We start from the raw sequence: 225,250 nt of genomic DNA, 5'->3' as shown, positions 1-225,250 counted from the left end.
CCCGTAAGGGAAAAGGGGTCAGCTGCCGTTCTGGTTGGGCGCATCGACGAAGAAATAGTCCTGCCAGGCGCTGGGCTGGTTGCGGATGGCCCCGATGCGGTACATGAACTGGGCAAGCTTGAGGGTGTTCTGCGGCGCCGTGTCGAAGTTGACCTCGGGGCTTTCGATGATCCGCTGGATCAGCGCCGGATCGAGACGGGAATGCTCGACCTTCACGTAGGTACGGGCGGCGGTGGCCTTGTCCTTCTCGATGATCTGCCCGGCCTCGACCAATGCCTCACGGAAGGCCTTGTAGGTCTTGGGATTGTCCCGGCGGAATTTCTCGGTGACGAACACCAAGTTGGGCGAGACGGCCCCGCCGAGCACGTCATAGGAACTGAGCACCCTGTGCACCTTGCCGCTGGCGAGTTCCTGCTCCTGGAATGGCGGATTGGCGAAGTGGCTGTCGATCTCGGTACCGCCGGAGATCACCGCCGCGGTGGCATCCGGATGGGGTACCGCCACGGTCAGGGGATCCAGGCGATTCCAATTCTTCTCGCCAAAGGCCTGGGCGGCGGCGTACTGCAGGAAGCGCGACTGCACCGAGACGTTGACCGCCGGCACGGCGATGCGGTCCTTGGCGGTGAAATCGGCCAGGGTCTTCACCTGCGGGTTGTTGGTGACCAGGTAGTTGGGAAAGGCCCCCAGGCTGGCCACGGCCTTGACGTTCTGTCGACCATGGGTGCGGTCCCAGAGCGTGAACAGCGGCCCGAGCCCGGCGGAGCCGACGTCCACCGCGCCCGACAGCACCGCCTCGTTGACGGCTGCGCCACCGGACAGCTTTATCCAGTCGACCTTGATGTCGACGCCCTCTTCCTTACCGTGCTTCTCGATCAGTTGCTGGTCCCGCAGCACATGCAGGATCAGGTAGGACACGCCGAATTGTTCGGAGATGCGCAGGGTACCCTCGGCCTGGGCCACCTGGGGTGCAGCGACCAGCCCGATGAGCAGGCTTACGGTGAGTCCCAAAGCCAGGGGACGACGGGTGAAGGGAAGACGTAAGGGCATCGTGGCACGCTCATCCATGGGATTGGCTTATAGCCTACTCAAGCTGTTAAGCCTTTTTGAAATAAGGATGGGTTATATAGATAGGTCAAGGATGGGTGGGTATTTCCCTCACCCCAGCCCTCTCCCCCGGGGAGAGGGGGTGCCCTGTCAGTAGGTTGGCGCTGAGCAACGCGAAGCCCAACACCACCGGGAGATTCCTACCACCCTACTCCCGCGCCGCCTGCCGCGGCTCGTCCGGCTTGCTTACCCGGAACCCCTCGGCGAAGGTCGCCCGGGCCTCCAGACGCTGCGGAATCAGGCCGCTGCGGTGGTAGAAGTCCGCCGCTGTCTGCTGGTCGGCCACCACCCCAGGATCGATGGGTTCCCAGTGCAGCTGGCGGCGCTCGAATTGCAGCCGGGCCACCGCCTCGGGAAAGCCGATGATCTGCGCCAGGGTCTTGGCATAGCCATCGAGGTGGGCGTAGCCCCAGCGCTGGGCAGCGGCCAGACGGTCGAGGTAGTCCTGCAGCGCCGCGCGCTGGGCCGGATCGGCCAGGGCCGTGTCGGTGGCGGCCAGGAAGCTGTTGCCCGCCCAGAGTCCGCGACCACTGACCAGCACCCGGGCGCCGTCGACCTCCTCGGCCTGGGCGGTATAAGGCTCCCAGGTCGCCCAGGCATCCACCGAGCCATTGGCCAGGGCCATCTTGGCATCCACCGGACCAAGGAAGCGAAAGCTCACGTCCCGGGCGGTCAGGCCCACGGAATCCAGCGCCTTGAGCGCGATGTAATGGCCGATGGAGCCGCGCCCGGTGGCGATGCGCTTGCCCTTGAGATCGGCCGCGCTCCGCAGTGGCGAGTCGCGCGGCACGATCACCGCCGTGCCATAGGGATCGGACTTGTCCACGGCGATGGCCTTGACCGGCGCGCCGGCGGCCAGGGCGAACAGCAGCGGGCCATCGCCGATGATGCCGGCATCCACCGCGCCCGCATTAAGCGCTTCGGCCAGGGGCGCGGCGGCGGGAAATTCCGCCCACTGGATGCGATAGCCCGGCAGGTCGCGCAGGCCGTCGGCCGCCTCCAACTGGGCGCGCATGTTGCCCTTCTGGTCGGCGATGCGCAGGGTCAGGGGCTCGGCGGCCAGGGCCGCGCTGGCGGCGAGCAGCAGCGGTAGCGCCAGCAGGGTACGGCGGATGAGGGTCATGGTTTGGCTTCCTGGGTAAAGACACTGGCATCGGCCAGGGCGGCGACGTCGACCGGTTTGGGCAGCACCTGGAGTTCGCTGAAGAGATCCGCCACCTGCTGTACCGCAGCGAGGTCCGCCGGCTGCACGGGGCGCAGGCCACGGGAGGTGCGGGTGGAAATAGCCACCGCGGCACCTTCCGGCAGGCGCGTCAGCTCGGCGTAGACCCGGGCATAGTCCTGCGGATGGGCGACCGCCCAGGCCCGCGCCTGGGCCAGGCGCCCGGCGAAATCGGCGATGGCGGCGCGCTTGGCCGGGTCCTCCAGCGACGCTGGCGTGGCGGTGAGAAAGCCCAGCGCGGTGGTCAGCCCCTGGCCATCGCGCAGCAACCGGGCGCCGTGCTGCTCGGCGATGCCGAGATAGGGATCGAAGGTGGCCCAGGCGTCGATCTGCCCGGCATTGAAGGCGGCGCTGGCATCAGTGGGCAGCACGAACTTGACCGTCACCTCGTCGCGCTTGACGCCAGCCTCTTCGAGGGCGGCATAGAGCAGGTGCTGGGAGATGCTGCCCTTGGCCGAGGACACCACCACGGTGCGCCCCTTGAGGTCCCTCACCGAACGGATCGGCGAATCCTTCTGTACCAGCAGGCCATTGGCCTGGGGATAGCCGACATTGGTGGCGACGAGCTTGAGCGGCACGCCGCCGGACGCGGCCATCAGCACCGGCAGGTCCCCGGCGTAGGAGGTATCCACCGCGCCGACGCGCTGGGCCTCGAACAGCGGCGCGGCGCCCTGGAAGTTGGCCCAGCGATAGCTGTAGGGCGCGCCTTCGAGGGTCCCGGCGGCTTCCATCATGGCGCGCAGACCGCGGGCCTGGTCGCCCAGCACCAGGGTCACCCCGGAGAGATCCGGCGCCGCCTGGGCCTGCCCTAGCAGCAGCGCCAGGCCCAGCGTGGCGAGTAAGCGCTTCATTGCGCGTACTCCCGGCCCTCGTGGCGCTCCAGTTGGCGTACCGCCGCCTCCCAGTGACGGACATGGGCACCGCGCGCCAGGTTGCCGGGAATGAGGTCGCTGACCTTCTGCGCGATGGCGTCCGCGGCGATCACCAGCTCGGCACCGCCGCTCTGCGCCGCCAGTTGCGCCGCGCAGGAACGCTCCAGGTAATAGAGGTGCCAGAAGGCTTCCTCCAGACTCGCGCCCACGGTCAGCAGCCCATGGTTGCAGAGGATCATCGCCGGGTGCGCCCCGAGGTCGGCCACCAGCCGACTCTGCTCGTCCAGATCCAGGGCCACGCCCTCGTAGCCATGATAGGCCAGGCGGCCAAAGAACCTCATGGCGTGCTGGGAAATCATCAGCAATCCGCCGCGCTGGGCGGACACGCCAATGCCCGCGGCCGTGTGGGTGTGCAACACCGCATGGAGGTCCGGCTGGGCACGGTGGATGGCGCTGTGGATCACGTAGCCGGCCGGGTTGATGCCTAGCCCGGTGGGGTCGAGGACGATCTCGCCGTCGATGTCTACTTTCACCAGCGAAGAGGCGGTGATCTCGTCGAAGGTCTGGCCGAAGGGATTGATCAGGAAGTGCACATCGGGGCCCGGCACCCTCAGCGAAAAGTGGGTATAGATATGGTCGGTCCAGCGTTCACGGGCGGCCAGGCGATAGGCGGCGGCGAGCTTGACCCGCGCCTCCCATTCGGCGGCGGACACCTGGGCGCGGACGCTGGCGAGGGGGTTGGGGAAGGCGGTCATGCATGGGCTCCGAAAGCAGAAGAAGCGCCAGGGCGATGGGCGTTGCCCTGGTCTGCTTAGAACCTACCGTTGTGAGTCGCCGAGACGGAAATATCGATTGTGCATAACCTAATATGCACGACATGGATAAATAAATTGTATAATTATGCGATTAATGGTTTTTAGCACAGAACCAATCGATCTAAGGCGCCAGGCCCTGACCTTGCTTTAATGGCCGGCATTGCCCACCCGTCTCATCCGTGGAGCCCGCCATGCCCCCTAGGCTCGATCGCCTGCGCCTGTTCCTGCATGACCTCGCCACCTTGGTCGACGAACACCCTGCCGAAGCTCAGCTGCTGCAGCGCGGCGCCGCCCTGCTCGGCGAACTGGTCCGCCATGACGACTGGCTGCCCGAGGACTGTGCCCTGCCCCGCCCCGAGCGCTACAGCCAGTACCTGCTGCATGCCGATGCCCGCCAGCGCTTCTCGGTGGTGAGTTTCGTCTGGGGTCCGGGCCAGGCCACTCCGGTGCACGACCACCGTACCTGGGGCCTGATCGGCATGCTGCGCGGGGCAGAGATTGCCCAGGGCTTCGCCCGCGACCCCGCCGGTCGCCTGCTGCCGGAAGGCGCGCCCGTGCGCCTGGAGCCGGGCCAGGTGGAAGCGGTCTCGCCGCGGGTGGGCGACATCCACCAGGTCAGCAACGCCCATGCCGACCGCACCTCCATCAGCATCCATGTCTATGGCGGCAACATCGGCGCCGTGCGTCGCGCCGTCTATGCCGAGGATGGCCAGGAAAAGCCCTTCATCTCCGGCTACACCAATCGCCAGCTGCCCAACCTGTGGGACCTGTCCCAGGAGACCGCCACGCCATGACCGTCATCCGTACGCCCGAAGACATCCGCCAGGCCCTGCTCGCCGGCGCCGAGGTCGCCCTGCTCGACGTCCGCGAGGAAGACACCTTCGCCGCCGGCCATCCGCTGTGGGCCGCCAACCTGCCGCTGTCACGCCTGGAACTGGAGGCCTGGTCGCGGCTGCCACGGCGCGACGTGGCCATTACCCTCTACGACAATGGCGAGGGCCTGGCCGAACGCGCAGCCGAGCGTCTGCGGGCCCTGGGCTACACCGACGTGGCCCTGCTCGACGGCGGCCTGGAAGGCTGGCGCGCCAGCGGCGGCGAACTCTTCATCGACGTCAATGTGCCGAGCAAGGCCTTTGGCGAGTTGGTGGAGGCTCGGCGCCATACGCCCTCGCTGCCCGCCGAGGAGGTCAGGGCGCTGCTGGATCAGGGCGCCGATCTGGTGATCCTCGACGCCCGCCGTTTCGAGGAATACCAGACCATGAGCATTCCCGGCGGGGTCAGCGTGCCGGGTGCCGAACTGGTGCTGCGGGTGGCCGAGCTCGCACCCGACCCCCGGACCCGGGTCATCGTCAATTGCGCCGGCCGTACCCGCAGCCTGATCGGCGCCCAGTCGCTGATCAATGCCGGCATTCCCAATCCGGTGGCGGCCCTGCGCAACGGCACCATCGGCTGGACCCTGGCCGGCCAGGATCTGGAACAGGGTCAGCGACGTCGCTTTGGTGAGGTGGGAGCGGACACCAGGACGACCGCCGCAGTGCGCGCGCGCCAAGTCGCCGACCGTGCCGGCGTCACCCGCCTGGCCTTCGCCGAGCTGAACGCCTGGCACGCCGATGACAGTCGCACGAACTACCTGATCGATGTGCGCACTCCCGAGGAATACGCCGCCGGCCACCTGCCCGGCGCCCGCTCCACTCCCGGCGGCCAACTGGTGCAGGAGACCGATCACAGTGCCCCGGTGCGTGGCGCGCGCCTGGCGCTGGTGGACGACGACGGCGTGCGCGCCAACATGAGCGCCTCCTGGCTGGCGCAGATGGGCTGGGCGGTTGCGGTGGTCGACGACATCCCGACGAGCGCCATGAGTGCCACCGGCCCCTGGCAGGCACCGGTGCCCATGCCGGGGCCGGTGGAGCGCATCTCGGTGACGCGGCTGCAGGAATTGCTGGCCGAGCCAGGCACCCTGGTGGTGGACGTCACCGCCAGCGCCACCTATGTGCAAAGGCATATCCCCGGCGCGGCCTGGGTGCTGCGCGCCGATCTGCCAACGCAGCTGCCACCCGCCGAGCGCTATGTCTGCACCTGTGGCAGTGGTCAACTGGCCGCCTTCGCCGCCGTCGACGTCCAGGCCACCACTGACCGGCCGGTCCTGCTCCTGGAGGGCGGAACCGCCGCCTGGCTGGCCGCCGGCCTGCCGGTCGAAGCCGGCGAGACGCGGCTGCTGTCGATCCGGCGTGATCGCTACCGGCGCCCCTATGAGGGCACCGACGCCCCGCGGGAAGCCATGCAGGCCTACCTGGACTGGGAGTTCGGCCTGGTCGAGCAGTTACGGCGGGATGGCACCAGTGGTTTCCGGGTGATCTAGCCGCTGGTCCGCACGAAGCCCGCCACCCGCGCCGCCGTGTCCACCAGCACCTGGGCCTGATTCAGGCCACTGCGCTTGAGTGGTTTGAGATCATGGTCCGCGGTCGCGATCCACTGCACCTCGATGCTTGGCGCCAGGGTGTAGCCCGCCACCTCCTCTCGCGACCCCAGGGCATCCCGCTCGCCTTGGACAATCAGCGTCGGCGTGGCCAGGGTCGCCAGGTGTTCGGTGCGCAGACGCTCCGGCTTGCCGGCCGGGTGGAAGGGATAACCGAGGCAAATGAGGCCCTCTGCGCCCAGCTCGTCGGCCAGCAGACTGGCCATCCGCCCACCCATGGATTTGCCCGCCAGCCACAGCGGTCCGCTTTCTGCTGCTCGCCAGCGCTTCACCACCTGGCGCCAGTGCTCCAGCAGGACCGGCGCGGGATTGGGCGGGCGCCGCCGGCCTTCGGCACGGGCCCGCGCCATGTAGGGGAATTCGAATCTCAGGGTGCGGATCTCGCGCCGGGCCAGCTCCTCGGCCAGCTGCTGCATGAAGGCGCTGTCCATCCCCGCCCCTGCCCCATGGGCCAGCAACAGGGTCGCCAAGGGGCTGCCGGCGGAGCGGCATTCGCGAAAGCTGTCGAGGTACAACTCGTCTGCCATGGGCTACTCCTCGTCAAACGCCAGAGCTTAACCCGGCCTTTATTGATCTGGATCAATAAAGGCCGGAGCCTGCCCCTCACACTGGGCGCCTCGAAACCATTGGAGCCCGGCATGACAGCCGCCCTCGTCTGGGACGCCGACCTCATCGCCCGCTACGATCGCGCCGGCCCCCGCTACACCTCCTACCCCACCGCCGTGCAATTCCACGACGGCATCGGCCCCTTCGACCTGCTCGGCGCCCTGCGCCTGAGCCGCCAGGCCGGACGCCCGCTGTCGCTCTACCTGCACGTGCCCTTCTGCGCGAACATCTGCTACTACTGCGCCTGCAACAAGGTCATCACCAAGGACCGCAGCCGCAGCGCCGCCTACCTGGAGGCCCTGCGCCAGGAGATGGTCCTCACCAGCCGGCACCTGGACAGTAAGCAGCGGGTGGAACAGCTGCACCTTGGCGGTGGCACCCCGACCTTTCTCAACCCCATGCAGCTGCGCGAGCTGATGGCTGACCTGCGCCGCCACTTCACCCTGGCCTACGACGACCGCGGTGACTACTCCATCGAGATCGACCCGCGCGAAGCCGACTGGAGCACCATGGGCCTGCTCCGCGAGCTGGGCTTCAACCGCGTGAGCTTTGGCGTCCAGGACCTGGACCTGCAGGTGCAGCTGGCGATCAATCGCCTGCAACCCTTCGACGACACCCGCACCCTCGTGGAGGCCGCTCGCGCCCTAGACTACCGCTCCATCAACCTGGACCTCATCTACGGCCTGCCCCGGCAGACCCCAGCCAGCTTCGCCCACACCGTGGAGCGGGTGCTGGAGCTGCAACCGCATCGCCTGTCGGTGTTCAACTACGCCCACCTGCCACAGCGCTTTCCGCCGCAGCGACGCATCGAAGTCAGCGAGCTGCCGGACCCCGCGGCCAAGCTGGAGATGCTGCAGCGCACCGTGGAACAGCTGCTGGCCGCCGGCTATCGCTACATCGGCATGGACCACTTCGCCCTGCCCGACGATGATCTGGCCATCGCCCAGGAAGACGGCACCCTGCAGCGCAACTTCCAGGGCTACACCACCCACGGTCACTGCGACCTGCTGGGTCTGGGCGTTTCCGCCATCAGCCAGATCGGCGATGTCCTCTGCCAGAATACGCCCGACCTCGCCCGCTACCAGGAACGCCTGGGCCACGGCGACCTGGCGGTGGCCCGCGGCGTGCGACGGTCGCGGGATGACCGCATTCGCGGCGCGGTGATCGGCCAGCTGATCTGCCATTTCCAGCTGGATTTCGCCGCCATCGAACGCAGTTGCGAGCTGGATTTTCGCCAGTACTTCGCGGACGCCTGGCCGCAGCTACTGGCCATGGCCGCCGACGGCCTGATTTGCCTCGACGAGCGCGGCCTTCAGGTGCTACCCCCTGGCCGCCTGCTGATACGCGCCCTGTGCATGCTGTTCGACCGCTACCTGTCGGGCCACGACAACCAGCGCTTTTCCCGGGTGATATGACCCATGCCTGCCATGACTGCTAAAGTTAGACTTTTGGAACCAGACGAGAAGCGATCCTCCGCCATGACCGAGCCCCTCAAGCTGCGCAACGCCCAGGCCCATTGCAAGGATTGCAGCCTCGCCTCGCTGTGCCTGCCGCTCTCGCTCGACCTGAAGGACCTGGACGCCCTCGACCAGATCGTCAAGCGCGGCCGGCCGCTGGCCAAGGGCGACCACCTGTTCCGCCAGGGCGATACCTTCGGCTCGGTCTATGCGGTGCGTTCCGGCGCGCTGCGCACCAGCAGCCTAAGCGATACCGGGGAGGAGCAGATCACCGGCTTCCACCTGCCCAGCGAACTGGTCGGGCTATCGGGCATGGACACCGAGCGCTATCCGGTCTCGGCCCGGGCGCTGGAGACCACCACCGTCTGCGAGATCCCCTTCGAGCGCCTGGACGAGCTCTCCGAGCAGCTGCCGCAACTGCGCCGGCAATTGTTGCGGGTGATGAGCCGGGAAATCCGCGACGACCAGCAGATGATGGTGCTCCTGTCCAAGAAGAGCGCAGACGAGCGCATAGCCACCTTCCTGGTCAATCTCTCGGCGCGCTTCCATGCCCGTGGCTTTTCCGCCCAGCAATTCCGCCTGAGCATGTCGCGCAACGAAATCGGCAACTTCCTCGGCCTGGCGGTGGAAACCGTGTCGCGGGTCTTCACCCGCTTCCAGCAGAGCGGCGTGCTGGCGGCCGAAGGCAAGGAAGTACGCATCCTCGACTCCGCCCGCCTCTGCGCCCTCGCGGGCGGCCAGCTGGAAGGCTGAGCCGCTTGCGCCTGCCGCTCAGCCAGCAACAGGCGCCCGGCCCCTTTAGAAGCTGTAGCTGACCGTCGCGGTCACGTTGCGCTCCTCCCCGAAATAGCAGAAGTCCAGGCTATAGCAGGACGCCACATAGTCCTTGCCCATCAGGTTGTTGGCATTGACCCGCGCCGTGAGCCCCGGCAGCCCGAGCCGGGTGAAGTCATAGGCGAGCATGGCATCCACCAGGGTGTAGGCCGGTACCTTACGGGTGTTGGCCTTGTCCGCCCAGCTGGTGCCCACGTAGCGCGCCCCGGCGCCGACGCTGAACCCCGCCAGCGGTCCGGCCAGCTCGTACTCACCCCACAGCGACGCCTGGTGGCGTGGCGCCTGGTTCGGCGTGTTGCCCTGGTTGCCATCCAGCGCCTGGGTGTACTCGATGTCGGTGAAGGTGTAGCTGCCCAGCAGCTTGAGGCGCTCGGCCAGCTGCAGATGGCCTTCCAGCTCCAGGCCACGGGAACGGATCTCGCCTACCGAGGAATAGAAGTCTTCCTGCGGCAGCTTGGTCGCCACGTTTTCCTGGGTGATGTGGAACAGCGAGGCGGTGTAGAAGCTGGTGCTGCCCGGCGGCTGGTACTTCAGGCCCAGCTCCCACTGCTTGCCCTCGGTGGGCTCCAGGGGATTGCCCGCCGCGTCGTTGTAGGCATTGGGATTGAAGGACGTGGAATAGCTCAGGTAGGGCGCCAGGCCATTGTCGAACAGATAGAGTGCCCCGGCCCGCCCGCTGGCCTGGCCGCGGCGCGCGCTGCTGCGCGTACCCGCCAGACGATCCTCGATGCCGATCTCCACCCAGTCCTGGCGCAGACCCAGGGAAAAGCGCCAGCGATCCAGCTCGATGAGATCCTGCAGGTAGACGCCGGTCTGCGCCAGCTCGCGGCGGTATTCGGTGCCGGGTGAGATGGTCACCTGACCGCCGTAGCTGGGCTCGAAGGCGTCCAGCGGATCCGCCGTGCCACTGGGCCAATCCACATGGGTCCAGCGACGCTGGTAGTCCAGTCCGGCGAGCAGGGTGTGCCGGCTGCCGGCCCAGTCGAAGTCCGCCTGGACCAGATTGTCCAGGGTATAGGCGTGCAGGTTCTCGCGGCCGCCGGAGTAATAGCGATTGAGCAGATTGCTGTCGCCGACATAGCCGTAGCCATAGACCTGCTCCAGCTCAACCCGCGACTTGGCGTAGCGGAAGTTCTGCCGCGCGCTCCAGACGTCGTTGAATCTGTGCTCGAACTGATAGCCGACCATCTGCTGGGTCCGCTCGAACTTGTCGTGATCGGGCTCGCCGTCGAAGAAATGGTTGCTGATGTAGCGACCGTTGCGCCGATAGAGACTGCCCTCGGCCGGTACCCCGCTGTGGTAGCCACCGTCCGGGTCCTTTTGCAGATAGGCCTGCAGGGTCAGGGTGGTGTCGTCGCTCAGGTCGATGGCTAGGCTGGGCGCCAGGGCATAGCGCTCTTCTTCCACGTGGTTGAACTGGGTATCGCTGTGCTGGGCGAGGCCCACCAGGCGATAGGCGATACGCCCCTCCTCGTCCAGCGGCCCGCCGAAATCAAAGCCGGCGCCGCGCTGGCCGAGATTGCCCAGCATGGCCTGGACCTGGTGATAGGGCTGGTACAGCGGCTTCTTGCTGGTGAGCGCCACCAGCCCGCCTGGCAGGCTACGGCCATAGAGCACCGAGGCCGGCCCCTTCACCACGTCGATGCGTTCGAGAAAATAGGGATCGACCTGCAGCGAGCTGAAGGTGCCGCTGTCGCCCATGGTCTTGAGGCCGTCGAGAAAGACATTGTCGACGCTGTTGTCGGCGAAGCCGCGCATCACCACATAGTCATAGCGATTGGACGCGCCGATCTGGCCGGTGAAGATGCCCGGGGTGTACCTCATGGCCTGCTGCACGGTCTTGGCGCCTTGCTCATCGATCTGCTCGCGGGTCACCACCGAGACCGACTGGGAGGTTTCCAGCAGCCCCTTGCTGGTCTTGGTGGCCACGTTGCTATGGGTCGCCAGGTAGCCATCGGTCTCGCCCAGGGCATTGCCCAGGGCGAAGCCGGTCACCGTGGTGTCGTTCAGGGAGGTCACGCCGGTCGCGGCCACCGACTCCAGGCGATAGCTGCCATCGGCCTGGCGCACCGCCTGCAGGCCGCTGCCCTGGAGGATCTGCTGGAAGCCTTCGCCCGGTGTGTAGCGGCCCTGCAGCCCCGGACTGCGGCGCCCCTCCAGACTTTGGGCTGGTGCCGAGAGCAGTACGCCACTCTGGGCGGCGAAGGTGCTGACCACGGTGGCCAGGCTGCCTGCCTCGATCCGGTATTCCTGAGCTGGGGGCGCGGCCTGGGCCAGGCCCAACGGCGCGACCAGACCGGTAATCCCCAGCGGTACGGCCAGCGCCAGGACACGTGCCGCGCGACGCAGGGGGTGAAGGGTAAAGCGGGGTGGGCAATGCATGGAGGCCTCGAATAACAGATCGTTTCCTCTAAGCCCCACGAGCGCCCAAAAGGGGAACCACCCGCCGCATTTTTTTAAGCGGGCACGAGCTGCACCCACCAGGGCAGGCGCCGCTCCACCCGCACCGGGAGGCTATCGGCCAGGGCTGCCAGGGCGCGATCGGTGTCGCCCAGTGGATAGCTGCCTACCACGCGCAGTCCGGCGACCGTGGCGGTGCAGGTCAGCAGCCCTGGGCGATAACGCCCGAGTTCCTCCACCAAGGCCTGCAACGACCAGTCGTCCACCACCAGCCGCCCCTGGCGCCAGAGCTGACGACCCGGATCGACGCGACCCAGCGGCCGCACCCCGTTCACGGTCATCAGGGCGCGAGCCCCTTCAGCCAGGACCTGAGGGGGTGCCTGTAGTGGCAACAGCTGGAGGATGCCGCTATAGGCTGCGACCTCCAGCCCGTCCTCGCGCGCTCGGACCGCGCAACAGCCCGGGCCAGGACGCACCTGACCGACCGCCGTGTCCAATTGCAGGACCGCCGCCCCGCGCCGACTTTCCAACAGCACCTCGCCGCGCAATAGCCGCCAGCGGATTGAAGTCTCCCGCGCCAGCTGGCTGTCGGTGTTGAGCCAGCCCCGCACCCCAGTGGCGAGGTCGAAGGCACGGATCTCACCGACTGCCGTGCTCAGATCAGCACCCTGCCCTAGCCGCCAGTCGTCCGGACGATTCCAGCCCAGTGCCAGGCCACCCAGGGCCAGGCCCAACACCTTGAGCGCACGGCGCCGCCCCAGGGTCTCGCGCCGCGCCAGTGCCAGGCGTCCTGACACCGGCAGACCCGCGAAGCGGGCGCTGATCTCCTCCACCCGTGCCCAGGCGACGGCGTGGCGAGTGTCCGCCTGGAGCCAACGCTCCCAGGCGCGCTCGGTGGCGGGATCCACCTCGTCGGCAGCCAGCTCAGCAAACCAGAGCGCCGCCTCTTCCAGCGGTTCACCGCGGCCAGGGTTCAGGGCACTCAAGAGACCAGTTCCAGGCAGTGGAGCATGGCTTGCGCCATGTACTTCTTGACCATCCGCTCCGACACCCCCAGACGCTGGGCGATGAGGGCATAGGTGAGGCCTTCGAGCTGCGCCAGCAGAAAGGCCTGGCGCACGCGACTGGGCAGGCGATCGAGTAGCGCATCGAGTTCGGTGAGGGTTTCCAGGATCAGCGCTTGGGCTTCCGGCGAAGGCTGTACCTCCTCGGGTCGCGTGGCCAGGGCCTCCAGATAGGCGCGCTCCAGCGCCTGGCGGCGCCAATGATTGGCCAGCAATCCCTGGGCAACGGTAGCGAGAAAGGCGCGCGGTTCACGCAGGCGTTCCAGCTCGGTTTCTCGCGCCAGCAGCCGGACGAAGGTATCCTGGGCCAGGTCGGCCGCCTGCCCCAGGCAACCCAGCCGCCGCTGCAGGCGCTCGCGCAGCCAGCCGTGGTGGTCCAGGTAGAGGGTCCGGATTTGTCCGTGCCGGTCGGACTCGAGCGTCTGCATCACCATCCTCGGAAGCAGCTGACTTCCAATAATGATAATGCTTCTCGATCACAAGATACAGAGCTGTCATCCTTTCAGGGTGACGGGATAGTACGGCGCTAGAGCGAGATCGGCTTGCGCCCAGCGAAGGCGTGGGTCAGGGTTCCGCCGTCGACCAGATCCAGCTCGCCGCCCAGGGGCACGCCATGGGCGATCCGGGAGATGGTCAGGCCCTTGGGCGCCAGCAGCTGGGCGATGTAGTAGGCAGTCGCCTCGCCTTCCACCGTGGGGTTGGTGGCGATGATCATTTCCTGGAAGCCGCCCTCGCTGACGCGCCGTTCGAGTTCGGGCACGCCGATGGCGTCCGGACCCAGACCGTCGATGGGCGACAGGTGCCCCTTGAGCACGAAGTAGCGCCCGCGATAGCCGGTCTGCTCCACGGCGAAGACGTCCATGGGGCCCTCGACCACGCACAGCAGGCTGTCGTCACGCCGGGTATCGCTGCAGAAGCCGCAGATCTCGCTTTCGCTCAGGGTACGACACTGGCGGCAGTAGCCTACCCCTTCCATGGCCGCGCTGAGGGCACTGGCCAGGCGCAGGCCGCCCTGGCGTTCGCGTTCGAGCAGTTGCAGGGCCATGCGCTGGGCAGACTTCTGGCCAACACCGGGCAGGACCCGGAGCGCATCGATCAATTGGCGGATCAGGGGACTGAAGCTCATGGACTACCGTATTGGAAGGCGGGAGAAACGGGTGTCCAGCGGACACCCGGAGCTGGAGCGTCTTAGAAAGGCATCTTGAAGCCGGGCGGCAACTGCATCCCGGAGGTCATGCCGGACATCTTGTCCTGGCTATTCTGCTCGATCTTGCGGACCGCGTCATTCACCGCGGCGGCGATCAGGTCTTCGAGGATTTCCTTGTCTTCCTGCATCAGGCTGTCGTCCAGGCTGACGCGCTTGACGTCGTGTCGGCCGGTCATGACGACGCTGACCAGCCCGGCGCCGGATTGGCCGGTCACTTCGGCGTTCGCCAGCTCTTCCTGCATCTTCTGCATCTTTTCCTGCATCTGCTGGGCCTGCTTCATCAGGCCGGCCATGCCACCTTTCATCATGTCTGCTACCTCGAACTATGAATGGAAAACCGGTCAGGCTTGGGTGTCGACCGGCTCGATGGTACCCGCGCGCACCGTGGCGGCGAACTGTTGCATCATCTGGCGGATGAGCGGGTCGTCCTGGATGGACTGCTCCGCCAGCCGCTGTCGCTCCGCCCGGCGCCTGGCGGCGGCCTGGGCGGGCGTCTCCTGCTCGGGGGTCTGGATGGTGACCTCGAGCGTGATTGTACGTCCCTGCTGCTGGTTCAGCGCATCGTTGAGCCGGCGCTGCTGGTTGGCGTTGAACAGGGCGCTCTGCGCCGGATCCAGGTGCAGATGCCAGCGATCGTCATCTACTGCCACCAGGGTGCAGTTGGCCGCGATGCTGGCGGTCAGACCGCCCAGCTTGAGATCGGGGAACAGCGCCTGCCAATCGGCCGCGAGGCCCGTGGCCGGCTGCACCGCAGGCGCTGGAGCCGCGGCTACCTCGTCGACCGCCGGTTCGCCAAGGCTGTCGAGATAGTCGTCCAGCCCTACTTCGTAGTAATCCTCGGCTGGCGGCGGCTCTTCGTCACCGTCCAGATCGTCACCGGAGGTGTCCGCCGGCAACTCGGCGATTACCGTCGCCGCAGGGGTCGTCTCGACCCGGGGCGTGGCAGGTGCGCTGGGCGTCGCCTGGGGCGCTGGCGTAACGGGCCGCGCCACCGGAGCCGGCGCCTTTGCCGCCTCGACTACTGGTTGCGCAGGTTCCCCCCAGGGAAGATCGACCAGCGACTCTTTAGGGGTGGTATTACCCGAAGATGGCGATGCCTGTTTCAGCGCGGGTGCCGTTTGAGGCGAGGCTGCAGGCGCTGCCGGCGTCGGGACCGCTGCGGCCACCGGACGGGGATTGGAGTCAGCCGTGGCCGGGCTGGCTCCCGTCGTCTTTAAGGCCGGTCGCTCGGGGATGGCCGCACCCGCCGGCCGGAAGGCCAGCATGCGCAGCAGGACCATCTCGAAGCCGTGCCGCGGGTCCGGCGCCAGCGGCAGATCGCGCCGGCCAACCAGACCCAACTGGTAATAATATTGGACGTCTTCCGCCGGCAGCGTCTGCGCCAGGGTCAACACCCGCTCGCGATCGCCCTGGCCATTGTCCACCGCATCGGGCAACACCTGGGCGATGGCCACGCGGTGCAGCACATTGAGCAGCTCGGCCAGAACACCGCCCCAGTCGGGACCCTGCTCGGCCAGATGGCGGACTGCGTCCAGCACGGCGCGCCCATCCCCTTCCAGCAGGGCCTGGAGCACGTCGTAGACCTGGCCATGGTCGAGGGTGCCGAGCATGGCGCGCACGTCCGCAGCCAATACCTTGCCCTCGCCAAAGGCGATCGCCTGGTCGGTCAGGCTCATGGCATCGCGCATGGAGCCATCGGCCGCGCGCCCCAGCAGCCAGAGGGCGTCGTCCTCGAAGGGAATGCTTTCCGCGGCAAGTACGTGCTGAAGATGGGCAACGACCCGCTCCGGCGGCATGTTCTTCAGCGAGAACTGCAGGCAGCGCGAGAGGATGGTGACCGGCAGCTTTTGCGGATCGGTAGTAGCGAGCAGGAACTTGACGTGGGGCGGCGGCTCTTCCAGCGTCTTGAGCAGAGCATTGAAGCTGTGGGTGGAGAGCATGTGCACCTCGTCGATGAGGTACACCTTGTAGCGACCACGGGACGGCGCGTACTGCACGTTCTCCAGCAGCTCACGGGTGTCTTCCACCTTGGTACGGCTGGCGGCATCCACCTCGATCAGATCGACGAAACGGCCTTCGTCGATCTCGCGGCATACCGAGCAGCTACCACAGGGCGTCGAGCTGATCCCGGTCTCGCAATTCAGGCACTTGGCCAGGATCCGCGCGATGGTGGTCTTGCCCACCCCGCGGGTTCCGGTGAAGAGATAGGCGTGGTGCAGCCGCTCGTTATCCAGCGCGTTGATCAGCGCCTTGAGCACATGGGTCTGGCCGACCATTTCGCGGAACGACCGCGGGCGCCATTTGCGCGCAAGAACCTGGTAACTCATCGAGACCTGATCAGGAGAAGACGTGGGGGGAGCACATGCTAACGAAGAGGGGCCACGAATGCATCCCGTGGCGTGGCACCAAGGCGATGCCACGAGGACTTCGGCTACCTCGTTAGATGGAGGTAGCCAGGGGGATTTTCAAGCGATCAGGAGGAGAAATGGCGCCGAAAAGGCCGTCTCAGGCACGCAGGCAGCACTCTTCGCCGTCTGCGAGGACCACACTGGAGACATAGGCCGCGAGCGCATCTAGCTGGCTACGCAGCCGGGTAACGGTCGCGTTCAGCTGGAAGGGGTTGTTCGCCTCCTCATTGGTCAGGTTGATCCTGATCAGCAGGAGCGGCTCTTGAGGATGAAAGATCTGCGCCACTAGGGTAGCGGGAGAATCGCGCCGGCAATCGATACGATAGGGTTGCAAGCCATAGCTAAGGGCGCGTCCTGCGCTTTCGAGTCCGTTCTTCACGAGGGATCCTTGGACATTCGTCCAGTATTGATATTCATCGCTCATGATGGCACGGAGCCATGATCCAAAACAGTGCATTTCGTCACTTAAACCCTGTGAAGGGGTTAGCGCATTGAAAAGGATCGAAACAGGAGAGGAGTAGCGCGGAGGGAAAAGCAGAAGGAAAAAACGAGGGGGAGAAATGGAGGTGGCCCCGCCAGCCACACCCCGGCACACGACATCACCGCTGCGGCTGCTCCCTTCCGGGCCTGACCGGGTAATGTGCAAGCACACCGGTTGATCGTTGAACCGCTCTAGATAGCAGGTTCTGGGCAATTTGGGATTTTACCTCCATTCGATGCTCAACACACGATTCCTGAGGTGGCGGCTTTGTCACACATTGGTGTCACACAGGCCTGTCACACATGTACGTCATTCGCAGAGGTTCGACCTACTACCTCAACGTTCGCATCGGCGATCAGCACTTACGAATCAGCCTAGGGATACAGGAGCGACGAGCAGCCATCTTCAAAGCCACGGCGATAGCTCAGCAGGTCGATGAACATCGGTCTACGTACCCGGAAGCCACCTACAGCGAGCTACAGGCACTGTGTAGGAATATGGTGCTGACGGAGAGACTCGAACGTCTGCCCTCTCCGCCTCCCAATCGTGTCAGTCCTCCTCTACCAGTCATGGCAAACGGACCGCTGCTGAGCAGGCTTGCAAAGGAGTACGTAGCTGAAGGGAAGCAAGGAGCCTGGAGGCAAGGACAGATAGCTGACGTAGAGCGCACCATCCAAGACTTCTTTGCTTTGATGGGTGATATGGAGGCGGAAGTCTTCGATCAAAAACAGGCCAGGACACTAAAGGAAAGGTTATCCCGCTGCCCTCGGTACTACGGCCTGCGTCCTGAATTCAAAGGCAAGACGCTGCTGGAGATTGTGGAGTCTGGGCATCAGTACGAGACCATCACACCAGTCACCATCAACAACCGGCTACGAAAGCTGACCTCCTGGATGAACTGGTGCGTCTCCAATGGATACCTGCAAGCTAACCCCCTGAGGGGAATGAAGGTAATGGAGGCATCAGCTAAGGATGCACGCCTACCCTTCGATCAACGAGACATCGCCACCCTCCTCAACCATAGCTCTCTTACTAAGGAAGCTAGGAAGAATCCCTGGAGGTATTGGCTACCCCTCTTAGCCCGAACCACAGGGGCACGCTTGGAGGAGCTAGCTCAGCTCTACCTTGAGGACATCGTGGAAGAGCAAGGCATCACCTGTATCAAGATCGATGACGCTAGGCCAGACCAGAAGCTCAAGAACCCATCCAGCCGACGAGCCATCCCTTTGCATCCCGACCTGCTAGAGATCGGGTTACGTGACCACCTAGAAGACTTGAGGCAGGCAGGACAGGAAAGGCTGTGGCCTGAGCTGAAGGCTGTCAGAGGCAAGTACGGATATGCCGTGTCGAAGTGGTTTGGCGTCTACAGGCACAAGCAGGGGATCACCGATCCTCGAAAGACCTTCCATAGCTTCAGGCACTCATTCATAGACGACATGAGAGAGGCAGGGATCGCCGATAGCCTACTTAAGGACTTGGTAGGTCATGGGGATACAGCAGTGACCTTTGCGGTGTACGGGAAGCGTCGCTTCATTGAGCAGATGCTAGCAGCAGTGAGCCAGATAAAACTGACCATAAACCCACTATAAACGTTACATTATAACACCTAGACCCAAGGGCCATTCTGACGCTACCCAGTAACCACGCACCTTGTAGCACGTCTGTGGCCCGTTTATCGTTCCCCTCCCCCTCGTTTGCTAAGCACTGGCAGCTCGATTTCTGCACGCGCTTCACATCCTAACGACCTCCTGAAGCTGCCTATTATCAAGCTTTACAAAGTCATTACAGTTCCCTGACGACTCTGTATTCAAACGACTGTCTGAAGGCTTGGTCCCAGCAAAATCGTGAGGAGATTGCTATGAAACGTACTACCCCTCTCTGCGAGGTCAGCACGAACAAAGACCTGCTAGAGCAGCAGCTAGCTACGCGGAAAGCCAGCCTGGAACGTGCCAAGGTGGACTTGCACCAGCGCTTCTCCGCTTATGCCAAAGAAAAGGAGTGTGTCACCGCTCTTGAACATGCTTTGGCAAAGGCACACCGGTTCCTCTAGGGATCATCAATCGACCGTTAAACGATACCGCTCATCCGACACTTTCATTGGTATCAACAAATGGGCTAAACAACTATTTGATACCTTGGTAAGCTGATCCCTCCTTTATTGATACCGAGGGATCGAGATGAGCCGTACGTTCCTATATGCCCGCGTCTCCACTGCCGACCAAACCACCGACAACCAGTTGCTCGAAGTACAGCAGTCAGGCTTTGCCGTGGACCCTCGCCGAGTAGTGGTTGAGACGGTATCCGGGTCTACCCAAGCTAGTGAGCGCAAAGGCTTCCAGAAGCTGCTAGAGCGCATGGAGCATGGAGATACCCTGATCGTTACCAAGCTCGACCGACTGGGCCGTAACGCTATGGACGTACGCAGCACTATAGAGAAGCTATCTGAGGAAGGAATCCGTGTTCACTGCCTAGCCTTGGGCGGAGTAGACCTCACCAGTGCAGCAGGCAAGATGACCATGCAGGTGCTATGTGCTGTAGCTGAGTTTGAGCGTGACCTGCTGATAGAGCGTACCCATGCTGGTCTGGAGCGAGCGAAGGCAGAAGGCAAGAAGCTGGGAAGACCTGAAGCTGTAGACACTACTGAGAAGGTACAGGCAGCTAAGACACGCGGATTGACTCAGAGCCAAGCTGCCAAAGACCTTGGCGTAGGTATCGCAACGGTTAAACGTCATTGGAACAAGGGGTGAACCTTCCACCGTTATCGCAATCATAGTAGGTATGAGTGCTCCAACTCTCATAGACCTTAGCCCCGCCATAGAGCGGGGTTTCTTTTGCCTGCTACCTCACTACATCCTAACTCCAAGCGTTGCACTGAGAGGCGTTTAGGTGGCCTATGCTCAATATTTGAATAAGTCCAAAGGAATACAGCTGCTATCCCAGCTTTCAACTTAACGCTGGGTCGCCCTCGACGATATTTACCCTATCCATGCATACCGACTATCCGATACTTAACGGTAGTTATTTTAGCGGGGGGAGGAATTCAAACAACACAGAACTACCGTCTGTCTGATTGATATGTAGGGATAAACGGCTGCAACCCTTGGTATTACTGAGTTCTTATATAAACGCTAACTTTAGGCTATGCAACTAACTATATACAATACAGAAAATCCACGTTATAATAAGCATATAGGGATAGAGAAAGTTATCGGCCCCGGCGGGTTTTAGATATGCACTTTATTAGTTGCAAAATAGCAACTTTGGCAGTATAATAGAGTGAAGAAAAAGAGATATATCTTAACCCTCTAATGTATAGCTAAATACTTACATGCAGTTAAGATATTTGCAGTATTCAAGATTGACCCTCCTGCCTTATAATTAAAGAATAGACAACACGAATAGAACATCCTTGATTGGGTGTTTTTCTGTAGGCGTAAGATTCCCGGGCTGATCATTCCCTTTGTAAGTGATTCGTGGGAGCAACCACCCTCCCCGCTGGCACGGTTAAAATGCTCTCCAATAAGAAAATACAACGCCGTATTCATTCCGTCGTTGGGGCGTCTCTTGCTGCCCGTACCTCCTCTTATGTGGCTCTCAGTTCTAAACCGTCTGTGAATCGTCCAGCAGGCAACGATAACGTGTGAGTTAGGCGTTGCCACCTAATACTCCTCCAGCTCTTGCTATAGAGCTTTGACATCTTTCAGTGTGTTCGCCATGAGATGTCCTTTTATTCGTTTTACCCTGTCGGATGACTTAATCGGCAGGGTTCGCTCGTTCAAAATAAATAATTTCTCGTTTGAGGATATGAAAAATGACAATAAAAACTATACGCCACTGCTTGTGGTGCTCGTTGGAAATGGAGTGTGCTTCAGCAGGTAAGCTGATCTGTTCCAAATCTTGCCACGGAAAGATGCATCGCCATCGGCTGAAGCTTGGGATTAGCAACAAAGAAATGATTCAACAACTAAAACAACAGAGGTTAGAAAATGAAACAACAGCGTAATAACGACGTTCCACTGCACCTAAGCTTGAAGAGCAGCAATCTCCAATACCTAAACCAATTGGCAGCAGAGAACAGGCTTTCTGCATCTGACATGTTAAACCTGATATTAAACAGGCTACGGGATACGGAACTTTACGAGCTGTTAAGTAGAGCTGATTAGTCCCATGGTTCTCACAGATACTCCCCGTAGCTCTCCCAGACACTCGGGCGTAGCTCTCCCAGACCCCGTAGTAATAATGAATATAGAGATAAAGAATATAAAGATAAAGAATAAAGAAAGGAGAAACGATTTTATGACTTAACACTGAGAAGCTTAGTCCCTCTTAGCTTGGTCTGCGACCTGCGCACGAAGGCCTAATAGAGTAAGAGCAAAAACAGATATTCTTTTTAATCTTATATTCTTTCTGTGCCAAGCTCATGCATTTGTGTTGTTTGAGTGTCAGGGCTTTTAGCCTTTATACATTTGTTGTTTGGTGTAGAGATCGAAGATCGATAGAGAAATAGATTCCCCGAGTGTCTGGCAGACCTACGGGATTATCAAAGAGGAATTATAAATGGAAAATACAGTACGCATCAGACTTGGTGAGCAAGCTACTCAAAGCCTGTTCGAGATCATGAAGCTTTTGAACAAAGACAGTGCAACCCATACAGCCAACATTATTATCAATCAATACTTAAATCAACTCCGTGCTCTTGAGGGCCTAAAAAATGAACACTCAGTTATTTGCTAAATCAGAAAAAGAACTATCTCCCTACTTCGCTGTTTATCGAGAGATTCTAACTGCTACCGGCTGGAAAGGATGGGAGCAGGTAAAACTAAAGAGCCCTGAAGGCAAGATGATCGCTACCGGAGAGGTCCTTGAGGTTGTCCATCCTTTCTCTTGTGAAGACAAGATTCTTTGGTGCTGGATGCTGGACCGCTTTCAGTTTTTCAAAGAAGGTAAAAATATCTGGTTTGATAACCAGGACGAGATTGCAGCCTATACCGGCATCAGCGTCTCCACTGTCAAACGATTTATCAAGAAGCTCAGTGTATCTGGCGTGCTGATCATCAAGCCCAAGCCCATGGGTGGTGCTCGCGTTAGCAACTCGTATGTCATCACTAAAGACTTGGTGTTGGTGCAGAAGGAAGACATCGCTCCCAAGGCCCCTATAAGCCCGCAGGTTGAACGATCAGAAGAAAGTAATATCAGTGCTCAGCCTGACGTATACGTGGAGCCTCAGGCCGCTGGTGAAGTTTGGGCTAATGAACCCCTACCGCTGGAAGATTATGAAGGTATTGAATTTTCTATTGAAGCAGAGAGCAGTAGCTATGAGGACTGGGAGTCAACTGAGGTTGAAACCGCAACAGCACCAGCGAAAGTGGAAGTCTCAGATATCAAGATCGATCTCTCATCGATGCCACTAAGTCGATGGAATCGGAATGGTCGCGAAATCAGTGATCAACTTTTTGACTGGTTTGAGGATAATGGATTTTACATTGAGGATTGCCGGACAGGACAAGTGCTTCATAACAGTAGTAAACGTCGCTATGTAATGAGTGGCAAAGACCTCATCCCTCTGTCTGCTAACCTTGCAAGCTTAGACGAACAAGACGAAACTTTTCTTCCTTTCTAAATATCACCCAAAACTAAATCTCAAAAGAATTTGAACGAAAGTTCAGATAAAGGGTGCTCTTTCGCCCAAACAAAAACTAAACTTAATATTCGGAGTATCAAATGATCAACACTTTTCAAAACCAATTCAACGCTGCTCTAACCACCACTGACATCAAGTTTAACCAGGGTAGTCTTGATGCTGCTATTGCCAACCGTGTCGACCTCTATAAAACAGGAATGGGTTCCCAGGAACGAATTAACGCCCAAATCCTACCTGAGCTTATCACTAAGGTTTCTGAACTCCTTAACGAAGGGTGGACCTTTACCGATTGGAAGGCACCACATTCCGGAGTGGTAGGTAGCTGCTACGTCTACCTTAAGAAGTCCCCTGCTCTGCAAGCTGAAGACATCCAATTCATCGAAGATAAGCTTACTGAGGTGTATGAGCAAAAAGTATTTGAGAACTATGAAGCCGAGAAGAATCGTCTAGTTCAAGCTGCCCTCCAAGAAGCTCGCCGTAAGGATGCTGAGGAGCAGGCCAAGAAGGAACAAAGCCGGATGGACAAGCTGGAAAAGGAAGCTATTGCAACCCTTGAAAAGCAGCTACAGGGGCAAGAGTAATGGCTACCAAACTCTTCCCTAAAAAACCCTCTCACTTTGCGGATCGTGTCATCAATCCACGTCCCCAGCCAGCTCCTAAGGATAATAAATAATGTCCCACTTTGCAGACCGTATTATGAAGATGAAGCCTACTGAATACGTAGTGAAGCTAACCAAACCAACCGCCGGATTAGAGAAAAAGACTTCTGCCGAGGAGAAAGCAGCAATTAATCGTTTGCTTGAACAGGCAGGAATGATCAAAAAGAGCAAACAGTATTCTGCTCCTATTGAAGTATTTATGGTTTCAGATGATGGGCGGGTTGAACTGACCAAGATGAATGTAGAAGGCGCAGCAATCCTTAAGTCATACGGACTGACCTTTATTCCTGCTGACGGTCTTTCAATGCTGACTTTCAAGCTTGCTCAACAGTATGGCGGGGAGAAGGTATCGCTTTCCCAGATGCTGAAATGCGCAAGCTTTAAAGAGCAATATAATAAAGCCAAGTAAAAATAATCATATCGCACAAGGAAGTGCATCTATAGGATAACAATAATGTCAACGACTGCTATTGCCGAGTATTACGCTCGTTTAGGAATTTCAGTTAACAAAACTCAGTTTAGGCAAGCAGATGCCGCCCTGGATCGTATTTATCAATCAATGCAAAAACTGAAAAGTGAGTTTAGTAAAGGCATTGCTATTAATCCCAAGCTGCAATTCAACAGCCTTCAATTTCAAAAGTCGATTCAACAAGCGCTAAATAAAGTATCAAAGCTTACAACCTTCAACATCGATAAATTCACTGTTGACGGCTCTCGCCTAACAAGCTCTCTACAGAGCGCAATCCGGCGTGCTGAATATGGTGCTGGCTCGCTACGTGTGAAGGCCATTGTGGAACGTTCTACTGTGTCCCAGGGAGCACGTGCAGTAGCGAATCAAGCTCATGGTAATGCAGGTGTAGGCACTCGCCTCAACGGTGGCGTAGGGGGCCTTGTAGGGGCCGGTAGAGCCGGTATTGCGGGACTCGCGGCTTACAGTGGATACGAAGCTATCCAGGGCCTACAGAATCAGATGGACCAGATTCAACAAAACGTCGGCAAGTATGAGATGCAACGCTTGCAGCTGGGCGCCAGCGTAGGAGGATCTGCTCAACGTCGGTGGCATAACGCTGAGGCTTTGAACAACATTGCCAACTACACCGGCACCCGCTCAGAGGATCAGATCCAGGGCTACACGAAATTTCAGAAGCAGGCGATGCAATCCGGGATGTCTGCGAGGGCAGCAATTGATTTTTACACCGATATGGCCGTTTCGACACGTGGTAATGGTGGTGATCAGCAGTCTATCGAGAGGCAAGCCTATGCAAGTCAACAAATTTTAGGGTTGGGCTATCTAAGATCGGAGGAACTAAATCAACAACTTGCAGATTCTAACCCCGCAATCAAGAAGTACATCCAGCAGGCGTATCTGCAACGTGTTGGCTTCAAAGGAAACGATAGCCAAGCCACTGAGAAATTCACTAAAGACCTTAGTAAGCGCCTAGTGCTGGTTCAAGACGTTCTCAAAGGCTATGACCTGTCTGCCCGCAACGCTGCTCCCCGTGTAGAAGAGCTTGCCAACTCTGTAGAGGGTGCTGCAAACCGCTTAGATAACATCCAGTGGATGGAAAACATCCGACGTGTAGAAGGCCCGTTAACGGAAGCCGTCCGGCGTCGTATCGCAGCAGAGGAAGCATTGTATAAAGCCAGCATTCCCTTGCAGGAAAAGTTTATCGAGTTGGTCAAAATTCCATTCGTGGAAAAAATGACAGAATTTACAAATGGGCTTACAGGTCTTGTAGGCTGGATTGATAAGTTTATGAAGACTCCTGACGACCAGAAAGCAAAGCTTGCTGTTGACACTGCTAAACAGATTGCACCTGAGGCAGCCGGATACGTTGCAGATAATCATCCTGGTATCAAAGCAATTGAATGGCTCTACGATACCCATCCTGTTCTAAAGTTTGCTAAAGATACGGTTGGTGGTTTGTATGATCGAGTGATGGGACCAAGCTGGGGTGATGCCGGTAATCGCTGGACACCTGATTTCTTGGCAAGGTATCAACGTCTCAACTATAGCTACGGCACTCCCTATAGCGACTTTACCTATCCATCCGCCTTGCCCTATACGAACCCTGTTCAGTTCGGTTCAAACCCCGTAGTGGATACACCCGCCTCTGAAGCAATGAGTCAGGTATTGAGCCAAAGCTACAACAGCAATAACACCATCAGCAACGATAACAGCATTATCATCTCACCGGGAGCTATCGTAATTGAAGGTTCTAACCTCTCAGTCCAAGATATGAGTGCTGAATTGGAATCTCAAATCTATGACATCTCACGGCGTATCCAACAAAATGACTATGCCAACGGAATGATCAATTACCCCGCCACTGGTCGATAGACATCTAACAAGAACAATATAGGCCCTTAATTGGGCCTTTTTTATGAGAAGAATATGCAGTATTTCATTTTAAGCAAAAACTCTAATCTTATCCAAGGCTTCATCTCTTCAAGCTTTACCCCTGCAAAAAACGAACAATACAAGTTCATTCTGGCAAGTGATAAAACCCTTGATCTGTATTTTAAATGGGTGAAGAAGAATCCAGATTCTCATCCTGACATCTGTGATCTTGCATCCAAATCAAAATACCTGACAGATGAGTTCAATCCTGCCGGTAGGAAAACATTCCCAACGTTTCCTAAAGAGGACTGGGAGCCAGCCCCTCCAGCAGCTAATGCACGAGAAGCAGCTATCGCCTCTTGGATTGATCTTCATCCTAAAGCTGATGAGCACGATCTACACGAACGATTTAATACAGGTGTCGTGGCAGGCAAGGCTTATATCCAGAAGTATCGTATAGCGCTGTAGAGCCTTCCGTGAGGGCTAAAACCTGCGGCCCCTGGCATAGGTATAGGGCCGCTACTTTTCGTGCTCCACAGGCCGTATAAAGCCTGTATTCAAAACACTAAAATCATCATATCCGAGGTGTCAAATGCGTATTTTCGCAAACTATCAATTTAAAGGTCATCGCTCCAGTATCGAGCTTCCTGTAAAACTCGTTCAACTCTTCAGTGAAAAATATCCTAATCAAAGCATTGGACGGTTCATCAGCAAACTCCTGAAGGATGAGAAATGTAGTTCTGTTGGCTCAAGCCTTGTTCTTTGCCGCTTAGTGGAGGTCCTAGTATGAAGCTAACCTTTCAACACCTTGTTGCTATCACAAACGTTCTACTGATCGCTGTAATTCTATTCCAAATCAATCAAAGCAGTGCTTGGCGTGAAGATTTCAAACGTAGCATTGAGCAGCTGACTGTAGAGACACAGCGAAACCTGTCTGCATTGCAAAGCAGGCTGGAAGGTAAAGTTAACGGTCTAAGTGAGAGCCTTGACCAATACCAGAACAATACCAGTCGTAGCCTACGAATCCTTGAGCAACGCGTGGAGAGTATTGAACGTCGCCCTGCCGTGATCATGAATGGTTTCCAGGGCTATAAGAACTCCGGCAATCAGAACAACAACAATCAATAAGGGGAAATAGAAATGTTAGATGATCTAATCAAGCAAGGTAAGAAAGTGTATGACCTTTACATCTCAGGTGGGAACGTGCCTCCAGAGAATGTAATGACAGCAATCGTAATCCTTGAAAAGATGGATGAGGCTTTGAAAGCTGGAGATAAGAGGAAATATAATTGGCTGTTAAGCAGGCTTGCAGATGTGAAGCTGAAGCTGATTTAAGGTACAAGGGAGGCTCATCACCTCCCGCACCATTCAAATATCCAGCTTACAGGCTTGGGCGAATTTGATAGTGGCCTTAGTGGAACCGCCGATATCGACATTTGTACTAAATTTGGAAGATCCAACCAAACCAAGCATAAATTTGGAATTCGCCGCCTTTAAAGCTTTAAGTACAGTAATAACCTTATCACTATCGGTCTTAACGCCCCAATATTCAGCATTTCGCTCATACATGACACCAGGCATTTTAATAATTGCCGAGTCATCTATTTTTACTAAAACCTCTACCCCTTGACCTTCCGCATTGTTGGCTATCTTGCCTTTTTGGATGTAGGACATGCTTAGTCCATCTTCTGCGCAGTCAAAAACAACTGAACTATAAGCCGTGATCACTCCACCGAGATAAGCTTTTTTGCCACCACTAAAAATGTCATCCTCTGCCTTAGAATACCATTCAGCATTGGCAGAAATGCAGATTCCCATCAGCACAACTACAGACATCCATTTCAATTTCTTCATAGCCCTACACCTTATCCCACATTGCCGAGATATACGAAAACTCAGCATCTATCATATCCAGATACTTTTCCACCTCAGCATCACTCAACGTAGAGATATGCAATTTAGCTCGTCTCACATCGAGAACTGCTACATCTCTTTTTTCCCCAAAAGCCTTACTCATCAAAGCATTATAGATATTGATATGGAGCTTGCTTAGCTGTTCATCTTTGAAGTACAGCTTCACCAAACATGGCTTACCATCTATAAGTATACCCATTTCTGGATTTACGTTCACTTCAACATCCAAGAATTTGTAGATATAAGGCTCAGTCGAGGTCCAAGAGGGCATAAGTTTATTATACCATCTCAAATAGCCTTTAATTGCTTTTGGATAGTTATTCTTCTTATTTGAGTCAGTCAGATTAGCAACCAGACTTTTTAAAGACGCTTCTACGTCTCCATTTTTATGACTTCTTACAACACACTCTCTTAGCGGTTTGTAGAAATCAAATTGTGGAGCATATCCAGTTTTATTTTTTATCTGAGCAATCTTCGTCCGCTTTTTATCAGCAGCGCGACTGATAACATCAACGACTTCAGCAAGACTGAGGCGGGGCATAGCTTTACCATCCGTAGTGAGATATCCATCACATCGGCTAGGTTAGCAGGAGCTTGAGTCGTGGCATGACTATCCAGCGGAGACGAGCGGCTGTATAGGATGACTTTTGCTTGAGGGAGGTAAAGCAGATAGGATCAGCGCCAAGCGCCCTTCTATGTCACACATGAAGGTGCTAAACGGCTGTCACACAAAGGAATCTAGAGCAGAGAATGTCTAAGTAAAACAATTACTTAGCAGAAATGGAGGTGGCCCCGCCAGCCACACCCCGGCACACGACATCACCGCTGCGGCTGCTCCCTTCCGGGCCTGACCGGGTTCACGGTTGATCGTTGCGGGGGGACCGACAGAGCCACCATAACGCCTCACCCTGAGGTGAGGTGCATCATTCTACGCGGTTGGGGCGAAGTTGCAAGTCTTACAAGGACTTAGCTGCAAGGTAACGCGGGAGATCGAAGGCTCAAAGCCGTCTACCCGCCCTGCCCCGCAGCGACGCTACCGGCCCTGGGCGTCGAGGATCTGCAGGAAGGCCGCCTCATCCAATACCTTCACCCCGAGCTCCGTGGCCTTGGTCAGTTTGGAGCCCGCCCCCGGGCCGGCGACCACCACGGCGGTCTTGGCCGACACCGAACCCGAGACCTTGGCCCCCAGGGCTTCCAGTCGCTCCTTGGCTTCATCGCGACTCATGGCCTCCAGCGTCCCGGTGAGCACCCAGGTCTGACCGGCGAAGGGCAATCCCTGCACAACCTGGCGCGTGCTATCCCAGTGCATGCCGAAGGCCTTGAGCTGTGCCTCGATGGTCAATGCCTTGGCTACCTTGTCCGCCTCGGCGAAGTATTCGCGCAGTCCCTGCTTAGCCCGCTCGTTGAGTCCCGCGAGCGTCTTGAAGGTCAGCCAGTCCTGGGAGCCCTCGATCAGCGCGGCCAGGCTGGGAAAGGCCGTGGCGAGGGTCTTGGCGCCGGTCTTGCCCAGATAGGGAATATGCAATTGGTCGAGGAAATCGGCGAAGCTGGCATAGCCGGAGAACTCGGCGTGGACCTCAGCCTCGTCGGCCAGCTCGATACCATTGGCCAGCAGCGCTTCCAGCACGTCACGGTTGTGCGTGGACTGGAAGAAGTTGTGGATCTCGAAGGCCACTTCAGGCCCGATATCGGGCAGATAGATCAGCACCTCGGGCAGCGCCTCGCGAATGCGCTGCAGACTGCCCAGGGCGCGCGCCAGGCGTTTGGCCGTCTCCTCACCCACCTCGGGAATCCCCAGGGCGAAGATGAAGCGGGCCAGCGCCGGCTTGCGACTGGCTTCGATGGCGGCTAATAGGTTGCGACTGGAAAGCTCGGCGAAGCCTTCGAGCTCGACGACCTGCTCGTAGGTCAGGGTGTACAGGTCGGCCGGCGACTTCACCAGGTCCCGGTCTACCAGTTGCTCGACGATGCGATCGCCCAGGCCATCGATGTCCATGGCCCGCCGCGAGGCGAAATGAATGATCGCCTGCTTGAGCTGGGCCTGGCAGGCCAGACGCCCCACGCAGCGATAGACCGCGCCCTCGCTCACCGACTCCTTGCCCTTGCCGCGCTTGATCAGCTGGGTGCGCTCCACCGCAGAACCGCATACCGGGCAATGGGTGGGGATCTCCACCGGCCGGGCATCCGCTGGCCGCCGCTCCGGTACCACCTGCATGATCTGCGGGATGACGTCCCCGGCGCGGCGCACGATCACGCTATCGCCGATCATCACCCCGAGGCGAGCGATCTCATCCATGTTGTGCAGGGTGGCGTTGGTCACGGTGACGCCCGCCACCTGTACCGGCTTGAGACGGGCGACCGGGGTGATGGCCCCGGTGCGCCCCACCTGGAATTCGACATTGAGCAGCTCGGTCAGCTCTTCGCGAGCGGGAAACTTGTGCGCCAGCGCCCAGCGCGGCTCCCGCGCGCGAAAACCCAGCTCACCCTGCCAGTCGAGACGGTTGACCTTGTAGACCACACCGTCGATCTCGTAGGCCAGGGCATCCCGCCGCTGGCCGATGTCCTGATAGTAGGCACGACAGCCCTCGGCGCCCTGCACCTTGCGCAGCTCCCGACTGATGGGAATGCCCCATTCCCGGAGCCGCTGCAGGATGTCGTACTGGGTCTCCGGCAGCGCCCCGCCTTCGACGCGACCAAAGCCATAGGCGCAGAACTCCAGCGGACGCTGGGCGGTGATGCGCGAATCCAGTTGGCGCAGACTACCGGCCGCGGCGTTACGCGGATTGGCGAAGGTCTTACCGCCGCTCTCCATGGCCCGGGCGTTGAGTGCCTCGAAGCCAGTGCGGGACATGAATACCTCGCCGCGCACCTCCAGCACCGCCGGCCAGCCTTCGCCCTGTAGGCGCAGCGGAATATTGCGGATGGTGCGGACATTGGCGGTGATGTCTTCGCCGGTGGTGCCGTCGCCACGGGTAGCGCCCCGGGTCAGTACGCCCTCCTCGTACAGCAGGCTGACGGCCAGGCCGTCGAGCTTGGGTTCACAGGTATATTCCACCCCCGAATCCGGTCCGGCGAAGTCGGTCTCGCCGAATTCCTCGCGCAGGCGCTTGCCGACGCTGCGGTCGAAGCCCTGCAGATTCTCGTCGGCGAAGGCATTGCCCAGGCTGAGCATGGGCACCTCGTGACGGATGGTGCCGAAGGCCGCCAGTGCCGAACCGCTAACCCTCTGGGTGGGCGAGTCGGGCGTCACCAATTCGGGATGCTCGGCCTCCAGGGCCTTGAGCTCGCCGAACAATCGGTCGTACTCGGCATCGGGCACGCTCGGCTCGTCCAGCACGTAATACCGGTAGTTGTGGGCGTCGATCTCGCTGCGCAGGGCGGCGATCCGGGTGACGGCATCTTGAGCGTCGGTCATGGCGGTCTCTCACTGTCGCCACCCAGAGGTGGCCCTGGCGCCACCAGCGGCGCCGCTACAAAGATTACAAACAAAAAGAGCAGCCGAGGCTGCTCTTGGTTCGCTCCGGCGCGATCAACGCTTTAGCATCAGGCTCTTGCGTTCGAAGTCGACGATGCGCTGACGATAGTGCTCGATGGTCTGAGCGGTCATGACGCTGCGCTGCTCGTCCTTCAACTCGCCATTGAGTTCCGACGAGAGCTTGCGCGCCGCAGCGACCATCAAATCGAAGGCCTGCTTGGGATGGCGCGGACCGGGCAGGCCCAGGAAGAAGCTCACCGCGGGGGTGTGGAAGTCGTCGATGGCGTCCAGGTCGAAGGTACCCGGACGTACGGCATTGGCCATGGAGAACAGCACCTCGCCATTGCCGGACATGCTCTCGTGACGATGGAAGATGTCCATGTCGCCGAATCTCAATCCGCTTTCGAGGATGTTCTGCAGCAGGGCCGGACCGGAGAAGCCCTTCTCGTCCCGGGAAATGACGTTGATCACCAGCACTTCGTCCACCGGTGCCATGGCGGCCTGGTTGCTGCCGCTGCTGACGGGCTCGCTGACCGGCTCGCGCTCGGGCGCCTTGGTGCTCAGCGGTCTTTCCTTGCGCGGCTTGTCCCGACCGCGGGTCACCACTTCATCGGAATCGGCCGCCAGGCCCGCGAGGCTTTCATCGCTGGCGGACAGGTCGAAGTTGTCGGCACTGGGTTCTTCACGACGCTCTTCGCGACGCTTGCGCTGGGTGGAGCGTGGCGGCGTCGGCTCGCCCGGGTCGTCCAACGACGGCTCCTTGGGCTCTACCACCCGCGTCGGACCGACGATTTCCGGATCCTCGTCCTCGTTTTCCGGATGATTGCTCAGCGACTGGTCAAGCTTGAACTTGAGCTTGCCCTTGCCGCTCATGCGACGCCAACCATCGAACAGAATACCGGCGATGACGATGACGCCGATGATGATCAGCCACTCGCGCAGACCCATATCCATGAAAAAGACATACCCCTGTAAAATAATGGACCGACATCCGTCGGGAAACTTTGGAAAGTCGACGCCCGCGAGGCCTTTCCAAAACGTCCGAAACCTACGCCAAGTCAGTGTTCTTCTTAGCTTTTTCTACTTACCGCTACCGCGGCCATAAGCTAGCACGACTACTGACAACTTTACACCGCCATGCCGCGAGGCTGTGGGTCACTAGGCATCGACCATGGCCACCGCCTCTTCCACGTCCACCGCCACCAGCCGTGAACACCCCGGCTCATGCATGGTAACGCCCAATAGCTGATCGGCCATTTCCATGGCGATCTTGTTGTGCGTGATGTAAATGAACTGCACCTTCTCCGACATGCTCTTGACCAAGCGGGCATAACGACCGACGTTGGCGTCATCCAGGGGGGCATCCACTTCATCGAGCATGCAGAACGGCGCCGGATTCAGCTGAAAGATGGCAAAGACCAGGGCCAGAGCCGTCAGCGCCTTCTCGCCACCCGACAACAAATGGATGGTGCTGTTCTTCTTGCCCGGCGGACGCGCCATGATCGCAACCCCGGTATCGAGTAAATCTTCCCCGGTAAGTTCCAGGTAGGCACTGCCGCCACCGAAAACTTTTGGGAACAATGCCTGCAGGCCGTGATTGATCTGGTCGAAGGTATCCTTGAAGCGATTTCGAGTTTCCCGATCGATCTTGCGGATGACACTTTCCAGGGTCTCCAACGCTTCCACCAGGTCGGCGTTCTGGGCGTCCAGATAGGTCTTGCGCTCGGCCTGCTGCTGATATTCGTCGATGGCCGCCAGGTTGATCGGTCCAAGCCGGGCGATCCGCGCCGCGACGGCTTCCAGCTGCTCCTCCCAGGCTGCCTCGCTGGCCTCCTCCGGCAGATTCGCGATCACCGTCGGCAGGTCATAGCCATCGGCTGCCAACTGCTCGGCGAAGCCGCTGCGGCGGGTCGCCAATCCCTGCCACTCCAGGCGGTGCTGCTCCAACTGGCCGCGCAGCAGCGTGGCCTGTTGCTCCGCCTGCAGACGCCGCCGCTCGAAATCGCGCAGTTCCCGATCGGCATCTTCCAGCGCCAGCCGCGCGGTACGCATCTCCTCGTCCACCTGAAGGCGTCGTTCGAGCAGCTCTTCCAGGCGCAGGCGCAACTCGTCGAGGGGCTCACCGCCCTCCTCCAGATTCAGACTGAGCTGCTCGCAGCGCTCACCGAGCCGTGCGGTCTGCAGCTCCAGACGCTCCAGTGCCTGAAGCGTGGACTGGCGCTGCGCCCTCAGGGTAGTCAGGCGCACCGTGAGCTGATGCAGTTGCTCCTGGGCCTGCCGCTGTCGCTGCCGCGCCGACTCCACCGCCTGCCGGTGGCGGTCGCGCTGCTCCTGGAGCTGGGCGCGCTGTTCGGTATCCACGGCCATGGCATCGAGGGCATCCTGCAGGCGCAGCCGGCACTCACCCAATTCTTCCTGCTCACGCGCCAGTTGCTGCTCGACATCGTTGAGATCGGCTTCCAGCTGCCGTCGACGAATGCTCAGCTGCTCAGCGCGTGCCTGCTGGGCAGACAGCTGGGCGCGAGACTCGGCCAGACGCTGCTGCTCCTGCTGCTGGCGCCGTCGCGCGTCTTCGCGCTCGCCCTCCAGCCGCTGCTGGGCCGCGCGACGATCCTCCAGGCGCTCCTCCTGCAGCACGAGCGCTTCGCTCAGCTCCAGGCGACGGGCCTGCAGCTCTTCCAGTTCACGACCGCGCGCTAGCACACTGCCCTCGGCGGCCTGGGCACGCCGCACGCGCAGGAAGTGCCGGGAGATCCAATAGCCTTCCGGGGTGATCAGGCTCTGCCCCGGCGCGAGAGCAGCCCGCCGCGCCAGGGCCTCGTCGTAGCTGCTCGCAACCAGCACCTGCCCCAGCCAGGGCGACAGGTCGCGCGGCGCCTGCACTTTTTCCAGCAGACTGCCCAGCGCGGCGGGTACCGGACCAGGCGACGCCAGGCTCAGGAAGCCGCTGGCGAAGGTGTCGACCCGTAGTGGCGCGAGGTCATCCAGGCAGACCGCCTGCAGATCGCTGCCCAGCACGGTTTCCACTGCCAGCTCCCAACCGGGAGTGACCTGCACGTCGTCCGCCAGCTGCGGCGCCTGAGTGAGACCCTCGGCCTCGAGCCACTGGGCAGCACCGGTATCAGGCGCCAGGGCGGCCTGCTGCAGAGCCTCCAGCGAGGCGATACGGCCTTCGAGCCGCTGCAACTCGCCCTGCCGCTGACTCTGTTCGCCCGCCAGCGCCAGCAATTCATCTCGCAGCTGTTGCAGGCCATCGGCGACCTGCAACTCCTGTTCAGCCAGGCCCTCCAGCAGCAATTCGTCTTCGGCGATCTGCTCTTCCAGCATGACCAGGCGCTCGGATGGGCCGTCTTCACCCAGCAGGGTGCGCTCGTCGCGTAGCCGGCGCTGCCGGTCCATGCCGCGCTCCAGACTCTGCTCCAGCGAGCGAATGCGCGCCTGCTGCACGTCCGCCTCCCGTTGCGGCTCGACACTCGCCGCACTGAGGGCCTCCCAGCGCTGCTGCCAGTCTGCCAGGGCCAGCTCCGCCTCTTCCAGCGCGGCGCTGCCCTCCTCGCCCAACTCACGTGCCGCCTCTTCCTCGGGCTCGAGCATCGCCAGCTCTTCTTCGAAGGTGGCGAGCAGCACCCGGTCGTGCTCGAGGTGGGATTCGGCTTCGCTACGGGCCTGCTCGGCTTCGCGCAGGTCGTCCTGCAGCTGGCGCTGGCGCTGCTGACCGTGCTGGATGGTCTGCTCCAGGCGGGCGATGTCGCCACCCAGGGAGTAGAAGCGGCCCTGCACCAGGTTGAAGGCCTCGCTCAGCTCATGATGGCCATCGCGCAGCCGTTCGATGCCGGCGTCTGCCTGGCGTTGCTCGGCGACCAGGGCTTCGAGGGCGGTTTCCTGGTCGCGGATCACCTTTTCGCGCTGCTCGACGCGGTTATCCAGCTCGCGCCAGCGCACCGCCTGCAACTGCGCCTTGAGCTGCCGCTCTTCCTGCTTGAAGGCCTGGAAGCGCTCGGCCGACTGCGCCTGGCGATGCAGCCGCTCCAGCTGACGCTCTAGCTCTTCGCGCAGGTCGGTCAGGCGGGCGAGATTCTCCTGGGTACGACGGATGCGATTCTCGGTCTCGCGACGCCGCTCCTTGTACTTGGAGATACCCGCCGCCTCTTCGATGTAGTGCCGCAGATCCTCCGGACGCGCCTCGATCAGCTTGGAGATCATCCCCTGCTCGATGATCGAATAGCTGCGCGGCCCCAGACCGGTACCGAGAAAGATGTCGGTGATATCGCGGCGGCGGCACTTGGTGCCGTTGAGGAAATAGGTATTCTGGCCTTCGCGGGTCACCCGGCGGCGAATGGAGATCTCCGCATAGCTGGCGTACTCGCCCACCAGGGTATGGTCGGAATTGTCGAAGATCAGCTCGATGGAAGCCTGGGATACGGGTTTGCGGCTGTTGGAACCGTTGAAGATGACGTCCGTCATCGACTCGCCGCGCAGGTTCTTGGCCGAGCTCTCGCCCATCACCCAGCGCACAGCGTCGATGATGTTCGACTTGCCGCAACCGTTGGGGCCGACCACCGCTGCCATGTTGCTCGGGAAATTCACCGTCGTCGGATCGACGAAGGATTTGAATCCCGCCAGCTTGATCGACCTCAACCGCATATCAGGAGCCCTTGTTCACCGCGCCGTGCCCAACCGCAGGCGAAAGGGCGAAAGTCTACCACTGGCGGCCCTGCCTGCCGTCGTCGCATTAGCTTATTTCCAGCCGTTCTGCCTGCCGCCGGGACGACAGGCTATAGTCCAGCATCCCTATCCGCAGGACGCCCCCATGAAGACCCTTCGCTTGACCCTGCTCGCGGCCTTGGCTGCCAGCACCCAGGCCCTCGCTGCCCCACCGCTGCTCAACGTCTCCTATGACGTGATGCGCGACTTCTACAAGGACTACAACCCGGCCTTCCAGGCGCATTGGAAAGCCGAGCACGGCGACACTCCGGTGATCCAGATGTCCCACGGCGGCTCCAGCAAGCAGGCTCGCGCGGTCATCGATGGCTTGCAGGCCGACGTCATCACCATGAACCAGGCCACCGACATCCAGGCGCTGGCCGACCGCGGCCTGGTGCCCAAGGACTGGGAAACCCGCCTACCCGATCGCAGCGCACCCTTCACCTCGGCCACGGTACTCATCGTGCGCCAGGGCAACCCCAAGGGTATCCACGACTGGTCCGACCTGCTAAAGGACGGCGTTGAAGTGATCGCGCCCAATCCCAAGACCTCCGGAAACGGTCGCTACACCTACCTTTCCGCCTGGACCTACGCCTTGCGCCAGCCGGGCGGGGATGAGCAGAAGGCCCGCGCCTTTGTCGCCGACCTGTTCAAGCATGTGCCCATCCTGGATACCGGCGGCCGCGCCGCTACCACCACCTTCATGAAGAACCAGCAGGGCGATGTCCTGGTGACCTTCGAGAACGAAGCCGAGATGATCGCCCGGGAGTTCGGCCGGGGCGGCTTCGAAGTGGTCTACCCGAGCATCTCGGTGCAGGCCGAGCCACCGGTGAGCGTGGTCGACAGCGTCGTCGACAAGAAAGGTACCCGCGCCGAGGCCGAGGATTACCTCAAATATCTCTGGTCCGACGAAGGCCAGAAGATCGCCGCGCAAAACTTCCTGCGCCCTCGCAATACCCAGATCCTGGCGCAGTACGCCGACCGCTTTCCCACGCTCGAGCTGGTGGATGCTCAAAAGGAATTCGGCCCCTGGAGCGGCATCCAGAAGACCCACTTCGCCGATGGCGGTGTTTTCGACCAGATCTATACGCCCCAGTAAGCCTGCCTCGCCCGGCCTCGCGCCGGGCGCCTGGAGCAGCCAAAAAACGCACAAACAAAAACACCGCCCGGAGGCGGTGTTTTTGTTTATTTGGAGCGGGAAACGAGACTCGAACTCGCGACCCCGACCTTGGCAAGGTCGTGCTCTACCAACTGAGCTATTCCCGCAATGTGGCGTCCCCTAGGGGACTCGAACCCCTGTTACCGCCGTGAAAGGGCGGTGTCCTAGGCCACTAGACGAAGGGGACGAAACCTCTTTCCGCAAGGTCTTTCACCTCGCATCCAACTGTAACGAAACGGCTGGATTATGTTTGGAGCGGGAAACGAGACTCGAACTCGCGACCCCGACCTTGGCAAGGTCGTGCTCTACCAACTGAGCTATTCCCGCAATATGGCGTCCCCTAGGGGACTCGAACCCCTGTTACCGCCGTGAAAGGGCGGTGTCCTAGGCCACTAGACGAAGGGGACGAAACCTCTTTCCGCAAGGCCTTTCACCTTGCATCCGCCTGCCCTTGAGCAACCGGATTGTATTTGGAGCGGGAAACGAGACTCGAACTCGCGACCCCGACCTTGGCAAGGTCGTGCTCTACCAACTGAGCTATTCCCGCAATATGGCGTCCCCTAGGGGACTCGAACCCCTGTTACCGCCGTGAAAGGGCGGTGTCCTAGGCCACTAGACGAAGGGGACGAAACCTCTTTCCGCAAGGCCTTTCACCTTGCATCCGCCTGCCCTTGAGCAACCGGATTGTATTTGGAGCGGGAAACGAGACTCGAACTCGCGACCCCGACCTTGGCAAGGTCGTGCTCTACCAACTGAGCTATTCCCGCAATTTTGGCGTCCCCTAGGGGACTCGAACCCCTGTTACCGCCGTGAAAGGGCGGTGTCCTAGGCCACTAGACGAAGGGGACCAGGTAGAATCCCTGAGGACTCTGGCCTACCACTCGGCTGACGCTTGCCGCCGTTGGGAGTGCGCGCATTCTAGGGAGCCTTACCCTGGGCGTCAATAGCTGATTAAATACTTTTCAAATCAACGACTTCGCTCGTACGACAAACGGCGGGCAAGCACCATGGAGAAGGTCATGTCCTCAACGATGATTGCAGCGGTAGTGGGACTTGGCATCCTTCTGGTGATCATGATCGCCTTCGTCAACCAGAAGCTCGAAGCGGGACGGCTGGAAAAGCAGCGGCTGGTCGCCGATCTCACCGACCGGATCAAGCGTTGCGCCCAGTTGTCCGGCAGCCTGCCGGGCCAGCTGATGACACCGGCGCTCAAGCAGCTGTTTCATCGCATCGAACTGGGATTGATCGCCCGCCTCGCCGCCTTGCAGACTCCTTCCGCCAGCCTGACCGCGCGCAAGACCGAACTGGAAGAAGCCCTGGCCAAGGGCGATGACATCGAACTCACCAATGCCGCCCGGCCGGTGCATACCGAGGCTCGGGTCAAGGAAGTCCGCGGCTATATGGAGATGCTGCATGCACTCGTCGCCCACGCCAACCAGATCGGCATTCTCGATGGCCAGGAAGCGCAGCGCTGGGTAGGCGAGATGCGCTATCTACTCACCGTGACCTATGTGGAGTTCTTCCGCTATCAGGCCGAACAGCAGATCAAGACCGACCACTACATCCAGGCACGCCAATCGTACGAACGGGCGATCATGCAGATTCGCAAGCAGCAGCAACCCGAGCGCTACACCGAGTTGCTGGCCCATCTGGAAGAACAGATCGCTCAGGTGAAACGTCAGCAGAGCGAACTGGCCGAGCAGGCCAGCAGCAGCGCCAACGAGCTGTCGGACAGCGTGGATACCCTCAAGGACGACAGCTGGCGCAAGAAGAACGACTACGAGTGAGGGCTTCCCTGTCCTCCCCTGGGATCAGCAGTCGGTGGCAGCCATGAAGGCCGCCACCAGGCTTTCGATGCCCGCTTGATCCGCCGCACTGAAGCGTCCTGGATTCGGGCTGTCGAGATCTAGCACGCCGATCAGGCGACCTTCCTGGATCAACGGAACCACTAGTTCGCTACGCGAAGCAGCGTCACAGGCGATATGCCCGGGAAAGGCATGGACGTCCTCGACGCGCTGGGTACGGCGCTCCCGGGCGGCCGCGCCGCATACACCCTTGCTGAAGGGAATGCGCATGCAGGCCACCTTGCCCTGGAAGGGTCCGAGCAGCAGCTGGTCCTGACCCTCGACGAAATAGAAGCCGGCCCAATTCAGGTCCGGCACTTCCTGGTAGATGAAGGCCGACAGCTGGGCGGCATTGGCCACCAGATTGCGCTCACCGGCCAGCAGGGCCTCGACCTGGGCCGCCAACATGGCGTAGCCCTCTAGTCCTGCACCTACGCCCGTCAGTTCTACGGTCATGCTTTCTCCAATAGCTTGAGCCCGACCCATTGCCGGGCGAATTGATAGGCACAGCGGCCATTGCGGTTGCCGCGGCCGGAGGCCCAGCGAATGGCCTCGCGGTCGGCGTCTTCCGACCACTCCAGCTCCACCCCGGACTTGCCGGCCAGGGTCGTGCACCAGTGGCGAACAACGGCGAGATAGTGATCCTGGGTAAAGGGATAGAAGGACAGCCACAGACCGAAACGGTCCGACAGCGCGATCTTGTCCTCGGCCGCCTCACTCGGGTGCAGTTCGCCGTCGACGTGCTCCCAGTTGGCGTTGTCGCTCTGCCGCTCGGCCACCAGGTGACGACGATTGGAGGTGGCATAGAGCAGGACGTTGTCCGGCGCCTGCTCCAGCGAGCCATCGAGCACGCTCTTGAGCACTCGATAATCGTCACTGCCGGCGTCGAAGGACAGGTCGTCGCAGAACACCACGAAGCGCTGCGCTTGCCCGGCGAGCTGCTCTACCGCACGCGGCAGATCGGCGAGATCATCGCGTTCGATTTCGATCAGGCGCAGGCCCTGCCCCGCGTATTCCGCCAGCAGGGCACGGATCAGCGACGACTTGCCGGTACCGCGAGCCCCCCACAGCAGGGTGTGGTTGGCCGGCAGTCCGGCGACGAATTGGCGGGTATTGCGAGCGAGCTGGTCGCGTTGCCGATCGATACCCAGCAGATCGGCCAGCCGCAACTCCAGGTTGACCTCGAGCGGCTGCAGGTAGCCGCCATGGCCTTCACGGCGCCAGCGTGCGGCATAGCAGTGCTGCCAATCCAGAGATTCGCGACGATGGGGCAGCAGGGGCTCCAGGCGCTCGAGCACCTGGCGGGCCTGGAGCAAAAAGTCTTCTAGGGAGGCACTCACAGGAAACATCCTTGACGACGAAAAAGGGAAGCGGACAAGGCACCCTCCATGGAAGGCGCTTTAATCGTATTACTTTTCAATCCAATTGAAAGCCCTTGTCGAGATCCGGAGCTAACGCGCCAGGGCCCGGCGGATGTGCTTGTCCAACTGGGAAGGCCGAGTGATGGGGGCAAAGCGCTGCACCCGCCCTCGCTCCGGAGTGATCAGGAACTTGGTGAAGTTCCAGCGGATAGCGGTTCCGAGCAATCCTGGCGCCGCGCGCTTCAAGGCGTTGAACAAGGGGTGGGCCGCTTCGCCATTGACGTCGAGCTTGGCCATGACTGGAAAGCTGACCCCGAAGCGGGTCACGCAGAAGTTCTGAATCTCGGCGTTGCTTCCCGGCTCCTGGCCGCCGAATTGATTGCAGGGAAAGACGATCACGCGCAAGCCGTCGGCAAGATAGCGCTGCTGCAATTCCTCGAGCCCGGCGTACTGGCGGGTGAAACCGCAGCGACTGGCGGTATTGACCACCAGATAGGCTCGGGCCGTCCAGTCCGCCAGGCACGCCTGCTGGCCGTCCGCCGTCTGGAAGGGTAACTGCAGAATCTCTGAGATCACGCGGTTTCTCTGGGCTGGAGATCAAGGGCGACGGAATTGATGCAGTAGCGCAGGCCGGTCGGCGGCGGGCCGTCGGGAAAGACGTGCCCCAGATGGGCGTCGCAGCGGGCGCAGAGTACCTCGACCCGGTGCATGCCATGGCTGAAGTCTTCTTTTTCGCGCACGGCCTCGGCGTCGATGGGCGCGTAGTAACTCGGCCAACCGCAACCGGAATCGAACTTGGTGCTGGAGTCGAACAACGCTAGCTCACAGCAGGCGCAGCGATAGACGCCAGGCGTCTTGGTGTTGCAGTAGGCACCGGTATAGGGCGCCTCGGTAGCCGCCAGGCGGCACACGCGAAACTGATCATCGGTCAGACGCTCGCGCCAGTCTTCTGGGCTACGCTGTACTTTTTCCATGGTGACCTCTCTGGATGCCGGCGCATCTTTTGTAACAGGCGATGCAGCCGTATGATTCCCGCTCAGTCTGGCATCCACCCCCGGATGCTGCCAAGCGCCGGTCGGCGTCCGCCTTCACCGAGTCTTTCTCGCCCTTTTCCAGGATTCATTTCCCCATGCAGGTCTCCAAGTCGAACAAGCTCGCCAATGTCTGCTACGACATCCGCGGTCCGGTCCTCAAGCATGCCAAGCGCCTCGAAGAGGAAGGCCACCGCATCCTGAAGCTCAACATCGGCAACCCGGCGCCCTTCGGCTTCGAGGCGCCGGAGGAAATCCTGCAGGACGTCATCCGCAACCTGCCGACCGCCCAGGGCTATAGCGACTCCAAGGGGCTGTTCAGCGCGCGCAAGGCGGTCATGCAGTATTGCCAGCAGAAGCGCATCGAAGGTGTCGGCATCGAAGACATCTATCTGGGCAATGGCGTCTCCGAACTGATCGTCATGGCCATGCAGGCGCTGCTCAACAACAACGACGAGGTGCTTATCCCGGCGCCGGACTACCCCCTGTGGACAGCGGCGGTCAGCCTCGCGGGCGGCAAGCCGGTGCACTACCTGTGCGACGAACAGGCTGGCTGGTTCCCGGACCTGGCCGACATGGAAGCCAAGATCACCAGCAACACCAAGGCCCTGGTGCTGATCAACCCCAACAACCCCACCGGCGCGGTCTATTCCAAGGAAGTACTGGAAGGCATCGTCGAGCTGGCCCGGCGGCACAATCTGGTGCTGTTCTCCGACGAGATCTACGACAAGATTCTCTACGACGAAGCCCAGCACATCTCCACCGCCTCCCTGGCGCCGGACGTCCTGTGCCTGACCTTCAACGGCCTGTCCAAGTCCTATCGCGTGGCTGGCTTCCGCTCGGGCTGGCTGATCGTCTCGGGGCCCAAGCACCGCGCCCACAGCTATATCGAGGGCCTCGACATCCTCGCCAACATGCGCCTGTGCGCCAATGTCCCGGCCCAGCACGCCATCCAGACGGCGCTGGGTGGCTACCAGAGCATCAACGACCTGGTCCTGCCGGCCGGTCGCCTGCTGGAGCAGCGCAACCGCACCTGGGAATTGCTCAACGCCATCCCCGGCGTCAGCTGCGTCAAGCCGATGGGCGCGCTCTATGCCTTCCCGCGGATCGACCCCAAGGTCTGCCCCATCCACAATGACGAGAAGTTCGTCCTGGACCTGCTGCTGTCGGAGAAGCTGCTAGTGGTGCAGGGCACCGCGTTCAACTGGCCCTGGCCCGACCACTTCCGGGTCGTCACCCTGCCCCGCGTCGACGATCTGGAGCAGGCCATCGGCCGCATCGGCAACTTCCTGGGTGGCTATTCCCAGTAGAGCAAAGCATTTCCGCGTCTTTCACCGGTTGCCGCCCCTGAAGGCGTCAGCCGGCACAGGCGCTCGCCCCCTCGCCCGCCTGGCCAACGGACGACACAGTTTGCAATAGTGGAAACGTTGAATGGATCGGGGCCGAACCTTATATAGCCGGCAGATAAACCTGTGAGGAGCTGTACCCCACCATGATGCGCATTCTGTTGTTTCTGGCTACCAACCTGGCGGTGCTGATCGTTGCTAGCATCACCTTGAAGGTGCTTGGCGTGGATCGCTACACCGGTCAGAACCATGGCAGTCTGCTGGTGTTCTGTGCCGTATTCGGTTTCGCCGGCTCGCTGGTCTCGCTGTTCATCTCCAAGTGGATGGCGAAGATGAGCACCCGTACCGAGGTCATCAGCCAGCCGCGTACCCGTCATGAGCAGTGGCTGCTGCAGACGGTGGAAGAGCTGGCTCGCGAGGCCGGCATCAAGACCCCCGAGGTCGGCATCTTCCCGGCCTACGAGGCCAACGCCTTTGCCACCGGCTGGAACCGCAACGACGCCCTGGTCGCGGTCAGCCAGGGACTGCTGGAGCGCTTCTCGCCTGACGAGGTGCGTGCGGTGCTGGCCCACGAGATCGGCCACGTCGCCAATGGCGACATGGTGACCCTGGCCTTGATCCAGGGCGTGGTGAACACCTTCGTGATGTTCTTTGCGCGGATCTTCGGCAACTTCGTCGACAAGGCCATCTTCAAGAACGAAGAAGGCCACGGGATCGCCTACTTCGTGACCACCATCGTCGCCGAGCTGGTACTGGGCATCCTGGCCAGCATCATCGTCATGTGGTTCTCGCGCAAACGCGAATTCCGCGCCGACGAAGCCGGTGCGCGCCTGGCCGGTCCCAACGCCATGATCGGCGCCTTGCAGCGCCTGCGCGCCGAGCAGGGCATCCCGGTGCAGATGCCCGACACCCTGAACGCCTTCGGCATCAATGGCTCGCTGAAGAACGGCCTGGCCGGTCTGCTGATGAGCCACCCGCCACTGGAAGACCGCATCGAAGCCCTGCGCCGCTACGGTCAGCGCTAAGCGCGAGCGATGAAAAAACCCGGCTTCGGCCGGTTTTTTTCATGGGCGGGTCAAGGACCGGATGGCATCCCCCAGCCCCTCGCCGGTCAGGGGAAACATGCGCTGGGCAATGAGGTCGCGGAGCAGCTGGATCGAGGTGCTGCTGGCCCAGCCATCCTGCGGATAGGGATTGAGCCAGACCGCCCGGGGGAAATGCTGGCAGAGCCGCTGGATCCAAAGCGCGCCAGGTTCTTCGTTCCAATGCTCGACGCTGCCGCCGGGATGGGTGATCTCATAGGGCCCCATGCTGGCGTCGCCTACGATCACCAGGCGATAGTCCGCTCCGTAGCGGCGCAGCAGCTCGGCGGTCGCCAGACCTTCCTCGTGTCGACGGGCATTATCGCGCCAGACCCGTTCGTAGACGCAATTGTGGAAGTAGTAGTATTCCAGGTGGCGAAACTCGAGGCGACAGGCGCTGAACAGCTCGGTGCACAGGCGTACGTGCAGATCCATGGAACCCCCGACATCGAGCAACAGGAGCACCTTGGTGGCATTGTGTCGCTCAGGGCGATAGCGCACGTCCAGCAACCCACCCTCCCGGGCCGTCGCGGCCACGGTGCCCTCCAGGTCGAACTCCGCCGCCGCGCCCTGGCGAGCGAAGCGACGCAGCCGGCGCAGGGCCAGTTGCAGGTTGCGTCTGTCCAGGGGCGCGCGGTCGTCCAGATTGCGGTAGTCCCGCTGCTCCCAGACCTTGGCCGCCCGCCCCTGACGAGTACCGGCCTCACCAACGCGTACGCCAAAGGGATTGTAGCCACCGCTGCCGAAGGGACTGGTACCGCCCGTGCCTATCCACTTGTTGCCACCGGCATGGCGCTCACGCTGTTCGGCGAGCCGCTGCTGCAGGGTATCGAGCAATTCGTCGAGGCCACCCAGGGCCTGAAGTCGCTGGCGATCCTCGTCGGAAAGCAATCGCTGCAGTTCCAACCGCAACCAGTCCGCGGGAATCGCCTGCGTCTCCGACAGACGCTCCGACCTGGCCATCTCACCGGCATAGATCTGGTCGAAACGGTCGAAGAAGCGCTCGTCCTTGACCAGCACTGCCCGCGCCAGCAGATAGAAGGCCTCGGGATCGGCGACGGCGAGACCGGCGTCCAGTGCGGCATGCAGATCCAGCAATTCGCCCAGGGACACCGGAATGCCAGCGGCCCTCAGGCGCGTGAAGAAGTCGAGGAACATGCCGGTTCTCAGCTCCGCCGACGACGCATGAACGCCTGGCGCTCGAGCAGCTGCAGGTCTTGCTCGTTCTTCAACAGGGCGCCCGCCAGAGGTGGCAGGCCACCCTCCGCATGCAACCCCTGTTGCGCCTGCTCGTCACCCAGCAACAGCGCCAGCCAGTCCACCAGCTCCGAGGTGGACGGCTTTTTCTTCAGGCCCGAGACGTTGCGCAGATCATAGAAGAGATCCAGGGCTTCCCTGACCAGCCGACCCTGGAGGTCGGGGTAGTGGACCTGGACGATGCGCTCAAGGGTGTCGCGCTCCGGAAAACGAATGAAATGAAAGAAGCACCGGCGCAGGAAGGCGTCCGGCAGCTCCTTCTCATTGTTGGAGGTGATGATGATGACCGGCCTCCGCTCGGCGCGAATGGTCTCCCCCGTCTCGTAGACATGGAACTCCATGCGGTCGAGCTCCAGCAGCAGGTCGTTGGGAAACTCGATGTCGGCCTTATCGATCTCGTCGATCAGCAGCACCACCGGCTCCTCAGCGGTGAAGGCATCCCACAGTTTGCCGGGCTTGATGTAGTTCGCGACCTCCTGCACCCGGGGATCGCCCAGCTGGGAATCGCGCAGGCGACTCACGGCGTCGTATTCGTAGAGCCCTTGCTGCGCCTTGGTGGTGGACTTGACGTGCCAGGTGATAAGACGTGCGCCCTGGCTCTGGGCCACCTGCTCGGCCAGCAGGGTCTTGCCGGTGCCGGGCTCACCCTTCACCAGGAGTGGACGTCCCAATTGAATGGCGGCATTGACCGCCAGACTGAGCTCGGCCGTGGCCACATAACGCTCGGTACCCTGAAAGGCCATTATCGATCCTCTAGCAGCTGTTTCGCCTGACGATAGCACGCCGTGCCTGGGCTGGACGCCATCGGACGCAAGGCCTAGGCTGCGAGTTTTCCGCGCCGTACAGGATCCGCCATGAGCCGCATCTTCGCTGACAATGCCCAGTCCATCGGTAATACGCCGCTGGTCTACATCAATCGCCTCGGCCCCAAGGGCGTCACCCTGCTCGCCAAGATCGAGGGACGCAACCCGGGCTATTCGGTCAAATGCCGCATCGGTGCCAACCTGATCTGGGACGCCGAAGCCAAGGGCCTGCTCAAGCCCGGCATGAGCCTGGTGGAGCCGACCTCGGGTAATACCGGTATCGGCCTGGCCTATGTCGCCGCCGCCCGTGGCTATCGCCTGGTGCTGACCATGCCCGCCTCCATGAGTCTGGAGCGACGCAAGGTCCTGAAGGCACTGGGTGCGGAGCTGGTCCTGACCGAACCGGCCAAGGGCATGAAGGGCGCCATCGACAAGGCGCGGGAGATCGCCGAAAGCGGGCCCGATCGCTACTTCATGCCGCAGCAGTTCGATAATCCGGCCAATCCGGCCATCCATGAAAAGACCACCGGCCCGGAAATCTGGAACGATACCGATGGTGCCATCGACGTACTGGTAGCCGGCGTCGGTACCGGTGGTACCCTGACCGGCATCTCGCGCTTCATCAAGAACACCAAGGGCAAGCCGATCCTCTCGGTCGCCGTGGAGCCGGAAACCTCGCCGGTCATCAGCCAGACCCTTGCCGGTGCGGAAGTGAAACCCAGCCCGCACAAGATTCAGGGCATCGGGGCCGGCTTCGTACCCGGCAACCTGGACCTCGCCATGGTCGATCGCGTCGAGCAGGTAAGCGATGAGCAAGCCAAGTTGATGGCCCAGCGCCTGATGCGCGAGGAAGGCATCCTCTGCGGCATCTCCTGCGGTGCCGCCATGGCTGCGGCGGTCCGTATGGCCGAGACGCCGGAGATGCAGGGCAAGACCATCGTGGTCATCCTGCCGGATTCCGGCGAGCGCTATCTGTCGACCATGCTCTTCGACGACCTGTTCGACGAGCATGAACTCGTCCAGTAGAACGCCGGCAACGAGCCTCCTCCTCCCTTCCCGGCCTCTGGCCTGGCAGGCCGCACGGCACCCGGCGCTCTGGATGCCCCTCAAGAAAAAGCCCGGTTTCCCGGGCTTTTTTCGTATCAGAGATGCTTGATCTCGGCCTTGGCATCCAGGGCCCGGCGATAGGCCGCGAAGTCGACCTGTCCGGCCCGCGAGGCCAGGTAGCGACGATAGAGCGCCTTGTCCTCGGCACTCAGGGCTTCCTTGGGTACCCCGACGCCCTGCAGGCGCAGCAGCACGAAGTCGCCGTTCCGCAGGCTGATACCGGCATAGGACGGCTTGTCGGCTTCCGGCTTGGCCATGCGGAACACCGCTTGCAGTACCTGGGGATCGACGCCCTCCTGATTGCGGGTAGCCGCCTCGACGGTGCGCCAGTCGCCTGCCGGCGCCTTACCGCCGTCACGCAGGGCCTTGAGCTGCTCTTCGCCAGTCTGCTTGGCGACGGCCGTGGCCTTTTCCTGGCTCAAGCGGGTCACGATCTCTTTCTTGACCGCGTCCAGGGGCTGCAGCTGTGGCGTGCGGTGCTCCTTGTCGCGAATGACCACCAGGGTATCCGGATCCAGCTGCAAGGCGGCGCTGTTGGCACCGTTGCGCAGCACGTCCTCGCTGAAAGCCGCCTCGATCACCTGACGATTGGCAGTGAGACCCTCACCACCCTCACGACCGAAGGGAGCACTGGTCTTGACCTTAAGGCCTTGCTCCTGGGCCGGCTGGCTCAGGTCGGAGGCCTCATAGGCAGAGCTTTCCAGCTTACGACCTGCTTCGACGAACAGCCGATCAGCGTCTTCCGCCTTCAGCTGCTGCTCCAGGCGTGGCCGAACGCTGGCCAGGGTGGGCACTTCCGGCGCCTGGACCCCTTGCAGCTGGATCAGATGCCAGCCGAAGCTGGTGCGCACCGGCGCGGATACCTGATGCGGCGCGAGGGCATACAGCGCCTCTTCGAAGGCCGGGTCGTAGACACCGCGACCGGCAAAGCCCAGGTCACCGCCATTGGCTGCCGAGCCCGGATCCTGGGAGAACTCCTTGGCGAGCTTGGCGAAGTCCTCACCCTTGCTCAGGCGCTCCTGGATTTGCTTGATCTTGGCCTTGGCCTGCTCGTCATTCTGCTTGTCGTTGACCTCGATGAGGATATGAGCAGCGTCACGCTGCTCCGACAGATTAGCGATTTCGGACTTGTAGGCCGCCTGCAGGCGGCTTTCGTCCACCTTGGCCTTGGCCAGGAAGGCGTCCTTCTTCAGCTCCACGTACTCGATGACCACCTGCTCGGGCGTCATGAAGTCATTCTTGTGGCTGTCGTAGTACGCCTGAATCTCCTCCTGCGTCGGCACGATACCGCTGGTGGAAGCCTTGACGGTACGCATGGCGAAGTCACGGGTCTGGCGCTCGAGGGCCGCGAAGGTCTCGATATCGGCATCGGTAACGAAATTGCTGCCGACGATGCCGGCGCGCAGCTGACCGATCAGCATCTCGTCACGCAGCAGATCCCGGAATTGCAGGCGGTTGTAGTTCATCTGGCGAACGGCCTGATCGAAGCGCTGGGGATCGAAACGCCCTTCGGTCTGGAATTCGGGGGTGTTGAGGATCAGCTGATCCAGCGCCTGTTCGGAGAAGGCGAAGCGATCGGCCTTGGCGCTCTGCAGCAGCAACTGCTTGTCGATCAGCGCCTTTAGGGCGGACTCACGCAGCAGGCGGTCATCCAGAGTGGACGGATCGAACCCCTGCCCCAGTTGCTGTTGCAGCTGGCGACGCTGCATTTCCACGGCCTGGGCCAGCTCCGTCTGCTTGATCTCGTCGCCGTTGACCAGGGCAACGGCGCCCTGGTGACCCGTCGCACGAATGATCGCTTCGAAGCCGGTCAATGCCATCAGCAGGATGATGAATCCGATGATGACTTTGGCAATCCATCCCTGCGAACGGTCCCTGATGTTTTGTAGCATGTTCCCCCCACGAGCTGTGGCCAGACCGGCCATGGCGAAATCGTCGAATAGCAAATAGCGAAAAGGCGCATCTCGAGATGCGCCTTTTCGTCGATCAAGGACCTTGCATCCAGCAGGACGGCGGAACACCAGCAACCTCGTCTGGCGGCCCGCCCATCAAGCCCAGGTACGCCGTCAGTGGGTACTGACGCGCTCCTTGCCTTCCTGATCCCGCTTCTCGTCCTTGCTGACGAGCTCCGGACCATCGTCCGGAAGCGGCTCCGGCGTGTATTGCAGCGCAACCTCCAAGACCTCGTCAATCCATTTGACCGGCTTGATCTGCAAGTCAGCCTTGATGTTGTCCGGAATGTCCCGCAGATCCCGGACGTTTTCTTCCGGAATGATCACGGTACGGATACCGCCACGATGGGCCGCGAGCAACTTTTCCTTGAGCCCACCGATGGCCAGTACCTGACCGCGCAAGGTGATCTCGCCGGTCATGGCCACGTCGGCACGCACCGGAATGCGGGTGGCGGCCGAGACCAGCGCCGTGCACATCCCGATACCGGCACTCGGACCGTCCTTCGGCGTGGCGCCTTCGGGAACGTGGATATGGATGTCGTGCTTCTCGTGGAAGTCCTTGGGAATGCCCAGGCTGCGACCACGACTGCGCACCACGGTCAAGGCCGCGGTAATGGACTCGGCCATGACATCACCCAGGGAGCCGGTCTTGATCATCTGGCCCTTGCCGGGGACGACAGCGGACTCGATGGTCAGGAGTTCACCACCCACCTGGGTCCAGGCCAGGCCGGTCACCTGGCCGATCTGATCCTGTTGCTCGGCCAGGCCATAGCGGAACTTGCGCACGCCCAGCCAGTGCTCAAGGGTATCCACGGTAACGCTGGCAGTACGCTCCTTGCTCAGGGCGTGCTGCTTGACCACCTTGCGACAGACCTTGGCCACCTGGCGCTCCAGACTCCGCACGCCCGCTTCACGGGTGTAGTAGCGGATGATGTCGCGCAAGGCGTCTTCGTCGAAGGCCACCTCGTCCTTCTTCAGGCCATTGGCCTTAACCTGCTTGGGAATCAGGTAGCGGGTGGCGATGTTGACCTTTTCCGCCTCGGTGTAACCGGGCAGGCGAATGACTTCCATACGGTCCAGCAGTGGCGCCGGAATGTTCATGGAGTTGGCGGTGCAGACAAACATCACGTCGGAGAGGTCGTAGTCGACTTCGAGGTAATGGTCGTTGAAGGTGTGGTTCTGCTCCGGATCCAGGACCTCGAGCAGCGCGGAGGCGGGATCGCCACGCATGTCGTTGCCCATCTTGTCGATTTCGTCGAGCAGGAACAGTGGATTGCGCACGCCGACCTTGGTCATCTTCTGAATGAGACGACCCGGCATGGAGCCAATGTAGGTACGACGGTGACCACGGATTTCGGCTTCGTCACGCACGCCACCCAGGGCCATGCGCACGAACTTGCGGCCGGTGGAGCGGGCGATGGATTCGGCCAGGGAGGTCTTGCCCACACCGGGCGGACCGACCAGGCACAGCACCGGGCCCCGCACCTTCTTCACGCGCTTCTGCACGGCGAGGTATTCCAGGATGCGCTCTTTCACTTCCTCGAGGCCATAGTGGTCCTTGTCCAGGACCTCTTCGGCACGGCCCAAGTCCAGACGGACCTTGCTCTCGGCCTGCCACGGCACGTTCACCAGCCAGTCGATGTAGGAACGCACCACGGTGGCCTCGGCCGACATGGGCGACATCTGCTTGAGCTTGTTCAGCTCGGCAGTGGCCTTGGCCAGGGCATCCTTGGGCAGACCCGCGGCGTCAATGCGGCGCTTGAGATCCTCGACCTCGTTGTGGCCTTCGTCGATGTCACCCAGTTCTTTCTGGATGGCCTTCATCTGCTCGTTGAGGTAGTACTCGCGCTGACTACGCTCCATCTGCTTCTTGACGCGACCACGGATGCGCTTTTCCACCTGCAAGAGGTCGATTTCCGCATCCAGCAGGGCCAGCACGTGCTCGACGCGCGCGCCAAGCTCGGTGATCTCGAGGATTTCCTGCTTCTGCTCGATCTTCAGCGCCATGTGGGCAGCCATGGTGTCGACCAGGCGGCTGGGATCTTCGATGCTATTAAGCGAAGACAGGACCTCGGCCGGTACCTTCTTGCCGAGCTGAACATATTGCTCGAACTGGCTCATCAGGCTGCGCGAGAAGACCTCGGACTCGCGATCCGGGGCTTCGCTGTCGTCGATCAGGGTCACCAGGGCACGGGCATAGCCCTGGTTCTCGACGAAGGACTCGATGCGGCCGCGCTGCTCGCCTTCGACCAGGACCTTGACGGTACCGTCAGGAAGCTTGAGCAGCTGGAGAACGGTCGCGACCGTACCCATGTGATACATGTCATCCGCGGCGGGATCGTCATCGCCGGGATTCTTCTGTGCGACCAGCAGGATCTGCTTGTCGCCAGCCATGGCGGCCTCGAGGGCCTCGACGGACTTTTCCCTTCCGACGAACAATGGGATGACCATGTGGGGATAGACCACTACGTCTCGTAGGGGCAGCAGGGGAAGTTCTATCGTCGTAGTCATGGGGTACGGGTCTCGGCAAATAATCGGCCGCAGATGCGGTTAAGGCCTCGGTTTTCCCTAACATGAGGTTGGCCGCCGCAAAATACAACCGTCGCTGAAATGAAAAAGGGGCCGAAGCCCCTTTTGTCACGCGTCTGGCGCCGCCTTGGCGGGCTCGGTGTTCTCATAGATGAGCAGCGGCTGGGAACTCCCATCGATGACGCTCTCGTCGATGACCACCTTGCTGACTTCCTTCTGCGAAGGAATCTCGTACATGGTCTCGAGCAGGATGCCTTCGAGGATGGACCTCAGGCCGCGGGCACCGGTCTTGCGTTCCAGTGCCTTGCGAGCGACCGCCTTCAGTGCATCGGGGCGGAACTCCAGGTCGACGTCTTCCATTTCAAACAGCTTGGCGTACTGCTTGGTCAGGGCGTTCTTCGGCTCGGTCAGGATCTGCATGAGCGCTGGCTCATCCAGCTCGTCCAGGGTCGCGATGACCGGCAGACGACCGACGAACTCGGGAATCAGGCCGAACTTGACCAGATCCTCGGGCTCGGCATCACGCAGGGATTCGCCGATCTTCTTGCCCAGTTCCTGACTGCGAACCTCGGCGTTGAAGCCGATGCCGCCGCCCTTGGTGGAACGGTTCTGAATGACCTTTTCCAAGCCAGCGAAGGCACCGCCGCAAATGAACAGGATATTGCGCGTATCCACCTGCAGGAATTCCTGCTGGGGATGCTTGCGGCCACCCTGGGGCGGAACCGACGCTACGGTACCCTCGATCAGCTTCAGCAGCGCCTGCTGCACACCCTCGCCCGAGACATCACGGGTGATGGAGGGGTTGTCGGACTTACGCGAAATCTTGTCGATCTCGTCGATGTAGACGATGCCCATCTGGGCCTTTTCCACATCGTAGTCGCACTTCTGCAGCAGCTTCTGGATGATGTTCTCGACGTCTTCACCCACGTAACCGGCTTCGGTCAGAGTGGTGGCATCGGCGATGGTGAAAGGTACGTTGAGCAGGCGCGCCAGCGTTTCCGCCAACAGCGTCTTGCCCGAGCCAGTCGGGCCAATGAGCAGAATATTGCTCTTGCCCAGCTCGACGTCGTCTTTCTTCTCGCGCTGATTCAGACGCTTGTAGTGGTTGTAGACGGCAACGGCGAGGACCCGCTTGGCACGCTGCTGACCAATGACATACTGGTCGAGGATGGCGCTGATTTCCTTCGGCGCTGGCAGCTTGTGCGCATTGCTTTCGGCCTGCGCTTCCTGGACTTCCTCGCGGATGATGTCATTGCACAGGTCGACGCATTCGTCGCAGATGAAGACGGAGGGTCCAGCGATCAATTTACGTACTTCGTGCTGACTCTTGCCGCAGAAGGAGCAGTAAAGCAGCTTGCCGTTATCGTCGCTATTGCGCGTATCTGTCATTCGATCGATCCAATGGAATGTGCTTACATCAACAAGATGGAGCCTATTGCACGGTTTTTCAAGCCTACCCGCCCAAACGACCGGCGTCTGGGCAGGTGGTCGAGGCGGGGTCAGGCGGGGATGTTGCGCTTCTCGAGGACCTTGTCGATCAGACCGTAGGCAACGGCTTCGGGGCCACTCATGAAGTTGTCACGGTCGGTATCGCGGGCGATCACGTCCATGGGCTGACCGGTGTGATGCGCCAGCACCTTGTTCAGACGCTCACGGATGGTCAAAATTTCACGGGCGTGAATCTCGATGTCCGACGCCTGACCCTGGAAGCCGCCCAGGGGCTGGTGAATCATCATCCGCGAGTGTGGCAGGCAGAAGCGCTTCTCGGCGGCGCCGCCTGCCAGCAGCAGGGCACCCATGCTGCAGGCCTGGCCGATGCAGATGGTGGAGACGTCGGGCTTGATGAACTGCATGGTGTCGTAGATCGACATGCCTGCGGTCACCGAGCCACCCGGGCTGTTGATATAGAGGTGGATGTCCTTGTCAGGATTCTCCGCTTCCAGGAACAGCAGCTGGGCGACGACCAGGTTGGCCATGTAGTCCTCGACCTGGCCGACCAGGAAGATGACCCGCTCCTTGAGCAGCCGGGAGTAGATGTCATAGGCGCGCTCGCCACGGGCGGATTGCTCCACCACCATGGGTACCAGACCGCCAGCGGCTTGAATATCGGGCATGGATTGCATGTATGAGTTGCGGGACATGTCCTGCACTAGCTCCCTATCTGGATAACCTGTCAAAAACACATAAGCCAGCACGAGGCTGGCTTAGGTGAACTAGCAACTGGAGGCAGATCAGGCTGCTTGCGGAGCCTCGGTCGGTTTGACCGCGTCCTCGTAGGAGACCTGCTTGTCGGTGACTTTTGCCTGCTTGAGGACAGTATCCACGACTTGTTCTTCCAGTACAACCGAACGCACTTCGTTCAGCTGCTGCTCGTTCTGGTAGTACCACTTCACTACCTGCTCGGGCTCCTGGTAGGCAGCGGCCATCTCCTCGATCAGCTCGCGAACGCGGGCGTCATCGGGCTTGAGTTCGAACTGCTTGACCATCTCGGCGATGATCAGGCCCAGCAGCACGCGGCGCTTGGCCTGCTCGCTGAAGAGTTCGGCCGGCAGCTGGTCGGGCTGGATGTTGCCGCCGAACTGCTGGACGGCCTGCACGCGCAGACGATCCACTTCGTTGCTGATCAGGGCAGCCGGTACGTCGATCTGATTGGCGGCCAGCAGACCGTCCATGACCTGGTTCTTGACCTTGGTCTTCAGGGCCTGGCGCAGTTCGCGATCCATGTTCTTGCGCACTTCGGCGCGGAACCCTTCGACGGTGGTCTCTTCCACGCCGAACTGCTTGAAGAAGGCTTCGTTCAGCTCGGGCAGCTCGGGAGCGGCCACTTCCTTGACGGTGACCTTGAACTGAGCGGCTTTGCCGGCCAGGTCCAGGTTCTGGTAGTCCTCGGGGAAGGTCAGGTTGAGCACGCGCTCTTCACCAGCCTTGGCGCCGACCAGACCGTCTTCGAAACCGGGAATCATGCGGCCGGAGCCCAGGACCAGCTTGGTGCCCTCGGCGGAACCACCGGAGAAGGCTTCGCCATCCTGGGTGCCGACGAAGTCGATGGTGACCTGGTCGTCGGTAGCGGCAGCGCGGTCGACGACTTCATAACGGGTGCCCTGCTTGCGCAGCACGTCGAGCATCTTGTCGATGTCGGCGTCTTCGACGCTGGAGTCCTGGCGCTCGATCTCGATGCCGTCCAGACCCTTGACTTCGAATTCGGGGAAGACTTCGAAGGTAGCGACGTATTCCAGATCCTTGCCCTTTTCGAACACCTTGGGTTCGACGGCGGGTGCGCCGGCCGGATTGAGCTTTTGCTCGACAACGGCTTCGTAGAAGGTTTCCTGAATGAGATCACCCAAGGCTTCCTGACGCGCCGAGGCTTCGTAGCGCTGACGGATGACGCTCATGGGTACCTTGCCCGGGCGGAAACCGGGAACCTTGGCGCGTCGGGCAGTCTGCTGCAGACGCTTGTTCACTTCGGTTTCAATACGCTCGGCCGGCACGCCAATGGTCATGCGACGCTCGAGAGCAGAGGTGTTTTCAACGGAAACTTGCATGGATATTCCTCGTGGCACAAGAACAGGCCGGCTTTCCGACCCCCCAGAATCAAGGGCGACCATTCTAGAGACAGTCTCAAGCGAAGTCACCTGGCTTGATCCAGCGGTACGTAAGGCAGTCCACGATCCGGCGACGCCTTACCTGACCAAAGGCAACATTTTGTAGCCCGCCATGAGTTGTACGACATCGTATGTAGTGCTAAACCCTGAAAGGGCAAGCTAACGACAAGGCCTCCCGAGGCCTCATCCAGAACAACAACAATAGTTAGGAGAGTTGCCCTATGGAGCGATCCGGTTCCGTCGATAAATCCGTACCCGTTGCCGAGGAACATAGCTCCGGCCTGCGCCGGATGGCGAAGCTGCTCGGCCCCGGCATCATCGCCGTACTGTCCTGGCTGGGCGCTGGCGACCTCATCACCTCCTCGGTGGCGGGGGCGAACTACGGCTACGCCATGATGTGGGTGCTGGCGGTATCCCTGCTGCTGCGCTTTCTCATTGTCAACATCATCGCGCGCTTCCAGCTGTGCAATAACAAGGGCATGTCGATCCTCGAAGGCTATGCCCAGCTGCACCCGGTGTTCGCCTGGTTCATGCTCGGGTACGCGCTGGTCATGGGGCACCTGACCAACGCCTACATGCTCAAGGGCGCTGGCGAGGCCCTGGCCACCCTCCTCCATGTCGACTATCCGCTGCTCTGCTCGGTGGCGGTGGTGATCGCGGTCTGGCTGCTGGTGGGGCGTAACTTCTATGCCCTGATCGAAGGCGTGATGAAGGTGCTGCTGGCGGTCATGACCCTTGCCTTCATCACCTTGGCGGTGATGTCGGGCCCGGACCTGGGCGGCATCCTGCGCGGCACCATCGGCTTCAGCATTCCGCCAGATGAAGGCGTGCATGGAGCTCTGCTGGTAGCGGTATCGGTCATTGGCGCCGTGGCCGGTTCCATCGCCAACTTCGTGCATCCCTATGTGATGAAGGAAAAGGGCTGGACCGGCCCGGAGCACAAGCGCATCCAGCGCAACGACCTGCTGTTCGCCGTGGTGGTTGGCATCATCATCAACCTGGCCATCTGGGTCGTCGGCGTGGAAATCCTCAGACCCAACGGCCTGCAGGTGAACACCCTGAATGACCTGGGCTCGGCGCTGGAACTGTTCTTCGGCTCGGGCGGCTGGTTGATTTTCTTCACCGGCGTCTTCGCCACCCTGTTCGCCAGCGTGGTAGGCAAGACCACCGCCTTCCCCATGCTGATCACCGACGCCCTGCAACACATCCGTCCGGAGCGCCGCGAGCGTTATGGCAAGACCTTCCACAAAGACCCGCTGCACAAGTGGTTCATGCTTTTCATTCTGGTGACACCGCTGGTGTGGTCGCTGCCGGGCATGCCCGACTTCGTGACCCTGACCATCGGTGTGAATGCCCTGAACATCGTCGGCCTGCCGGTGATCTCCCTGGGCCTGTTGATCATGTCCAACCAGAAGTCGCTGCTGGGCGATAAATACCGCAACAACTGGTTCGAGAACCTCGCTCTGGGCTTCGCCACCCTGCTGGCGATCTGGGTCGCGATCCAGCTTGGCATCCAGCTGCTGGGCTGAGGCCAATCGATCAGAGGGGCGGGTTCGCCGCCCCTTCTTTTTCAAGGAGACTAGAGATGGCTGAACAGAAAGATCGCCCCGTGCTGCTGCAGGTGGGCCCGCTGCTACCTGCGCTACAAGACGCCCTGGCCGCACGCCACGAGATCCTGCGCTTCTGGGAGGCACCGGATCAGGCCAGGCTGCTAAGCGAGCGGGGCCAGGAGGTTCGCGCCCTGGTGACCTCCGGCGTACACGGTGCGACCCGCGAGTTGATGAGCGCTCTTCCCGGCCTGAAAGCCGTGTTCAGCTTCGGGGTGGGTTATGACAGCATCGACATCGCCGCCGCCCGGGATCTGGGCGTAGCGGTTAGCAACACCCCGGGCGTGCTGGACGATTGCGTAGCCGATACCGCCTTTGCCCTGCTGATCGACGTCGCCCGTGGCATCACCGCTGCGGATCGTTTCGTGCGCCGGGGCGACTGGCGCTCGGGCAAGTTTCCGTTGACCTCACGCCTGGCCGGCAAGACCTGCGGCATCGTCGGGCTTGGCAACATCGGCAAGAGCATCGCGCACCGGGTACAAGCCTTTGGCATGGACGTAGCCTATCACGGCCGTCATCAACAGACCGATGTGCCCTACCAGTACCATGCCAGTCTCGAAGAACTGGCGAAGGCCGCGGACTTCCTGGTGCTGTCGCTGCCTGGCGGCCCTGCCACCGATGGATTGATCGACGCCGGCATTCTTGCGGCCCTGGGTCCGCGTGGCTATCTGATCAATATCGCCCGTGGCAGTGTGGTCGATGAGCAGGCCCTGGTGGAGGCCCTGCAGTCGGGAGCCCTGGGCGGCGCCGGGCTGGACGTCTTCGCCGACGAGCCCCAGGTCCCCGAGGCCTTGCTGGCGCTGGATAACGTTGTACTTACCCCACACCTCGGCAGCGGCACCCGGGAGACACGCCAGGCCATGGCCGATCTGGTGCTGGCCAATGTGGAGCGCTATTTCACCGACGGGACCCTGGTCACTCCCGTCTGAAAAGCGGCGGCCCGAGCGGCCGCCGTCTCCTACTCGATGGCGGGCAGGGTCTTGCTGCGGATCCGCCGTGCCAGCGAATCGTAGATCTCGCGGCAGCCTTCGTCCCAGAATCGATCGGGATCGTCCTGCGGTTCGAGGGCAACGGAGAATTCCCCATCACGCTCCTTCAACACGAAATGCTCGTTGGTATAGAAGAAGGACAGGCCGATGGCGAAAGTCTGCGGCGTACCGGCCAGGTCATCGACGATCACCGTGAGGTCGTAGCGGGCATAGACCTCCATCTCGCGGACGATGTTGCCATCGACGCGTTTTTCCAGGCCCAGCCCGGCGTCCACTTGATCCGCGGAGTTCAGCCCCAGATAGCGGGTGAAGCAATCCGGCAACTCATGCAGGCGCCGCTCCAGTTCCTGCCAATAGGCTTCCTCACGCTCGGCCGCCTTGCTCAGCGCCTGACTCAATGCCTGATATCGTTCCATTGCCGTTCCCATCTGTTGACTGGAGGCCGTCGACGGACGACCCACAGCTCTGAGACCCCAGTCCTGTTCAGGGGTGCCCAGCCGGTCGGTGACGGACTTCAAGTCTCTGGCCAGCCCAGGCGAGGGCTGCGGGTCTCGCCCAGCAGGAAGTCGCGATTGGCATCGGTACAGGCGCGCAGATAGTCGGTGACCAGGGTGATGCGACGCAGGCGGCGCAAGTCTTCGCGGTAGTAGAGCCAGAATTGCCGGGTGATCTGGATCTGCTCCGGCAACAGCGCCACCAACCGCGCATCGGGCTCGGCGACAAAGCAGGGCAGGATCGCCAGGGCGTGGCCGCACAGGGCGGCCTGGTACTGGGCGATCACGCTGGTGCTTCGCAGGCCGCTGCTGGCCTCGGGCAGGATGCGTTCCAGGTAGAGCAACTCGGGGCTGAAGGCGAGATCGTCGACATAGGTGATGAACCTGTGCCGCCGCAGATCCGCGAGCTGTGTGATGGGCGGGTGCCTGGCCAGGTAGTCGGCGGTGGCATACAGCCGCAGGCGGTAGTCGCACAGCTTGCGGCAGACATAGGGCCCGCGCTCGGGGCGCTCCAGGGTGATGGCGATGTCGGCCTCCCGACGCGAGAGGTTGACGAAGTGCGGAACCGGGAGCACCTCCAGGGTGATGCCGGGATAGCGATCCTGGAAAAAGCTCAGCTGGGGCGCGACGAAGTAGCTGCCGAAGCCCTCGGTTGCGCCGATGCGCACCTGGCCGGAAGGTGCCAGACGCGTATCCGATATCTGCTCGCAGGCGGTTTGCAGGGTGCTTTCCAGGGTTTCGGCGTGCACCAGCAGGCGCTGGCCTTCCATGGTGAGGCTGAAGCCGGTACTGCGCGACTTCTCGAACAGCAGGGCACCGAGCGCCTTTTCCAGGGCCGAGATACGCCGCGAGACGGTGGTGTAGTCGACCCCCAACCGCCGCGCCGCGGCGCTGGCCTTCTGGGTGCGGGCGACTTCAAGGAAGAATCTGAGATCGTCCCAGTCGAGACGCGCTGCCGGGTTATTGGATTTTTGCATGTCGGTCGGGCGTTTTTGTCGGAAGCCAAGAGACTTTTGCCGGAACTATACTGCTTACCAGGGCGCGTCACGAGTGGTGACGGCGCGACCCGCTGCTAGCCAACAACAATAAAGAGCAGGCATCCATGACCCACGATCACGCCCTGTCCGGGGGCCACGCCGGACTTCGCCACCCTCCCTTGGTCATCGATATCGCGAGGTATCCGTCATGACGACCGGAGATGCCTTTCGCGAGGCACGCGACTTTCTGCTGCGCCATCGCACCGACTACGCCACTGCCGTCCGGGACTTCCAGTGGCCGCAGCTGGAGCATTTCAACTGGGCGCTGGACCATTTCGATCGCCTGGCCGAAGAGCATTCCGGTCCGGCACTGTGGCGACTCGATGCCGAGGGCCGTGAAGAACGCTACAGCTTCGCCGAGCTGGCCCAGGCCTCGAATCGCACCGCCAACTTCCTGCGCAGCCAGGGCGTTCGTCGTGGCGAACGCATCCTGGTGATGCTGGGCAACGAGGTGGCGCTGTGGGAAACCCTGCTGGGCGCCTTCAAACTGGGGGCAGTGGTGGTGCCCGCCACCACCCTGCTCAGTGATGCCGATCTGCAGGATCGGGTCGCGCGCGGGCGCATCGCCCACCTGGTGGTGGGCAGTGCTCATACGGAGCGTTGCGCCAGTCTGGACCCTGGCCTTACCCGCATCTGCGTCGGGGCGCCCGTGGCCGGCTGGCAACCCTACGCACCGGCCGCCTGCGCCAGCGACTTCCTGCCCGATGGGCCGACCCGGGCAGAGGATCCGCTGCTGCTCTATTTCACCTCGGGAACCACCTCGCGACCCAAACTGGTCCTGCACAGCCATAGCAGCTATCCGGTGGGGCATCTGTCCACCCTCTACTGGATCGGCCTGCAACCGGGCGATGTGCACCTCAACATCTCTTCCCCCGGCTGGGCCAAGCATGCCTGGAGCTGCGTCTTCGCGCCCTGGAACGCCGGTGCCTGCGTGTTCATCCATGATGTGCCGCGGTTCAAGCCCCAGGCGCTGCTGGAGGTGCTGGCGCGCTATCCGGTCACCAGCCTCTGCGCGCCGCCGACCGTGTGGCGCATGCTGATCCAGGAGGATCTCGCCGCCTATCGCGACCGCCTCAACCTGCGCGAACTCGTTGGCGCCGGCGAGCCGCTCAATCCGGAGATCATCGACAGCCTGCAGGATGCCTGGGGCCTGACCCTGAGAGATGGCTTCGGCCAGTCGGAAACCACGGCACTGGTCGGCAACACCCCAGGGCAGCCGCTCAAGCCCGGCTCCATGGGCCGCCCCCTGCCGGGTTGCCAGATCCAGCTGCTGGATGCCGACGGCCAACCAGGCGATGACGGCGAGGTGGCCCTGTCGCTCCAGCCACGGCCAGCCGGTTTGATGCTGGGCTATGAGGACAGCCCGGAGAAAACCGCCGAGGTGATGCGCGACGGCTACTACCGTACCGGTGATACCGCGGTACGTGACGTCGATGGCTACATCACCTTCGTCGGGCGCGCCGATGACGTCTTCAAGTCGGCGGACTACCGCATCAGCCCCTTCGAACTGGAAAGCGCCCTGATCGAGCATCCCGCGGTGATGGAGGTGGCCGTGGTGCCCAGCCCGGACCCCTTGCGTCTCAATGTGCCCAAGGCCTTCGTCATCCTCGCCGCCGGCCAGCAGCCCTCGGCCGCCCTTGCGCGGGAATTGCTCGGCTTCGCCCGCGACTGCCTGTCGCCCTACAAGCGGGTGCGCCGCCTGCAATTCGTCAGCGAACTGCCCAAGACGCTGTCCGGCAAGATCCGCCGCATCGAGCTGCGCCTGGGCGAGGCACAGCGCCGAGCGGCTGGCACAGCCGAGCTCCACGATTATGCCGAAGAAGATTTCGCCAACCACCCTGCCCCGGCCTCCGTTGCCACCGCCCAGGAATCCCTGTCATGACCCAGACCGCCATCCAAGACGTGCCGCTGCTGATCGACGGCCAATTCGTCACCTCCACCAGCCGCGAAGGCCGCGAGGTGATCAATCCGGCGACGCAGGAGGTGCTGGCGCGGGTGCCCTTCGCCACCGCCGAGGAAGTGCAACGCGCCGTGGCCAGTGCCAAGGCGGCCTTCGCCACCTGGCGCAAGACGCCCATCGGCGCGCGAGCACGCATCTTCCTGCGCTACCAGCAGCTGATCCGCGAGCACATGAGCGAACTGGCCGCGCTGCTCACCGCCGAACAGGGCAAGACCCTGGCCGACGCCGAGGGCGACGTCTTTCGCGGCCTGGAGGTGGTGGAGCACGCGGCCGCCATCGGCAACCTGCAACTGGGCGAATTGGCCAATAACGTCGCCAGCGGGGTGGATACCTATACGCTGCTGCAACCCCTTGGCGTCTGCGCCGGCATCACCCCCTTCAACTTCCCGGCGATGATTCCGCTGTGGATGTTCCCCATGGCCATCGCCTGCGGCAACACCTTTGTCCTCAAGCCCTCGGAGCAGGATCCGCTGGTGACCATGCGCCTGGCCGAGCTGGCGCTGGAAGCGGGGGTGCCGCCCGGTGTACTCAACGTGGTCCATGGCGGACCGGCGGTGGTGGATGCCCTCTGCGATCACCCGGATATCAAGGCGCTGTCCTTTGTCGGTTCGACCCGCGTCGGCACCCATGTCTATCGCCGGGCCAGCGAGGCTGGCAAGCGCGTGCAGTGCATGATGGGCGCCAAGAACCATGCGGTGGTAATGCCCGACGCGCCCCGCGAACAGACCCTGGCCAACCTGGTGGGCGCCGCCTTCGGCGCGGCCGGTCAGCGCTGCATGGCGGTCTCGGTGGTGGTGCTGGTGGGCGAAGCCAACAGCTGGGTACCGGATCTGGTGGCCAAGGCGCGCAGCCTCAAGGTGGGTGCGGGTCACGAGAATGGCACCGACGTTGGCCCGCTAATCTCCTGCCAGGCACTGGACCGGGTCAGCGGCCTGATCGAGCGTGGCGTAAGCGAAGGCGCGACCCTGGAGCTGGACGGCCGCAATATCCAGGTCGAGCGCTACAAGAAAGGCAATTTCGTCGGCCCGACGCTGTTCTCCGGGGTGACCACGGAGATGACCCTGTATCGCGAAGAGCTGTTCGGCCCGGTGCTCTGCGTGATGCACGCCGCCACCCTCGACGAAGCCATCGCCCTGATCAACGCCAATCCCAACGGCAACGGCGTCGCCCTCTTCACCCGCTCCGGCGCCGCGGCGCGTCGCTTCCAGGAAGACATCGATGTCGGCCAGGTCGGCATCAACGTGCCCATCCCGGTGCCGGTGCCGCTGTTTTCCTTCAGCGGTTCGCGCGCGTCCAAGCTCGGCGACCTGGGGCCCTATGGCAAGCAGGCGGTGCTGTTCTATACCCAGACCAAGACCATCACCACACGCTGGCCCGACGAGCAGGATGTCGGCAGCGCCGGTGTCGTCAACACCACCATCACCCTCAAGTAGCGGGAGACGCCAGCATGCATCTGGGATTTCTGGGACTGGGCAACATGGGCGCGCCCATGGCCCGCAACCTGCTCAAGGCCGGCCATCAGCTGACCGTCTATGACCTCTCCGCCGCGGCCCTCGAAGCGTTGCGGAACGAAGGTGCCGAAGTCGCTGCCTCTCCTGTCGCCGTGGCGCAGAGCGGTGCCGAGGTGATCATCACCATGCTGCCTGCCGCGACCCACGTGAAAACGGTCTATCTCGGCGAGGAGGGCCTGCTCGCCCACGCGAGACCGGGCACCCTGCTGATCGATTCCTCCACCATCGATCCGCTCAGCGCCCGGGCCGTGGCCACGGCCGCTGCCGAACGCGGGCTGGAACTGCTGGACGCCCCGGTCTCCGGGGGTACCGGCGGTGCCGCGGCGGGCACCCTGACCTTCATGGTCGGGGGCAGCGAGGCCGGCTTCCAGCGCGCCCAGCCGCTGCTGGCCGCCATGGGCCGCAACCTGGTGCACTGCGGCGCCAGTGGCAACGGCCAGGTAGCCAAGGTGGCCAATAACCTGCTGCTCGGCATCTCCATGATCGGCGCGGCCGAGGCCATGGCGCTGGGCACGCGCCTGGGCATGGACGCCAAGACCCTGGCCGGGGTGATCAATACCAGCAGCGGCCGCTGCTGGAGTTCGGAGGTGAACAACCCCTATCCGGACGTCCTGCCCCAGGCGCCAGCCTCGCGCGGCTACCAGGGTGGCTTCGCCGCCGACCTCATGCTCAAGGATTTGGGCCTGGCCACCGAGGCCGCCCGCGCCGTGCGCCAGCCGGTAATCCTCGGCGCGGTGGCTCAGCAGCTCTATCAACGGTTCAGCCGCGCCGGTGGCGGCGGCCTGGATTTCTCGGCCATCATCCAGGACTACCTGGACGAGGACGGTGCATGAGTGACGCCAAGGTACTGTTGGAAAGACGCGGCGGGGTCGGCTACCTGACCCTCGATCGCCCGGCCGGGCTCAATGCCCTGGACCTGGAGATGGTGCGCAGCCTGCACGGCGCCCTGCGCGACTGGGAAGGCGACCCCGGGGTGCGGGTCGTGGTGCTGCGCGGCAACGGGCCCAAGGCCTTCTGCGCCGGCGGCGATGTCCGCGCGCTGTACGACAGCTACCAGCGTGGCGACGACCTGCACCAGATTTTCTTCACCGAGGAATACGCCCTGGACCTGGCCCTGCACCGCTATCCCAAGCCGGTGCTGGCACTGGCCCATGGCCTGGTGCTGGGCGGCGGCATGGGCCTGGTGCAGGCCGCGCGACTACGCATCGTCAGCGAACGTACGCGGATGGCCATGCCGGAGACCGCCATCGGCTATTTTCCCGATGTTGGCGCCAGCCACTTCCTGCCACGCCTGCCGGATCACCTCGGCCTCTATCTGGGCCTGACCGGCGAGCAGATCGGCCCGGCCGATGCCCTGGCCGCGGGGCTCGCCGATGTCTTCGTTCCGGAAGCCAGTAACGAGGCCCTGGCGCAGCGCCTGGAAGAGGCCACGGCCCAAGGACCGACGGACCTGGCCGCCCTGCTCCAGGAATTCGCCGGGGCGCCGGCCGAAACCGCCCGCCTGACCGACCTGCGTCCGGCCATCGCCGAGCACTTCGCCGCGGCGACCGTAGAGGAGCTGCGCGGCAGCCTGCAGGCGGAAAGCCGCCCCGCGTATCGCGACTGGGCGCAGGAAACCCTCGCCACCCTGGATGGGCGCTCGCCGCTGGCGGTCGCCACGGCGCTGGAGTTGCTGCGCCAGGGCAGCGGGCTGTCGCTGGAGCAATGCTTCGCCCTGGAGCTGCACCTGGATCGCCGCTGGTTCGAAAAAGGCGAGATCGTCGAAGGGGTGCGCGCCATGCTGGTAGACAAGGACCGCACGCCCCACTGGAATCCGGCCCGCTGGCAGGATCTGGATCCGCGTCGCGTCGCGGCCTTTTTCACCGATTTCCGCCATTCCTGAGGAAGGCCTCCATGCACGATATCGAACTCACCGAAGAACAACGCATGATCCGCGACATGGCGCGCGACTTCGCCCGCCGTGAGGTGGCGCCCCATGCCCGCGCCTGGGAAAAGGCCGAGTGGATCGACGACGCCGTGGTCGCCCAGCTGGGCGAGCTCGGCCTACTGGGCATGGTGGTGCCGGAGCAATGGGGCGGCACCTACATGGACTATGTCGCCTATGCCCTGGCCGTCGAGGAGATTTCCGCTGGCGATGGCAGCCTCGGCGCCCTGATGAGCATCCACAGCTCGGTGGGCTGCGGTCCCCTGCTACGCTACGGCAACGCCGAACAGCAGGATCGTTGGCTGCCCGACCTGGCCGCCGGCAAGGTCATCGGCTGCTTTTGCCTGACCGAACCCCAGGCCGGCTCCGAGGCCCACAACTTGCGTACCCGGGCCGTGCTGGAGGGCGACACCTGGGTGCTGAACGGCAGCAAGCAGTTCGTCAGCAACGGGCGCCGCGCGGGCCTGGCCATCGTCTTCGCGGTGACCGACCCGGACTTGGGCAAGAAGGGCCTGTCGGCCTTCCTGGTGCCTACCGACACCCCCGGCTTTCGCGTCGAGCGCACCGAGCACAAGATGGGCCTGCGCGCCTCCGACACCTGCGCCGTCACCCTGGACAACTGCCGTATTCCGGCGGCCAACCTGCTGGGCGAGCGCGGCAAGGGCCTCGCCATCGCCCTCTCCAACCTGGAAGGCGGACGCATCGGCATCGCCGCCCAGGCCCTGGGGATCGCCCGCGCCGCCTTCGAGGCAGCCCTGGGCTATGCCCGCGAGCGCATCCAGTTCGACAAGGCCATCATCCAGCACCAGAGCATCGCCAACATGCTGGCCGACATGCACACCCGGCTCAACGCCGCGCGCCTGCTGATCCTGCATGCCGCGCGCCTGCGCACGGCCGGTGAGCCCTGCCTCAGCGAAGCCTCCCAGGCCAAGCTGTTCGCCACCGAGACGGGCGAATGGGTGTGCTCCAAGGCCATCCAGATCCATGGCGGCTATGGCTACCTGGAGGACTATCCGGTGGAGCAGTACTACCGCGACATCCGCATCACCCAGATCTACGAAGGCTCCAGTGAAATCCAGCGCTTGCTGATCACCCGGGAACTCGATCGCTACGAAATGTGAGGGCGTCCGGGATGACGGCCGTGACCTGCCCAGCAAAAGCCGAAGATGACACCCGAGTGTCATCAGCAGGCGCTGGGCGGGTGCTACGCTCCGGACTGGGATCGTGTCTGGTCCCGTCTCCCCAAGGAATACCGCTATGGCCTCCCTGCTCGCCTGCATCGATGGTTCTCCCCACGCCGAAAGCGTCTGCGACCACACCGCCTGGTTGTCGCGACGGCTGGATGCACCCGTCACTCTGCTCCATGTGCAGGAATCCGCTAATAGTGGCAAGAAGGTCGCCAACGGTACGCCGGTCTATCTCGACGATGACGCCGGTGCCGGGATGGCCAAGGCGCTGCTGCTCAATGCCCGCCAGCGGCTGTTGCAGCAGGGCCTGACCTCGGCGCCGCAGATCCTGCGTCGCCCGGAGGGGTTGGTCGATACCCTCAAGACCCTCGAAGCCGACACCCGGCTGCTGGTGATCGGCAAGCGCGGCGAACGCTCCGGGGACAGCGGTATCGGTGGACAGCTGGAAGCGGTGGTGCGCGCCGTGCATCGGCCGATCCTGGTGTGCTCGGGCCCCTTCAAGCCGCCGCGCCAGTTCACCATCGCCTACGACGGCCGCGAAGCGACCCACCAGGGCATCCTGGCCCTGGCACGCAGTCCGTTGCTGACCGGCATGAGTGGCACCCTGCTGCGGGTCGGCGAAGACGACCCGATCCTGCGCAAGCGCCTGGAAGACCTGGCGCTGCTGCTGCGCAGCGCCGGTTGCCGAGTGGATACCACGGTCGCCCATGGCGACGTGGAACGCATCGTCCCTCGCCATCTCGACGAACGCCGGGCAGACCTGCTCATCATGGGCGCCTTCAGCCATTCCTCGGTATGGCGCTTCCTGCGTGGCAGTCGCACCACCCAGCTGTTGCACAAGACCGAAGTGCCGATGTTGCTGCTGCGCTAGATCACGTCCGTCCCCGCCAGGCGCGCTTCGTCGGCGCGGCGCGGTCAGGGCTCAAGCCGACCCGCAGGTCGGCCGAAGCAAGGGACATAGAGCCCTGCCCTCCGTCGGGCTCCCCGGCGCGTCGGTAGGCCCCATGAGCACCCATGTCATTCATTTCACCGGTCCCATCAATTCCGGCAGCTGCGGCCAACTGATCGCCCAGTGCTCGCAGGCGGTGCAACAGGACGCCTCGCGCATCCTGCTCAAGATCGCCACCATGGGCGGCGACTGCAGCTATGGCTTCACGATGTACAACTTCCTGTTGTCCCTGCCGGTGCCAGTCCATACCCACAACCTGGGTACCGTCGAATCCATGGGCAACATCCTCTTTCTGGCCGGCGAGCACCGCACCGCCAGTCGTCACAGCAAGTTTCTCTACCATTCCTTCTATTGGAACCTGAACAACTCGGTGGACCATGCGCGCATGGCCGAATACGCCATGTGCCTGGACTACGACCTGGATCTCTATGCCCGTATCGTCGCCGAGCGCACCGCCGGTGCGGTCGAGGCCCTGGACATCCACAGCTGCCTGAAGGCCAACGCCCGGTTGCTGAGCCCGGAAGCAGCCCTGACCACGGGGGTGATCCATGCCGTGGATGAATGCCGGGTGCAGCCGGAAGAGGTCACCACCTTCATCCATCTCTGAGCAGGCAATAAAAAACCCGGTGGCCGTTGGCCACCGGGTTTTTTATTGCCCGATCCTGGAAATCAGCGGCTGAAGGACACCAGGGTATTGGGGTAGCCGACGCTAGCATCCAAGCGGCTGGCATCAAGGAAGACGCCCAGATTCTTCGCCCCATCCTGCACATAGCTGATCTTGACGATCTGGCCGTTGGCGAGCCGCACCGAGCCACCCAGCTTGAAAGCCGAGCGATTGGCCGCGGTAGCCGGGATCGAGATGGCGGCGGCACGGCGATAGACGCCCCGGTTCCAGTCGGTGTTGGTGAAGTCGTTGATGGCACTGCTGACGCTGGCGGCGCTGGTCACTCCAGTGGGCGACACGCTCACCGTCTTGGGATAGCCCACGACGTTGCCGTTGAAAGGCGCGCCCTCTGTGAAGACACCCAGGCTGTTACCAGCCTGGACCGAGGAGATCCGGCGCACCTGGCCGTCCGCGGTGGTGAGGTAGGCACCGGCCTTGAAGGCCGCGCGGTTCACCGAGGTACCAGGTACCGAGATAGCGGCCTTTTTGAGGAACACTCCCTTGTGCCAGTCCGGGTTGGTGAAGTCGTTGACCACCGAGGTGACGGTGCCCGCGGTCGCCCCGGTGCTCGGCGGAATCTGGACGCCAGCGTTGCTGCCTGCATTGCCTGCGTTGCCCACGTTGTTGCTACTACCCGCGTTACCGACGGCGCCGGCATTGCCACCTGTGGAGCCGCTGTTGCCGGGAGCGGTGCCCCCGGTCGCGGGGGCGGTGCTGCCACCGGCGATCGGACCGATGGCGGTGCAGCTGCTGTCGTCCAGGTACTTGCGCAGGGTCGGCCACTGCGGGCGCTCCTGGCCGTTGATGGGCTCCACCGACATGAAGTAGCTGCCCCAGCCCGGGCCGGCGGCCCAGTAGGAGGACGGAATGCAGTTCTGCTTAAGGTAGGCCAGCATGTTGTCCATCAGCAGGTTCCAGCGCGGATTGTTGTCCGGGACACCGAACTCGCCGATATAGCCACGCTTGCCGTTCTTCTTCAGCCAGTCGACGAAGGGCTTCACCCGGGTCACGCCATAGTTGGCATCCAGCTTGTTGACGTCGGTCTTGTCGTAGCTGCCGCCGGCGTTCTCGTCGAAGTAGGAGTGCGCCGAGAAGATGATGTTGTTGGACGGATCCTTCAGCCCCAGCAGGGCATCGTTGAACTCGGCCCAGCGGGTCGCGCTCGACCAGCCGTTGCCCTCGACGATGATCGGACGAGTGCTGTCTACGGCACGGACACCATTGATGCCGTACTGGGCCGCGGTCGGCCAGTAGGCCATGGCATCGTGGGGCTCGTTCATGATGTCGTAGGCGTACAGCGCGGACTGACCGCTCCACTGCCGTGCGATGAGCGTCATGATCTCCTGATAGCGGGCATAGGGCACGCTACTGGTCCCTATCACCTGGCCGCGATAACGGGCGTAGTTGTGCAGGTCGAGGATGATCTTGATGCCGTGCTTCTGCGCATAGCCGAAGCTCTGGTTCACCAGGGCGACATAGGCGCTGTCCAGCGGTCCGCCCAGGCGCGGCTGCAGACGCTCCCAGATGACGGGGAAACGGATCAACTTGACGCCCCGCGCGCTCCATTGCTGGAAGTAGGCCTCTACCGGGAAGATGTAGTTGGTGCCATTGATACCGGGCAGCACCTGGGGCGCAAAGCCCGCACCAGACAGATTCAGACCGACCAGGCTGACAGGCTCGGCCTGGGCTACGGCAGCGGACAGCGCGAGAATGGTAGCGGCCGCAACGAGCGGACGACGGAGGGCGGTAGCAAAGGAGCGGATAGGCGTCATGGGCGAGTACTGCTTTGGGAGGCGTGGCGTCGATATCCTTTGTGTACGAGCAAAGCCTGGTTTAGGTAGGGCCACTGGGACGTGACAAAAAGAGCGCTCTGCGTCCTGCAGTTGCCTTGTCCAATACAAGTCACATGCCACCCAGATGAAACCTTTCAGCCATCCGGCAGTCTCAGTGGAAATCAAAACCCTGAAAGCCTTGCGCTAGAGCCTTTGCGGCAAACGTAACCAAATATGCGCGACTCAGGGTCGCAGGGGCGGATAGCTGCGTCTGGCAGAAGAATTCGCACGCACAGACAGAAAAATGACGCCAAAATCCTTAGCTAATGGCCAGGGAATTTTCCCCGGTCCTTGCCCTCCAAGGCTCAGCAATGTCTTGTATATAAGGTCCAGTCATGCGCGCAGAACAGCCGGGAACCCCTGTCTTCCAACCTACTCTCCTGGTGGTGGACGACGAGCCACTGGTAGCGGATTTCGTCCGCGAGATCCTCGAGCCCGAAGGCTTCAACGTCATCGCCGCTGACTCCGCCGACACCGCCCTGTCGCTGTTGGAGAAAGAAGACGCCACTATCGACATCTTATTGACGGACATCCGCATGCCCGGCTCGATGGATGGGGCGCAGTTGGCCAACTTGGTGTGCCAGCGGTGGCCAGACATGCCGATTATTGTCATGTCCGGCTACGAAACGCCGTCCACGGCCAGCATCAAGTGCAAGGTCCGCTTCCTGCCGAAACCCTGGTCGATCGGCCAACTGATCGATGCGGTAAACGGCGTGGCCTATTCGGTGACGCCCAGCGCCTGATGGTCGGGAACCTCGGCAGTGTGCGCGATGTCACATTGCCACCTCGGTATTCCGGACAATAACAATGCTCGCCCTTACCCAGCAGTTCGTTTCCCAGCTCCCCAACGTCTCCTGCCTGTTCGGCCCGCTCACGCCGGACGGTGGTTTGCCCGCGCAGCTCTGCAGTCCCTCCGGTCAACGTCGCGTGACGCTGATGCTGGATACCGCCCGCCTTCGGGATTCGAACTACTGTGCCGTTCAGGCGCAGCAGGTTCGTCGCTCGCTGGGTAGCTGAGCGCTACCGACCGCTCACAGGGGTGGCGCCGGTCTGAGCAGGACGGCCTTGAGCGAAAACGCCGAGGTCACGCTGGCGACCCCCGGGATGCAGGTCAGTACCTCCGCCAGGAAGCGCTGGTAGGCCGCCAGGTCCTGCACCACCACCCGCAGCACATAGTCCGCATCCCCGGTCATCTGGAAGCAGCTCATCACCTGGGGTGCCTTGACGATCTCCCCTTCGAAGGCGCGCAGGTAGTCGGTGGACTGCTTTTCCAACCGTACCGACACGAAGACGCTGACACTGCCGGCGAGCCGCGTTTCGTCGAGCTGGGCGTGATACCCCTGGATGTAGCGCTCCTCTTCCAGCCGCTTGACCCGCCGCAGGGTGGGGGTGAGCGACAAGCCGATCTTCTGCGCCAGATCGCGCCAGCTCAGACGGCCATCGGCGGACAGGGCATTGAGGATGCGCAGGTCGATACGGTCCAGACCAGCCATGGTGCAAAACCTCTACTGTTGTTCTTGTAGAGAGTTCAATAGCACCAAACGACCCTGCTGCACACCTCCAAATTGCGGCAAAACGGCTAGCAGAGCCGGCCTATACTCAGGTGACCAATAACAAGAATGCCGAGGCCTCCACCATGTGGCACCCTGCATCGCACCCGGACGGCCAACCCGTCCTGCGACCCGCCCGCACCCTCACCTACCTGAGGGGGCGGCCATGAGCAACTACCCACCCCTGCGCCTGCACGTTCCCGAGCCCAGCGGCCGACCGGGACGCCCTACCGACTTCAGCTATCTGCAGCTCTGCCCCGCCGGTCGCGCGGAAAAGCCGCCCATCGACGTGGCGCCGGTGGATACCCGCGAGCTGGCGACCCAACTGATCCGTATCCTTGATGAGGATGGCCGCGCCGTCGGGCCCTGGGCGACGGAAGAAACGCCCGAAGTGTTGCTGCAAGGCCTGCGCGCCATGCTCAAGACGCGGCTGTTCGATGCCCGGATGCTCAAGGCCCAGCGGCAGAAGAAGCTGTCCTTCTACATGCAGTGCCTGGGCGAGGAAGCCATCGCCGTCGGCCAGACCCTGGCGCTGCGCCCGGACGACATGCATTTTCCCACCTACCGCCAGCAGGGCATCCTCATCGCCCGCGAGGCACCGCTGGACGAGATGATCTGCCAGCTCTTGTCCAACGCTCGTGACCCCCTCAAGGGTCGCCAGCTGCCGGTCATGTACTCCTACCGCGACCTCGGTTTCTTCTCCATCTCCGGCAACCTGGGCACCCAGTACATCCAGGCAGTGGGCTGGGCCATGGCCTCGGCGATCAAGGGCGATACCCGCATCGCCGCCGGCTGGATCGGCGACGGCGCCACCGCCGAAGGAGACTTCCACGCCGCCCTCACCTTCGCCCATGTCTACCGGGCGCCGGTGATCCTCAACGTCGTCAACAACCAGTGGGCCATCTCCACCTTCCAGGCCATCGCTGGCGGCGAGGGCATCACCCTGGCCACCCGTGGCATCGGCTACGGCATCGCCGCCCTGCGGGTGGATGGCAATGACTTCCTCGCCGTGCTGGCCGCCTCGCGCTGGGCCGCCGAACGCGCCCGGCGCAATCTGGGGCCGACCCTGATCGAATGGGTCACCTACCGCGCCGGTCCCCATTCCACCTCGGACGATCCCGCCAAGTACCGCCCTGCCGATGACTGGGCGCACTTCCCCCTGGGCGACCCCATCGACCGGCTCAAGGCGCACCTGATCGGCCGTGGCCTCTGGTCGGACGAGCAGCACCAGGCGCTGACCGCCGAGCTGGAAGCCGAGGTGGCAACCGCGCAGAAGGCCGCCGAGGCCCATGGCACCTTTGCCAGCGATCTCGCCCCCAGCGCCGCCGACATGTTCGAGGAGGTCTACCAGGACCTGCCGCCGCACCTGCGCCGCCAACGCCAACAGCTCGGGAAGTGACGCCATGACCGTACAACAGGAAACCGGCCTGCCGACCCAGGCCGGCAGCCACAGCACCCTGACCATGATCCAGGCCATTCGCTCGGCGATGGACGTGATGCTCGAACGCGACGACAACGTGGTGGTGTTCGGCGAGGACGTCGGCTACTTCGGCGGCGTCTTTCGCTGCACCGAGGGCCTGCAGGCCAAGTACGGCGCGTCGCGGGTGTTCGATGCGCCCATCTCGGAGAACGGCATCGCCGGCGCCGCGGTGGGCATGGGCGCCTATGGCCTGCGGCCGGTGGCGGAAATCCAGTTCGCCGACTATGTCTATCCGGCCATCGACCAGATCGTCTCCGAGGCCGCGCGGCTGCGCTATCGCTCGGTGGGCCAGTTCACCTCACCGCTGGTGTTCCGCATGCCTTGCGGCGGCGGCATCTATGGCGGCCAGACCCACAGCCAGAGCCCGGAGGCGATGTTCACCCAGGTCTGCGGCCTGCGCACCGTGATGCCGTCCAATCCCTATGATGCCAAGGGCCTGCTGATCGCTTCCATCGAGAGCGATGACCCGGTGATCTTTCTCGAACCCAAGCGCCTCTACAACGGCCCCTTCGACGGCCATCACGACCGTCCGGTGACGCCCTGGTCGGGACACCCGGCCAGCGCCGTGCCGGATGGCTACTACCGGGTCGAGCTGGAACGGGCCGCCGTGGTGCGTCCCGGCAACCAGGTCACGGTGCTGACCTATGGCACCACCGTCTGGGTCGCCTTGGCCGCCGCCGCCGAAACCGGCATCGACGCCGAGGTGATCGACATCCGCAGTCTCTGGCCCCTGGACCTGCAGACCCTCACCGACTCGGTGAACAAGACCGGGCGTTGCGTGGTGGTGCATGAAGCCACCCGTACCTGCGGCTACGGCGCCGAGCTGGTCTCGCTGATGCAGGAGCACTGTTTCCATCGCCTGGAGGCGCCCATCGAGCGGGTCACTGGCTGGGACACCCCCTACCCCCATGCCCAGGAATGGGACTACTTCCCAGGTCCGTCCCGGGTCGGCGCCGCGCTCAAGCGCGTGATGGAGGTCTGAGATGGGTACCCATGTCATCAAGATGCCGGACATCGGCGAAGGCATCGCCGAAGTGGAGCTGGTCAAGTGGTACGTGGCCGTGGGGGACGAGGTCAGCGAAGACCAGACCCTCGCCGATGTCATGACCGACAAGGCCATGGTGGAGATTCCTTCCCCGGTGGTTGGCCGGGTGCTAGCCCTGGGCGGCGAGCCTGGCCAGGTGCTGGCCGTGGGCGCCGAGCTGATCCGTCTGGAGGTGGCCGGTGACGGCAACCAGCGGGAGGCTACTCGCCCCGCTCCCATGGCATCCACACCCGCGCCCAAGGTAGAAGCGCCCAGGCCTGCGCCGGAACCCGCTCCGCCGCGTCCGGCACCCGAGTCTCAGCGCGAGGACGATAGACCGGCTTCCCGCCCGGCACCGGGCAGTACGCCGCTGGCGTCACCGGCAGTGCGCCAGCACGCCTGGGACCTGGGCATCGAGCTCCGCTTCGTCACCGGTACCGGCCAGGGCGGACGCATCCTGCACGGCGATCTGGAAGCCTATGTACAGCAACGCGACGCGGGTCTGCCGCCGGCCACGGGTGGCGGAGGTCTCGTCAGGCGCAGTGGCGAGGAGCGCATCCCGCTGATCGGCCTGAGACGCAAGATCGCCGAGAAGATGCAGGCCGCCAAGCGCCACATCCCCCATTTCACCTATGTGGAAGAGCTGGACGTCACCGAGCTGGAAGCCTTGCGTGCCACCCTCAATCAGCGCTGGCAGGGACGCCGCGCACACCTCACCTTGCTGCCCTTCCTGGCGCGGGCGCTGGTGGTGGCGGTGCGGGATTTCCCGCAGATGAATGCCCGCTTCGACGAAGAGACCAGCACCGTGACGCGTTATGGCGCGGTGCACCTGGGCATCGCCACCCAGGGCGAACAGGGCCTGGCGGTACCGGTGGTGCGCCATGCCGAGGCGCTGGATCTCTGGGGCTGTGCCCAGGAGGTGGCGCGCCTCGCTACCGCGGTGCGCAGCGGCAAGGCCGGGCGCGATGAGCTGGGTGGCTCCACCCTGACCATCAGCAGCCTCGGTCCGCTGGGGGGTATCGCCTCTACGCCCATCATCAACCATCCCGAGGTGGCCATCATCGGCGTGAACCGCATCGTCGAACGCCCAGCCTTCCGCAATGACCTGGTGGTGCCACGCAAGCTGATGAATCTCTCCGCTTCCTTCGACCACCGGCTGATCGATGGCCAGGACGCCGCCAGTTTCATCCAGGCCGTGCGCCAGCTGCTCGAACAACCCGCCACCCTTTTCCTGGAGTAGCCATGGATACCCGACTCCTCATCATCGGCGGCGGCCCCGGCGGTTATGTCGCCGCCCTGCGCGCCGCCCAACTGGGCATCGCCACTACCCTGGTGGAGGGTGCCGCCCTCGGCGGGACCTGCCTCAACGTCGGCTGCATCCCTTCCAAGGCCATGATCCACGTAGCCGAGGAATACCAGCGGGCCTGCGGGCGTGCGGAACAGGGCAGCCTGGGCATTCGCCACGGGCGTCCGGAACTGGACCTCGGCCAGGCCGTAGCCTGGAAGAATGGCATCGTCGATCGCCTCACCACCGGCGTCGCCGCCCTGCTCAAGAAGCAGGGGGTAACCGTCGTCGAAGGCTGGGCCGAGATTCTCGACGGCAAGACTGTCGAGGTGCAGCGGGCCGGTGGTGAGCGGCTGCGCATCCGCACCGAGCACCTGGTACTGGCCATGGGATCCACCTCGGTGGAGCTGCCCAACCTGCCTTTTGGCGGCCCCGTGATCTCGGCGACCGAGGCGCTGTCGCCGACCGACATTCCCGAGCATCTGGTCGTGGTGGGCGCCGGCTATATCGGCCTGGAACTGGGCATCGCCTATCGCAAGCTGGGCGCCCAGGTCGCCGTGGTGGAAGCCCAGTCGCGACTGCTGCCCGGCTATGACGCCGAGCTGACGACGCCGCTGCGCCAGCGGCTGGAACGCCTGGGCATCGCGCTGCACCTGAACTGCACCGTCGCTGGCCTGGCGGCCGATGGCGCTGGGCTGCGAATGACCACCAGCGACGGCCAGGAGCAGGTTCTGCCGGCGCAACGCATCCTGGTGTCGGCCGGCCGCCGACCGCGCACCGAAGGCCTGGACCGCCTACCGCTGGACTATGACGGCCGCTATATCCGCGTCGACGACGGCTGCCGCACCAGCATGACCGACGTCTGGGCCATTGGCGACCTGACCGGCGAGCCGCTGCTGGCGCATCGCGCCATGGCTCAGGGCGAAGTGGTGGCTGAGCTCATCGCCGGCAAGCGTCGGCGCTTCGCGCCGGTGGCCATTCCGGCGGTCTGCTACACCGATCCGGAGATCGTGGTGGTAGGCCTCACCCCCGAGCAGGCCAAGGCCCAGGGCCTGGAGACCAAGGTCGCCAGCTTCCCCTTCGCCGCCAATGGCCGCGCCCTGACACTGGAAGCTCCTGAGGGCTTCGTACGGGTAGTGGCCCGCGCGGACGACCATCGCATTCTCGGCTGGCAGGCCACCGGGCAGCAGGTCGCGGAACTGGCCACGGCCTTTTCCCACAGCCTGGAGATGGGCATGCAACTGGAAGACGTGGCCGCCACCCTGCACCCCCACCCCACCCTGGGCGAGGCCGTGCAGGAAGCGGCGCTGCGGGCCCTGGGCCGGGCGCTGCACCTGTGACCGGCCTGCCGCGCGACAGCCTGGCCCTGGGCATTCTCGACGAAGCCCTGGCCGGACTGTGCCGGCAAAGTGGCCAGCGGCCGGACGCGCTGCTCGCCGCCGAAGGCATCCCGTTGCCGGCGCTGCTCCTTGGCGGTGCCGGCGACCGCCTCTCGGCGCCGCTGTTCGGCCAGCTGTGGTATCGCCTGGCGCGGCGCTTCGATGACGAGTTCTTCGCCCTGGGTCCGCGCCCGCTTCCGGCTGGCAGCTTTGCTTTTCTCTGCCAGAGTGCCCGTCTGCAGCCGACCTTGGGCGATGCCCTGCGGCACAGCGCCGACTTCCTGCGGCTGACCCTGGGCGTGGATCTGCGGCTGCAACGCGACGGTGAGCGGGCGACCTTGCGACTGGCACCAGGTAGTCTGCCGGGCAGCTTCGCGGTCTTCACCCTCTGGCTGATCCTGCATGGCCTGGCCTGCTGGCTGGTGGGCCGGCGCCTGCCGCTGGAGGAGATCCGTCTGACCGCTCAGGCGCCGGGTGCGGAACTGCTGGCCGACTACCAACAACGCTTCGGTCCAGGGCTCTGCTTTGGCCGCGACGACGACTGCCTGGTGCTGGACGCCGCCCTGCTGGCCCTGCCGATCCGGCGCACTGCCGCAGACGCACGGCGCTTCATCGCCGCCGCGCCAGGCAATCTGCTGGTGCACTATCGAGACGACGCCAGCCTGATCGCCCGCATCCGCGCCCTGCTGCGCAGTCGTGCGCCCGAGGACTGGCCGGATGCCGTCCGCCTGGCGGCAGACCTGGGCCTCTCGTCCGCCACCCTGAGACGTCAGCTGGCGGCTAGTGGCCAGTCCTACCAGCGCCTCAAGGACGAGCGCCGTTGCCGCCTGGCCTGCCGCCAGCTGGATCAGGGCGCCCTGCCCCTGGACGAACTGGCCCTGCGCCTGGGCTTCGCCGATCCTCGCTCCTTCCAGCGCGCCTTCCGCAGATGGACGGGGCTGAGCCCCCTGGGTTATCGCCAGCGCCCTACCCGCGCCAGTCAGCCCGCCGCCAGCTGAGCCGCGATGGCAGCCGTATCTATCACCGAACGCACCTCGCGGATGCGGCCGTTCTCGAAGCGATAGAAGACGTGCTCGGCAAAGCGGACCCGGCGACCCTTCACCGCCAACCCGAACAATTCACCATGCGGCGTGCAGACGAAGTCCAGCTGCGCCGCCAGCCAGGGCGGCTCGACCAGCAGCAGCTGCGCGGCGAAGTGCAAGTCAGGAATGGCGGCATGATCGCCTTCGAGCATCGCCTGATAGCCCGCCAGCCCCAAGGGCCGACCATTGTGCTCGACAGCCTCGTCGACATGACGGCCAAGCTCCGCCCAGGCCTGGCGATTGAGGCAGTCGAGATAGGCCTGATAGCGCTCGCCTAACCTATCGGCTGACACGTCCTGATTCCTCCGGTATTGCCTAGCGATGCTCGAACTTCGCCGGACGCTTCTCGACGAAGGCTGCCATGCCTTCCTTCTGGTCGGCGCTGGCGAACAGCGAATGGAAGACCCGGCGCTCGAAACGGATGCCCTCGGCCAGGCTGGTCTCGAAGGCGCGATTGACGCTTTCCTTGAGCAGCAGGGTCGCCGGCAGCGAACGACTGGCGATGCCGCGAGCGGCTTCCAGGGTGCGCTCCAGCAACTCGTCGGCTGGAAACACCTGGGCGACCAGCCCGGCACGCTCGGCTTCGGCGGCGTGCAGCTGCCGCCCGGTCAGGCACAGTTCCATGGCCTTGGCCTTGCCCAGGGCGCGGGTCAGCCGCTGGGTACCGCCGATACCCGGAATGACGCCCAGGGTGATCTCCGGCAGGCCGAAGCGTGCGGTGTCGGCGGCATAGATGAAGTCGCACAGCAGCGCCAGTTCGCAGCCACCGCCCAGGGCATAGCCGGCGACGGCGGCGATCAGCGGTTTGCGCCGCTCGGCGATGCGGTCGGCGACGCGAAAGTAGTCGTCCAGATAGATCTGCGGATAGCCCTGCCCGGCCATTTCCTTGATGTCCGCCCCGGCGGCGAAGGCCTTGGCCGAGCCGGTGAGCACCACGCACCCCACCTCGGGATCGGCGTCCAGGCGCGCCAGCATGGCGTCCAGCTCAGTGAGTAGCTGGGCATTGAGGGCGTTGAGCGCCTTGGGTCTATTGAGGGTGATGAGGGCCACGCGATCCTGGATGTCCAGCAACAGGGTCGATTCGGCAGAGGGTTCGCTCATGATCTTGTCCTTGTCTAGTCGTTGAGTTCCAGCGCCAGGGCGGTGGCCTCGCCGCCGCCGATGCAGATGGCGGCCACGCCCCGGCGCAAGCCGCGGTGGCGCAGCGCCTGGATCAGGGTCACCAGGATGCGCGCGCCGGAGGCACCAATGGGGTGGCCCAGGGCGCAGGCACCACCGTGCACGTTCAGCCGTTCCGGGTCCAGCCCCAGGGCATCCTGGGCGGCCAGCGCCACCACGGCGAAGGCTTCGTTGATCTCGAAGAGGTCGACATCACCCAACTGCCAGTCGATGCGCTCGAGCAGCGTGCGGATGGCGCCGATGGGGGCGGTGGGAAAGTCGCCCGGCGCCCCGGCATGGGCGGCGTGGCCACGGATGGTCGCCAGCGGCGTCAGGCCTTCATGCGCGGCCGTGCTGGCGCGCATCAGCAGCAGCGCCGCTGCGCCATCGGAGATGGAGCTGGCATTGGCCGCGGTCACGGTGCCGCCTTCGCGGAAGGCCGGCTTGAGCGTGGGAATGCGCGCAGGATCGGCACGACGGGGTTGCTCGTCGGTGTCGAGGCGCAGGGTCTCCTTGCGCGTCACTCCCTCCACCGGGACGATCTCGGCGGCAAAGGCGCCACTGGCCTGGGCCTGGCGTGCCCGTGCGAGAGACTGCTGAGCATAGGCATCCTGGCGTTCGCGGCCGATGCCCAGGCGCGCCGCGCAATCCTCGGCGAAGGTCCCCATCAGGCGCCCGGGTTCATAGGCGTCTTCCAGGCCGTCGAGAAACATGCTGTCGATCAGGGCGCCATGGCCGAGGCGATAACCACTGCGGGCCTTTTCCAGCAGATAAGGCGCACGGCTCATGCTTTCCATACCACCCGCCACCACCACCTCGGCACTGCCGGCGCGCAGCAGGTCATGACCGAGGATGGTCGCCTGCATGCCCGAGCCGCACATCTTGTTCAGGGTGGTACAGCGCGTCGTTTGGGCCAGGCCAGCACCGAGGGCGGCCTGGCGCGCGGGAGCCTGGCCAAGGCCCGCGGGCAGGACGCAGCCCAATAGCACCTCGTCGACTCGCTCGGGCGACCAGCCGGCCCGCTCCAGTACCGCCCGAACCACGGCACTGCCCAGTTGCGGCGCCGACAGCGCGGCCAGCTCGCCCCCCAGGGCTCCCATGGGCGTACGGGCAGCGGCGACGATGACAATGGGGTCGTTCATGACGATTCTCCTAGGCCCTTACGAAAAGTGCCTACACTCGGTGATGCTTCGTTGGAAAGCGCCTGGATGGCCAGCCCCGTCGGAATGCTCATTTACCACTCGTAAACTCGCTCGCGAGCCCGGTCCGCTTCCTCAGCGCTTTTCGCCTCGCCTGACCGTCGCTCGGCGACTTTTCGTACAGGGCCTAGCGCGGGGCCATGCGCAGGGCACCGTCGAGGCGGATCACCTCGCCGTTGAGCATGGGATTCTCGATGATGTGGCGGACCAGGGCGGCGAATTCCTCGCCCCGCCCGAGCCGCGGTGGAAAGGGCACATTGGCGGCCAGGGCATCGCGGACCTCAGGGGTCATGCCGGCCATCATGGGCGTCTCGAACACCCCAGGCGCGATGGTCATGACCCGGATCCCCTGCCCGGCCAGTTCGCGAGCAGCCGGCAGGGTGAGAGAGGCGACCCCACCCTTGGAGGCAGCATAGGCGGCCTGGCCGATCTGGCCATCGAAGGCGGCAATGGAGGCGGTATTGATGATCACGCCGCGCTCGCCGCCCTCGTCGCCCTCACCTTGGGCCATGGCGGCCGCGGCCAGGCGCAAGACATTGAAGCTGCCCACCAGATTGACGGTGACGATGCGGGCGAAGGCCGCTAGATCGTGCGGCCCATTGCGCCCGAGGATGCGGGCGCCACCGACGATACCGGCGCAGTTGATCGCGCCCTGCAGACTGCCCCAACGTTCCATAAGGCTGTCGATGGCGGCGCTCAGGGCTCCAGCATCGGTCACGTCCACCGGCAGCGCCAGGGCCTGGTCGCCGAGGCGTTCGGCCTGGGCCTGCACGGCATCGGCCTGCAGATCCAACAGCGCCACCCGGGCGCCTGCCGCCACCAGCAGCCCGGCGGTGGCCGCGCCGAGGCCGGAGCCGGCGCCGGTTACCAGGAAGGTTCGATCATCGATGCGCATGAGGGCACTCCCAGGGGGTAATGCCCGCATCTTCGACCCTCCCCCGCAGCGGGACAAGGGCCGGATCGCTCAGCGCGCCTGAGCGATCCGGCCACCGGCTCACCAGGGCAAGGCCTGGCCCTGGTAGTCGAGAAAGGCGCTGCCGCTTTGGCCAACCCGGGCCTCGATCGTCGCGACCAGACCAGCCACACTATCGGCGACTTCGACCGGGGCGCTTGCCCCGCCCAGCTCGGTGCGGACCCAGCCCGGATGCAGTGCCAGCACCGCGAAGGCCGGTTGCCGCCCGGCCACCCAGCTCTGCAGCAGGCTGTTCAGCGCTGCCTTGCTGGCGCCATAGAGCGGCATCTCGGTGGACCGCGCCAGGCTGATGCTGCCCATCTGCGAACTCAGACAGGCCATCACCCCCTCGGCGGCCATTCGCGGCGCCAGGGCATCCAGCAACCGCAGGGGCGCCACGGCATTGGTGAGAAACAGCTCGCCCAGCTCCGCGGCCGTCGCCCGCTGCCCGTCCTCTTCTGCCGGCCCCATGATGCCGGCGTTGACGATCAGTCGATCCAGCGAGCCAGGACGCAACTCTTCCAGCAGTCGTGTGCCGAGGTCGGGATCGCACAGATCGCCGGTCACCACCCGCAGCCGGCCCTTGGCAGTCGCCACCAGGGCGTCCAACGCGGCGTTCGGCGCTCGCACCAGCGCCAACACCTGAGCACCCTGCGCCAGATAGCGTTCCACCAGCCCCAAACCTATGCCTCGCGAGGCACCGATCACCCAGACATTCATAGCCTTCTCCTCAGTCCGCCAACGTGATGCGCAGATGTCTTTTCTTGCCCAGACTTACCCGCCGCCCGGCGTCCGTCAGCGTTAGACGGATATCGGGATCCATCACCGGCTGCTCGTCCAGGCGCAGGCCACCGCCTTCCGCCAGGCGACGCACCGCACTGCGCGAAGGCTGCAGCCCGGCTGCCACCAGCAATTCGACCAGGCTGACGCCCCCTTCCAGCTCTTTGCGAGTCAGGGCGATTTCCGGCAGCTGACCCGCGCCGTCTCGATCGGCGAATACCTCGGCGGCCGCCGCCTCGGCCTCGCGCTGTGCCCTCTCGCCATGGGCGAGCCGCGTCGCCTCGTTGGCCAGCACCGTCTTGGCCAGGTTGATTTCCGCGCCGCCCAGGGCGCTCAGTCGGCGGACTTCGTCCAACGGCAATTCGGTAAACAGGGCCAGGAAACGTTCGACGTCGGCATCGTCGCAGTTGCGCCAGAACTGCCAGAAATCGAAGGCCGACAGCCGCTCCTCGTTGAGCCAGACCGCGCCCTGAGCCGACTTGCCCATCTTGCGCCCATCACGGGTGGCCAGCAGCGGCATGGTCAGACCATAGAGCTGAGGGCCGCCCTGACGGCGCGACAGCTCCACGCCGTTGATGATGTTGGCCCACTGGTCCGCGCCGCCTAGTTGCAGGGTGCAGCCATAGCGCCGCGACAGCTCGACGAAGTCGTAGGCCTGCAGCAGGGTGTAGCCGAATTCCTCGAAGGACAGCGAGTGCTCGCGGTCGAGACGATTCTTGATGGCATCGAAGGTGAGCAGCCGGTTGATGGAAAAATGCCGGCCGACGGCGCCGAGAAAATCCAGGTAGCCCAGGCCGTCGAGCCACTCGGCGTTGTCCACCACCTGGGCACGACCGTGGCCATCGCCCACTTCGAGATAGCGGTGAAAGGCCTTGGCGATGCCGGCCATGTTAAGGGCGATCTGGCCGTCGGTGAGTACCGGGCGACTGCTGTCGCGGAAACTGGGGTCGCCGATGCGGGTGGTGGCGCCACCGATCAGCAAGAGGATGGGATGGCCGGCACGCTGCAGCCAGCGCATCAGCATCAGGCCTTGCAGATGGCCGACGTGGAGGCTGTCGGCGGTGGCGTCGAAGCCGAGATAGCCGGTCACCGGCCCGGCAGCGAAGGCGCGCGCGAGGCCATCCCGGTCGGTGGTCTGGTGGACGAAACCGCGGGCTTCGAGGGTGGCGAGCAGGTCTTGCGTGGTGCTGTCCATGGGGTCTCCTGTGGCTGGACGGTGCCAGGGAGACCGGGAGAAGTTGCCTTGACCGAGCCGCCCTAGGCGGTTCGGTCATGCAGCGCAGTACCTACCACCCGATATTGGTCAGGTAGTAGTAATAAGCGCTGATAGGACAGAGGAAGGTTCGCATGGGGCGTCACGCTACCGGCTTGCTCAGCCGTTGGCAACTGCGAACCGCTCGCACTGCCGCTTCGACCAGATGTCGCAGCTGCCCTGGCAGGCGCTGAACGAACGGCGACAGTGGCGTTCCGACTCCTGTCCTTTGCCAGCAGTATCGAGACGCAGAGATGAACCTACCCGCTCCACCCCTAGCGATCCCCCGCGCCGACGTGGCGTTTCCAGGTGTACCTGGACAAGGAAAACCCCTTGCGTGAGAGGATCCCATTGATGAAAAGCATCACCCCGGCCAACCTGCTGCTGCTACTGCTCTGCCTTACCGTACTGGCCTACGCGACCGATCTGATCGGCTAGTCGTAGCCTGGAACAACCTCAACGACGCCTAGCTGATGGTTGCCCTCCGGCATCTCTTGGCCTAGCGTTCAGGCCTTGTCCGTCAGAGAGTTACCACACCATGTCCAGTCACCCCTCCAGCGCCGTGGAAAGCCTTGAAATGCTGGCGTCGCTGGATTCCGTCGCGGCGCTCCTGCGCGTCGTGTGCGAGGTCAGCGGCCTCGGTGTCGCCACCATCGCGGAGGTCACCGACCAGCGCTGGATCGCCTGCGCCGTGGAGGATCGGATCGCCTACGGCCTGCAACCCGGCGCGGAGCTGGATCTCGAGTCCACCCTCTGCAATCACGTGCGCTCTTCCCACGACGCCGTGGTCATCAGCGACGTGGAACAGAATCCCACCTACTGCGACCACCCGGCGCCCAGCCTCTATGGCTGGAAGAGCTATCTGTCAGTGCCCGTATTCCGCCCCAATGGCACCTTCTTCGGCACCCTCTGCGCCTTCGATCCTCGACCCGCTCCGCGACTGGAGCAGGGCTCGGTGATCACCACCCTGGAGGGGTTCGCCCGCTTGCTGGGCGAACTGCTCGCACGCGAAGAGCTACGCCGTGAAGAAATGCCCGGACCGCGCGGCGACAGCGATCTGCAAACGCTGCGCGAGCAGTTGCTGGTGCTTTTTGAACAGGACCTGCAGCGGCCGCTGCAGGCGCTGGCCACCCAGGATTCCCAGGCCCGCGATGGGCAAGCCGAGGCCGGCAGGCTGGCCAGGCGCTGTGGCGAGGCGGCCGACTTCGTACGGACGCGCCTGGGGCTGGGCCTGCCCTTGAAGCTGGCGCTGGAGGATGGCGTGAACGAACGTCTCGCCAGCTTGCTCGCGACACTGCAGGCGCGCTTTCCTGATCGGCATTTCAACGGCGAGTTGCCCGTGCTGCCGGCTGCGCTCCGGCTCGATCTGCCGCGCCTCCTGCAGGCGGTGGGCGCCCTGCTCGAGCAGGCCGCCGTCCAGAGCCCTGCGGGTGACACCCTCGTCCTGCGCGGTGCGCTCGAAGAGCGCAGCTACCAACTCGAGGTGAACAGCAGCGCCGCCACGGTGGACCCTGCTACCCTGGCCCAACTGTTCCAGCCCGCGCTGACCCAGGCCGACGCGCAACGACCCGCCGGCCTGGCGCTGGGCCTCTATCTCGCCCAGGAGATCGCCCGCGGCCATGGCGGCAGCTTGATCGCCCGCCTGGAGAACGGTCGTCAGCGCTTCATCCTGACTCTACCCACTGCCCTGGATTGATGCCTTTGCCTTTGCCCACTCCCTTGCTGGTGATCCGTCACGGCGAAACCGACTGGAACGCCAGCGGCCGCCTGCAGGGACGCCAGGACATCCCGCTGAACGCTCGCGGTCGTGCCCAGGCACAGGCCGTCGGCCTAGCCCTGCGCGAACGCTACGACATAGGTCCCTTCGCCTGCCTGAGCAGCCCGCTGCAGCGCGCCAGCGAAACCCTTGAACTGATCCTCGCGCAACTGCCCGGTACCCCAAGGAGCCTGGGCCGGGACGCGCGCCTGGCGGAAAAGGCCTTTGGCGACTGGGAAGGCCTGGACATGCCCACCATCGCCCAGCGCTATCCCGAGCAGCACGCCAGCCGCGCTGCCGAGCCCTATACCTTTCGGGTACCGGGTGGGGAAAGCTATGCGGATGCGGCCGAGCGGGTTCGCCCGCTGCTGGAGGCGCTAGATGGCCCCACCCTGCTGGTGGCCCACGGCGCCCTGATCCGCAGCCTGCTGGTAGCGACCGGCCTGGCCAGCCCCGAGGTGGCCACCCGGATGGTCATCCACCAGGGCCGTTGGCTGGAGCTCACGGCCGAGGGCTATCGGTGGTACAGCGCCGCCGGCTGGGGCGAGCAGCCTTAACTCAGCCGCCGGGCGAACTGGCTGACCGCACCCACCACCTGGCGGGCGCCGTCCTGGATCTCGGTGATGCGCACCCCAGCGTTGCTGGCCAGGTGCAGGCCCTGCTCCGCCTGTTGCCGACTCGCTGCCATGTTGCTGACCGCGGTCTGGGCCAGTTGCTGGTTCTGCTGTACCACCCCGACGATCTCCTCGGTGGCCTTGCTGGTGCGCCCGGCCAACTGCCGAACCTCGTCCGCGACCACGGCGAAACCGCGCCCCTGCTCGCCGGCCCGCGCCGCCTCGATGGCGGCGTTGAGCGCCAGCAGATTGGTCTGCTCGGCGATCCCACTGATGGTCTTGACGATGGAACTGATCACCAGCGACTGTTTGCCAAGGTCCTCGATACCGTTGGCGGCGACCTGGATCTCGTCGGCGATGCGGGTCATCACCGCTACCGTGTCCTGCACCACGGCCGCGCCCTGACGAGCGCTTTCATCGGTGGTCTGGGAGATGTCGAAGGCGACCCGCGCGGCTTCGGCCACGGCCAGCTCCTGCTCTACCTGTTCAGTGATGACGGTGGCGAACTTGATGACCTTGTACAGCTCGCCGCGGGTATTGAGCACCGGATTGTAGGACGCCTCCAACCAGACCGTGCGGCCGTGGCTGTCAATGCGCTTGAAGCGACTGGCGACATAGTCGCCGCGATTCAGCCGGTCCCAGAAGACGCGATAATCCGGAGACTCCGCCTCTTCCCGAGTGCAGAACATCCGGTGGTGCTTGCCGACGATCTGCGCCAGCGAATAGCCCATGCCCTGGAGGAACCGCTCGTTGGCGGTAAGCACCTCGCCCGCCAGGTTGAATTCGATTACTGCGGTGGAGCGCAACAGGGCATTGATGATCCCTGAGTGCTCGGTGGCGGTTTCCACCTGCTCGGTGCGGTCGTAGGCATAGCAGCAGATCTGCTTGACCCGACCCTGGGTGTCGCGCACCGGCGTCCAGATCGCATAGAGCCAGGCAATGCCGCCAGTGCTACGGATCAGACGATAGATGCCGCTCACCTGGCGACCTTCGCTGAAGCTGCGTTTCAGGTCGCCATAGCATTCCATGCATTTCACATAGTCCGGAATGATGTCATCCAGATTGCGCCCGGTCAGGCTGCCCGGGGCATAGCCCAGGCAGAGCGCGAAGTTCTCGTTGAAATCCTCGATGCGGCCCTGGGCGTCCAGCAGTAGGCTAATGGCATCGTTGCAGAACGCCGCGCGCAGCTGACGGTGCTCGGCCAGCTCGGCTTCGAGATCAGCGATACGGCGTTTGAGTGCGGAGTTGAACATGGGATCACCCAGGTAAGTTGTGTCCTACTCTGGTTCGACGCGCCGCGACATTTCTTGAAACCCCACCGGACGGCGCGTCTAGCGGCAAAGAGCCAGTTATGGTCGCGCTGGCGCCAGCGCCAGGCAGGCCGTGGCATTGGCCGCGAATTCCTACAGGCTCTAGGTCGCCCCTACTGCTTCGATGGCCTTCACCTGGGCAGCCACGGCTCCCTTCCCGATGGCGGCCAGGATACCGTTCAAGGAATCGACGAATGGTAGCCTCAATTGACCGGCAAACCTTGCTGGCTGGCCTGGCCTTCGAAGCGGCGGACCAGCCCGAGCAGGTCGATCAGAGTCGCCTGACGACTATTACCCGCCGTACCGATACCTACCCAACTCAGCGCCCGCTGCGCCGCCAGCCGGCCGTCCTCCGGCAATTGCCAGCTGCGTGCCAGGGCATCCTCGCGCAGATCGGTAAAGCTCTCGATGGCCTCTACCCGCTGGACCACGAAGCCCAGGCGCTGACGCTCGCCCTGAACCACGATCACCTGATCGCTGGCGGCGGATTCGACCGCCGTCTCCCCCGCCAGGGTACGGAGGCAGACCAGGGTGATCTGCTGCCCCCGCACTTCCAGCAGCCCCAGCAATCGTGGATCGCGCTGCCCCAGGCGCAGATAGCGCGGCGGCAGCGGCAAGACCTCGGCCACCTGTTCCAAGGGCACCGCGAACAGCGCGCCGGCAAGAAAACTCAGGCAGGGCTGACGCCGGGTCCGCTGACGCTCCTCGTTCAGGAGATTGCGGTCGGTGCGATAGATGCGTGCATAGGCCACGGCGGCCTCCTGGCGCCCCAGGGCAGCGTGATCGAGCACCACCGCCGACTCGCCGTCCGCGTCGCTGAACACCCCCCGCAACAGCCCTGGCTGCTCCAGGCCGAAGTCGAGCAGCGGCGCGCACTGCGCCGGGTCACGGCGCCACATGCCGAGTAGGCGCTCGAAGCCGAAGGCCACCCGGTACTCGCCCCGCTCGCCCGCGGCCAACACCAGCAACTGCTCGCGACCGTGGACCGTCGAGGTGGTCAGGCCGAGTAACGTGGACAGTTCGAGCACCGGCAGCGTCTGGCCACGCAGCTGGACGTGATGGCGACAGCTGTCGCTGGCGAACTCAGTGGGCTCCAGCTGCGGTCGATCCACCAGCTCCTGTACCACCGCCGCATCCAGGCACAGGCGCCGGCCATCGCACTCGAACAGCAGATAGAGACGCTCGCCTTTACGGTCCGCGCTGGCGGCCTGGTGCCGACCCGCCGGCGCCTCGGCGCTGGCCTCGAAACCTGGCAACGCCGCCAGTACCTCCAGATCCAGCAGGTGGATGATCCGTCCCGTCTCCGGCTGCAGATGGATGCGCCCCAGCAGGCGACCGGCTGCCCCCTGCAGCGCCACGATGGCCTCGCGCGCGAGATTGAGGATATCCACCACGCCGTCGATGCTCAGGCCGAAGCGGCCGCCGCCCTGACGAATCACGGCGACCCGCCGCGGCGTTTCCACCGGGGGCAATCCCAACAGGCGATGACCGTCGACCAGGGGCAGCGGGCGCCCGTCCAGCTCGAAGAGACCGAGCATCCAGGACGCCGGGCTGGGATGAGGCACCAGGCGCTCCGGCCAGGCCACTACGCGCTCCAGGGCCTGGGCGGCGATGGCGACTTCCAGGTCACCGATCCGCACGACGCCCTGGGTCTGCATCACGAACGCGGTCCTCCCACGACCGGCGCGAGCGTAGTGGCGGCGTCCAGCTCCTGGATCAGCTGATTGACCCGCGCCGCATCGTCGAGCTGCGCGGCGGTGGAGCCGTTGATGGCCTCGATGGACTGTTGGGTCTTGCCCACCCCTTCGGCGATCATGCCGAAGGCCTCTCCCACGCTGCGGGAGATCTCACTGCCCTGGGCGATGCTCTTGACCGACTCCAGGATCAGCTTGTTGATCTCCTTGGTCGCCTGGGACGACTTCTCGGCAAGCTTGCGTACCTCGTCGGCCACCACCGAGAAGCCCAGGCCGTGCTCACCGGCACGAGCGGCCTCGATGGCGGCGTTGAAGGCCAGCATGTTGGTCTGGTTGGCGATGTCGCTGATGACCTGAACGATGTCCTGGATACCACCGGCGGTGGTGCCTATGGCAGCCATGGCATCCAGCGAGCGAGTCAGCGTCAGGGAGCCGCGCTCGGCTTCCTCCAGGGTGCGGCGCGCCATGCGGTTGGCGTCATCGGTGGTCTCGGCGATCTGGTTGATGGAACGGGTCAGGGCGTGCAGCGAGAGATTCATCTGCTCGATCTTCTGCCGCACGTGCTGCTCCATCTCGACCTGACGGGTGATGTCGGTGGCGAACTTCACCACCTTGTGCACCTGCCCTTCGGCGTCGAAGATCGGGTTGTAGGTCGCCTGGATCCAGATCCGCTGACCGAACTTGCTCAGCCGCATGAAGCGCCCGCCGAACACCTCGCCCTGAGCCAGTCGCGCCCAGAACTCACGGTACTCGCTGGAAGCGACGTGCTCGGCTTCGCAGAAGAGCCGATGATGCTGGCCACGAATCTCTTCCAGGCGATAGCCGAGGGTAGCCAGGAAGTTGCGATTGGCATCGAGGATATTGCCGGTCAGGTCGAACTCGATCACCGCCTGGCCGCGATCGATGGCGGCCACCTTGCCGGCATAGTCGCTGTTGCGAATCTGACTCTCGGTGATGTCCACGGCGAACTTCACCACCTTGCACGGCTTGCCGTCGGCGTCGAAGATCGGGTTATAGGTGGCCTGGATCCAGATCTCCTCGCCACGACTGTTGCGCCGCTTGTACACCCCGGCATCGAATTCACCGCGCCCAAGCTTATCCCAGAACAACCGATACTCCGCCGAGCGGGCATAGTCGTCAGCGCAGAACAGGCGGTGATGCTTGCCCACTATCTCGTCGGCCTGGTAACCCAAGGCAAGCAGGAAGTTGCGGTTGGCGGTCAGCACCGTGCCGTCCAGCGAGAATTCGGCGATGGCCTGGGACCGGTCGATGGCCGCTACCTTGCCTTCGTAGTCGCTGTTGCGCAGCTGACTTTCGGTCACGTCACTGGCGAATTTGACGACCTTGTAGGGTTTGCCCTCGGCATCGAGGATGGGATTGTAGGTGGCCTGGATCCACACCTGACGCCCATCGCTGGCGCGGCGCTTGTACAAGCCGGCATCGAAGTCGCCGCGGCCGAGCTTTTCCCAGAACAGCCGATACCCCGGCGAGCGCGCATCATCCGGTTCGCAGAAGATCCGGTGATGCTTGCCACGCACCTCTTCCAGGCGATAGCCGAGTGCGGCGAGGAAATTTTCGTTGGCGTCGAGGATGGTGCCGTGCAGATCGAATTCGATCACCGCCTGGGCCCGATCAATGGCGGCCATCTTGCCTTCGAATTCGGCGGCCTGGAGTTGCGCGTCGGTCACGTCGGTGGCGAACTTCACCACCTTGTAGGGTCGGCCGTCGCTGTCGAGGATGGGATTGTAGGTGGCCTGGATCCAGATCGGTCGGCCATCGCGGCGGATACGCTTGTAGACGCCGGTATCGAAGGTGCCCTGGCCCAGTCGATTCCACAGCAGGGCATATTCCGGCGAGCGAGCGTAGTCGGCCGGGCACATCAGACTATGATGCCGCCCGCGCAGCTCATCCAGCGCGTAGCCGGTCATGTCGAGGAAGTTGTCGTTGGCCCAGAGCACGTTGCCCTGCAGATCGAATTCGATCACCGCCTGGGAGCGATGGATGGCTGCGATCTTGCCCTCGAACTCCACCGCCTGCAGCCGGGCTTCAGTGATATCGGTGGCGAACTTGATGATGCGCTGGGGTTTGCCCTCGGCATCCAGCAGCGGGTTATAGGTGGCGCGAATCCACACCAGGCTGCCGTCCTTGCGCTTGCGTCGATAGACGCCACTGCGGAACTCGCCACGACTCAGCGTCTCCCAGAACGCCTGGTAGTCTTCGCTCTCGGCCACTGCCGCCGGGCAGAACAGACGATGGTGGCGTCCGCTGATCTCATCCAGGCGATAACCGAAGGTCTCCAGGAAATTGCCGTTGGCATGCAGCACCGTCCCCTGCAGATCGAACTCGATCACCGCCAGGGAGCGATCCAGGGCCTGGCGCAGGGTGTGATAGGCGCTGGCATCATCGACGGTGGCAGAGGCGGTGAAAGCGGAAGACATGGGGGCAACTCCAGGAAGGGACTCGGCAATCAGGCTATCGGCAATTGCGATAACAATTTGAGTTCCGTCTATCCTAGAGAGGTTTTCGCTCAGCGGAGCGCCAGTAGTCGTCTGACGAATGACCCGTTTCGCTTGCAGCTGGTCTCACGCCACCAGCTTGGCGCCAATGAGCATCAGCATGATCGCGAGGCAAGGCCGCAGTACCTTGTCCGGCACCCGTCCGGAGAGATGACTGCCCATGAAGATGCCCGGTAGCGAACCCAGCAGCAGAAAGCCCAGCACGTGCCAGTCCAGATTGCCCAGGCCGGCATGACCGAGCCCCGCCACCAGGGTCAGGGGGACCGCATGGGCGATTTCGGTGCCGACCAGCCGCCGGGTCGCCATCAACGGATAGAGCAGAAAGAGCGCGACCGTGCCCAAGGCCCCGGCGCCAATGGAGGTCAGGGTCACCATGAAGCCCAGCACTGCGCCGGTCAGCACCGTCAGGGCGATGAGGCGACCGGCACTCAGGTGCAGTCTGTCGCCGGCATGGCGATTGGCGAAGGCAAAGATCTGCCGCTTGAACAGGATGGCCAGGGCCGTCAGCAACAGCACGATGCCCAGCGCCTGCTTGATCAGCGCATTGGTGGCGTGCTGATCGCCCGGCAAGAGCGCCAGGGCGAGTAGCGTCAGCAGCGCGGCCGGTACGCTGCCTGCGGCCAGCCAGCCGGTCACGGCCCAGTCGATGTTGCGATTGCGCTGATGGACGAAGACGCCACCGGCCTTGGTGATGGCGGCATAGAGCAGATCGGTACCCACCGCGGCGGCCGGGTTGATCCCGAACCAGAGCAGGATGGGCGTCATCAGGGAGCCGCCCCCTACCCCGGTCATGCCCACGATGAAGCCCACCACCAGCCCCGCGATCACGAAGCCTATTGCCCCTACTTCCATTACAGCCCCAATTGCCGTTGTCGGCTCATCTAGCGGCCGCACAGGATAACGACTCAGGTTATGCCGAGATATATTGAAAGAATCTTTGCTTATAACCCGTGGCGCTATGTCTGAGGGATCATCTTGGGCGATGCGCGTCCAGGTAGGCGGTGATCTCCGCATCGTCATAGCCCGCATGGCGAGCATGGGTCGCGACCGCGTCACGACAGGCAGGATCGCTGATGGTCGCCGGTATCGAGACGCCGCAGGGCGTCAACGAGGCTTGAGCGAGAAAGCTCTGCAGATCCTGCTTGTGCTCTTCGGCAACGGGATGGGTACCCGTGGTCGGTGCATGGGCTGCCACCGGCGGCGCCGTCGTCGCTACCACGGCCGGCTCGCTGCCAGTCGAATCGCTCTTGTGCGTGGTCGCCACGGCGGCCACTACCAGCAGACCGAAACCTGCCGTCAATACCAGCAGCTTGCGCGTCGAATTCCCGCTCATGATCCTTGCTTCCCTATAAAACTCTTACCGCTTCGGACATTGCCTTGTCTCAAAACGACGCAAGTCGAACTTTTAACCAATCGAGTCAGACAATATCTTTCCGACTTATGTTCAGTGGAAGCCGGCTCATGCCACACTCCGGGGCATCAGGAACCAGGAGCGGCTCATGCAGCAAAAGGATTTCATCGGCCCTCGATTACGCCAGCTCAGCGCGGACCTCTCGTTTGCCGATCAGTTGGCGGAAACCGCCCAGATCGACCTCAATGCCGATCTCAAGCGCCGGGTACGGGAAGACCTTGAACGCGCGCTACGTGAGGTCGGCCAGCTAAGCGAAGAACAGACGCTGTGGCTGAGTTGGGCCTCCAGCTGAGGTGCCCGGCCAGACGTCATCGCTGCGGCGTCGTCGCACTGTAACGGACGACTGATATCTAGGACGGGTATCTCTACCTGGAGCCTGGCATGAACTCGGACTACGAAATCAGTGACGACATCGCTCAGTGGGTCGGCAGCGTCTTGCTGACCCTGGTGCTGCTCAGTGGCGGCGCCATCGGCGGTACGCTCTTCCTGCTGAGCGAGACCCTTGCCTGACCGTCTGTCGCCTGGCGTCTTCAGCTACCAGGCACAGCGAGTCCGTCGTTGACCCGACGCTCGCCTGCCCGCACGCGCCCTGTCCGCCAGTGATCCGCCTGCAACTTGCATTGATTGCCCGGCGCGCTACTCTCGAAAGGTGGCAATAACTATTAGTGCACACAGCGAGAGGCCGGATCATGCGAACCCAACTGACCCGCTCGATCACCCTGTTCGACGACCCGCACCCGTACGCGGCCGTGAGGGACAGCTCACCAGCGCCCACAGGCGTACGCCTAGCCAGCGGCTTCCGCCAGAAATGGACCGGGGCCCTGCTGTTTGGCACCACCTTTGGCCTCGCCCTCTGCGCGCCTCTGCTCCGGCACCTCCACTAACCACCCAAGGCTGGAAACAGCGGCGCTGGCGGCTGCGCACCTCAAGGCACCGGCCGCCGCTCGAATTCCAGACACAAAAAAACCGGCACTGGGCCGGCTTTCTGCTTTGCATCTTGATTGGTGCGGACGGAGAGACTCGAACTCTCACACCTTGCGGCGCCAGAACCTAAATCTGGTGTGTCTACCAATTCCACCACGTCCGCGAGACGCTTGAAAGACGAACGCCAGACACGAGGTCTGGCGTTCGCTGAATATGGGGTGGACGATGGGAATCGAACCCACGACACCAGGAGCCACAATCCTGTGCTCTACCAACTGAGCTACGCCCACCATATCTTACATGCTTGCCGTCGCCGAACCGCCAATGGCGCGCCCGGCAGGACTCGAACCTGCGACCATCCGCTTAGAAGGCGGATGCTCTATCCAGCTGAGCTACGGGCGCCTGTTACGGCAGCTGCCCTAGCAGAGACTTCCTTGGTGAGAAGTCTCTTGCCTGGCCCTTGTCAGTGACTTGGGCTGTGCTCGGCAAGCGGGGCGAATGTTATAAAGCTCGCGGCACCCCGTCAACTAATTTTTTAAAAATTTTTAAGCAGAAAGAATGAGTTAGCCGTCACCCGAGGCTTCTCTGTTGCCAGTGGGCCCGTCCATGCGAAAATAGCCGACCCTTTTCCGTCACCACCAGAAACCGCCCATGACCGCCCAACTGATCGACGGCAAGTCCATTGCCGCCCGCCTGCGCCAGGATATTGCCCAGCGAGTCTCTCAACGTCGTAGCGCCGGACTGCGCGCCCCTGGCCTCGCCGTCATCCTGGTCGGCGACGATCCCGCCTCGCGCGTCTATGTGGCGCACAAACGCAAGGATTGCGAAGAGGTAGGCTTCGACTCCTATGCCCATGACCTGCCTGCCAGCACCAGCCAGGCGGAGCTGGAAGCCCTGATCGACCGTCTCAATGACGACACCAGCGTCGATGGCATCCTCCTGCAGCTGCCTCTCCCCGCCCACCTGGATGCCACCACGCTGCTCGAACGCATCCGCACCGACAAGGACGTGGACGGCTTCCACCCCTATAACCTGGGCCGTCTGGCGCAGCGCAACCCCCAGCTGCGACCCTGCACGCCCAAGGGCATCATGACCCTGCTGCACAGCACCGGTGTCGACCTCTATGGTCTGGATGCGGTGGTAGTCGGCGCTTCCAACATAGTTGGTCGCCCCATGGCGCTGGAATTGCTGCTGGCCGGCTGCACCGCCACGGTCACCCACAGATTCACCCGCTCCCTCGAACATCATGTCAGCCAGGCCGACCTGGTAGTGGTGGCCGTGGGCAAGCCGGGGTTGGTCAAGGGCGAATGGATCAAGCCCGGTGCCATCGTCATCGACGTCGGCATCAATCGCCAGGCCGACGGCCGTCTGGTTGGCGACGTGGAGTACGAAAGCGCGCGCGAACGTGCCAGCTGGATCACCCCGGTACCGGGCGGAGTCGGCCCCATGACGCGGGCTTGCCTGCTGGAAAACACCCTGTACGCTGCCGAACAGCTGCACAGCTAAAAAAAAACGGGCCCCGCGGGGCCCGTTCTTCATTCGGCTACGTCTCAGGGCAGCCAGGACTTCACGCGATCCGGGTGCTTGGCCAGCCAGGCCTTGGCGGCCTCTTCCGGCTTCTGGCCTTCTTCGACCGCCAGCATCACCTCGTTCACCTCACCCGGCTGCCAGGCAAACTTCTTCAGGAAGTCCCAGACCGGCTTGGCCTTGGCTTCCAGCGCGGGGTTGGCCACGGTATCGACATGCTCGGAGCCGCCGAATACGCCCTTGGGATCTTCCAGGAACTTGAGTTTCCACTTGGCGAACATCCAGTGCGGCACCCAACCGGTCACCACGACGGCCTTCTGGTCCTTCTCGGCGCGGGTCAGCTCGGCGATCATGCCGCTGCCCGAACTGGCCACGAGCTTGTAATCCAGGCCGTAGTCCTTGATCGCCTGATCGGCCTTGATCATGACCCCGGCACCGGCGTCGATACCGATGATACGGCCGCCGAAGTCGGCTTTCTGCGCCTGCAGATCGGCGATGCTGTTGGCCTTGACGTATTCCGGCACGATCAAACCGATCTTGGCGTCGGGGGTGTTGACGTTCAGATCGACCACCTGGTCTTTCATCTTCTCGTAGTAGGCGCCGTGGGTGACCGGCAACCAGGCGGAGAGCATGGCGTCGAGTTTGCCGCGAGCGACGCCCTGCCACATGATGCCGGCGGCAACCGGCATGAGCTTGACTTCATAGCCCAGATTCTGGCGGATCACTTCAGCTGCGGTGTGGGTGGTTGCCACGCTGTCGGCCCAGCCATCGACATAGCCGATGGTGATTTCGGGCTTGGCCGCCTGGGCCAGGCCCATGGCGGTGGTGAGCGCAACACCGAGTCCTATTCCCAACAGTTTCTTCACCATGCTCATGCAGCAGTCCTCTCGCTATGGAATTCGGGCGGTTGCCCCATACCCATCATTCGGGCAATGCAAGATGGCCACTACCGCCTGGACGACCTACATAGACCGGTTAGCGACAAGAGCCGCACTTTTCACGACATCGGTTGTCGCTTGACGCGGACCATGGACCGCTCTGTAATCAACGCCTCGCAGAAACCTTCCCCTGTCGATGCAACCTATCGGCGGGCCGTTGTCTTACCTACGCTCTCAGCCCTCTGAAAGGACTCTGTCCATGCGTTTTACGTTGCGCGTCGCCGCCCTGCTGGGCGCGCTGTTTTCCAGTCTCTGCGGTACCGCGCAGGCGGCAGCCGAAGTGGATGCCGCCACCTATGGCTATCCCCTGGTCAATCCTTTCGAGGCCACCATTGTCACCACGCCGGAAAAATTCCGGCCGGAGCTGCCGCCCGAAAGCACCATCGACCAGGATGACTACAGCATCAACCTGCGTCCGGAACGGGAATATCAGCTGCCTGGCAACTTCTGGCCAGTCAAGAAATTCCACTACCGCCTCGCTCGCCAGGACCATCCGGCGCCGCTGATTTTCCTCATCGCCGGCACTGGCGCCAACTATTCCTCCAGCACCCAGGAATACCTGAAGCGGCTCTATTACGCCGCCGGCTACCACGTGGTGCAGCTGTCCTCGCCCACCAGCTGGGACTTCATGGTATCGGTCTCGCGGACCGCTACCCCGGGCTACACCCCGCATGACGCCGAGGATCTCTATCGCGCCATGCAGGCGGTACGTGCCCAGCATCCCAAGCTGCCGGTTACCGATTACTACCTGACCGGCTACAGCCTGGGTGGCCTGGATGCGGCCTTCGTCTCCTACCTCGACGAGAGCCAGCGCAGCTTCAATTTCAAGAAGGTGCTGATGGTGAATCCCCCGGTCAATCTGCTGACCTCGGTGCGCAACCTCGATCGCCTGGTACAGACCGAAGTGAAGGGCGTGACCAACAACCGCACCTTCTACGAACTCATCCTGGCGAAGCTGACCCGCTACTTCCAGGAAAAGGGTTATGTCGACTTCAATGACGCCGTGGTGCGCGACTTCCAGCGTTCGCCAGAGCGCCTGAGCAACGAAGAACTGGCCATGCTGATCGGCTCGTCCTTTCGCTTCTCGGCAGCAGACATCGCCTTCACCTCCGACCTGATCAATCGTCGCGGTCTGATCACCCCGCCGACCTACCCCATCACCGAAGGCACCAGCCTGACGCGCTTCTTCGCCCGCTCGCTGCAGTGCGATTTCGACTGCTACATGACCGAGCAGGTGATGCCGTTCTGGCAGAAGAACTTCAAGGGGCAGAACCTTGACGATCTGGCGCGCAAATCCAGTCTGACGGCCCTTGAGGACTACTTGAAGAGCAGCACCAAGATCGGCGTCATGCATAATGCCGACGACATCATTCTCGGCCCGGGCGACCTCGGTTTCCTGCGCAAGACCTTTGGCGATCGCTTGACCGTCTACCCCCACGGCGGCCATTGCGGCAATCTCAACTACCGCGTCAATGCGAACGCCATGCTGGAGTTCTTCGCCCGTGGTTAAGTCCCTGCTCGCTCTTCTTCTGCTGGCCAGTGCCTCGGTCTTCGCTGCCGAATCGAGCCCGTTGCCCTCCTCCTCGCTGACCATCGGCTCGGACACCATGCCGGCCGCACCGGTCGGGGCCGACGGTTTCAGCAATCCGCTCTCGACGCTCAAGTACAACTCGGGACTGGACCAACGCGAATTCGAACGAGCTTCCCTGGTCGCCCTGGACGTCTACGATCCGCTCGAATCCTGGAACCGCCACGTCTATCACTTCAACTACCGACTGGATGAGTGGGTACTGCTACCAGTGGTCAATGGCTACCGCTGGATCACGCCGCGCTTCGTCCGCTCCGGCGTGAGCAACTTCTTCAGCAACCTGGGTGACGTCAACAACCTGCTCAACAGTGTCCTGCAGTTCAAGGGCCGTCGTGCCCTGGACACCACTGGCCGGCTGCTGCTCAACACCACCATCGGGGTGTTCGGCCTCTGGGATCCGGCCACCAAGGTGGGCCTCATCAAGCAGCCGGAAGACTTTGGCCAGACCCTGGGCTTCTACGGAGTCGGCAATGGTCCCTACCTGATGCTGCCGATCCTCGGTCCGTCCAACCTGCGCGATACCGGCGGGCTGGCGGTGGATTTCGCTGCGGAGAGTCAGGTGAACTTCCTCAACGTCAACGACGAGAGCAGTCGCCATCCGGAGATCATGGTGTTGCGTGGTATCAACCTGAGATACGTCACCGACATGAGATACGGCCAGCTGAATTCGCCGTTCGAGTACGAGAAGATCCGCTACTTCTACACCAAGGCGCGTGAACTGCAGATCGCCGAGTAAGCGTCAGCCCCCGGCGAGAAAGCTGTGGAGTTCCGGTAAGCGGGCTTGGGCATCGGCCCGGCCCAGCGCCATGAGCTCCTGGCAGTAGGCCGACTCGAACAGCAGATAACTCAGCAAGGCGCTGCCGGAAGGCCGGTTCACGCCGACGCCCCGCAGCAACTGCCGCAATGCTGGCGGCAGGCGTTTGCGGTGGCGGGTGGCGATGTCGGCAAGAGGCTGGCTTGGCGAGATCACCAGCATTTCCACCGGGCGGCAGAAGCGCCCGGTGACCGGATCACCGGCCGGCAGGGCGCTGCTGAGCAGATTGAGTCGCCGCAGGGTTTCGGTATCGCTATCGAGGGCATCGACGAAGGTACTGTTGAGCAGATGCCCACCGATCTGCGCCACCGAGGGCGGCCGCCCCTGCAGACCTAGCTCGTTACCACCCGGGGCACCGAGCCCTATCACCAGGATTCGATCCGCCCCCAGATGCAGCGCCGGACTGATGGGTGCGGTCTGCCTGACCGAACCGTCCCCGAGATATTCGCGACCCACCTTGACCGGCGGAAAGAACAACGGAATGGCCGTACTGGCCAGCAGGTGATCGACCGCCAGCCGCGCCGGTACCCCGACCCGGCGATGGCGGAACCAGGGATCGAGCGTGCCATGGCCCTGGTAGAAGGTCATGGCCTGACCCGAGGCATAGCCAAAGGCGGTGACCGCCACCGCCCGCAAGGCGCGCTGGCGCAGGGCGGCGGTGATGCCGGAGAAATCCAGTTCGCGGCTGAGCAGCGCCCGTAGCGGCGCGTTGTCGAGCAAGGCCAGTGGTTCTTGCCGCCAGGCGCCGAACACCGTCTGCAGGCCGAAACGCGCGGCCTGGCGTGTCGCTCCACCCCAGTCGCTGCGATAGATCATCCCGGTTTCCAGCCCTGACCACACCGCTGCCAGGCGTGCTACCGCGCGACCGAAATCCAAAGCGCCGCAGGCCAGTACCGCCGCATTGAGGGCACCAGCCGAGGTACCGACGAGGATGGGAAAGGGATTGTTCGCCGGGGCGCTCAGGGTGTCTGCCACCACCTGCAGCACACCGACCTGGTAAGCCGCGCGGGCACCGCCGCCGGCCAGGATCAGCCCGGTACGCTGCTCGGCGGCGCCACTCATCTAGCGCTTCTTCTTGGGATACAGCTTGGGCTCGCCGGGCGGGCGGGTCTTGAAGCGCCGATGGGCCCAGAGGTATTGCTCCGGCAGCTGGCCGACGCACCGCTCGACCCACCGATTGATGCGCAGGCAATCGGCTTCCTCGCTCTCGCCAGGAAAGTCGGCCAGGGGCGGATGGACGACCAGCCGGTAGCCCGAGCCATCCGCCAGGCGCTCCTGGGTGAAGGGCAGCACCCGCGCCCGTCCTAGCCGCGCGAACTTGGTGGTGGCCGTGACGGTGGCCGCAGGAATGCCGAACAGGGGCACGAACAGGCTCTGCTTGGCGCCATAGTCTTGGTCGGGCGCATACCAGATCGCCCGCCCGGCCCGCAGCACCTTGAGCATGGCACGGACGTCTTCGCGCTCAATGGCAGTGGCGTCCAGGTTGTGACGCTCGCGACCGCGGCGCTGAATGAAGTCGAACACCGGATTCTTGTGCTGGCGGTACATGCCGTCGATGGTATGCCGCTGCCCGAGAAGCGCCGCGCCGATTTCCAGAGTGGTGAAATGCAGTGCCATGAGGATGACGCCCTGCCCGTCGCGCTGGGCGGCCTGCAGATGCTCGATGCCCTCGATATGGGCCAGCCGGGCCAGGCGCTGACGCGGCCACCACCAGCTCATGGCCATTTCCAGCAGGGCCATGGCGCTGCTGGCGAAGTTGCGGCGTAGCAGCCGATCGCGTGCCCGCTCGTCGAGCTGGGGAAAACAGAGCTCCAGGTTTCGACGGGCAATGGCCCGCCGCTGACCAGCGACGTGATAGAAGATCCAGCCAAGCCCTTGGGCGAGGCGCAGCAGCGCGGCATAGGGCAATTGGACCAGCAGCCAGAGCAGGCCAAGCCCCAGCCAGAGCGGCCAATACCGTGGATTGAGAAAGGCGAGGCGGAAAGACGGCCGCTCCATCGGAACTCCTGCATGAAAAAGTCGCGCCATTCTACAGGCCTCGCGCAGATTTCCCGTAGCCTTCACAGTCACGGCCCCCGTCGCCCGACGAGGGTTGCGACACGCAGGGCATCCCGCTATAAGTCCCGCCATCCAAGCACAAGTATCCACTATGACCGCAGCCGATCCTTCCGAAAGCGACTCCGTCTTCCAGCTCAAGGGCAACATGCTCGCCGTGACCGTGCTGGAGCTTCTCCGCAACGACCTGGGGCGCCTGGACCGGCAACTGGCCCAGAAAGTCGCTCAGGCACCCAATTTCTTCCAGGAAACACCGCTGGTGCTCGGCCTGGACAAGCTCGCCGACGATGCCGGTCCGCTCGACCTGGGCGCCCTCCTCGACCTTTGCCGCCGCCATGGCCTGCGCACCCTGGCCCTGCGTGCCAGCCGCAGCGGGGACCTGGCCGCCGCCAACGACTACGACCTGCCGATCCTGCCGCCCAGCTCCGGCGGTCGTGAGCGCCAGGTCGATCCGCGTGACCGCGAGCCGGTCAAGCCAGCCGAACCTGTCGTACCGCCCGCCCCGGCGATCAATCCGACCAAGATCATCACCGCGCCGGTGCGCGGCGGGGTGCAGCTCTATGCCCCGGCCGGCGATCTGGTGGTGCTGGCGCCGGTCAGCCCCGGCGCGGAATTGCTCGCCGACGGCAACATCCACGTCTACGGCCCCATGCGTGGCCGTGCCCTGGCTGGCGTCAAAGGTGATACAAAAGCGCGGATTTTCTGCCAGCAGCTGACCGCGGAACTGCTGTCCATCGCCGGCCAGTACAAGGTCGCCGAAGACCTGCGACGCCATCCGCAATGGGGCAATCCGGTACAGGTCGCTTTGGTGGGAGATGTGTTGAACATCACCCGCCTTTAACGGATAATTTCGCGAATTTTTCGCAATTGGCGCCTAAACCGCCAAGGGCAATACGAAGCGCGACACTGCCTGCAATCTCGTCACCGAGGGCACCGAGTCGCTTCAGTTATTACTTTCGATCAAGGTGAATCAGTTTGGCCAAAGTACTCGTAGTCACCTCCGGCAAGGGCGGCGTCGGCAAGACCACCAGCAGCGCTGCCATCGGTACCGGTCTCGCTCTGCGCGGCCACAAGACCGTCATCGTCGACTTCGACGTTGGCCTGCGTAACCTCGACCTGATCATGGGTTGCGAGCGCCGGGTGGTATATGACTTCGTCAACGTGATCAACAACGAAGCCACCCTGAGCCAGGCCCTGATCAAGGACAAGCGTCTCGAAAACCTGTTCGTGCTGGCTGCCAGCCAGACCCGCGACAAGGACGCCCTGACCCAGGACGGCGTCGAGCGCGTGATCAACGAACTCAAGCAGACCTTCGACTTCATCGTCTGCGACTCCCCCGCCGGGATCGAGAAGGGTGCCCACCTGGCGATGTACTTCGCCGACGAGGCCATCGTGGTCACCAACCCCGAGGTCTCCTCGGTGCGTGACTCCGACCGCATGCTCGGCCTGCTGGCCAGCAAATCGCGCCGCGCCGAAAAGGGCGAGGAAGCCATCAAGGAGCACCTGCTGCTGACCCGCTACAACCCCGAGCGAGTCACCAAGGGCGAGATGCTTGGCGTCGAGGACGTGGAAGAGATCCTGTCCATTCGCCTGCTCGGCGTGATCCCCGAATCCCAGGCGGTGCTCAAGGCCTCGAACCAGGGCATTCCGGTGATTCTCGACGAACAGAGCGACGCCGGTCAGGCTTACAGTGATACCGTGGAGCGACTGCTCGGCAAGGAAGTGGCCTATCGCTTCCTCGACGTGAAGAAGAAAGGCTTCCTGCAACGTCTGTTCGGGGGTGGTGCCGAATGAACATCTTCGACTTCTTTCGCGACCGGAAGAAGCAGAACAGCGCTTCGATAGCCAAGGAACGGCTACAGATCATCGTGGCCCACGAGCGTGGTCGCCACGAGCAGCCGGACTATCTGCCGCAGTTGCAGAAGGACCTGCTGGAAGTGATCCGCAAGTACGTTCCCATCGAGCAGGACCAGATCCAGGTAGAGCTGGAAAACCAGGGCAGCTGCTCCATCCTCGAACTCAACATCACCCTGCCCGACCGCTAACGCGAATCAGGCAGGACAGCGGCGGCCCCAGGGCCGCCGTTGGCGTTTAAGCCATGTCGAATTCCTGGCATCTGCCAAGCGGACGCAGGATTCGAAGCCAGGCCTCTAGGAATCCCATGCCTCTCTCCAACATCCGCATCATTCACCAGGACGACGCCCTGCTGGTGGTCGACAAGCCCACTCTGCTGCTGTCGGTCCCTGGTCGCGCCGAAGACAACCGCGACTGCCTGGTGACCCGTCTGCAGGAAAATGGCTATCCCGAGGCGCGCATCGTCCACCGCCTGGACTGGGAAACCTCCGGTGTCATCGTGCTGGCGCGGGATGCCGACAGTCATCGCGAACTGTCGCGGCAGTTCCATGATCGCGAGACGGAAAAAGCCTACACCGCCCTGTGCTGGGGCGAGCCGGACGCCAACAGCGGCCGCATCGAATTACCGCTGCGCTACGACCCGCCGACCAAGCCGCGCCACGTGGTGGATCATGAACTGGGACGTCACGCCCTGACCTTCTGGCAGGTGCTGGAGCGCCACGGTCATTACAGCCGGGTGGAGCTCACCCCTATCACTGGGCGGTCGCATCAGCTGCGGGTCCATATGCTGAGCATCGGGCACCCACTGCTGGGCGATCAGCTCTATGCCCAGGGCGATGCCCTTTCCGCCCAACCGCGCCTTTGCCTGCACGCCAGCCTGCTGGCACTGACCCATCCCGTCTCGGGCGAGCGCATGAGCTTCACCAGTCCTGCCCCCTTCTGACACCCGCTGTCACTGGCATACTGGGCGCTCACCTGAGGAGCGCCCCATGTCCCCCTGGACGTCCTATTACACTGCCACCGCCAACGGCGGTCCGCGCGAGACCCTGTTGCAGGCGCTGGCCAGCTGGACCGCCCCACCCGGGATCGCACTGGACCTGGGCTGCGGCACCGGCCGCGATACCTTCGTCCTGCTGGAACAAGGCTGGCAGGTGCACGCCGTGGATGCCGAGGCCGAAGCCCTGGGCCTACTGCGGCAGCGAATATCGGATTCGTGGCAGGCACGTCTGGAAACCCGGCAGGCGCAACTCGAAACCGTCGAGCTCCCACGCGGCGACCTCATCAATGCCAGCTTCGCCCTGCCCTTTTGCGAACCGGCGCGCTTCCCTGACCTCTGGGCACGGATCAGCGCCGCGGTGCGCCCGGGCGGTCTCTTCTGCGGTCAACTGTTCGGTGAACGGGACAGCTGGGCCAGCAAGGGCGTGACGGTCGTAAAGGCCGCCGAACTGCAGCAGCTGCTGCACGGCTGGGAGGTCCTCCTGCAGCTTGAAGAGGAAGAGGACGGCCACACCCCAATCGGGCGGCCCAAGCACTGGCACATTCACCATCTGGTCCTGCGGCGACGCTGAGCGACCTGCTCTCGGCGCCTGGGCGCTGCGCTCGACTCCCCCGGGTCCAGAACCTAGACTGGACGCCTTGTCGTCCGGAGTCGTCCATGCGTACCGATCAGATCCAAGGCCTCATCGATTTTCTCGCCAGCTCTCCTACCCCCTTCCATGCTACCGCCAGCCTCGCCAGCCGCCTCGAAGCGGCCGGCTATAAGCGCCTGGACGAGCGCGAAAGCTGGTCCGTGCAACCGGGTGGACGCTACTACGTCACCCGCAACGACTCCTCCCTGATCGCCGTGCGCCTGGGCAGCCAGCCGCTGGAGCGCGGTCTGCGCCTGGTTGGCGCCCATACCGACAGCCCCTGTCTCAAGGTCAAGCCGCAGCCGGAGTTGCAGCGGCAGGGCTTCTGGCAACTGGGAGTCGAGGTCTATGGCGGCATGCTCATGGCGCCCTGGTTCGACCGCGACCTGTCGCTGGCCGGACGGGTGACCTTCCGCACCGGGGGCCGGGTCCGAAGTCGACTGGTTGATTTCCGCAAGCCGCTGGCGATCATTCCCAACCTGGCCATCCACCTCAACCGCGAGGCCAACCAGGGCTGGGCCATCAACGCCCAGAACGAACTGCCGCCGATCCTGGCGCAGGTCCCTGCCGGCGAACGCCGTGACTTCCGCGCCCTGCTAGCCGCTCGCTTGAAGCAGGAGCACGGCATTGATGATGCCGAGGTGCTGGATTTCGAGCTGAGCTTCTATGACGTTCAACCTGCCGCCCTCATCGGCCTGGACGACGACTTCATCGCGGCAGCCCGCCTGGACAACCTTCTATCGTGCCATGCCGGCCTCGAGGCCCTGCTGGCGAGCGAAGGTGACGAGAATGCCGTGCTGGTCTGCACCGATCACGAGGAAGTAGGTTCCACCTCCTGTTGCGGCGCCGACGGTCCCTTCCTGGAGCAGGTACTGCAACGCCTATTGCCCGCAGGAGACGCCTTCACGCGTACCCTGCAGCGCTCCCTGCTGATCTCGGCCGACAATGCCCATGGCGTACACCCCAACTATGCCGACAAGCACGATGGCAACCACGGCCCGCGACTGAACGCCGGCCCGGTGATCAAGGTGAATGCCAACCAGCGCTACGCCACCAGCAGCGAAACCGCCGCCTTCTTCCGCGACCTCTGCCAGCGCGAAGAGGTACCGGTGCAGAGCTTCGTGGTGCGCAGCGACATGGGTTGCGGCTCCACCATCGGCCCCATCACCGCCGGCCAGCTGGGGGTGCGCACCGTGGACATCGGCCTGCCCACCTTCGCCATGCACTCCATCCGTGAACTCGCCGGCAGCCGCGACCTGGGTTACCTGATCAAGGTGCTGACGGCCTTCTATGCGAGCAGCGAACTGCCATGCTAGAGACAGTCCGGCATAGCCTAACCGAGGCAAGGGATGCGCTTGACGCTTTGCTCAACGACCAGTCCACTCTAGAGAAAATTTCGGCAGCGGGAACGCTACTAGGAGCGAGCTTCGCCAACGGCGGCAAGGCATTTTCCTGCGGCAATGGCGGGTCGATGTGCGATGCCATGCATTTCGCTGAGGAGCTGACGGGCCGCTTTCGCGGGGATCGCCCGGCCATCGCCGCTATGGCCATTTCAGACGCTAGTCATATCACCTGCGTTGCCAATGACTACGGCTATGAACAGGTTTTCTCGCGCTATCTGGAGGCTCACGGACGCTCAGGGGACGTGCTGATCGCGCTAAGCACCAGCGGCAGTAGTCCTAACGTCCTGCGTGCGGCTAAAGTCGCCCGTGATTTAGGGATAGCGGTAGTAACTCTCACGGGCCGTCGCGACTCCCCACTGGAGGCCATTGCAGACATCACTATCTGTACACCCGGCGGCAAATTCGCCGATCGCGTGCAGGAGCTGCACATCAAAGTCCTTCATATCCTTATCGAGCTAATAGAGCAGAACCTCCGCCTGAAGGCACCTCGACCCTGACCTGGATGGCGTCGTGACGCCAGAATTCCAGGTCGCAGTCGATCAGCCTTCCCTGCTGGTCATGGTTGATGCGGGTGATGTGCAGTGCCGGACTGCCCTGGGCCACCCGCAGGGCCTGGGCGGCCTCCGGCAGCAGCGCCGTGGGCAGGATCTCGAAACGCACCTCGCCGTAGCGGATGTCATAGCGATCGCGGTACAGCTCGGTGAGGGAGCGCCGCAGATCGTGCTCCAGCAAGCCCGGGAAATAGGCGGCATTGAGGTAGTGCTCGACATAGAGCACCAGCCGGCCATCGATGCGCCTTACCCGCCGGATCTGATAGACGCTGGACAGCGCCGGCAACTCCAGCAGGCGACAGACCTCCGCGGACGCCAGCAGCTGTCGCGCCGCTAATACTTCCGTAGCCGGTCGGCGACCCTGGGCTTCGACCATGGCGTGAAAATGAGTGCGCGCCAGGGGGTTATAGGCCAGGCGCGGCGGCGCGACGAACCAGCCACGGCGCTCCTCGCGGTAGATCAGGCCCAGGGCTTCCAGCTGTAGCAAGGCCTCGCGCAGGGTGATGCGGGTGGTGGCGAAGAGTTCGCTCAGCTGGCGCTCGGACGGCAACCGCTCCATGGCCGGCAGCAAGCCATGGGCGATCTGCTCCTGCAGCGCCCGGCGGATGGCGCCCGCACCGGGCGCGCTTTTTTGGACTAGACCAGTTTCGGATTGGTGCACCCGGAGCGCCTCGACTAGGGTTTGCCAGGAGACTAAGACGGCCACATGACCGCTTGGTGACGACTGCAGCCCCTGTGCCAGCGCCGGAACAAGGCGTATTGCCATCAAATCGTCATACCGGGGTCCTAGATTGGCCTGTGTCTTGCTGACCTAGACCAAGCCCTAACACCTGGAGCGCCCGTATGACCCGTCTGCTTGCTTCCTTGTTGGCCACAGCCGTTGCGGTACAGGCCGGTACCGCCTTCGCCGATACCGCCGATCTCAAAACTCTCGAAGCCGCTGCCCGCAAGGAAGGCGAGGTGAACAGCGTCGGCATGCCCGATACCTGGGCGAACTGGAAAGGGACCTGGCAGGATCTTGCGCAAAAGTACGGGCTCAAGCATCAGGACACCGACATGAGCTCCGCCCAGGAAATCGCCAAGTTCGCCGCCGAAGGCGAGAACGCCTCCGCCGACATCGGTGACGTTGGTGCTTCCTTCGGCCCCATCGCCGTGCAGAAGGGCGTTACCCAGCCCTACAAGCCGAGCACCTGGGACCAGGTGCCGAGCTGGGCCAAGGACAGCGACGGGCACTGGGCGCTGGCCTACACCGGCACCATCGCCTTCATCGTCAACAAGCAGACCGTCAAGGACGTGCCTCACTCCTGGGCTGACCTGCTCAAGGGCAACTACAAGGTCACCATCGGTGACGTAAGTGCCGCCTCCCAGGCGGTGAGCGGCGTGCTGGCCGCAGCCTACGCCAACGGCGGCGACGAAAAGAACATCAAGCCGGCGCTGGATTTCTTCGCCAAGCTGGCCAAGCAGGGCCGCCTGTCCTTCACCAACCCGGTGGTGGCCAACATCGAGAAAGGCGAGGTAGAGGTGGGCGTGGTCTGGGACTTCAATGCCCTGAACTACCGGGACCAGATCGACCGCTCGCGCTTCGAGGTGCTGATCCCTTCCGACGGCTCGGTGACCTCCGGCTACACCACCATCATCAACAAGTACGCCAAGCACCCCAATGCCGCCAAGCTGGCCCGTGAGTACATCTTCTCCGACGCGGGCCAGATCAACCTGGCCGAGGGCTATGCCCGACCGATCCGCGCCGAGCACCTGACCTTGCCGGCGGACGTCCAGGCCAAGCTGCTGCCCCAGGCGCAATACGCCAAGGCGCGCCCCATCACCGACGCCAAGGCCTGGGAAGAGACTTCCAAGCGCCTGCCACGGCTCTGGCAGGAACACGTCCTGATCAACATGCAGCAGTGACATCATGAAGGTCATCCTAGTCGTGCTGGACGGACTCGCCCTGAGGGTCGCCGAACACGGACTCGGCTTCCTTCAGGCGCTGTGCCTGGCCGGCCGGGGTTACCTCTACCGCCTGGAGTGCGAGTTGCCTTCGCTTTCCCGGCCGCTCTACGAATGCCTGCTCACCGGGGTGCCACCGGTGAGCAGCGGCATCGTCCACAACGGGGTCAGTCGGCTTTCGACAGAGACCAGCCTGTTCCATCTGGCGCAGGCTGCCGGTCTCACCACCGCGGCGGCGGCTTACCACTGGGTCAGCGAACTCTACAATCGCAGCCCCTTCGAGCCGGGCCGGGACAGGCACGTCAGCGACAGCAGCCTGCCGATCCAGTACGGCCACTTCTACTACGCCGACCACTACCCGGATTCCCACCTGTTCGACGACGCCGAGCACCTGCGCCTCGCCCATGCCCCGGACATCCTGCTGGTGCATCCGATGAACATCGACGACGCGGGCCACAAGCACGGTCTCTCCAGCCCCGAATACCGCAATGCCGCGCGCCGCGCCGATGGCCTGTTGTCACACTATCTGCCTGCCTGGCTCGATGCTGGCTACCAGGTGCTGGTGACTGCCGATCACGGCATGAACGACGACCGTAGCCATGGCGGGACGCTACCGGAAGAACGCGAGGTTCCGCTGTTCGTGTTCGGCGAAGGCTTCTCCCTGGGCGAGGCCACGCCGCGGCAGGTGGAGATCTGCGGAACGGTGTGCAGCTTGCTGGGCCTGGCTCACGACAAGCCATTGTGCCGGGAGCTGCTGGCATGAAGCGGCCCTGGCTCGCCCTGCTGTTGATTCTGCCGTTCCTGCTGGTGTTCGGCGCCTTCCAACTGGCGCCCCTGGCCTGGATCGCCTTCAACAGCTTCAACTCCAGCGAAAGCGGCTGGGGCCTGGGCAACTACGGCGAGATTCTTAGCTCGCCCTTCTACCTGCAGGCCATCCGCTTCTCCCTGGAAATCTCGCTCTGGTCCAGCGTCTGCGGCCTGCTCATCGCGCTGCTCGGCGCCTATTCGCTGACCCGCGTGGACTCGCGACTGCGTGGCTTCGTGGTGGCCTTCACCAACATGACCAGCAACTTCGCCGGGGTACCGCTGGCCTTCGCCTTCATCATCCTGCTGGGCATCAACGGCTGCCTGACCCTGGCACTCAAGCAACTGGGGCTAATGGAAAGCTTCAACCTCTACACCAAGGGCGGCCTGATCCTCATCTACACCTACTTCCAGATTCCCCTGGGCGTGTTGCTGCTGTTCCCGGCCTTCGAGGCCCTGAAGCAGGACTGGCGCGATGCGGCGGCACTGCTTGGCGCCGGCACCTGGCAATACTGGCGGCACATCGGCCTGCCGGTGCTCAGTCCGGCGCTGGTGGGCACCTTCATCATCCTGCTGGCCAATGCCCTGGGCGCCTACGCCACCGTCTACGCCCTCACCGTCGGCAACTTCAACGTGGTGCCGGTGCGCATCGCCGCCCTGGTCTCCGGCGATATCTATCTGGAACCCAACCTGGCCGCGGCGCTGGCCATGCTGCTGGTGGCCTTCATGACCCTGATCACCCTCGTCCACCAGTGGCTGCTGCGGCGGAGTCGTCATGTCCAGAGCTGAGCGCCTCTATCATCGCCTGGTGGTCTGGCTGCTGTTCCTGATCCTGTTCGCGCCCCTGGCCGCGACGCTGGTCTATTCCCTCGCCACCCAGTGGTCGGCGACCCTGCTGCCGGCCGGCTTCACGTTCAAATGGTACCTGCAGCTGTGGAGCGATCCGCGCTTTCTCGCCGCCTTCGGCCGCTCCCTCGCAATCTGCTTTGGCGCCCTGGCGCTGTCCTGCGTGCTGATCCTGCCCGCCATGTTCGCCATCGCCTACCACTTCCCGCGGCTGGATGCGCTGATGAACGTGCTGATCCTGCTGCCCTTCGCGGTACCTCCGGTGGTCTCGGCGGTGGGGCTGCTGCAACTCTATGCCGGGGGCCCACTGCCGCTGACCGGCACGCCCTGGATTCTGGTGTTCTGCTATTTCACCATTGCCCTTCCCTTCATGTACCGGGCCATCAGCAACAACCTCCAGGCGCTCAACCTGCGAGACCTGATGGACGCCGCCCACCTGCTCGGCGCCAGTTCCTGGCGCGCGGCCCTGCTGGTGGTGCTGCCCAATCTGCGCACCGGACTGATGGTGGCGCTGTTCCTGTCCTTCTCCTTTCTCATCGGTGAATTCGTCTTCGCCAACCTGCTGGTGGGGACGCGCTACGAGACGTTGCAGATCTACCTCTACAACCTGCGCAACGGCAGCGGCCACCTCACCAGCGCCCTGGTCATCTCCTACTTCTTCGCGGTGCTGCTGATGACCTGGATCGCCAATCGCCTGAATCGGGAGCGGACATGAGCTATCTCGCGGTCAAGGGACTGCACAAGCGCTACGGCGCCAACACCCTGTTCACCGACATCGAGTTCCACGCCGAACAGGGCGAACTCGTCACCCTCCTCGGACCCTCCGGCTGCGGCAAGTCCACCCTGCTGCGCTGCCTGGCCGGTCTTACCGAGGTCGACCGCGGTGCCATCGTGCTGGCTGGCCAGGACATCACCAAGCTGCCACCGCAACGTCGCGGCATCGCCATGGTGTTCCAGAGCTACGCCCTGTTCCCCAACATGACCGTGGAGCAGAACGTCGCCTTCGGCCTGCGCATGCAACGGCTGGCGCGCGACGAAGTTCGCGAGCGGGTCCTGGAGGCGCTGACGCTGGTGGAACTGGAAGGCTTCGCCGCGCGTTATCCGCACCAGCTTTCCGGTGGGCAATGCCAACGTGTGGCGCTGGCACGCTCGCTGATCGTGCGACCGCGCCTGCTGCTCCTGGACGAACCGCTCTCGGCGCTGGATGCGCGTATCCGCCGCCACCTGCGCGAGCAGATCCGCGCCATTCAGCAGGAGCTGGGGCTGACCACGGTGTTCGTCACCCATGACCAGGAAGAGGCCCTCACCCTGTCCGATCGCATCGTGCTGATGCGCGAGGGGCGCATCGTCCAGAGCGGCGATGCCGAGACGCTCTACACCGCACCGGTGGATGCCTTCGCCGCCGGCTTCATTGGCAACTACAACCTGCTCAGTGCCGATCAGGCCAGCCGGCTGTTCGGTCAGACCTTCCAGGGACAGGTCGCCATTCGTCCCGAGGCCATTCGCCTGGGCATCCCCGGTGGCTTTGCCGGACGTATCGTCGGCCACAGCCTGCTGGGCAACGTGATCCGCTACCGGGTCGCCACCGAAGCCTGCGAACTCAATGTCGATGTGCTCAACCACGGTCCGACGGCCTTGCAGCCGAACGGTACAGCCGTCACCCTGACCGTCGAATCCGACAGCCTGAGAGAAGTGGCATGACCCTGGCGATTTTCGATCTCGACGAAACCCTTATCGATGGTGACTGCTCCAGTCTTTGGAGCCAGCAGATGGGCGTGCTCGGCTGGGTCGACCGCGAGTCCTTCGTACGACGCGACACCGAGCTGATGACCGCCTACGCCCAAGGCGAACTGGCCATGGAGGAATACATGGCCTTCCACCTCGAACCCTTGGTAGGCCGTACGCCCGAGGAAGTGGATTTCGAGGTCGGGCCCTGGGTCGAGGACGTCATCGAACCCCTGATCTTCAGCGATGCCATGAAGTGCATCGCCGCGCACCGCGCTGCCGGCGACCGGGTGATGATCGTCTCGGCTTCCGGAGTGCATCTGGTGGAGCCCATCGCCGAGCGGCTGGGGGTGGAAGAGGTACTGGCCATCGACTTGCAGGTCAGCCATGGCGTCTACAGCGGCCAGGTGGAAGGCGTCATGACCTACCGTGAAGGCAAGCTGACACGCCTGCTGGAAGCCCTGGACGGTAACCGCAGTCTGCTGACCAATGCCAGCTTCTATTCCGACTCGCGCAACGACCTGCCGCTGCTCGAAGCGGTCGGCAAACCGCATGTGGTGAATCCGGATCCGGTGTTGCGCGAAAGAGCCGAACAGGCCGGCTGGCCGATCCTTAGCTGGCGGTAGGTCTAACGGGTAGGGTGGATAACGGCGCAGCCTTATCCACGAATCCGGCGTGCCGAAGACATAGTGGAAAACGCGGCGCGGTTTTCCACGCTACGAGATATCGCGGCCATGGGCCGCTACTACAAAGGCGTAAATCTCGTAGGGTGGATAACGGCGCCGCCTTATCCACGAGTCTGGCGCGCCGAAGGCATAGTGGAAAATGCGGCCCGGTTTTCCAGGCTACGAGATATCGCGGCCATGGGCCGCTCCTACAAGGGCTTGGATTTCGTAGGGTGGATAACAGCGCAGCCTTATCCACGAATCCGGCGTGCCGAATGCATAGTGGAAAATGCGACGCGGTTTTCCACGCTACGAGATATCGCGGCCATGGTCCGCTCCTACAGGGCTTAAATTCCGTAGGGTGGATAACGGCGCAGCCTTATCCACGAGTCTGGCGCGCCGAAGGCATAGTGGAGAACCCGACGCGGTTTTCCACGCTACGAGATATCGCGGCCATGTGCCGCTCCTAAGGGAGACGAGGCTTCCTTAGGAGCAGCAGGCCGCCATGGCCGCGATCACCCTAGCTGGGCATCACTCCAACCCTTCGTCCAGCACCAGCACCACCTTGCCGTTCACCTCGTTGCTTTCCAGGGCGGCAAAGGCGGCTTCGGCGTTCTGGGCGGTGAAGCGACGTTCCAGGTTGACGTTCAGCTTGCCTTCGGCGAACAACGGCCAGACCTTGGCTTCCAGCGATCTCATGGTCTTGGCCTTGAATTCGACCGAGCGGTTGCGCAGGGTCGAGCCGATGATGCGGATGCGCTTGCCGAGCACCTTGCCCAGATCCATTTCGGCCTGGCGACCGCCCATGAGGCCGATCAGCACCCAGCGCCCATCCTGGCCCAGCAGATCCAGGTTGAGCGATGCATAGTTGGCCCCGACCGGATCGAGGATGACGTGGAAGGGCGCGAAATCACGCAGCCCCTCCAGATCGGTCTTGCGCAGCACCCCGCCCTCGGCGCCAAGACGCTCGCAGTGGGCCAGACGATCCTGCGAGCCGACACTGACCCAGCAGGGATTGCCGAAGGCCTTGCACAGCTGGATGGCGGCCGAACCAACGCCGCTGGCGCCGGCGTGCAACAGCACCTTCTCGCCCGGCTGCAGCGCGGCCAGATCGAACAGATTGCTCCAGGCGGTCGCCCAGACTTCGGGCAGTGCCGCCGCCTCGATCAAGGACAGACCTTCCGGTACGGACGCCGCCTGGCGACCGTCAACCACTACCTCGCTGGCCATGCCACCCCCGGCCAGCAGGGCGCAGACCCGATCGCCCACCTGCCAGCGCGAATCCGCCATGGTTTCGCTGACCACCCCGGCGCATTCGAGACCCAGGGTGGCCGGCGCACCGGGCGGCGGCGGGTAGTTGCCCGCCAGCTGCAACAGGTCGGCGCGGTTGAGACCTGCGGCCGCGACCTTGATGCGAATTTCCCCAGGCGCCAGAGCGCGAGCGCTCAGTGACTGCCATTCCAGTTGCCCTTCGATACCTTGCAATGCGTTCACGGTGCCTCCATAGTGGCTCAGGCTTTGACGAAAAGCGCCTGCATCGACGGGTTCTGCGTGAGTCGAGCGGACCGGAAGATGCGGGGCTGTCACAGCCATCCCTTCCTATCGCCTCTATCTCTCGCGCTGACCGCCGCCAGACGACTTTCGTCAGTGCCTGTCATATGTCCCCTGGCCGCGGAACCGCCCGGGCCGGGTGGGGCCTATAGCCTATTCCTTTCCGTGCATTAGTCGAATACACATGAAGCAGCTCTTGTCCCGTACCGCCCTCGTTGTCCTGCTTGGCGTCAGCGCAACGCCCCTCTTCGCCAAGCCCAACGCGCCGGTTGGCGCCGAGAAGCTGCAACCCGACCGTGATCAGGTGATCGCCAGCCTCAACATCGTCGAGCTGCTCAAGCGTCATCATTACAGCAAGCCGCCGCTCAACGATGCTCAGTCGATCAAGATCTACGACAGCTATCTGAAGATGCTTGATCCCGGCCGGCTGTATTTCAATGCGGCCGACATTCGCGAATTCGATGCGGCGCGCACGCGCTTCGATGATTACCTCAAGCAGGGCAATCTCGAACCGGGCTTCGCCATCTACCGTCGTTACGCCCAGCGCATGACCGAGCGGCTGAACTATGGTCTGGGCCTGCTCAACGCCGGCATCGGCAAGCTCGACTTCACCGCCGACGAGTCCTTCGACACCAATCGCGAAAAGGCTGCCTGGCCGGCGGATACCGCCGCGCTGGACGATCTCTGGCATCGCAAGCTCAAGGACGAAGTCCTGCGCCTGCGCCTGTCCGGCAAGACCGATCAGCAGATCCAGCAGCAGCTGACCAAGAGGTACAAGAATCAGCTGGCGCGCCTCAACCAGACCCGTAGCGAAGACGTCTTCCAGACCTACATCAACGCCTTCGCCGAGTCCTATGATCCGCATACCCAGTACCTCTCGCCGGAAAGCGCGGAAAACTTCGACATCAACATGAGTCTGTCGCTGGAAGGCATCGGTGCGGTGCTGCAAAACGACAACGACTACGTGCAGATCCTGCGTCTGGTGCCGGCGGGCCCGGCGGATAAGTCCAAGCAGATCGCTCCGGCGGACAAGATCGTCGGCGTCGCCCAGGGCGATGGTGAAATGGTCGACGTGGTCGGCTGGCGCCTGGACGAAGTGGTCAAGCTGATCCGCGGGCCCAAGGGCTCCAAGGTGCGGCTGGAGATCATCCCCGCGAGCAATGCGCCGAACGACCAGAAGACCAAGGTCGTCGCCATTACCCGCGAAGCGGTCAAGCTCGAAGAGCAGGCTGCCCAGAAGCACGTCATCGACGTTCCCCACGAGGGCAAGCACTACAAGCTCGGCGTGATCGACGTGCCGGCCTTCTACCTGGACTTCAAGGCCTATCGCGCTGGCGACCCGAACTACAAGAGCACCACGCGTGACGTGAAGAAGCTCATCGGCGAACTGCAGAAGGAAAAGGTCGACGGCATCGTCCTGGACCTGCGCAACAACGGCGGTGGCTCCCTGCAGGAAGCTACCGAGCTGACCGGCCTGTTCATCGACCAGGGTCCCACCGTGCTGGTACGCAATGGCGACGGCAAGGTCGAGGTGCTGGCCGATGACGAAGGTGGCGCCTTCTACAAGGGCCCGCTGACCGTGCTGGTCAATCGCCTGTCCGCTTCGGCCTCGGAGATCTTCGCCGGCGCCATGCAGGACTATCACCGCGCCCTGATCGTCGGCGGCCAGACCTTCGGCAAGGGCACCGTGCAGACCATCCAGCCACTCAACCACGGCGAGCTGAAACTGACCATCGCCAAGTTTTACCGCGTTTCCGGCCAGAGCACCCAGCACCAGGGCGTCCTGCCGGACATCGACTACCCGGCAGTGGTGGACACCAAGCAAATCGGCGAGAGCGCCCTGCCCGATTCCATGCCCTGGGACACCATCGCCCCAGCGGTAACCGGCCTGAGCAACCCCTTCGCCAACTACCTGCCGGACCTGGTCAAGCGCCATGACGTGCGGATACAGAAGGATCCGGATTTCATCTTCGCCCGGGAACGGCTCAAGCTGGCCCAGGAGCTGGCGGCGGATACCACCGTCAGCCTCAACGAGCAGAAGCGTCGCGCCGAACAGACCGCGCTGGATAATCGCCAGCTGGCCATGGAAAACGAGCGACGCAAGGGCAAGGGTGAAGCCCCGCTCAAGGAGCTGAAGAAGATCGACGAAGACAATCCGGCGATCGATGACGACAAGACCAAGCCCCAGGACGACGCCTACCTGATGGAATCCGGTCACGTGCTGCTGGACTATCTGGACCTGAGCAAGACGCCGCCCAAGCGCTGACATCAAAGCGTCATATCTCTGTCGTGAAATGCCCGGGGGTCGCCAAGTGCGACCCCCGGGCATTTTCGTTTTCGGGTTCTTGCAGGCTTACCATGACGCTTAACGACCAGGCTGGAGTGTTGGATCGCATTCTCGTCAACCGCGAGTTGCATTCGCTCTTTCAACCCATAGTGTCCTTGAGCGAACGACGCATCCTGGGCTATGAAGCCCTCATCCGGGGAGCTTCCAATACGCCCCTGCACTCCCCGCTGCCGCTCTATGCCACCGCCCGCCAGGCCGGTCGGCTCTCCGAGCTGGAAATCGCCGCGCGTCACCAGTCCTGCCAGAGCTTTCGCGAACTGGCGCTGGACGGTCTGCTGTTTCTCAATGTCTGCCCGGAAACCCTGCTGGAGCCGGCGCACCAGTCCGGCCAGACCCTCAAGCTGCTGCAGCGCCTCGGACTCTCCCCCGCCCAGGTGGTGATCGAACTGACCGAACAGGCGCCCATCGACGACTTCGCGCTACTGGCCACCGCCCTGCACCACTACCGCGCCATGGGCTTCTCCATCGCCCTCGACGACCTGGGTGCCGGCTACTCCAGCCTCAGGCGCTGGTCGGAATTACGTCCGGACTTCGTCAAGATCGATCGGCACTTCATCGAGTCGATCCATCGCGACAAGGTGAAACGCGAGTTCGTCGGCTCCATCCTGAAGATGGCAGAGGTCTCTCGGGCCAAGGTGATCGCCGAAGGCATCGAAACCCACGAAGAGCTGTCCACCCTGGCGAACATGGGCGTCGATCTGGTGCAGGGCTACCTGCTGGGTCGCCCAACCGCGACGCCACCCCGTGAAATTCAGACCCTGTTACCGGTCATGATCACCCGCAGCCCGGACCTCGCCGAGGAATCGACCACTGTAGCCAGCCTCAGGGTGGAACAGGTCGCCGTGGGTGAAGACATGCTGATCCCCGACGTGCTGGAGCGCTTTCGCCTGCAACCCAGCCTCAATACCCTGGCGGTGGTGGATAGCGATGACCGCCCGGTGGGCATCGTTCATCACCACGAACTGAGCTCGGCACTGCTCAAACCCTTCGCCCACGAGGTGTTCGCCCGCAAACCCATCGCCCGGCTGATGAGCCAGGACTTCCTCGCCAGCGAGAGCACGCAGTCGCTGCAACAGGTCAGCCGCCTGCTCACCACTCGCGCCCGCCAGCGGATCGAAGAAGACTTCATCATCACCGAGGGCGGTCGCTATGTCGGCGTAGGCCGGGTGATGGATGTCTTGCGCCTGATCACCGAGCAGCGCATCCAGCAGGCCAAACACGCCAACCCCTTGACCCAGCTGCCGGGCAACGTGCCCATCCAGCAATGCCTGACCCGCCTGCTGGATCAGCAGCGTGAAGCCGTCGTGTGCTATGTCGACATCGACGGCTTCAAGCCCTTCAACGACCTCTATGGCTATGCCAAGGGTGACGAGGTGCTGCTGTGCTTGGCGCAGACTCTTTCCGAGCGCCTGGACCCACAGCAGGATTTCGTCGGCCATATCGGCGGCGACGACTTCCTGGTGGTGTTGGGCTCGACGGACTGGCGGCAGCGGCTCAATGGCCTGATGGCAGCCTTCCAGGAGCGTTGCCGCCACTTCTATCGCAGCGAACACCTGGAGGCCGGCTGCTTCCTGGCTTACGACCGGGACGGTCGCCGGCGGGAGTATCCACTGCTGTCGTTATCGCTTGGCGTGGTGGAGCTGGACAAGGACGCCGGCAAGCGGGTGGACGCCAGCGGGCTGGCTGGTCTGGCCTCGGAAGCCAAGCGCAATGCCAAACTGGTTCCCGGCTACAGCCTGCACCTGATGCGCGCCTGACGCCTATTCCTGGCGGTGATCGGGATAGCGGTGTTCGAACACCCGGGTTACTTCCGCCGCGTGCCAGCTAACCGCATCGGTCACCGGTGGCGAGCCTTCCAGGGCGCCTAGTCGCATTGCACAGTCGAAGAAGCCTTCACGAGGGATGCGGGTGCCGCTCTGGCTCACCACCAGGGCACTGCGCAAGGGGCGCCCCTCGCGACGGTCCAGGGCGGCCAGGTACTCCAGGGCGGTCGTCAGGGTCACCATCGCCGGCTGGGGTAGGCCCAGCCGCTCGATCACCGAGCGATAGGTCAGCAGGCTACGGCTACGCCTGGCGCTTTCCAGTTCGTCCAGCAAGGCCAACCAATGCTGGCGGCTGATACGTACGCTCAAGAGTCCCTAGTCCCGCAGTTGATCGAGAGCGACACCTGTCGCCGGCCGCTCATGCTTGTCAGGCAGCGCTGCCAGGGCAGCCTGCTGGCTCGCGGTACGGTTGGCGCGCCAGGCACGAAAGCCGTCCAGCTCATCACTGCAGGCCTTGCCGATCCAGGCGAGGACGGCGAGGTCGTCGAGCAGCCCGAACATGGGCACCCAGTCGGGAATCAGGTCGATGGGCAACAGGAAGTAGACCAGACCGCCAGCGACGGTCAGCAGCGTCTTGCGACTGACCCCGCGATACTGGCCGCGCCACCAGGCCAGCAGCAGCTGATGGAACAGGCTCAGGGTATCGCGTGCCTCGCCCAGCTTGAGGCCACGCTTGCTGGTCTTGCGTGCGACCCCCAGCAACAGGGCCGGCAGTCGGCCACGGACCAGCAGCCGTTGGGCGATACCAAGATAGCGATCAAAATTCTTCGGCGGCTTCATGGACACCTCTGGCAGGAGACAACGTTGGGCAGGGGCCTGTTTGGCACAGGGCCTCGCACCTCAACTTTGATCGCGCCGCCGCCTCAGGGTTTCCCGGCGCCCAATGTAAAACGCCCTGCAAGCAGGGCGTTTGGCGGAGCGGCAGCAGCTTACTTCTTGGCCGGAGCCTTTTCGGCAGCAGCCGGAGCATCGGCAGCCGGAGCGGCCGGAGCGTCTTCGGTGTCCGCGGCGGCGGCGTCCTTGATGCCCAGCAGTTCCAGGTCGAATACCAGCACGGAGTTGGCCGGAATCGCCGGGCTCGGGCTCTGGGCGCCGTAGGCCAGCTCGGAAGGAATGTACAGCTTGACCTTCTCGCCGACATGCATCAGTTGCAGCGCCTCGACCCAGCCCGGGATCACGCCGTTGACCGGCAGATCGATCGGGGTGCCACGCTTGATGGAGCTGTCGAACACGGTGCCGTCGACCAGCTTGCCCTCGTAGTGCACGGTGACCACGTCGGTGGGCTTGGGCTGCGGGCCATCGCCCTTCTTGACCACTTCGTACTGCAGGCCGGAGGCGGTGGTGACCACGCCAGGCTTCTTGCCGTTTTCCTCGAGGAATTTCTTGCCGGCCTTGGCGTTGTCTTCGCTGACCTTGGTCATCTTCTCTTCGGCACGCTTCTGCAGCGCGGCGAAGGCCTCGGTGAGCTGTTGATCGGTCAGCTTCTGATCCTTCTTGCCTACCGCGTCTTCGATACCCAGAGCAACGGCCTTGGGATCCAGGTCATCGATACCTTCCTGAGCCAGGCTCTTGCCCATGTTCAGACCGATGCCGTAGGACGCCTTCTGAGCCGGGCTTTCCAGCTCGACCTTGGGCTTGGAGTCGCAGCCGCTCAGAACCAGACCCACCAGGGCCACTGCTGCTGCCAACCGATACTGTTTCATGTTGATTCCTTATCCGTGCGCATCGTGCGCGTTTCAAAAACCTGATCGAGCTTACAAGGAGACCTGCTCGCTTGCCATCGCCAGGCCTCTAAATGGCTGCAAAGGATAAGATTTCAAGCTTAGGTCTGCCTGAACATCGCGTGAACAAGCGGCAGGCAGCCCCTGCGACGTCTTGTCCGAGGCGCCCGAGCAGTGGCGACCGGCACGAGTCCAGGCGTTAAACTAGCGCCTTCTTCCGTGCCTGCCAGAGACCTCCATGTTCGAGCCCAACGATCTGAACCGTCCGCCCCTCGACCTCGCTCGCGAATCGCGCAAGGCCGCGGGCTACGGCCTGCTGTACTCGGTGCTGCTGGCGATCGGTATCCTGCTCTATCACCACTGGGTACCCGGCGCCTTCCCGGGCAGCCTGCTGGAGATGTCCATGGCCCTGCCCATCATTCTGTTCGCCGGTAGCGCCGTGTACTACCTCACCATGGTGCGCAAGTGCGAGCGCCTGCAACGCGAGGAAGACGAAAAAGCCGGCAAGGTCAAAACCAAACGTCACTAGCCACGCTGAACGTCGCCGCCCACGTCCGGTCGATTGCAGACCACGACCGGCGCTGGAGGCGCGATGCTGACCATCACCGATCTGCACAAGAGTTATCCAACCCCCCAGGGCCCATTGCCGGTGCTACGTGGCGTGGATCTCAGCCTGGCCCGGGGTGCCAGCCTGGCGCTGATGGGCGAATCCGGCAGTGGCAAGAGCACACTGCTGCACCTGGTCGCCGGCCTGGACCGTTCTGACCGCGGTCGTATCGAGGCTAATGGCCAGGTGCTTTCCAGCCTCAACGAAAGAGCCCTGGCCGCCTGGCGCCGCGAGGGCATCGGCCTGATCTTCCAACAATTCAACCTCATCGCCAGCCTGACGGTGGCCGATAACCTCGCCTTCCAGGCAAGGCTGGCCGGTCGCCATGATGCCCATTGGCAGGCCGAGCTGGCCGAGCGCCTGGGTCTGGCCGACCTGCTGGATCGCTACCCCGAGCAGCTGTCCGGTGGACAGCAGCAACGCGTGGCCCTGGGGCGCGCCCTGGCCTCGCGCCCGCCGCTGCTGCTGGCCGATGAACCCACCGGCAACCTGGACGAGGCGAGCGGCGACCAGGCCCTCGCGCTGATGCTGGAGCTGGTGGGCGAAACCGGCAGCAGCCTGCTGATGGTCACCCACAGCGCGCGCATCGCCGGTCATCTCGATCGCACCCTGCACTTGGAACGGGGTCGCCTCGGCGGCGTCACCGTGCCCCCAGCATGAGGCTGCTCTATTGGAGTCTGCGTAGCCTGGTCAGCCACTGGCGGCGGCATCCCCTGCAGCTCGTCGGACTGCTGGCAGGACTCTGGCTCGCGACCACCCTATTGATCGGGGTGCTGGCACTCAACGCCCAGGCCCGGCAGAGCTATGCCCAGGCCAGCGCCCTGTTCGGCGCCGACCAGTCCAGCCTGGAGACCCGCGACGGCAAGCGCTTTCCCCAATCGCTGTTCGTCGAGCTGCGTCGCCAGGGCTGGCCGGTATCTCCCGTGTTGCAGGGTCGCCTGGCGCTGGCCGGACACGAACGCCCGGTACCGCTGCTGGGCATAGAACCTGTCACCCTGCCCAGCGACCAGGGCGTCGCAGCCAGCGCCCCGCCCGAGGCGCTATTCGACTTTCTCAGTCCGGCGGGTGCCACCTGGGTCGCACCGGAAACCTTGCGTGAATGGCACCTCCAGGCCAACGAGGTATTGCACCGGGCGGACGGCCTGGCCCTGCCGCCCCTGCAGCCCCGCCCCGGGCTGGCACCTGGCACCCTGGTAGTGGACATCGGTCAGGCCCAGCGCCTGCTGGAGGCTCCCGAGCAGCTCTCCCGACTGATCATGCCAAAGGCCTTCCAACGCGACCTGCCCAGGCTCGACGGCGAGCCACTGCAGCGGGTGGAAAACGACCAGGGCGCCGAACTGGATCGGTTGACCGACAGCTTCCACCTCAACCTGCTGGCGCTTGGCCTGCTGGCCTTTGCCGTAGGTTTGTTCATCGTCCACGCGGCGACTGGCCTGGCCCTGGAACAACGGCGCTCGCTACTGCGCACGCTGCGGGCCTGCGGGCTGTCCGCCTCGACCCTGGTCCTGGCACTGACCCTGGAACTTGCGCTCATCGCGCTGGTGGCGGGCGCCCTGGGCGTGGCCAGTGGCTACGCCCTGGCCGCGCTGCTGCTGCCGGACGTAGCGGCCAGCCTGCGCGGGCTCTATGGCGCCGAAGTCGCCGGCACCCTGACCCTGAGCCCGGCCTGGTGGCTGGCGGGCCTCGGCCTCAGCCTGGGCGGTGCCCTGCTGGCGGGCGCCGATGGTCTCTGGCGTGCGGCACGCCTGCCCTTGCTGGCTCTCGCCCAAGGCGAAGCCTGGCGCGCGGCCCACGGCCGCTGGCTCCGACGCCAGGCTTTGGCCGCTGTGCTGGTAGGGCTGGTGGCGCTGGGTCTTCTGCTGGGAGGCAACAGCCTGGCCAGTGGCCTCGCCTTGCTCGGCTGCCTCCTGCTGGCGGCTGCCCTGGCGTTGCCACCCCTGCTGAGCGCCTTGCTGGACCTGTCGCTCAAACGGGCCCGTCGACCACTGGCACGGTGGTTCCTGGCCGATGCCCGGCAACAGCTCCCGGGGCTGTCCCAGGCCTTGATGGCGCTGCTCCTGGCCCTGGCGGCAAACGTCGGCGCCGGCAGCATGACCGAGGGCTTTCGTCGCACCTTCGACGCCTGGCTCGATCAGCGCCTGGCCGCCGAACTCTATCTGCGCCCAGCGGACGCCAAGGAGGCAACCGCCCTGCTCGACTGGCTGCCCCGGCAGCCCAGCGTGCGCGCCGTGCTGCCGGTGTACGAGCTGGAGACCAGACTGCAGGGCCAGCCGACTACCCTAAGCGCTGTAGTGGACGCTGACCTCTATCGCGAGCACTGGCCACTGCTCGATGCCGGTGGCGACGCCTGGACGCCCTTCTTCGCGGGCGAGGGAGTGATGCTCAGCGAACAACTGGCCCGGCACCTTCAGCTAGCCAAGGGACAGCCTGTCGAACTGCTGGGCAGCCAGGGACGCTGGTCCGCCCCCGTACTCGCCACCTACGCCGACTACGGCAATCCCCACGGACATCTGCTGCTGTCCCAGGCGCGTCTGCGGGCGCTATGGCCAGACGCCACCCTGGTTCGCATCGTCATTCGCATGGCACCCGACCAGGTGGAGGCCTTGCGAGCAGGTCTGCAGCAGCGCTTCGGCCTGGACGCCAGTCGCTCCATCGACCAGGGCCAGCTGCGCCGTTATGCCGATCAGGTCTTCGAACGCACCTTCAGCGCCACCGCCGCGCTCAATGCCCTGACCCTGGCTGTGGCCGGTCTGGCCCTGTTCATCGCCCTGCTCGGCCAGGCGCAAAGGCGCCTCGGCCAACTCGCGCCGCTCTGGGCGCTGGGCATCGAGCGTCCGCGGCTGATCTTGCTCAGTCTGGGGCAATTGCTGGGCCTTGCGCTGCTTACCCTGGCCCTCGCCATCCCCCTGGGCATCCTGCTCGCCTGGTGCCTGGTCGCCGTGGTGAACGTCCAGGCCTTTGGCTGGCGCCTGCCGCTGCAGGTCTTTCCCGGGCAACTGCTGGCGCTGTCCGCGATCGCCCTGGTGGCTACGCTGCTAGCCGCTGCCTGGCCGCTGTTGCGCCTGCAGCGCAGTCAACCCCTGGATCTGCTGCGAGAGCTCGGTAATGAACGCTAGGATCCTGCTGGTCGCGCTCCTGCTGCTCACCGGCTGCGATGACAAGCAGGCCACCAACGGCTTCGCTGGTCTTGGTCAGGGCAGCGAAAACTTCGCAGCCGTGGTCCCCGGCAAGGTCTTCAGCTTTCCGGCCGATCATGGTGCCCATCCGGATTTCCGCATCGAATGGTGGTACGTCACGGCCAACCTCAGCGACGCCGAAGGGCGTCACTATGGCGCCCAGTGGACGCTGTTTCGCAGCGCCTTGAGGCCCGGCGCCCATCAGCCTGGCTGGCGCAACGGCAATCTCTGGCTGGGCCACGCCGGTCTCACCACCGAGACGCGGCAGTTCTCCGCCCAGACCCAGGGGCGTGGCGGCATCGGCCAGGCCGGTGTGACCGCCGCACCCTTTTCTGCCTGGATCGATAACTGGAGTCTGACAGGGGACCTGGCCGGACAGGCGCAGGTCCAGGCCCAAGGTCCGGGCTTTGCCTACCGACTAGATCTCGCGGCGACCGGCCCGCTGGTGCTCCAGGGCGAAGGCGGCGTGAGTCGCAAATCCGCCAGCGGTCAGGCGTCCTACTATTACAGCCAGCCCTTCTTCCAGGCGCAGGGCGAACTGGAGATCGAAGGGCGACGCATCCCGGTCAAGGGCCAGGCCTGGCTCGATCGCGAGTGGAGCAGCCAGCACCTGGCCGCGGACCAGCTCGGCTGGGACTGGTTTTCCCTGCACCTGGACGACGGTCGCCAGCTGATGCTCTATCGCTTGCGCCAGGCTGATGGCCAGCATTACCTGTTCGGCAACCTGATCGCCGCCAACGGCCACAACCAGCCCCTGCAGCCAGGCGACATCCGCCTCACACCCCAGGCTACCCACTCGGTTGCCGGACGCGAGGTTCCGGTACGCTGGTCCATCGTCCTTCCCGGGCAGAACATCGACCTGCGCATCGTTGCCGTCAATCCCGACGCCTGGATGGCCCTGGGCACGCCCTACTGGGAAGGCCCGGTGAGCGTGGAGGGCAGTGCCAAGGGGATGGGCTATCTGGAGATGACGGGCTACTAGTGTCTTGAACAGAACGCGCGATGGCAGCAGCCGCATCGGAACTCCCGCCCCCGCTCCCGCCTCGAATCCCTATCTTCCCTGCCATTGCGCGGGGCTTGTTAGCGTGATAACCGAGGTGTCTCGATGAATGTCAAAGAGCTGAATCAGCAGATCAAGGCCGGTGCGGTCAAGGAAGTCAATCTGGTGTCCATGGAGGGTGGCTCCTACGTCATCCACGCGCTGGTGGAAGGTACCTCGATGCCGGTGGCGGATGACAAGGGTGCCACCCTGCACGTGGCTTCGGTGGAAGAAGCCCGCCGTATTCTCGATGACGTCAAGGACGTGCGGCTGTTCATCGCCCAGCCAGCGGTCTACGAAGAGATGGTCGGCCAGGACGTCACCCAGACGGACTCCCGCGAGGAAATTCCGCTGCGCTCGAAAGTGGAAAATCGCTGAGACGCCAGACACCTCCGTCGCCGGCGTCCGACGGCGACGTCCCTCCTCCATGACCTGAACGCCTCCTGCCGACATCGCCTTTAGGCAATCTGCTGCCACAACGTGCTCGTCCGAAGCGGATTGTTATATTATAACAATTCCATGCTCGCCGGAGGATTACCCTGTGTCCGTAGCCATTTCCCCTGCCCGCTCCAACGAGGAGATCGCCAGCCTCGCCGGGGCCAAGGCGGCCCTGCACACCTGGGCCGCAACCGTCGCCACCCGTGATGTGGAAGCCATTCTTGCCCTCTATGCGCCGGACGCCATTCTGGTCCCCACGCTATCCAACGAGGTGCGGGACTGCGAGGACAGCCGGCGCGAGTACTTCCGCAACTTCCTCGCCAACGAAGGACTGGTCTGCGACGTGCAGATCTTCAAGAAAAGGGTCAGCAGCAAGCTCAGCACCGTGGTCGTCGGCGGTCTCTACGTCTTTCACTACCGTGAAGGCGAGCAGGTGATCAGCGTGCCTGCGCGCTTCCTTTTCACCTTCGAGCAGATCGAAGGCCGCTGGCTGATCACCGGCCATCACTCTTCCCGGGAGGCCTGACCTAGAGCGGTTGCATTTTGTAAAACTGCCACCCTTGCCGAACGTACCCGAGTTCGAAATCCTGTCTGGGTGACCCGGGCCCCTCTGACGGCGTGTGCCGCCATGTCGAGTCATAGTCTTGAAACTTGACTAAGGAGGGGCTCATGAACGCCCTGCATGAATTTTTCTTCGCCGACTTCCTCGGCACCGCCACCTGGATGTGGCTCACCTTCTTCGCCGTAGTCATCGCCCTTCTGGCCTTCGACCTGGGTGTCCTCCACAAGGAGAACAAGCCCATCGAGGTAAAGGAGAGCCTGCTGCTGTCCGCCGGCTACATAACCGCAGGCCTGCTGTTCGCCCTCTTCGTCTGGCAGCTCAAGGGCGCCGATGCCAGCCTCGACTACGTCACCGGTTTCCTGATCGAGAAGTCGCTGTCCATGGACAATGTCTTCCTGATGGCAGTGATCTTCAGCTTCTTCGCCATCCCGCGTAAGTACCAGCACCGGGTGCTATTCTGGGGCATCCTCGGGGTGATCGTACTGCGCGCCATCATGATCGGCCTGGGCGCCGCCCTGCTCCACCAGTTCGACTGGATCCTCTATGTCTTCGGCGCCTTCCTGGTGATCACCGGGGTCAAGATGCTGTTCGCCAAGGTGGACGAAGAACCCAAGCTCGACGACAACGTCTTCATCAAATTCCTGCGCAAGAAGCTGCGGGTGACCGATGAGCTGCACGGCGAGCACTTCTTCGTGCGCCAGCCCGACGCCAGCGGCAAGACGGTGCTCTGGGTGACGCCGATGTTCCTCGCGCTGATCGTGATCGAATGCGCCGACCTGGTGTTCGCGGTGGACAGCGTGCCGGCGATCTTCGCCATCACCCAGGACCCCTTCATCGTCTATACCTCCAACGTCTTCGCCATCCTCGGCCTGCGCGCCCTGTACTTCGCCCTGGCGGCGATGATCCACCGCTTCGCCTACCTGAAGTACGCCCTGGCGCTGGTGCTGGTGTTCATCGGCTGCAAGATCTTCCTGGTGGGCATCATCGGCAAGATCCCGCCGGCGATCTCCCTGAGCGTGACCCTGGGCCTGCTGGCTGGTGGCGTACTCGTCTCGCTGTACAAGACGCGCGGCGAGGCGAAGCCTGCGTCGACCGGTCACGAAACCCGTGACTCCTTGAACAAGCCTTCGTGAACGGGAGACGACCATGAGCTTCAAAGCCACGCTCGGCCTCGCCGGCATTCTCCTGCTGCTGGGCCTCGGCGGCTGTGACAGCGCCGAGAAGGCGGCGGACAGCTTCGCCACCAAGGTGGAAGAAGCCGCTCGTGAACAGGTGCGGGAAACCCTGGGCGGGACCCTCGACGAGCTAGACAAGAAGGTCGACGAGGCCCAGAACCAGGGTCGCGCCTGGCTGGATCAGCACCGGCCCAAGCAGGAAAAGGAAGAGGCAACCCCGCCCCGGGCTACCCGATCGGTGGAGGGCGTCGAAGCCTGAGTCCTTGGTCGCAGAGGAGCGTAGGTTGGGTTGAGACGGCTCCATCGTCGAAGCCCCACAAGACCCGCACCGAAGCTAGGCCCTGTTGGGCTTCGCTAACGCTCAACCCAACCTACGGTCCTTTGGCGGCGATGCTCGTAGGTTGGGCTGAGACGGCTCCATCGTCGAAGCCCAACAGGACCCGTACCGAGGCTAGGCTCTGTTGGGCTTCACTAACGCTCAACCCAACCTACGGCAGTCCTTGGGAGCAGCCTGACGCTCAGTACACCGCCACGATCTCCTGCCGGTGCACCTTTCCTTCCACCGTCACCGCCACCTCATCACCCTCCTCGCGACCCAGCAGCGCCTGACCCAGGGGCGCGCGCGGCGAGATCACCAGCACGTCCTGGCCATCGAGCCTGACCTTGAGCCCTGCCGCGTCCGGGCCGAGGAACAGCCAGCGGCTGGACGTTGCGGTGGCCAACTCGACCAGGGCGCCGACCCGGATGCCATCGCTCATGGGTACAGGCGTCAGCGTCCGGTAGGCGGCCAGGGCCAGCTCGATCTCGTGCAGACGCCGGCGCTGGCCGTCGGCCAGATAGGCCGCTTCCAGGCCGCGGGTGTCGTACTTGTTCTCGGCCTTGCTTTCGCTATGGGTGGCCGCTTCGTGGCTGGCTGTCAGCTGCTGGCTGATGACATCACGGTCGCCTTCCAGGGCCTGAAGAATGAGGGGAAGCAGTCGCGCTTTGTCCATGAACCGGTCGCCGGGGCAAAGGGTGCGAGCCTAAGGCCAAAACCCGCCCGCTGCCAGTCCTCGGAGAACGTCCGTCCGGCCATTAGAACCCGTACGCGGGCCACCGGTCAGTACAAGGCAGAATGTAACAGGGCATAACAGATGCACACTCGTACCGGACTTACCTTGCTGGCTCGCGGCGGCTACGCCGCTCGTGGCCTCGTCTATCTCATCATCGGCGTGCTCGCCCTGCTGGCGGCGCGCGGTTCCGGCCAGCCGGCGGACAGCCATGACAGCCTGGAAGCCCTGCTCGCCCAGCCCTTCGGCCATTTCCTGGTCGGGCTGGTGGTGGTCGGCCTGGTCGCCTTTGCGGCCTGGCGCATCCTCCAGGCACTGCGCGACGTCGATGGCCATGGCAACAAGCCCAAGGGCCTGGTGATTCGCGCCGGCCTGCTGGTAGGCGGTATCACCTATGGCGCCCTCGCCTTCTTCGCCCTGGGCCTGCTGATCAGCGGCCTCCGCCAGGGTGGCGGCTCGGGTGGCGACACCAATGACTTTCTACAGATGCTGCTCAGCTGGCCCTATTCCAACCTGCTGGTGTACGTCGCCGCGTTGATCCCCCTGGGTGTAGGGCTCGCGCACTTCGTGAAGGGCTGGAAGGCCAGCTTCGAGCGCTACCTTGAGGCCAGTCCCGAACAACTGCGGCTGATCCGCCCTATCGGTCGCTTCGGCCTGATCGCCCGCGGGGTAGCCTTCGTCGAGATCGCAGTCCTGCTGGTGGTCAGCGGTTCGCGCTATCAGGCGCTGCACCCGCCAGGCATGAAGGATGCGCTGAACGGCCTGCAGAACCTGCCCTTCGGTGCGCTGATCCTGTTGGTGGTCGGCCTCGGCCTGATCGCCTTCGCCCTCTACAGCTTTGCCGAAGCCTGGTGGCGGCGTATCGAGATGGACCTGCCGGATGTGGGTGGTTCGCTACGCCAAGTATTGCCGCGCTAGCTCAGGCCCCCAGCAGGGCCAGCCGCTCGCGCATGGCGCGCCAGTGGCTGCCCTCCCAGAACAGCTTGTCGCACGCTGGACAGTGGAGAAAGGCCTGGTGACGGGCGCGAACCCGTACAGGGATGCGCTCGTTGACCTGCTCGAGAGCGACAGGCTGCAACTCCGCATTGCAGGTCAAGCAACGGGTAAAGGGCGTGGCCCAGTGGCGCAAGGCCAGTCGCTCGAACAGTTCACTCAGTTGGGCTTCAGGCCGCAGTGCATGGATATAGCAGCCCTGCACCACCTGGCGCCGCTTGAGCAATTCGCGATCCCGGGTGAGCAGAAAGCGTGCCTCACGGTTGGCCAACTCGGCCAGCGCCGGGTCGGCGTAGGCATTGTCGTATAGGGTATCGAAACCGGCCATGCGCAGCCGCCGCGCCAGGGCACCCAGGTGGGCGTCAGCGACAAAGCGCGGAGGCGCAATTGGTAGATCGCCAGGCCGCTTTTCATCCCTCGCGATCGCCATGGCGGGATGGACGACCACCTGATCGCCCTCTCGCAGACGCTGTTTCAGGCTGCCGGCCTGGCCATTGATCAGCAACAGTCCCACTTCGGTATGGGGTATGCCGAGTGCTTCGATCTGATGCTTGGCGCTTGCCACCGAGGCGCACTCGACCCAGACCGTCCGACCACGATGGGCCGGGGCCAGGAAGCGTTCGAGGGCGCCATGGAAGCGAAAACAGGCCTGGGTCATGGCCTCGACTATGCCAGCCCCAGGCCCTTGCACGCGTCCCTTCCGATGGATGACCCGCTAGGCTTCCACCTGACTCCACTGCTTGTTCAAGCGCTTGTCCGACACCGGCATCCGGGTCCCCAGTTGCTGGGCCCAGAGTGACACCCGGTACTCTTCCAGCATCCAGCGATAGAGCTCCAGATTGGCGTCGCGTTTGCCCTCCTGGCCATGCTTGGCAGCGCGGGCGCGGTACTGCTCCCAGAGTCCGGCCAGCTCGCCGCTCCAGACGCGATCACGCTGTACCTGGCCGCCGAGCTTGTCGAAGCGCTGCTCGATGGCCTTGAGGTAGCGCGGGTATTCCTTGAGCCATTCCAGTGGCGTGTCCCGGACGAAGCCGGGATAGACCAGGCTGGCCAATTGCGCCTTGATGTCGTTCAGGGCCACCGCCTGGGCCAGGTCGATGCGCCCTTTGAATTTCTTCTGCAGGCCATGCCAGAGCTTGAGGATCTCCAGGGTCAGGCGCGCGATGCGTTCGGCCTGTTCGGTCAAGCCCGCCTTGCGTCTCTCGGCAAGGGAGGCCAGCCCGGCACCATCCCGTGGCAGCTGGGCCTCGTCGGCGAGGATAGCGGCATCCAGGCTGGCCAGCAGGATGTCTTCCACCAGGGCTTCCGGACGCCCCAGTTCACGATGCAGCAGGCCCAGCTCGGTGAGGCCGGGCAACTTGCCGCGCAGGAACTTGGCCTGCTCGGTCAGTTGCTGCAGCAGCAGTCGCTGCAGCGCCCGCCGGTGCTGGTAGCTGGCCTCGGCCTGGGTGGCAAAGCGGCCTTCGCGTACGGTGCCCTGCTCGTCCACCAGTGCCGGATAGACCGTCATCGACAGCCCTGCCACCTGCTGCTGGGTCTTGGCCGCCACCTCGGCGAAGGCCTTGGCCTCCACCGGGCGCTGCTCCTGACGCTTCTGTGTCGGTAGCGCCAGTGCCGCCTGGCTTTCCTGGGCGAAGCGCGCCGTCACCTCGGCCAGATCGCGACCTTCGCCCAGGGGCTTGCCCTGGGCATCGACGACTTCGAGATTCATGCGCAAATGAGGGTCCAGGCCGGCTTCGGCTTCCGGCCAGGCTTCGTCGGGAATGCGCGCGCCGGTCATGCGCTGCAGCTCACGCCCCAGGGCTTCGTGGAGCGACCCCTCGCCGAAGGGGATCTTGTCCAGGGCGGCGCGGACGAAATCCGGCACCGGCACGAAGTTCTTGCGCAACGCCTTGGGCAGGTTGCGCACCAGCGCCACGCAGCGGTCGTACAACAGGCCGGGCACCAGCCAGTCGAGGCGCTGGGGCGGTAGCTGCGGCAGCAGCGGCGCGGGCACCCGCAGGGTGACGCCGTCGCGCGGATGGGTCGGATCGAATTCGTAGGACAGCGGCAGGATCAGTTCGCCCAGGCGCAGAGTGTCCGGGTACTGGGTCGCGGTGACCTCACTGGCTTCGCGGGCAAGGACGTCCTCTTCGCGCATCAGCAGCAGGTCGGGCTGCTTGGCGCTCTCGCGGCGGTACCAGCTGTCGAAGGTGGCGGTCTGGTAGACGTCCGCCGGCAGCCGCGCGGCATAGTAGTCGAACAGCGTCTCCTCGTCGGCGAGAATGTCGCGGCGCCGTGCCTTGGCTTCCAGTTCGTCCAGCCGCTCCAGCAGTGCCCGGTTGGCGGCCAGGCACTTGGCGCGGCTATTGATCTCGCCACGCACCAGGCCCTCACGGATAAACAGCTCGCGGGCAGCAGGCGGATCGATGGGGCCGAAGTGCACCGGACGGCGACCCACCACGATCAGGCCATAGAGGGTGACCTGCTCAAAGGCCACCACCTGGCCGCGCTTCTTCTCCCAATGGGGTTCCAGGTGGGTCTTCTTGACCAGATGGCCGGCCACCGGCTCGATCCAGTCCGGTTCGATCTTGGCCACCATGCGGGCGAACAGCTTGGTGGTTTCCACCAGTTCGGCGGCCATGATCCAGGTGGGCTTCTTGCGACCGATGACGCTGCTGGGATGGATCCAGAAGCGCCGCTGCCGGGCACCTAGGTAGTCACCGTCCTCGCTCTTCTGGCCGATCTGGCTGAGCAGACCGGCCAGAATGGCCTTGTGCAGCGCCGCATAACCGCGGGCGCGCACCGCTGCCTCGTTGGCCTCCGCCTGTTGCTGGGCCTTGGCGTTGACGCGCTTGTCGGTGGTGAGCACCGGCTTGTCGACAGTCTCCGCGGACGCCGGCGATGGGTTCTCTGTCTTGCGCGCCTTGAGTCCCAGCTCGCGGCACAGCAGAGTCAGCTGGCGATGGGCATCACGCCATTCGCGCAACCGCAGATAATTGAGGAAGTGCTTGCGGCACCAGCTGCGCAGGGCATTGGAACCCAGCGCCTGGCGCTGCTCTTCGAATCCGTGCCAGAGGTTGACCAGGGCGGCGAAGTCCGAATCCGGGTCCTTCCATTGGGCGTGGGCCTGATCGGCCTGGGTCTGGCGATCCGCCGGACGCTCGCGCGGGTCCTGCACCGACAGGGCGCTGGTAACGATCAGCACCTCGGCGAGACTGCCCTGCTCCGTCGCCTCCAGCAGCATGCGGCCCAGACGTGGATCGACCGGCAGGCGCGCCAGTTGCCGACCCAGGGGCAGCAGTCGACCCTCGACATCCACTGCCGAGAGCTCCTGCAACAGGGTGAAGCCGTCCTTGATCGCCTTGCCATCCGGCGGCTCGATGAAGGGAAAGTCCTCGATGCGGCCCAGGCGCAGGTGCAGCATCTGCAGGATCACCGCTGCCAGGTTGGTGCGCAGGATCTCCGGATCGGTAAAGGTCGGGCGACCGAGGAAGTCCTCCTCGCTGTAGAGGCGAATGCAGATGCCGGGCTCGACCCGGCCGCAGCGGCCCTTGCGCTGGTTGGCGCTGGCCTGGGAGATGGCTTCGATCGGCAGCCGCTGGACCTTGGCGCGGTAGCTGTAGCGGCTGATGCGCGCCGTGCCGCTGTCGATCACGTAGCGGATGCCCGGCACGGTCAGCGAGGTCTCGGCAACGTTGGTGGCCAACACGATCTTGCGCCCGGGGCGCGGCTGGAAGATCTTCTGCTGTTCGGCCGGGGTCAGGCGCGCATAGAGCGGCAAGACCTCGGTGAATCGGAGCTGAGCCTTGCGCAAGACCTCCGCGCAGTCACGGATCTCCCGTTCACCCGGCAGGAACACCAGGACATCGCCCGGGCGCTGGCCGACGCTGCGCTCGTGGGCTTCGATCTCGTCCAGCGCCTGAAGGATGCCCTGATCCACCGAGAGATCGTCCACCAGCCGCTCGCCGTCTTCGTCCACCTCGGCGCTGAGGGGGCGGTACCAGGTATCCACCGGATAGGTACGTCCGGATACCTCGACGATGGGCGCGCCGTCGAAATGCTGGGAGAAGCGCTCCAGGTCGATGGTGGCCGAGGTGATGATCAGCTTGAGATCGGGCCGGCGCGGCAGCAGGGTCTTGAGAAATCCCAGCAGGAAATCAATGTTGAGACTGCGCTCGTGGGCCTCGTCGACGATGATCGTGTCGTAGCGTTCGAGAAAGCGGTCGTGCTGGGTCTCGGCCAGCAGGATACCGTCGGTCATCAGCTTGATCAGGCTGGCATCGGTGCTCTGGTCCTCGAAACGCACCTGATAGCCCACCAGTTCGCCCAGGGGCGAGCCAATTTCCTCGGCCACCCGGGCGGCCACGCTGCGCGCCGCCAGCCGGCGGGGCTGGGTGTGGCCGATCAGGCCGCGCACGCCCCTGCCCAACTCCAGACAGATCTTCGGCAGCTGGGTGGTCTTGCCCGAGCCGGTCTCACCGGCGATCACCACCACCTGATGGCCTTCGATGGCGCGCTTGATCTCCTCGCGCTTGGCGGCGATGGGCAGGGCGTCGTCGTAGCGGATACTCGGCACGCTGGCACGCCGTGCCTCGACCTTGGCGCAGGAGGCCTGGAAACGCTCCAGCCACTGGGCCTCGCGGGTCGGATCGGGCTGTTTCTGCAGGGCCTGGAGCTGGCGCCTCAGGCGATGGCGATCGGCGTTGAAGGCCTGATCCAGATTGGCGGCAAGACGGGCAACGGAGGGGGTATCGGTCATGAAACTCTTTCGACGGCGGTCGCTTGGACCGGTAAGTGTAAAAGAGTTGGGGGGTAAGGCGGGGCTTTACAAGAACGGCGGGCGGAAAACAGCGGGGCTGCACGCCCTTGCGCGACGTCTGGTCGCGCAAGGGCGGTACCGGATCAGCGCTTGGCCTGGACGCTGGCCATGTTCAGCTTGGCCGGCGGGGTACGCAGGGCCATGTCGAGGGACTGCAGGGCCTTCCAGGCATCCTGCTGCAGATCCGCCGGATCGGCGTGATCGAACTTGATCTTCTCCCCCGCAGCCGGCAGCGGCGGACGGGTGCCATAGATCAGCGCATAGAACACCGAGGCGGTCAGGTAGGTACCCGTGAAGGACGGATGGCTGCCATCGGGCAGGAACAGCCCGGGTTGCGGCTGATCGGCCAAGGCCTTCTGCCAGGCCTGGCCCACGGGTGCCAGCAGCGCGCCGGTCTCCTTGGCCAGGGGGGTGTAGACGCTGTCCAGCTGGGCCTGCATGGTCGAATTGTTCTGCCGCGCCCAGGTCAGGTAGAGGATCGGCTGGGCGCCGTCCTTGCGCGCCAGGTCGGCGATCAGGCGCACGTACTGACGGGTCAGGTCGGGATTCTTCACCGGCATCATGCTGTGGTCCTGGATCACCACGTAATCGTAGTTGGCCTTGGCCAGCTCGTCCTGCACGTCGTGGCGCTTCCAGTGTTGTTCGAGGCTCGCACCACTGAAGGTCACATGCTTGACGTCCAAGGGGCGCGACTGACCGGCCTCGACGGACATTTGACGGACCATCGCCGGCAGATCGTTGACGAAGGTGTAGCTATTGCCCACGAACAGGACGCGGATGGGCTCGCCGGCGTGAGCCTGGCCCAGCACGGTCGAGCCCAGCAGCAGAAGGCCCAGCAAGGCCTGGCGTACGCGAATTCGCATGGTGTGTCCCCGAGGAGAGAGGTCTGAGGTGATGGCGGCAAAATGCCGCCTGCGGTTTATACCCGAACCTCTTGCGAAAACCATGCTTGACGAGGTGCCGCGCCGCTACCAGTCGACGAGAGGTAGCGGCTTGGGGGCATACCGAACCGCTGTTACGTCTTCTTGAGTTCGGCGTCACGCAGTTCGCGGCGCAGGATCTTGCCGACGTTGGTGGTCGGCAGACTGTCGCGAAATTCCACCAGCTTGGGTCGCTTGTAGCCGGTGAGATGATCGTGCATGTGCCTGAGCACCTGCTCGGTGGTCAGGGAAGCACCCGGTCTGGGCACCACGAACACCTTGATCTTCTCTCCCGCCACCTCGTCGGGAATGCCGATGGCCGCGCATTGCAGCACGCCAGGCAGCTGGGAAAGAACCTCTTCCAGCTCGTTGGGATAGACGTTGAAACCGGAGACCAGAATCATGTCCTTCTTGCGATCGACGATGCGCAGATAGCCATCCGGCTCGATCACGGCAATGTCGCCGGTGCGCAGCCAACCCTCGGCGTCGAGCACCTCGGCGGTGGCCTCGGGCCGCAGCCAGTAGCCCTTCATCACCTGGGGACCCTTGACGCACAGTTCGCCAGGGGTGTCGAAACCCTGGGCCACGCCATCGGCATCCACCACCTTGCAGTCGGTACCCGGCACCGGCATGCCGATGGTACCCAGCCGACGACGCTCCAGCGGATTGAAGCTCACCACCGGACTGGTTTCGGTCATGCCGTAGCCTTCGCAGATGCCGCAGCCGGTGACCTCTTCCCAGCGCAGGGCCACGGATTGCTGCAGCGCCATGCCACCGGAAAAGGTCACCTTGAGCTGGGAGAAATCCAGCTGGCGGAAATCCTCGCTGTTGCACAGGGCGGCGAACAGGGTGTTGAGGCCGACGAAGCCGTTGAAGCGCCACTGCTTGAGTTCCTTGACCAGCGCCGGCAAATCGCGCGGATTGGTGATCAGGACGTTATGGTTGCCCTGGATCAGCATGGCCATGCAGTGAATGGTGAAGGCATAGATGTGGTAGAGCGGCAGCGGCGCGATCATGACCTGAGCACCGCCGCCCAGGTACTTGGTCATCAGCACCTGGCACTGCAGCATGTTGGCCACCAGGTTGCGATGGGTCAGCATGGCGCCTTTGGCGATGCCGGTGGTGCCGCCGGTGTACTGCAGCACGGCGACGTCTTCCGCCGCCGGGTCGGCGTCGACGAAATCGACGTGCTCGCCCTTGGTCATGGCATCGACGAAGCGGATGGAATGGGGAATGCGGTAGGCCGGCACCATCTTCTTGACGTGGCGCACCACGGCATTGACCAGCAGTCGCTTGAAGGTCGGCAGCAGGTCGCCGACCTCGGTGACGATGACGTGGCGGATGTCGGTCTGCGGCAGCACCTGCTCGGCCAGGTGCGCCATGTTGGCCAGGCAGACCAGCGCCCGGGCGCCGGAATCCTTGAACTGATGCTGCATCTCGCGGGCGGTGTAGAGCGGGTTGGTATTGACCACCACCAGGCCGGCGCGCATGGCGCCAAAGACCACCACCGGATACTGCAGCACATTGGGCATCTGTACCGCGATGCGATCGCCCGGTTGCAGATCGGTGTGCTTCTGCAGGTAGGCAGCGAACTGACCGGACAGCTCATAGAGTTCACGGTAGCTCAGCGTCCGCCCCAGGTTGCTGAACGCCGGGCGTTCGGCGTAGGTCTGGCAGGCCTCGCGAAACACCGCCAGGACGTTGCGATAACGGTCCAGGTCTATGTCTGTCTGGATGCCCTCAGGATACTTGTCACTCCAGAAATTCGGCATCATGCAGCCCGCTCCTGCTCTTGGTTATTGTCATGGGAGAGTGCCGTGATCAGCAGTGAACCGGCCCTGCGAGCCTAGCAGCTTTGCCCTAGCCGCAACAGCATCAATATCCGCCCTTTACGTCACTTAATGACCATATAGTCATTTTCGGTCACGCTTCATGGCAGCTTTTCTGGGCGACGATTCGCCTCGGGCCCTGGGCCTGGGTAGAATGCCCGGCTTCGCGGCGTCCGCCGCCCTTTCACAGCTGCCGGAGCGCGTCATGAGTCTGACTGAAAACATCCCTTATGAGGCCCTCGAAATCGGCCAGAAGGCTACCGTGACCCGCACCATCGAGCAGCGCGATGTGCTGCTGTTCGCTGCCCTTTCCGGCGACTGCAATCCGCTGCACCTGGACGCCGATTTCGCGGCCAAGACGCTGTTTCGCGAACCCATCGCCCACGGCATGCTCAGCGGCGCCCTGATCAGCGCGGCGGTGGCCTGCAACCTGCCAGGTCCGGGCACCCTCTATGTCGACCAGACCATGACCTTCGAGAAGCCGGTCAAGCTGGGCGATACCCTGACGGTAGAGATCGAGGTGCTGGAGAAGCTGCCGAAATTTCGCGTGAACCTGGCCACCCGTGTCTTCAATCAGCACGGTGAAAAGGTCGTCGATGGCGTTGCCAAGGTGGTCGCCCCGCGCAAGCCGGTGCAGGTACAGCAGGTGGAACTGCCTCCCGTCACCGTCGGCTGACGGCCCCTCCCCGCCTCAGCTCAGATCGGCGAGGCCGCGCTGCAACGGGGCCTGCAGACTGAAATCGCTGAAGGCCACCTCCATGCCGCCCCGCTCCGGGGTGCCGCACACCGGGCCGACGCGGTATTCCGCTGCCACCGGCAAGCTGGCCAGCCGCAGCAGCGGCCAGCGCTGACCATCGAGGGAGGCCTGCACGCGCAGCGTGCCCTGGGTAAGGGTCACTCTCAGCCAGAGTTCTTCGTGATCACCGAGCGGCGCGCCCAGGGCCAGGTCGGAGCGGCCCTGGGTCAGTACGCTGAGCAGTTGCGGGGTGTCGTCGAAATAGCCGATGCCGGCGCGCAGCCAGTGGTGCTCATCGATTCGCACCATGATGCCGGCATGATCGCCCTGATTCTTGCAGCGCGCCGCTACCCGCAGTTGGGCAGTGAAGCCACTGTGGACCCGGGCGCCGAGGAAGTGGCCGCTGTCACGCTCGCCGCCGTCATGGGTCAGGCGCCAGAAGTCACTGTGGCGGTCGGTGATGACCCTCAGCCGAGCGGGCTCGGCCAGCCAGGTTTCGGGTTCGTTGATCCAGTGGCAGATGTCGAACATGGGGCTCTCCTCGCGTGCTGGCGCTTGGAGTCCGGACTGCCCCGCAAGTTCGTCTAGACCCCGCCTTTGAGGATGGCGGCGGCGATCTGGTTGAGACCGATTTCCTGCTCGACGGCGCCCAGCTTCATGGCTTCCTTGGGCATGCCGTAGACCACGCAGCTGTCCTCGTCCTGGCCGAGGGTGCGGCCACCGGCCTCGCGCAATTCCTTGAGGCCGCGCGCGCCGTCGTCGCCCATGCCGGTCATGATGATGCCCAGGGCGTTGCTGCCGGCGGCCCGGGCCACCGAGCGAAACAGCACGTCCACCGAAGGCCGGTGGCGACTGACCGGCGGCCCGTCGATGACGTCCACCTGGTACTGGGCGCCACTGCGCTTGAGCAGCATGTGCCGCCCACCCGGCGCGATGAGCACCCGGCCGGGCAGGACCCGGTCGCCGTGCCGGGCTTCGCGCACCTCCAGTTCGCAGAGGCGATCCAGGCGCTCGGCGAAGGCTGCGGTGAAACGCTCCGGCATGTGCTGCACCACCACGATGCCCGGGCAGACCCGCGGCAGCGTCGTCAGTACCGCTTCCAGCGCCTGGGTGCCGCCGGTGGAGGTACCCAGGGCGACGATGCGCTCGGTGGTACGGGCCATGGCCGGACTGCCGCCCGCCGGCAGGATGGCGTCGGCACTGAGCTTGGGCGTCGGTGTAACGGGCACGCCGCGCGGCACCAGGCGCTTGAGATTGGCCCGGGCCGCGGCCTTCACCGCACTGGTGAGGTCGTCCGAAGCATCCTTGAGGAATTGCTTGAGATTGGCCTGGGGCTTGGTGACGATGCTGACCGCCCCGGCGGCCATGGCCTGCAGGGTGGTAGCTGCGCCCTTTTCGGTCAGGGTCGAGCAGATCACCACCGGGGTCGGCCGCTCGGCCATGATCTTCTTGAGAAAGGTGATGCCGTCCATGCGCGGCATCTCTACGTCCAGCACGATGACGTCGGGCCACTGCTTGCGCATCTTGTCCTGGGCGAACACCGGGTCGGCGGCGACGCCCATGACCTCGATGGCCGGATCCTCCGCGAGACTCTGGGCGAGCACCTGCCGCACAACGGCCGAGTCGTCGACGATGAGGACCTTGATCTTGTTCATGGCGTAAATCTCGTAAGCGGCGGAACGTAGGTTAGCTCCACCTGTTGCATGAGCACCCGGCCGTCGACGAGGTCCAGGGACAGTTTGCGATGGCCGGCGCCGCGCACGTGAGTCCGCACCGTGCGCACGCCCGCCTCGGCGAGCTGCGCCAGCGCGGCATCGACATTGATGTCGCCGATGTTGCGGACCCTTCCGCGCAGGATCTGGGGAAACATGTTGCCACCGCCGTAGAGGTGCACCTGATAGCCGGGCAGATCGCCACCGTGGCGCGCGACCGCATCCAGCATCAGCTGCAGCGCTTCGTCAACATAGTGGCCATCGATGGCGGTGGCGGCGCCAGGGGTCGGACGCTGGCGCTTGGGCAGCAGCGCATGAGTCATACCGCCGAAGCGACGCTGTGGATGCCAGAACACGAAAGCCACGCAGGAACCGAGGATGGTCCGGACACGGAGTTCTCCCCGGCCAAAATACCAGTCACCAGGGCGCAGGAAGACTTCCGGCACGGCAGCCATGATCAGAGCGGACGTTGATAGATGGACGGGCTGACCATCCTCAGCGCGTCGGTCACTCCGTTCAGGCTTTCGGAATGACTCACGAAGAAGTAACCACCGGGCCGTAGATGGCGAACCAGCCGCGATACCACCTGGCGCTTGGTCGGCAGATCGAAGTAGATCATCACGTTGCGCAGGAAGATGATGTCGAAGGTACCCATATCTGGCAGCGCGTTATTGAGGTTGATCTGCCGAAAGGAAATTCGCGCCGTCAACCGGGGATCCACCAGAAAGGTGCCCTCGTTTTCACCCACCCCCTTGAAGCAATAGCGCCGCAGTAGCGCAGGCGGGATGTCCTCGGCTTCCGCCAGGGGATACTGAGCGCTGCGCGCCTTGGCCAGCACCCGGGTGCTGAGGTCTGAGGCAACGATCTCCCAAGGTCGTTCGCCCAAGCCCTCGGCAAGGGTCATGGCCAGGGTATAGGGCTCCTCACCCGAGGAGCAGGCACCACTCCACAGACGCAGCGACTGGCGCCGCTCCCAGTTCGGCAGTACCTGCTCGCGGAGAAAGTCGAAGTGCTTGGGCTCGCGAAAGAAGTAGGTCTCGTTGGTGGTCAGCAGATCGACCGCCATCTGGCACTCCGTTTGATCGCGCTGGATGAGCTGGAAGTAGGCGTCGTAGCTGGGCGTGCCACGCTGGCGCACACGCTTGGCGAGGCGGCCGCTCACTAGCGGGCGCTTGGCATCGGACATGCTGATGCCGGCGACCCGGAAGATGAAGCTGCGAAACTGCCGAAACTCGCTGTCGGTTAGCGCGGGAAGCTCCATGCACCCGTCCTCAGGCAGCCGTCATGGCGGCGAGCTGAGCGAGGTCGTCTTCGCCCAGTACCCGATCCATGTCGAGCAGGATGACGAAACCCGCACCCTGCTTGGCCATGCCGAGGATGAAATCGGTACGGATCGAGGCACCGAAGCGCGGCGCCGCCTCGATGGCGTCGGCGGCGATCTCCAGTACCTCACAGACCGCGTCCACCACGATGCCGAAGACCTGGGGGCCGCCGTCGACCTGGATTTCCAGTACCACGATGCAGCTGCGACGAGAGGTTTCGCTCACCTGGTTGCGAAAGCGCACGCCAAGGTCCATCACCGGCACGGCCGCGCCACGCAGGTTGATGACGCCGCGGATGGCGGGCGGCAGCATGGGCACCGTGGTGACGGCACCGTACTCGATGATTTCCCGCACGCAGGCAGTGTTCACACCGTAGAGATCACCGGCGAGCTGAAAGGTTAGAAACTGGCGGGATAGCATCAGGCTTGTTCCTCGAAACGGGCGAAACCGGCCGGCACGCTGCCACGCGGCGCGCGCCGGGAAGGCTCGATCAGTGCGGTGGTGCGCTCGACCAAGCTCGGTCCCGAACGATTGCTGCTGGGACGGGCGACCTGCTGCATGACCGGCGAACCGCTCAGGGTGAAAAATTCCATCAGTTGCTGAAGCTGCTCGGCCTGGCCGCTCATCTCTTCCGCCGTGGCGGCCAGCTCTTCGGACGCCGAGGCGTTCTGCTGGGTGATCTGGCTCAGCTGCAGCATGGCGCCATTGATCTGCTCGACACCGGCACTCTGCTCTTCCGAGGCAGCGGTGATCTCTTGCACCAGGTCGGAGGTCTTGTTGATGGACGGCACCATCTCGCCCAGCAGCGACCCGGCGCGCTCGGCCAGGGCCACGCTGCTCTTGGCCACGGTGCCGATTTCCTGGGCCGCGACCTGGCTACGTTCGGCCAGCTTGCGCACCTCGGCGGCCACCACGGCGAAGCCCTTGCCGTGCTCGCCGGCGCGAGCGGCTTCGATGGCGGCGTTGAGCGCCAGCAGGTTGGTCTGGTAGGCGATGTCGTCGACGATGCCGATCTTGTCGGCGATGGTCTTCATGGCCACCAACGTCTCGCGTACGGCCTGACCACCCTCGTCCGCCTCCCGCGCGGCCTTGCCGGCCATGCCGTCGGTGATCTTGGCGTTCTCGGTGTTCTGGGCAATGGAGGCCGACATCTCTTCGATGCTGGCGCTGGTTTCCTCGACGGAAGCCGCCTGCTCGGTGCTGGCCTGGCTCATGCTCTGGGCGGTGGCCGAGACCTCTTCGGAGGCACTGGCCAGGCCATCGGCCGAACTGCGCACATCGCTGATGATCTGCGCCAGGGTGGTGGTCATGGCCCGTACGGACGCCAGCATGCTGGTGGTGTCACCTTCACGGGTCGCCACCTCGACACTCAGGTCGCCCCGGGCGACGCGCTGCACCACCTCGGCGGCATAGGCCGGCTCGCCGCCCAGCTGACGGATCAGGCTGCGGGTAATCAGGTAGCCGAGCAGGATAGAGACCAGCACCGCGAAGGCACCGATCCCCAGCATCAGATTGCGGGCATCCACATAGGCGGCAGTGGCCGCTTCGCCGGCTTCATGCATGCGCTGGGCCTGCAGATCATTGAGCGCGCCCAGGGCCGCGACCAGCTCGTTGTTGTTGGGGGCAAAAACGTTCAGCAGGTAGTCCCGGGCCTGACCGCGGTCACTGTCCAGCAGGCGAAAGAACTCGCCGTATTTGTCCTGCAAACGCTGACGCGCATCCACGGCGGCGGCCAGCTTTTGCTTGCCGTCATCACTGGTGATCTTCTTCTTCAGGTCAGCGAGGATCTCGCTGTTGTCCGCGCGGACCTTGGCGATGTCTTCCTTGGTCTTGGCCACGGCCGCTTCGTCAGTCAGCAGCAGCAGGTTGCGCATCAGGCGGCCGCTGTCCAAGGTGTTGCGCACCAGGGTGTTGGCCTGGACCGTCATAGGGAAACGGAACTGCGACATGTTGTCGGCCGAGTCCTTCATCGTTCCCATGTTCAGCAGGGCGACTCCCATGACCAAAAGCAGCATCAGGATGGCGGCCCCGAAACCGATCGCCAGCTTGGTCGAGACGCGAAGTTTATTCAGCATGGTGAAAGCGCCTCCGGCGCCTGTTACGACTGTATCGATAAGAAGGCGCCGGCCGGTAGGCCAGCGCTCATTGCCACCACGTCGGGGGACTATCTGGTGGCCTGGGCGAGACTCGCCAGTTCATGCACGTCGAGGACCTGAGCCACATCGAGCAGGGTCAGGAAGCCTTCCTCAGCCTTGACCATGCCGGAAATGAAATGCGCTGGCAGACGACTGCCAAACGACGGCGCGGGCCGGATATCGGCAGGTTCGATCTCCAGAACCTCACTCACCGCATCCACCACGACGCCCAGCACATGAGTGTCCTCGTCAGCGATAACTTCGAGGATGACAATGCAGGTGCGGGGTCCGACACGGGTTGGCGAGCCACCGAAGCGCGCTTCCAGATCGACGACGGGCACCACGGCACCCCGCAGGTTGATGACGCCACGGATGCACGCCGGCATCAGGGGCACCTGGGTCAGCTGGCCGAATTCGATGATCTCGCGCACGGCGAGGGTATCCACCGCGTAGGTTTCGCTACCGACCATGAAAGTCAGGTGCTGATGGCCCAGAGAATCCTGGACGATGTCGGGAAGCGTCAGGGTGTTCATGGGCTTTTACTCCGAGAAACGGATATAACCATCAGGCAGGCCGCTTGCAGTCTGCTGAGATCTACGGGCAGAGGCCGGAGCGGCGGCTCGTTTGACCGGGCGTACCTGCTCGATGGCGCGCTCGAGGTCTTGAACTGCACGGCCTTCGCCGGTGTTGAAGAAGCCCATGAGCTGTTGCAACTGCTCCGCTTGACCGCTCATTTCTTCAGCGGTCGCGGCCAGCTCTTCCGAGGCCGAGGCGTTCTGTTGGGTAATCTGGCTGAGTTGCAGCATGGCGCTATTGATCTGAGTGACTCCACTACTCTGTTCTTCGGACGCCGCAGCGATTTCCTGTACCAGATCGGACGTCTTGCTGATGGACGGTACCATTTCGTCGAGCAGTGACCCGGCGCGCTCCGCCAGGGCCACGCTGCTCTTGGCCACGGTGCCGATTTCCTGGGCCGCGACCTGGCTGCGTTCGGCCAGCTTGCGTACCTCGGCGGCTACCACGGCGAAGCCCTTGCCGTGTTCACCGGCGCGGGCAGCCTCGATGGCGGCGTTGAGCGCCAGCAGGTTGGTCTGGTAGGCGATGTCGTCGACGATGCCGATCTTCTCGGCGATAGTCTTCATGGCGATCAGGGTCTCGCCCACCGCGTCACCGCCTTCGCTCGCCTCACGCGCAGCCTTGCCAGCCATGCCGTCGGTGACCTTGGCGTTCTCGGTGTTCTGGGCGATGGAGGCCGACATCTGCTCGACGCTGGCACTGGTCTCTTCCACCGAGGCGGCCTGTTCGGTACTGGCCTGGCTCATGCTCTGGGCGGTGGCGGAGATCTCTTCCGAGGCGCTGGCCAGGGCATCGGCCGACAGGCGCACGTCGCCGATGATCTGGTTCAGTTTGCCGACGGTACCGTTGATCGACTCCTTGAGCTCCAGCAGCTGGCCCTGGTAATCACCGCGTACGGTGCGGCTCAGGTCACCCTGGGCCAGCCCGGCCATCACGCCCATGGCTTCGTTGACCGGGGCGACGATGGCGTCGAGGGTGCCGTTGATGCCAGCGACGATGCGGCGGAAGTCGCCCTGGTGGGCACTGGCGTCGGCGCGGGTGTCCAGGCGCCCGGCCATGGCGGCCTGGCTCAGCTGGTTGGCGTCCTCGACCAGGCGCTGGATGTTGCTGCGCACCTGTTCGAGGTTGTCGTTGATCACCGCCTTCTGGCCGGGGAAGCGCTCCAGTGCCACCGACAAATCGCCTTCGCCAAAGCTCTTGACGCAAGCCATGGCCTTGGCGGAATCGCTCAGATGGCCAGCGACCATGCCATTGACGCCTTCGGCCATGCTGCGATAGGCACCCTGGAATTGCTCTGCCGGGATGCGCACCGCGGTTTCACCGCGGTCATGGGCCGAGGACATGCTACTCATTTCCGTGATCAGGCCACGCAGGGTGGTGACCATGTTCTGCATGGCCGCCATCAGGCTGGTCTTGTCCTCGGCGCGCAGCTTGATGTCGTCAGGCAAATCACCGGCGGCCACGCGGCCGGCCAGGGTGGCGACCGCGGCGGGCTCACCGCCCAGCTGACGCAACAGGTTGCGGGTGATGAAGAAGCCCAGCAGGGCGACGGCAAGCAGCGTGGCCAGGGCGATGGACAGCGCCAGCCAGGTTGCCTCGACCTTAGTCTTCTGAGCGACCTGCACGCCCTGCTGCGCCAGGGTCTGGTTATAGGTGACGTGCTCGTCGAGGGCCTTGTTGATGGCGGCCAGCACCTCGGTGCGGCTGCGCATCAGGGTCTGGGCATCCTCGTTGCGATTCTGCCGCGACAGGGCGATGACCTGGTCGCCCAGGCCGAACAGCGCATTGAAGGCGGCCCGGTCGGTCGTCAGCAGCGCGCGATCACGGTCATCCGAGACCAGCGCCTGGTACTTGTCGAGATTCTGACCGATGCGCTCCTTGGCCACGGCCAGGTCTTGCTCCACGGTGGTCATGGCTTCGCTGCTGGTCGACAGCACGTGACGATAGATGCCCACCACGTAGTCGGAGCGGCTGTCGTTGACCTCACCGAGGGCCTTCAGGCTGGGCACGGTGTTGTCGTTGCCATAGTTGGCCGCCTGGAACACCTTGTCGATTTCGTATTGCCCGGTGCCGGCCAGCACCATGATGCCCAATAGCGCGGACAGCACCAGCAGCAGCATTTTCTTGATGACAGTCATGTCGATGGTCTCAAAAAGGCCACCTGGAGGTGGCCGTTGGATAAGGGATCAGGATTCGAAAGGAACGTAGCCTTCGGGCGCGGGGCCCGAGGTACCTGTGCGTACCACCTTGCCCGGCGCTCGCGTCACCTTGAGCCGCGAAGCCTCCAGTGCCCGATCCAGGTCCTGCACCACCCGGCCTTCACCGGTATTGAAGAACCCCATCAGCCGTTGCAGCTGCTCGGCCTGACCGCTCATCTCTTCGGCGGTGCCTGCCAGCTCTTCGGACGCCGAGGCGTTCTGCTGAGTGATCTGACTCAGTTGCAGCATGGCGCCGTTGATCTGGCTCACCCCACTGCTCTGCTCTTCGCTGGCCGCGGCGATTTCCTGCACCAGATCGGACGTCTTGCTGATGGAAGGCACCATCTGGTCCAGCAGGGTGCCGGCACGCTCGGCCAGGGCCACGCTGCTCTTGGCCACGGTGCCGATTTCCTGGGCCGCGACTTGGCTGCGTTCGGCCAGCTTGCGTACCTCGGCAGCGACCACCGCAAAGCCCTTGCCGTGTTCACCGGCGCGGGCAGCCTCGATGGCGGCGTTGAGGGCCAGCAGGTTGGTCTGGTAGGCGATGTCGTCGACGATGCCGATCTTCTCGGCGATGGTCTTCATGGCCACCAGGGTCTCACCGACGGCCTGACCGCCCTCATCGGCTTCTCGGGCCGCCTTGCCGGCCATGCCATCGGTGACCTTGGCATTCTCGGTGTTCTGGGCGATGGAGGCCGACATCTGCTCGACGCTGGCGCTGGTCTCCTCCACCGAGGCGGCCTGCTCGGTGCTGGCCTGGCTCATGCTCTGGGCGGTAGCTGATATCTCTTCCGAGGCGCTGGCCAGGGAATCGGCCGACAGACGCACATCGCCGATGATCTGGTTCAGCTTGCCAACGGTGCCGTTGATCGACTCCTTGAGCTCCAGCAACTGGCCCTGGTAATTACCGCGCACGGTGCGGCTCAGGTCGCCCTGGGCCAGGCCTGCCATCACGCCCATGGCTTCGTTGACCGGGGCGACGATGGCATCCAGGGTGCCGTTGATGCCGGCGACGATGCGGCGGAAATCACCCTGGTGAGCGTTGGCATCGGCGCGCGTATCCAGGCGACCGGCCATGGAGGCCTGGCTCAGCTGGTTGGCGTCCTCGACCAGGCGCTGGATGTTGCTGCGCACCTGTTCGAGGTTGTCGTTGATCACCGCCTTCTTGCCAGGGAAGCGCTCCAGCGTCGCTGCCAGATCGCCCTCGCCAAAGCTCTTGACGCAGGCCATGGCCTTGGCGGAATCGTTCAGATGGCCAGCGACCATAGCGTTGACGCCTTCGGCCATGCTGCGGAAGGTGCCCTGGAAGCGCTCCACCGGAATGCGCGCATCGGTTTCGCCGCGATCATGGGCCTGGGAGAGCTGCACCATCTCCGCTACCAGCAGCTGGATGTTGTCGCGCACCTGCTCGAGGTTGTCGTTGATCACCGCCTTCTTGCCAGGGAAGCGCTCCAGTGTCGCCGCCAGATCGCCTTCGCCAAAGCTCTTGACGCAGGCCATGGCCTTGGCGGAATCACTCAGATGGCCGGCGACCATGGCGTTGACGCCGTCGGCGACATTGCGGAAGGTGCCCTGGAAGCGCTCCAGGGGGATACGGGCTTCGGTCTCGCCGCGATCGTGCTCGCTGGCCATGGTGGTCATCTCCTGCACCAGACCGCGCAGGGTCACCACCATGCGCTGCATGGCGGCCATCAGGCTGGAGTCGTCGCCTGCGCGCAGGCGCAGATCATCGGGCAGATCGCCCGCGGCGGTCCGGTTGGCGACCTTGGCCACCTCGGCCGGCTCGCCACCCAGCTGACGCAGCAGGTTGCGGGTGATGAAGAAGCCCAGCAGGCCGATCATCAGCAGGGTCGCCAAGGAAATGCCAACCGACAGCACCGTGGCCTGGCCCAGGGTATCCCGGGCCAGGGCGGATTGTTCACCGCCCAGTTTCTGGTTGTAGAGGCGATGGGCATCGAGAGCGTCACCCACATGGGTGATCGTCTCCTGGTTCTCGCCGAGCAGCCGCTTGACCTCGTCATCCTGGCTGGCGCGGGACAGCGGGATGACCTTGGCCGCCAGTTGGTTCAGGGCGGCGATCGCCTGCTTGTCGTCTTCCCACAGGCGCCGATCGGTGTCGTCGGAAATCTGATCCTGATAGGCCTTGAGCGCCTCGTCGGTCAGGCGCTGGGATTCAGCGAGTTCCTTTTCCGCCATTCGTGTGGCGACCTCACCATCGGCGGCGAGGTGACGATAGATGTTGGTGATGGTGTCGGCGGAGTGGGCGTCGATGGCATCGATGCCAAGAATGGCCGGCACGGTGTCGTCGTTGCCGAAGTTGGCCTGTGCATAGACCCGATGCAATTGATAATAGGCCAGCCCGGCGAGCAGGATGATCCCCAGCAGCGCGGAAAGGATCAGCAGGGACATGCGTTTGGTAACGGTCATGAAGTCGAATTCTCTAGTCGATCAGGCCAGGACGGGCGGAGGGATGGAGACGGAGGCGGAGGACGCCTCGCCGATCAGGCCAGGTACGTTGAGGATCAGCGCCACCTCGCCGGTACCCAGGATGGTGAAGCCGCCCAGACTGCGGTTGTGGCCGAACAGCGGACCCAGGGGCTTGATCACGGTCTGGAACTCGCCCATCAGCTGGTCGACCACCAGGCCGGCGCGCTGGCCGGCATAGCGCACTACCACCACGTTCTGCCGCCGCGGCGGCGCTTCCTCGATGGCGAACAGCTGGCGCAGACGCAGCACCGGCAGGACCTCGCCGCGCAGGTCGAGATAATCGTTGCCGCTGGCCTGGACGCTGCCCGCCTCGGTCAACTCGATGCACTCCTCCACCGCTTCCAGGGGCACCACGTAGGTGGCCTTGCCGACACCGATGAGGAAGCCGTCGATGATCGCCAGGGTCAGCGGCAGGCGGATGGTCACGGTAGTACCGCGGCCCTCCTCGCTGGTGAGGTCGACGCTGCCGCGCAGGGCGGTGATGTTCTTTTTCACCACGTCCATGCCAACGCCGCGGCCGGACAGGTTGCTGATCTGCTCGGCGGTGGAGAAACCCGGCTCGAAGATCAGGTTGAAGACGTCCTTGTCGGCCAGCACCTGGCCTTCGGCGATCAGGCCGCGCTCGGTGGCCTTGCGCAGGATGCGCTCGCGCGACAGACCGCCACCGTCGTCGGTGACTTCGATGACGATGCTGCTCGACTCGTGATAGGCGTTCAGGCCCACGGTACCCTGGGCCGGCTTGCCACGCGCCAGACGCAGCTCGGCGGATTCGATGCCATGGTCCATGGCGTTGCGGATCAGGTGGGTCAGCGGATCGCCGATCTTTTCCACCACGGTCTTGTCCAGCTCGGTCTCACCACCACTGATCTTCAGGGCGATGTCCTTGCCGATTTCCTTGGAAACGTCACGCACCACGCGCTGGAAGCGGTTGAAGGTGGTGCCGATCTGCACCATGCGCAGCGTCAGGGCGGTGTCGCGCACCTCTTCCACCAGGCGCGACAGCACCCCGGTGGATTCCACCAGCGCGGCCAGACCGCTCTGCTGGGCGATGAGCTGGGTACCGGCGCCGGCGATGATGAGCTCGCCGATCAGATCGATCAGCTGGTCGAGCTTGGTGGCGTCGATGCGGATCAGCTGGCCTTCGCCGGCCGGCGCCCGCTGCTCCTTGATCTTGCGCTGCTTGTTCAGCGCGGCATCCACCACGGGCGGATTGACCAGTTGGGCTTCCACCAGGGCTTCGCCGATGGGCTGACGCGGCGTCGCCGGATCCGCCTGGCGGCGCAGGACCTCATCAAGCTCGGTAGCGGTCAGAGTGCCGCAGCGCACCAAGATCTCACCCAGGCGCAGATCTTCCTCGGCCAGGTCCTCGATCAGCTGGCAATAGTCGCTGCTGCGGCTATGGGGCGGCAGGATGCGGATCTGGCTGTCTTCGCGAACGAACTCGAAGGCCGCCTCGATGGTTTCCTTGTCGGCCTCGCTGTCGAAGGCGACTTCGAAGCCCAGGTAGCAGGTCTCCGGATCCATCTCGGCCGCCGGCGGAATGGCATCGGTCAGGGTCACGATGTTGACGATACGGCCGAAGCTGTTGAGGTAACGCACGAAGGCCAGCGGATCCATGCCGTTACGCAGCATGTCCGGGCCGAAACGCAGCGACAGGTGCCAGTGGCCGGCGGCCACGCCGTCCACTGGCGCCGTCAGGGTCCGTGGAGCGGCGGTGGGCTGGGTCACCTTGGCGCTCGGCTGCAGGTAGTGCTCCAGGCGTTGCACCAGCGCCGCGCCCGCGGCCTGGAAATCCGCCTCGGGTTCGCTGCCGGAAGATACCCGGGCGATCAGGCCGTTGAGGTGGTCGCAGACCTCCAGAAACAATGCCGACAGGGTTTCGTCGAAAGCCAGCTCATTGCTGCGAATGCGGTCGAGCACGCTTTCTGCGACATGGGTGAAGGCAACCACATGGTCCAGGCCGAACAGCCCCGCCGAACCCTTGATGGTGTGGGCGGCGCGAAAGATGGCGTTGATCAGCTCGACGTCGTCCGGCGCCTGCTCGATCTGCAGCAGCGCGGCTTCCATCTGCTGCAGCAGCTCCTCGCTCTCGGCGATGAAAGTCTTGAGGATCTCGTCCAGATTCATGCGGCTACTCCTTCGGCAGCAGCCGTGAAGAAGTCGGTGAGGCCAGCCAGCTCCAGCAACTCGGTGACGGCAGGGCTGGGATCGACCAGTTCGAGGCTACCGCCCAGGCGCTGGGCCTCCCGGTGGGCCAGCAGCAGCAGTTGCAGACCGGCCGAATCGAATTCGTCGACCTCGGCCAGTTCCAGCGCCACGGTGACCCCGGCAGTCAGGGGCTCCATCAGCAGCGGCTTGCTGTCCGCCGCGGTATAGATGGTCAGCGGCCCGACAAGGGGCAACCGGGTACGAACGACATCGCTCATGGGGCAGCCTCCAGGGCTATCAGGGCATGATCAGCTTGGAAACCGCCGCCAACATCTGCGCCGGCTGGAACGGCTTGACCATCCAGGCCTTGGCACCGGCGGCCTGGCCAGCGGCCTTCTTGGCGGCGTCGGATTCGGTGGTGAGCATGATCACCGGGGTGAACTTGTAGGCCGGCAGCTTCTTGGCCGCGGTGACGAAGGTGATGCCGTCCATGTTGGGCATGTTCACGTCGCTGATGATCAGATGCACCTTGCGGCCATCCAGCTTGGTCAGGGCGTCCCGGCCATCACAGCCTTCGATGACGTCGTAGCCCGCGCTTTTCAGCGTCATGGACACCACCTGGCGAATGGAGATGGAGTCATCGACGATCAGAATGGTCTTGTTGCTCATTGCAGCTTCCTTAGAAGAACGTGATATCGGATTCGGCGGCGGCGGCCGGTCGCTTGCCTTGGTGCACGGCGACCTGCTCGGCCATGGTGTAGGTACGGGCCAGCTCGGCGAGCCAGCCTTGGGTATCGAGGGACGGCAGCGGCTGACCACTGGCGGCCAGGGCGCGGCGCTCGATGACCAGGCGCTCGAGGCGAGCCTGGTCATCACGGATATGGCCGAGCATCTGGCTGACGCGATCCTGGAACTGCAGGGCGACCAGCACTTCGGCGATGGCCCCGCCAACGGCGGTGGCGTTCTCGGCCAGGGTGTCGCTGCGCTCGACCACGTCGCGGGTGGTGCCACCAAAGGCGCCGATGACCTGCTCGATGGTTTCACCGGACTGGTTCAGGGTGCCGGTGTCGCGCTCGGCGTGGAGTTGCGACAGTTCCAGGGTACGGGCGATGGCGCCGTTCACCGTTTCCACGGTTTCGCCGATCTTCTGCCCGGTATCGCCGGACAGGGTGGAGAGCTTGCGGACTTCGTCGGCGACCACCGCGAAGCCGCGCCCGGCTTCACCGGCACGCGCGGCCTCGATGGCGGCATTGAGCGCCAGCAGGTTGGTCTGGCGCGCCACGTCGCCGACGTCCTTGGCCATGCTCTTGAGTTGCTCGGTGAGCCCGGCGAGGCCATTGACCTCGGTCAGCAGCGCGCCCTTGCTCGACAGCGCCTCGCGCAGCGACTGCAGGATGCCATCCAGCTGGTTCTGGCTGCTGGCCATCAGGTTGACCAGGCGATCACCGCTGCCCTGGTCATTGCCCGCCACGCTGTGGATACGGTCGGCCAGCTCGGCGAAGCGGCTGGTCAGGCTGACGATTTCCTGCTCGGTATGGGCACGTGCCGCTTCGATCTGTTCGGACCAGACCGGCAGCACCGCCACGCACAGGGCTTCGAGCGCTTCGTCACGCCCGCCAGACAAGGGTTGGCTGAAGGCCTGGCTCTTCGCGTGGGCAGCCTGCCGCGCCTGGGCGCGACGCAGCTGCCAGAAGCCCAGCCCTACCGCCAGGCCTGTCTGGGCAGCGCCTAGCGCCAGAGTGGTCGGTGTCACGCCACCTGCGAACAGAATCGCGGCAGTACCGCAGGCGCCGAGCAATGCAGGCGTGAAGGTAAGGTCGGCGAGCGAGGGCGAGGAAGGGACTTGATCCACAGGAAGATACCGGTCTAGACGCCAGCGAAGGCGGGAAGGTGTGACCGGGTTATCAGCTCTGGAACGCTAAACTTTAGCCACGGACGGATAACTTATAGTAATAGCATAGTGCCACTACATGTTTTTCCGCCAGCTCTTTTCAGAGTTCATCGCGCCGTTTGGCCCGTGCTAGACGGCCTGCCATGGCGCCAGCCTCCTCCAGAACCTCGCGCACATAGTCCAGGTGACGACTTGCCGCTTCGCGGGCGCGTTCGGCTTCTCCGGCGACGATTGCCTGGTAGAGCACTCGGTGCTGTTCCAACAGGCGATCGCGGGTTTCGCCGCGTTGGGCGTGCATGCCGCCGATGTTGGTCACCATGTGATGGCGCAGCAATTCGAACAGGCTGCGGATGCTGTGCAGGTAGACGGCGTTATGACTCGCCTCGGCGATGGCCAGGTGAAAGGCCGCATCCGCTTCGCCCTCCTCTTCCCGCGTGAGCGTCTCGCGCCGCCAGTAGCAATCCTCCAACCGCTCCCAGGCCAGTTTCAGCCTTTCCAGGTCAGGCTCGGTGGCCCGTTGCGCCGCATAGTAGGCACAGGCGCTTTCCAGGGTATGACGAAACTCCAGCAGATCCCGCCGGGTTTCCTCGCGGCTTTCCAGCAGCGGCAGCAGCGGATCGGTGAAGGCGCTGTTCAGTGCCTCGGTGACATAGGTGCCGCCGCCCTGGCGGCTGAGCAGCAGACCGCGCGCCACCAGCTTCTGGATGGCCTCCCGCAGCGACGGACGTGATACCCCGAAGCGCTCGGCCAGGGCGCGTTCGGCGGGCAGCCGCTCACCCGGGCGCAGCGAGCCCTCGGCGATCAGCGCCTCCAGATGCTTGACGATGTCGTCGGACAGACGACGTTGCTTGACCGGTTCGAAACCCATGAAAACCCTCGAAACCCGGCAGGCGGCAATGCCTGGGCCGGGTAGAAAACGACTGGACGACTAAAGTCGCACTCCTGGCGATTTGACAGCAGCAAAGACCCCGCTTAACGTGCGTGAAGTCGCTCTTGTAAATTGGTCTTACCAATTTTTGCCACAGGCCGCGATGCTGTGCAACCCCGTCCTGCCGCTTCCGTACAAAAATAATCAAGGAGCACCCGATGGAAACCTGGCAACAAATCTATCTTCCCCTGGGCAGCCTGGGCCTTTCGGCCTTTGTCGCCGCCCTACCGATCCTGTTCTTCTTCATCGCCCTCGCCGGCCTCAGGCTCAAGGGGCACGTAGCGGGCGCCATCACCCTGGCGATCGCCCTGCTCATTGCCCTGTTCGTCTATCGCATGCCAGTGGACAAGGCGTTGGCCTCGGCCGGCTACGGCTTTCTGTACGGCCTCTGGCCCATCGCCTGGATCATCGTGACGGCGGTGTTTCTCTACAAGTTGACGGTCAAATGCGGCCAGTTCGACATCATCCGCAGCTCGGTCCTGTCCATCACCGACGACCAGCGCCTGCAGGTGCTGCTGATCGGCTTCTGCTTCGGCGCCTTCCTCGAAGGGGCCGCCGGCTTTGGCGCGCCCGTGGCCATCACCGCCGCGCTGCTGGTGGGCCTGGGCCACAACCCGCTGAAAGCGGCCGGTCTCTGCCTGATCGCCAACACCGCACCGGTGGCCTTCGGTGCCCTGGGCATCCCGACCATCGTCGCCGGCCAGGTCACAGGCATCGACGCCTTCAAGATCGGCGCCATGACCGGTCGCCAGCTGCCGCTGCTGTCGCTGCTGGTACCGCTGTGGCTGATGTTCATGATGGACGGCATGCGCGGCCTGCGGGAAACCTGGAAGCCGGCCCTGATCTGCGGTGGCACCTTCGCCGTGTTCCAGTACCTGACCTCCAACTTCATCGGTCCGGAGCTGCCCGACATCACCTCGTCCCTGGCCGCCATGATCGCCCTCACCGCCTACCTCAAGCTGCGCCAGCCGCAGCACGCCACCGCCGGTGCCACGGCCGTGACGGGCGGCGGCGGTGCGGCCATGCTGGGGGGCGGTGGCGCCGGCTTCGGCCAGGGCGGTCGCCTGCCGCCCGAGCATTCCCTGGGTACCGTGATCAAGGCCTGGTCGCCGTTCCTGATCCTCACGGTGGTCGTCACCATCTGGACCACCAAGGCCTTCAAGGCGCTGTTCGCCAGTGGCGGTGCGCTCTATGCGCTGGTGATCAGCGTGCCGGTGCCCTACCTGGACAAGCTGGTGCTCAAGGCCGCCCCCATCGTGGCGACCCCGACCCCCATGCCGGCGGTCTACAAGCTCGACCTGCTGTCTGCGTCGGGCACTGCCATCCTGATCTCAGCGCTGATCTCCATGGCCATCTTCCGCATCAAGCCGTCGACCGCCGTGGGGGTGTTCAAGGAGACCCTGGTGGAACTGCGCAAGCCGATCCTGTCCATCGGACTGGTGCTGGCCTTCGCCTTCGTCGTCAACTACTCGGGCATGTCCACCACCCTGGCCCTGCTCTTGGCGGGTACCGGTGCACTGTTCCCCTTCTTTTCGCCGCTGCTGGGCTGGCTGGGGGTGTTCCTCACCGGTTCGGATACCTCGTCCAACGCACTGTTCGGCTCGCTGCAGGCCACCACCGCGCACCAGATCGGGGTCTCCGACACCCTGCTGGTCGCTGCCAACAGCTCCGGCGGCGTGACCGGCAAGATGATCTCGCCGCAATCCATCGCCGTGGCCTGCGCCGCCACCGGCATGGTGGGCAAGGAGTCCGACCTGTTCCGCTTCACCGTGCGTCACAGCATTGGCTTCGCCGTGCTGGTCGGGCTGATCACCCTGGCGCAGGCCTATGTGTTCACCGGCATGCTGGTGCACTGATCGTGCGTTTCCCGGCGGCGGCTCAGTTCGCCGCCGGTCTTCTCCCAACCGGGCCAACCCGGAGTACGCCTGATGAACGAGCTCTTCCACAACGCCGCCCCCAACGCCACCCGCACCGCGCCGCCGCTGGCGCCCCCGCGGACCTATCCGCGCGACAAGCCAAGCCAGGTCTATCTGTTCGGCACCTGCGTGGTGGATCTTTTCTATCCTGAAGCCGGCATGGACAGCATCCGCCTGCTGGAGCGCGAGGGCATCCGCGTCAATTTCCCCCAGGCGCAAAGCTGCTGCGGCCAGCCGGCCTACACCTCGGGCTACACCGAGGAAGCGCGTGCCGTGGCCCGTGCCCAGCTGGCGCTGTTCGCCGAACCCTGGCCCGTGGTGGTGCCCTCCGGCTCCTGCGCCGGCATGCTGCGCCATCACTATGCCGAGCTGTTCGCCGATGAGCCCGAGACCTTGCGCCAGGTACAGGATCTCGCCGAACGCACCTATGAACTGGCGGAATTCCTGCTCAACGTCTGCCAGGTCGACTACCAGGATCGCGGCGCCCCGACGAAGGTCGCCCTGCACACCTCCTGTAGCGCCCGCCGCGAGATGCAGACCCACCTGCACGGCCGCGCCCTGCTCGGCCAACTGCAGGCCGTCGAGCGCGTCGACCATGACCATGAAAGCGAATGCTGCGGCTTTGGCGGCACCTTCTCGGTACGCATGCCGGACATCTCCGGTGCCATGGTGGCGGACAAGACCCGCGCCCTGCAGGACAGCGGCGCGGCCCAGGTGCTCACCGCCGATTGCGGTTGCCTGATGAACATCAACGGCGCCCTGGAAAAACAGCGCGCCGCCCTGCGCGGCGAACACCTGGCGAGCTTTCTCTGGCGCCGCATCGGAGGTGAAGCATGAACGAGATGCTCAAGATCCCCCTGACCGACGTCAGTGAGGCGCCACCCTTCAAGACTCGCGCGCGCCAGGCGCTGGGCGACGACCAGCTGAGGCGCAACTTCCGCACCGCCATGGATTCGCTGATGACCAAGCGCCTGGCCAGCATGAGCGATGCCGACGAGCGCGAGCGATTGCGCGAACTGGGCAACCGCATCCGCGCCCGGGCGCTGTCCAAGCTGCCCGACCTGCTGGAGCGGCTGGAAGCCAACCTCAGGCGCAATGGCGTCCAGGTGCACTGGGCCGAGACCACCGCCGAGGCCAACGCCATCGTCCAGCAGATCGCCGAGCGCCATGAGGCGCGGCTGCTGATCAAGGGCAAGTCCATGGTCAGCGAGGAGATGGACATGAACCACGTCCTCGGCGCCCAGGGCATCGATTGCCTGGAGTCGGACATGGGCGAGTACATCATCCAGCTCGCCGGGGAGAAGCCCTCGCACATCATCATGCCGGCCATCCACCTCAACCGGCAGCAGGTGGGCACCCTCTTTCACGAACACCTGGCCGAGCCCTACACCACCGACGTCGACGAACTGATCCAGACCGGCCGACGCGTGCTGCGGCAGAAATTCTTCGAGGCCGACATCGGCATCTCCGGCGTCAACTTCGCAGTGGCCGAGACCGGCACCCTGCTGCTGGTGGAAAACGAAGGCAACGGGCGGATGTCGACCACGGTGCCGCCGGTGCACATCGCCGTGACCGGCATCGAGAAGGTGGTGGAAAATCTGCGCGACGTGGTGCCCCTGCTGTCGCTGCTGACCCGCTCGGCGCTGGGCCAGCCCATCACCACCTACGTCAACATGATCTCCGGACCGCGCAAGGCCGAGGAACTGGATGGGCCGCGCGAGGTGCACCTAGTGCTGCTCGACAACGGCCGCAGCCAGGCGTTCGCCGACAGCGAACTGCGCCAGACCCTCAACTGCATCCGCTGCGGCGCCTGCATGAACCACTGCCCGGTCTATACCCGCATCGGTGGCCACGCCTATGGCGAGGTCTATCCGGGTCCCATCGGCGCCATCATCACCCCGCACCTGGTGGGCCTGGAACAGGCGCCCGATCATCCCAGCGCCTCTTCACTGTGTGGGGCCTGCGGCGAGGTCTGTCCGGTCAAGATCCCGATTCCGGCAATCTTGCGGCGACTGCGGGAAGAGAACGTCAAGGCCCCGGCAGCAGAACCGCATCTCCTGCGCGGTCAGGGCAGCAAGTTTTCCGCCCGCGAGCGCTGGACCTGGCATGCCTGGCAGAATCTCTACACCTCGCCCCTGCTCTATCGCGGCTTCAGCTACCTCGCCACCCGCTTCGGCCGCTTCACCCCCGGTCAGCTCGGCCCCTGGACGGAGCATCACAGCGCGCCCAGGCCGGCATCGCGCTCGCTGCACGAACTGGCCCGCGAACACCTGGAGAAACGCCCATGAGCGCCCGCGACAACATCCTCGCCAAACTGCGCGGCAGCCTCCAGGGTACGCAGCCGCTGGCCGACAACTTCGACGAAGCCCTGGTCACCGAGCCCTGGCGCTATCCGCCTGAGGAACGCATCGCCCGCCTGCGCACCCTGATGGAGACGGTGCACACCGAAACCCACCTGACCACCACGGCGGACTGGCCGGCGCTGGTGGAGCGCGTCCTCGCCGAGCGTGGACTGGAGCAGTTGCTGATCGCTCCCGACACGCCCCACGGCGCCCGCTTGGCCGAGCGCTGGCAGGCGGAGGGGCAGCCACGCTGGAAGGCCTATGACCGGCCGGTGGAGGAATGGAAGGCCGAACTGTTCAACGACACCCCGGCCAGCCTTACCGGTACCCTCGGCGCCCTGGCCTCCACCGGCAGCCTGGTGCTCTGGCCGGATCGCCAGGAGCCACGGCTGATGAGCCTGGTCCCACCGCTGCACATCGCCCTGCTCAGGGCCAGCACGGTGGTCGACAACTTCTACGAGCTGCAGCAACAGCACCACTGGCAGGACGGCATGCCGACCAACGCCCTGCTGATCTCGGGCCCGTCCAAGACCGCCGACATCGAGCAGGTGCTGGCCTATGGCGCCCATGGACCCAAGGACCTGGTGGTGCTGATCATCGAGGACGAGTGAGGCGTCCGACCGGGGTGACGCCCTCACCCCAGCCCTCTCCCCCAGGGAGAGGGGGTGCCTTCGTGAGTCGGGATAGCCTGGCATCTCCCGCGCCAGGGCATACGTAGGGTGGACAACGGCGCAGCCTTGTCACGACTTCCCCCAATTAACCGAGTGCAGGGGGTCCCACAGACCAACCTTTCCCCTCCCCCTCAAGGAGACGGAGGAGCTGCATGAGCCGGGCGATCTCGGCGTTACCCTCGCGTGGAAAACGCTGCGCGGTTTTCCACCCTACGGCGTTGGGCTAAACGTAGGGTGGACAACGGCGCAGCCTTGTCCACGAATGAGCAGCTCATCCGAGGACAGCGAAGCCCAATACCTGCCTCAATCCACCTGCCCGATCCGCTGCGGGTCCGGCCAGAAAAGCGCCGCCTGACCCAACCGTATACCTTCGGCATCGACCAGGTTCCACACCACGCCGGCATGGATCTGGAAGGCCTCCCCCGCCTTGTCTACCCGCCAGCCTTCGTAGCCGCTGGCATAACCCTGGCGTCCCACCGCCTCCATCAGTCGCTGACGCTCGTCCCTATCCTTGGGCGAGGCGCTGAAGCGCGAGGGCATGCCGATGAATTCGTCGCGAGGATAGCCAAAGCAGCGCAGGGCCTGCTGGTTGACGTAACAGAACAACGGATCGCTTTCGCTGCCGTGGGCCAGCAGGGCATAGGGAGCTCGCTCATGCAGCCAGGCGAAAACGTCAGCCTCGGGCAGCCCGGCGGGACGGGGGAGCGGCTGGCCGAGCCAGTGGCGGTAGGAGGCTTCCAGCAGCGGAAGCAGGCTGAGATCGGTAGCTGACAAACCGGTAGCTCCTCAGGAATGGAAGCCCCATTCAAGAGCAAGCCGGCGGGCTTGGGAAGCCCAGGGCCACCGTGGCAGGACGCCACGGCAGCTCGCAGGCGCGGTTTACTTCACCGCGGAGAGGTCGATGCGCACTACGCTCTCCGGCGCGGTGTTCATGTATTCCTTGTCGAAGGGCGTCTTCACCGTCGCATACAGCGTCTGGCCGTCCGGGCTCACCAGCAGGCTGTTGGGATTGGGCTTGAGGTCGTAGGCCTTCTTTTCGGCGTAGGTAGTGGCGTCCAGGATCAGCAGCCGACCGGTCTCGCGCTGGGTGATGTACAGCTCGTTACGGGTGGTATTGAGCTTGATGGCCAGGGCGTCGCCCACGGGCAGGCGCTTGATCACCTTGCCGGTGCGGATGTCGAAGACCAGCACGGTCTTGGCTTCGGAGTTGTCGGTGACGAACAGCTGGTGGTTCGCCCGGTCCTCGGCCAGGTTCAGCAGCAGGTACTTGCCACCGTCGCCCGGGGTCCAGCGGTGCTCGATCTTGCGGGTGCGCGGATTGATCACCAGTACTTCACCGCTGCCGTTGGCGGCGTAGAGGCGCCCGGTGTCTTCGGAGTACAGCAGGCCGGTCACCCACTTGCCGGCGTTGGGAATGCGCGCCTTGAGGGTCAGGGTCTTGGCGTCCACCACCCAGATCACACCCGGATCACCGACGCCACCGACATACAGCATGCCGTCATGCAGGATGACCTGGCGCGGATTGACCGGATGGCCATCGCGGCCCATCTCGTTGAACTTCAGCCGCTTTTCCACCTTGCCGGTGCGCAGATCGATGCGACTGAGGCCGCCGTCCAGGGAGTTGGTGACGAACAGCGTCTCGCCACTGGCATCGGTGGTCAGGGCGAAGTTCTTTAGATCGGTGTGGATCTGGCCGGTGACGGCCAGGGTGGTCGGATCGAGCTGATAGATCACCCCGCCGGTGACGCCCTTGGTCAACTGGGCGGTCGCGGCATAGACCGACTGCTTGGCTGGGCTGTAGGCCAGCTCATAGACGCCATAACCCAGCTCGATGCGCTTGAGTTCGGCAGGCGCCTGGGGCGCGGCCGGTTGCGCAGCGACGGGAGCCGGCGCGGGTGGCGGTGGCGTCGGTGCCTCCTGGCGGTTGGAGCAGGCAGCCACTGCCAGGGACAGTAGCGCCATGGCGCCCAGCGTCGAAACCTTGTTGAAAGACACCGCCATTTGCTTCTCCTAGGAACGAAATGCGAAGGATCCAGCTGATCCTGAAATGATAAACGTTCGCACTATGCCCAAGGAGAACAGGTCAGACAAGACCGAAACGAATCCACCTCTAACCTAGGAGTGACCAGCGCACCCTCTTGTACCGCTCTGATCCAGGGCTTTCAGCCGGCCCTGACGATCCAGACGAAAGCGGGAGAAATCCTCCGCCAAGTGCAAGCTGCCGCCATAGTGGGCAGCAGCCTCCTGGCGCAGGTCGTCAATGGACGGTGAGCGCCCCGCCTCGATCTGATAGCGCGGACTGAAATGGGTAAGTAGCAACGCCGGCAACCTCTGCGCCTCGGCGAACCGGGCGATTCCGGCAGCACTGCTGTGACCCCAGCTCTGGCCGGTCTTGTCGATCTGCGCCTGGGCGTAAGTGGCTTCATGGACCAGCACCTGAGCGCCCTGGCAGGCCTCTGTGAGCAAGGCGGGATCGTCGTTGTCCCCCGCCACCACCAATCGTCGTTCCCCATGGGCTGCCTGCAGGTAGTCGGCGCTGCGCAGCAGTCGCCCCTCGTGCAGCACGTCCTCTCCCGCATGTAGCCGCCCCCACAGCGGACCGCGCGGCACCTGGGCGGCCGCCAGTGCCGCCGGATCGAGTCGCTGCGGCCGACGGGCCTCGCAGAAGCGAAAGGCGTGACTGGGCACGCGGTGGGAAAGCGCGACGGCGTCGATATCCCAAGCACCCAGGGAGACGCCGGCAAAGCCTCCCAGGGCATGGAGCTGCAACTCGAAAGGCAGGTGCAGGGCGGTCAGCGCCTGGGTGGCAGCGAGCCAGTCATGGACCGCCTGGGGTGCGATCAGCACCAGGGGCTGGCTGCGTCCGGTCATGGCGGCGCTGGCCAGGAGTCCCGGCAGGCCATAGCAGTGGTCGCCGTGGACATGGGTGATGCAGATGGCGCGCAGATCCGCGGCCGACAGCGGGGTGCGCAGGAGCTGATGCTGGGTGGCCTCGCCGCAGTCGACGAGGAACCAGTTCTTGCCCTGGTCCTCGATCAGGGCAAGGGCCGAGACATTGCGCCGACGCGTAGGCACCCCGGCCGAAGTGCCGAGAAAGAGAAGATCCATGGAGGCTCCGCGCAAAAGACCAGTCTAGCGCGCCGGACGCCACTGTCGCCTGGCCAACAGCGATCGGTCAGCGCTGCTGGGACCAGGTCAGCTGACAAGGCCCGAGCCCCTCTGAAATGGGCTTTTGCAGGGTGGCAACGCTCTTGCAAAGGCCCTGGCGTCGACTCCCATTCGCCGAGGACCATCATGAACCTGCCCGCTCGCCACCTGCCGTCGCCCCACGCCGAGGCTCCCGACTACGAACAACTGGCGGCCCGCTTCCGCCCCCTCTTCGCCCGTATCGCCGAAGGCGCCCTGGAGCGGGAGCGCACTCGCACCCTGCCCTATGCGCCTATCGCCTGGCTCAAGGAGGCCGGCTTCGGCGCCGTGCGGGTGCCGCGGGAATTAGGTGGCGGCGGCGCCAGCCTGCCACAGCTGGTGCGCCTGCTGATCGAGCTGGCGGCCGCCGACAGCAATCTGCCCCAGGCCCTGCGTGGCCACTTCGCCTTTGTCGAGGATCGCCTCAACGCCCATGCCAGCGCCTCCCAGCAGGTCTGGCTCGAGCGTTTCGTCACCGGAGATCTGGTGGGTAATGCCTGGACCGAGATCGGCACGGTCAAGCTCGGCGAGGTCATCACCCGGGTCAGCCAGAGAGACGGTGAATGGCGCCTCAACGGCACCAAGTACTACAGCACCGGCAGCCTGTTCGCCGACTGGATCGACGTCTATGCCCAACGCGACGACACCGGTGGCGACGTCATCGCCGCCATCCGCACCGACCAGCCGGGCGTGCGCCAGTCCGACGACTGGGACGGCTTTGGCCAGCGCACCACCGCCAGTGGCACCTCGGTGTTCGAAGAGGTGCTGGTGGAGCCGGGCAATCTCATCGATTTCAGCACCCGCTTCACCTACCAGACCGCTTTCTACCAGCTGGTGCTGCTCGCCGTGATCACCGGCAGCGGGCAGGCCGCTGTGCGCGACTTTGCCCAGGAGGTCAAGGCACGTACCCGGGTCTACAGCCACGGCAACGCCAGCGCGGCGAGCGCCGACCCCCAGGTGCAGCAGGTGGTGGGCAAGGCCTCGGCCTTCGTCTACGCGGCTGAAGCCGCGACCCTGCAGGCGGCCGCCGCGGCCCAGGCGGCCTTCGCAGCGCGCTACGCCGAGGATGCCGCCGCGGAGCATGAGGCCAATGTGGCGGCGGAGCTGGCGTCCGCCCAGGCGCAGTCCGCGGTGGCCGACCTGGTGCTGCGCGCTACCAGCGATCTGTTCAATGCCCTGGGCGCCTCGGCCACCAGCACCACCAAGGGGCTCGATCGCCACTGGCGCAATGCCCGCACGGCTGCCTCCCACAATCCGCTGATCTACAAGGAACGCATCGTCGGCGCCTGGGAGATCGAGGGTCACGAACCGCCCTTCGTCTGGCAGATCGGCGGCGGCAGCAAGCAAGTCTGACGCAAGATGCAAAACGGCAACCCTGGGGTTGCCGTTTCTTCATGAGGCGCGCGAGGGATCAGGTCGACAGCTGCCGGGCGAAGCGCCCCACGGCTCCGACCACGCGCTGGGCGCCGTCCTGGATCTCCACGATCACCTGCCCGGCCTGCCCGGCCAGCTCCAGCCCCTGCTCGGCCTGACGTCGCCCGTTTTCGATCACCGTCACCGCCTGGCTCGCCAGCTGCTGATTCTGCTGCACCACGCCGACGATTTCCTCGGTCGCCTTGCTGGTCCGCGAGGCCAATTGCCTGACCTCGTCGGCCACCACGGCAAAACCGCGCCCCTGCTCGCCCGCCCGTGCGGCCTCGATGGCGGCATTGAGCGCCAGCAGGTTGGTCTGCTCGGCGATGCCGCTGATGGTCTTGATGATGGTGCCGATCACCTGGGACTGATTGTCCAAGGCCTCGATACCCGTGACCGCCTCCTGCATCTGGCTGGCCAGGGCGCGCATCACGTCAACCGTCTGCTGCGCCACCACCGCGCCCTTGCGGGCGGTGTCGTCGGTATGCTGGGAGGTTTCGAAGGCTACGCTGGCCGCCTCGGACACCGCCTGCTCCTGATGGACCTGGTCGGTGATGACGGTGGCGAACTTGACCACCTTGTACAGCCGGTCATGGGCATCGATCACCGGGTTGTAGGAGGCCTCCAGCCAGACATCGCGACCCTGGGCATCCAGCCGCTTGAAGCGATCAACGATGAATTCGCCACGCCGCAGGCGCGCCCAGAATTGCTGGTACGCCTCGGAACTGGCTTCGGCCGGTTCGCAGAACAGGCGGTGATGCTTGCCCTTGATCTGCGCGAGGGAATAGCCCGTGGCCTGCAGGAAACGGTCGTTGGCATCGAGCACCTCGCCGTCGAGGTTGAACTCGATGACCGCCGTGGAACGGCGCAGGGCCTTGAGCAGGCTTTCATGCTCGCGGGAGGTCTCGATGGTGCGCGTCAGGTTATTGCAGAACAGCCGAAAACGCGTGACCTGACCTTGGCTGTCATGGAAGGGATGCAGGATGCCGCGCAGCCAGGCTTCGCGTCCGTCGCCGCGCAGCAGGTGCAGGGCGCCGCTGTAGGGCTCACCGCGACTCAGGCACTGCTGCAGCCGACGGCTGTACTCCTGGTTTTTGACGTGCGCCGGGATGAGATCCACCATGGAGCGTCCCAGGAGCTCCGCCGCACGCAGGCCCATTTCCTTTTCGAAGTTGGCGTTCACGGAGGTGATGCAACCCCTGCCGTCCAGCTCCAGGCCTATCATCTCCACATCGAGTTCGGCCTTGAGCCGCTTGAAGGAATCCACCTGCTCGCGGAGACGCTGCAGTTCTTGTTTTAGTCCTTTGTTGAACATGACACGCCCCTACCCGGGAGATTGAGTTAGCGCTATATCGACAGGTACTAGCCATGTCTTTAGTCCGATAACCGCACTTGAGACTGGGCGGTCAAAATGGAAGATGGATGGGACCAGACCATTACCTAATAACAAAAAAATATTTCAGATCAGGGCTATCCCGGCTTTACGTTCTAACTCGTGCCGACCATTTTTATGCCAGGGCCCACCATGTCCTACTCGCTGCTGGAACCCCTTACCCCATTGTTGACCGACTTCGCCGCCACGGCGGCGGAGCGTGATCGTCAGGGCGGAACCCCCAAGGCCGAGCGGGACGCCCTGCGTCGCAGTGGCCTGCTCGCCTTGAGCATTCCAACGGACCTCGGTGGCCTGGGTGCCTCCTGGGACGAGACGCTGGAAGCGGTACGCCGGCTCGCCCGGGTCGACAGCTCACTGGCCCATGTCTTTGGCTTCCATCATCTGCTGCTGGCCACCGCCCAGCTGTTCGGCCAGCCTGAGCAGTGGCGGCCCTGGCTGGAGCGCACCGCGCGCGGCGCCCTGTTCTGGGGTAACGCCCTCAATCCGCTGGATCGCCGCACCCTGGCCCGCCGGAGCGGCGACGCCTGGCAGGTGGATGGCCAGAAGAGCTTTTGCAGTGGCGCCCTGGACTCCGATCTGCTGCTGCTGTCGGCGTTGGAAAACGATGACAGCGGCCGTCTGCTGATCGCCGTGGTGCCCAGCGGACGCGCTGGTATCCAGCTGTTCGACGATTGGGACAACAACGGTCAGCGGCAGACCGACAGCGGCAGCGCGCGCTTCGACGGCGTTCGCGTCGAACAACAGGAATGGCTGCTCGACCCCGGCCCCCTGAGCACCCCCTTCGCCTGCCTGCGCCCGCTGCTGGCCCAGCTGATCTTCGCCAACATCTTTCTCGGCCTGGCCGAAGGTGCCTTCACCGAGGCGCGCCACTACACCACCACCCAGGCGCGTCCCTGGTTCAAGTCCCCGGCTGCCAGTGCCAGCGAAGACCCCTACATCCTGCGCCACTACGGAGAATTCTGGGTCGCCCTGGAAAGCAGCCGCCTGCTGGTGGAGCGAGCCAATGGCGCCTTCGCTCAGGCCTGGCACCAGGGGACGGCCCTCACCGCAGAGGCTAGAGGTGAACTGGCCATCGCCATCGCCACGGCCAAGGTGGCGGCTAGTCGCCACGGCCTCGATCTCGCCAGCCGGCTGTTCGAGGTCGGCGGCGCCCGGGCCACCGCGGGCGCCCTGCGGCTGGACCGTTACTGGCGCAACCTGCGCACCCAGACCCTGCACGATCCGGTCGATTATAAACTTCACGAACTGGGCGACTGGGCCCTCAACGATGCCTTGCCCAGCCCCAGCTTCTATTCCTGAGGAGCCCGCGATGACGCTGCTGACCCTCACGCGCACGCCCGAGGTCCCCCGCTACCGGGCGACGGCCCAGGTCTTCGCCGATCCCCGTTCCCGAGAGTTGCTCGCCCACCTGGAAAAGATCGCCCCCAGCGACGCCAGCGTGCTGGTGATCGGCGAGACCGGCACCGGCAAGGAGCTGATCGCGCGCCATATCCATGCCCTCAGCCATCGCCATGCCGGCCCCTTCGTCGCAGTGAATTGCGGCGCCTTCGCCGAAAGCCTGGTCGAGGCAGAACTGTTCGGCCATGAAAAGGGCGCCTTCACCGGCGCTCTGACCGCGCGCGCCGGCTGGTTCGAGGAGGCCAACGGTGGCACCCTGTTTCTCGACGAGATCGGCGATCTGCCCCTGTCGGTACAGGTCAAGCTGCTCCGGGTGCTGCAGGAGCGCGAGGTGGTCCGCCTGGGCTCCCGCCGCAGCGTCGCCCTGGACGTGCGCATCATCGCCGCGACCAACGTCCCGCTGGAGCGGGCGGTGACCGAAGGGACCTTTCGTGAAGACCTCTGGTATCGCCTCAATGTGGTCAGCCTGCCGTTGCTGCCGCTACGCCAGCGGCAGGGCGATATCCTGCCGCTGGCCCGGCATTTCCTGCACGCCTTCACCCAGGCCTCGGTATCCCTCACGCCCGCGGCGGAGCGACGCCTGCTGGAGCACCCCTGGCCCGGCAACATCCGCGAGCTGGAAAATACCCTGCAGCATGCGCTGCTGCTCAAGCCGCAGGGCCTGATCGATGCCGCGGACCTGGTCTTCGTCCAGCGTCCCAGCCTCGCTATGCCGGCGTCCCGGCCACGCGAGCCGGCGCCGGTCGATACCCTGCTGACCGATGCCTTCGCCCAACTCTTCGAGGAACAGCCGGAAGCCTTGCACGAGCGCGTCGAAGACGCCCTGGTGCGGGCCGCTTATCGCTTCTGCCACCGCAACCAGGTGCATACCGCGCGCCTGCTGGGCTTGAGTCGCAACGTCACCCGAGCCCATCTGATCCGCATCGGCGAGCTGGTGGTCAATCACCGGCGGCCGGCAGCGTCTCGTCCGGAACGGGAGGTCCGCTTCTCCATCTGAGCGGCGGCCGGCCGGTGCGGGGTACCCGGTCGGCGAGGGGCCCTTTACACTGACCTTTTGCTCCTGCGAGGCCCCCTCATGTCCGCCCGTACCTTGCTCCACCGCCATCCCGCCCGGCGCGATGACATCGGCGAGCTCCAGACCCGGCGGCCGTTACCAGGCCCCGGACTGGCCCATCTGGACCCCTTCCTCTTCCTCAACCACCACGGCCCCCAGGTCTATCCGCCGCACAACGCCGGCCTGCCCTTCGGTCCCCACCCCCATCGCGGGTTCGAGACGGTGACCTTCATCCTCGCCGGCGCCCTCGCCCACCGCGACAGCGGCGGCCATGAGAGTGTCATCGAGGCCGGAGGCATCCAGTGGATGACCGCGGGCAGCGGCCTGGTCCATGCGGAGCTGTCACCCGCCGCCTTCAAGCGTGACGGCGGCGACCTGGAGATCCTGCAATTGTGGGTCAACCTCCCCGCCCGCCTGAAGTTCACGCCGCCCGCCTACCACGGCATCTCCGCCGCGGACATGCCGCTGATCGAAGCCGATGAGGGTCGGGTGCGCATCCAGCTTGCGTCCGGCAGCCACCAGGGTGTTCAGGGCGCGGTACCGACCCTGACGCCCATCACCCTGATGACGGTCGAGATCGCACCTGGCGGCCAGATATCCCTGCCCGCCCCCGCGGGCGCGACGGTGTTCTGCTATGGCGTTCGTGGCACCCTGCAGATCGCCGGACGCGATGAAGCGCCCTGGCACCTGTTCGAATTCGCCGACGACGGCGACCATATCGACATCGCCAGCCGCGAAGGCGCCGTCCTGCTCTATGGCCATGCCGCTCCCTTCGCCGAACCCATCGTCGCCCATGGGCCTTTCGTCATGAACACCGCCGATGAGATCCGCCAGGCGATCCGCGACTACCAGGCAGGGCTGTTCGGCGATGTGCCGGACTAAGGCGGGTCGCCCAACCTGAGCAACAGGCTAGACTGCGCCTTTTCAGCAGGAGCGCGACGATGAGCGACGAGGTACGAATCGAGGACGTGGTGGTGGGCGACGGCAAAGCCGTGGTCAAGGGTGCCCTGATCACCACCCATTACGAGGGCTGGTTGGACGATGGCACCCTGTTCGATTCGTCCCGCGCCAAGGGTCGGCCCTTCCAGTGCGTCATCGGCACGGGGCGCGTGATCAAGGGCTGGGACCTGGGCCTGATGGGCATGCGGGTGGGGGGCAAGCGGCGCCTGGAAGTGCCCGCGGCCCTCGCCTATGGCGAACGCCAGGTTGGCGCTCTGATCAAGCCCCACGCCAACCTGAGGTTCGAAATCGAATTACTGGAAGTCCTGACGCGGGACGAGTGAGGACTGGCCGACCGGTAGCGCCTTCAGTTCGGCGCCTTGGTGTTATTGCGCACCAGTTCGAGTTGGGCTTCGAGCACACTCAGGCGCGCGAATTTGTGGGTGTAGATGACGAATTGCTCCTGGAAGCTCTGCCGGCTTCGTGCGAGGTCCTGTCGATGGCTGCGGATCTGCTCTTCGAGATTCTGCAACCGCTCCTGGGTAGTTTGAGTCATGGCACCTACTCCTTGTGCTTGTGGTGTCGATTTCGACTCTAACCGCGCCGCGACAAGTCGAGCTAGAGCCGTTCGTCGTCCCCCCAAGCACTGTGCCAGAGCCATTTTCTCCCACGCGGGAACGCTTCCAGCGTGCGGAACCCTTGTCTTTTCGCCTATCGGTCAGCCAAGAAAAAAGGCGATGAACCCCAGAGGATTTCATCGCCTTCGCGCTGAGCGAAATCCGCCTCAGCGGGGCCCTACCGCCGTACAGCTGTTGCTGGCGTCGACGTACTTCTTCAGCGTCGGCCACTGGGGTCGCTCCACCCCGTTCACCGGCTCGACCGCCAGTGCGGATGTGCCCCAGCCCGGTCCGGCAGCCCAGTAGGTCAGCGGCATGCAGTTCTGCTGCAGGTAGGCGAGCAGGTTGTCGGTCGCGGTCAACCAGCGGCTGTCGCCGGAGGGAACGCCAAATTCGGCGATCATGCCCCGCTTGCCGTTGCGCTTGAGCCATTCGACGAAGGGTTTGACGCGATTGACCCCTACCTGCGGATCGAAGCCGTTCATGTTCTGCGCCGCATAGCTACCGCTGCCGTCCTGATCCAGGTAGACGTTGGCCGCATAGATCAGGTTGTTCGCCGGATCCTTGAGACCCAGCAAGGCGTTGCTGACCGCCGGCCAGTTGGCCGCGCTGCCCCAGGCATTGCCCTGCACGATCACCGGATGGGTACGGTCCATGGTACGCACACCGTCGATACCGGATTGCGCGGTGACCGGCCAACTGCTGTCGGCGCCGTTGGGCTTGCCCATGATGTCGTAGCCATAGAGCGCCGCATGGTTGCCCCACTGATAGGCCAGCCGGTACATCAGATCCCAGTAGTTGAAGTTGGTAACGCTGCCGGTGCCGATCAGGGTGCCCTTGTAGCGCCCCCCGTTATCCAGCGCCAGGATCACCTTCATGTTGTATTTCTTGGCCAGCTCCAGCACCTGGGTGACCTGCTGGGTGTAAGCCCCTTCCAGGCTGCCGAAGAAGCGCGTCTGCAGCCGCTCCCAGATCACCGGGAAGCGAATCAGCCGCACGCCCTTGGCGCTCCACTGCTGGAAATGCGCCTCGCCCGGCATGATGTAGCTGACGTTGAGCACCCCCGGTAGCGTCTGGGGCGCGAAGGCGGCGCCAGAGAAATTCAGCCCGACCAGATTGAGCTTGGCGGTATTCACTGGCGTGCCAGCCGACGCCACGGGCCTCGACGAGGCCCCCGTCTGCGCCGGGCTGGAACCGGTCGCCCCGGTACTGCCGGTTCCGGTCACGGGCTTGGTCTCGACCGTCGGCACCGTCACGACCGACGCGGCATTGCCTGAGCTGCTGCTCGCGCTGGAGGTGCCCGTGCTGCCAGTCGAGCCCGTGGTGGTGCCCGGTACCGTGGCCGGCGTGCCGGAGGTGGTGGTCCCGGTGCGCAGCGTCTTGGGATAGCCATAGGCGTTGCCATCGAGCTGCGGGCTCTCGATGAAGACGCTCATGTTACTGCCGACGACCTGGGCATAGGTCACCTTGTAGCTCTTGCCATCGGCCGGCGTTATCTGGGCGCCTACCTTGAAGGCCCCCACGTTCGCGGCCGACGCGGGAATGGAGAAACCCGCCGACTTGCGATACACGCCATGCAGCCAATCTTCGTTGGTGAAGTCGTTGATCGAGGTGGTGACCCCAGTAGTGGTCGAGCCACCGGTATTGCCGGTACTACCATTGCCTGCGGAAGTGCCCGGCCCCGTAGTCCCGCCATTGGTGGAGCCGGTAGGAGCGCCACCGCTGCCACCGCTGCCACCGCTCGAGCTACCCGTGGTGCCTGAGCCGCTCGCCGGCGTACTGCCTGCGCCGCTGGCGATGGGGCCGATGGCGGAGCAGCTACTGTCATCGAGGTATTTGCGCAGGGTCGGCCACTGCGGCCGGTCGGCGCCATTGATCGGCTCCACCGACAGGAAGTAGTTGCCCCAACCCGGGCCGGCCGCCCAGTAGGTCGAAGGAATGCAGTTCTGCTTGAGATAGGCCAGCATCCGGTCCATCAGCGGCAGCCAGCGCGGATCGTTATCCGGCACGCCGAACTCCCCGATCATGCCCTTCTTTTTGTTCTTCTTGAGCCACTCGACGAAGGGCCGCACGCGCTCCACGCCGTAGTCCTGGCTCAACTTGCCGACATCGATTCCGGTGTAGTTGCCGCCGGCGCTTTCGTCGAAATAGGAATGTGCCTGGAAGATCAGGTTGTCGGACGGATCCTTGAGCGCCAGCAGGGAGTCGTTCCACAGCGGCCAGCGGGTCGCCTCCGACCAGCCGTTGCCCTCGATCATGATGGGTTTGGTCTTGTCGACCGCGCGAACGCCGTTGATACCGTATTGGGCAGCGATCGGCCACTGGGCCATGGAGTCGTGCGGCTCGTTCATGATGTCGTAGGCATAGAGCGCAGGGTGATTGCTCCAGCGCTGGGCGATACGGGTCATGATCTCCTGGTAGCGGTCATAGGGCACTGCCGTGCTGCCGATCACCGAACCGCGATAGAAGGTGTAGTTGTGCAGATCGAGGATGATCCGCATGCCGTACTTCTGCGCATTGGCAAAGGTCTGGTCCACCAGCGCGGCATAGGTCGGATCCAGCGGACCGCCCAGCACCGGCTGCAGTCGCTCCCAGATGATCGGGAAACGAATCAGCTTGATCCCCTTGGCGCTCCACTGCTTGAAGTAGGCCTCCACGGGAAAGATGTAGTTCGTACCGTTCACACCCGGCAGCACCTGACCGGCGAAACCGGCACCGGACAGATTCAAACCGACCAGGCTGACCTGCTCGGCCTTGGCACCGGTAGCCAGGGCAAGCGCAGCGACGAAAGGCAGCACCTTGGCGGTCCTGCGGGAAAACTTCAGGAAGGATGGATTCATCATCACCAACTGCTAAATCGACGGGTGAACGCGCTCCCTGAACACGGGCCGATATGAAGTGAGAGAAGAGTCGTGCGGATGGGGTTTCCGCACGACATTGCCTCCAGGCAGCTAGCTCTATACAAGCAGCATGCCAACTCCATTACCCTGCAACTATGGCCATTACTTAGCCATCATATAGATATAATTTAGGTAACTGATTTTTATAGATTTTTCTAATTAACTGATCATTTTCCCGGAGAACTTCGCCGCTCAGAGTTCGTTCACTGACTACAAATCAGCTACGCGATGTCAAATTTCCCTTCATAGCAATCGAGCAATGGCCAAAAAGTTCCCGAAGGTGCCAAAAAAAGTAAGTCACAAAATAATGCGGACTTGATCACAAAGAGGCGCAAGAGGAACTGCCGACACCAGGCCTTGGTCATGGCTATAACCTTTCAAGGAACGTCCCATGACCGCCCTCACCCTCGCGACCTACAACGTCAATGGCATTCGGGCCCGGCTTCCCATTCTGTTGCAGTGGCTGGAGCGGGAGCAGCCGGACATCGTCTGCCTGCAGGAGCTGAAGGCGAAAGCCGTAGACTTCCCCGAGGCTGAGCTGGAGGCCGCCGGCTACGGCGCCCTCTGGGATGGGCAGCCCTCCTGGAATGGCGTGGCCATCCTGGCGCGTGACGATCAGCCCCTGGAGATTCGCCGGGGCCTGCCCGGGATGGAGGACGATTCCCAACGTCGTTACCTGGAAGCGGCGGTGAAAGGCGTAATCGTCGCCAGCCTCTATCTGCCCAACGGCAATCCCTGGCCCGGCCCCAAGTTCGATTACAAGCTCGCCTGGTTCGACCGCTTCATCGATCATGCCCTGGGGCTGATCGAAAGCGGGCATCCGGTGGTGTTGGCGGGTGACTACAACGTGGTCCCGACCGATCGGGACATCTACGATCCCAAGTCCTGGCGCAAGGACGCCCTGTTGCAACCCGAAAGCCGTGCCTGCTTCGAGCGTCTGCTCGCCCAGGGCTGGCTGGACGCGCTACGCGCCTGCCACCCCGATGAAGCCATCTACACCTACTGGGACTATTTCCGCCAACGCTGGCAACGCAATGCCGGCCTGCGCATCGACCACCTGCTGCTGAGCCCCGGGCTGCGTTCTGAACTTCAGGAAGCGGGCGTCCACCGCTGGGTGCGCGACCTGGAAAAGACCAGTGACCACGCCCCGACCTGGATTCGCTTCAAGGGGCCTGCCTGAGGACACTCAGGCGTCGCGCAACAGGTCGTTGGCATTGAGTAGCCCGTAAAGGATTTCAGGGTGCTGCGCCAGGCCACGACGGATGGCCGCGGGTATCGACTGGTGGAGTTTGCGACACAGCCCCGGTCGTGGCTGCAGCTCGATCAGCATGCCCCTGGCACTGCGCACCTCTCCCGATCCCGGCCGGATCTCCAGGCGGATGCCCAACTGCTCCTGCAAGCGCTGCTGCAAACGCTGCAGCTCGGCCACGCTGGCGATATTCTCCAGGCGGCCCAACAGCCGCTGCTCCTCCTGGCGATTGAGCAGCAGGGCCCGGGCGTCACCTTGAGGATCAGCCAGCACGGCTTCGCGATCACAGGTACAGACACCAGGCGGACAGGGCGCACGCAGGGAAGGCATCGATCGGCAGTTCCTCTTCTTCAAGGGCGGTAGAACCAGTCCCGCCGGCCTACCCTAGCGATGTCGGCATCGGACGTGCAACTCGTGACGCCCCGATAGATTGCGCCGATATCCAGGTACCCCGCCTATCGGCTTACCTGACATCGACTTGGAAACTCTGATTCCTGAACATCAAAAGGCTGCCCTGGCCTTTTCGTTAGATAACCAAAAAGCCTAAGCGAATAGCTAAAACGTATTTTTAGCTATAAATCTCAGTCGATAGCATAGCGATTTGATTGCTTACCGATGTCGCCATGCCTATTGCCTCACCCGAACTCCTGATCGTCCCGACCGATCAGCACAGCGCTCTCACCATCCGCGCCAAGGCCCTGGCCTTCGCCGATCCGCGCTCCCGGCAACTGCTCGAACGGCTGGATCAACTCGCCCCTTTGCCAGAGCCCGTGGTGTTGTCCGGCGAATGGGGCACCGGTCGTGAGTTACTGGCGCGCCGCCTGCACGAACGCAGTGGGCGAACCGGCCTCTTCAGCAGCCTGAATTGCGCCTCGCTCAGCAGGCGCCATGGCGCTGCCGAATTGTTCGGCTATGTCCCCCGGGCCTATGCCGGTACCTCCGGCAGCCGCGTGGGCTGGTTCGGCACCGCAAACGACGGCAGTCTTTATCTCGATGAAATTGCCGATCTGCCAGCTGAGTTGCAGGAGGCGCTGGTCGAGGTTCTGCAGGACGGCAGCATCCTGCGCGTGGGCAGCACTCAACGGACTCCGATAGCGGTGCGCCTGATCGTCGGCTCCAGCGTGGAGCTGGCCGAGGCGGTCGTGGCCGGCCACTTCAATCCGCACCTCTGGCAGCTGCTCGCACCCGGCCTGGTTCCGGTGCCCGCCCTGCGGGAGCGCCCGGCGGATCTGCTACCCCTCGCTCGGCATTTTCTGAAGCAGCATGCCGAGCGCCTGGGTCGCGAACCCCCGGTGCTGACGGCCCAGGACGAAGCGGCGCTGCTGGCCTACGCCTGGCCGGGAAACATCCGCGAACTTGAACAGGTTCTCCATACCGCCCTGCTGACCGCCTCGACGTCGGGTCTCCAGCTTGGCAAGCTGCTGCCATCGTCCCTGGGTTCGCACTGAACTCCGCCGACAGACGGCAGTCCTAGCCGCGTACTTCCTCATCGAGTCTTACCATGACCGCTACGTCCCTTCAGTCGATGCCCACTCCGCCATAGCCAGCGGCTGCCATCTTTCCCCGGAAAGATGACCGGAAAACCAGATTTGTCGCCAAAGGCGGCAGGTTTCGTTTCGTGCGGGAAAAGCCTGAGGCTTTTCAGGAATCGATCTATAGGACGTATGCCTTCAGCCGAAGGCATCCAGGCATGGTTTCATGAATATTGTAATCACTGGCCGTTCCGGCCAAGTTTCGCGCGCCCTCCAGCGTGAGTTCGGTAGCACCCATCAGTTGACCGTACTGGGCCAAGCGGATCTGGACCTCGCTCAGACCGCCACGCTACGTAAAGCCTTCGACGGCTTGGCACCCGACCTCATCCTCAATGCCGCGGCCTACACCGCCGTGGATCAAGCCGAAGAGGAAGCCGAGCGCGCCGAGGCGATCAATGTGAGAGCCCCGCAGATTCTGGCGGAACTGGCGAAGGACAGAGGCATCCCCTTTGTTCACTACTCGTCCGACTATGTCTTCGACGGTACGCGTCGGCGTCCCTATACGGAAGATTGCGCCCCTGCCCCCCTGAGCGTTTATGGGCGCTCCAAGCTGGCGGGCGAGCAGGCTGTGCTGGCGGCGGGTGGTCGTGCCCTGGTCCTGCGCACCTCCTGGGTCTATTCCCATGATGGTCAGTGCTTTTTCAACACCATGCGTCGCCTGCTGGCGGAGCGGGATGAGCTGCATGTGGTGGAGGATCAACAGGGTGCCCCGACCTGGGCGCCAACGATAGCCACAGCCACGCGCCAGCTGGTCGAGCGCCTGCTCGAACGAGGCGATGTGGGCGGCCTCTATCACCTCACCAATGCGGGCCAAACCTCTTGGTACGGTTTTGCCGCGACCATCGCCGAGCGCCTGGCGCAGCGTGGCGAATTGCGTGCCCGCCTCTATCCCACCACCACCGAGCACTACCCTACCCTGGCAACCCGGCCGCTCTATTCGCGGCTGGACTGCAGCAAGGTCGCGGCGGTATTACCCACTGCCCTGCCGGATTGGCAGGCGGACTTCGATCGCTGCTGGAACCTGTTCGAGCGCGCCGAAGCCACGCGCTGAGCCGGCCACAATCCCGGCGGACGACTACCGCCGGGCGGCACTCGCTGCACACCATAACCCACTTCGTCGTGCGTACCGGTGACTACCCTTTCAAACGCGTCGCTCGCTAGGGAGATAACCCCATACCGTCCGCGCTGACCACCCGGGGCTCCACGAGTACCCTTCATCCGACCGACAAAAATTTCGCTGATCGCGCTATCGATTCGATCCAGACTCTTCATCATCTGCCGATAAGGTTCTTGGCAATACTCTCCAACAACAACGCTTGCCGGAGTACTTCATGTCGGACGAATACGCAAATTCCTTCTGCCACCCGCGGCAAGGGCAACGCCCCGAACTCAACGAAATGGCCGTGGCCGTCGCGGCCACCATTGTCATCTGGGCCCTGGCGACGCTGGTGGTGGTGATCGCCGGCTATCACGGCAGCGGCCCGACCAATGCCGTCAACCTGGCAACGGTACTGGCAGGAATAGCGGGCTTTATCGGGAGAAGGTGGCAGCTAGAAGGTCGCTACCGGGCTGCGAACCGCCGCAGACTGCGGTACTAGAGCCTAATAATCTGCCTACTGGTTCTTACCCGGCGGGGAACTGGCTATCATCAGCTCACTGAAATCATGGCAGGGATGCTCATGTCTTATCTGGTATTGACCCGGCGCACCGACGAAATCATCAATCTATCCCTTAGACCGGGAGCGGATGAAGAAGAGGTGCTGGACCAGCTGTTCAATGGCGGCATCAACATCCGCGCTCTCAAGTTGCGGGGCGATCGCGTCCAGTTGGGCATTCAGGCTTCAGCAGATATCAGCATCATGCGCCAGGAGCTGCTGCCCTTCTGATCCTCTCTGCGTTCCGCACTACAACGATCAGGGCTTCTTGCGATTGCGGGCATACTCGAAACGCCCTTCCAATCCGCGCCATTCCACGCCGTGCCAAAGCTCGGGAGCAAGCGTCCCTTCCGCCTGCAGATCCGCCCGGTAGTGGGCGAAGAAAGGCTGGCCGTCGCGCAGCACTATGACATTGTGGCGCTCTTCGATCTGAGCGATGAGGTCCAGCACCGCCTCGGCCGATCGACCGCCGCTCAGGCAGTAGCAACTGCCGTACTGGTGCAGCATGCTTTCGAAGCGGTAGCGATACAGGGTGCAGCGATCCGTCTCAAGATGAACGCTCTGCCCCTTGGCATCCTGCAGAGCATGATGGACGCAGTGGTCGCAATCTTCGAACTCCTGACGCGACTCCACCCACTCACCCAGAAATTGCTTCTTCCATCGCCATACCAGCAGCCCACGATCTTCAGGCCGTGAATACACGCTGACCTTGTAGAACATCGCTCGACTCCTCTTTTATTGTTATACGCCGAAGCCATCTTCAAAGGCCCGCAGCTCGCCGCTCGGCCCTTGGGATCGCACGCTCTGTGGCGTACATTTTCAGCATCGCTCCATTTGCCCAAGGCGTCCAGCCATTCCCAGGTGCATGCCACTACCGCTCGACGGCGACAGACGCTGCAACGCCAGCCATCAAGTCAGCCGCGGCTTCGTCCAATATCCATACAGGATGCAAGCGGCGGCGCTCGCCGGATTATTCATCCAAGATAACGGCAAACCCCCATTCCAGAGCCAGATACAAGACAGGTACAGCTTTTTGTACCGCCTATCAGGCTGCCCGACATTACCCGCTCAAGGGATTTGCGGCGGACTAGTATTCAGCCAAGATCGGCGCCTGGGCTGATTTAAAAGCTCGTCTAAACAAGGATCTGGACAGGTTCTGGCTGCACGCGACCGGCACCAAGCCGCGCTGCAGATAGGTAGCTGAAGCGGCGATCCAGAGGGCGCTCATCTCTTCCATAGCAATAAAGGCGCAGCAACTTGAAGACCCCTTATCGACTCAAGGACCTTTTATGCCTGGCCTGGATAGTGATTTCAAAGAGGCTCTCCATTACGCCATCAGGAACTGCCCTGCCCGCACAACCGGACAACAGGTGGCCATCGACCAGGCCGAGCGGGCCCTCCGTCATGGCCTAGTCTCGCTCTCCCCGCTGGAGCGCAAAACCCTGGCCTTGGAACTGGGATTCTGGCTGGACCATTACCAGCGCCTGCAGGAATTCTCGGGCCAACGCCTGGCGAGTACAGACGTGGCGCCGAGGCGCTCCCTTTCGAGCCCGATCAACAGCAAGGCTGGCTAACCAAACATCGGGCAATAAAAAACCCCGAGGTGCATGGCACGTTCGGGGTTTTTGGATATGGCGGAGAGATAGGGATTTGAACCCTAGGAGCCATTGCTGACTCAACGGATTTCGAATCCGTCCCGTTCGACCACTCCGGCATCTCTCCAACGCGGCGCATGATACCAGCCATGCGGGCAAAAGCGAACAAGCAATTGCAAAAAAAGCTCTGGTATCAGCGGCTTGCGTTTAGAGCGGGACGCCCAGGCGCTGGGCGACTTCTTCGTAGGCCTCGATCACACCACCCAGACCCTGGCGGAAGCGGTCCTTGTCCATCTTCTTGCGGGTTTCCTTGTCCCACAGACGGCTGCCGTCCGGGCTGAATTCGTCGCCCAGCACGACCTTGCCGTGGAACAGGCCGAATTCGAGCTTGAAGTCCACCAGCAGCAGGCCAGCGTCATCGAACAGCTGCTTGAGGATGTCGTTGATGCGGAAGGTCAGCGCCTTCATCTCGGCCAACTGGTCGAGAGTGGCCCAGCCAAAGGCCTGGACGTGGCTTTCGTTGACCATGGGGTCGTGCAGCGCATCGTTCTTCAGGAAGAGTTCGAAGGTCGGCGGAGTCAGCTCCAGGCCCTCTTCCACGCCTAGGCGGCGGACCAGACTGCCGGCAGCGAAGTTGCGGACCACGCACTCCACCGGAATCATCTCGAGCTTCTTGACCAGGCACTCGTTGTCGCCCAGCAGCTGTTCGAACTGGGTGGGAATACCGGCGGCTTCGAGCTTCTGCATCACAAAGGCATTGAACTTGTTGTTCACCATGCCCTTGCGCTCGAGTTGCTCGATACGCTCGCCATCGAAGGCAGAGGTGTCGTTGCGGAACACCAGGACCAGGCGATCCGGATCGTCGGTGGTGAATACCGACTTGGCCTTGCCACGGTAGAGTTCTGCGCGTTTTTCCATCTTGGACTCCGGTTCGAATGGCTTGCAGGCTGTGGACGAACGCAGGTGAGACGACCGGTTCGGGACGAGTACAGCCGGGAAGCGCAGTTTACATAGGATCGTGGGTATTTTGGCCGTGCGGCAGCGCTCGACTGTTAAAGAAAGCTCGGCCAGCGCCCTAGGCGATGGCCTGCCATTCCAGCCCCTGCTGCTGATCGGCGATCTGCAGCCAGTCCGCATCGCAACCGAGGACATTGGTGAAGCAGGCGCGAGCGAGCCAGGGGTTGTTGTTCTTTTCGCTCAGATGGGCGAGTACCAGGTGCTGCAGGCCTGGGCAGGCCAGCTCCACCACCAGATCAGCCGACTGGCGGTTGTTGAGATGCCCGCGCACCCCGCCAACCCGCGCCTTGAGGTGATAGGGATAGGGCCCTGAGGCAAGCATATTGCTGTCGTGGTTGGCCTCGATCACCAGGGCATCGAGGCCGCGGTAATGGGTCAGCACACCAGGCGTCGCCTCACCGAGATCAGTGAGCACGCCCAGGCGCTTGCGGCCATCGTCGAAGACGAATTGCGTCGGCTCCAGGGCATCGTGGGAGACCTGCACCACCGTCACCTCCAGTGCATCCAGCACCAGCCGCTCGCCATCCACCAGCAGCCCCTGGGCCGCCACCGGCTTGCGCAGGCCGCGCCCGGTACCGGCGCTGTAATAGACCGGCACCCCGTGCTTGCGCGCCAGGAGCTCGACGCCCTGCACGTGATCGGAGTGTTCGTGGGTGACCAAGACGGCGTCCAGCTGGGCAGGTACCACGCCCAGCCGGGCCAGGCGACGCTCGGCTTCCCGCAGGGAGAAGCCGCAGTCGATCAGGACATAGCTGTTATGGCTGTGCACCAGGGTCGAGTTGCCCCGACTGCCGCTGCCCAGGATTGCGAAGCGCATACTGCATGCTCGTCTGAAGCTTTTTCAGCACGCCTTCGGCGATATCCTGGGGTGCTGCGGTGTTGATGGTCTTGTCCAGGGTAACCTGAACGGTGTTGCCCACCGAGGTGAGGCGCACCTGGAAGCGTCGTGCCCGAGCGTCTTCCTCTTCCTTGCTTTCGCCCTTGCCGAACAGGCGGCCAAAGAACCCTGGCTTGCGCTCTTCGGGTTTCTGCGCGCCTTCGGCGAGGTTCACGTAGTACACGCCCAGGCTGCGATCCATGTCGTCGACACGGATATCGGCGCCTTCGATGGCACGCCCGATGCTAGACCAGGCGCGATTCAGATCGCTCTCCAGCACCAGCATGGGCACGCCACTGCCGTCGACCTCGTAGGTCACGCGCTCGGGAGTATCGTAGCTACCCGTGGCCAGCAGCGAGACCGAGCCACTGCCCTCCTCGCTGCGATCCAGGCCAGCCAGCACCTGGTTCAGCAGGGCGTCATCGAGCGCCGAGCTGTTCTGGCTGCTGGACCAGGACGGCTCGCTGGAGCTGCCCTGACTGCGGGTCTGGGTCTGCAGGAAGATTTCGCTGCTGCCGGACTGCACGCCTGGCTCGATGCGCAGGCGGGTACGCAGCTCGTTGCCCGGCTGCAGGCGGCCGTTGGTGCTCAGACTGCGCGCCAGCGGCGTCGACAGCTCGGTGGGCGACTGCCATGCGGTGATGAGTTCACCGGTCTGCGGACGCTCTTCGGCGATGCGGAAGCCGTTGTCAGTCAGGTACTGACGGGCCACTGGCCAGACGTTGGCTGGGACCTTCTGGGCAGCCAGCCAGCGGGCATTGCCGCTGCGCTGGACACTGAACTGCTCGCTACCACTGCCTTGAACGGCCAGCGCCTGGGGCCGAGGTACCTCGAAGCCATAGGAGCGGTTCTGGGTATCGGCCACGTTGGCCGGGATCGGCAGCAGCGGGTCGAGCGGCTTGGCCTGGACATCGGTCGGCACCTGCATGGGGCCGGTCTCGCGGGACTCGAGGTAGTCATTGCCGCGATCACGGAAATAACCGTGCTCGCCCCACACCCAGCTACAGCCACTGGCGGTGGCCATGGCGAGGCCTAATGTCGTCAAACCTAAAACACGTTTCATCGACTGCTTCCTAATCACGCCAGCACTCCCGCCTGACGCAGGGCCTGACGTACCACTTCGTGGCAGCGCGAGCTGAGCCAGGTCAGAGGCAGGCGGATACCAGCGTCGATCATGCCCATTTCGTGGAGGGCCCACTTCACCGGGATCGGATTCGATTCGATGAACAGATTCTTGTGCAGCGGCATGAGCTTTTCGTTCAGCGCGCGTGCGGTGTCGGCGTCGCCGTTCATGGCGGCGGCGCAGAGCTCGCTCATCGCCTTGGGCGCGACGTTGGCCGTGACCGAGATGTTGCCCTTGCCGCCCAGCAGCATGAGTTCAGCCGCGGTAGCGTCATCGCCCGAGTAGACCAGGAAGTCCTTGCTGACGCGCGACAGGATGTCACGGGCCCGGGCCAGATCGCCGGTGGCTTCCTTGATGCCGATGATGTTCGGCACCTTGGCCAGCCGCTCGACGGTCTCGGCCAACATGTCGCAGGCGGTACGGCCCGGCACGTTGTAGAGAATCTGCGGGATGGCGACGGTTTCGGCGATCATGCGGAAGTGCTGATACAGCCCTTCCTGGGTCGGCTTGTTGTAATAGGGCACGACCAGCAGGCAGGCATCGGCACCCGCGTCCTTGGCGGCGCGGGTGAGGTCGATGGCCTCACGGGTGGAGTTGCCACCGGTACCGGCGATGACCGGGATGCGGCCCTTGACCTGCTCGACCACATGACGGATCACGGCTACGTGCTCGTCGACGTCGACCGTGGCGGATTCACCCGAGGTGCCCACCGCGACGATGGCGTCGGTGCCTTCGGCGAGATGGAAGTCCACCAGCTTGGTCAGGTTGTCCCAGTCGATACGCCCCTGGGCGTCCATAGGGGTGACCAGCGCCACCATGCTCCCCGCAATCATGCAACCGCTCCTGCCGGAAAAAGAGAGCGGTAATGGTACTGACGCCTCTGCGCCAGCACAAGCAACGTGCCCCCAACGGGCATTCCCCCGGCGAGCGCTTTTCGCTACCCTTTCGCCTTTGCCAGGTTCTGCAGGAAAAGTTGGCGAGCGCAGGTCGGCCGAGACGGAAAAAGCTGAGGAAATGGAGCTTACGAGCGGTAGCTGAGCATTCCGACGCCTTTTTCCACGAAGCATCACCGATGCGTAGACGCTTTTCTTGCAAAACCCAGTCGTATCTCCCCTGCCAGGAACCCCAATGTCCGCTACCCCCCCGATTCGCGAACAATTTCTCGTCATCAGTGCGCTGGGCGCCAATCCCATGGAGCTGACCAACGTGCTCTACCGCAGCTGCATGGAAAACCGTTGCGCGGTGGTCAGCAGCCGCCTGAGCCGGCACGGGGAATACAGCGCGTTGATCCTGCAGGTCTCCGGCAACTGGGACGGTCTGGCGCGCCTCGAAGGCGGACTCGCCGGCCTCGGCAAGCGCCATGGCTTTACCGTGGGCGTCACCCGCAGCGCCGCACTGGAGAATCGTCCGCAGGCCCTGCCGTACGTCGTCTATGTCAGCGCCGCCTATCGCCCGGACATCCTCAACGAACTGTGCCAGTTCTTTGCCGACCACAAGATCGAAGTGGAAAATCTGGTCTGCGACTCCTACCTGGCGCCCCAGACCGGCGGCACCATGCTCAATGCCACCATCACCGTGACGCTGCCGGCCGGCACCCAGATCAGCTGGCTGCGTGACCAGTTCCTGGATTTCGCCGACGCCCTGAACCTCGACGCCCTGATCGAGCCCTGGCGGCCGCAAAGCAATTAAGTGGAGCAAGCAGAGGAGCTGTTCATGAGCGTGACCCTCGACCAACCGCTTCCGGCGTTCCAGGCCCAGGCCACCAGCGGCCTCGAGGTCTCACCCGAGAGCCTGCGTGGCCGCCAGGCGGTGCTGTACTTCTACCCCAAGGACAGCACGCCCGGCTGCACCACCCAGGGCCAGGGCTTTCGCGACCTGCACGAGCAGTTCCTGGCGGCCAATACCCTGGTACTGGGCGTCTCCCGTGACAGCCTACGCACCCACGAGAACTTCCGCGCCAAGCAGGGCTTTCCCTTCGAGCTGATCAGCGACAAGGATGAGACCCTCTGCCAGCTGTTCGACGTGATGCGGCAGAAAAAGCTCTATGGCAAGGACTACATCGGCGTGGATCGCAGTACCTTCCTCATCGACCGGGAAGGCGTGGTGCGCCAGGTCTGGCGCGGCGTCAAGGTCCCCGGCCACGTCGCCGAGGTGCTGGCCGCCGCGCAGGCGCTGAACGAGGCCTGATCAGGCCTTGCGCAGCCAGTAGCGGAAGGTCTCCCCCGCCACCTCTTCACCCACCAAGGCGTGGCCTGAGAGCTTGGCGAAGGTCCGGAAGTCGCGTTGCGAGCCGGCATCCGTCGCCACCACGGCGAGGACATCGCCGGAAGACAGCCGGTTGAGTTCCAGCTTGGCCTTGAGCAGCGGCATGGGGCAACTCAGGCCGCTGGCGTCGAGCTGGGCGGATACGGCGCCGGTATAGGGTTGGCTCAGATCGGCCATGAAATTCTCCGTTACGGGATACGACAGGGCCCGCGTTTGCTAGGCACCCAGACGGTGGGCCGCTAAAGTAGCCATTTTGCGGCCACGAGTCATGCCATGAAAGTCTTGCGCCCCGCCCTGCTGTCCCTGGCGCTGCTCTGCGCGCCTATCCTGGCGCAAGGTGCGAACGATCTGCCTTCGCTGGGCGACGCCAGCTCTTCGATCGTCTCGCCCGAGCAAGAGTTTCAGATGGGCCGCGCCTGGCTGAGCATGTTGCGTGGCCAGGTCCCCAGCCTCAACGACCCCCAGCTCAAGCAGTTCGTCGAGCGGTCGGTGTACCGCCTGGCGGAAACCAGCGATCTGCAGGATCACCGGCTGGCATTCATCCTGATCAAGGACCCGGAGATCAACGCCTTCGCCGCGCCCGGTGGGGTGATCGGGGTGAACGGTGGTCTCTTTCTCAAGGCCGAGAACGAGGCGGAGTACGCGGCGGTCATGGCTCACGAACTGGGCCACCTGATCCAGCGCCATTTCGCCCGTGGGGTGGAGAATCAGCAACGCATGCAGCTGCCGCTGATGGCGGCGCTGCTGGCCGGCATCGTGGCGGCCGCGGCCGGCGGAGGCGACGCCGGCATCGCTGCCATCGCCTCGACCCAGGCGGCGGCGATCCAGAGCCAGCTGCGCTTCTCGCGCCTCAACGAACAGGAGGCCGACCGCGTCGGCATCGTCAACCTGGAACGCGCCGGCTACGACCCGCGTGCCATGCCGGAGATGTTCGGCCGCCTCGCCCGCCAGTATCGCTACGATCGCACCCCGCCGGAATTCCTGCTGACCCACCCGGTCACCGAGAGCCGCATCGCCGATACCCAGGCGCGCGCCGAGCGTCTTCCCAAGGGTGGCGTCGAGGACAGCACTCACTTCCAGCTGATGAAGATCCGCGCCCAGATGTATTTCGAGGAAACCGCCGGCCTGCTGGTCAAGCGCTATCGGGCGCAGTTGCAGGAAGCACCGGACAACGATCCCGCGCGCTACGGCCTGGCCATGGGCCTGACGCGCCAGGGCCAGCTCAACGAGGCCCGCGATACCCTTGCGCCCTTGCTGCGCAAGGCACCGGACGATATCAGCTACAACCTCGCCCAGGCCGATCTGGACATCACCGCCAATCGCCTGCCTGATGCCCAGAAGCGCGTCCAGCGGTTGATGGAGCTCTATCCGGACGATCTGGCCGTGACCCTGGCGCAGGTAGACATGCTCACTCGCACCAAGCAGCCCAAGGCCGCCAGTCAGCTACTGGACAAGCTGCTCAAGCAGCGCCCGATCGACCCGGACCTGTGGAATCAGGCGGCCGATGTACGGGGCCAGGCCGGCGATCTGGTCGGGGTGCACCAGGCGCGGGCCGAATACTTCGCCCTGACCGGCGACTACAACCAGGCCATCCAGCAGCTGGGCTTCGCCAAACAACGCGCGGCCAGCAACTATCAACTGGCCGCGCGAATCGACGCCCGCCAGCAGGAGATGATCGCCCAGCGCAAGCTGAGCGAAGAGATCCTGCGCTAGGCGTTGCCCTTGACCCTTAGCTGCATGGCCTGGGTGAAGTCGAGCATCCGCTTGAGCGGCTTGACCGCCCTGGGGATGAGCGCCGGGTCAACCAATACCTCGCCAGAGCCGTCGAGCAGGCAGTTGAGCGTGCGCTCCAGGGTGTTCATCGCCATCCAGGGGCAGTGGGCACAACTGCGGCACGCCGCGCCGTTGCCAGCGGTGGGCGCCTCGATGAAGACCTTGTCCGGGCAGGCCTGCTGCATCTTGTAGAAGATACCGCGGTCGGTAGCGACGATGAACTGGCGATTGGGCAGCGTCTGGGCGGCCTTGATCATCTGGCTGGTGGAGCCGACATGGTCGGCCAGCTCGATCACCGCCTCGGGCGACTCCGGATGCACCAGGATGGCTGCCTCCGGGTAGAGCCGCTTGAGGTCCTCCAGCTGGCTGGCCTTGAACTCCTCGTGAACGATGCAGGAGCCTTCCCAAAGCAGCATGTCCGCACCGGTCTCACGCTGGATATAGCGCCCCAGGTGCCTGTCCGGGGCCCAGAGGATGGTCTCGTCGTTGTCCATCAGGTGCTCGACGATGTCCAGCGCGCAGCCGGAGGTCACCACCCAGTCCGCCCGCGCCTTAACGGCCGCGGAGGTGTTGGCGTAGACCACCACGGTGCGCTCGGGATGCTGGTCGCAGAAAGCCGAGAACTCCTCCACCGGGCAGCCCAGGTCCAGCGAGCAGGTGGCTTCCAGGGTTGGCATCAGCACCCGTTTTTCCGGGTTGAGGATCTTGGCCGTCTCGCCCATGAACTTCACGCCAGCCACCACCACGGTGGACGCCGGATGGCGATTGCCGAAGCGCGCCATTTCCAGGGAGTCGGCGACGCAGCCGCCGGTTTCCTCGGCCAGGGCCTGGATCAGCGGATCGGTGTAGTAATGGGCCAGGAGCACCGCGTTCTGCGCCTTGAGCTCGCGGGCAATGGCGGTCTTGTAGGCCGCGATCTCATCCGGCCCGAGCGCCTTGGGCTGCTTGGCGGCCAGATGGGCCTGGACCAGGAGACGTTCGGAAATCTGCGCCATGGCGGGTACCTGAAAACGGGGGTCGTCAAGGCCGCGCATCATAGCAGCATCCTCGCCGACTCCCTACGGTCGACCGCAGCGATCCTGCTCGATGAGTGGCCATCTGCCGCTAATGTCTGGCAACACTTGGCTTTCCACTTATCTTGCGGCCGCAGGTCCGAGACAGGAACGCCCGGCGAGCGTCTCGCCGGCTGCCTCTACTGGAGAATTCTCGTGCCGCCCCGCTCCGCCTCACGCGCCCGGACTTCCGATCACGATCTCACAGGCCTGCTCGACGAGCTGCGCCGACTGCATACCGCCCTGGAGCAAGCCGCCGCCGACCCGCGCCTGGACCGGCAGGCCCTCAATCCCGCCTATCGCGCCAGCGCCCACAACCTGCTGGCCTACCTGGCGCTGCGCGACCAGGATTTGCATGCCTTGCAGCTGCGCCTTTCCGCCCTGGGGCTGTCTTCCCTCGGCCGCTCCGAAGCCGAGGTGCTTCCCGCCGTAGCGACCCTCGTCGGCATGGTGGAGCGATTGCTGGGGCAGGCTCCGTCGGCACCATCCGTGCCCCGGACGGAGCATCCCCTGGCTCGCCATGCCCGCACCCTGTTCGGCGCCGCGTCCCGCACGCGGGAGGTGCGCATCATGGTCACCCTGCCCCGCGAGGCCGCAGACAACTATTCGCTGGTACGCGACCTGCTGGCCGCGGGCATGGATTGCGCGCGCATCAATTGCGCCCACGACGAACCGGCCAGCTGGACACGAATGATCGAACACGTGCGCCGTGCCAGCACGGAAGTGGACCAGCCCTGCAAGGTATTCATGGACCTGCCGGGGCCCAAGCTGCGCACCGGCCCCATCGCTCCCGGCCTGGCCGTGCAGAAGGTGAAACCCGAGCGCGACATCCAGGGCCGGGTCCGGCATCCGGCGCGCCTCTGGCTGACGAGCCGGCGTCACCCCCGCCCGGCGCCGTCCGCCGCCGCGGCCAGTATCCAGGTCGGCGAGCGCTGGTTGCGCGGGCTGCAGGTCGGCGAGCGCATTCGTCTGCTGGATGCGCGCCAGGCACAGCGACGACTGGAGGTCGTCGAGGTATCACCCAAGGGCTGCTGGGCGGAAGTGCACAAGACCTCCTATCTCGCTCCCGGCCTGCGCCTGACCGTCGAGCGTGGCGGTCGCAAGACGCACAGCCACATCGGTGATTTCGCACCGCAACCAGGCGTGCTGCGGCTGAAAGAGGACGATCTGTTGATCCTGACCGCCGACCAGACGCCGGGGCGCCCTGCCAGCCATGACAGCCGGGGTCGCCTGCTGACACCGGCGACCCTGGGCTGCACCCTGCCGCAGGTGTTCGCCGACGTGCGCGGCGGTGAACCGGTCTGGTTCGACGACGGCAAAATCGGCGGCGTGATCGAGCGCGCCGACCTGGACACGCTGCAGGTCCGCATCACCCATGCGCCGGGTGGGGCCAAGCTCAAGGGCGACAAGGGCATCAACTTTCCCCAGAGCACCCTGCGGCTGTCAGCGCTGGGCGACCAGGACCTTGCCGCCCTGGCCTTTGCCGCCGAGCATGCCGACGGCATCGAGATGTCCTTCGTGAACAGCGCGGACGATGTCCGGGCGCTGCTCGCGGAACTGGAGCGGCTGCAGGCCGATCAGCTGGGCGTGGTGCTGAAGATCGAGACCCGCCGAGGCTTCGACAACCTCCCCGCGCTGCTGCTGGCAGGCATGCGTCGCGGCGGCTTCGGCGTCATGATCGCCCGGGGCGATCTGGCGGTGGAAGGTGGCTTCGAACGCCTGGCGGCGCTGCAGGAAGACATCCTCTGCCTCTGCGAGGCGGCCCATGTGCCGGTGATCTGGGCGACCCAGGTCCTGGAGAACCTGGCCAAGAAGGGCTCGCCCTCCCGTGCCGAGATCACCGATGCCGCCACCGGGGTCCGCGCCGAATGCGTGATGCTGAACAAGGGCCCGCACATCCTCAAGGCGGTGGCCACCCTGGATGAGCTGCTAGTGCGGATGCAGGGCTACAACAGCAAGAAACGCCAGTTGCTGCGCAAGTTGGAACTGGCTTCACCCTGGGCGGATTGATCCACCCAGGGCGCGCTTGCCCTAGAGGACCTGCAGGCGACCCGCTTCCAGACGAACGCGGGCACCATAGGGCCAGGCCTGGTTTTCCGGGCCATGGCCGCTGGGCAGGCCGCGATAGAGGGCGATGCCACGCGGTGCCAGCCACTCGGCGAAAATCTCTTCCAGGGACTGCTCGACGTTGCGCTGCGGGCAGTCGGTGAAGGTGCCCAGGCAGACGGCGCCGATGCGATGTTCGGTCAGGTTGCCCAGCAGCTGGCAGAGGCTGCGCTCCAGCCGGTAGTAGGGCTCGCCGACGTCTTCCAGCATGAGGATGGCGCCATCATGGGGACGCAGCGCCGCCGCCGTGCCGACCACGCTGGCCAGGGTGGTGAGGTTACCGCCGATCAGCTCACCCGCAGGCACCTGGGCGGGACCGGCGAGACGCTCCAGCTGCCAGCCCGGACGGGCACCGGCGCACAGCTCCAGCACCGACTCCAGGGAGTGGGTACGGGCGGCCTGGGCTTCAGGATCCTCGTCACGACGGCCCCAGTCCAGCGCGCCGGGACCGTGGATGGCGGTGAGGCCACGGCGGTGAAAGGCTTCCAGCAGGACGGTCAGATCGGAGTAGCCGATCAGCGGCCGCCCCTTGCTGCTGGATAACCGCGACCAGTCCAGCCAGGGCAGCAGCTGGGCGGAGCCATAGCCGCCGCGCAGGCACCAGACTGCATCCACGTCCGCCTGGCTGAACGCCCAATGCAGATCCGCTGCCCGCTCCTCGGCGGTTCCGGCGAGATAGCGATGCCGCTTGAGCGCCTGCTCACCCAGCACCGCTTCGATACCGGCGGCCTGCAACTGCTCGACCGCTGCCGTGACCAGCTCTTCCTTGACCGCACCTGCCGGACTGACCAGCGCCACACGCCGCACGGGACTCATTCCAGCACCTCCACCGGCATGCCGGCTTCGATGACGCCACGGCCCAGGGGGATGACGTTCATGCCGAACAACATGCGGTTGTCATTGAAGCGGTATTCGCGCAGCGCCGTCAGCGGTTGCCGATCCGGGTCCTTCTCGCCGGTAACTGGGTCTTGGGTGATGACGATGCAACGCGCGCAGGGACAGGCCACGGCGAAGTTCACCGCACCGATGCGCATTCGCTTCCAGCCGTCCTCGGCATAGGCCGGCGTCCCTTCCACCACCAGATTCGGCCGGAAGCGCAGCATTTCCAGCGGTTTACCCACTCGCGCCACCAGGTCGGCCAGGGAGGCCTCGCTGGTCAGCAGCAAGGGAAAGCCGTCGGCGAAATGCACCTTCTGCCCGGGCTCGGCGAAATCGGTGTTGATCTGGCGAGCATGGCTCTCGGCGATGTGCACCAGGCGGCAAGGACGCCCAAGGAAATCGCTCAACCAGGCATCGGCCTCGGCGGCCACCGGCGCCTGCAGGGTGTCGCGCCAGATGGTGACACCCAGGCGTTCGCCCGTGGCCTCCGGGACGGTCACCTCGATCGGCTCCTGGCCCGGCGCGCTCAGGCGCAGGCAGTCAGCGGCCAGCCAGCGCGCCTCGATGTGATTCATCTTCGCCAGTTGGCGCAGGGTCAGGAAGCGGCCGGTGTCGGCATCCACCACCATCCAGCGGCGATCACCCACCAGGCCCAGGGCGTCCACCTCGGCCTGCGCCAGGGATTCCACGGCCGTCGACTTGACGGGATAACGATAGAGGGCACTGAGGTGCGACATGGGCGCGGCTTCCTGGCGGCGGACAAAGGCCGCCAGTGTAAGGGAGGCGCCGGAGCGGCGAAACCGCGAGGATTACTCCTCGGCCAGCGCCAGGCGCCGGCGCACTTCCTCGACCAGTTGATCGGGCTGGAACTTGGAGAGGAAGGCGTTGCAGCCCACCTTCTTCACCATGGCTTCGTTGAAGCTGCCCGACAGCGAGGTGTGCAGCACCACATAGAGGTCGGCGAGCCGCGGATCCTGGCGGATCTCGGTGGTCAGGCGATAGCCGTCCATTTCCGGCATCTCGGCATCGGTCAGGACCATCAGCAGCTTCTCGGTCAGCACCACGCCCTCGTCGGCCCAGGCCTTGAGCTTGCGCAGGGCCTGCAGGCCATCGGTGGCGACGTGGAATTTCAGATCCAGCTGCACCAGGGTGTCGCGCAGCTGGCCGATGGCGGTGCTGGAGTCGTCCACCAGCAGCACCTCGCGACCGCGAGCCTTGGCCAGCAGCGGATCGGCCAGGCGCTCCTGGGAGACCTTGACGTTGTAGGGGGCGATCTCGGCCAGCACCTTTTCCACGTCGATCACCTCCACCAGACGGTCTTCGATGCGGGTGATGGCGGTCAGGTAGTGCTGGCGTCCGGCGCCGCCGGGCGGAGCCTGGATGCTGTCCCAGTTGAGGTTGATGATGCGATCGACGCTACCCACCAGGAAGGCCTGCACCGAGCGGTTGTACTCGGTGACGATGATGGTGCTGTTTTCGTCGGGCGTGATCGGTCGCATGCCGATGGCCGCGGCCAGATCGATCACGGGCAGGGTCTGACCCCGCAGGTGGACGACGCCGCAGATCATGGGATGGCGCTTGGGCATCTGGGTCAGGCGCGGCAGCTTGAGCACCTCCTGCACCTTGAACACGTTGATGGCGAACATCTGCCGGCTGGACAGCTGGAACATGAGAATTTCCAGACGGTTCTCGCCAACCAGCTGAGTGCGTTGATCGACGGTGTCGAGAATGCCAGCCATGGAAAGTCCACTCCAAAGATAAGTCAGGTCACAGGCTATCGGCGGCTGACGCCAGTTCTTGAGTCCCGGAAACAGGAAAGCCGCCCGAGAGCGGCTTCCAGGACGGACGCGCGGATCAGGCGCGCGGCAGGGTCACGCCGCGCTGGCCCTGGTACTTGCCACCGCGATCCTTGTAGGAGACCTCGCAGGCCTCGTCGGATTGCAGGAACAGCATCTGGGCCACGCCTTCGTTGGCGTAGATCTTGGCCGGCAGCGTCGTGGTGTTGGAAAACTCCAGGGTGACGTGGCCTTCCCACTCGGGCTCCAGCGGCGTGACGTTGACGATGATGCCGCAGCGGGCATAGGTGCTCTTGCCCAGGCAGATGGTCAGGACGTCACGGGGGATACGGAAGTATTCCACGGTACGCGCCAGGGCGAAGGAGTTCGGCGGGATGATGCAGACATCGCTGACCACGTCGACGAAGCTCTTGTCGTCGAAATTCTTCGGGTCCACCACCGCCGAATGGATGTTGGTGAAGACCTTGAATTCGTTGGCGCAGCGCACGTCGTAGCCGTAGCTGGACACCCCGTAGGAAATCACCCGGCTGTCGTCCGCGCCGCGCATCTGGCGCTCGACGAAGGGCTCGATCATGCCGTGCTCCTGGGCCATGCGGCGAATCCACTTGTCCGATTTGATGCTCATGGCAGGTCTTGCTCCGGGGGTGAAAAAATTGACCGCGCATTCTAGTGGATAGCCGCGCGGTCTCAAAGACGACCGGACGAAATCAGTCGTCGCTGACGGTGATGGTTGGCATGCCGCCCCCAGCCTGGCCGCCCAAGGCGATGCGGGCCCCGACCTTGCGTGCCAGTTCCTGGTAGATCAGCGCGATCTGGCTGTCGGGATCGGCGATGGCGGTGGGACGTCCGGCGTCGGCCTGCTCGCGGATGGCCATGGCCAGCGGCAGGGAAGCCAGGAGATCCACGCCGTACTGCTCGGCCAGCTTGCTGCCGCCGCCCTCGCCGAACAGGTGCTCGGCATGACCGCAGTTGGAGCAGATGTGCACGGCCATGTTCTCCACCACCCCGAGCACCGGGATGTTGACCTTCTGGAACATTTCCACGCCCTTCCTGGCATCCAGCAGGGCCAGATCCTGGGGCGTGGTGACGATCACCGCGCCGGCCACCGGCACCTTCTGCGCCAGGGTCAGCTGGATATCACCAGTGCCGGGCGGCATGTCGATCACCAGGTAGTCGAGGTCGTTCCAGGCGGTCTGGGTGATCAGCTGGATCAGGGCGCCGGAGACCATCGGGCCACGCCAGGCCACCGGGGTCTTGTCATTGGTCAGGAAGGCCATGGACATGACCTCGACGCCATGGGCCTGCAGCGGGATGAACCACTTTTCATCGCGCACTTCGGGACGGGTGCCCTCGGCGAAGCCGAACATGATCCCCTGGCTGGGGCCATAGATGTCGGCGTCCAGCACGCCGACCCGGGCGCCTTCGCGGGCCAAGGCCAGCGCCAGGTTGGCGGCGGTGGTGGACTTGCCCACGCCGCCCTTGCCGGAAGCCACGGCGATGATGTTCTTGACGTTGCCCATGGCGTCCAGCTGCGGCTGGGCCGCGTGAGGGGCGATCTGGCAATCGATCTGGACCTCGGCGGTCTCGACCCCGGGCACGTTCTCCAGCGCGGTCTTGAGCACCTGGGCCAGACCGCCCTTGAACAATCCGGCGGCATAGCCCAGCTCGAAGCGGGCCCGTACGCGGCCACCGTCCAGCGCGAGGTCGCGCAGGGCGCCGGCGCTGAGCAGGTCCTGTTCGAGATAGGGATCGTGATACTGGCGCAGCGCGGCCTCGATGGCCTCGCGAGTCGGAGCGGTCATGCAGACTCCCGGAAACGACGGATAGGAAAGAGAAGCTGCGGCCTATGCTACCCACTGTCCTTGGTAAAGCCTATCCGCACGGCGCTACACTCCCGGCTTGCCCCCAGCCCGTGGAGCCCTGCGTGAACCAGCCTTCCCTGCACATCAGTTCCACCTTCGACAGCGGTGCCGTCGAGGTGCTGTCCCTGGCCGACCCCGCCGACATCCGCCTACGCATCCGTCCTGACACTGCCTCGCCCTTCACCCAGTGGTTCCACTTCCGCCTGGAAGGTGCCCGCGGCCTGCCCTGCCGGCTGAGCTTCGCCAATGCCGGCGAGTGCGCCTACCCCGAGGGCTGGCGCGACTATGGCGTGGCCGCGAGCTATTGTGGCCAGGAGTGGTTCCGCATTCCCACTCGCTACGACGGCAAGACCCTGAGCTGGGACGTCACCCCCGATCACGACAGTCTGTTCTTCGCCTACTTCGAGCCCTATCCGGAGAGCCGCCACCTGGCCTTCGTTGGTGAGGCGCAGCGCCATCCTGCCGTCCGTCTGGAAACCGTCGGTCGCTCGCTGTTGGGCCGGTCACTGGACCTGTTGCGCATCGGCACGCCGGGCGCCGGCAAGAAGAACATCTGGGTCATCGCCCGCCAGCACCCCGGTGAGCCCATGGCCGAGTGGTTCGTCGAAGGCCTGCTGCGCCGCCTGCTGGGCCTGGGCGAACACCAGGGCGACCCGGTCGGCGCCAAGCTGCTGGAACACGCCGTGTTGCACGTGGTGCCCAACATGAATCCCGACGGTTCGGCCCTGGGCAATCTGCGCACCAACGCGGCCGGTGCCAACCTAAACCGCGAATGGCTGGAGCCGGACGAGGAGCGCAGCCCCGAGATCCTGGCGGTGCGCCGCGCCATTGCCGCGACCGGCTGCGACCTCTTCCTCGACATCCACGGCGACGAAGCCCTGCCCTATGTCTTCGTCGACGGCTGCAATGGCCTGCCCAACTTCGGTGAGCGCGAAGAGGCCGAGCAACAGGCCTTCCTGCAGCGCTTCCAGCGTGCCAGCCCGGACTTCCAGACCCGGTACGGCTATCCCCGGGGTCACTTCGGCAGCGAGACCCTCAAGCTCGCCACCAAGTATGTCGGCCATACCCATGGCTGCCTGGCCCTGACCCTCGAATTGCCCTTCAAGGACAACGCCAACGATCCCCGTCCGGATGTGGGCTGGAACGGTGCCCGCAGCGCCGCCCTGGGCGCGGCCATGGTCAATGCCCTGTACTGGCAGCTGGCCGATCTCTGAATGCTCGAAGTCTGCTGCGCGGCGGCCAGACTGGCGTAGGAAACTGCCTCAGAATGCTCATTTACCCGTTGTAAACTGCGCTTCTTTGGCAATTTCCGCCTTGTCTGGCGCTAGCGCGCAGGACTTCGCGCTTTTTAACGCCCATCCCCACGGATGAAACCGACCGGCCATTTCGCTATGATGGTCGGTCACCTTATCAGCGCCGCGATCCAGCCAAGACCATGACCGAGCCCCGCAAGATTCTCGTCACCAGCGCCCTGCCCTACGCCAACGGCTCCATCCACCTCGGCCACATGGTCGAGTACATCCAGACCGACATCTGGGCCCGCTTCCAGCGGCTACGCGGCAATCAGTGCATCTACGTCTGCGCCGACGACGCCCACGGCTCGGCCATCATGCTGCGCGCCGAGCGCGAGGGCATCACGCCCGAGCAGCTGATCGACAACGTCAAGCGCGAGCACAGCGCCGACTTCGCCGACTTCGGCGTGGCCTTCGACAACTTCCACTCCACCCATGCGGAAGAGAATCGCGAGCTGTCACGCGCCATCTACCTGAAGCTGCGCGAGAACGGCCACATCGCCACCCGTCCGGTCACCCAGTATTTCGACCCGGACAAGCAGATGTTCCTGGCCGACCGCTTCATCAAGGGCACCTGTCCCAAGTGTGGCAGCGCCGACCAGTACGGCGACAACTGCGAGAAGTGCGGCGCCACCTACGCGCCGACCGAACTGAAGGATCCCAAGTCGGCCATCTCCGGCGCGACCCCGGTGCTGCGCGAATCCGAGCACTTCTTCTTCAAGCTTCCCGACTTCGCCGAGATGCTCAAGGGCTGGACCCGTAGCGGCGCCTTGCAGGAGTCAGTGGCCAACAAGATCGCCGAATGGCTGGACGCCAGCCTGCAGGAATGGGACATCTCCCGCGATGCGCCCTACTTCGGCTTCGAGATTCCCGATGCCCCGGGCAAGTACTTCTATGTCTGGCTGGACGCGCCCATCGGCTACATGGCCAGCTTCAAGAATCTCTGCGATCGTCGCGACGACCTGGACTTCGACGCCTACTGGGCCAAGGACAGCGCGGCCGAGCTGTACCACTTCATCGGCAAGGACATCGTCAACTTCCATGCGCTGTTCTGGCCGGCCATGCTCGAAGGCGCCGGCTACCGCAAGCCTACGGCGCTGAACGTCCACGGTTTCCTTACCGTCGACGGCCAGAAGATGTCCAAGTCCCGCGGCACCTTCATCAAGGCGCGCACCTACCTGGATCATCTGAATCCCGAATACCTGCGCTACTACTTCGCCGCCAAGCTCTCGCGCCACGTCGAGGACATCGACCTGAACCTCGAGGACTTCGTGCAGAAGGTCAATTCCGACCTGGTGGGCAAGGTGGTCAACATCGCCAGCCGCTGCGCCGGCTTCATCCACAAGGGTAACGCCGGCCTGCTGGTGGACGCCCAGGCCGCCCCCGAGCTGGAAGCCGCCTTCCGCGCCGCCACGCCCAGCATCGCCGAGGCCTACGAGACCCGTGACTTCGGTCGTGCCATGCGCGAGATCATGGCCCTGGCCGACCGCGCGAACGCCTGGATCGCCGACAAGGCGCCCTGGAGCCTGGCCAAGCAGGACGGCAAGGCCGACGAAGTCCAGGCGATCTGCGCCCAGGGCATCGAGCTGTTCCGCCAGCTGGCGATCCTGCTCAAGCCAGTACTGCCCAACCTGACCGCCGCCGCCGAGGCCTTCCTCAATGTCGCCCCCCTGACCTGGGCCGACCTCGACACCCGCCTGGCCAATCATCAGCTCAATGCCTTCCAGCCCCTGCTCACCCGCATCGAACCCGCCAAGGTGCAGACCATGATCGACGCTTCCAAGGAAGACCTGGCCGCCCAGGCCACGGCCCAGCCCGCCGGCAATGGCGAACTGACCAAGGCCCCGCTGGCCGAGACCATTGATTTCGACACCTTCTCCAAGGTCGACCTGCGCATCGCCCTGATCGAAAAGGCCGAATTCGTCGAAGGCGCCGACAAGCTCCTGCGCCTGACCCTGGACATCGGCGATGCCAAGCGCAACGTCTTCTCCGGCATCAAGAGCGCCTACCCGGAGCCGAGTCAGCTCGAAGGCCGCCTGACCCTGTATGTCGCCAACCTGGCGCCGCGCAAGATGAAGTTCGGCGTCTCCGAAGGCATGGTCCTGGCCGCCGGCCCTGGCGGCAGCGAGATCCATCTGCTCAGCCCCGACAGCGGCGCCAAGCCCGGCCAGCGGGTGATGTGATTAGAGACGGCGCCCCAGGGCGCCGTTCTTCCCCCAGCCCCGACCTCGATCATGAACGCCCACGCTACCCTCATCACCGCCATCGACGCCCTGCTGCCCCAGACCCAGTGCGGCAAGTGCGGCCATCCCGGCTGCCAGCCCTATGCCGCCGGCATCGCCGCGGGCGAGGCGCACAACAAGTGCCCGCCCGGGGGCGCAGCCACCATCGTCGAGCTTTCGACCCTGCTGCAGCGCCCGACCCTGCCACTGGACTCGCCCTATCCGGTCACGCCCAGCCAGCGCGCGGTGATTCGCGAGGACGAATGCATCGGCTGTACCAAGTGCATCCAGGTCTGCCCCACCGACGCCATCCTTGGCGCGGCCAAGCTGATGCACACGGTCATCCAAAGCGAATGCAGTGGTTGCGAGCTGTGCCTGGCGCCCTGTCCGGTGGACTGCATCGATCTGGTGGCGGTACCGGCACCGGTCGATCGCCAGGCTGAACGTCAGCGCGCGCAGTACTACCGCAGCCGCTTTGACGCCCGCCAGGCACGCCTGCAGCGGGACCGCGAACGGCTGGACGCCGAGCGCCAGCGCCGTCAGGTGCCACCGGCGACCGCCACGGTTGCAGAGCCCCCCGCCACGGCGGAATCCTCGCTCAAGCCGCTGAAGATCGCTGCCGCCATGGCGCGCGTCGCCCTGCAGAAGGCCGAACGGCAACTGGTCCAATACGGTACGCCCGCGCTGGAAACCCAGGTGCAGCAGTTGCGTGAAGCCGCCCAGCAGGCCCAGGCGGCCCTGGACAACGCGCAGCAAGCGCCCTTCACTGCCAGCGCACCTGCCCTGGCGACGGCCGCTACCGATCCCGCCGCCCTCAAGCAGGCGCGGATCGCCGCCACCCTGGCGCGTGCCCAACTGACCAGGGCCGAACGTGCCTTTGGGGCCACGCCCACCGCTGAACAGCGCGAGCAGCTCGAAGCCCTGGGCAGCGCCGCGCAGCAGGCCGCCTCTCATCTCGCCGCCCTCGAAGAGCGAACCGCCCGATGAACGCCGCCAAACGCCTGGAAATCTTTCGTCGTCTGCACGAGGACAATCCCGACCCCAAGACGGAGTTGGCCTATGCCTCGCCCTTCGAGTTGCTGATCGCGGTGATCCTCTCCGCCCAGGCCACCGACGTCAGCGTCAACAAGGCCACCGCGCGCCTCTATCCGGTGGCCAACACGCCCCAGGCCATCCTTGACCTGGGCGTGGCAGGGCTGTCGGAGTACATCAAGACCATCGGCCTCTACAACAGCAAGGCCAAGAACGTCATCGAAACCTGCCGACTGCTGCTGGAGCGTCATGGCGGCGAGGTACCCCAGACCCGCGAAGCCCTGGAAGCCCTGCCCGGGGTCGGTCGCAAGACCGCCAACGTAGTGCTCAACACGGCCTTCCGGCAGATCGCCATGGCGGTGGATACCCACATCTTCCGGGTCAGCAACAGGACCAACCTGGCCCCCGGCAAGAACGTGGTGGAGGTCGAGCTCAAGTTGCTCAAGGTGGTGCCCAAGGATTACCTGCTGGATGCCCACCACTGGCTCATCCTGCATGGCCGCTACGTCTGCCAGGCGCGCAAGCCTCGCTGTGGCAGTTGCCGCATCGAGGACCTCTGCGAATACAAGGCAAAAACCTCGGACGATTGAAAAAGGGCTCACCAAAGCCCTTCAGCGATTGAAAAAATCTTTTTTACCGGCCCCTGCTTTGTCGCTATAAGGTGCGCGAAAAGGTCCCGCAGCCCTGTCGATGACTGGCGTGTGACCCTGTCCAGCCTTGCAGGAGTTACCAATGGCCGAAGACAAAAGCGATATCGATGTAGACGACGATTTCGAGAGCGATGGCGAAGCGCCCGAAACGGTGGAGCCTATCGTCAGCAAGACCAACCTGACCAAGCGGCGCCTGATCGACGACATGCTCGAGGAACGCCGCCTCAAGCGGCAGATCTCTGAGTACGACTTCGACCTCTAAGCCATAAAAAAACCCCAGCCTAGGCTGGGGTTTCGCATGGCGTCGCCACCCTTACAGCAGGGTGCGGCCCTTGCCCGCGGCAATGCGCATGCGCAGGGCGTTGAGCTTGATGAAGCCCGCCGCATCGGCCTGGTTGTAGGCGCCGCCGTCTTCTTCGAAGGTGGCGATGTTGGCGTCGAACAGCGACTCGTCGGATTTGCGGCCGACGACGATGACGTTGCCCTTGTACAGCTTCAGGCGTACCACGCCGTTCACGCTGGCCTGGGAGGCGTCGATCATCTTCTGCAGCATCAGCCGCTCCGGGCTCCACCAGTAGCCGGTGTAGATCAGGCTGGCGTACTTGGGCATCAGCTCGTCCTTGAGGTGGGCCACTTCGCGGTCGAGGGTGATGGACTCGATGGCGCGGTGCGCCTTGAGCATGATGGTGCCACCGGGGGTCTCGTAGCAGCCACGGGACTTCATGCCCACATAGCGGTTCTCGACGATGTCCAGACGGCCGATGCCGTTCTCGCCGCCGATGCGGTTGAGCTCGGCCAGCACGGTAGCCGGGCTCAGCTCCTTGCCATCGATGGCGACGATGTCACCGGCGCGGTAGGTCAGCTCGATGTAGGTCGGGGTGTCCGGCGCGGCTTCCGGGGACTTGGTCCAGCGCCACATGTCTTCTTCGTGCTCGGTCCAGGTGTCTTCCAGTACGCCACCCTCATAGGAGATGTGCAGGAGGTTGGCATCCATGGAGTACGGCGACTTCTTCTTGCCGTGGCGCTCTATCGGGATCTGGTGCTTTTCGGCGTAGTCCATCAGCTTCTCGCGGGAGAGCAGATCCCACTCGCGCCAGGGGGCGATCACCTTGACGCCCGGCTTGAGCGCATAGGCGCCCAGCTCGAAGCGCACCTGGTCGTTGCCCTTGCCAGTGGCGCCGTGAGAGATGGCGTCGGCGCCGGTCTCGTTGGCGATTTCGATCAGGCGCTTGGCGATCAGTGGACGGGCGATGGACGTACCCAGCAGGTACTCGCCTTCGTAGACGGTATTGGCACGGAACATCGGGTAGACGAAGTCGCGGACGAACTCTTCGCGCAGGTCGTCGATGTAGATTTCCTTGACGCCCATGGCCTGAGCTTTGACGCGTGCCGGTTCGACTTCCTCGCCCTGGCCGAGGTCAGCGGTGAAGGTCACCACTTCGCAGTTATAGGTATCCTGCAGCCACTTGAGGATCACCGAGGTGTCCAGGCCGCCGGAATACGCCAGGACTACCTTCTTCACATCCGCCATGCCGTTCGCTCCCGTGTGTTGCATTGAGTCGGAAAGCGGTAATTCTACTGGTGGTATCGCCGCTTTTACAGAGGCGCGACGCACTCTGATGTCTGGGCGACATGCGGTTGCAGCGGATCAGCCCTTGGGCTTGGCTGGCGGGGCGGGGGTCGGCGCCGGTGGCTCACTCGGATTGGCCGCGGTACTGGTGGTCGGCGCGGCCGCTGGCTCGCTGCTTGGCGGCACCCGCGAGAACATCAGGGTCACGCGCCGGTTGAGCGCCCGGTTGGTCTTGCTGCTGTTGGGTGCCAGCGGATACTGCTCGCCAAAGAAGCGCAACTCGATCTGCTCCGCGGGGAAGCCCTTGGCCTTGAGGTATTCCATCACGGCGATGGCACGCAGCCGGGATTCCTGGCGATTGTCCAGCCGGGTGCCCTGGTTGTCGCTGTAGCCCGAAACGATGACGTGGTTGACCGTTGGATCGGCCTTCAGGTACTCGTCGATGAGATCGAGCTTGGCCTTGGCGCTGTCGTCCAGGGTATCGCCACCGCCCGGGAAGCCGACCTGGGAATGGCGAATCTGCTCGAAGTTGACCGCCAGCAGCTTCTGGGTACAGGCCTGGAACTGCTGGTAGGCCGGCTCGAAGTGCACGGGCAGCAGCCGGACCTCGACGCGGTCATCCAGGGCACCCGGCCGACTGACCTGCGGCATGCGCCCTTCCATCAATCCCGCCAGCAGACGCTGAGCCTGCTGCGCGCTGGTCGTCAGGGCCTGCTCCCCCTCCACCACCTTGACCGAGCCGAGGCTGATGTCGCCAAGGCCTGGCTTCCAGGGCACCGCCGCGGCCTTGAGGCTGGCGCTGCCCGCCGGCAACCACTGACCGTTGGGGCGCAGCTCGAATACCGTGGCCTCGCCGGCGCGGCGCAAAAAACCACCGCTGCCGAAGCGCGGGATGGGTTGCAGCAGCCGACAGGCGAAGATGTCGCCCTCCACCTTCCACTCCACGCTCTCGAGCCGACTCTGGAAGGTCATCCCCCAGGCCGGAACGGCGAGCAGCAGACAGGAAAGGAAGAGGTAACGCGGGCGCACGTCGAGCTCCGGAAAGAAAAAAGTACCTGGGCTTCATATCGGTCAAGGGCGCGGAAAACTTGAGCGCGATCCCGCTGCACGGGTGCCGGCTACCCCCTTTTCCGGTAGCATTTCCCCACTTTCCCGCAGCCTGGAATCCCGCATGACCGACCGGATCACCCTTGCCCGTCCCGATGACTGGCACATTCACCTGCGCGACGGCGCCGCCCTGCCGCAGACCGTCGCCGACGCCGCCCGCGAATTCGGTCGCGCCATCGTCATGCCCAACCTGGTGCCACCGGTGCGCACTGCCGAGCAGGCCGCCGCCTACCGCGAGCGCATCCTGGCCGCGCGTCCGGCGGGCAGCCGCTTCGAGCCGCTGATGGTGCTCTACCTCACCGATCGCACCAGCCCGGAAGACGTGCGCAGCGCCAAGGCCAGCGGTTTCGTGCATGCCGCCAAGCTCTATCCGGCCGGGGCCACCACCAACTCCGACTCCGGGGTCACCTCCCTCGACAACCTCTTCCCGACCCTGGAAGCCATGGCTGAGATCGGCCTGCCGCTACTGGTGCATGGCGAGGTCACCCATGCCGAGGTGGATGTCTTCGACCGCGAGAAGAAATTCATCGACGAGCACCTGGTGCGTATCGTCCAGCGCTTCCCGACGCTGAAGGTGGTGTTCGAACACATCACCACGGGCGACGCCGCTGCCTTCGTGCGCGAGGCCCCGGCCAACGTGGGCGCCACCATCACCGTCCATCACCTGCTGTACAACCGCAACCACATGCTGGTGGGCGGCATCCGGCCGCATTTCTATTGCCTGCCGATCCTCAAGCGCAACACCCACCAGAGCGCCCTGCTGGACGCCGCCACCAGCGGCAACCCCAAGTTCTTCCTCGGCACCGACTCGGCGCCCCACGCCCGTCACGCCAAGGAAGCGGCCTGCGGTTGTGCCGGCTGCTATACCGCCTACGGTGCGCTCGAGCTCTATGCCGAAGCCTTCGAGAGCCGCGACGCCCTCGACCGCCTGGAAGGCTTCGCCAGCCACTTCGGCCCTGACTTCTATGGCCTGCCGCGCAACAACGAGACCGTAACCCTGGTGCGCGAGGACTGGCAGGCGCCGGCCTCCCTCCCCTTTGGCGATCACGAGGTGGTTCCCCTGCGCGCGGGCGAGACCTTGCGCTGGCGTCTGGAGGTGGGCGTATGAGCATGGATGAGACCTTCAGCGACGAACTGGATGCGAGCCAACCCATGTCCGACTCGCGCATCCCCATGGCGCGCCGCTTCCGCGGCTATCTGCCGGTGGTGATCGACGTCGAGACCGGCGGCTTCAACGCCGCCACCGATGCCCTGCTGGAAATCGCCGCCACCACCGTGGCCATGGACGAGGAAGGAGTGCTCTATCCGGATCACACCTATTTCTTCCGCGTCGAGCCCTTCGCTGGCGCCAATATCGAAGCTGCGGCGCTGGAGTTCACCGGCATCAAGCTCGACCATCCGCTGCGCATGGCAGTGGGCGAAGAGCAGGCGCTGAGCGAGATCTTCAAGGGTGTACGCAAGTCGCTCAAGGCCAGTGGCTGCAAGAGAGCCATCCTGGTCGGCCATAACAGCAGCTTCGACCTGGGCTTTCTCAATGCCGCGGTGCTGCGCTGCGGCCTGAAGCGCAACCCCTTCCACCCGTTCTCCAGCTTCGATACCGCCACCCTGGCCGGTCTGGCCTATGGTCAGACGGTACTGGCCAAGGCCTGCCAGGCGGCCGGCATCGAGTTCGACAATCGCGAAGCCCACTCGGCCCGTTACGACACCGAGAAGACCGCCGAGCTGTTTTGCGGCATCGTCAATCGGTGGCGAGAAATGGGCGGCTGGGTCGACCTGGACTGATCTGACAACCGCCTGTCGCCAAGGACGCCTTTAATGAGATTTTGCCGCCTACAACTTTGACAATCATTCTCATTGTCATTAGCTTTGGCGGCACCTCCACTCATACAGCAGGCGATCCATGTACGTGTGTCTTTGCCGTGGCGTGACCGACAAGCATATTCGCGAAGCCATCTATGAAGGCTGCTGCAGTTATCGGGAAGTCCGGGAAAGCACGGGTTGCGCCACCCAGTGCGGCAAGTGCGCCTGCCTCGCCAAGCAGGTCGTCAAGGAAACCCTCGGTGAGCTGCATGGTGCCCAGCAGCTCGCCTACGCCCTGGACGTCCCGCGCGCCTGAGCGACATCCCTGCAAAAAAAGCCGGACCTTGTGTCCGGCTTTTTTATTGTCTAATCAAACGCTTACGGAAAGGATGGAAAAGCTTTCGATTACCGTTCGATTTTCGTCGATTTTTCAACAACTTAAGCTTTTGACAAAGGGCCCTTCCACGCTCAGACTGCCGGCAATCCCACCCGATTTGCAGGTCCGGCCATGAAAGGCGATATCACCGTCATCCAGCATTTGAACAAGATCCTCGGCAACGAACTGGTGGCCATCAACCAGTATTTCCTGCACTCGCGGATGTACAACGACTGGGGTATCCGCAAGCTGGGTCATCACGAGTACAAGGAATCCATCGACGAGATGAAGCACGCCGATCGCCTGATCGAGCGCATCCTGTTCCTGGAAGGCCTGCCCAACCTGCAGGATCTGGGCAAGCTGATGATCGGCGAGAACACCCAGGAGATGATCCAGTGCGACCTGCGCCTGGAGATCAGCGCCGTGGCTGATCTGCGTGAAGCCATCACCTACTGTGAAAGCGTGCGGGACTACGTGAGCCGCGACATGCTCAAGAGCATCCTCGAATCCGAGGAAGAGCACATCGATTGGCTGGAAACCCAGCTGAGCCTCATCGCCAGCGTCGGGATCGAGAACTACATCCAGTCGCAGATGCACGACGACGATTGATCGAGCAGACGCCCATGAAAAAGCCCGCATGATGCGGGCTTTTTCATGGGCGGAGGACTCAGGCGTCCTTCTGCTCCACGGCCTGCTTGATCAGGGTCTGCAGCTCACCCTTCTCGTACAGCTCGGCCAGGATATCACTGCCGCCGACCAGCTCGCCGCCAACCCACAGCTGGGGAAAGGTCGGCCAGTTGGCGTACTTGGGCAGATTGGCGCGGATTTCCGGATTCTGCAGGATATCGACATAGGCGAATTTTTCGCCACAGGCCATCAGTACCTGAGCGGCACGGGAAGAGAAGCCGCACTGAGGCGCGTTCGGCGAACCCTTCATGTAGAGCAGCACAGGATTGTTGGCAATCTGGTCTTTGATGGTATCGATGATTTCCACGATGCACCTCGCTAATACGGTGGGACGATTGTAACGGAAAGGCCGGTGGAACGCCGGGATTTCCGCGACGTCCAGCCCGAAACAGGCGCGGCTCGACCTGCCAATCGACCACGCCCATTCAAGGCCGTTCGCTCCGCCGGCGGTGATTCGGTAGGCCACTTGGCAAACTTTGGCGGCGAGGCTGTGGTCAGGTTAAGGGTAGGCGCCACGTGATGCGCCTGATCCAAGACCCCAGGAGAACTCCATGAGCCTGTTCAGCAAGATCCTCTCGAAGCTCGGCATTGGTGAAGCCCACGCGGATACCCCCGCCGCAGCCCCCACCGCTGGCGCGACCGATACCGCCGCACCCGCCGGAAACCCGGCTTCGACCGGCAGCGCCGCCCCCATGAGCCAGGTGGACGTCGCCGCCAAGCTCGACGGCCTGGCCACCCAGAAAGGCGAACAGCTCAACTGGAAGACCTCCATCGTCGACCTGCTCAAGCTCCTCGACCTGGACAGCAGCCTGACCGCGCGCCAGGAACTGGCCAAGGAACTGAACTGCCCTGCCGACAAGATGAGTGACTCTGCCGAGATGAACATGTGGCTGCACAAGGCCGTCCTGCAGAAACTCGCCGACAATGGCGGCAACGTTCCCGCTGACCTGCTGTAAGCCCTGCCGGAGCACTTTGTCCGGAGTGCTCCCGACCTCTACCCCACCGCGCGTTGGCAGGCCTGAAAAGGTGCCAGCGTGCGATGGTGGTAAAATGCGACATGAACTTATACCATTTCGCCTTTGGTCTTTCCGCCGTGTAAAACGGCATGCTCTCAGGTTCGCCGCGCCCTTCACGGGTGGCCGTTACCGGGACGGGACGCTAGGGTAACGAAATGACGGTTCGCCACTTTCTCTCTTTCATGGATTGTTCCCCCGAGGAACTCCGGCAACTCATCGCACGCGGCATCGAACTCAAGGCGTTGCGCAACCAGGGCATGCTCCACGAGCCCCTGCGTAATCGCGTCCTGGGCATGATCTTCGAGAAGGCCTCGACCCGTACCCGCCTCTCTTTCGAGGCCGGCATGATCCAGCTCGGCGGCCAGGCGATCTTCCTGTCCTCCCGCGATACCCAACTCGGCCGCGGCGAGCCAGTCCCGGACAGTGCTCGGGTCATGTCCAGCATGCTCGATGGCGTGATGATCCGCACCTATGCCCACGAGATGCTGACCACCTTCGCGGCCAACTCCCAGGTACCGGTGATCAATGGCCTGTCGGACGACCTGCATCCCTGCCAGCTGCTGGCGGACATGCAGACCTTCTTCGAACACCGGGGCGACATCCGCGGCAAGACCGTGGCCTGGATCGGCGATGGTAACAACATGTGCAACAGCTACATCGAGGCGGCCGAGCAACTCGACTTCACCCTGCGCATCGCCTGCCCGGAGGGCTATGAGCCCAATCCGCGCTTTCTCGAACGCGCCGGTGATCGGGTTCAGCTGACCCGGGATCCGCGTGAGGCCGTGGCCCAGGCGCACCTCGTCAGTACCGACGTCTGGACCTCCATGGGGCAGGAAGAGGAAACCCGCCTGCGTCTGGCAGCCTTCAAGCCCTATCAGGTCAATGCCGAACTGCTCGACGGCGCCGCCGAGGACGTGCTGTTCATGCACTGCCTGCCGGCCCACCGTGGCGAGGAGATCAGCCATACCCTGCTGGACGATCCCCGAGCCGTGGTCTGGGACGAAGCCGAAAATCGCCTCCACGCCCAGAAGGCGCTGCTCGAATTCCTCATCGCACCGCCGCTGCACGCCTGAGGACGCTAGCCGCCTTGGATGCGCCAGGCATCCGAGGCGGCCGGTTCACAGCAGCAGCTGGCCCCTGAATACGGTGACCGCGCGTCCGGCGATACTCACCCGGTCTCCGTCGAGCCGACACCAGAGCTGACCTCCCCGCGCCGAGAGCTGTTGTGCGGTAAGCATCCGCTTGGCCAGCCGTCGCGACCAATAGGGGATCAGGCTGCAATGGGCCGAGCCGGTGACCGGATCCTCGTCCACACCGACTGCCGGCGCGAAGAAGCGCGAGACGAAGTCGACGTCCCGCCCCCGGGCAGTGACGATGACGCCCTGCCAGGGCAGCCTGGCGATGGCGGTCAGGTCCGGCTTGCACTCGCGCACGGCCTCCTCCGACTCCAGCAGCACCAGCAGCTTGTCCGCCGCCAGGGCATCCACGGGCGAGACTCGCAGGGCTCGCTCCAGCTCAGGGGTCACACCCAGCTCCGAGGGGACCAGTGCCGGAAAATCGAGCGCCAGCAGCCCCTTGGTCTCGCGAAACACCCGCAACACACCGGACTGGCTGATGAACTCCAGCCGATCGCCTGCTTCCCCATAGCTTTCGAACAGCACATGGGCAGCGGCCAGGGTGGCATGGCCACACAGCGGCACCTCAACGCGCGGGGTGAACCAGCGGATCCGCCAGGTCTCGCCCTCACGCACCACGAAGGCGGTTTCCGATAGGTTGTGCTCGGTGGCGATCCGTTGCAGCAGATCGTCGGCAGGCCAGCTGTCCAGGCGGTACACGGCCGCAGGGTTGCCACGAAAGGGTTGATCGGTGAAGGCATCGACCTGATGAAATTCTAGGGACATGCGCGCTACCTGGGCAGAAAGAAAGAACAGCAGGCGTGAGGTCGCGTAAGCACCTGGTCTCAGACAGGCTCTGGCAGCGACATCATTACTTCAGACCTGATAACGGGCAGGTTGTCGCTCGGGCCCATATGACCAAAGTAGCAGGCGGCGTCGCATTGGCAATGAATTGTCGAACGTCGTCACTGTTTTTGCGCTCAGGAGCTTTGACAGTTTTCATATTTGAAATTAGATTTTCGGTTGCGAACAAATGGCTCTAGGGCCACCTATAAATACAACAACCATGAGGCTCCCCCATGAGTACTCTTCTCGCTCCAACTCTACGCGGTCAATGCATCGCCGAATTCCTCGGTACTGCCCTGCTCATCTTCTTCGGTACCGGTTGCGTGGCGGCGGCGAAAGTCGGCGGTGCCACCCTTGGGCTGTGGGAAATCAGTATCATCTGGGGCGTCGGCGTGAGCATGGCGGTCTATCTATCCGCCGGTGTTTCCGGTGCGCACCTGAGCCCGGCGGTCACCATCGCCCTCTGGTTGTTCGGTGGCTTCGAAAGACGCAAGGTTCCGGCCTACATCCTGGCCCAGGTCGCCGGTGCCTTCTGCGGCGCGGCGCTGGTCTACGGCCTCTACAGCAGCCTGTTTTTCGATTATGAACAGGCGCACCACATGGTCCGCGGCAGCCAGGCGAGCCTGGAGCTGGCCGGTGTTTTCTCGACCTATCCCCATCCGTCCCTGTCGATCGGTCAGGCCTTCCTGGTCGAGGCCGTCATCACCGCCATTCTGCTGGCCATGATCATGGCCCTCACCGACGACGGCAACGGCCTGCCCCGCGGTCCTCTCGCACCTCTGCTGATCGGTCTGCTGATCGCCGTCATCGGCGGTTCCATGGGCCCGCTGACCGGTTTCGCCATGAACCCGGCTCGGGATTTCGGGCCCAAGCTGATGACCTTCTTCGCGGGCTGGGGTGAGATCGCCTTCACCGGCGGCCGCGACATCCCCTACTTCCTGGTACCCATCTTCGGCCCCATCGTCGGTGCCTGCCTGGGCGCCGCTGGTTACAAGGCGCTGATCTGCCGTCACCTGCCCGGCCTGGCCTCGGGTGCCTGCGATGTTCCGGCCAAGGCCGAGGCAAGCGCCCGTACCGAAGTGAACTCCGCTTCCAAAGCGTCCTGATCGCCGCGAATCACAATAAGGAACACGACCATGACCGACCAGAACAAGCAGTACATCGTCGCGCTCGACCAGGGCACTACCAGCTCCCGCGCCATAGTCCTGGACCGCAACGCCAACGTGGTGACCATCGCCCAGCGCGAATTCGCGCAGATCTATCCGCAGGCTGGCTGGGTAGAACATGATCCGATGGAAATCTGGGCAACCCAGAGCGCCGTCTTCGTCGAGGCCCTGGCCCAGGCCAGCATCAGCAACGAGCAGATCGCGGCCATCGGCATCACCAACCAGCGCGAAACCGCCATCGTCTGGGACAAGACCACCGGCCGTCCCATCTACAACGCCATCGTCTGGCAGAGCCGCCAGAGCACCGCGATCTGCGACCAGCTCAAGCGTGATGGCATGGAAGACCATATCCGCAAGACCACGGGCCTGGTGATCGACCCCTATTTCTCGGGCACCAAGATCAAGTGGATCCTCGATCACGTGGAAGGCAGCCGCGAGCGCGCCCGCCGTGGGGAGCTGCTGTTCGGCACCGTGGACACCTGGCTGATCTGGAAGATGACCCAGGGCAAGGCCCATGTGACCGACTACACCAACGCCTCGCGCACCCTGCTGTTCGATATCCACAAGCGTGAGTGGGATGCCACCATGCTCGAGGTGCTGGATATCCCCCGCGAGATGCTGCCGGAGGTGAAGTCGTCTTCCGAGGTCTATGGGCATGCGCACCTGGGCAGCACCCAGACCACCGGCATCCCGATCGCCGGTATCGCCGGTGACCAGCAGGCGGCGCTGTTCGGCCAGATGTGCGTGGAGCCAGGCCAGGCCAAGAACACCTATGGCACCGGCTGCTTCCTGCTGATGAACACCGGGGAGAAGGCGGTGCAGTCCCAGCACGGCCTGCTGACCACCATCGCCTGCGGTCCCCGCGGCGAGGTCAACTATGCCCTGGAAGGCGCCATCTTCAACGGCGGCTCCACCGTGCAATGGCTGCGCGACGAACTCAAGGTGATCAACGATTCCCTGGACTCCGAGTACTTCGCCACCAAGGTGACCGACAGTAACGGCGTCTACCTGGTCCCGGCCTTCACCGGTCTGGGCGCGCCCTATTGGGACCCCTATGCCCGGGGCGCCCTGTTCGGCCTGACCCGTGGCGTCAAGGTGGATCACATCATCCGCGCCACCCTGGAATCCATCGCCTTCCAGACCCGCGACGTGCTGGACGCCATGCAGCAGGACGCCGGTGAAGCCCTGAAGTCGCTGCGCGTGGACGGTGGCGCGACCGCCAACAACTTCCTCATGCAGTTCCAGGCGGATGTGCTCGGCACTCGCGTCGAGCGGCCGGAAATGAAGGAGACCACCGCCCTGGGCGCGGCCTATCTCGCCGGCCTCGCCACCGGCTTCTGGAGCAGCCTGGACGAGTTGCGCAGCAAGAGCACCATCGAGCGGGTCTTCGAACCGGCCTGTGACCCGAGCAAGAGAGACACCCTGTACAAGGGCTGGAAGAAAGCCGTCGAGCGGACCCGCGGTTGGGCACTCGACTGACAGCGAAACGACCGGCGTCTTCCGACGCCGGTCTTGCTTTGCGCGACAAGCGCTTTCCACTATGAACGACCTACGGCATCCTCTGTGAATTTACTCGATCACCTCAAGGAAGCCGTAATGAGCCTGGCGCCTCGCCAACAGCAGATTCTCGAACTGGTTCGTGAGCGTGGCTACGTCAGCATCGAAGAGCTGGCCCAGCATTTCTCCGTGACCCCCCAGACGATCCGTCGTGACATCAATCAGCTCGCCGAAGCCGGCCTGCTGCGACGCTACCATGGCGGCGCCGCCCATGATTCCAGCGTGGAAAATACCGAATACAGCATGAGGGCCGGTCAGATGCGCGAGGAAAAGCGCCTGATCGCCGAAGCCGTGGCCGCCGCCGTACCCGACCACGCCTCGCTGTTCATCAACATCGGTACCACCACCGAGGCCATCGCCCATGCCCTGCTCGGGCATCGCAGCCTCAAGATCATCACCAACAACCTCCATGTGGCCAACATCCTCAGCGCCAAGGACGATTTCGACGTCCTCATTGCCAGCGGCAAGGTACGCAGCGACGGTGGCGTGGTGGGTCAGGCTACCGCTGACTTCATCAAGCAGTTCAAGGTCGATTACGCCCTGGTTGGCATCAGCGGCATCGACGAGGACGGCACCCTGCTGGATTTCGACTATCAGGAAGTCTGCGTCTCCCAGGCCATCATCCATAATGCCCGCCAGGTGTTTCTCGCCGCCGACTCCAGCAAATTCGGCCGCAACGCCATGATTCGACTGGGCAGCCTTGAACAGATCGATCAGCTCTTCACCGAGCAGGAACCCTCGCCCGCCTTCGCTCGCTGCCTGCGCGAGTGGCAGGTCAAGGTGGAAGTAGCACGCTCGCGCTAGCCCGAGGGGGCGACCATTCGTCGCCTCGCCCTCCTCAATATTCGTTTTTTTTCGTTTTAGCGGTCTGAAGACACAGGCTTGGCTAGAACCTGTGTTTTTGCTGGGCTATTATGTTCGAAACCGAATAATTATGTTCGTTTCACAGGAGGCATCATGGCCCAGGCATCCACTGCAACTCCCCGGACTTACGATCTCGCCGTCATCGGTGGTGGTATCAATGGCGTAGGCATTGCGGCCGATGCAGCGGGTCGTGGACTGTCGGTGTTTCTCTGTGAACGCGACGATCTGGCGAGTCACACCTCTTCCGCCAGCAGCAAGCTGATCCACGGTGGCCTCCGCTATCTGGAACACCACGAATTCCGCCTGGTGCGTGAAGCCCTGGCCGAGCGCGAGGTGTTGCTGGCCAAGGCGCCGCATATCGTCAAGCCCATGCGCTTCGTCCTGCCGCACCGCCCGCACCTGCGGCCGGCCTGGATGATCCGTGCTGGCCTCTTCCTTTATGACCACCTGGGCAAGCGGGAAAAGCTGCCGGGCTCCCGTGGTCTCAAGTTCGACGCACAAGGACCGCTCAAGGCCGAGATCAAGCGCGGCTTCGAATATTCCGATTGCTGGGTGGACGATGCGCGCCTGGTGGTGCTCAACGCCATGCAGGCGCGCGACAAGGGTGCCGACATCGTGACCCGTACCCGTTGCGTCAGCGCCCGCCGGGTTGACGGTCATTGGGACGTCGAGATCGAGGGCCCTCAGGGCCGTCGGCAGATTCGTGCCAAGGCGCTGGTGAACGCGGCAGGCCCCTGGGTCGCCAGCTTCATTCGCCAGGACCTGCAGCAGAAGTCGCCCTATGGCATCCGCCTGATCCAGGGCAGCCATGTCATCGTGCCCAAGCTGTATGAAGGCGACCAGGCCTACATCATGCAGAACGAAGACCGCCGCATCGTCTTCGCCATCCCCTACCTGGGCCAGTACACCATGGTCGGCACCACGGATCGCGAATACCAGGGCGACCCGGCCAAGGTGACCATCACCGATCAGGAAATCGACTATGTGCTGGGCGTGGCCAATGCTCACTTCCGCAAGCAACTCAGCCGTGACGATGTCCTGCACACCTTCTCTGGTGTCCGTCCGCTGTGCGACGACGAGTCGGACAATCCTTCCGCCATCACTCGCGACTACACCCTGTCGCTGGCTGAAGAACAGGGCGCGCCGCTGCTGTCGGTATTCGGTGGCAAGCTGACCACCTACCGCAAGCTCGCCGAGTCGGCGATGGCGCAGCTGCAGCCCTTCTTCCCCAAGCTCGGCACCAGCTGGACAGCCTCCGCACCGCTGCCCGGTGGCGAAAATATGACCACGCCGCAGGCGCTGACTCGTGAATTGCTGGACAAGGTCAGTGGCCTGACGCCTGCCCTGGCGCAGCGCTGGGCGACCACCTACGGCAGTCGCGTCTGGACCCTGCTGGGTGATTCGCGCTCGGTCGAGGACCTGGGTGCGGTGCTGGGCGCTGATCTCCATGTGCGCGAGGTGGAATACCTGCAACGCCACGAGTGGGTCACCAGTGCGGATGACGTGCTCTGGCGACGGACCAAGCTGGGCCTGGTATTCACCGATGCCGAGCGGGCTGCGCTGGAAGACTTCCTCGCGCATTCGGGACCGGCCCAGGCCGCCAAGGACAGCAACGCTGCCTGAAGAAAGCTTTTCCTGAGCGGGTTATCCGCTCAGGGATCGCCATGTTCTCCACAACGCCAGACACTGCAACAGCTTGCCAAGCGCGGTAGAGCATAGGCAGCACCATGAAAAGTCTTCATGATGCGCCTTTATGTCCAGTGCCAGCGCCATGTTCGAACTTCGCCACCTGAAAACCCTGCATGCTCTCCGCGAATCCTCCAGCCTGGTGGAAGCAGCCGAGCGTCTGCACCTGACCCAATCCGCCCTCTCCCACCAGTTCAAGGAACTGGAAGAGCGCCTGGGCACCCCGCTGTTCATTCGCAAGACCAAGCCCATTCGCTTCACCAGTGCCGGCCTGCGGCTGCTGCAGACCGCCGATGCGGTATTGCCCCACTTGCGCAGTGCCGAGCGAGACCTGGCACGACTGGTGGGCGGAACGGCGGGTCGGCTGCACATGGCCATCGAATGCCACAGCTGCTTCCAGTGGCTGATGCCCACCATCGATCAATTTCGTGATTCCTGGCCGGAAGTGGAGCTGGACCTGGCCTCCGGTTTCTCCTTCGCCCCCTTGCCCGCCCTGGCCCGAGGCGATCTGGATCTGGTGGTGACAGCCGATCCGGTGGATCTTTCGGGCGTCACCTACGTGCCGCTGTTCACCTACGAAGCCCTGCTGGCGGTGGCCAACCAGCATCCGCTGGCACAGCGTCCCTTCATCGTGCCCGGGGATCTCGCTCAGGAGACCCAGATCACCTATCCGGTGGAACGCGATCGGCTGGATATCTTCACCCGCTTTCTCGATCCGGCCGATGTCGAGCCGCTGTCGATTCGCACGGCGGAAATGACGGTGATGATGCTGCAACTGGTGGCGTCGGGTCGCGGGGTCTGCTGCTTGCCCAACTGGGCGATCCACGAATACAGCTCGCGCGGCTATGTCACGGCGCGCCGACTGGGAGAGAAGGGACTCTATGCGACGCTCTATGCGGCGATCCGCGAAGACATGCTGGAGGCGCCCTTCATGCAGGATTTCCTGCTGACCGCCAAGGACACCTCCTTCGCCACCCTCGAAGGGGTCAGCAGCGCACGCTGAGTCGGCGCGCTGCTCGTGGGACGCTTACTTGCTGTTGCCCCCCGGGAAGCCGGCGAACTTCTTGTTGAAGCTCGAGACGCGGCCTTCGACCTTCATCTGACGCTGCTCGCCGGTGTAGATTGGGTGCGAGGCGCTGGACACGTCGAGGCTGATGTAGGGATACGTCTGACCTTCGTATTCCTGGGTGCGGTCGCTCTCGGCGGTGGAGCGAATCAGGAAATAGGTGTCCGACGTGGTGTCGTGGAACAGCACAGGACGGTAGTTGGGATGGATACCGGGTCTCATGAAGGCTCTCCTGATCTGGAGCACCGATGACAGGATGTCTTCGGCACATTAAAGATACATTATAACATATTGAATCCGATCCGGCAGCCCCACCTGTGACGGTGGCGGCAGCCACGGCCATTCGCATGGAACCATCCGCCGTGCCCGGGGCTCGTAACCTGAGGCCCTGACCGGCGGCACCCCACCCTCTCTGAGACCTGCTGTCGGTCGATGCGTGCGTTCAGACCTGGAGCGCCAGACAGACGACCTGTCCGCTCCACGCCTCCCACACGCACAGCGCCATTGCATTGGCTTCTCAAGGATCGCGAGAAGTCCACACGCATTGGATGCGCACGCCGGGTTCGGGATTGAACTCACCGCGCCGCATCCCAAGGATTCAAGAGGCACAGAACCATGTGCGGCATCGCCGGAGAGCTTCGTTTCGATCAACAACCCGCAGCCATCAGCGTGGTGGAGCGCATTACCCACCGCCTCGAACAGCGCGGACCCGATGCCTGGGGCTTCCACAGCCAGGGACCGGTCGCCCTGGGCCATCGCCGGCTGAAGATCATGGATCTGGCGGAAGCTTCGGGCCAACCCATGATCGAGCCGGTACTAGGTCTGTCCATGGTGTTCAACGGCGCCATCTACAACTATCCCGAACTGCGTACCGAGCTGGAAGCCAAGGGTTATAGCTTTTATTCCGGGGGTGACACCGAGATCCTGCTCAAGGCTTATCACGCCTGGGGCAAGGATATGCTGCCCAAGCTCAACGGCATGTTCGCCTTCGCCATCTGGGAGCGAGACAGCGGTCGGCTATTCATCGCCCGGGATCGCCTGGGTATCAAGCCGCTGTATCTGTCGTTCACCGACAAGCGCCTGAGATTCGCCTCCAGCCTGCCTGCCCTGCTGGAAGCCGGCGACGTCGACACAAGCATCGATCCGGTCGCGCTCAACCACTACCTGAACTTCCATGCCGTGGTGCCAGCGCCGCGCACCATCCTGAAGGGCGTGCAGAAGCTGCCGCCAGCGACTTGGATGACCGTGGATGCCTCGGGCCAGCAGCATAAGGAGACCTGGTGGAACCTGGACTACGGCCCCCGTGAAGACGAGCGCCGCTACACCCTGGACGATTGGGCCGAACGGGTCCTGCATGGCATCAAGGATGCCGTCGCGGTCCGCCAACGCGCCGCGCGCGAGGTGGGCGTGTTGCTGTCGGGGGGCGTGGATTCCAGCCTGCTGGTCGGCCTGCTGCACGATTCGGGCGTCAAGGACCTGCTGACCTTCTCCATCGGCTTCGAGGATGCCGGTGGCGAGCGCGGCGACGAATTCAAGTATTCGGATCTGATCGCCAACCACTATGGCACTCGCCACCACCAGTTGCGCATTGCCGAAGACGAGATCATCCAGCAGCTGCCGCGCGCCTTCTCGGCCATGAGCGAGCCCATGGTGAGCCACGATTGCATCGCTTTCTACCTGCTCTCCCGTGAGGTCTCCAAGCACTGCAAGGTGGTCCAGAGCGGTCAGGGCGCGGACGAACTCTTCGCCGGCTATCACTGGTATCCCCAGGTGCATGGCGCTGCCGATCCCTTCGCCGCCTACCGCGCCGCCTTCTTCGACCGCGACTACGCCCAGTACGCCGCCACCGTGCAGGCGGGTGTACGCCTGGAGGAAGACGCCGCCGAAGCCTTCGTCCGTCAGCACTTCGCCAAGCCGGGCGCCAGCGCCGGGGTCGACAAGGCCCTGCGCCTGGACAGCACCGTGATGCTGGTGGATGACCCGGTCAAGCGGGTCGACAACATGACCATGGCCTGGGGCCTGGAAGCTCGAGTGCCCTTCCTCGACTATCGCCTGGCCGAACTCTCGGCACGCATTCCCGCCGAGTTCAAACTGGGCGACGGCGGCAAGCAGGTACTCAAGGCCGCCGCGCGCAAGGTCATTCCTCAGGAGGTGATCGACCGACCCAAGGGGTATTTCCCGGTACCGGGCCTCAAGCACCTGGAAGGCAATACCCTGACCTGGGTACGCGAGCTGCTGCTGGACCCCAGTCAGGATCGCGGTCTGTTCGACACCGCCGAGATCGATCGCCTGCTGACCAATCCGGCCGATCGCATCACGCCCCTGCGTGGTTCCAAGCTCTGGCAACTCGCCGCGCTCAACCTCTGGATGAGCGAACACGGACTGTGAGGGTGCACAAGGCATGAAAGCGACCAGCTACAACCAGCGCCTCCAGCGTGCCCAGACGCCCTCCTACGAACGGCTGCAGGCACGCCTGGCGGAAGGCGACCATCCGACCTCCCAGCCGCTCTGCCTTCATTGCGGCTGGGGAAGGCTGCTCGTTGGCCATACCTATCCCGATCCCGCCAGTCTGGCCAAGGAGCTGCTCACCGAAACGCCGGGCGAGCGCGACATCGCGCTCTACGTGGCCGCACCGCATCAGGTGCTGGCCCAGGCGCCACAGCAGCTGTTTCTCGATCCTAGCGATACCCTGCGGGTCTGGTTCAGCGACTATCGCCCGGCGCGCCGGATCTATCGCGGCTTTCGTATCCGCCGCGCCTGCTCCGCGCAAGACTGGAGCGAGATCAACCGGCTCTATCAGCAGCGACACATGCTGCCCGTCGACACCGAGCGGCTGACGCCCCGGCACAAGGGCGGTCCGGTCTACTGGCTGGCGGAAGACGATGACAGCGGCGCCATCATCGGCTCCGTGATGGGCCTCAATCACGTCAAGGCCTTCCGGGATCCCGATGGCGGCTCCTCGCTGTGGTGCCTGGCGGTCTCGCCCGAGTGCAGCCGGCCCGGTGTCGGCGAGGCGCTGGTTCGCCATCTGATCGAACACTATGCCAGCCGCGGCCTGGCCTATCTGGACCTGTCGGTATTGCATGACAACCTGCAGGCCAAGCGACTCTACGACAAGCTGGGTTTCCGTCAGCTGCAGACCTTCGCCATCAAATGCAAGAACGGCATCAATCAGACGCTGTTCCTCGGTCCCGGCCCTGCCGCCGAACTGAATCCCTATGCACGGATCATTGTCGACGAAGCCTTGCGGCGTGGCATCGAGGTGCAGGTGGACGATGCCGAAGGGGGTCTTTTCACCCTGATCCAGGGCAACAGGCGCATCCGTTGCCGCGAATCCCTCACCGATCTCACCTCCGCCGTGACCATGACCCTCTGCGCCGACAAGGTGCTAACCAGTCGCACCCTGGCCCGTGCCGGGCTGAAGGTACCGGAGCAGCAACTGGCTGGCAGCGAGGAAGACAACACTGCCTTTCTGGAAAAGCATGGCGCCCTGGTGGTCAAACCGGTCAATGGCGAACAGGGCAAGGGCGTGGCCGTGGATATCCGCGACGCCGAGCACCTTGCCACCGCCATCCAGGCGGCGCAGCGCCATGATGATCGCGTGCTGCTGGAAAGCTTTCACCAGGGCCTCGATCTGCGCGTGGTGGTCATTGGCCACGAAGTGGTGGCTGCCGCCATCCGCCGCCCGGCGGAAATCGTCGGCGATGGCCAGCATAGCGTCAGGGACCTGATCGAAGCCCAGAGCCGCCGCCGCCAGGCAGCTACCGGCGGCGAGTCGCGCATCCCGATGGACGAGGAAACCGAGCGCGCCATCCGCGGCGCCGGTCACGACTGGGACAGCGTGCTGCCCGCCGGCACCCACTTGGCCGTGCGCAAGACGGCCAATCTGCACACTGGCGGCATCCTGGAGGATGTCACCGATAGCCTGCATCCGGTGCTCGCCGACGCGGCCATCCAGGCCGCGCGCGCATTGGACATCCCCGTCACCGGCATGGACCTGCTGGTCCCCGCCGCCGACTCACCCGACTACGTCATCATCGAAGCCAACGAACGTCCGGGCCTGGCCAATCACGAGCCACGCCCCACCGCCGAACGCTTCATCGACCTGTTGTTCCCGCTATCCCGGGAGGTTCCGCTATGAATCGATTGCCTGAACCCGATCTGGATTACCTACGCAAGGTCCTGCTGGACCTGCTGGCGATTCCCAGCCCCACCGGTTTCACCGACACCATCGTCATGTACGTCGCCGAACGGCTCAATGAGCTCGACATCCCCTTCGAGCTCACACGGCGTGGCACCATCCGCGCCACCATCAAGGGCCACAAGGAGAGTCCGGACCGGGCGGTCTCCGCGCACCTGGACACCATCGGTGCCATCGTCCGCGAGATCAAGGACAACGGTCGCCTGGGCCTGGCGGCCGTAGGCCACTGGTCCAGCCGCTTCGCTGAAGGCAGTCGGGTCAGCCTGTTCACTGACGATGGCACCCTGAGGGGTAGCGTACTGCCGCTCCTGGCCTCCGGTCATGCCTTCAATACCGAGATCGACAAGATGCCGGTGACCTGGGATCACATCGAGCTACGCCTCGATGCCGTGACCAAGAGCCGCCACGAGACCGAGCAGCTGGGCGTGCAGGTCGGCGACTTCGTCGCCTTCGATCCGCTGCCGGAATTCACCGACAGCGGCTACATCAGCTCGCGCCACCTGGACGACAAGGCGGGCGTGGCTGCCCTGCTCACCGCCTTGAAGATGCTCAAGGAAACCGGCCAGACCCCACCCATCGACTGCCATCCGCTGTTCACCATCACCGAAGAAGTGGGTTCGGGGGCTGCCGGTGCCCTGCCCTGGGACGTCAGCGAATTCGTCGGTATCGACATCGCCCCGGTCGCGCCGGGTCAGAGGTCCGACGAGCATCGGGTCAGCGTCGCCATGCAGGACTCCGCGGGCCCCTACGACTATCACCTGTCGCGGCACCTGCTACGCCTGGCGCAACGCAATGACATCCCGGTCCGGCGCGACCTATTCCGCTACTACTACAGCGACGCCCATTCGGCGATCAGCTCCGGCCAGGACGTACGGGTCGCTCTGCTCGCCTTTGGCTGCGATGCCACCCACGGCTACGAGCGCACCCATATCGTCAGCCTGGCGGCGCTCAGTCAGCTGTTGACCGGCTACATGCTCAGCCCACCGGTGTTCGACAGCGATGCCCAGCCCGCCGACAGTTCGCTGGACCGCTTTGGTCATCAGCTGCTGCCGGAGGACACCCAGATGGACAACCAGACGCATCTGCCGCCCCTGGAAGAGGTCGTCGGCGACAGCAGCAAATAGCGTTCGACTATCGCGCCTGGGGTATCCTGGGCGCCTTTTTCCAGGCACCTCTCCATGATCATCCCCCACGACCAGCTCGCTGCCGCCACCCTCGACAACCTGCTGGAAGACTTCGTTACCCGCGACGGTACCGACAACGGTGACGAGACGCCCCTGGCGACCCGCACCCAACGCGCCCGACGCGCGCTGGAAACCGGCGAAGCCGTCATCCTCTTCGATCCGGACAGCGCCCTGTGCCAGCTGGTGCTAAGGCGCGATGTCCCACCGGAGTTGCTCGCCGACTAGGCTTCTACCGGCCTGCTAGGCGCTGCCCCGCGGCGCCAGCAGGATCACCAGCGCCCCCACCACGCAGAGCAGGCCACCCGCCAGGTCCGTCCAGGTCGGGCGAGTGCGCTCGACCAGCGCCAGCCAACCCAGCGAGGCCACTACATAGATGCCGCCATAGGCGGCATAGGCGCGACCGGCGTAGGCCGATTCGATACGGGTCAGCAGCAAGGCGAAGAGCACCAGGCTGGCGAGACCCGGGACTATCCACCAGGGACTGCGATCCAGACGCAGCCAGAGCCAGAAGGCGTAGCAGCCCGCGATCTCGAACAGCGCGGCCAGCAGGAACCACAGATAGTTCAGCATGAGGCCGCGCCATCCTCCTGGCGGTAGGGCAAGGCTTCGGCGGCTTGTCGGGCATAAGCCTGGACCCCTGCTCGCTCCTGATCGAGAAACTCGGCCACGGCCGCTCTGAGCCCCGGATGCACCAGGTAGTGCCAGGAACGGGTCAGCGTAGGTTCGAAGCCGCGAATCAGCTTGTGCTCGCCCTGGGCGCCGGCATCGAAGCGCTGCAGTCCTTCGGCGATGGCGTACTCGATGCCCTGATAGAAGCAGGTCTCGAAATGCAGCTGGTCGAACTCCTGCAGGCAGCCCCAGTAGCGACCATAGAGGGTGTCGCCGTCTCTCAGGTAGAAGGCCATGGCTACCGGCCGGCTGCCCTGGCGCACCAGCACCACACGAATGGCCTCGGGCAGCCGTTCCGCCAGCAGGCTGAAGAAGGCGCGTGTCAGATAGGGATCCTGGCCGCGCACCTCATAGGTATTGGCATAGCAGGCATAGACGAAGTCCCACTCCGCCTCGCTCAACTCATCGCCCTTGCGCCACTCGAAACTCACCCCCAGGCCAGCAACCTGATCGCGCTCCTTGCGCAGCTGCTTGCGCTTGCGCGAGGTCAGGGCGGCGAGGAAATCGCCATAGTCGCGGTAGCCGCGGTTATGCCAGTGAAACTGGCAACCGAGGCGGGCCAGCCAGCCATCGCGATCCTGCAGCACGGCATCGGCCTTGGGGTCGGTGAAGTTGACGTGCAGGCTGGAGAGCTCCAGACCGGCCAGGCTGCCCGTGGTGGCGTCGAGCAGGGTCGCGCAGGCGGCTGGCTCACCCAGCAGGCGCGCGCCTTGTACCGGGGAGAAGGGCACGGCAGCCAGCAGCTTGGGATAGTAGTCAATCCCGGCCCTGCGGCAGGCGTCGGCCCAGGCCCAGTCGAAGACGTATTCGCCATAGGAGTGCGCCTTGAGATAGGCCGGCATCGCGGCGAGCAGCTGTCCCTGGGCATCCTTGAGGATCTGGTGCGCCGGCTGCCAGCCGGTCCCCTGCCCCAGGCTGCCACTGTCTTCCAGGGTGGAGAGGAATTCATGCCGCAGAAAGGGCTGGTCGTCCACCAGCAAACCGTTCCACTGCTCGGCAGACACCTGGGCCAGGCTGTAGAGATACTCGACGATCATCCCACTCCCCTTGCTTGGACTCGGCGTACAGGTCTAACACAATTCAATGCCCTGACGGGCACCTGGGAAAGACCCTGGTGAATGGCTTTCGTGCGGACGAAAAAAAACCGCCGTGAGGCGGTTTTTTTCGAGTGTGGCGTCCCCTAGGGGACTCGAACCCCTGTTACCGCCGTGAAAGGGCGGTGTCCTAGGCCACTAGACGAAGGGGACGTTACCCTGGTGCGACCCTTGCGGATCACGAAATTGGTGGAGCTAGACGGGATCGAACCGTCGACCTCTTGCATGCCATGCAAGCGCTCTCCCAGCTGAGCTATAGCCCCAAGTACAGCATCTTGTCACGTCTGGGATACGTGACCGATATGGCGTCCCCTAGGGGACTCGAACCCCTGTTACCGCCGTGAAAGGGCGGTGTCCTAGGCCACTAGACGAAGGGGACGTTACCCTGGTGCGACCCTTGCGGATCACGAAATTGGTGGAGCTAGACGGGATCGAACCGTCGACCTCTTGCATGCCATGCAAGCGCTCTCCCAGCTGAGCTATAGCCCCAAGTACAGCATCTTGCCACGTCTGGGATACGTGACTGATATGGCGTCCCCTAGGGGACTCGAACCCCTGTTACCGCCGTGAAAGGGCGGTGTCCTAGGCCACTAGACGAAGGGGACGAAACCTTCTACCGATTTCCCCCGCAGGCGAAATCGAAATTTGGTGGAGCTAGACGGGATCGAACCGTCGACCTCTTGCATGCCATGCAAGCGCTCTCCCAGCTGAGCTATAGCCCCGTCGGTCAGGACGGTGCGCATGTTAAGAGGCCCGGCCTCCCCTGTCAACACCAAAGAGAAAAAAAGCTGCTAGTAACAGACACTTATGCCCTGAATCAGCTAGATCGCCCGGGACAGGGCCGCACGCTGGGCGCGGGCGGCCAGCAGGTAGGTGAACTTGCCATCGCTGGCAGAAAGCTTGCGCAGTACCTTCTTGTCCACCGCTCGGTAGCCGCCCATCTCCAACGCGGTACGCCCCGAACTGCCAATCAGCATGCCGGGGTTCGCCACCATCAACTTGGCCGCCTGCTCGACGAGCTTGGCGTAGCGCTTGCGATCGTCGAGATCGTAGCCCTGCAAGGGCAGCAGCATGCGCAGCCATTCGGCCCAGTAGAACTCCAGGAATTCCGACGGCAATACCCGACCGTCTGGAGTACGTGGCTTGTCGTAGCCGATCTGGCGCGTGAAATACACCAGGGCGCGATAAGGATCGTCCGCCATGGCGGTGAGCCCCAGGGATGCTGGGAGCTGTTCGGGCAGGATCGGCCGCCCTTGGGGATCCTTGAGCCAGGCCTTGCGTTCATCCAGCAGGCGAATCCAGAACTCCGCCATGGTCGCGGACGCACTGAAATCGTCGGTGACCCTGACCCATACCCAGGTCTCGGGGCCACCGCCGGGATGTTCCCAGAAGGCGGAAAAGGTGTGGTGGCCGTCGGTGAGATAGAGCTGCTGCTCCGGCCCTATGACGACGGTCTTCATTTCGTCCGGGTAGGTTCCGGGCGGCCTTGCGCCCAGGGTATCGCCTGCGGAACGCAGGCTGGTGCTGGGCTGGAACCCACCACTCAGGTGCTGGCCGTTGGCTTCACAGTAGTCGTCGAACAACTTGCGCCGGTCGCAGGCGTACTTGCCAAGCTTGTACAGCACCTGGTCATGACCGATCGCGGGCTGGGTGGGGCGCAGCTGTCGCAGCTGTACCCGGAGCAGGCTTCCTGGCTGCACGGGGTCTCCCTTACTCAAGATGTCTTCCCAGGTCCGACAACGGTCATCCCGGGAAGACTCCTGCCGTCGATCAGACCTTGCGCAGAATCACGCTGCCGATGGAGTAGCCCGCGCCGAAGGAGCTGAGTACGCCGAGGCTACCGCTGGCCAGATCCTCATGATGCAGATGCAGCGCGATGACCGAGCCTGCCGAGCTGGTGTTGCCATAGGTATCCAGGATGACCGGCGCCTCGTTGGCCTCAGGCTCGCGCCCCAGCAGGCGTTTGACGATGAGGTGGTTCATCGCCAGGTTGGCCTGGTGCAACCAGAAACGCGACACCCGCTCGACCGGAATGTCCAGCTCGGCGAGGTGGTTGGCGATCAGTTCGGCTACCAGCGGACAGACCTCCTTGAACACCTTGCGCCCTTCCTGGACGAACAGCTTGTCCGGATTGGTCATGCCCTCCTCCGCCGCGCGGTTGAGGAAGCCGAAGTTGTTGCGGATGTTGTTGGAGAACTGGGTGAACAGCCGGGTGCCCAGGATCTCGAAACGATGCGCCGAGGTGGCCTGGTCGGCGCGTTCCACCACCAGGGCGGTGGCGGCATCGCCAAAGATGAAGTGGCTGTCGCGGTCACGGAAGTTGAGGTGGCCCGTGCAGATTTCCGGATCGATCACCAGTACCGCCCGGGCCTGGCCCAGTTGCACGGCGTTGGCGGCGGTTTGCAGGCCAAAGGTCGCCGATGAGCAGGCGACGTTCATGTCGAAGCCATAGCCCTGGATACCCAGGGCGGCCTGGACCTCGATGGCTACCGCCGGATAGGGGCGCTGCAGATTGGAGCAGGCGACGATGACACCGTCGATGTCGGCGGCGGTACGTCCTGCTCGTTCCAGGGCTTCGCGGGCCGCAGCGACGCCCATCTCGCAGAGGATCGAGGGTTCGTCATTGGTCCGTTCGGGGATGCGCGGCACCATGCGCGCCGGATCGAGAATGCCCGCCTTGTCGACCACATGGCGGCTGCGGATGCCGGAGGCCTTCTCGATGAAGGCGGCGCTGGATTCCGCCTGGGGCGCCAGGCTGCCCTGGGCGATGGCGTCGGCATGCTCGGCGTTCCACTGGCCGGCCCACTGGTTGAACGACGCGACCAGTTCGTCGTTGGAAATGCTTTCGGGCGGCGTATAGAGCCCACTACCGCTGATGACCGCGTGCTGCACGGCTATTCCTCTTGTTGTCGGGATGACGCCGTGCCAGTTTGCCGCAAATCCAGGGTGGACGCCCGTGCAATCTCAGCGCCGATTGGCCGCCTCGGCGGCCCGCAGGACGTCGCTGCCCACCACGCTTTCGTATTTCTTGATCAGGGGCATTATGGCTGCGCGCCAGGCCTCGCGCTCGGCGGGCGTTGGCACCAGGATCTTGCTGGTGCCGGATGCCGCCACCCGCTCGCGGGCCTTGGCGTTGATGCCCTCCGCATCGCGGTTCACGGACTGGGTCACCTCGTCGAGGATCGCCTCCAGTTCGCTACGGATCTCGAAGGGCAGAGCGTTCCAGAAGCTGGTGTTGGTAATGAGCATATAGGTCAAGAAGCTGTGATTGTCCTCGAGGATGTAGGGCTGCACGGTGTTGATCTTCTGGCCCAGCAGGTTCGACCAGGGATTTTCCGCGCCCTGCACCTTGCCGGTCCGCAAGGCGTCGTAGACCTGGGCGAACGGCAGCTTGACCGCCTGGGCGCCCAGCTGCTGGTAGTAGGCGGCGAGGACTTCGGAAGATTCGACGCGGAACGTCAGGCCCTTGAGATCGGCAGGCGCGTGGATTTCCCGCGTGGCGGAAAGCTGACGGCCACCGTTGTTCCAGTAGGCCAACCCGGTGATGCCGTGGGTGACCAGACTGCCCAGCAGTTCACGGCTCTTGTCACGGCGCTGGAAGCGTTTGACCGCCTCCAGGTTGTCGAACAGATAGGGGAGATCGTAGACCTTGAGCGCCTTGGACAACGTATTCAGCTTGGAGACCGAAGGGGCCAGCATCTGCACCCGGTTGCTGCGCAAGGCCTCCAGTTCGTCGGCGTCGCCTACCAGGGTGGAGCTGGGATAGACCTCGACCTTGACCTTGCCGGCCAGACGCTCCTGTACCAGCTTCTGGAACTGCAACGCACCGCGCCCCTTGGGCGTGTCGTCCGTGACCACATGGGCGAACTTGATGACGATGGGGTCGGCGACGGCCAGCGGCGCGGCCAGCGCGAGCAACGACCCGGCCAGGGTGGCGAAGAAGGTCTTGATCATGGGATTCCCTGCGATGAACGATCCATTGGGCCGCTTGCGTGCCCCGTCGCAGTGCGTACGCGACGCGATCACCTTAGCAGTCACAACGCGAATGACTGGTCAGCGGAGGGAAGTGGCACGACGAATGTGCAAGAAAGCAGGATCAGGGGTAGGAACAGCGCCGTCGAAACGGCGCCAGGCATCCATCAGGGCGAAATAGGATCACTTGCGGGAAAGGTTTCCTCGACGGATTCGTCGAGCTGCTCTTCACTTACCTCGTCTTCATCGTCGGCGACGAGCGGATCGTTCGGCTGCTGCTGGGCATACACGGCGTTCATGGCAAATCTCCAGACGCGGAAAGGGAAGGACTACAGAGCCGAAAGGACTCGGCCCTGTACGTTAGTCATGGCGATGCAGGCGGACGTTCAGCTCGTCGACGATCGGTGCCCAATCGGCATCTTCCATGATCTCGTCCTTCAGGAACGCCTTTTGCGACGGTGACCAGAAATCGGCTTCCGAGACCTTCACCTCGTCGGGCAGCGGTGAATGGCTGGCGATGAAAGCATCGATGGCAGCCGGATCGGAATCCAGGCCCAGTTGCTCGAAAAGGGTCGTCAGGTCGTGAACGGGAAGTTCCATAGGGGTCTCCAGGCAGGTATCGGTCGGTAAAGGCAAGCATCTAGAAAGACACCAGCCTCGAGGGGTTCCCCGGCCTTAATAAATCCTTCAGCGACGTACCTTAAGGTTAGGCCCACGTTCACCCTACCAGGGCCCTCCACCATGTCGCTTCCCGTCTCCTCCATCCAGTTCACCGCCCCGCAGCGCCGTATCCTCGTCACCGGAGCCACCGGCTTTCTCGGCGGCGCCGTCACCCTGCGCCTGCTGGAGCTGGGACATATCGAAGGCCTGAGATTCCTCGTCCGCGCCGCTACCCAGGCGGAAGGCCTGGAACGCCTGCTGCAGAACCTGCGCATGCACGACGTCGACGAATATCTGGCCGCCCGGCTGCAACCCGAGCAAATCCTCTGCGGCGATCTGCTCGATACCCAGTGGATCGAGGCCGCCAGGCCCCAGCTGCTGGCGCTGGACGAGGTCATCAACTGCGCGGCAGTGGCCTCCTTCTCGCGCAATCCCAAGATCTGGCCGGTCAATGTCGAAGGCACCTTCGCCCTGGCCGAGGCCTGCGCCCAGTCCCGTCGCTTGAAACGCTTCCTGCATGTCAGCACCGCCATGGCCTGCGGCCCCCAGCGCGAATCGCCGGTCGCTGAGACCTGGGACTTTCCCGAGCCGGAGCAGCAACTGGTGGACTACACCGCGTCCAAGGCGGCCATCGAACTGAAGTTGCGCAATGAGTTGCCGCTGCTGCCGCTGGTGGTGGCGCGCCCCTCCATCGTCGTGGGTCACCGCCGTTCGGGCTGCAAGGCCTCGGGAAGCATCTTCTGGGTATTCCGCATGGGCTTCGCCCTGGAGCGCTTCACCTGCGGCCTCGATGAACAGATCGATGTCATCCCGGTGGACTACTGCGCCGAAGCCCTGGTGGAACTGGCACTGAAGCCCAAGCTGAGCTACGGCCTGTACCACATCTCCGCGGGTAATGCGGGCGCCTGCACCTTTGGCGAGATCGACGAAGCCTATGCCGGTGCCATGGGTGATGCCCCGGTGGGTGATCGTTATCGGCAGGTGGACAGTGCCGACCTCAAGGAACTGGCCGCGGACTTCAACGAACGCATCGGCCCGGCCAATCCGCGCCTGGTGCTGCGCGCGCTCAAGCTGTACGGCGGCTTCGCCGACCTAAACTACCTGTTCGACAATCAGCGCCTGCTCGACGAAGGCATCGCTGCCCCGCCGCGCTTCACCGACTACCTGGACGTCTGCGTGCACTCCTCGCGGGACATCAGCATCCCCGCGCAGATGCAGTGGGACTTCAAGTAGAGCGCCGGTTCGGGCACCCGGCCGTATTGGCCGCCGGGTGCCGTCCAGGCCGTCAGACGGAATCCCTTTCCGGCGAATTCAGCCGCGAATCCCGCACGATCTCGCTGACCGATGCGTAACCGCCACGGGCATCGCGCAGCATGGTGCGCAGATTGCCTTCGATGGTGTTGCAGATGGTGCCCATGGTGATCTGGTGCCGACTGCGCTGGAAGGGGTTCTGCAGATCGGTGCCGACCTTTTCCATCGCCAGGAAGATGAAACCCACCACCGTGGAGGCCAGCGGCGTGTACCACTCCAGACTTTCCACCAGGCCGATGGGCATCAGCACGCAGAACAGAAAGATGAACAACCGCGGGAAGTTCACATAGGGATAGGGCAAGGGCGTATTGGCGATCCGCTCCATGCCGCCCTGCCAGTTGGACATGTCGACGAAGGTGGCCTCGAGACGCTCCAGGCGAATGCTGTCCAGCCGACCGGCGCGGTACTCCAGGGCGATCAGGCTGGAGGAACCGCTGAGGATGGCGTTGGCGAAGTTGTTGGTCTCCTTGCGCATCGCCCACTCCTCCTTGCCCAGGTAGGTACGCACCTCCTTGGGCAGGGGATCCCCGCTGAGCTGACAGGCCAGGCAGCGGACATAGGCGAGGTGGCGCTCGATGAGGACCGTCTTGATGGCGTTGAAGTGTTCGTCGCCGTCATCGATGAGCGTCAGCGCCTGCCGGGTGAAGCTGCGCGAGCTGTTGACCATGCCACCCCAGAGGGTGCGCGCCTCCCACCAGCGCTGATAGGCACTGGTGTTGCGGAAGCTGGTCAGCACGATCAGCGCCGAGCCGATCAGGGTCAGCGGGATATTGGGCAGTTGCGCCCGCTGGTCGACGAAGATCATGTAGTCGACGGTGATAGCGATGTCCCATAGCAGCAGCCAGAACACCGACCAGCCCACGTAGGAGAAGGTCTGCCGAAGGAATGTCAGTTTGCGGTCGAAAAAACCCAAGGTGATAGCCCTTAGCGCGTGAAAGAAGAGGTGCAGCGATACGAACCTGAGCGCCGAGACTGGTTCAAGGCAAGCCTCTGGATCGCGGAGCGCCACCCACTTCACGCAATTGAGCGGCGGGAATTCGGTTTCCAGATATGAAGAACAACCGACAGGACGGTGCTCGGCGCCTGCCTGTCTGGTTCGGAAAATCCATCATCGCCGAACATCCGCGCCTGCTCGCGGTCCGACGGACACCATGCCCTTCCGGAGCACTGCCATGACCGCCACCCCGAGCGTTCGTCTGGATGTCTGGAGCGACTACGTCTGCCCCTTCTGCTATCTGGAACTGCCCCAGCTGGCGCGCCTGCAGGAGGAATTCGGCGACAGCCTTGCCATCGAATGGCATGCCTTCGAACTACGCCCCGATCCCACCCCTACCCTCGACCCCGCGGGCGACTACCTGCGCCGGACCTGGGATCGCGCGGTCTACCCCATGGCCGCCGAGTACGGCATGGTGCTGCGCCTGCCGCCGGTACAACCGCGCAGCCGCCTGGCCTTGGAAGCGGCGGAGTTCGCGCGCGACCACGACCGCTTTGACGCCTTCCACCTCGCGGTCTTCCAGGCCTTCTTCGAAGAGGGTCACGATATCGGTGACCTGGAGGTCCTGCTCGATCTGGCACGCCGCAACGGGCTCGACAGCGAGGCACTCAAGGCCAGCCTCGCCCGTGGCGAGCATACCGATGTGGTGCTGCACGCCGAGGATCGCGCCGAAGCCCTGGGCATCACCGCCGTGCCGACCCTGCTGCTCAGATCCGCACGAGCCCCTATCGAAGAAGCCCAGGCGCTGGACGGGGCAGTGCCCTTCGCCCAGCTTGCGGCGGCCGTGCGGGCGCAGCTGGACGCCGGAGCGCCTAGCGCTGGGCAGCCGGCGTCAGCTCGGGAAAGAGCACCTCGGTGAAGCCGAAGCGGGCGAAGTCCTGGATGCGCGAGGGGTAGAGACGACCGATCAGATGGTCGTACTCATGCAGCACCACCCGCGCATGGAAGCCCTCCGCCTCCCGCTCCACCGGGCGGCCGTCACCATCCACGCCGCGATAGCGAATTCGCCGCGGCCGCGGCACCTCGCCGCGCAGACCCGGAATCGACAGGCACCCCTCCCAGCCCAGCTCTTCGCTGGCATCGAGCACCTCGATATGCGGATTGATCAAGACCTGCAGCGGCACGGGCGGGGCATCGGGGTAGCGGGCGTTGCGTTCGAAGCCGAAGACCATGAGCTGCAGGTCCTCCCCGATCTGCGGCGCGGCCAGACCAACGCCCCCGGCGGCGGCCATGGTGTCGAACATGTCCTGGATCAGCCCATGCAGCTCGGCCGAGCCGAGGCGCGCCGCAGCCACCGGCGGCGCCACCCGTAGCAGTCGGGGATCACCCATCTTCAAAATGTCGCGAATCATGCGAGGATTCCTTCTTTGGCCGGTCCAGCAGCCGGCATCCGTCAGGAGCTTAAACCAGATGTCTTCCCTACTGCTCGCCAGCGCCCTCGGTCTCGGCCTTAGCGTTCCCCTCGCCCAGGCCGAGGACGCCGCGCTCGCCGCCCGCCTGGATCCGATCCTGGAGCGCGCCATCGCCCAGCAACGCATCGTCGGCACCGTGGTCATGGTCGCTCGCCAGGGACGGGTGGTGTATCACCGCGCGGCCGGCTTCGCCGACCGTGAGGCCGGCCGCGCCATGCAGCAAGACCAGCTGTTCCGCTTCGCCTCCCTCACCAAGCCGGTGGTGGCCGTCACGGCACTCCGCCTGGCGGACCAGGGCCAGCTGGACCTGCA

The 225,250-nt window shown here is 63.8% G+C and carries 209 protein-coding genes, 18 tRNA genes, 1 other RNA gene and 7 pseudogenes (1 of these 235 cut by a window edge); 109 read left to right on the top strand and 126 right to left on the bottom strand.

Going from position 1 to position 225,250, the window contains the following annotated elements; genetic code table 11:
* Positions 1-18 precede the first annotated feature (18 nt).
* From ACUCV0_RS04555 to ACUCV0_RS04540, 4 genes are all read right to left on the bottom strand, one after another.
* The gene (locus ACUCV0_RS04555) at positions 19-1,047 is read right to left on the bottom strand and encodes an ABC transporter substrate-binding protein (RefSeq protein ID WP_059314582.1); all 1,029 of its coding nucleotides are present in this window, start codon (positions 1,045-1,047) and stop codon (positions 19-21) included.
* A gap of 205 nt (positions 1,048-1,252) precedes the next feature.
* Positions 1,253-2,227 carry an ABC transporter substrate-binding protein gene (locus tag ACUCV0_RS04550; protein WP_482212110.1) on the bottom strand — a complete coding sequence of 325 codons (975 nt, stop codon included), beginning with the start codon at positions 2,225-2,227 and terminating at the stop codon, positions 1,253-1,255.
* On the bottom strand, positions 2,224-3,177 hold the full coding sequence (locus ACUCV0_RS04545) for an ABC transporter substrate-binding protein (protein WP_059314580.1): 954 nt from the start codon (positions 3,175-3,177) through the stop codon (positions 2,224-2,226). The genes ACUCV0_RS04550 and ACUCV0_RS04545 overlap by 4 nt, the downstream gene beginning before the upstream one ends.
* Positions 3,174-3,953, bottom strand: a complete 780-nt coding sequence (locus tag ACUCV0_RS04540; protein WP_482212109.1) for a class II aldolase/adducin family protein — start codon at positions 3,951-3,953, stop codon at positions 3,174-3,176. The genes ACUCV0_RS04545 and ACUCV0_RS04540 overlap by 4 nt, the downstream gene beginning before the upstream one ends.
* Before the next feature lie 251 nt (positions 3,954-4,204).
* On the opposite strand from ACUCV0_RS04540, the gene ACUCV0_RS04535 reads away from it, so the two are divergent.
* Both ACUCV0_RS04535 and ACUCV0_RS04530 read left to right on the top strand, forming a co-directional pair.
* Positions 4,205-4,807 carry a cysteine dioxygenase family protein gene (locus ACUCV0_RS04535; protein ID WP_059314578.1) on the top strand — a complete coding sequence of 201 codons (603 nt, stop codon included), beginning with the start codon at positions 4,205-4,207 and terminating at the stop codon, positions 4,805-4,807.
* On the top strand, positions 4,804-6,372 hold the full coding sequence (locus ACUCV0_RS04530; RefSeq protein ID WP_313649609.1) for a rhodanese-related sulfurtransferase: 1,569 nt from the start codon (positions 4,804-4,806) through the stop codon (positions 6,370-6,372). The genes ACUCV0_RS04535 and ACUCV0_RS04530 overlap by 4 nt, the downstream gene beginning before the upstream one ends.
* Here the strand turns inward: ACUCV0_RS04530 and ACUCV0_RS04525 are convergent.
* Positions 6,369-7,016 carry an alpha/beta family hydrolase gene (locus ACUCV0_RS04525; protein ID WP_482212108.1) on the bottom strand — a complete coding sequence of 216 codons (648 nt, stop codon included), beginning with the start codon at positions 7,014-7,016 and terminating at the stop codon, positions 6,369-6,371. The genes ACUCV0_RS04530 and ACUCV0_RS04525 overlap by 4 nt on opposite strands.
* A 111-nt stretch (positions 7,017-7,127) precedes the next feature.
* Between ACUCV0_RS04525 and hemN the strand changes: the two genes are divergently transcribed.
* Together hemN and fnr are read left to right on the top strand one after the other, a co-directional pair.
* Positions 7,128-8,510: an oxygen-independent coproporphyrinogen III oxidase gene (gene hemN / locus ACUCV0_RS04520; protein ID WP_482212107.1), complete on the top strand. Its 1,383-nt coding sequence runs from the start codon at positions 7,128-7,130 to the stop codon at positions 8,508-8,510.
* Positions 8,511-8,573: 63 nt separating this feature from the next.
* Positions 8,574-9,305: a fumarate/nitrate reduction transcriptional regulator Fnr gene (fnr, locus tag ACUCV0_RS04515; RefSeq protein WP_312379047.1), complete on the top strand. Its 732-nt coding sequence runs from the start codon at positions 8,574-8,576 to the stop codon at positions 9,303-9,305.
* Positions 9,306-9,350: 45 nt separating this feature from the next.
* On the opposite strand, the gene ACUCV0_RS04510 is transcribed toward fnr, so the two are convergent.
* The 7 genes from ACUCV0_RS04510 to ACUCV0_RS04480 form a co-directional block, all read right to left on the bottom strand.
* The gene (locus ACUCV0_RS04510) at positions 9,351-11,768 is read right to left on the bottom strand and encodes a TonB-dependent siderophore receptor (RefSeq protein WP_482212106.1); all 2,418 of its coding nucleotides are present in this window, start codon (positions 11,766-11,768) and stop codon (positions 9,351-9,353) included.
* Between the two features lie 74 nt (positions 11,769-11,842).
* Positions 11,843-12,772 (bottom strand): DUF4880 domain-containing protein, encoded by a 930-nt coding sequence (locus ACUCV0_RS04505; protein WP_482212105.1) that lies wholly within the window; start codon positions 12,770-12,772, stop codon positions 11,843-11,845.
* The gene (locus ACUCV0_RS04500; protein WP_482212104.1) at positions 12,769-13,278 is read right to left on the bottom strand and encodes a sigma-70 family RNA polymerase sigma factor; all 510 of its coding nucleotides are present in this window, start codon (positions 13,276-13,278) and stop codon (positions 12,769-12,771) included. Before ACUCV0_RS04500 ends, ACUCV0_RS04505 begins: the two co-directional genes overlap by 4 nt.
* Positions 13,279-13,376: 98 nt before the next feature.
* Positions 13,377-13,976, bottom strand: a complete 600-nt coding sequence (gene recR, locus ACUCV0_RS04495) for a recombination mediator RecR (protein ID WP_271654636.1) — start codon at positions 13,974-13,976, stop codon at positions 13,377-13,379.
* A 62-nt stretch (positions 13,977-14,038) separates the two neighbouring features.
* The gene (locus ACUCV0_RS04490; protein WP_007162246.1) at positions 14,039-14,365 is read right to left on the bottom strand and encodes a YbaB/EbfC family nucleoid-associated protein; all 327 of its coding nucleotides are present in this window, start codon (positions 14,363-14,365) and stop codon (positions 14,039-14,041) included.
* Positions 14,366-14,398: 33 nt separating this feature from the next.
* A complete protein-coding gene (gene dnaX, locus ACUCV0_RS04485; RefSeq protein WP_482212103.1) occupies positions 14,399-16,384 on the bottom strand; it encodes a DNA polymerase III subunit gamma/tau in 1,986 nt (661 codons plus the stop codon).
* Between the two features lie 178 nt (positions 16,385-16,562).
* Positions 16,563-16,889 carry a hypothetical protein gene (locus ACUCV0_RS04480; RefSeq protein WP_482212102.1) on the bottom strand — a complete coding sequence of 109 codons (327 nt, stop codon included), beginning with the start codon at positions 16,887-16,889 and terminating at the stop codon, positions 16,563-16,565.
* 359 nt (positions 16,890-17,248) lie between these two features.
* On the opposite strand from ACUCV0_RS04480, the gene ACUCV0_RS04475 reads away from it, so the two are divergent.
* The 10 genes from ACUCV0_RS04475 (at position 17,249) to ACUCV0_RS04430 (ending at position 26,922) form a co-directional block, all read left to right on the top strand.
* Positions 17,249-18,535, top strand: coding sequence for a site-specific integrase (locus ACUCV0_RS04475; protein ID WP_482212101.1), 1,287 nt, complete (start codon positions 17,249-17,251; stop codon positions 18,533-18,535).
* A 269-nt stretch (positions 18,536-18,804) separates the two neighbouring features.
* Positions 18,805-18,996, top strand: coding sequence for a hypothetical protein (locus ACUCV0_RS04470; protein WP_068383901.1), 192 nt, complete (start codon positions 18,805-18,807; stop codon positions 18,994-18,996).
* Between the two features lie 127 nt (positions 18,997-19,123).
* Positions 19,124-19,693 (top strand): recombinase family protein, encoded by a 570-nt coding sequence (locus tag ACUCV0_RS04465; RefSeq protein WP_482212100.1) that lies wholly within the window; start codon positions 19,124-19,126, stop codon positions 19,691-19,693.
* Between the two features lie 1,964 nt (positions 19,694-21,657).
* A complete protein-coding gene (locus ACUCV0_RS04460; RefSeq protein ID WP_482212099.1) occupies positions 21,658-22,566 on the top strand; it encodes a hypothetical protein in 909 nt (302 codons plus the stop codon).
* Between the two features lie 101 nt (positions 22,567-22,667).
* On the top strand, positions 22,668-23,168 hold the full coding sequence (locus tag ACUCV0_RS04455) for a hypothetical protein (RefSeq protein WP_482212098.1): 501 nt from the start codon (positions 22,668-22,670) through the stop codon (positions 23,166-23,168).
* 91 nt (positions 23,169-23,259) lie between these two features.
* Positions 23,260-23,655, top strand: a complete 396-nt coding sequence (locus ACUCV0_RS04450) for a hypothetical protein (protein WP_482212097.1) — start codon at positions 23,260-23,262, stop codon at positions 23,653-23,655.
* Positions 23,656-23,700: 45 nt separating this feature from the next.
* Entirely contained in the window at positions 23,701-25,587 is a 1,887-nt protein-coding gene (locus tag ACUCV0_RS04445; RefSeq protein WP_482212096.1) for a hypothetical protein, read from the top strand.
* 54 nt (positions 25,588-25,641) lie between these two features.
* A complete protein-coding gene (locus ACUCV0_RS04440; protein ID WP_482212095.1) occupies positions 25,642-26,055 on the top strand; it encodes a hypothetical protein in 414 nt (137 codons plus the stop codon).
* A gap of 318 nt (positions 26,056-26,373) precedes the next feature.
* A complete protein-coding gene (locus ACUCV0_RS04435; RefSeq protein ID WP_482212094.1) occupies positions 26,374-26,715 on the top strand; it encodes a hypothetical protein in 342 nt (113 codons plus the stop codon).
* A 12-nt stretch (positions 26,716-26,727) separates the two neighbouring features.
* Entirely contained in the window at positions 26,728-26,922 is a 195-nt protein-coding gene (locus tag ACUCV0_RS04430) for a hypothetical protein (protein WP_482212093.1), read from the top strand.
* A gap of 33 nt (positions 26,923-26,955) precedes the next feature.
* Here the strand turns inward: ACUCV0_RS04430 and ACUCV0_RS04425 are convergent, their stop codons facing one another.
* The 6 genes from ACUCV0_RS04425 to smc all read right to left on the bottom strand — a co-directional run bounded on the left by ACUCV0_RS04425 (position 26,956) and on the right by smc (position 35,620).
* On the bottom strand, positions 26,956-27,441 hold the full coding sequence (locus ACUCV0_RS04425; protein WP_482212092.1) for a hypothetical protein: 486 nt from the start codon (positions 27,439-27,441) through the stop codon (positions 26,956-26,958).
* A 4-nt stretch (positions 27,442-27,445) separates the two neighbouring features.
* The gene (locus tag ACUCV0_RS04420) at positions 27,446-28,042 is read right to left on the bottom strand and encodes a hypothetical protein (RefSeq protein ID WP_482212091.1); all 597 of its coding nucleotides are present in this window, start codon (positions 28,040-28,042) and stop codon (positions 27,446-27,448) included.
* A 249-nt stretch (positions 28,043-28,291) separates the two neighbouring features.
* Positions 28,292-28,388: signal recognition particle sRNA small type (gene ffs, locus ACUCV0_RS04415), an RNA gene on the bottom strand.
* A 146-nt stretch (positions 28,389-28,534) separates the two neighbouring features.
* On the bottom strand, positions 28,535-30,916 hold the full coding sequence (gene ligA / locus ACUCV0_RS04410) for an NAD-dependent DNA ligase LigA (protein WP_482212090.1): 2,382 nt from the start codon (positions 30,914-30,916) through the stop codon (positions 28,535-28,537).
* Positions 30,917-31,030: 114 nt separating this feature from the next.
* On the bottom strand, positions 31,031-31,930 hold the full coding sequence (zipA, locus tag ACUCV0_RS04405; protein ID WP_313649755.1) for a cell division protein ZipA: 900 nt from the start codon (positions 31,928-31,930) through the stop codon (positions 31,031-31,033).
* Between the two features lie 204 nt (positions 31,931-32,134).
* The gene (gene smc, locus ACUCV0_RS04400) at positions 32,135-35,620 is read right to left on the bottom strand and encodes a chromosome segregation protein SMC (RefSeq protein WP_482212089.1); all 3,486 of its coding nucleotides are present in this window, start codon (positions 35,618-35,620) and stop codon (positions 32,135-32,137) included.
* A 166-nt stretch (positions 35,621-35,786) separates the two neighbouring features.
* Here smc and ACUCV0_RS04395 point away from each other — a divergent pair, with 166 nt between their 5' ends.
* Complete coding sequence (locus ACUCV0_RS04395) at positions 35,787-36,779, top strand: sulfate ABC transporter substrate-binding protein (protein ID WP_482212088.1); 993 nt, start codon at positions 35,787-35,789, stop codon at positions 36,777-36,779.
* A 91-nt stretch (positions 36,780-36,870) separates the two neighbouring features.
* Here ACUCV0_RS04395 and ACUCV0_RS04390 read toward each other — a convergent pair.
* The 8 genes from ACUCV0_RS04390 to ACUCV0_RS04355 all read right to left on the bottom strand — a co-directional run bounded on the left by ACUCV0_RS04390 (position 36,871) and on the right by ACUCV0_RS04355 (position 37,687).
* Positions 36,871-36,946, bottom strand: a tRNA-Gly gene (locus ACUCV0_RS04390).
* A 4-nt stretch (positions 36,947-36,950) separates the two neighbouring features.
* Positions 36,951-37,026, bottom strand: a tRNA-Glu gene (locus ACUCV0_RS04385).
* Positions 37,027-37,090: 64 nt separating this feature from the next.
* Positions 37,091-37,166: transfer RNA gene (locus ACUCV0_RS04380), tRNA-Gly, on the bottom strand.
* A 4-nt stretch (positions 37,167-37,170) separates the two neighbouring features.
* Positions 37,171-37,246 (bottom strand) — tRNA-Glu (locus tag ACUCV0_RS04375).
* A 64-nt stretch (positions 37,247-37,310) separates the two neighbouring features.
* A tRNA-Gly gene (locus ACUCV0_RS04370) sits at positions 37,311-37,386 on the bottom strand.
* A gap of 4 nt (positions 37,387-37,390) precedes the next feature.
* Positions 37,391-37,466 (bottom strand) — tRNA-Glu (locus ACUCV0_RS04365).
* A 64-nt stretch (positions 37,467-37,530) separates the two neighbouring features.
* Positions 37,531-37,606 (bottom strand) — tRNA-Gly (locus ACUCV0_RS04360).
* Positions 37,607-37,611: 5 nt separating this feature from the next.
* Positions 37,612-37,687: transfer RNA gene (locus ACUCV0_RS04355), tRNA-Glu, on the bottom strand.
* Positions 37,688-37,858: 171 nt separating this feature from the next.
* Here ACUCV0_RS04355 and ACUCV0_RS04350 point away from each other — a divergent pair.
* A complete protein-coding gene (locus ACUCV0_RS04350) occupies positions 37,859-38,626 on the top strand; it encodes a hypothetical protein (RefSeq protein WP_237140586.1) in 768 nt (255 codons plus the stop codon).
* A gap of 24 nt (positions 38,627-38,650) precedes the next feature.
* Here the strand turns inward: ACUCV0_RS04350 and ACUCV0_RS04345 are convergent, their stop codons facing one another.
* The 4 genes from ACUCV0_RS04345 to msrB all read right to left on the bottom strand — a co-directional run bounded on the left by ACUCV0_RS04345 (position 38,651) and on the right by msrB (position 41,018).
* Complete coding sequence (locus tag ACUCV0_RS04345; RefSeq protein WP_059314561.1) at positions 38,651-39,139, bottom strand: GAF domain-containing protein; 489 nt, start codon at positions 39,137-39,139, stop codon at positions 38,651-38,653.
* A complete protein-coding gene (locus tag ACUCV0_RS04340) occupies positions 39,136-40,032 on the bottom strand; it encodes an ATP-binding protein (protein WP_420480501.1) in 897 nt (298 codons plus the stop codon). The genes ACUCV0_RS04345 and ACUCV0_RS04340 overlap by 4 nt, the downstream gene beginning before the upstream one ends.
* A 102-nt stretch (positions 40,033-40,134) precedes the next feature.
* Positions 40,135-40,620, bottom strand: coding sequence for a glutathione peroxidase (locus ACUCV0_RS04335; protein WP_059314559.1), 486 nt, complete (start codon positions 40,618-40,620; stop codon positions 40,135-40,137).
* On the bottom strand, positions 40,617-41,018 hold the full coding sequence (gene msrB, locus ACUCV0_RS04330) for a peptide-methionine (R)-S-oxide reductase MsrB (RefSeq protein WP_059314558.1): 402 nt from the start codon (positions 41,016-41,018) through the stop codon (positions 40,617-40,619). The genes ACUCV0_RS04335 and msrB overlap by 4 nt, the downstream gene beginning before the upstream one ends.
* A 155-nt stretch (positions 41,019-41,173) precedes the next feature.
* On the opposite strand from msrB, the gene ACUCV0_RS04325 reads away from it, so the two are divergent.
* Both ACUCV0_RS04325 and htpX read left to right on the top strand, forming a co-directional pair.
* Positions 41,174-42,385 (top strand): pyridoxal phosphate-dependent aminotransferase, encoded by a 1,212-nt coding sequence (locus ACUCV0_RS04325; RefSeq protein ID WP_313647987.1) that lies wholly within the window; start codon positions 41,174-41,176, stop codon positions 42,383-42,385.
* A gap of 182 nt (positions 42,386-42,567) precedes the next feature.
* Positions 42,568-43,446 (top strand): protease HtpX, encoded by an 879-nt coding sequence (gene htpX / locus ACUCV0_RS04320; protein WP_059314556.1) that lies wholly within the window; start codon positions 42,568-42,570, stop codon positions 43,444-43,446.
* Between the two features lie 39 nt (positions 43,447-43,485).
* On the opposite strand, the gene ACUCV0_RS04315 is transcribed toward htpX, so the two are convergent.
* Together ACUCV0_RS04315 and ACUCV0_RS04310 are read right to left on the bottom strand one after the other, a co-directional pair.
* The gene (locus ACUCV0_RS04315; RefSeq protein WP_482212087.1) at positions 43,486-44,661 is read right to left on the bottom strand and encodes a vWA domain-containing protein; all 1,176 of its coding nucleotides are present in this window, start codon (positions 44,659-44,661) and stop codon (positions 43,486-43,488) included.
* A gap of 8 nt (positions 44,662-44,669) precedes the next feature.
* Positions 44,670-45,503, bottom strand: a complete 834-nt coding sequence (locus ACUCV0_RS04310) for an AAA family ATPase (RefSeq protein WP_271655821.1) — start codon at positions 45,501-45,503, stop codon at positions 44,670-44,672.
* Between the two features lie 111 nt (positions 45,504-45,614).
* Here ACUCV0_RS04310 and cysK point away from each other — a divergent pair, with 111 nt between their 5' ends.
* Complete coding sequence (gene cysK / locus ACUCV0_RS04305; protein ID WP_482212086.1) at positions 45,615-46,589, top strand: cysteine synthase A; 975 nt, start codon at positions 45,615-45,617, stop codon at positions 46,587-46,589.
* Positions 46,590-46,705: 116 nt separating this feature from the next.
* On the opposite strand, the gene ACUCV0_RS04300 is transcribed toward cysK, so the two are convergent.
* The 5 genes from ACUCV0_RS04300 to tig all read right to left on the bottom strand — a co-directional run bounded on the left by ACUCV0_RS04300 (position 46,706) and on the right by tig (position 54,693).
* A complete protein-coding gene (locus ACUCV0_RS04300; RefSeq protein WP_482212085.1) occupies positions 46,706-48,562 on the bottom strand; it encodes a SurA N-terminal domain-containing protein in 1,857 nt (618 codons plus the stop codon).
* A gap of 174 nt (positions 48,563-48,736) precedes the next feature.
* A complete protein-coding gene (gene lon / locus ACUCV0_RS04295) occupies positions 48,737-51,133 on the bottom strand; it encodes an endopeptidase La (protein ID WP_482212084.1) in 2,397 nt (798 codons plus the stop codon).
* Positions 51,134-51,259: 126 nt separating this feature from the next.
* The gene (clpX, locus tag ACUCV0_RS04290; protein WP_059314551.1) at positions 51,260-52,540 is read right to left on the bottom strand and encodes an ATP-dependent Clp protease ATP-binding subunit ClpX; all 1,281 of its coding nucleotides are present in this window, start codon (positions 52,538-52,540) and stop codon (positions 51,260-51,262) included.
* 110 nt (positions 52,541-52,650) lie between these two features.
* Positions 52,651-53,292: an ATP-dependent Clp endopeptidase proteolytic subunit ClpP gene (clpP, locus tag ACUCV0_RS04285; protein WP_007162222.1), complete on the bottom strand. Its 642-nt coding sequence runs from the start codon at positions 53,290-53,292 to the stop codon at positions 52,651-52,653.
* Between the two features lie 90 nt (positions 53,293-53,382).
* Complete coding sequence (tig, locus tag ACUCV0_RS04280; protein WP_482212083.1) at positions 53,383-54,693, bottom strand: trigger factor; 1,311 nt, start codon at positions 54,691-54,693, stop codon at positions 53,383-53,385.
* Positions 54,694-54,974: 281 nt separating this feature from the next.
* On the opposite strand from tig, the gene ACUCV0_RS04275 reads away from it, so the two are divergent.
* Together ACUCV0_RS04275 and ACUCV0_RS04270 are read left to right on the top strand one after the other, a co-directional pair.
* Positions 54,975-56,282 carry an Nramp family divalent metal transporter gene (locus tag ACUCV0_RS04275; RefSeq protein ID WP_482212082.1) on the top strand — a complete coding sequence of 436 codons (1,308 nt, stop codon included), beginning with the start codon at positions 54,975-54,977 and terminating at the stop codon, positions 56,280-56,282.
* 56 nt (positions 56,283-56,338) lie between these two features.
* Complete coding sequence (locus ACUCV0_RS04270) at positions 56,339-57,289, top strand: 2-hydroxyacid dehydrogenase (RefSeq protein ID WP_482212081.1); 951 nt, start codon at positions 56,339-56,341, stop codon at positions 57,287-57,289.
* Positions 57,290-57,318: 29 nt separating this feature from the next.
* Here ACUCV0_RS04270 and ACUCV0_RS04265 read toward each other — a convergent pair whose 3' ends face one another.
* Positions 57,319-57,765 carry a hypothetical protein gene (locus ACUCV0_RS04265; RefSeq protein ID WP_174523133.1) on the bottom strand — a complete coding sequence of 149 codons (447 nt, stop codon included), beginning with the start codon at positions 57,763-57,765 and terminating at the stop codon, positions 57,319-57,321.
* Between the two features lie 98 nt (positions 57,766-57,863).
* Positions 57,864-58,820 carry a LysR family transcriptional regulator gene (locus ACUCV0_RS04260; RefSeq protein WP_059314546.1) on the bottom strand — a complete coding sequence of 319 codons (957 nt, stop codon included), beginning with the start codon at positions 58,818-58,820 and terminating at the stop codon, positions 57,864-57,866.
* A 208-nt stretch (positions 58,821-59,028) separates the two neighbouring features.
* Between ACUCV0_RS04260 and ACUCV0_RS04255 the strand changes: the two genes are divergently transcribed.
* The 7 genes from ACUCV0_RS04255 (at position 59,029) to ACUCV0_RS04225 (ending at position 67,018) form a co-directional block, all read left to right on the top strand.
* Entirely contained in the window at positions 59,029-60,762 is a 1,734-nt protein-coding gene (locus ACUCV0_RS04255) for an AMP-binding protein (RefSeq protein WP_482212080.1), read from the top strand.
* The gene (locus ACUCV0_RS04250) at positions 60,759-62,273 is read left to right on the top strand and encodes a CoA-acylating methylmalonate-semialdehyde dehydrogenase (protein WP_482212079.1); all 1,515 of its coding nucleotides are present in this window, start codon (positions 60,759-60,761) and stop codon (positions 62,271-62,273) included. The genes ACUCV0_RS04255 and ACUCV0_RS04250 overlap by 4 nt, the downstream gene beginning before the upstream one ends.
* A gap of 14 nt (positions 62,274-62,287) precedes the next feature.
* Positions 62,288-63,184 carry a 3-hydroxyisobutyrate dehydrogenase gene (gene mmsB / locus ACUCV0_RS04245; protein WP_059314543.1) on the top strand — a complete coding sequence of 299 codons (897 nt, stop codon included), beginning with the start codon at positions 62,288-62,290 and terminating at the stop codon, positions 63,182-63,184.
* Positions 63,181-64,233, top strand: a complete 1,053-nt coding sequence (locus ACUCV0_RS04240) for an enoyl-CoA hydratase/isomerase family protein (RefSeq protein WP_482212078.1) — start codon at positions 63,181-63,183, stop codon at positions 64,231-64,233. The genes mmsB and ACUCV0_RS04240 overlap by 4 nt, the downstream gene beginning before the upstream one ends.
* A gap of 11 nt (positions 64,234-64,244) precedes the next feature.
* Positions 64,245-65,396, top strand: coding sequence for an acyl-CoA dehydrogenase family protein (locus ACUCV0_RS04235; protein ID WP_059314541.1), 1,152 nt, complete (start codon positions 64,245-64,247; stop codon positions 65,394-65,396).
* Between the two features lie 136 nt (positions 65,397-65,532).
* Positions 65,533-66,333 (top strand): universal stress protein, encoded by an 801-nt coding sequence (locus ACUCV0_RS04230; protein ID WP_059314540.1) that lies wholly within the window; start codon positions 65,533-65,535, stop codon positions 66,331-66,333.
* Positions 66,334-66,466: 133 nt separating this feature from the next.
* Positions 66,467-67,018: an ATP-dependent Clp protease proteolytic subunit gene (locus tag ACUCV0_RS04225; RefSeq protein WP_059314539.1), complete on the top strand. Its 552-nt coding sequence runs from the start codon at positions 66,467-66,469 to the stop codon at positions 67,016-67,018.
* A 62-nt stretch (positions 67,019-67,080) separates the two neighbouring features.
* Here ACUCV0_RS04225 and ACUCV0_RS04220 read toward each other — a convergent pair whose 3' ends face one another.
* Positions 67,081-68,847, bottom strand: a complete 1,767-nt coding sequence (locus tag ACUCV0_RS04220) for a glycoside hydrolase family 5 protein (protein WP_482212077.1) — start codon at positions 68,845-68,847, stop codon at positions 67,081-67,083.
* 395 nt (positions 68,848-69,242) lie between these two features.
* Here ACUCV0_RS04220 and ACUCV0_RS04215 point away from each other — a divergent pair, with 395 nt between their 5' ends.
* Positions 69,243-69,650, top strand: a complete 408-nt coding sequence (locus ACUCV0_RS04215) for a response regulator (protein WP_059314537.1) — start codon at positions 69,243-69,245, stop codon at positions 69,648-69,650.
* A 64-nt stretch (positions 69,651-69,714) separates the two neighbouring features.
* Entirely contained in the window at positions 69,715-69,924 is a 210-nt protein-coding gene (locus ACUCV0_RS04210) for a hypothetical protein (RefSeq protein ID WP_059314536.1), read from the top strand.
* A 14-nt stretch (positions 69,925-69,938) separates the two neighbouring features.
* Here the strand turns inward: ACUCV0_RS04210 and ACUCV0_RS04205 are convergent, their stop codons facing one another.
* Positions 69,939-70,400, bottom strand: a complete 462-nt coding sequence (locus ACUCV0_RS04205) for an Lrp/AsnC family transcriptional regulator (RefSeq protein WP_059314535.1) — start codon at positions 70,398-70,400, stop codon at positions 69,939-69,941.
* Between the two features lie 223 nt (positions 70,401-70,623).
* Here ACUCV0_RS04205 and ACUCV0_RS04200 point away from each other — a divergent pair, with 223 nt between their 5' ends.
* Genes ACUCV0_RS04200 through ACUCV0_RS04180 form a run of 5 tightly spaced genes read left to right on the top strand, consistent with a single transcriptional unit; the run spans position 70,624 to position 76,623 of the window.
* Positions 70,624-71,856 carry a thiamine pyrophosphate-dependent enzyme gene (locus tag ACUCV0_RS04200; RefSeq protein WP_482212076.1) on the top strand — a complete coding sequence of 411 codons (1,233 nt, stop codon included), beginning with the start codon at positions 70,624-70,626 and terminating at the stop codon, positions 71,854-71,856.
* 4 nt (positions 71,857-71,860) lie between these two features.
* Positions 71,861-72,919 (top strand): alpha-ketoacid dehydrogenase subunit beta, encoded by a 1,059-nt coding sequence (locus ACUCV0_RS04195; RefSeq protein ID WP_482212075.1) that lies wholly within the window; start codon positions 71,861-71,863, stop codon positions 72,917-72,919.
* A 1-nt stretch (position 72,920) separates the two neighbouring features.
* Positions 72,921-74,201, top strand: coding sequence for a dihydrolipoamide acetyltransferase family protein (locus tag ACUCV0_RS04190; protein WP_482212074.1), 1,281 nt, complete (start codon positions 72,921-72,923; stop codon positions 74,199-74,201).
* A gap of 2 nt (positions 74,202-74,203) precedes the next feature.
* Positions 74,204-75,586 (top strand): dihydrolipoyl dehydrogenase, encoded by a 1,383-nt coding sequence (gene lpdA, locus ACUCV0_RS04185; RefSeq protein ID WP_271654606.1) that lies wholly within the window; start codon positions 74,204-74,206, stop codon positions 75,584-75,586.
* A complete protein-coding gene (locus ACUCV0_RS04180; protein WP_482212073.1) occupies positions 75,583-76,623 on the top strand; it encodes a helix-turn-helix domain-containing protein in 1,041 nt (346 codons plus the stop codon). The genes lpdA and ACUCV0_RS04180 overlap by 4 nt, the downstream gene beginning before the upstream one ends.
* On the opposite strand, the gene ACUCV0_RS04175 is transcribed toward ACUCV0_RS04180, so the two are convergent.
* From ACUCV0_RS04175 to tyrS, 6 genes are all read right to left on the bottom strand, one after another.
* A complete protein-coding gene (locus tag ACUCV0_RS04175; RefSeq protein ID WP_482212072.1) occupies positions 76,605-77,000 on the bottom strand; it encodes an ester cyclase in 396 nt (131 codons plus the stop codon). The two genes, ACUCV0_RS04180 and ACUCV0_RS04175, sit on opposite strands and share 19 nt — an antisense overlap.
* 22 nt (positions 77,001-77,022) lie before the next feature.
* Positions 77,023-77,808, bottom strand: coding sequence for an enoyl-CoA hydratase (locus ACUCV0_RS04170; protein WP_313647944.1), 786 nt, complete (start codon positions 77,806-77,808; stop codon positions 77,023-77,025).
* Positions 77,809-77,822: 14 nt separating this feature from the next.
* Positions 77,823-79,007, bottom strand: a complete 1,185-nt coding sequence (locus ACUCV0_RS04165) for an acetyl-CoA C-acyltransferase (protein WP_482212071.1) — start codon at positions 79,005-79,007, stop codon at positions 77,823-77,825.
* 184 nt (positions 79,008-79,191) lie between these two features.
* Complete coding sequence (locus tag ACUCV0_RS04160) at positions 79,192-79,959, bottom strand: SDR family NAD(P)-dependent oxidoreductase (protein WP_482212070.1); 768 nt, start codon at positions 79,957-79,959, stop codon at positions 79,192-79,194.
* 99 nt (positions 79,960-80,058) lie between these two features.
* Positions 80,059-80,736 (bottom strand): SDR family oxidoreductase, encoded by a 678-nt coding sequence (locus ACUCV0_RS04155; protein ID WP_482212069.1) that lies wholly within the window; start codon positions 80,734-80,736, stop codon positions 80,059-80,061.
* A gap of 10 nt (positions 80,737-80,746) precedes the next feature.
* Positions 80,747-81,991, bottom strand: a complete 1,245-nt coding sequence (gene tyrS / locus ACUCV0_RS04150) for a tyrosine--tRNA ligase (RefSeq protein ID WP_482212068.1) — start codon at positions 81,989-81,991, stop codon at positions 80,747-80,749.
* A gap of 595 nt (positions 81,992-82,586) precedes the next feature.
* Here tyrS and ACUCV0_RS04145 point away from each other — a divergent pair.
* Both ACUCV0_RS04145 and ACUCV0_RS04140 read left to right on the top strand, forming a co-directional pair.
* Positions 82,587-83,744 (top strand): GAF domain-containing sensor histidine kinase, encoded by a 1,158-nt coding sequence (locus ACUCV0_RS04145; protein WP_482212067.1) that lies wholly within the window; start codon positions 82,587-82,589, stop codon positions 83,742-83,744.
* 5 nt (positions 83,745-83,749) lie between these two features.
* Positions 83,750-84,361, top strand: a complete 612-nt coding sequence (locus ACUCV0_RS04140) for a histidine phosphatase family protein (RefSeq protein WP_482212066.1) — start codon at positions 83,750-83,752, stop codon at positions 84,359-84,361.
* Here ACUCV0_RS04140 and ACUCV0_RS04135 read toward each other — a convergent pair.
* The 7 genes and pseudogenes from ACUCV0_RS04135 to ACUCV0_RS04105 all read right to left on the bottom strand — a co-directional run.
* Positions 84,358-84,795: pseudogene (locus ACUCV0_RS04135) on the bottom strand (methyl-accepting chemotaxis protein); the annotation flags it as partial. The gene ACUCV0_RS04140 and the pseudogene ACUCV0_RS04135 overlap by 4 nt on opposite strands.
* 105 nt (positions 84,796-84,900) lie before the next feature.
* Positions 84,901-85,671: pseudogene (locus tag ACUCV0_RS04130) on the bottom strand (PAS domain-containing protein); the annotation flags it as partial.
* A 260-nt stretch (positions 85,672-85,931) separates the two neighbouring features.
* Positions 85,932-87,386, bottom strand: coding sequence for a chemotaxis protein CheW (locus ACUCV0_RS04125; protein ID WP_313647994.1), 1,455 nt, complete (start codon positions 87,384-87,386; stop codon positions 85,932-85,934).
* Positions 87,386-87,832 (bottom strand): annotated as a pseudogene (locus ACUCV0_RS04120) (methyl-accepting chemotaxis protein); the annotation flags it as partial. The pseudogene ACUCV0_RS04120 and the gene ACUCV0_RS04125, both read right to left, overlap by 1 nt.
* 165 nt (positions 87,833-87,997) lie before the next feature.
* Positions 87,998-89,860, bottom strand: a pseudogene (locus tag ACUCV0_RS04115) (PAS domain-containing protein); the annotation flags it as partial.
* A 144-nt stretch (positions 89,861-90,004) separates the two neighbouring features.
* Entirely contained in the window at positions 90,005-90,790 is a 786-nt protein-coding gene (locus ACUCV0_RS04110; protein ID WP_482212065.1) for a sulfite exporter TauE/SafE family protein, read from the bottom strand.
* A 118-nt stretch (positions 90,791-90,908) separates the two neighbouring features.
* Positions 90,909-91,271, bottom strand: a complete 363-nt coding sequence (locus ACUCV0_RS04105; protein ID WP_271654595.1) for a hypothetical protein — start codon at positions 91,269-91,271, stop codon at positions 90,909-90,911.
* A gap of 166 nt (positions 91,272-91,437) precedes the next feature.
* Between ACUCV0_RS04105 and ACUCV0_RS04100 the strand changes: the two genes are divergently transcribed.
* The gene (locus ACUCV0_RS04100) at positions 91,438-91,641 is read left to right on the top strand and encodes a hypothetical protein (RefSeq protein WP_482212064.1); all 204 of its coding nucleotides are present in this window, start codon (positions 91,438-91,440) and stop codon (positions 91,639-91,641) included.
* Positions 91,642-91,730: 89 nt separating this feature from the next.
* The gene (locus ACUCV0_RS04095; protein WP_257721113.1) at positions 91,731-91,859 is read left to right on the top strand and encodes a hypothetical protein; all 129 of its coding nucleotides are present in this window, start codon (positions 91,731-91,733) and stop codon (positions 91,857-91,859) included.
* A gap of 492 nt (positions 91,860-92,351) precedes the next feature.
* Here the strand turns inward: ACUCV0_RS04095 and ACUCV0_RS04090 are convergent.
* The 3 genes from ACUCV0_RS04090 to ACUCV0_RS04080 all read right to left on the bottom strand — a co-directional run bounded on the left by ACUCV0_RS04090 (position 92,352) and on the right by ACUCV0_RS04080 (position 92,675).
* Positions 92,352-92,436, bottom strand: a tRNA-Leu gene (locus ACUCV0_RS04090).
* Between the two features lie 51 nt (positions 92,437-92,487).
* A tRNA-His gene (locus ACUCV0_RS04085) sits at positions 92,488-92,563 on the bottom strand.
* Between the two features lie 35 nt (positions 92,564-92,598).
* Positions 92,599-92,675, bottom strand: a tRNA-Arg gene (locus ACUCV0_RS04080).
* Positions 92,676-92,924: 249 nt separating this feature from the next.
* Here ACUCV0_RS04080 and folD point away from each other — a divergent pair.
* The gene (gene folD / locus ACUCV0_RS04075) at positions 92,925-93,779 is read left to right on the top strand and encodes a bifunctional methylenetetrahydrofolate dehydrogenase/methenyltetrahydrofolate cyclohydrolase FolD (RefSeq protein ID WP_059314516.1); all 855 of its coding nucleotides are present in this window, start codon (positions 92,925-92,927) and stop codon (positions 93,777-93,779) included.
* 44 nt (positions 93,780-93,823) lie between these two features.
* Here folD and ACUCV0_RS04070 read toward each other — a convergent pair whose 3' ends face one another.
* Positions 93,824-94,675: a glycine betaine ABC transporter substrate-binding protein gene (locus tag ACUCV0_RS04070; protein ID WP_313647921.1), complete on the bottom strand. Its 852-nt coding sequence runs from the start codon at positions 94,673-94,675 to the stop codon at positions 93,824-93,826.
* Positions 94,676-94,937: 262 nt separating this feature from the next.
* Here ACUCV0_RS04070 and ACUCV0_RS04065 point away from each other — a divergent pair, with 262 nt between their 5' ends.
* Together ACUCV0_RS04065 and ACUCV0_RS04060 are read left to right on the top strand one after the other, a co-directional pair.
* Positions 94,938-96,248: an alpha/beta fold hydrolase family protein gene (locus ACUCV0_RS04065; RefSeq protein WP_482212063.1), complete on the top strand. Its 1,311-nt coding sequence runs from the start codon at positions 94,938-94,940 to the stop codon at positions 96,246-96,248.
* A 97-nt stretch (positions 96,249-96,345) separates the two neighbouring features.
* Entirely contained in the window at positions 96,346-97,062 is a 717-nt protein-coding gene (locus ACUCV0_RS04060) for an MlaA family lipoprotein (protein ID WP_420480512.1), read from the top strand.
* Positions 97,063-97,065: 3 nt separating this feature from the next.
* Here ACUCV0_RS04060 and ACUCV0_RS04055 read toward each other — a convergent pair whose 3' ends face one another.
* Positions 97,066-98,202 (bottom strand): patatin-like phospholipase family protein, encoded by a 1,137-nt coding sequence (locus ACUCV0_RS04055; protein ID WP_482212062.1) that lies wholly within the window; start codon positions 98,200-98,202, stop codon positions 97,066-97,068.
* On the bottom strand, positions 98,203-99,138 hold the full coding sequence (locus ACUCV0_RS04050) for a lipid A biosynthesis lauroyl acyltransferase (RefSeq protein WP_482212061.1): 936 nt from the start codon (positions 99,136-99,138) through the stop codon (positions 98,203-98,205).
* Positions 99,139-99,289: 151 nt separating this feature from the next.
* Between ACUCV0_RS04050 and minC the strand changes: the two genes are divergently transcribed.
* From minC to ACUCV0_RS04015, 7 genes are all read left to right on the top strand, one after another.
* Positions 99,290-100,036, top strand: a complete 747-nt coding sequence (gene minC, locus ACUCV0_RS04045) for a septum site-determining protein MinC (protein ID WP_059314510.1) — start codon at positions 99,290-99,292, stop codon at positions 100,034-100,036.
* A gap of 134 nt (positions 100,037-100,170) precedes the next feature.
* Positions 100,171-100,989: a septum site-determining protein MinD gene (gene minD, locus ACUCV0_RS04040; RefSeq protein ID WP_017642794.1), complete on the top strand. Its 819-nt coding sequence runs from the start codon at positions 100,171-100,173 to the stop codon at positions 100,987-100,989.
* Entirely contained in the window at positions 100,986-101,240 is a 255-nt protein-coding gene (gene minE, locus ACUCV0_RS04035; RefSeq protein WP_017642793.1) for a cell division topological specificity factor MinE, read from the top strand. Before minD ends, minE begins: the two co-directional genes overlap by 4 nt.
* A gap of 53 nt (positions 101,241-101,293) precedes the next feature.
* A complete protein-coding gene (locus ACUCV0_RS04030; RefSeq protein ID WP_271654589.1) occupies positions 101,294-101,992 on the top strand; it encodes an RluA family pseudouridine synthase in 699 nt (232 codons plus the stop codon).
* A 46-nt stretch (positions 101,993-102,038) separates the two neighbouring features.
* On the top strand, positions 102,039-102,617 hold the full coding sequence (locus ACUCV0_RS04025; RefSeq protein WP_059314508.1) for a class I SAM-dependent methyltransferase: 579 nt from the start codon (positions 102,039-102,041) through the stop codon (positions 102,615-102,617).
* 86 nt (positions 102,618-102,703) lie between these two features.
* Positions 102,704-103,993, top strand: a complete 1,290-nt coding sequence (locus tag ACUCV0_RS04020) for a M18 family aminopeptidase (RefSeq protein WP_482212060.1) — start codon at positions 102,704-102,706, stop codon at positions 103,991-103,993.
* A complete protein-coding gene (locus tag ACUCV0_RS04015) occupies positions 103,987-104,577 on the top strand; it encodes an SIS domain-containing protein (protein WP_482212059.1) in 591 nt (196 codons plus the stop codon). The genes ACUCV0_RS04020 and ACUCV0_RS04015 overlap by 7 nt, the downstream gene beginning before the upstream one ends.
* Here ACUCV0_RS04015 and ACUCV0_RS04010 read toward each other — a convergent pair.
* The gene (locus ACUCV0_RS04010) at positions 104,528-105,292 is read right to left on the bottom strand and encodes a UTRA domain-containing protein (RefSeq protein ID WP_482212058.1); all 765 of its coding nucleotides are present in this window, start codon (positions 105,290-105,292) and stop codon (positions 104,528-104,530) included. The two genes, ACUCV0_RS04015 and ACUCV0_RS04010, sit on opposite strands and share 50 nt — an antisense overlap.
* A gap of 182 nt (positions 105,293-105,474) precedes the next feature.
* On the opposite strand from ACUCV0_RS04010, the gene ACUCV0_RS04005 reads away from it, so the two are divergent.
* From ACUCV0_RS04005 to ACUCV0_RS03980, 6 genes are read left to right on the top strand one after another with little or no spacing between them, the layout of a single operon-like run.
* Positions 105,475-106,536 (top strand): ABC transporter substrate-binding protein, encoded by a 1,062-nt coding sequence (locus ACUCV0_RS04005; RefSeq protein ID WP_313647906.1) that lies wholly within the window; start codon positions 105,475-105,477, stop codon positions 106,534-106,536.
* A gap of 4 nt (positions 106,537-106,540) precedes the next feature.
* The gene (locus ACUCV0_RS04000; RefSeq protein ID WP_482212057.1) at positions 106,541-107,338 is read left to right on the top strand and encodes an alkaline phosphatase family protein; all 798 of its coding nucleotides are present in this window, start codon (positions 106,541-106,543) and stop codon (positions 107,336-107,338) included.
* Positions 107,335-108,168: an ABC transporter permease gene (locus tag ACUCV0_RS03995; RefSeq protein WP_059314503.1), complete on the top strand. Its 834-nt coding sequence runs from the start codon at positions 107,335-107,337 to the stop codon at positions 108,166-108,168. Before ACUCV0_RS04000 ends, ACUCV0_RS03995 begins: the two co-directional genes overlap by 4 nt.
* Positions 108,155-108,940, top strand: a complete 786-nt coding sequence (locus tag ACUCV0_RS03990; RefSeq protein ID WP_059314502.1) for an ABC transporter permease — start codon at positions 108,155-108,157, stop codon at positions 108,938-108,940. Before ACUCV0_RS03995 ends, ACUCV0_RS03990 begins: the two co-directional genes overlap by 14 nt.
* Positions 108,937-109,926, top strand: a complete 990-nt coding sequence (locus ACUCV0_RS03985) for an ABC transporter ATP-binding protein (protein ID WP_482212056.1) — start codon at positions 108,937-108,939, stop codon at positions 109,924-109,926. The genes ACUCV0_RS03990 and ACUCV0_RS03985 overlap by 4 nt, the downstream gene beginning before the upstream one ends.
* Positions 109,923-110,576 (top strand): HAD family hydrolase, encoded by a 654-nt coding sequence (locus tag ACUCV0_RS03980; protein WP_482212055.1) that lies wholly within the window; start codon positions 109,923-109,925, stop codon positions 110,574-110,576. The genes ACUCV0_RS03985 and ACUCV0_RS03980 overlap by 4 nt, the downstream gene beginning before the upstream one ends.
* A 570-nt stretch (positions 110,577-111,146) precedes the next feature.
* Here the strand turns inward: ACUCV0_RS03980 and ACUCV0_RS03975 are convergent.
* Positions 111,147-112,109 (bottom strand): NAD(P)H-quinone oxidoreductase, encoded by a 963-nt coding sequence (locus ACUCV0_RS03975; protein ID WP_482212054.1) that lies wholly within the window; start codon positions 112,107-112,109, stop codon positions 111,147-111,149.
* A gap of 241 nt (positions 112,110-112,350) precedes the next feature.
* Between ACUCV0_RS03975 and ACUCV0_RS03970 the strand changes: the two genes are divergently transcribed.
* Both ACUCV0_RS03970 and ACUCV0_RS03965 read left to right on the top strand, forming a co-directional pair.
* On the top strand, positions 112,351-114,432 hold the full coding sequence (locus tag ACUCV0_RS03970; RefSeq protein ID WP_059314498.1) for a carboxy terminal-processing peptidase: 2,082 nt from the start codon (positions 112,351-112,353) through the stop codon (positions 114,430-114,432).
* Between the two features lie 92 nt (positions 114,433-114,524).
* Positions 114,525-116,270 (top strand): bifunctional diguanylate cyclase/phosphodiesterase, encoded by a 1,746-nt coding sequence (locus ACUCV0_RS03965; protein WP_482212053.1) that lies wholly within the window; start codon positions 114,525-114,527, stop codon positions 116,268-116,270.
* Positions 116,271-116,273: 3 nt separating this feature from the next.
* Here ACUCV0_RS03965 and ACUCV0_RS03960 read toward each other — a convergent pair whose 3' ends face one another.
* The 3 genes from ACUCV0_RS03960 to bamJ all read right to left on the bottom strand — a co-directional run bounded on the left by ACUCV0_RS03960 (position 116,274) and on the right by bamJ (position 118,039).
* Positions 116,274-116,645, bottom strand: coding sequence for a hypothetical protein (locus ACUCV0_RS03960; protein ID WP_271654578.1), 372 nt, complete (start codon positions 116,643-116,645; stop codon positions 116,274-116,276).
* Positions 116,646-116,651: 6 nt separating this feature from the next.
* Positions 116,652-117,116: a YkvA family protein gene (locus tag ACUCV0_RS03955; protein WP_482212052.1), complete on the bottom strand. Its 465-nt coding sequence runs from the start codon at positions 117,114-117,116 to the stop codon at positions 116,652-116,654.
* Positions 117,117-117,265: 149 nt separating this feature from the next.
* Positions 117,266-118,039 (bottom strand): BamJ family beta-barrel-assembly machinery protein, encoded by a 774-nt coding sequence (gene bamJ, locus ACUCV0_RS03950; protein ID WP_482212051.1) that lies wholly within the window; start codon positions 118,037-118,039, stop codon positions 117,266-117,268.
* A gap of 256 nt (positions 118,040-118,295) precedes the next feature.
* Here bamJ and ACUCV0_RS03945 point away from each other — a divergent pair, with 256 nt between their 5' ends.
* From ACUCV0_RS03945 to ACUCV0_RS03910, 8 genes are all read left to right on the top strand, one after another.
* A complete protein-coding gene (locus ACUCV0_RS03945; protein ID WP_271654576.1) occupies positions 118,296-118,586 on the top strand; it encodes a hypothetical protein in 291 nt (96 codons plus the stop codon).
* Positions 118,587-118,649: 63 nt separating this feature from the next.
* Positions 118,650-119,324, top strand: a complete 675-nt coding sequence (locus tag ACUCV0_RS03940; protein WP_434776349.1) for an ABC transporter ATP-binding protein — start codon at positions 118,650-118,652, stop codon at positions 119,322-119,324.
* The gene (locus ACUCV0_RS03935; protein ID WP_482212050.1) at positions 119,321-121,780 is read left to right on the top strand and encodes an FtsX-like permease family protein; all 2,460 of its coding nucleotides are present in this window, start codon (positions 119,321-119,323) and stop codon (positions 121,778-121,780) included. Before ACUCV0_RS03940 ends, ACUCV0_RS03935 begins: the two co-directional genes overlap by 4 nt.
* Positions 121,770-122,822, top strand: coding sequence for a lipocalin-like domain-containing protein (locus tag ACUCV0_RS03930; protein WP_482212049.1), 1,053 nt, complete (start codon positions 121,770-121,772; stop codon positions 122,820-122,822). Before ACUCV0_RS03935 ends, ACUCV0_RS03930 begins: the two co-directional genes overlap by 11 nt.
* Before the next feature lie 123 nt (positions 122,823-122,945).
* A complete protein-coding gene (locus ACUCV0_RS03925) occupies positions 122,946-123,257 on the top strand; it encodes a DUF6482 family protein (protein ID WP_059314484.1) in 312 nt (103 codons plus the stop codon).
* A gap of 163 nt (positions 123,258-123,420) precedes the next feature.
* Positions 123,421-123,843 carry a DUF4440 domain-containing protein gene (locus ACUCV0_RS03920; RefSeq protein WP_059314483.1) on the top strand — a complete coding sequence of 141 codons (423 nt, stop codon included), beginning with the start codon at positions 123,421-123,423 and terminating at the stop codon, positions 123,841-123,843.
* A 143-nt stretch (positions 123,844-123,986) separates the two neighbouring features.
* Entirely contained in the window at positions 123,987-125,012 is a 1,026-nt protein-coding gene (locus ACUCV0_RS03915; protein WP_482212048.1) for a TerC family protein, read from the top strand.
* Between the two features lie 13 nt (positions 125,013-125,025).
* Positions 125,026-125,313 carry a hypothetical protein gene (locus ACUCV0_RS03910; protein WP_059314481.1) on the top strand — a complete coding sequence of 96 codons (288 nt, stop codon included), beginning with the start codon at positions 125,026-125,028 and terminating at the stop codon, positions 125,311-125,313.
* Positions 125,314-125,572: 259 nt separating this feature from the next.
* Here ACUCV0_RS03910 and ACUCV0_RS03905 read toward each other — a convergent pair whose 3' ends face one another.
* Positions 125,573-126,046: a GreA/GreB family elongation factor gene (locus ACUCV0_RS03905; RefSeq protein ID WP_313648771.1), complete on the bottom strand. Its 474-nt coding sequence runs from the start codon at positions 126,044-126,046 to the stop codon at positions 125,573-125,575.
* Between the two features lie 141 nt (positions 126,047-126,187).
* Here ACUCV0_RS03905 and ACUCV0_RS03900 point away from each other — a divergent pair, with 141 nt between their 5' ends.
* Positions 126,188-127,021 carry a DUF1206 domain-containing protein gene (locus ACUCV0_RS03900; protein WP_059314479.1) on the top strand — a complete coding sequence of 278 codons (834 nt, stop codon included), beginning with the start codon at positions 126,188-126,190 and terminating at the stop codon, positions 127,019-127,021.
* A 1-nt stretch (position 127,022) separates the two neighbouring features.
* Here ACUCV0_RS03900 and ACUCV0_RS03895 read toward each other — a convergent pair whose 3' ends face one another.
* The 4 genes from ACUCV0_RS03895 to ACUCV0_RS03880 all read right to left on the bottom strand — a co-directional run bounded on the left by ACUCV0_RS03895 (position 127,023) and on the right by ACUCV0_RS03880 (position 134,592).
* Positions 127,023-127,754 carry a Mut7-C RNAse domain-containing protein gene (locus ACUCV0_RS03895; protein WP_482212047.1) on the bottom strand — a complete coding sequence of 244 codons (732 nt, stop codon included), beginning with the start codon at positions 127,752-127,754 and terminating at the stop codon, positions 127,023-127,025.
* A 57-nt stretch (positions 127,755-127,811) separates the two neighbouring features.
* Positions 127,812-131,837: an ATP-dependent RNA helicase HrpA gene (gene hrpA, locus ACUCV0_RS03890; protein WP_482212046.1), complete on the bottom strand. Its 4,026-nt coding sequence runs from the start codon at positions 131,835-131,837 to the stop codon at positions 127,812-127,814.
* 143 nt (positions 131,838-131,980) lie between these two features.
* Entirely contained in the window at positions 131,981-132,760 is a 780-nt protein-coding gene (locus ACUCV0_RS03885) for an SGNH/GDSL hydrolase family protein (protein WP_482212045.1), read from the bottom strand.
* Positions 132,761-132,912: 152 nt separating this feature from the next.
* A complete protein-coding gene (locus ACUCV0_RS03880; RefSeq protein ID WP_482212044.1) occupies positions 132,913-134,592 on the bottom strand; it encodes an AMP-binding protein in 1,680 nt (559 codons plus the stop codon).
* Positions 134,593-134,851: 259 nt separating this feature from the next.
* Here ACUCV0_RS03880 and ACUCV0_RS03875 point away from each other — a divergent pair, with 259 nt between their 5' ends.
* Positions 134,852-135,322: a MaoC family dehydratase gene (locus ACUCV0_RS03875; RefSeq protein WP_059314474.1), complete on the top strand. Its 471-nt coding sequence runs from the start codon at positions 134,852-134,854 to the stop codon at positions 135,320-135,322.
* Between the two features lie 15 nt (positions 135,323-135,337).
* Here the strand turns inward: ACUCV0_RS03875 and ACUCV0_RS03870 are convergent, their stop codons facing one another.
* From ACUCV0_RS03870 to ACUCV0_RS03800, 15 genes and pseudogenes are all read right to left on the bottom strand, one after another.
* A complete protein-coding gene (locus tag ACUCV0_RS03870) occupies positions 135,338-135,913 on the bottom strand; it encodes a DUF1349 domain-containing protein (protein ID WP_482212043.1) in 576 nt (191 codons plus the stop codon).
* 53 nt (positions 135,914-135,966) lie between these two features.
* Complete coding sequence (locus ACUCV0_RS03865; protein WP_059314472.1) at positions 135,967-137,037, bottom strand: protein-glutamate methylesterase/protein-glutamine glutaminase; 1,071 nt, start codon at positions 137,035-137,037, stop codon at positions 135,967-135,969.
* Positions 137,034-137,549 (bottom strand): chemotaxis protein CheD, encoded by a 516-nt coding sequence (locus ACUCV0_RS03860; protein WP_482212042.1) that lies wholly within the window; start codon positions 137,547-137,549, stop codon positions 137,034-137,036. Before ACUCV0_RS03860 ends, ACUCV0_RS03865 begins: the two co-directional genes overlap by 4 nt.
* Positions 137,550-137,551: 2 nt before the next feature.
* Positions 137,552-138,355: a CheR family methyltransferase gene (locus ACUCV0_RS03855; protein ID WP_482212041.1), complete on the bottom strand. Its 804-nt coding sequence runs from the start codon at positions 138,353-138,355 to the stop codon at positions 137,552-137,554.
* A gap of 10 nt (positions 138,356-138,365) precedes the next feature.
* Positions 138,366-138,836, bottom strand: a complete 471-nt coding sequence (locus tag ACUCV0_RS03850) for a chemotaxis protein CheW (RefSeq protein ID WP_059314469.1) — start codon at positions 138,834-138,836, stop codon at positions 138,366-138,368.
* Positions 138,836-140,491 (bottom strand): methyl-accepting chemotaxis protein, encoded by a 1,656-nt coding sequence (locus ACUCV0_RS03845; RefSeq protein WP_482212040.1) that lies wholly within the window; start codon positions 140,489-140,491, stop codon positions 138,836-138,838. Before ACUCV0_RS03845 ends, ACUCV0_RS03850 begins: the two co-directional genes overlap by 1 nt.
* Before the next feature lie 89 nt (positions 140,492-140,580).
* On the bottom strand, positions 140,581-141,084 hold the full coding sequence (locus ACUCV0_RS03840; RefSeq protein ID WP_271654562.1) for a chemotaxis protein CheW: 504 nt from the start codon (positions 141,082-141,084) through the stop codon (positions 140,581-140,583).
* Positions 141,085-141,090: 6 nt separating this feature from the next.
* Positions 141,091-143,265, bottom strand: coding sequence for a HAMP domain-containing methyl-accepting chemotaxis protein (locus tag ACUCV0_RS03835; RefSeq protein WP_482212039.1), 2,175 nt, complete (start codon positions 143,263-143,265; stop codon positions 141,091-141,093).
* A gap of 48 nt (positions 143,266-143,313) precedes the next feature.
* Positions 143,314-145,017, bottom strand: a complete 1,704-nt coding sequence (locus ACUCV0_RS03830) for a methyl-accepting chemotaxis protein (RefSeq protein WP_482212251.1) — start codon at positions 145,015-145,017, stop codon at positions 143,314-143,316.
* Positions 145,018-145,248: 231 nt separating this feature from the next.
* Positions 145,249-145,752: pseudogene (locus ACUCV0_RS03825) on the bottom strand (MCP four helix bundle domain-containing protein); the annotation flags it as partial.
* A 21-nt stretch (positions 145,753-145,773) separates the two neighbouring features.
* Complete coding sequence (locus tag ACUCV0_RS03820; protein WP_059314465.1) at positions 145,774-147,939, bottom strand: chemotaxis protein CheA; 2,166 nt, start codon at positions 147,937-147,939, stop codon at positions 145,774-145,776.
* A complete protein-coding gene (locus tag ACUCV0_RS03815) occupies positions 147,936-148,238 on the bottom strand; it encodes an STAS domain-containing protein (RefSeq protein ID WP_059314464.1) in 303 nt (100 codons plus the stop codon). Before ACUCV0_RS03815 ends, ACUCV0_RS03820 begins: the two co-directional genes overlap by 4 nt.
* 19 nt (positions 148,239-148,257) lie before the next feature.
* Entirely contained in the window at positions 148,258-148,629 is a 372-nt protein-coding gene (locus ACUCV0_RS03810) for a response regulator (protein WP_007162125.1), read from the bottom strand.
* A gap of 10 nt (positions 148,630-148,639) precedes the next feature.
* Positions 148,640-149,386: a methyl-accepting chemotaxis protein gene (locus tag ACUCV0_RS03805; protein WP_420480511.1), complete on the bottom strand. Its 747-nt coding sequence runs from the start codon at positions 149,384-149,386 to the stop codon at positions 148,640-148,642.
* 565 nt (positions 149,387-149,951) lie between these two features.
* Positions 149,952-150,719 carry a GntR family transcriptional regulator gene (locus ACUCV0_RS03800; protein ID WP_482212038.1) on the bottom strand — a complete coding sequence of 256 codons (768 nt, stop codon included), beginning with the start codon at positions 150,717-150,719 and terminating at the stop codon, positions 149,952-149,954.
* Between the two features lie 218 nt (positions 150,720-150,937).
* On the opposite strand from ACUCV0_RS03800, the gene ACUCV0_RS03795 reads away from it, so the two are divergent.
* The 4 genes from ACUCV0_RS03795 to ACUCV0_RS03780 all read left to right on the top strand — a co-directional run bounded on the left by ACUCV0_RS03795 (position 150,938) and on the right by ACUCV0_RS03780 (position 155,648).
* Positions 150,938-152,635 (top strand): lactate permease LctP family transporter, encoded by a 1,698-nt coding sequence (locus ACUCV0_RS03795; protein WP_059314461.1) that lies wholly within the window; start codon positions 150,938-150,940, stop codon positions 152,633-152,635.
* Between the two features lie 72 nt (positions 152,636-152,707).
* On the top strand, positions 152,708-153,532 hold the full coding sequence (locus tag ACUCV0_RS03790) for a (Fe-S)-binding protein (RefSeq protein WP_482212037.1): 825 nt from the start codon (positions 152,708-152,710) through the stop codon (positions 153,530-153,532).
* Positions 153,529-154,983, top strand: a complete 1,455-nt coding sequence (locus ACUCV0_RS03785) for a LutB/LldF family L-lactate oxidation iron-sulfur protein (protein ID WP_482212036.1) — start codon at positions 153,529-153,531, stop codon at positions 154,981-154,983. Before ACUCV0_RS03790 ends, ACUCV0_RS03785 begins: the two co-directional genes overlap by 4 nt.
* Entirely contained in the window at positions 154,980-155,648 is a 669-nt protein-coding gene (locus ACUCV0_RS03780) for a LutC/YkgG family protein (RefSeq protein WP_482212035.1), read from the top strand. The genes ACUCV0_RS03785 and ACUCV0_RS03780 overlap by 4 nt, the downstream gene beginning before the upstream one ends.
* 363 nt (positions 155,649-156,011) lie before the next feature.
* On the opposite strand, the gene ACUCV0_RS03775 is transcribed toward ACUCV0_RS03780, so the two are convergent.
* The 3 genes from ACUCV0_RS03775 to ACUCV0_RS03765 all read right to left on the bottom strand — a co-directional run bounded on the left by ACUCV0_RS03775 (position 156,012) and on the right by ACUCV0_RS03765 (position 158,816).
* The gene (locus tag ACUCV0_RS03775) at positions 156,012-156,482 is read right to left on the bottom strand and encodes an MEKHLA domain-containing protein (RefSeq protein WP_482212034.1); all 471 of its coding nucleotides are present in this window, start codon (positions 156,480-156,482) and stop codon (positions 156,012-156,014) included.
* Between the two features lie 105 nt (positions 156,483-156,587).
* Positions 156,588-157,709, bottom strand: coding sequence for a YncE family protein (locus tag ACUCV0_RS03770; RefSeq protein WP_059314456.1), 1,122 nt, complete (start codon positions 157,707-157,709; stop codon positions 156,588-156,590).
* Between the two features lie 114 nt (positions 157,710-157,823).
* Positions 157,824-158,816 (bottom strand): ribonuclease Z, encoded by a 993-nt coding sequence (locus ACUCV0_RS03765; RefSeq protein ID WP_482212033.1) that lies wholly within the window; start codon positions 158,814-158,816, stop codon positions 157,824-157,826.
* Between the two features lie 186 nt (positions 158,817-159,002).
* Between ACUCV0_RS03765 and ACUCV0_RS03760 the strand changes: the two genes are divergently transcribed.
* Complete coding sequence (locus tag ACUCV0_RS03760; protein ID WP_482212032.1) at positions 159,003-160,247, top strand: acyl-CoA dehydrogenase family protein; 1,245 nt, start codon at positions 159,003-159,005, stop codon at positions 160,245-160,247.
* A 58-nt stretch (positions 160,248-160,305) separates the two neighbouring features.
* Here ACUCV0_RS03760 and ACUCV0_RS03755 read toward each other — a convergent pair whose 3' ends face one another.
* Both ACUCV0_RS03755 and ACUCV0_RS03750 read right to left on the bottom strand, forming a co-directional pair.
* A complete protein-coding gene (locus ACUCV0_RS03755; protein WP_423815135.1) occupies positions 160,306-160,716 on the bottom strand; it encodes a methyl-accepting chemotaxis protein in 411 nt (136 codons plus the stop codon).
* Between the two features lie 129 nt (positions 160,717-160,845).
* Positions 160,846-161,532, bottom strand: a pseudogene (locus ACUCV0_RS03750) (PAS domain-containing protein); the annotation flags it as partial.
* 300 nt (positions 161,533-161,832) lie between these two features.
* Between ACUCV0_RS03750 and ACUCV0_RS03745 the strand changes: the two are divergent.
* From ACUCV0_RS03745 to ACUCV0_RS03730, 4 genes are all read left to right on the top strand, one after another.
* Positions 161,833-162,999: an acyl-CoA dehydrogenase family protein gene (locus ACUCV0_RS03745; protein ID WP_482212031.1), complete on the top strand. Its 1,167-nt coding sequence runs from the start codon at positions 161,833-161,835 to the stop codon at positions 162,997-162,999.
* A gap of 10 nt (positions 163,000-163,009) precedes the next feature.
* Complete coding sequence (locus tag ACUCV0_RS03740) at positions 163,010-164,095, top strand: sigma-54 interaction domain-containing protein (protein ID WP_482212030.1); 1,086 nt, start codon at positions 163,010-163,012, stop codon at positions 164,093-164,095.
* Between the two features lie 78 nt (positions 164,096-164,173).
* On the top strand, positions 164,174-165,034 hold the full coding sequence (locus ACUCV0_RS03735; RefSeq protein ID WP_059314450.1) for a pirin family protein: 861 nt from the start codon (positions 164,174-164,176) through the stop codon (positions 165,032-165,034).
* 59 nt (positions 165,035-165,093) lie between these two features.
* Positions 165,094-165,435, top strand: a complete 342-nt coding sequence (locus tag ACUCV0_RS03730; RefSeq protein ID WP_271654546.1) for an FKBP-type peptidyl-prolyl cis-trans isomerase — start codon at positions 165,094-165,096, stop codon at positions 165,433-165,435.
* Between the two features lie 23 nt (positions 165,436-165,458).
* On the opposite strand, the gene ACUCV0_RS03725 is transcribed toward ACUCV0_RS03730, so the two are convergent.
* Both ACUCV0_RS03725 and ACUCV0_RS03720 read right to left on the bottom strand, forming a co-directional pair.
* The gene (locus ACUCV0_RS03725) at positions 165,459-165,647 is read right to left on the bottom strand and encodes a hypothetical protein (protein WP_059314448.1); all 189 of its coding nucleotides are present in this window, start codon (positions 165,645-165,647) and stop codon (positions 165,459-165,461) included.
* Positions 165,648-165,875: 228 nt separating this feature from the next.
* Positions 165,876-168,551, bottom strand: a complete 2,676-nt coding sequence (locus tag ACUCV0_RS03720) for a glycoside hydrolase family 5 protein (RefSeq protein ID WP_482212029.1) — start codon at positions 168,549-168,551, stop codon at positions 165,876-165,878.
* A 448-nt stretch (positions 168,552-168,999) separates the two neighbouring features.
* On the opposite strand from ACUCV0_RS03720, the gene xth reads away from it, so the two are divergent.
* Entirely contained in the window at positions 169,000-169,788 is a 789-nt protein-coding gene (gene xth / locus ACUCV0_RS03715; protein WP_482212028.1) for an exodeoxyribonuclease III, read from the top strand.
* Positions 169,789-169,794: 6 nt separating this feature from the next.
* On the opposite strand, the gene ACUCV0_RS03710 is transcribed toward xth, so the two are convergent.
* Positions 169,795-170,187, bottom strand: coding sequence for a hypothetical protein (locus ACUCV0_RS03710; protein WP_313649560.1), 393 nt, complete (start codon positions 170,185-170,187; stop codon positions 169,795-169,797).
* A gap of 293 nt (positions 170,188-170,480) precedes the next feature.
* Here ACUCV0_RS03710 and ACUCV0_RS03705 point away from each other — a divergent pair, with 293 nt between their 5' ends.
* The 4 genes from ACUCV0_RS03705 to ACUCV0_RS03690 all read left to right on the top strand — a co-directional run bounded on the left by ACUCV0_RS03705 (position 170,481) and on the right by ACUCV0_RS03690 (position 173,275).
* On the top strand, positions 170,481-171,305 hold the full coding sequence (locus ACUCV0_RS03705) for a sigma-54-dependent transcriptional regulator (protein ID WP_482212027.1): 825 nt from the start codon (positions 170,481-170,483) through the stop codon (positions 171,303-171,305).
* 250 nt (positions 171,306-171,555) lie between these two features.
* A complete protein-coding gene (gene rfbD, locus ACUCV0_RS03700) occupies positions 171,556-172,440 on the top strand; it encodes a dTDP-4-dehydrorhamnose reductase (RefSeq protein ID WP_482212026.1) in 885 nt (294 codons plus the stop codon).
* Positions 172,441-172,720: 280 nt separating this feature from the next.
* On the top strand, positions 172,721-172,987 hold the full coding sequence (locus ACUCV0_RS03695; protein WP_482212025.1) for a hypothetical protein: 267 nt from the start codon (positions 172,721-172,723) through the stop codon (positions 172,985-172,987).
* 81 nt (positions 172,988-173,068) lie between these two features.
* Entirely contained in the window at positions 173,069-173,275 is a 207-nt protein-coding gene (locus ACUCV0_RS03690) for a carbon storage regulator (RefSeq protein WP_271654539.1), read from the top strand.
* A gap of 27 nt (positions 173,276-173,302) precedes the next feature.
* On the opposite strand, the gene ACUCV0_RS03685 is transcribed toward ACUCV0_RS03690, so the two are convergent.
* Positions 173,303-173,764, bottom strand: coding sequence for a hypothetical protein (locus ACUCV0_RS03685; protein ID WP_482212024.1), 462 nt, complete (start codon positions 173,762-173,764; stop codon positions 173,303-173,305).
* A gap of 569 nt (positions 173,765-174,333) precedes the next feature.
* Here ACUCV0_RS03685 and ACUCV0_RS03680 point away from each other — a divergent pair.
* A complete protein-coding gene (locus tag ACUCV0_RS03680; protein WP_482212023.1) occupies positions 174,334-174,618 on the top strand; it encodes a hypothetical protein in 285 nt (94 codons plus the stop codon).
* 58 nt (positions 174,619-174,676) lie between these two features.
* On the opposite strand, the gene ACUCV0_RS03675 is transcribed toward ACUCV0_RS03680, so the two are convergent.
* The 5 genes from ACUCV0_RS03675 to dapA form a co-directional block, all read right to left on the bottom strand.
* Positions 174,677-174,766, bottom strand: a tRNA-Ser gene (locus tag ACUCV0_RS03675).
* Between the two features lie 80 nt (positions 174,767-174,846).
* Positions 174,847-175,557 (bottom strand): phosphoribosylaminoimidazolesuccinocarboxamide synthase, encoded by a 711-nt coding sequence (gene purC, locus ACUCV0_RS03670; RefSeq protein WP_482212022.1) that lies wholly within the window; start codon positions 175,555-175,557, stop codon positions 174,847-174,849.
* A 157-nt stretch (positions 175,558-175,714) separates the two neighbouring features.
* Entirely contained in the window at positions 175,715-176,473 is a 759-nt protein-coding gene (locus ACUCV0_RS03665; RefSeq protein WP_059314436.1) for an MBL fold metallo-hydrolase, read from the bottom strand.
* Positions 176,412-177,596, bottom strand: coding sequence for an NlpB/DapX family lipoprotein (gene bamC / locus ACUCV0_RS03660; protein WP_482212021.1), 1,185 nt, complete (start codon positions 177,594-177,596; stop codon positions 176,412-176,414). The genes ACUCV0_RS03665 and bamC overlap by 62 nt, the downstream gene beginning before the upstream one ends.
* Positions 177,597-177,610: 14 nt before the next feature.
* On the bottom strand, positions 177,611-178,489 hold the full coding sequence (gene dapA, locus ACUCV0_RS03655; protein WP_271654486.1) for a 4-hydroxy-tetrahydrodipicolinate synthase: 879 nt from the start codon (positions 178,487-178,489) through the stop codon (positions 177,611-177,613).
* A 295-nt stretch (positions 178,490-178,784) separates the two neighbouring features.
* On the opposite strand from dapA, the gene ACUCV0_RS03650 reads away from it, so the two are divergent.
* Both ACUCV0_RS03650 and ACUCV0_RS03645 read left to right on the top strand, forming a co-directional pair.
* Positions 178,785-179,345, top strand: coding sequence for a glycine cleavage system transcriptional repressor (locus ACUCV0_RS03650; protein ID WP_059314433.1), 561 nt, complete (start codon positions 178,785-178,787; stop codon positions 179,343-179,345).
* Positions 179,346-179,369: 24 nt separating this feature from the next.
* Positions 179,370-179,843 carry a peroxiredoxin gene (locus ACUCV0_RS03645; RefSeq protein ID WP_482212020.1) on the top strand — a complete coding sequence of 158 codons (474 nt, stop codon included), beginning with the start codon at positions 179,370-179,372 and terminating at the stop codon, positions 179,841-179,843.
* Here ACUCV0_RS03645 and ACUCV0_RS03640 read toward each other — a convergent pair whose 3' ends face one another.
* On the bottom strand, positions 179,844-180,098 hold the full coding sequence (locus tag ACUCV0_RS03640) for a sulfurtransferase TusA family protein (protein WP_059314431.1): 255 nt from the start codon (positions 180,096-180,098) through the stop codon (positions 179,844-179,846). It abuts the gene before it with no gap.
* 96 nt (positions 180,099-180,194) lie between these two features.
* Here ACUCV0_RS03640 and ACUCV0_RS03635 point away from each other — a divergent pair, with 96 nt between their 5' ends.
* Complete coding sequence (locus ACUCV0_RS03635) at positions 180,195-181,634, top strand: M48 family metalloprotease (protein ID WP_059314430.1); 1,440 nt, start codon at positions 180,195-180,197, stop codon at positions 181,632-181,634.
* Here the strand turns inward: ACUCV0_RS03635 and nadA are convergent.
* Entirely contained in the window at positions 181,631-182,689 is a 1,059-nt protein-coding gene (gene nadA, locus ACUCV0_RS03630; protein ID WP_059316854.1) for a quinolinate synthase NadA, read from the bottom strand. The genes ACUCV0_RS03635 and nadA overlap by 4 nt on opposite strands.
* 213 nt (positions 182,690-182,902) lie before the next feature.
* On the opposite strand from nadA, the gene ACUCV0_RS03625 reads away from it, so the two are divergent.
* Entirely contained in the window at positions 182,903-184,756 is a 1,854-nt protein-coding gene (locus ACUCV0_RS03625) for a pyruvate kinase (RefSeq protein WP_482212019.1), read from the top strand.
* A 21-nt stretch (positions 184,757-184,777) separates the two neighbouring features.
* Here the strand turns inward: ACUCV0_RS03625 and ACUCV0_RS03620 are convergent, their stop codons facing one another.
* From ACUCV0_RS03620 to apbC, 5 genes are all read right to left on the bottom strand, one after another.
* A complete protein-coding gene (locus ACUCV0_RS03620) occupies positions 184,778-185,668 on the bottom strand; it encodes a S66 peptidase family protein (protein WP_454252837.1) in 891 nt (296 codons plus the stop codon).
* The gene (locus ACUCV0_RS03615) at positions 185,665-186,468 is read right to left on the bottom strand and encodes an MOSC domain-containing protein (RefSeq protein WP_482212018.1); all 804 of its coding nucleotides are present in this window, start codon (positions 186,466-186,468) and stop codon (positions 185,665-185,667) included. Before ACUCV0_RS03615 ends, ACUCV0_RS03620 begins: the two co-directional genes overlap by 4 nt.
* A gap of 72 nt (positions 186,469-186,540) precedes the next feature.
* Positions 186,541-187,470 (bottom strand): chemotaxis protein CheV, encoded by a 930-nt coding sequence (locus tag ACUCV0_RS03610; RefSeq protein WP_017640322.1) that lies wholly within the window; start codon positions 187,468-187,470, stop codon positions 186,541-186,543.
* A 115-nt stretch (positions 187,471-187,585) separates the two neighbouring features.
* Entirely contained in the window at positions 187,586-188,152 is a 567-nt protein-coding gene (gene dcd / locus ACUCV0_RS03605; RefSeq protein ID WP_007162761.1) for a dCTP deaminase, read from the bottom strand.
* An 82-nt stretch (positions 188,153-188,234) separates the two neighbouring features.
* A complete protein-coding gene (gene apbC / locus ACUCV0_RS03600) occupies positions 188,235-189,329 on the bottom strand; it encodes an iron-sulfur cluster carrier protein ApbC (RefSeq protein WP_059314426.1) in 1,095 nt (364 codons plus the stop codon).
* Positions 189,330-189,451: 122 nt separating this feature from the next.
* Here apbC and ACUCV0_RS03595 point away from each other — a divergent pair, with 122 nt between their 5' ends.
* The 5 genes and pseudogenes from ACUCV0_RS03595 to ACUCV0_RS03575 all read left to right on the top strand — a co-directional run bounded on the left by ACUCV0_RS03595 (position 189,452) and on the right by ACUCV0_RS03575 (position 194,847).
* On the top strand, positions 189,452-190,603 hold the full coding sequence (locus ACUCV0_RS03595; protein ID WP_313648905.1) for a M14-type cytosolic carboxypeptidase: 1,152 nt from the start codon (positions 189,452-189,454) through the stop codon (positions 190,601-190,603).
* Positions 190,604-190,824: 221 nt separating this feature from the next.
* Positions 190,825-192,864, top strand: coding sequence for a methionine--tRNA ligase (gene metG, locus ACUCV0_RS03590; RefSeq protein WP_482212017.1), 2,040 nt, complete (start codon positions 190,825-190,827; stop codon positions 192,862-192,864).
* Positions 192,865-192,894: 30 nt separating this feature from the next.
* Positions 192,895-193,890, top strand: a pseudogene (locus ACUCV0_RS03585) (RnfABCDGE type electron transport complex subunit B); the annotation flags it as partial.
* On the top strand, positions 193,887-194,525 hold the full coding sequence (nth, locus tag ACUCV0_RS03580; RefSeq protein WP_482212016.1) for an endonuclease III: 639 nt from the start codon (positions 193,887-193,889) through the stop codon (positions 194,523-194,525). The pseudogene ACUCV0_RS03585 and the gene nth, both read left to right, overlap by 4 nt.
* 142 nt (positions 194,526-194,667) lie before the next feature.
* Entirely contained in the window at positions 194,668-194,847 is a 180-nt protein-coding gene (locus ACUCV0_RS03575; protein WP_482212015.1) for a PA3496 family putative envelope integrity protein, read from the top strand.
* 51 nt (positions 194,848-194,898) lie between these two features.
* On the opposite strand, the gene ACUCV0_RS03570 is transcribed toward ACUCV0_RS03575, so the two are convergent.
* Positions 194,899-196,116 carry an argininosuccinate synthase gene (locus ACUCV0_RS03570; protein WP_439000828.1) on the bottom strand — a complete coding sequence of 406 codons (1,218 nt, stop codon included), beginning with the start codon at positions 196,114-196,116 and terminating at the stop codon, positions 194,899-194,901.
* A gap of 117 nt (positions 196,117-196,233) precedes the next feature.
* Entirely contained in the window at positions 196,234-197,184 is a 951-nt protein-coding gene (locus ACUCV0_RS03565; protein WP_482212014.1) for a flagellar protein MotY, read from the bottom strand.
* 142 nt (positions 197,185-197,326) lie between these two features.
* Between ACUCV0_RS03565 and pyrC the strand changes: the two genes are divergently transcribed.
* From pyrC to bfr, 4 genes are all read left to right on the top strand, one after another.
* Positions 197,327-198,370, top strand: coding sequence for a dihydroorotase (gene pyrC, locus ACUCV0_RS03560; RefSeq protein WP_482212013.1), 1,044 nt, complete (start codon positions 197,327-197,329; stop codon positions 198,368-198,370).
* A 2-nt stretch (positions 198,371-198,372) separates the two neighbouring features.
* Positions 198,373-199,044 carry a ribonuclease T gene (gene rnt, locus ACUCV0_RS03555; protein WP_420480510.1) on the top strand — a complete coding sequence of 224 codons (672 nt, stop codon included), beginning with the start codon at positions 198,373-198,375 and terminating at the stop codon, positions 199,042-199,044.
* 118 nt (positions 199,045-199,162) lie between these two features.
* On the top strand, positions 199,163-199,378 hold the full coding sequence (locus ACUCV0_RS03550) for a bacterioferritin-associated ferredoxin (protein WP_026083759.1): 216 nt from the start codon (positions 199,163-199,165) through the stop codon (positions 199,376-199,378).
* Between the two features lie 192 nt (positions 199,379-199,570).
* Positions 199,571-200,047, top strand: coding sequence for a bacterioferritin (gene bfr, locus ACUCV0_RS03545; protein WP_017640309.1), 477 nt, complete (start codon positions 199,571-199,573; stop codon positions 200,045-200,047).
* A gap of 58 nt (positions 200,048-200,105) precedes the next feature.
* On the opposite strand, the gene grxD is transcribed toward bfr, so the two are convergent.
* A complete protein-coding gene (gene grxD / locus ACUCV0_RS03540; RefSeq protein ID WP_059314417.1) occupies positions 200,106-200,432 on the bottom strand; it encodes a Grx4 family monothiol glutaredoxin in 327 nt (108 codons plus the stop codon).
* Positions 200,433-200,676: 244 nt separating this feature from the next.
* Between grxD and ACUCV0_RS03535 the strand changes: the two genes are divergently transcribed.
* Both ACUCV0_RS03535 and argF read left to right on the top strand, forming a co-directional pair.
* Entirely contained in the window at positions 200,677-201,081 is a 405-nt protein-coding gene (locus ACUCV0_RS03535; RefSeq protein WP_482212012.1) for a DUF3597 domain-containing protein, read from the top strand.
* A gap of 215 nt (positions 201,082-201,296) precedes the next feature.
* Positions 201,297-202,214, top strand: coding sequence for an ornithine carbamoyltransferase (gene argF / locus ACUCV0_RS03530; protein ID WP_059314415.1), 918 nt, complete (start codon positions 201,297-201,299; stop codon positions 202,212-202,214).
* 45 nt (positions 202,215-202,259) lie between these two features.
* Here argF and ACUCV0_RS03525 read toward each other — a convergent pair whose 3' ends face one another.
* Positions 202,260-203,042, bottom strand: a complete 783-nt coding sequence (locus ACUCV0_RS03525; RefSeq protein WP_482212011.1) for a PhzF family phenazine biosynthesis protein — start codon at positions 203,040-203,042, stop codon at positions 202,260-202,262.
* A gap of 293 nt (positions 203,043-203,335) precedes the next feature.
* Here ACUCV0_RS03525 and ACUCV0_RS03520 point away from each other — a divergent pair, with 293 nt between their 5' ends.
* The 5 genes from ACUCV0_RS03520 (at position 203,336) to metR (ending at position 209,378) form a co-directional block, all read left to right on the top strand.
* Positions 203,336-204,208: an MIP/aquaporin family protein gene (locus ACUCV0_RS03520; RefSeq protein WP_323148942.1), complete on the top strand. Its 873-nt coding sequence runs from the start codon at positions 203,336-203,338 to the stop codon at positions 204,206-204,208.
* 30 nt (positions 204,209-204,238) lie between these two features.
* Positions 204,239-205,747 carry a glycerol kinase GlpK gene (glpK, locus tag ACUCV0_RS03515; protein WP_059314412.1) on the top strand — a complete coding sequence of 503 codons (1,509 nt, stop codon included), beginning with the start codon at positions 204,239-204,241 and terminating at the stop codon, positions 205,745-205,747.
* Between the two features lie 117 nt (positions 205,748-205,864).
* Positions 205,865-206,629 carry a DeoR/GlpR family DNA-binding transcription regulator gene (locus ACUCV0_RS03510; protein ID WP_059314411.1) on the top strand — a complete coding sequence of 255 codons (765 nt, stop codon included), beginning with the start codon at positions 205,865-205,867 and terminating at the stop codon, positions 206,627-206,629.
* Between the two features lie 153 nt (positions 206,630-206,782).
* Positions 206,783-208,312: a glycerol-3-phosphate dehydrogenase gene (gene glpD / locus ACUCV0_RS03505; RefSeq protein WP_313648887.1), complete on the top strand. Its 1,530-nt coding sequence runs from the start codon at positions 206,783-206,785 to the stop codon at positions 208,310-208,312.
* A gap of 148 nt (positions 208,313-208,460) precedes the next feature.
* Positions 208,461-209,378: a transcriptional regulator MetR gene (gene metR / locus ACUCV0_RS03500; RefSeq protein WP_323148952.1), complete on the top strand. Its 918-nt coding sequence runs from the start codon at positions 208,461-208,463 to the stop codon at positions 209,376-209,378.
* Positions 209,379-209,402: 24 nt separating this feature from the next.
* Here metR and ACUCV0_RS03495 read toward each other — a convergent pair whose 3' ends face one another.
* Positions 209,403-209,663 carry a type B 50S ribosomal protein L31 gene (locus ACUCV0_RS03495; RefSeq protein ID WP_059314409.1) on the bottom strand — a complete coding sequence of 87 codons (261 nt, stop codon included), beginning with the start codon at positions 209,661-209,663 and terminating at the stop codon, positions 209,403-209,405.
* A gap of 393 nt (positions 209,664-210,056) precedes the next feature.
* Here ACUCV0_RS03495 and ACUCV0_RS03490 point away from each other — a divergent pair, with 393 nt between their 5' ends.
* From ACUCV0_RS03490 to ACUCV0_RS03475, 4 genes are read left to right on the top strand one after another with little or no spacing between them, the layout of a single operon-like run.
* Positions 210,057-211,829, top strand: a complete 1,773-nt coding sequence (locus ACUCV0_RS03490) for an N-acetylglutaminylglutamine amidotransferase (protein WP_482212010.1) — start codon at positions 210,057-210,059, stop codon at positions 211,827-211,829.
* A 13-nt stretch (positions 211,830-211,842) separates the two neighbouring features.
* Positions 211,843-213,582, top strand: coding sequence for an N-acetylglutaminylglutamine synthetase (ngg, locus tag ACUCV0_RS03485; protein WP_313648885.1), 1,740 nt, complete (start codon positions 211,843-211,845; stop codon positions 213,580-213,582).
* Positions 213,579-214,766 (top strand): osmoprotectant NAGGN system M42 family peptidase, encoded by a 1,188-nt coding sequence (locus tag ACUCV0_RS03480; RefSeq protein ID WP_059314406.1) that lies wholly within the window; start codon positions 213,579-213,581, stop codon positions 214,764-214,766. Before ngg ends, ACUCV0_RS03480 begins: the two co-directional genes overlap by 4 nt.
* 54 nt (positions 214,767-214,820) lie before the next feature.
* Complete coding sequence (locus ACUCV0_RS03475; RefSeq protein ID WP_313648884.1) at positions 214,821-215,051, top strand: YheU family protein; 231 nt, start codon at positions 214,821-214,823, stop codon at positions 215,049-215,051.
* Between the two features lie 15 nt (positions 215,052-215,066).
* On the opposite strand, the gene ACUCV0_RS03470 is transcribed toward ACUCV0_RS03475, so the two are convergent.
* From ACUCV0_RS03470 to ACUCV0_RS03410, 13 genes are all read right to left on the bottom strand, one after another.
* Positions 215,067-215,396 carry a YnfA family protein gene (locus tag ACUCV0_RS03470; RefSeq protein ID WP_323148938.1) on the bottom strand — a complete coding sequence of 110 codons (330 nt, stop codon included), beginning with the start codon at positions 215,394-215,396 and terminating at the stop codon, positions 215,067-215,069.
* Positions 215,390-216,532, bottom strand: a complete 1,143-nt coding sequence (locus ACUCV0_RS03465) for a GNAT family N-acetyltransferase (protein WP_434776295.1) — start codon at positions 216,530-216,532, stop codon at positions 215,390-215,392. Before ACUCV0_RS03465 ends, ACUCV0_RS03470 begins: the two co-directional genes overlap by 7 nt.
* A 134-nt stretch (positions 216,533-216,666) precedes the next feature.
* A tRNA-Glu gene (locus tag ACUCV0_RS03460) sits at positions 216,667-216,742 on the bottom strand.
* Between the two features lie 34 nt (positions 216,743-216,776).
* Positions 216,777-216,852: transfer RNA gene (locus tag ACUCV0_RS03455), tRNA-Ala, on the bottom strand.
* Between the two features lie 40 nt (positions 216,853-216,892).
* Positions 216,893-216,968 (bottom strand) — tRNA-Glu (locus tag ACUCV0_RS03450).
* Between the two features lie 34 nt (positions 216,969-217,002).
* Positions 217,003-217,078, bottom strand: a tRNA-Ala gene (locus ACUCV0_RS03445).
* 40 nt (positions 217,079-217,118) lie between these two features.
* Positions 217,119-217,194 (bottom strand) — tRNA-Glu (locus ACUCV0_RS03440).
* A gap of 41 nt (positions 217,195-217,235) precedes the next feature.
* Positions 217,236-217,311: transfer RNA gene (locus tag ACUCV0_RS03435), tRNA-Ala, on the bottom strand.
* Positions 217,312-217,410: 99 nt separating this feature from the next.
* Positions 217,411-218,289 carry a ParB/Srx family N-terminal domain-containing protein gene (locus ACUCV0_RS03430; protein WP_082696307.1) on the bottom strand — a complete coding sequence of 293 codons (879 nt, stop codon included), beginning with the start codon at positions 218,287-218,289 and terminating at the stop codon, positions 217,411-217,413.
* A gap of 70 nt (positions 218,290-218,359) precedes the next feature.
* The gene (locus tag ACUCV0_RS03425; protein WP_313648733.1) at positions 218,360-219,481 is read right to left on the bottom strand and encodes a beta-ketoacyl-ACP synthase III; all 1,122 of its coding nucleotides are present in this window, start codon (positions 219,479-219,481) and stop codon (positions 218,360-218,362) included.
* 72 nt (positions 219,482-219,553) lie between these two features.
* On the bottom strand, positions 219,554-220,543 hold the full coding sequence (locus ACUCV0_RS03420; RefSeq protein WP_482212009.1) for a DctP family TRAP transporter solute-binding subunit: 990 nt from the start codon (positions 220,541-220,543) through the stop codon (positions 219,554-219,556).
* A 185-nt stretch (positions 220,544-220,728) separates the two neighbouring features.
* Entirely contained in the window at positions 220,729-220,860 is a 132-nt protein-coding gene (locus ACUCV0_RS03415; RefSeq protein WP_482212008.1) for a hypothetical protein, read from the bottom strand.
* A 61-nt stretch (positions 220,861-220,921) separates the two neighbouring features.
* Positions 220,922-221,161: a DUF2789 domain-containing protein gene (locus ACUCV0_RS03410; RefSeq protein ID WP_017641794.1), complete on the bottom strand. Its 240-nt coding sequence runs from the start codon at positions 221,159-221,161 to the stop codon at positions 220,922-220,924.
* A gap of 141 nt (positions 221,162-221,302) precedes the next feature.
* Between ACUCV0_RS03410 and cprA the strand changes: the two genes are divergently transcribed.
* Positions 221,303-222,454, top strand: coding sequence for a cationic peptide resistance protein CprA (cprA, locus tag ACUCV0_RS03405; protein WP_482212007.1), 1,152 nt, complete (start codon positions 221,303-221,305; stop codon positions 222,452-222,454).
* 52 nt (positions 222,455-222,506) lie between these two features.
* Here the strand turns inward: cprA and ACUCV0_RS03400 are convergent, their stop codons facing one another.
* Complete coding sequence (locus ACUCV0_RS03400; protein WP_313648727.1) at positions 222,507-223,445, bottom strand: bestrophin family protein; 939 nt, start codon at positions 223,443-223,445, stop codon at positions 222,507-222,509.
* 259 nt (positions 223,446-223,704) lie between these two features.
* On the opposite strand from ACUCV0_RS03400, the gene ACUCV0_RS03395 reads away from it, so the two are divergent.
* Complete coding sequence (locus ACUCV0_RS03395; RefSeq protein WP_482212006.1) at positions 223,705-224,385, top strand: DsbA family oxidoreductase; 681 nt, start codon at positions 223,705-223,707, stop codon at positions 224,383-224,385.
* Here ACUCV0_RS03395 and def read toward each other — a convergent pair.
* A complete protein-coding gene (gene def / locus ACUCV0_RS03390) occupies positions 224,339-224,878 on the bottom strand; it encodes a peptide deformylase (protein ID WP_059314398.1) in 540 nt (179 codons plus the stop codon). The two genes, ACUCV0_RS03395 and def, sit on opposite strands and share 47 nt — an antisense overlap.
* A gap of 58 nt (positions 224,879-224,936) precedes the next feature.
* On the opposite strand from def, the gene ACUCV0_RS03385 reads away from it, so the two are divergent.
* Positions 224,937-225,250, top strand: partial view of a serine hydrolase domain-containing protein gene (locus tag ACUCV0_RS03385; protein WP_482212005.1) — the beginning only. 877 nt of this gene lie beyond the right edge of the window; only the first 314 of its 1,191 coding nucleotides appear in the window; the start codon lies at positions 224,937-224,939; its stop codon lies beyond the right edge, outside the window.

It is taken from the genome of Pseudomonas sp. VMV1 (assembly GCF_056790235.1).
This window is presented reverse-complemented; position numbering and strand designations above follow the sequence as displayed.

Coding starts and splice junctions, on each gene's coding strand:
- ACUCV0_RS04555 (WP_059314582.1), bottom strand. CDS start 1,047: ATGCCCTTACGTCTTCCCTTCACCCGTCGTCCCCTGGCTTTGGGACTC.
- ACUCV0_RS04550 (WP_482212110.1), bottom strand. CDS start 2,227: ATGACCCTCATCCGCCGTACCCTGCTGGCGCTACCGCTGCTGCTCGCC.
- ACUCV0_RS04545 (WP_059314580.1), bottom strand. CDS start 3,177: ATGAAGCGCTTACTCGCCACGCTGGGCCTGGCGCTGCTGCTAGGGCAG.
- ACUCV0_RS04540 (WP_482212109.1), bottom strand. CDS start 3,953: ATGACCGCCTTCCCCAACCCCCTCGCCAGCGTCCGCGCCCAGGTGTCC.
- ACUCV0_RS04535 (WP_059314578.1), top strand. CDS start 4,205: ATGCCCCCTAGGCTCGATCGCCTGCGCCTGTTCCTGCATGACCTCGCC.
- ACUCV0_RS04530 (WP_313649609.1), top strand. CDS start 4,804: ATGACCGTCATCCGTACGCCCGAAGACATCCGCCAGGCCCTGCTCGCC.
- ACUCV0_RS04525 (WP_482212108.1), bottom strand. CDS start 7,016: ATGGCAGACGAGTTGTACCTCGACAGCTTTCGCGAATGCCGCTCCGCC.
- hemN (WP_482212107.1), top strand. CDS start 7,128: ATGACAGCCGCCCTCGTCTGGGACGCCGACCTCATCGCCCGCTACGAT.
- fnr (WP_312379047.1), top strand. CDS start 8,574: ATGACCGAGCCCCTCAAGCTGCGCAACGCCCAGGCCCATTGCAAGGAT.
- ACUCV0_RS04510 (WP_482212106.1), bottom strand. CDS start 11,768: ATGCATTGCCCACCCCGCTTTACCCTTCACCCCCTGCGTCGCGCGGCA.
- ACUCV0_RS04500 (WP_482212104.1), bottom strand. CDS start 13,278: ATGCAGACGCTCGAGTCCGACCGGCACGGACAAATCCGGACCCTCTAC.
- recR (WP_271654636.1), bottom strand. CDS start 13,976: ATGAGCTTCAGTCCCCTGATCCGCCAATTGATCGATGCGCTCCGGGTC.
- ACUCV0_RS04490 (WP_007162246.1), bottom strand. CDS start 14,365: ATGATGAAAGGTGGCATGGCCGGCCTGATGAAGCAGGCCCAGCAGATG.
- dnaX (WP_482212103.1), bottom strand. CDS start 16,384: ATGAGTTACCAGGTTCTTGCGCGCAAATGGCGCCCGCGGTCGTTCCGC.
- ACUCV0_RS04480 (WP_482212102.1), bottom strand. CDS start 16,889: ATGAGCGATGAATATCAATACTGGACGAATGTCCAAGGATCCCTCGTG.
- ACUCV0_RS04475 (WP_482212101.1), top strand. CDS start 17,249: ATGTACGTCATTCGCAGAGGTTCGACCTACTACCTCAACGTTCGCATC.
- ACUCV0_RS04470 (WP_068383901.1), top strand. CDS start 18,805: ATGAAACGTACTACCCCTCTCTGCGAGGTCAGCACGAACAAAGACCTG.
- ACUCV0_RS04465 (WP_482212100.1), top strand. CDS start 19,124: ATGAGCCGTACGTTCCTATATGCCCGCGTCTCCACTGCCGACCAAACC.
- ACUCV0_RS04460 (WP_482212099.1), top strand. CDS start 21,658: ATGAACACTCAGTTATTTGCTAAATCAGAAAAAGAACTATCTCCCTAC.
- ACUCV0_RS04455 (WP_482212098.1), top strand. CDS start 22,668: ATGATCAACACTTTTCAAAACCAATTCAACGCTGCTCTAACCACCACT.
- ACUCV0_RS04450 (WP_482212097.1), top strand. CDS start 23,260: ATGTCCCACTTTGCAGACCGTATTATGAAGATGAAGCCTACTGAATAC.
- ACUCV0_RS04445 (WP_482212096.1), top strand. CDS start 23,701: ATGTCAACGACTGCTATTGCCGAGTATTACGCTCGTTTAGGAATTTCA.
- ACUCV0_RS04440 (WP_482212095.1), top strand. CDS start 25,642: ATGCAGTATTTCATTTTAAGCAAAAACTCTAATCTTATCCAAGGCTTC.
- ACUCV0_RS04435 (WP_482212094.1), top strand. CDS start 26,374: ATGAAGCTAACCTTTCAACACCTTGTTGCTATCACAAACGTTCTACTG.
- ACUCV0_RS04430 (WP_482212093.1), top strand. CDS start 26,728: ATGTTAGATGATCTAATCAAGCAAGGTAAGAAAGTGTATGACCTTTAC.
- ACUCV0_RS04425 (WP_482212092.1), bottom strand. CDS start 27,441: ATGAAGAAATTGAAATGGATGTCTGTAGTTGTGCTGATGGGAATCTGC.
- ACUCV0_RS04420 (WP_482212091.1), bottom strand. CDS start 28,042: ATGCCCCGCCTCAGTCTTGCTGAAGTCGTTGATGTTATCAGTCGCGCT.
- ligA (WP_482212090.1), bottom strand. CDS start 30,916: ATGACCGACGCTCAAGATGCCGTCACCCGGATCGCCGCCCTGCGCAGC.
- zipA (WP_313649755.1), bottom strand. CDS start 31,930: ATGGATATGGGTCTGCGCGAGTGGCTGATCATCATCGGCGTCATCGTC.
- smc (WP_482212089.1), bottom strand. CDS start 35,620: ATGCGGTTGAGGTCGATCAAGCTGGCGGGATTCAAATCCTTCGTCGAT.
- ACUCV0_RS04395 (WP_482212088.1), top strand. CDS start 35,787: ATGAAGACCCTTCGCTTGACCCTGCTCGCGGCCTTGGCTGCCAGCACC.
- ACUCV0_RS04350 (WP_237140586.1), top strand. CDS start 37,859: ATGTCCTCAACGATGATTGCAGCGGTAGTGGGACTTGGCATCCTTCTG.
- ACUCV0_RS04345 (WP_059314561.1), bottom strand. CDS start 39,139: ATGACCGTAGAACTGACGGGCGTAGGTGCAGGACTAGAGGGCTACGCC.
- ACUCV0_RS04340 (WP_420480501.1), bottom strand. CDS start 40,032: ATGTTTCCTGTGAGTGCCTCCCTAGAAGACTTTTTGCTCCAGGCCCGC.
- msrB (WP_059314558.1), bottom strand. CDS start 41,018: ATGGAAAAAGTACAGCGTAGCCCAGAAGACTGGCGCGAGCGTCTGACC.
- ACUCV0_RS04325 (WP_313647987.1), top strand. CDS start 41,174: ATGCAGGTCTCCAAGTCGAACAAGCTCGCCAATGTCTGCTACGACATC.
- htpX (WP_059314556.1), top strand. CDS start 42,568: ATGATGCGCATTCTGTTGTTTCTGGCTACCAACCTGGCGGTGCTGATC.
- ACUCV0_RS04315 (WP_482212087.1), bottom strand. CDS start 44,661: ATGTTCCTCGACTTCTTCACGCGCCTGAGGGCCGCTGGCATTCCGGTG.
- ACUCV0_RS04310 (WP_271655821.1), bottom strand. CDS start 45,503: ATGGCCTTTCAGGGTACCGAGCGTTATGTGGCCACGGCCGAGCTCAGT.
- cysK (WP_482212086.1), top strand. CDS start 45,615: ATGAGCCGCATCTTCGCTGACAATGCCCAGTCCATCGGTAATACGCCG.
- ACUCV0_RS04300 (WP_482212085.1), bottom strand. CDS start 48,562: ATGCTACAAAACATCAGGGACCGTTCGCAGGGATGGATTGCCAAAGTC.
- lon (WP_482212084.1), bottom strand. CDS start 51,133: ATGACTACGACGATAGAACTTCCCCTGCTGCCCCTACGAGACGTAGTG.
- clpX (WP_059314551.1), bottom strand. CDS start 52,540: ATGACAGATACGCGCAATAGCGACGATAACGGCAAGCTGCTTTACTGC.
- clpP (WP_007162222.1), bottom strand. CDS start 53,292: ATGTCCCGCAACTCATACATGCAATCCATGCCCGATATTCAAGCCGCT.
- tig (WP_482212083.1), bottom strand. CDS start 54,693: ATGCAAGTTTCCGTTGAAAACACCTCTGCTCTCGAGCGTCGCATGACC.
- ACUCV0_RS04275 (WP_482212082.1), top strand. CDS start 54,975: ATGGAGCGATCCGGTTCCGTCGATAAATCCGTACCCGTTGCCGAGGAA.
- ACUCV0_RS04270 (WP_482212081.1), top strand. CDS start 56,339: ATGGCTGAACAGAAAGATCGCCCCGTGCTGCTGCAGGTGGGCCCGCTG.
- ACUCV0_RS04265 (WP_174523133.1), bottom strand. CDS start 57,765: ATGGAACGATATCAGGCATTGAGTCAGGCGCTGAGCAAGGCGGCCGAG.
- ACUCV0_RS04260 (WP_059314546.1), bottom strand. CDS start 58,820: ATGCAAAAATCCAATAACCCGGCAGCGCGTCTCGACTGGGACGATCTC.
- ACUCV0_RS04255 (WP_482212080.1), top strand. CDS start 59,029: ATGACGACCGGAGATGCCTTTCGCGAGGCACGCGACTTTCTGCTGCGC.
- ACUCV0_RS04250 (WP_482212079.1), top strand. CDS start 60,759: ATGACCCAGACCGCCATCCAAGACGTGCCGCTGCTGATCGACGGCCAA.
- mmsB (WP_059314543.1), top strand. CDS start 62,288: ATGCATCTGGGATTTCTGGGACTGGGCAACATGGGCGCGCCCATGGCC.
- ACUCV0_RS04240 (WP_482212078.1), top strand. CDS start 63,181: ATGAGTGACGCCAAGGTACTGTTGGAAAGACGCGGCGGGGTCGGCTAC.
- ACUCV0_RS04235 (WP_059314541.1), top strand. CDS start 64,245: ATGCACGATATCGAACTCACCGAAGAACAACGCATGATCCGCGACATG.
- ACUCV0_RS04230 (WP_059314540.1), top strand. CDS start 65,533: ATGGCCTCCCTGCTCGCCTGCATCGATGGTTCTCCCCACGCCGAAAGC.
- ACUCV0_RS04225 (WP_059314539.1), top strand. CDS start 66,467: ATGAGCACCCATGTCATTCATTTCACCGGTCCCATCAATTCCGGCAGC.
- ACUCV0_RS04220 (WP_482212077.1), bottom strand. CDS start 68,847: ATGACGCCTATCCGCTCCTTTGCTACCGCCCTCCGTCGTCCGCTCGTT.
- ACUCV0_RS04215 (WP_059314537.1), top strand. CDS start 69,243: ATGCGCGCAGAACAGCCGGGAACCCCTGTCTTCCAACCTACTCTCCTG.
- ACUCV0_RS04210 (WP_059314536.1), top strand. CDS start 69,715: ATGCTCGCCCTTACCCAGCAGTTCGTTTCCCAGCTCCCCAACGTCTCC.
- ACUCV0_RS04205 (WP_059314535.1), bottom strand. CDS start 70,400: ATGGCTGGTCTGGACCGTATCGACCTGCGCATCCTCAATGCCCTGTCC.
- ACUCV0_RS04200 (WP_482212076.1), top strand. CDS start 70,624: ATGAGCAACTACCCACCCCTGCGCCTGCACGTTCCCGAGCCCAGCGGC.
- ACUCV0_RS04195 (WP_482212075.1), top strand. CDS start 71,861: ATGACCGTACAACAGGAAACCGGCCTGCCGACCCAGGCCGGCAGCCAC.
- ACUCV0_RS04190 (WP_482212074.1), top strand. CDS start 72,921: ATGGGTACCCATGTCATCAAGATGCCGGACATCGGCGAAGGCATCGCC.
- lpdA (WP_271654606.1), top strand. CDS start 74,204: ATGGATACCCGACTCCTCATCATCGGCGGCGGCCCCGGCGGTTATGTC.
- ACUCV0_RS04170 (WP_313647944.1), bottom strand. CDS start 77,808: ATGAGCGAACCCTCTGCCGAATCGACCCTGTTGCTGGACATCCAGGAT.
- ACUCV0_RS04165 (WP_482212071.1), bottom strand. CDS start 79,007: ATGAACGACCCCATTGTCATCGTCGCCGCTGCCCGTACGCCCATGGGA.
- ACUCV0_RS04160 (WP_482212070.1), bottom strand. CDS start 79,959: ATGCGCATCGATGATCGAACCTTCCTGGTAACCGGCGCCGGCTCCGGC.
- ACUCV0_RS04155 (WP_482212069.1), bottom strand. CDS start 80,736: ATGAATGTCTGGGTGATCGGTGCCTCGCGAGGCATAGGTTTGGGGCTG.
- tyrS (WP_482212068.1), bottom strand. CDS start 81,991: ATGGACAGCACCACGCAAGACCTGCTCGCCACCCTCGAAGCCCGCGGT.
- ACUCV0_RS04145 (WP_482212067.1), top strand. CDS start 82,587: ATGTCCAGTCACCCCTCCAGCGCCGTGGAAAGCCTTGAAATGCTGGCG.
- ACUCV0_RS04125 (WP_313647994.1), bottom strand. CDS start 87,386: ATGCAGACCCAGGGCGTCGTGCGGATCGGTGACCTGGAAGTCGCCATC.
- ACUCV0_RS04110 (WP_482212065.1), bottom strand. CDS start 90,790: ATGGAAGTAGGGGCAATAGGCTTCGTGATCGCGGGGCTGGTGGTGGGC.
- ACUCV0_RS04105 (WP_271654595.1), bottom strand. CDS start 91,271: ATGAGCGGGAATTCGACGCGCAAGCTGCTGGTATTGACGGCAGGTTTC.
- ACUCV0_RS04100 (WP_482212064.1), top strand. CDS start 91,438: ATGCAGCAAAAGGATTTCATCGGCCCTCGATTACGCCAGCTCAGCGCG.
- ACUCV0_RS04095 (WP_257721113.1), top strand. CDS start 91,731: ATGAACTCGGACTACGAAATCAGTGACGACATCGCTCAGTGGGTCGGC.
- folD (WP_059314516.1), top strand. CDS start 92,925: ATGACCGCCCAACTGATCGACGGCAAGTCCATTGCCGCCCGCCTGCGC.
- ACUCV0_RS04070 (WP_313647921.1), bottom strand. CDS start 94,675: ATGAGCATGGTGAAGAAACTGTTGGGAATAGGACTCGGTGTTGCGCTC.
- ACUCV0_RS04065 (WP_482212063.1), top strand. CDS start 94,938: ATGCGTTTTACGTTGCGCGTCGCCGCCCTGCTGGGCGCGCTGTTTTCC.
- ACUCV0_RS04060 (WP_420480512.1), top strand. CDS start 96,346: ATGCCGGCCGCACCGGTCGGGGCCGACGGTTTCAGCAATCCGCTCTCG.
- ACUCV0_RS04055 (WP_482212062.1), bottom strand. CDS start 98,202: ATGAGTGGCGCCGCCGAGCAGCGTACCGGGCTGATCCTGGCCGGCGGC.
- ACUCV0_RS04050 (WP_482212061.1), bottom strand. CDS start 99,138: ATGGAGCGGCCGTCTTTCCGCCTCGCCTTTCTCAATCCACGGTATTGG.
- minC (WP_059314510.1), top strand. CDS start 99,290: ATGACCGCAGCCGATCCTTCCGAAAGCGACTCCGTCTTCCAGCTCAAG.
- minE (WP_017642793.1), top strand. CDS start 100,986: ATGAACATCTTCGACTTCTTTCGCGACCGGAAGAAGCAGAACAGCGCT.
- ACUCV0_RS04030 (WP_271654589.1), top strand. CDS start 101,294: ATGTCGAATTCCTGGCATCTGCCAAGCGGACGCAGGATTCGAAGCCAG.
- ACUCV0_RS04025 (WP_059314508.1), top strand. CDS start 102,039: ATGTCCCCCTGGACGTCCTATTACACTGCCACCGCCAACGGCGGTCCG.
- ACUCV0_RS04020 (WP_482212060.1), top strand. CDS start 102,704: ATGCGTACCGATCAGATCCAAGGCCTCATCGATTTTCTCGCCAGCTCT.
- ACUCV0_RS04015 (WP_482212059.1), top strand. CDS start 103,987: ATGCTAGAGACAGTCCGGCATAGCCTAACCGAGGCAAGGGATGCGCTT.
- ACUCV0_RS04005 (WP_313647906.1), top strand. CDS start 105,475: ATGACCCGTCTGCTTGCTTCCTTGTTGGCCACAGCCGTTGCGGTACAG.
- ACUCV0_RS04000 (WP_482212057.1), top strand. CDS start 106,541: ATGAAGGTCATCCTAGTCGTGCTGGACGGACTCGCCCTGAGGGTCGCC.
- ACUCV0_RS03995 (WP_059314503.1), top strand. CDS start 107,335: ATGAAGCGGCCCTGGCTCGCCCTGCTGTTGATTCTGCCGTTCCTGCTG.
- ACUCV0_RS03990 (WP_059314502.1), top strand. CDS start 108,155: ATGTCCAGAGCTGAGCGCCTCTATCATCGCCTGGTGGTCTGGCTGCTG.
- ACUCV0_RS03985 (WP_482212056.1), top strand. CDS start 108,937: ATGAGCTATCTCGCGGTCAAGGGACTGCACAAGCGCTACGGCGCCAAC.
- ACUCV0_RS03980 (WP_482212055.1), top strand. CDS start 109,923: ATGACCCTGGCGATTTTCGATCTCGACGAAACCCTTATCGATGGTGAC.
- ACUCV0_RS03970 (WP_059314498.1), top strand. CDS start 112,351: ATGAAGCAGCTCTTGTCCCGTACCGCCCTCGTTGTCCTGCTTGGCGTC.
- ACUCV0_RS03965 (WP_482212053.1), top strand. CDS start 114,525: ATGACGCTTAACGACCAGGCTGGAGTGTTGGATCGCATTCTCGTCAAC.
- ACUCV0_RS03955 (WP_482212052.1), bottom strand. CDS start 117,116: ATGAAGCCGCCGAAGAATTTTGATCGCTATCTTGGTATCGCCCAACGG.
- bamJ (WP_482212051.1), bottom strand. CDS start 118,039: ATGAAACAGTATCGGTTGGCAGCAGCAGTGGCCCTGGTGGGTCTGGTT.
- ACUCV0_RS03945 (WP_271654576.1), top strand. CDS start 118,296: ATGTTCGAGCCCAACGATCTGAACCGTCCGCCCCTCGACCTCGCTCGC.
- ACUCV0_RS03940 (WP_434776349.1), top strand. CDS start 118,650: ATGCTGACCATCACCGATCTGCACAAGAGTTATCCAACCCCCCAGGGC.
- ACUCV0_RS03935 (WP_482212050.1), top strand. CDS start 119,321: ATGAGGCTGCTCTATTGGAGTCTGCGTAGCCTGGTCAGCCACTGGCGG.
- ACUCV0_RS03930 (WP_482212049.1), top strand. CDS start 121,770: ATGAACGCTAGGATCCTGCTGGTCGCGCTCCTGCTGCTCACCGGCTGC.
- ACUCV0_RS03925 (WP_059314484.1), top strand. CDS start 122,946: ATGAATGTCAAAGAGCTGAATCAGCAGATCAAGGCCGGTGCGGTCAAG.
- ACUCV0_RS03915 (WP_482212048.1), top strand. CDS start 123,987: ATGAACGCCCTGCATGAATTTTTCTTCGCCGACTTCCTCGGCACCGCC.
- ACUCV0_RS03910 (WP_059314481.1), top strand. CDS start 125,026: ATGAGCTTCAAAGCCACGCTCGGCCTCGCCGGCATTCTCCTGCTGCTG.
- ACUCV0_RS03905 (WP_313648771.1), bottom strand. CDS start 126,046: ATGGACAAAGCGCGACTGCTTCCCCTCATTCTTCAGGCCCTGGAAGGC.
- ACUCV0_RS03900 (WP_059314479.1), top strand. CDS start 126,188: ATGCACACTCGTACCGGACTTACCTTGCTGGCTCGCGGCGGCTACGCC.
- ACUCV0_RS03895 (WP_482212047.1), bottom strand. CDS start 127,754: ATGACCCAGGCCTGTTTTCGCTTCCATGGCGCCCTCGAACGCTTCCTG.
- hrpA (WP_482212046.1), bottom strand. CDS start 131,837: ATGACCGATACCCCCTCCGTTGCCCGTCTTGCCGCCAATCTGGATCAG.
- ACUCV0_RS03885 (WP_482212045.1), bottom strand. CDS start 132,760: ATGCGAATTCGCGTACGCCAGGCCTTGCTGGGCCTTCTGCTGCTGGGC.
- ACUCV0_RS03880 (WP_482212044.1), bottom strand. CDS start 134,592: ATGATGCCGAATTTCTGGAGTGACAAGTATCCTGAGGGCATCCAGACA.
- ACUCV0_RS03875 (WP_059314474.1), top strand. CDS start 134,852: ATGAGTCTGACTGAAAACATCCCTTATGAGGCCCTCGAAATCGGCCAG.
- ACUCV0_RS03870 (WP_482212043.1), bottom strand. CDS start 135,913: ATGTTCGACATCTGCCACTGGATCAACGAACCCGAAACCTGGCTGGCC.
- ACUCV0_RS03865 (WP_059314472.1), bottom strand. CDS start 137,037: ATGAACAAGATCAAGGTCCTCATCGTCGACGACTCGGCCGTTGTGCGG.
- ACUCV0_RS03860 (WP_482212042.1), bottom strand. CDS start 137,549: ATGGCTGCCGTGCCGGAAGTCTTCCTGCGCCCTGGTGACTGGTATTTT.
- ACUCV0_RS03855 (WP_482212041.1), bottom strand. CDS start 138,355: ATGGAGCTTCCCGCGCTAACCGACAGCGAGTTTCGGCAGTTTCGCAGC.
- ACUCV0_RS03850 (WP_059314469.1), bottom strand. CDS start 138,836: ATGCTATCCCGCCAGTTTCTAACCTTTCAGCTCGCCGGTGATCTCTAC.
- ACUCV0_RS03845 (WP_482212040.1), bottom strand. CDS start 140,491: ATGCTGAATAAACTTCGCGTCTCGACCAAGCTGGCGATCGGTTTCGGG.
- ACUCV0_RS03840 (WP_271654562.1), bottom strand. CDS start 141,084: ATGAACACCCTGACGCTTCCCGACATCGTCCAGGATTCTCTGGGCCAT.
- ACUCV0_RS03835 (WP_482212039.1), bottom strand. CDS start 143,265: ATGACTGTCATCAAGAAAATGCTGCTGCTGGTGCTGTCCGCGCTATTG.
- ACUCV0_RS03830 (WP_482212251.1), bottom strand. CDS start 145,017: ATGGCCGCCATGCAGCGCATGGTGGTGACCCTGCGCGGTCTGGTGCAG.
- ACUCV0_RS03820 (WP_059314465.1), bottom strand. CDS start 147,939: ATGAATCTGGACGAGATCCTCAAGACTTTCATCGCCGAGAGCGAGGAG.
- ACUCV0_RS03815 (WP_059314464.1), bottom strand. CDS start 148,238: ATGAGCGATGTCGTTCGTACCCGGTTGCCCCTTGTCGGGCCGCTGACC.
- ACUCV0_RS03810 (WP_007162125.1), bottom strand. CDS start 148,629: ATGAGCAACAAGACCATTCTGATCGTCGATGACTCCATCTCCATTCGC.
- ACUCV0_RS03805 (WP_420480511.1), bottom strand. CDS start 149,386: ATGGCCAGCAGCCAGAACCAGCTGGATGGCATCCTGCAGTCGCTGCGC.
- ACUCV0_RS03800 (WP_482212038.1), bottom strand. CDS start 150,719: ATGGGTTTCGAACCGGTCAAGCAACGTCGTCTGTCCGACGACATCGTC.
- ACUCV0_RS03795 (WP_059314461.1), top strand. CDS start 150,938: ATGGAAACCTGGCAACAAATCTATCTTCCCCTGGGCAGCCTGGGCCTT.
- ACUCV0_RS03790 (WP_482212037.1), top strand. CDS start 152,708: ATGAACGAGCTCTTCCACAACGCCGCCCCCAACGCCACCCGCACCGCG.
- ACUCV0_RS03785 (WP_482212036.1), top strand. CDS start 153,529: ATGAACGAGATGCTCAAGATCCCCCTGACCGACGTCAGTGAGGCGCCA.
- ACUCV0_RS03780 (WP_482212035.1), top strand. CDS start 154,980: ATGAGCGCCCGCGACAACATCCTCGCCAAACTGCGCGGCAGCCTCCAG.
- ACUCV0_RS03770 (WP_059314456.1), bottom strand. CDS start 157,709: ATGGCGGTGTCTTTCAACAAGGTTTCGACGCTGGGCGCCATGGCGCTA.
- ACUCV0_RS03765 (WP_482212033.1), bottom strand. CDS start 158,816: ATGGATCTTCTCTTTCTCGGCACTTCGGCCGGGGTGCCTACGCGTCGG.
- ACUCV0_RS03760 (WP_482212032.1), top strand. CDS start 159,003: ATGAACCTGCCCGCTCGCCACCTGCCGTCGCCCCACGCCGAGGCTCCC.
- ACUCV0_RS03755 (WP_423815135.1), bottom strand. CDS start 160,716: ATGCAGGAGGCGGTCACGGGTATCGAGGCCTTGGACAATCAGTCCCAG.
- ACUCV0_RS03745 (WP_482212031.1), top strand. CDS start 161,833: ATGTCCTACTCGCTGCTGGAACCCCTTACCCCATTGTTGACCGACTTC.
- ACUCV0_RS03740 (WP_482212030.1), top strand. CDS start 163,010: ATGACGCTGCTGACCCTCACGCGCACGCCCGAGGTCCCCCGCTACCGG.
- ACUCV0_RS03735 (WP_059314450.1), top strand. CDS start 164,174: ATGTCCGCCCGTACCTTGCTCCACCGCCATCCCGCCCGGCGCGATGAC.
- ACUCV0_RS03730 (WP_271654546.1), top strand. CDS start 165,094: ATGAGCGACGAGGTACGAATCGAGGACGTGGTGGTGGGCGACGGCAAA.
- ACUCV0_RS03725 (WP_059314448.1), bottom strand. CDS start 165,647: ATGACTCAAACTACCCAGGAGCGGTTGCAGAATCTCGAAGAGCAGATC.
- ACUCV0_RS03720 (WP_482212029.1), bottom strand. CDS start 168,551: ATGATGAATCCATCCTTCCTGAAGTTTTCCCGCAGGACCGCCAAGGTG.
- xth (WP_482212028.1), top strand. CDS start 169,000: ATGACCGCCCTCACCCTCGCGACCTACAACGTCAATGGCATTCGGGCC.
- ACUCV0_RS03710 (WP_313649560.1), bottom strand. CDS start 170,187: ATGCCTTCCCTGCGTGCGCCCTGTCCGCCTGGTGTCTGTACCTGTGAT.
- ACUCV0_RS03705 (WP_482212027.1), top strand. CDS start 170,481: ATGCCTATTGCCTCACCCGAACTCCTGATCGTCCCGACCGATCAGCAC.
- rfbD (WP_482212026.1), top strand. CDS start 171,556: ATGAATATTGTAATCACTGGCCGTTCCGGCCAAGTTTCGCGCGCCCTC.
- ACUCV0_RS03695 (WP_482212025.1), top strand. CDS start 172,721: ATGTCGGACGAATACGCAAATTCCTTCTGCCACCCGCGGCAAGGGCAA.
- ACUCV0_RS03690 (WP_271654539.1), top strand. CDS start 173,069: ATGTCTTATCTGGTATTGACCCGGCGCACCGACGAAATCATCAATCTA.
- ACUCV0_RS03685 (WP_482212024.1), bottom strand. CDS start 173,764: ATGTTCTACAAGGTCAGCGTGTATTCACGGCCTGAAGATCGTGGGCTG.
- ACUCV0_RS03680 (WP_482212023.1), top strand. CDS start 174,334: ATGCCTGGCCTGGATAGTGATTTCAAAGAGGCTCTCCATTACGCCATC.
- purC (WP_482212022.1), bottom strand. CDS start 175,557: ATGGAAAAACGCGCAGAACTCTACCGTGGCAAGGCCAAGTCGGTATTC.
- ACUCV0_RS03665 (WP_059314436.1), bottom strand. CDS start 176,473: ATGCGCTTCGCAATCCTGGGCAGCGGCAGTCGGGGCAACTCGACCCTG.
- bamC (WP_482212021.1), bottom strand. CDS start 177,596: ATGAAACGTGTTTTAGGTTTGACGACATTAGGCCTCGCCATGGCCACC.
- dapA (WP_271654486.1), bottom strand. CDS start 178,489: ATGATTGCGGGGAGCATGGTGGCGCTGGTCACCCCTATGGACGCCCAG.
- ACUCV0_RS03650 (WP_059314433.1), top strand. CDS start 178,785: ATGTCCGCTACCCCCCCGATTCGCGAACAATTTCTCGTCATCAGTGCG.
- ACUCV0_RS03645 (WP_482212020.1), top strand. CDS start 179,370: ATGAGCGTGACCCTCGACCAACCGCTTCCGGCGTTCCAGGCCCAGGCC.
- ACUCV0_RS03640 (WP_059314431.1), bottom strand. CDS start 180,098: ATGGCCGATCTGAGCCAACCCTATACCGGCGCCGTATCCGCCCAGCTC.
- ACUCV0_RS03635 (WP_059314430.1), top strand. CDS start 180,195: ATGAAAGTCTTGCGCCCCGCCCTGCTGTCCCTGGCGCTGCTCTGCGCG.
- nadA (WP_059316854.1), bottom strand. CDS start 182,689: ATGGCGCAGATTTCCGAACGTCTCCTGGTCCAGGCCCATCTGGCCGCC.
- ACUCV0_RS03620 (WP_454252837.1), bottom strand. CDS start 185,668: ATGAGTCCCGTGCGGCGTGTGGCGCTGGTCAGTCCGGCAGGTGCGGTC.
- ACUCV0_RS03615 (WP_482212018.1), bottom strand. CDS start 186,468: ATGTCGCACCTCAGTGCCCTCTATCGTTATCCCGTCAAGTCGACGGCC.
- ACUCV0_RS03610 (WP_017640322.1), bottom strand. CDS start 187,470: ATGGCTGGCATTCTCGACACCGTCGATCAACGCACTCAGCTGGTTGGC.
- dcd (WP_007162761.1), bottom strand. CDS start 188,152: ATGAGCATCAAATCGGACAAGTGGATTCGCCGCATGGCCCAGGAGCAC.
- apbC (WP_059314426.1), bottom strand. CDS start 189,329: ATGACCGCTCCGACTCGCGAGGCCATCGAGGCCGCGCTGCGCCAGTAT.
- metG (WP_482212017.1), top strand. CDS start 190,825: ATGACCGAGCCCCGCAAGATTCTCGTCACCAGCGCCCTGCCCTACGCC.
- nth (WP_482212016.1), top strand. CDS start 193,887: ATGAACGCCGCCAAACGCCTGGAAATCTTTCGTCGTCTGCACGAGGAC.
- ACUCV0_RS03575 (WP_482212015.1), top strand. CDS start 194,668: ATGGCCGAAGACAAAAGCGATATCGATGTAGACGACGATTTCGAGAGC.
- ACUCV0_RS03570 (WP_439000828.1), bottom strand. CDS start 196,116: ATGGCGGATGTGAAGAAGGTAGTCCTGGCGTATTCCGGCGGCCTGGAC.
- pyrC (WP_482212013.1), top strand. CDS start 197,327: ATGACCGACCGGATCACCCTTGCCCGTCCCGATGACTGGCACATTCAC.
- rnt (WP_420480510.1), top strand. CDS start 198,373: ATGGATGAGACCTTCAGCGACGAACTGGATGCGAGCCAACCCATGTCC.
- ACUCV0_RS03550 (WP_026083759.1), top strand. CDS start 199,163: ATGTACGTGTGTCTTTGCCGTGGCGTGACCGACAAGCATATTCGCGAA.
- bfr (WP_017640309.1), top strand. CDS start 199,571: ATGAAAGGCGATATCACCGTCATCCAGCATTTGAACAAGATCCTCGGC.
- ACUCV0_RS03535 (WP_482212012.1), top strand. CDS start 200,677: ATGAGCCTGTTCAGCAAGATCCTCTCGAAGCTCGGCATTGGTGAAGCC.
- argF (WP_059314415.1), top strand. CDS start 201,297: ATGACGGTTCGCCACTTTCTCTCTTTCATGGATTGTTCCCCCGAGGAA.
- ACUCV0_RS03525 (WP_482212011.1), bottom strand. CDS start 203,042: ATGTCCCTAGAATTTCATCAGGTCGATGCCTTCACCGATCAACCCTTT.
- ACUCV0_RS03520 (WP_323148942.1), top strand. CDS start 203,336: ATGAGTACTCTTCTCGCTCCAACTCTACGCGGTCAATGCATCGCCGAA.
- glpK (WP_059314412.1), top strand. CDS start 204,239: ATGACCGACCAGAACAAGCAGTACATCGTCGCGCTCGACCAGGGCACT.
- ACUCV0_RS03510 (WP_059314411.1), top strand. CDS start 205,865: ATGAGCCTGGCGCCTCGCCAACAGCAGATTCTCGAACTGGTTCGTGAG.
- glpD (WP_313648887.1), top strand. CDS start 206,783: ATGGCCCAGGCATCCACTGCAACTCCCCGGACTTACGATCTCGCCGTC.
- metR (WP_323148952.1), top strand. CDS start 208,461: ATGTTCGAACTTCGCCACCTGAAAACCCTGCATGCTCTCCGCGAATCC.
- ACUCV0_RS03495 (WP_059314409.1), bottom strand. CDS start 209,663: ATGAGACCCGGTATCCATCCCAACTACCGTCCTGTGCTGTTCCACGAC.
- ACUCV0_RS03490 (WP_482212010.1), top strand. CDS start 210,057: ATGTGCGGCATCGCCGGAGAGCTTCGTTTCGATCAACAACCCGCAGCC.
- ngg (WP_313648885.1), top strand. CDS start 211,843: ATGAAAGCGACCAGCTACAACCAGCGCCTCCAGCGTGCCCAGACGCCC.
- ACUCV0_RS03480 (WP_059314406.1), top strand. CDS start 213,579: ATGAATCGATTGCCTGAACCCGATCTGGATTACCTACGCAAGGTCCTG.
- ACUCV0_RS03475 (WP_313648884.1), top strand. CDS start 214,821: ATGATCATCCCCCACGACCAGCTCGCTGCCGCCACCCTCGACAACCTG.
- ACUCV0_RS03470 (WP_323148938.1), bottom strand. CDS start 215,396: ATGCTGAACTATCTGTGGTTCCTGCTGGCCGCGCTGTTCGAGATCGCG.
- ACUCV0_RS03465 (WP_434776295.1), bottom strand. CDS start 216,532: ATGATCGTCGAGTATCTCTACAGCCTGGCCCAGGTGTCTGCCGAGCAG.
- ACUCV0_RS03420 (WP_482212009.1), bottom strand. CDS start 220,543: ATGATCAAGACCTTCTTCGCCACCCTGGCCGGGTCGTTGCTCGCGCTG.
- ACUCV0_RS03415 (WP_482212008.1), bottom strand. CDS start 220,860: ATGAACGCCGTGTATGCCCAGCAGCAGCCGAACGATCCGCTCGTCGCC.
- ACUCV0_RS03410 (WP_017641794.1), bottom strand. CDS start 221,161: ATGGAACTTCCCGTTCACGACCTGACGACCCTTTTCGAGCAACTGGGC.
- cprA (WP_482212007.1), top strand. CDS start 221,303: ATGTCGCTTCCCGTCTCCTCCATCCAGTTCACCGCCCCGCAGCGCCGT.
- ACUCV0_RS03395 (WP_482212006.1), top strand. CDS start 223,705: ATGACCGCCACCCCGAGCGTTCGTCTGGATGTCTGGAGCGACTACGTC.
- def (WP_059314398.1), bottom strand. CDS start 224,878: ATGATTCGCGACATTTTGAAGATGGGTGATCCCCGACTGCTACGGGTG.